The organism is Klebsiella sp. BIGb0149, assembly GCF_004362605.1.
Taxonomy (GTDB): domain Bacteria; phylum Pseudomonadota; class Gammaproteobacteria; order Enterobacterales; family Enterobacteriaceae; genus Klebsiella; species Klebsiella terrigena.
In genome coordinates this window covers 805,651-1,029,136 of record NZ_SNYG01000001.1, presented here as the reverse complement: position 1 = coordinate 1,029,136, position 223,486 = coordinate 805,651, and the positions used below count along the sequence as shown (strand labels likewise).

General features: G+C 57.4%; 226 protein-coding genes, 2 tRNA genes, 3 pseudogenes and 2 riboswitches (2 of these 233 running past the window's edge). Of the genes and pseudogenes, 107 read left to right on the top strand and 124 right to left on the bottom strand.

The window, feature by feature from the left end; genetic code table 11:
- The 3 genes from plsX to yceD all read right to left on the bottom strand — a co-directional run.
- Positions 1-821, bottom strand: partial view of a phosphate acyltransferase PlsX gene (gene plsX / locus EDF75_RS04940; RefSeq protein ID WP_206110955.1) — the 5' portion only. The gene continues 277 nt to the left of window position 1, outside the view; only the first 821 of its 1,098 coding nucleotides appear in the window; its start codon is at positions 819-821; its stop codon lies beyond the left edge, outside the window.
- Positions 822-971: 150 nt separating this feature from the next.
- Positions 972-1,145 carry a 50S ribosomal protein L32 gene (rpmF, locus tag EDF75_RS04935; protein ID WP_071844907.1) on the bottom strand — a complete coding sequence of 58 codons (174 nt, stop codon included), beginning with the start codon at positions 1,143-1,145 and terminating at the stop codon, positions 972-974.
- A gap of 16 nt (positions 1,146-1,161) precedes the next feature.
- Positions 1,162-1,683: a 23S rRNA accumulation protein YceD gene (gene yceD, locus EDF75_RS04930; RefSeq protein WP_041144962.1), complete on the bottom strand. Its 522-nt coding sequence runs from the start codon at positions 1,681-1,683 to the stop codon at positions 1,162-1,164.
- A gap of 141 nt (positions 1,684-1,824) precedes the next feature.
- Between yceD and EDF75_RS04925 the strand changes: the two genes are divergently transcribed.
- Positions 1,825-2,409 carry a Maf family protein gene (locus tag EDF75_RS04925; RefSeq protein ID WP_133597473.1) on the top strand — a complete coding sequence of 195 codons (585 nt, stop codon included), beginning with the start codon at positions 1,825-1,827 and terminating at the stop codon, positions 2,407-2,409.
- A gap of 85 nt (positions 2,410-2,494) precedes the next feature.
- Here the strand turns inward: EDF75_RS04925 and rluC are convergent, their stop codons facing one another.
- Positions 2,495-3,448 (bottom strand): 23S rRNA pseudouridine(955/2504/2580) synthase RluC, encoded by a 954-nt coding sequence (gene rluC / locus EDF75_RS04920; protein ID WP_166646121.1) that lies wholly within the window; start codon positions 3,446-3,448, stop codon positions 2,495-2,497.
- 822 nt (positions 3,449-4,270) lie between these two features.
- Between rluC and rne the strand changes: the two genes are divergently transcribed.
- Positions 4,271-7,648 carry a ribonuclease E gene (rne, locus tag EDF75_RS04910; protein WP_133597471.1) on the top strand — a complete coding sequence of 1,126 codons (3,378 nt, stop codon included), beginning with the start codon at positions 4,271-4,273 and terminating at the stop codon, positions 7,646-7,648.
- A 39-nt stretch (positions 7,649-7,687) separates the two neighbouring features.
- Here rne and EDF75_RS04905 read toward each other — a convergent pair whose 3' ends face one another.
- Positions 7,688-8,716 (bottom strand): LysR family transcriptional regulator, encoded by a 1,029-nt coding sequence (locus tag EDF75_RS04905; protein WP_166646120.1) that lies wholly within the window; start codon positions 8,714-8,716, stop codon positions 7,688-7,690.
- 16 nt (positions 8,717-8,732) lie between these two features.
- Between EDF75_RS04905 and EDF75_RS04900 the strand changes: the two genes are divergently transcribed.
- The gene (locus tag EDF75_RS04900; RefSeq protein WP_133597469.1) at positions 8,733-9,947 is read left to right on the top strand and encodes an MFS transporter; all 1,215 of its coding nucleotides are present in this window, start codon (positions 8,733-8,735) and stop codon (positions 9,945-9,947) included.
- A 52-nt stretch (positions 9,948-9,999) separates the two neighbouring features.
- On the opposite strand, the gene murJ is transcribed toward EDF75_RS04900, so the two are convergent.
- The 4 genes from murJ to rimJ all read right to left on the bottom strand — a co-directional run bounded on the left by murJ (position 10,000) and on the right by rimJ (position 13,814).
- Positions 10,000-11,535: a murein biosynthesis integral membrane protein MurJ gene (gene murJ, locus EDF75_RS04895; protein WP_133597467.1), complete on the bottom strand. Its 1,536-nt coding sequence runs from the start codon at positions 11,533-11,535 to the stop codon at positions 10,000-10,002.
- A 111-nt stretch (positions 11,536-11,646) separates the two neighbouring features.
- Positions 11,647-12,570, bottom strand: a complete 924-nt coding sequence (locus EDF75_RS04890) for a Gfo/Idh/MocA family protein (protein WP_133597465.1) — start codon at positions 12,568-12,570, stop codon at positions 11,647-11,649.
- A gap of 2 nt (positions 12,571-12,572) precedes the next feature.
- A complete protein-coding gene (locus tag EDF75_RS04885) occupies positions 12,573-13,220 on the bottom strand; it encodes a YceH family protein (protein WP_133597462.1) in 648 nt (215 codons plus the stop codon).
- Positions 13,221-13,229: 9 nt separating this feature from the next.
- Positions 13,230-13,814, bottom strand: a complete 585-nt coding sequence (rimJ, locus tag EDF75_RS04880; RefSeq protein ID WP_045854832.1) for a ribosomal protein S5-alanine N-acetyltransferase — start codon at positions 13,812-13,814, stop codon at positions 13,230-13,232.
- Between the two features lie 229 nt (positions 13,815-14,043).
- On the opposite strand from rimJ, the gene mdtH reads away from it, so the two are divergent.
- The 7 genes from mdtH to EDF75_RS04845 all read left to right on the top strand — a co-directional run bounded on the left by mdtH (position 14,044) and on the right by EDF75_RS04845 (position 19,496).
- On the top strand, positions 14,044-15,252 hold the full coding sequence (gene mdtH, locus EDF75_RS04875; protein WP_133597460.1) for a multidrug efflux MFS transporter MdtH: 1,209 nt from the start codon (positions 14,044-14,046) through the stop codon (positions 15,250-15,252).
- A gap of 113 nt (positions 15,253-15,365) precedes the next feature.
- The gene (locus EDF75_RS04870) at positions 15,366-15,926 is read left to right on the top strand and encodes a lipoprotein (protein ID WP_045854830.1); all 561 of its coding nucleotides are present in this window, start codon (positions 15,366-15,368) and stop codon (positions 15,924-15,926) included.
- A gap of 122 nt (positions 15,927-16,048) precedes the next feature.
- Entirely contained in the window at positions 16,049-17,095 is a 1,047-nt protein-coding gene (gene pyrC, locus EDF75_RS04865) for a dihydroorotase (protein ID WP_133597459.1), read from the top strand.
- Positions 17,096-17,166: 71 nt separating this feature from the next.
- The gene (gene dinI / locus EDF75_RS04860; protein WP_041144950.1) at positions 17,167-17,418 is read left to right on the top strand and encodes a DNA damage-inducible protein I; all 252 of its coding nucleotides are present in this window, start codon (positions 17,167-17,169) and stop codon (positions 17,416-17,418) included.
- Between the two features lie 389 nt (positions 17,419-17,807).
- Positions 17,808-18,062 (top strand): biofilm formation regulator BssS, encoded by a 255-nt coding sequence (gene bssS, locus EDF75_RS04855; protein ID WP_041144949.1) that lies wholly within the window; start codon positions 17,808-17,810, stop codon positions 18,060-18,062.
- Between the two features lie 125 nt (positions 18,063-18,187).
- Positions 18,188-19,306 carry an N-methyl-L-tryptophan oxidase gene (gene solA / locus EDF75_RS04850; protein ID WP_133597457.1) on the top strand — a complete coding sequence of 373 codons (1,119 nt, stop codon included), beginning with the start codon at positions 18,188-18,190 and terminating at the stop codon, positions 19,304-19,306.
- A gap of 76 nt (positions 19,307-19,382) precedes the next feature.
- Positions 19,383-19,496, top strand: a complete 114-nt coding sequence (locus EDF75_RS04845) for a DUF2770 family protein (RefSeq protein WP_071844905.1) — start codon at positions 19,383-19,385, stop codon at positions 19,494-19,496.
- Here the strand turns inward: EDF75_RS04845 and trhO are convergent.
- Complete coding sequence (gene trhO, locus EDF75_RS04840; RefSeq protein WP_133597455.1) at positions 19,482-20,546, bottom strand: oxygen-dependent tRNA uridine(34) hydroxylase TrhO; 1,065 nt, start codon at positions 20,544-20,546, stop codon at positions 19,482-19,484. The genes EDF75_RS04845 and trhO overlap by 15 nt on opposite strands.
- A gap of 209 nt (positions 20,547-20,755) precedes the next feature.
- Here trhO and EDF75_RS04835 point away from each other — a divergent pair, with 209 nt between their 5' ends.
- From EDF75_RS04835 to EDF75_RS04820, 3 genes are all read left to right on the top strand, one after another.
- Complete coding sequence (locus EDF75_RS04835; protein WP_076945195.1) at positions 20,756-21,679, top strand: Kdo(2)-lipid IV(A) acyltransferase; 924 nt, start codon at positions 20,756-20,758, stop codon at positions 21,677-21,679.
- Positions 21,680-21,827: 148 nt separating this feature from the next.
- Positions 21,828-23,078, top strand: coding sequence for a multidrug efflux MFS transporter MdtG (mdtG, locus tag EDF75_RS04825; protein WP_133597453.1), 1,251 nt, complete (start codon positions 21,828-21,830; stop codon positions 23,076-23,078).
- 91 nt (positions 23,079-23,169) lie between these two features.
- A complete protein-coding gene (locus tag EDF75_RS04820) occupies positions 23,170-23,556 on the top strand; it encodes a MysB family protein (RefSeq protein ID WP_133597451.1) in 387 nt (128 codons plus the stop codon).
- On the opposite strand, the gene EDF75_RS04815 is transcribed toward EDF75_RS04820, so the two are convergent.
- The 3 genes from EDF75_RS04815 to mdoG all read right to left on the bottom strand — a co-directional run bounded on the left by EDF75_RS04815 (position 23,557) and on the right by mdoG (position 27,925).
- Positions 23,557-23,784: a YceK/YidQ family lipoprotein gene (locus EDF75_RS04815; RefSeq protein ID WP_041144943.1), complete on the bottom strand. Its 228-nt coding sequence runs from the start codon at positions 23,782-23,784 to the stop codon at positions 23,557-23,559. It abuts the gene before it with no gap.
- A 66-nt stretch (positions 23,785-23,850) separates the two neighbouring features.
- A complete protein-coding gene (mdoH, locus tag EDF75_RS04810; RefSeq protein WP_133597449.1) occupies positions 23,851-26,379 on the bottom strand; it encodes a glucans biosynthesis glucosyltransferase MdoH in 2,529 nt (842 codons plus the stop codon).
- Positions 26,372-27,925 carry a glucans biosynthesis protein MdoG gene (mdoG, locus tag EDF75_RS04805; protein WP_076945190.1) on the bottom strand — a complete coding sequence of 518 codons (1,554 nt, stop codon included), beginning with the start codon at positions 27,923-27,925 and terminating at the stop codon, positions 26,372-26,374. The genes mdoH and mdoG overlap by 8 nt, the downstream gene beginning before the upstream one ends.
- Positions 27,926-28,177: 252 nt before the next feature.
- On the opposite strand from mdoG, the gene mdoC reads away from it, so the two are divergent.
- A complete protein-coding gene (mdoC, locus tag EDF75_RS04800) occupies positions 28,178-29,341 on the top strand; it encodes a glucans biosynthesis protein MdoC (protein WP_133597447.1) in 1,164 nt (387 codons plus the stop codon).
- A gap of 50 nt (positions 29,342-29,391) precedes the next feature.
- On the opposite strand, the gene EDF75_RS04795 is transcribed toward mdoC, so the two are convergent.
- The 6 genes from EDF75_RS04795 to ghrA all read right to left on the bottom strand — a co-directional run bounded on the left by EDF75_RS04795 (position 29,392) and on the right by ghrA (position 33,898).
- Positions 29,392-29,982 (bottom strand): TetR/AcrR family transcriptional regulator, encoded by a 591-nt coding sequence (locus tag EDF75_RS04795; RefSeq protein ID WP_133597445.1) that lies wholly within the window; start codon positions 29,980-29,982, stop codon positions 29,392-29,394.
- 65 nt (positions 29,983-30,047) lie between these two features.
- Positions 30,048-30,572 (bottom strand): O-acetyl-ADP-ribose deacetylase, encoded by a 525-nt coding sequence (ymdB, locus tag EDF75_RS04790; RefSeq protein WP_133597443.1) that lies wholly within the window; start codon positions 30,570-30,572, stop codon positions 30,048-30,050.
- A 393-nt stretch (positions 30,573-30,965) separates the two neighbouring features.
- Positions 30,966-31,457 (bottom strand): DUF1097 domain-containing protein, encoded by a 492-nt coding sequence (locus tag EDF75_RS04785; protein WP_133597441.1) that lies wholly within the window; start codon positions 31,455-31,457, stop codon positions 30,966-30,968.
- Positions 31,458-31,559: 102 nt separating this feature from the next.
- The gene (locus tag EDF75_RS04780; RefSeq protein WP_041144937.1) at positions 31,560-32,114 is read right to left on the bottom strand and encodes a TorD/DmsD family molecular chaperone; all 555 of its coding nucleotides are present in this window, start codon (positions 32,112-32,114) and stop codon (positions 31,560-31,562) included.
- Positions 32,115-32,136: 22 nt separating this feature from the next.
- A complete protein-coding gene (locus EDF75_RS04775) occupies positions 32,137-32,874 on the bottom strand; it encodes a phosphatase (protein WP_045854817.1) in 738 nt (245 codons plus the stop codon).
- A gap of 85 nt (positions 32,875-32,959) precedes the next feature.
- Entirely contained in the window at positions 32,960-33,898 is a 939-nt protein-coding gene (ghrA, locus tag EDF75_RS04770) for a glyoxylate/hydroxypyruvate reductase GhrA (protein WP_133597439.1), read from the bottom strand.
- Between the two features lie 268 nt (positions 33,899-34,166).
- Here ghrA and EDF75_RS04765 point away from each other — a divergent pair.
- Positions 34,167-34,254, top strand: a tRNA-Ser gene (locus tag EDF75_RS04765).
- A gap of 154 nt (positions 34,255-34,408) precedes the next feature.
- Here the strand turns inward: EDF75_RS04765 and EDF75_RS04760 are convergent.
- Together EDF75_RS04760 and dcuC are read right to left on the bottom strand one after the other, a co-directional pair.
- The gene (locus EDF75_RS04760) at positions 34,409-36,103 is read right to left on the bottom strand and encodes an NAD-dependent malic enzyme (protein ID WP_133597437.1); all 1,695 of its coding nucleotides are present in this window, start codon (positions 36,101-36,103) and stop codon (positions 34,409-34,411) included.
- Positions 36,104-36,140: 37 nt separating this feature from the next.
- Positions 36,141-37,514 carry a C4-dicarboxylate transporter DcuC gene (gene dcuC / locus EDF75_RS04755; RefSeq protein WP_133597435.1) on the bottom strand — a complete coding sequence of 458 codons (1,374 nt, stop codon included), beginning with the start codon at positions 37,512-37,514 and terminating at the stop codon, positions 36,141-36,143.
- Between the two features lie 248 nt (positions 37,515-37,762).
- On the opposite strand from dcuC, the gene EDF75_RS04750 reads away from it, so the two are divergent.
- Positions 37,763-38,647, top strand: a complete 885-nt coding sequence (locus EDF75_RS04750; protein WP_133597433.1) for a MurR/RpiR family transcriptional regulator — start codon at positions 37,763-37,765, stop codon at positions 38,645-38,647.
- 28 nt (positions 38,648-38,675) lie between these two features.
- Here EDF75_RS04750 and EDF75_RS04745 read toward each other — a convergent pair whose 3' ends face one another.
- On the bottom strand, positions 38,676-40,043 hold the full coding sequence (locus tag EDF75_RS04745) for a class-II fumarase/aspartase family protein (protein ID WP_133597431.1): 1,368 nt from the start codon (positions 40,041-40,043) through the stop codon (positions 38,676-38,678).
- 410 nt (positions 40,044-40,453) lie between these two features.
- Between EDF75_RS04745 and EDF75_RS04740 the strand changes: the two genes are divergently transcribed.
- A complete protein-coding gene (locus EDF75_RS04740; RefSeq protein ID WP_133597429.1) occupies positions 40,454-41,500 on the top strand; it encodes a porin in 1,047 nt (348 codons plus the stop codon).
- Positions 41,501-41,511: 11 nt separating this feature from the next.
- Positions 41,512-42,288 carry a DUF4886 domain-containing protein gene (locus EDF75_RS04735; RefSeq protein ID WP_133597427.1) on the top strand — a complete coding sequence of 259 codons (777 nt, stop codon included), beginning with the start codon at positions 41,512-41,514 and terminating at the stop codon, positions 42,286-42,288.
- Between the two features lie 34 nt (positions 42,289-42,322).
- Here the strand turns inward: EDF75_RS04735 and EDF75_RS04730 are convergent, their stop codons facing one another.
- Positions 42,323-43,228, bottom strand: a complete 906-nt coding sequence (locus tag EDF75_RS04730) for a LysR family transcriptional regulator (RefSeq protein ID WP_133597425.1) — start codon at positions 43,226-43,228, stop codon at positions 42,323-42,325.
- Positions 43,229-43,341: 113 nt separating this feature from the next.
- Between EDF75_RS04730 and EDF75_RS04725 the strand changes: the two genes are divergently transcribed.
- From EDF75_RS04725 to EDF75_RS04715, 3 genes are all read left to right on the top strand, one after another.
- Positions 43,342-44,202: a pirin family protein gene (locus EDF75_RS04725; protein WP_133597423.1), complete on the top strand. Its 861-nt coding sequence runs from the start codon at positions 43,342-43,344 to the stop codon at positions 44,200-44,202.
- Positions 44,203-44,221: 19 nt separating this feature from the next.
- The gene (locus tag EDF75_RS04720) at positions 44,222-44,899 is read left to right on the top strand and encodes an isochorismatase family protein (RefSeq protein ID WP_123551205.1); all 678 of its coding nucleotides are present in this window, start codon (positions 44,222-44,224) and stop codon (positions 44,897-44,899) included.
- Positions 44,900-45,044: 145 nt separating this feature from the next.
- Positions 45,045-45,132, top strand: a tRNA-Ser gene (locus tag EDF75_RS04715).
- Positions 45,133-45,321: 189 nt separating this feature from the next.
- On the opposite strand, the gene EDF75_RS04710 is transcribed toward EDF75_RS04715, so the two are convergent.
- From EDF75_RS04710 to EDF75_RS04685, 6 genes are all read right to left on the bottom strand, one after another.
- Entirely contained in the window at positions 45,322-47,469 is a 2,148-nt protein-coding gene (locus tag EDF75_RS04710; protein WP_133597421.1) for a TonB-dependent receptor family protein, read from the bottom strand.
- 389 nt (positions 47,470-47,858) lie between these two features.
- The gene (locus EDF75_RS04705) at positions 47,859-49,523 is read right to left on the bottom strand and encodes an HAL/PAL/TAL family ammonia-lyase (RefSeq protein ID WP_133597419.1); all 1,665 of its coding nucleotides are present in this window, start codon (positions 49,521-49,523) and stop codon (positions 47,859-47,861) included.
- 88 nt (positions 49,524-49,611) lie between these two features.
- On the bottom strand, positions 49,612-50,946 hold the full coding sequence (locus EDF75_RS04700) for an MFS transporter (RefSeq protein WP_133597417.1): 1,335 nt from the start codon (positions 50,944-50,946) through the stop codon (positions 49,612-49,614).
- A 19-nt stretch (positions 50,947-50,965) separates the two neighbouring features.
- Positions 50,966-52,618, bottom strand: a complete 1,653-nt coding sequence (locus EDF75_RS04695; RefSeq protein ID WP_133597416.1) for a urocanate hydratase — start codon at positions 52,616-52,618, stop codon at positions 50,966-50,968.
- Positions 52,615-53,715: a DUF917 domain-containing protein gene (locus EDF75_RS04690; RefSeq protein ID WP_133597414.1), complete on the bottom strand. Its 1,101-nt coding sequence runs from the start codon at positions 53,713-53,715 to the stop codon at positions 52,615-52,617. The genes EDF75_RS04695 and EDF75_RS04690 overlap by 4 nt, the downstream gene beginning before the upstream one ends.
- Before the next feature lie 224 nt (positions 53,716-53,939).
- Positions 53,940-54,836: a LysR family transcriptional regulator gene (locus tag EDF75_RS04685; RefSeq protein WP_133597412.1), complete on the bottom strand. Its 897-nt coding sequence runs from the start codon at positions 54,834-54,836 to the stop codon at positions 53,940-53,942.
- A gap of 174 nt (positions 54,837-55,010) precedes the next feature.
- Here EDF75_RS04685 and EDF75_RS04680 point away from each other — a divergent pair, with 174 nt between their 5' ends.
- The 3 genes from EDF75_RS04680 to EDF75_RS04670 all read left to right on the top strand — a co-directional run bounded on the left by EDF75_RS04680 (position 55,011) and on the right by EDF75_RS04670 (position 59,120).
- On the top strand, positions 55,011-56,378 hold the full coding sequence (locus EDF75_RS04680) for a dihydroorotase (RefSeq protein ID WP_133597410.1): 1,368 nt from the start codon (positions 55,011-55,013) through the stop codon (positions 56,376-56,378).
- Between the two features lie 13 nt (positions 56,379-56,391).
- A complete protein-coding gene (locus tag EDF75_RS04675) occupies positions 56,392-57,675 on the top strand; it encodes a Zn-dependent hydrolase (protein ID WP_133597408.1) in 1,284 nt (427 codons plus the stop codon).
- Between the two features lie 203 nt (positions 57,676-57,878).
- Positions 57,879-59,120 (top strand): MFS transporter, encoded by a 1,242-nt coding sequence (locus EDF75_RS04670; protein ID WP_133597406.1) that lies wholly within the window; start codon positions 57,879-57,881, stop codon positions 59,118-59,120.
- A 74-nt stretch (positions 59,121-59,194) separates the two neighbouring features.
- Here EDF75_RS04670 and phoH read toward each other — a convergent pair whose 3' ends face one another.
- From phoH to efeU, 4 genes are all read right to left on the bottom strand, one after another.
- Complete coding sequence (gene phoH / locus EDF75_RS04665; protein ID WP_041144929.1) at positions 59,195-59,983, bottom strand: phosphate starvation-inducible protein PhoH; 789 nt, start codon at positions 59,981-59,983, stop codon at positions 59,195-59,197.
- Positions 59,984-60,492: 509 nt separating this feature from the next.
- On the bottom strand, positions 60,493-61,776 hold the full coding sequence (gene efeB / locus EDF75_RS04660) for an iron uptake transporter deferrochelatase/peroxidase subunit (protein ID WP_133597402.1): 1,284 nt from the start codon (positions 61,774-61,776) through the stop codon (positions 60,493-60,495).
- 4 nt (positions 61,777-61,780) lie between these two features.
- Complete coding sequence (gene efeO / locus EDF75_RS04655) at positions 61,781-62,908, bottom strand: iron uptake system protein EfeO (protein ID WP_132511024.1); 1,128 nt, start codon at positions 62,906-62,908, stop codon at positions 61,781-61,783.
- 50 nt (positions 62,909-62,958) lie between these two features.
- Positions 62,959-63,798: an iron uptake transporter permease EfeU gene (gene efeU / locus EDF75_RS04650; RefSeq protein WP_123707395.1), complete on the bottom strand. Its 840-nt coding sequence runs from the start codon at positions 63,796-63,798 to the stop codon at positions 62,959-62,961.
- 273 nt (positions 63,799-64,071) lie between these two features.
- On the opposite strand from efeU, the gene EDF75_RS04645 reads away from it, so the two are divergent.
- Positions 64,072-65,256 carry a NupC/NupG family nucleoside CNT transporter gene (locus tag EDF75_RS04645; RefSeq protein WP_133597400.1) on the top strand — a complete coding sequence of 395 codons (1,185 nt, stop codon included), beginning with the start codon at positions 64,072-64,074 and terminating at the stop codon, positions 65,254-65,256.
- 93 nt (positions 65,257-65,349) lie between these two features.
- On the opposite strand, the gene EDF75_RS04640 is transcribed toward EDF75_RS04645, so the two are convergent.
- Complete coding sequence (locus EDF75_RS04640; RefSeq protein ID WP_133597398.1) at positions 65,350-65,784, bottom strand: DUF3574 domain-containing protein; 435 nt, start codon at positions 65,782-65,784, stop codon at positions 65,350-65,352.
- Positions 65,785-65,931: 147 nt separating this feature from the next.
- Positions 65,932-67,440: a sodium/proline symporter PutP gene (gene putP, locus EDF75_RS04635; RefSeq protein ID WP_133597396.1), complete on the bottom strand. Its 1,509-nt coding sequence runs from the start codon at positions 67,438-67,440 to the stop codon at positions 65,932-65,934.
- A gap of 481 nt (positions 67,441-67,921) precedes the next feature.
- Here putP and putA point away from each other — a divergent pair, with 481 nt between their 5' ends.
- Together putA and EDF75_RS04625 are read left to right on the top strand one after the other, a co-directional pair.
- Complete coding sequence (putA, locus tag EDF75_RS04630) at positions 67,922-71,884, top strand: trifunctional transcriptional regulator/proline dehydrogenase/L-glutamate gamma-semialdehyde dehydrogenase (protein WP_133597394.1); 3,963 nt, start codon at positions 67,922-67,924, stop codon at positions 71,882-71,884.
- 136 nt (positions 71,885-72,020) lie between these two features.
- Positions 72,021-72,416 (top strand): lysozyme inhibitor LprI family protein, encoded by a 396-nt coding sequence (locus EDF75_RS04625; protein WP_133597392.1) that lies wholly within the window; start codon positions 72,021-72,023, stop codon positions 72,414-72,416.
- Here EDF75_RS04625 and rutR read toward each other — a convergent pair.
- A complete protein-coding gene (gene rutR, locus EDF75_RS04620; protein ID WP_041144920.1) occupies positions 72,413-73,051 on the bottom strand; it encodes an HTH-type transcriptional regulator RutR in 639 nt (212 codons plus the stop codon). The two genes, EDF75_RS04625 and rutR, sit on opposite strands and share 4 nt — an antisense overlap.
- Before the next feature lie 285 nt (positions 73,052-73,336).
- On the opposite strand from rutR, the gene rutA reads away from it, so the two are divergent.
- From rutA to rutG, 7 genes are read left to right on the top strand one after another with little or no spacing between them, the layout of a single operon-like run.
- Complete coding sequence (rutA, locus tag EDF75_RS04615) at positions 73,337-74,428, top strand: pyrimidine utilization protein A (protein ID WP_133598003.1); 1,092 nt, start codon at positions 73,337-73,339, stop codon at positions 74,426-74,428.
- Positions 74,428-75,138, top strand: a complete 711-nt coding sequence (gene rutB / locus EDF75_RS04610) for a pyrimidine utilization protein B (protein WP_095096233.1) — start codon at positions 74,428-74,430, stop codon at positions 75,136-75,138. Before rutA ends, rutB begins: the two co-directional genes overlap by 1 nt.
- Positions 75,131-75,526 carry a pyrimidine utilization protein C gene (gene rutC / locus EDF75_RS04605; protein ID WP_133597390.1) on the top strand — a complete coding sequence of 132 codons (396 nt, stop codon included), beginning with the start codon at positions 75,131-75,133 and terminating at the stop codon, positions 75,524-75,526. Before rutB ends, rutC begins: the two co-directional genes overlap by 8 nt.
- Complete coding sequence (gene rutD, locus EDF75_RS04600; protein WP_133597388.1) at positions 75,523-76,323, top strand: pyrimidine utilization protein D; 801 nt, start codon at positions 75,523-75,525, stop codon at positions 76,321-76,323. The genes rutC and rutD overlap by 4 nt, the downstream gene beginning before the upstream one ends.
- Positions 76,320-76,910: a malonic semialdehyde reductase gene (locus EDF75_RS04595; RefSeq protein ID WP_133597386.1), complete on the top strand. Its 591-nt coding sequence runs from the start codon at positions 76,320-76,322 to the stop codon at positions 76,908-76,910. Before rutD ends, EDF75_RS04595 begins: the two co-directional genes overlap by 4 nt.
- Positions 76,911-76,919: 9 nt before the next feature.
- Positions 76,920-77,414, top strand: a complete 495-nt coding sequence (rutF, locus tag EDF75_RS04590) for an NADH-dependent FMN reductase RutF (RefSeq protein ID WP_123707388.1) — start codon at positions 76,920-76,922, stop codon at positions 77,412-77,414.
- Positions 77,415-77,435: 21 nt separating this feature from the next.
- The gene (gene rutG, locus EDF75_RS04585; RefSeq protein ID WP_045854790.1) at positions 77,436-78,755 is read left to right on the top strand and encodes a pyrimidine utilization transport protein G; all 1,320 of its coding nucleotides are present in this window, start codon (positions 77,436-77,438) and stop codon (positions 78,753-78,755) included.
- A gap of 35 nt (positions 78,756-78,790) precedes the next feature.
- Here the strand turns inward: rutG and EDF75_RS04580 are convergent, their stop codons facing one another.
- Positions 78,791-79,732, bottom strand: coding sequence for a DMT family transporter (locus EDF75_RS04580; protein ID WP_133597384.1), 942 nt, complete (start codon positions 79,730-79,732; stop codon positions 78,791-78,793).
- A 172-nt stretch (positions 79,733-79,904) separates the two neighbouring features.
- Complete coding sequence (locus EDF75_RS04575) at positions 79,905-80,078, bottom strand: con-10 family general stress protein (protein ID WP_041144912.1); 174 nt, start codon at positions 80,076-80,078, stop codon at positions 79,905-79,907.
- A gap of 382 nt (positions 80,079-80,460) precedes the next feature.
- Between EDF75_RS04575 and wrbA the strand changes: the two genes are divergently transcribed.
- A complete protein-coding gene (gene wrbA / locus EDF75_RS04570; protein ID WP_041144911.1) occupies positions 80,461-81,057 on the top strand; it encodes an NAD(P)H:quinone oxidoreductase in 597 nt (198 codons plus the stop codon).
- Between the two features lie 20 nt (positions 81,058-81,077).
- Positions 81,078-81,305: a YccJ family protein gene (locus tag EDF75_RS04565; RefSeq protein WP_133597382.1), complete on the top strand. Its 228-nt coding sequence runs from the start codon at positions 81,078-81,080 to the stop codon at positions 81,303-81,305.
- A gap of 49 nt (positions 81,306-81,354) precedes the next feature.
- Here the strand turns inward: EDF75_RS04565 and agp are convergent, their stop codons facing one another.
- Complete coding sequence (gene agp, locus EDF75_RS04560) at positions 81,355-82,602, bottom strand: bifunctional glucose-1-phosphatase/inositol phosphatase (protein WP_133597380.1); 1,248 nt, start codon at positions 82,600-82,602, stop codon at positions 81,355-81,357.
- Between the two features lie 99 nt (positions 82,603-82,701).
- A complete protein-coding gene (locus tag EDF75_RS04555; protein ID WP_133597378.1) occupies positions 82,702-83,061 on the bottom strand; it encodes a winged helix-turn-helix transcriptional regulator in 360 nt (119 codons plus the stop codon).
- 101 nt (positions 83,062-83,162) lie between these two features.
- On the opposite strand from EDF75_RS04555, the gene EDF75_RS04550 reads away from it, so the two are divergent.
- Positions 83,163-83,912 carry an SDR family oxidoreductase gene (locus EDF75_RS04550; RefSeq protein ID WP_133597376.1) on the top strand — a complete coding sequence of 250 codons (750 nt, stop codon included), beginning with the start codon at positions 83,163-83,165 and terminating at the stop codon, positions 83,910-83,912.
- 21 nt (positions 83,913-83,933) lie between these two features.
- On the opposite strand, the gene EDF75_RS04545 is transcribed toward EDF75_RS04550, so the two are convergent.
- Entirely contained in the window at positions 83,934-84,158 is a 225-nt protein-coding gene (locus EDF75_RS04545; protein WP_045854783.1) for a hypothetical protein, read from the bottom strand.
- A gap of 231 nt (positions 84,159-84,389) precedes the next feature.
- Here EDF75_RS04545 and EDF75_RS27035 point away from each other — a divergent pair, with 231 nt between their 5' ends.
- Positions 84,390-84,512, top strand: a complete 123-nt coding sequence (locus EDF75_RS27035; protein WP_095096195.1) for a small membrane protein — start codon at positions 84,390-84,392, stop codon at positions 84,510-84,512.
- A gap of 73 nt (positions 84,513-84,585) precedes the next feature.
- Here EDF75_RS27035 and EDF75_RS04540 read toward each other — a convergent pair whose 3' ends face one another.
- Positions 84,586-85,977: an APC family permease gene (locus EDF75_RS04540; RefSeq protein ID WP_133597374.1), complete on the bottom strand. Its 1,392-nt coding sequence runs from the start codon at positions 85,975-85,977 to the stop codon at positions 84,586-84,588.
- 354 nt (positions 85,978-86,331) lie between these two features.
- Entirely contained in the window at positions 86,332-87,753 is a 1,422-nt protein-coding gene (locus EDF75_RS04530) for a glutamine synthetase family protein (RefSeq protein WP_133598001.1), read from the bottom strand.
- A gap of 225 nt (positions 87,754-87,978) precedes the next feature.
- Here EDF75_RS04530 and puuD point away from each other — a divergent pair, with 225 nt between their 5' ends.
- The 5 genes from puuD to puuE (EDF75_RS04505) all read left to right on the top strand — a co-directional run bounded on the left by puuD (position 87,979) and on the right by puuE (EDF75_RS04505) (position 93,702).
- Positions 87,979-88,731, top strand: a complete 753-nt coding sequence (puuD, locus tag EDF75_RS04525; protein ID WP_200851418.1) for a gamma-glutamyl-gamma-aminobutyrate hydrolase — start codon at positions 87,979-87,981, stop codon at positions 88,729-88,731.
- 25 nt (positions 88,732-88,756) lie between these two features.
- Positions 88,757-89,314 (top strand): HTH-type transcriptional regulator PuuR, encoded by a 558-nt coding sequence (gene puuR / locus EDF75_RS04520; RefSeq protein ID WP_041144904.1) that lies wholly within the window; start codon positions 88,757-88,759, stop codon positions 89,312-89,314.
- A 304-nt stretch (positions 89,315-89,618) separates the two neighbouring features.
- Positions 89,619-91,106, top strand: coding sequence for an aldehyde dehydrogenase PuuC (gene puuC, locus EDF75_RS04515; RefSeq protein WP_133597370.1), 1,488 nt, complete (start codon positions 89,619-89,621; stop codon positions 91,104-91,106).
- Between the two features lie 2 nt (positions 91,107-91,108).
- Positions 91,109-92,389 (top strand): NAD(P)/FAD-dependent oxidoreductase, encoded by a 1,281-nt coding sequence (locus tag EDF75_RS04510; protein WP_133597368.1) that lies wholly within the window; start codon positions 91,109-91,111, stop codon positions 92,387-92,389.
- A gap of 47 nt (positions 92,390-92,436) precedes the next feature.
- The gene (gene puuE / locus EDF75_RS04505; protein ID WP_133597366.1) at positions 92,437-93,702 is read left to right on the top strand and encodes a 4-aminobutyrate transaminase; all 1,266 of its coding nucleotides are present in this window, start codon (positions 92,437-92,439) and stop codon (positions 93,700-93,702) included.
- Between the two features lie 29 nt (positions 93,703-93,731).
- Here puuE (EDF75_RS04505) and EDF75_RS04500 read toward each other — a convergent pair whose 3' ends face one another.
- The gene (locus tag EDF75_RS04500; RefSeq protein ID WP_166646118.1) at positions 93,732-94,697 is read right to left on the bottom strand and encodes a LysR substrate-binding domain-containing protein; all 966 of its coding nucleotides are present in this window, start codon (positions 94,695-94,697) and stop codon (positions 93,732-93,734) included.
- Positions 94,698-94,779: 82 nt separating this feature from the next.
- Here EDF75_RS04500 and EDF75_RS04495 point away from each other — a divergent pair, with 82 nt between their 5' ends.
- The gene (locus EDF75_RS04495; RefSeq protein ID WP_133597364.1) at positions 94,780-95,865 is read left to right on the top strand and encodes a tartrate dehydrogenase; all 1,086 of its coding nucleotides are present in this window, start codon (positions 94,780-94,782) and stop codon (positions 95,863-95,865) included.
- A 115-nt stretch (positions 95,866-95,980) separates the two neighbouring features.
- Here the strand turns inward: EDF75_RS04495 and ptsP are convergent, their stop codons facing one another.
- Positions 95,981-98,482 carry a phosphoenolpyruvate--protein phosphotransferase gene (gene ptsP, locus EDF75_RS04490; RefSeq protein ID WP_133597362.1) on the bottom strand — a complete coding sequence of 834 codons (2,502 nt, stop codon included), beginning with the start codon at positions 98,480-98,482 and terminating at the stop codon, positions 95,981-95,983.
- Between the two features lie 309 nt (positions 98,483-98,791).
- Between ptsP and EDF75_RS04485 the strand changes: the two genes are divergently transcribed.
- The 5 genes from EDF75_RS04485 to EDF75_RS04465 are packed head-to-tail and all read left to right on the top strand — an operon-like array spanning position 98,792 to position 103,753.
- Complete coding sequence (locus EDF75_RS04485; protein WP_133597360.1) at positions 98,792-99,868, top strand: PTS fructose transporter subunit EIIC; 1,077 nt, start codon at positions 98,792-98,794, stop codon at positions 99,866-99,868.
- A 20-nt stretch (positions 99,869-99,888) separates the two neighbouring features.
- Positions 99,889-100,209, top strand: coding sequence for a PTS fructose-like transporter subunit IIB (locus tag EDF75_RS04480; protein ID WP_095096162.1), 321 nt, complete (start codon positions 99,889-99,891; stop codon positions 100,207-100,209).
- Positions 100,210-100,257: 48 nt separating this feature from the next.
- On the top strand, positions 100,258-102,555 hold the full coding sequence (locus tag EDF75_RS04475) for a formate C-acetyltransferase (protein WP_133597358.1): 2,298 nt from the start codon (positions 100,258-100,260) through the stop codon (positions 102,553-102,555).
- Complete coding sequence (locus EDF75_RS04470) at positions 102,521-103,396, top strand: [formate-C-acetyltransferase]-activating enzyme (RefSeq protein ID WP_133597356.1); 876 nt, start codon at positions 102,521-102,523, stop codon at positions 103,394-103,396. The genes EDF75_RS04475 and EDF75_RS04470 overlap by 35 nt, the downstream gene beginning before the upstream one ends.
- A 15-nt stretch (positions 103,397-103,411) precedes the next feature.
- Positions 103,412-103,753, top strand: a complete 342-nt coding sequence (locus EDF75_RS04465) for a PTS fructose-like transporter subunit IIB (RefSeq protein ID WP_095096154.1) — start codon at positions 103,412-103,414, stop codon at positions 103,751-103,753.
- 51 nt (positions 103,754-103,804) lie between these two features.
- Here the strand turns inward: EDF75_RS04465 and EDF75_RS04460 are convergent, their stop codons facing one another.
- Complete coding sequence (locus tag EDF75_RS04460; protein ID WP_133597354.1) at positions 103,805-104,572, bottom strand: phytanoyl-CoA dioxygenase family protein; 768 nt, start codon at positions 104,570-104,572, stop codon at positions 103,805-103,807.
- Between the two features lie 114 nt (positions 104,573-104,686).
- On the opposite strand from EDF75_RS04460, the gene EDF75_RS27030 reads away from it, so the two are divergent.
- Entirely contained in the window at positions 104,687-104,827 is a 141-nt protein-coding gene (locus tag EDF75_RS27030) for a hypothetical protein (RefSeq protein WP_166646117.1), read from the top strand.
- Positions 104,824-105,657 (top strand): helix-turn-helix transcriptional regulator, encoded by an 834-nt coding sequence (locus tag EDF75_RS04455; protein WP_133597352.1) that lies wholly within the window; start codon positions 104,824-104,826, stop codon positions 105,655-105,657. The genes EDF75_RS27030 and EDF75_RS04455 overlap by 4 nt, the downstream gene beginning before the upstream one ends.
- 13 nt (positions 105,658-105,670) lie before the next feature.
- Here the strand turns inward: EDF75_RS04455 and EDF75_RS04450 are convergent, their stop codons facing one another.
- From EDF75_RS04450 to hpxU, 8 genes are all read right to left on the bottom strand, one after another.
- On the bottom strand, positions 105,671-106,570 hold the full coding sequence (locus tag EDF75_RS04450) for a GGDEF domain-containing protein (protein ID WP_133597351.1): 900 nt from the start codon (positions 106,568-106,570) through the stop codon (positions 105,671-105,673).
- A gap of 298 nt (positions 106,571-106,868) precedes the next feature.
- The gene (gene hpxK / locus EDF75_RS04445; RefSeq protein WP_133597997.1) at positions 106,869-108,131 is read right to left on the bottom strand and encodes an allantoate amidohydrolase; all 1,263 of its coding nucleotides are present in this window, start codon (positions 108,129-108,131) and stop codon (positions 106,869-106,871) included.
- Positions 108,128-109,369, bottom strand: a complete 1,242-nt coding sequence (locus EDF75_RS04440; protein WP_133597349.1) for a pyridoxal-phosphate-dependent aminotransferase family protein — start codon at positions 109,367-109,369, stop codon at positions 108,128-108,130. The genes hpxK and EDF75_RS04440 overlap by 4 nt, the downstream gene beginning before the upstream one ends.
- 10 nt (positions 109,370-109,379) lie before the next feature.
- On the bottom strand, positions 109,380-110,120 hold the full coding sequence (locus EDF75_RS04435; protein WP_133597347.1) for an amino acid ABC transporter ATP-binding protein: 741 nt from the start codon (positions 110,118-110,120) through the stop codon (positions 109,380-109,382).
- Positions 110,101-110,757, bottom strand: a complete 657-nt coding sequence (locus EDF75_RS04430) for an amino acid ABC transporter permease (protein ID WP_166646134.1) — start codon at positions 110,755-110,757, stop codon at positions 110,101-110,103. The genes EDF75_RS04435 and EDF75_RS04430 overlap by 20 nt, the downstream gene beginning before the upstream one ends.
- The gene (locus EDF75_RS04425) at positions 110,757-111,422 is read right to left on the bottom strand and encodes an amino acid ABC transporter permease (RefSeq protein ID WP_133597345.1); all 666 of its coding nucleotides are present in this window, start codon (positions 111,420-111,422) and stop codon (positions 110,757-110,759) included. The genes EDF75_RS04430 and EDF75_RS04425 overlap by 1 nt, the downstream gene beginning before the upstream one ends.
- Before the next feature lie 9 nt (positions 111,423-111,431).
- Positions 111,432-112,217 carry a transporter substrate-binding domain-containing protein gene (locus EDF75_RS04420; protein WP_133597343.1) on the bottom strand — a complete coding sequence of 262 codons (786 nt, stop codon included), beginning with the start codon at positions 112,215-112,217 and terminating at the stop codon, positions 111,432-111,434.
- A 214-nt stretch (positions 112,218-112,431) separates the two neighbouring features.
- Complete coding sequence (gene hpxU, locus EDF75_RS04415) at positions 112,432-113,271, bottom strand: MurR/RpiR family transcriptional regulator HpxU (protein ID WP_133597342.1); 840 nt, start codon at positions 113,269-113,271, stop codon at positions 112,432-112,434.
- A gap of 251 nt (positions 113,272-113,522) precedes the next feature.
- Between hpxU and hpxW the strand changes: the two genes are divergently transcribed.
- From hpxW to hpxZ, 4 genes are read left to right on the top strand one after another with little or no spacing between them, the layout of a single operon-like run.
- Positions 113,523-115,106: an oxamate amidohydrolase gene (hpxW, locus tag EDF75_RS04410; RefSeq protein ID WP_133597340.1), complete on the top strand. Its 1,584-nt coding sequence runs from the start codon at positions 113,523-113,525 to the stop codon at positions 115,104-115,106.
- A gap of 9 nt (positions 115,107-115,115) precedes the next feature.
- Positions 115,116-115,304: an oxalurate catabolism protein HpxX gene (gene hpxX, locus EDF75_RS04405; RefSeq protein WP_045854760.1), complete on the top strand. Its 189-nt coding sequence runs from the start codon at positions 115,116-115,118 to the stop codon at positions 115,302-115,304.
- Entirely contained in the window at positions 115,301-116,698 is a 1,398-nt protein-coding gene (locus tag EDF75_RS04400; RefSeq protein ID WP_133597338.1) for an AtzE family amidohydrolase, read from the top strand. The genes hpxX and EDF75_RS04400 overlap by 4 nt, the downstream gene beginning before the upstream one ends.
- Complete coding sequence (gene hpxZ, locus EDF75_RS04395; RefSeq protein ID WP_123707362.1) at positions 116,695-117,081, top strand: oxalurate catabolism protein HpxZ; 387 nt, start codon at positions 116,695-116,697, stop codon at positions 117,079-117,081. The genes EDF75_RS04400 and hpxZ overlap by 4 nt, the downstream gene beginning before the upstream one ends.
- A 51-nt stretch (positions 117,082-117,132) precedes the next feature.
- Here the strand turns inward: hpxZ and puuE (EDF75_RS04390) are convergent, their stop codons facing one another.
- Genes puuE (EDF75_RS04390) through EDF75_RS04380 form a run of 3 tightly spaced genes read right to left on the bottom strand, consistent with a single transcriptional unit; the run spans position 117,133 to position 119,555 of the window.
- The gene (gene puuE / locus EDF75_RS04390; protein WP_133597336.1) at positions 117,133-118,077 is read right to left on the bottom strand and encodes an allantoinase PuuE; all 945 of its coding nucleotides are present in this window, start codon (positions 118,075-118,077) and stop codon (positions 117,133-117,135) included.
- A gap of 24 nt (positions 118,078-118,101) precedes the next feature.
- Positions 118,102-118,839 (bottom strand): allantoin racemase, encoded by a 738-nt coding sequence (gene hpxA / locus EDF75_RS04385; protein WP_133597334.1) that lies wholly within the window; start codon positions 118,837-118,839, stop codon positions 118,102-118,104.
- On the bottom strand, positions 118,839-119,555 hold the full coding sequence (locus EDF75_RS04380; RefSeq protein ID WP_133597332.1) for a GntR family transcriptional regulator: 717 nt from the start codon (positions 119,553-119,555) through the stop codon (positions 118,839-118,841). The genes hpxA and EDF75_RS04380 overlap by 1 nt, the downstream gene beginning before the upstream one ends.
- A gap of 143 nt (positions 119,556-119,698) precedes the next feature.
- On the opposite strand from EDF75_RS04380, the gene EDF75_RS04375 reads away from it, so the two are divergent.
- Positions 119,699-121,195: an NCS1 family nucleobase:cation symporter-1 gene (locus EDF75_RS04375; protein ID WP_133597330.1), complete on the top strand. Its 1,497-nt coding sequence runs from the start codon at positions 119,699-119,701 to the stop codon at positions 121,193-121,195.
- A gap of 98 nt (positions 121,196-121,293) precedes the next feature.
- Here EDF75_RS04375 and EDF75_RS04370 read toward each other — a convergent pair whose 3' ends face one another.
- Positions 121,294-122,283: a membrane dipeptidase gene (locus EDF75_RS04370; RefSeq protein ID WP_133597328.1), complete on the bottom strand. Its 990-nt coding sequence runs from the start codon at positions 122,281-122,283 to the stop codon at positions 121,294-121,296.
- 245 nt (positions 122,284-122,528) lie between these two features.
- Here EDF75_RS04370 and guaD point away from each other — a divergent pair, with 245 nt between their 5' ends.
- Complete coding sequence (gene guaD / locus EDF75_RS04365) at positions 122,529-123,854, top strand: guanine deaminase (RefSeq protein WP_133597326.1); 1,326 nt, start codon at positions 122,529-122,531, stop codon at positions 123,852-123,854.
- Between the two features lie 27 nt (positions 123,855-123,881).
- Here the strand turns inward: guaD and uraH are convergent, their stop codons facing one another.
- Positions 123,882-124,208, bottom strand: a complete 327-nt coding sequence (gene uraH, locus EDF75_RS04360) for a hydroxyisourate hydrolase (protein WP_133597324.1) — start codon at positions 124,206-124,208, stop codon at positions 123,882-123,884.
- On the bottom strand, positions 124,205-124,723 hold the full coding sequence (gene uraD, locus EDF75_RS04355) for a 2-oxo-4-hydroxy-4-carboxy-5-ureidoimidazoline decarboxylase (protein ID WP_133597322.1): 519 nt from the start codon (positions 124,721-124,723) through the stop codon (positions 124,205-124,207). The genes uraH and uraD overlap by 4 nt, the downstream gene beginning before the upstream one ends.
- Positions 124,724-125,053: 330 nt before the next feature.
- On the opposite strand from uraD, the gene hpxO reads away from it, so the two are divergent.
- The gene (gene hpxO, locus EDF75_RS04350) at positions 125,054-126,208 is read left to right on the top strand and encodes an FAD-dependent urate hydroxylase HpxO (RefSeq protein WP_133597992.1); all 1,155 of its coding nucleotides are present in this window, start codon (positions 125,054-125,056) and stop codon (positions 126,206-126,208) included.
- A gap of 6 nt (positions 126,209-126,214) precedes the next feature.
- Here hpxO and hpxR read toward each other — a convergent pair whose 3' ends face one another.
- Complete coding sequence (gene hpxR, locus EDF75_RS04345; protein WP_133597320.1) at positions 126,215-127,147, bottom strand: LysR family hpxDE operon transcriptional regulator HpxR; 933 nt, start codon at positions 127,145-127,147, stop codon at positions 126,215-126,217.
- 127 nt (positions 127,148-127,274) lie between these two features.
- On the opposite strand from hpxR, the gene hpxD reads away from it, so the two are divergent.
- Complete coding sequence (hpxD, locus tag EDF75_RS04340) at positions 127,275-128,312, top strand: molybdenum cofactor-independent xanthine hydroxylase subunit HpxD (protein WP_133597990.1); 1,038 nt, start codon at positions 127,275-127,277, stop codon at positions 128,310-128,312.
- Between the two features lie 12 nt (positions 128,313-128,324).
- Complete coding sequence (locus tag EDF75_RS04335; RefSeq protein ID WP_133597318.1) at positions 128,325-129,296, top strand: PDR/VanB family oxidoreductase; 972 nt, start codon at positions 128,325-128,327, stop codon at positions 129,294-129,296.
- 380 nt (positions 129,297-129,676) lie between these two features.
- On the opposite strand, the gene EDF75_RS04330 is transcribed toward EDF75_RS04335, so the two are convergent.
- The 4 genes from EDF75_RS04330 to EDF75_RS04315 are packed head-to-tail and all read right to left on the bottom strand — an operon-like array spanning position 129,677 to position 132,042.
- Entirely contained in the window at positions 129,677-129,997 is a 321-nt protein-coding gene (locus EDF75_RS04330; RefSeq protein ID WP_133597316.1) for a hypothetical protein, read from the bottom strand.
- Positions 129,994-130,233, bottom strand: coding sequence for a hypothetical protein (locus tag EDF75_RS04325; protein ID WP_133597314.1), 240 nt, complete (start codon positions 130,231-130,233; stop codon positions 129,994-129,996). The genes EDF75_RS04330 and EDF75_RS04325 overlap by 4 nt, the downstream gene beginning before the upstream one ends.
- A 17-nt stretch (positions 130,234-130,250) precedes the next feature.
- Positions 130,251-130,976 (bottom strand): DarT1-associated NADAR antitoxin family protein, encoded by a 726-nt coding sequence (locus tag EDF75_RS04320; RefSeq protein WP_133597312.1) that lies wholly within the window; start codon positions 130,974-130,976, stop codon positions 130,251-130,253.
- A 4-nt stretch (positions 130,977-130,980) separates the two neighbouring features.
- Positions 130,981-132,042 (bottom strand): DarT ssDNA thymidine ADP-ribosyltransferase family protein, encoded by a 1,062-nt coding sequence (locus tag EDF75_RS04315; protein ID WP_133597310.1) that lies wholly within the window; start codon positions 132,040-132,042, stop codon positions 130,981-130,983.
- Positions 132,043-132,426: 384 nt separating this feature from the next.
- Between EDF75_RS04315 and EDF75_RS04310 the strand changes: the two genes are divergently transcribed.
- Positions 132,427-132,762: a gamma-glutamylcyclotransferase family protein gene (locus tag EDF75_RS04310; protein WP_133597308.1), complete on the top strand. Its 336-nt coding sequence runs from the start codon at positions 132,427-132,429 to the stop codon at positions 132,760-132,762.
- Between the two features lie 43 nt (positions 132,763-132,805).
- Here EDF75_RS04310 and EDF75_RS04305 read toward each other — a convergent pair whose 3' ends face one another.
- Together EDF75_RS04305 and EDF75_RS04300 are read right to left on the bottom strand one after the other, a co-directional pair.
- Positions 132,806-133,834, bottom strand: a complete 1,029-nt coding sequence (locus EDF75_RS04305) for an LLM class flavin-dependent oxidoreductase (RefSeq protein WP_133597306.1) — start codon at positions 133,832-133,834, stop codon at positions 132,806-132,808.
- Between the two features lie 337 nt (positions 133,835-134,171).
- Positions 134,172-134,933 carry a DeoR/GlpR family DNA-binding transcription regulator gene (locus tag EDF75_RS04300; RefSeq protein ID WP_133597304.1) on the bottom strand — a complete coding sequence of 254 codons (762 nt, stop codon included), beginning with the start codon at positions 134,931-134,933 and terminating at the stop codon, positions 134,172-134,174.
- Between the two features lie 202 nt (positions 134,934-135,135).
- Between EDF75_RS04300 and EDF75_RS04295 the strand changes: the two genes are divergently transcribed.
- The 3 genes from EDF75_RS04295 to EDF75_RS04285 are packed head-to-tail and all read left to right on the top strand — an operon-like array spanning position 135,136 to position 138,507.
- Positions 135,136-136,149, top strand: coding sequence for an SIS domain-containing protein (locus EDF75_RS04295; protein ID WP_133597302.1), 1,014 nt, complete (start codon positions 135,136-135,138; stop codon positions 136,147-136,149).
- Entirely contained in the window at positions 136,146-137,066 is a 921-nt protein-coding gene (locus EDF75_RS04290) for an ROK family protein (protein WP_133597300.1), read from the top strand. Before EDF75_RS04295 ends, EDF75_RS04290 begins: the two co-directional genes overlap by 4 nt.
- Positions 137,067-137,094: 28 nt before the next feature.
- Positions 137,095-138,507 (top strand): sugar porter family MFS transporter, encoded by a 1,413-nt coding sequence (locus EDF75_RS04285; RefSeq protein ID WP_133597298.1) that lies wholly within the window; start codon positions 137,095-137,097, stop codon positions 138,505-138,507.
- A 98-nt stretch (positions 138,508-138,605) separates the two neighbouring features.
- Here the strand turns inward: EDF75_RS04285 and EDF75_RS04280 are convergent, their stop codons facing one another.
- Positions 138,606-139,547 carry a LysR family transcriptional regulator gene (locus EDF75_RS04280; protein WP_133597296.1) on the bottom strand — a complete coding sequence of 314 codons (942 nt, stop codon included), beginning with the start codon at positions 139,545-139,547 and terminating at the stop codon, positions 138,606-138,608.
- Between the two features lie 87 nt (positions 139,548-139,634).
- On the opposite strand from EDF75_RS04280, the gene EDF75_RS04275 reads away from it, so the two are divergent.
- The gene (locus tag EDF75_RS04275) at positions 139,635-140,645 is read left to right on the top strand and encodes a zinc-dependent alcohol dehydrogenase family protein (RefSeq protein ID WP_133597294.1); all 1,011 of its coding nucleotides are present in this window, start codon (positions 139,635-139,637) and stop codon (positions 140,643-140,645) included.
- 82 nt (positions 140,646-140,727) lie between these two features.
- On the opposite strand, the gene EDF75_RS04270 is transcribed toward EDF75_RS04275, so the two are convergent.
- From EDF75_RS04270 to EDF75_RS04260, 3 genes are all read right to left on the bottom strand, one after another.
- A complete protein-coding gene (locus tag EDF75_RS04270) occupies positions 140,728-141,045 on the bottom strand; it encodes an EthD family reductase (protein ID WP_133597293.1) in 318 nt (105 codons plus the stop codon).
- Positions 141,046-141,117: 72 nt separating this feature from the next.
- The gene (locus EDF75_RS04265; protein WP_133597291.1) at positions 141,118-142,569 is read right to left on the bottom strand and encodes an MFS transporter; all 1,452 of its coding nucleotides are present in this window, start codon (positions 142,567-142,569) and stop codon (positions 141,118-141,120) included.
- A gap of 47 nt (positions 142,570-142,616) precedes the next feature.
- Complete coding sequence (locus EDF75_RS04260) at positions 142,617-143,216, bottom strand: TetR/AcrR family transcriptional regulator (protein ID WP_133597289.1); 600 nt, start codon at positions 143,214-143,216, stop codon at positions 142,617-142,619.
- 110 nt (positions 143,217-143,326) lie between these two features.
- On the opposite strand from EDF75_RS04260, the gene EDF75_RS04255 reads away from it, so the two are divergent.
- On the top strand, positions 143,327-143,722 hold the full coding sequence (locus tag EDF75_RS04255) for a RidA family protein (RefSeq protein WP_133597286.1): 396 nt from the start codon (positions 143,327-143,329) through the stop codon (positions 143,720-143,722).
- 100 nt (positions 143,723-143,822) lie between these two features.
- Here EDF75_RS04255 and EDF75_RS04250 read toward each other — a convergent pair whose 3' ends face one another.
- A complete protein-coding gene (locus EDF75_RS04250; protein ID WP_133597284.1) occupies positions 143,823-144,566 on the bottom strand; it encodes an SDR family NAD(P)-dependent oxidoreductase in 744 nt (247 codons plus the stop codon).
- 85 nt (positions 144,567-144,651) lie between these two features.
- Between EDF75_RS04250 and EDF75_RS04245 the strand changes: the two genes are divergently transcribed.
- The 7 genes from EDF75_RS04245 to EDF75_RS04215 all read left to right on the top strand — a co-directional run bounded on the left by EDF75_RS04245 (position 144,652) and on the right by EDF75_RS04215 (position 152,013).
- Positions 144,652-145,206 (top strand): TetR/AcrR family transcriptional regulator, encoded by a 555-nt coding sequence (locus EDF75_RS04245; RefSeq protein WP_133597282.1) that lies wholly within the window; start codon positions 144,652-144,654, stop codon positions 145,204-145,206.
- 233 nt (positions 145,207-145,439) lie between these two features.
- Positions 145,440-146,204 (top strand): alpha/beta hydrolase, encoded by a 765-nt coding sequence (locus EDF75_RS04240; protein ID WP_133597280.1) that lies wholly within the window; start codon positions 145,440-145,442, stop codon positions 146,202-146,204.
- Positions 146,205-146,244: 40 nt separating this feature from the next.
- A complete protein-coding gene (locus tag EDF75_RS04235) occupies positions 146,245-146,919 on the top strand; it encodes a heavy metal response regulator transcription factor (RefSeq protein WP_133597988.1) in 675 nt (224 codons plus the stop codon).
- The gene (locus EDF75_RS04230; protein WP_133597278.1) at positions 146,916-148,316 is read left to right on the top strand and encodes a heavy metal sensor histidine kinase; all 1,401 of its coding nucleotides are present in this window, start codon (positions 146,916-146,918) and stop codon (positions 148,314-148,316) included. The genes EDF75_RS04235 and EDF75_RS04230 overlap by 4 nt, the downstream gene beginning before the upstream one ends.
- 344 nt (positions 148,317-148,660) lie before the next feature.
- Positions 148,661-149,980 carry an MFS transporter gene (locus tag EDF75_RS04225; RefSeq protein WP_133597276.1) on the top strand — a complete coding sequence of 440 codons (1,320 nt, stop codon included), beginning with the start codon at positions 148,661-148,663 and terminating at the stop codon, positions 149,978-149,980.
- Between the two features lies 1 nt (position 149,981).
- Entirely contained in the window at positions 149,982-151,175 is a 1,194-nt protein-coding gene (locus tag EDF75_RS04220; RefSeq protein ID WP_159237145.1) for an enolase C-terminal domain-like protein, read from the top strand.
- A gap of 136 nt (positions 151,176-151,311) precedes the next feature.
- On the top strand, positions 151,312-152,013 hold the full coding sequence (locus EDF75_RS04215) for a GntR family transcriptional regulator (RefSeq protein WP_159237146.1): 702 nt from the start codon (positions 151,312-151,314) through the stop codon (positions 152,011-152,013).
- Here the strand turns inward: EDF75_RS04215 and EDF75_RS04210 are convergent.
- The gene (locus EDF75_RS04210; RefSeq protein WP_133597270.1) at positions 152,005-152,961 is read right to left on the bottom strand and encodes a LysR family transcriptional regulator; all 957 of its coding nucleotides are present in this window, start codon (positions 152,959-152,961) and stop codon (positions 152,005-152,007) included. The two genes, EDF75_RS04215 and EDF75_RS04210, sit on opposite strands and share 9 nt — an antisense overlap.
- Before the next feature lie 127 nt (positions 152,962-153,088).
- Here EDF75_RS04210 and EDF75_RS04205 point away from each other — a divergent pair, with 127 nt between their 5' ends.
- Complete coding sequence (locus tag EDF75_RS04205; protein WP_133597268.1) at positions 153,089-153,664, top strand: nuclear transport factor 2 family protein; 576 nt, start codon at positions 153,089-153,091, stop codon at positions 153,662-153,664.
- Complete coding sequence (locus tag EDF75_RS04200) at positions 153,657-154,061, top strand: nuclear transport factor 2 family protein (protein WP_133597267.1); 405 nt, start codon at positions 153,657-153,659, stop codon at positions 154,059-154,061. Before EDF75_RS04205 ends, EDF75_RS04200 begins: the two co-directional genes overlap by 8 nt.
- 64 nt (positions 154,062-154,125) lie before the next feature.
- On the opposite strand, the gene EDF75_RS04195 is transcribed toward EDF75_RS04200, so the two are convergent.
- The gene (locus EDF75_RS04195; RefSeq protein ID WP_045854738.1) at positions 154,126-154,827 is read right to left on the bottom strand and encodes an aspartate/glutamate racemase family protein; all 702 of its coding nucleotides are present in this window, start codon (positions 154,825-154,827) and stop codon (positions 154,126-154,128) included.
- Between the two features lie 152 nt (positions 154,828-154,979).
- A complete protein-coding gene (locus EDF75_RS04190; RefSeq protein ID WP_133597265.1) occupies positions 154,980-155,567 on the bottom strand; it encodes a TetR/AcrR family transcriptional regulator in 588 nt (195 codons plus the stop codon).
- Positions 155,568-155,922: 355 nt separating this feature from the next.
- Here EDF75_RS04190 and EDF75_RS04185 point away from each other — a divergent pair, with 355 nt between their 5' ends.
- Positions 155,923-156,678, top strand: a complete 756-nt coding sequence (locus EDF75_RS04185; RefSeq protein WP_133597263.1) for an SDR family oxidoreductase — start codon at positions 155,923-155,925, stop codon at positions 156,676-156,678.
- 46 nt (positions 156,679-156,724) lie between these two features.
- On the opposite strand, the gene EDF75_RS04180 is transcribed toward EDF75_RS04185, so the two are convergent.
- The 3 genes from EDF75_RS04180 to EDF75_RS04170 form a co-directional block, all read right to left on the bottom strand.
- Entirely contained in the window at positions 156,725-157,264 is a 540-nt protein-coding gene (locus EDF75_RS04180; protein WP_133597261.1) for a cytochrome b, read from the bottom strand.
- Positions 157,261-158,316, bottom strand: coding sequence for a catalase family peroxidase (locus EDF75_RS04175; protein WP_133597259.1), 1,056 nt, complete (start codon positions 158,314-158,316; stop codon positions 157,261-157,263). The genes EDF75_RS04180 and EDF75_RS04175 overlap by 4 nt, the downstream gene beginning before the upstream one ends.
- 339 nt (positions 158,317-158,655) lie before the next feature.
- Positions 158,656-160,305, bottom strand: coding sequence for a putative bifunctional diguanylate cyclase/phosphodiesterase (locus EDF75_RS04170; protein ID WP_133597257.1), 1,650 nt, complete (start codon positions 160,303-160,305; stop codon positions 158,656-158,658).
- Between the two features lie 538 nt (positions 160,306-160,843).
- Positions 160,844-160,918, top strand: a riboswitch (Fluoride riboswitch).
- A 42-nt stretch (positions 160,919-160,960) separates the two neighbouring features.
- On the opposite strand from EDF75_RS04170, the gene EDF75_RS04165 reads away from it, so the two are divergent.
- From EDF75_RS04165 to crcB, 6 genes are all read left to right on the top strand, one after another.
- A complete protein-coding gene (locus tag EDF75_RS04165; protein WP_133597255.1) occupies positions 160,961-161,233 on the top strand; it encodes a hypothetical protein in 273 nt (90 codons plus the stop codon).
- 3 nt (positions 161,234-161,236) lie between these two features.
- A complete protein-coding gene (locus EDF75_RS04160; protein ID WP_045854731.1) occupies positions 161,237-161,665 on the top strand; it encodes an adenine nucleotide alpha hydrolase family protein in 429 nt (142 codons plus the stop codon).
- 14 nt (positions 161,666-161,679) lie between these two features.
- Positions 161,680-162,966, top strand: a complete 1,287-nt coding sequence (gene eno, locus EDF75_RS04155; protein WP_133597253.1) for a phosphopyruvate hydratase — start codon at positions 161,680-161,682, stop codon at positions 162,964-162,966.
- Between the two features lie 53 nt (positions 162,967-163,019).
- Entirely contained in the window at positions 163,020-163,202 is a 183-nt protein-coding gene (locus EDF75_RS04150) for a hypothetical protein (protein WP_045854729.1), read from the top strand.
- 70 nt (positions 163,203-163,272) lie between these two features.
- Entirely contained in the window at positions 163,273-163,959 is a 687-nt protein-coding gene (locus EDF75_RS04145) for a 2,3-bisphosphoglycerate-dependent phosphoglycerate mutase (RefSeq protein WP_133597251.1), read from the top strand.
- 32 nt (positions 163,960-163,991) lie between these two features.
- Entirely contained in the window at positions 163,992-164,366 is a 375-nt protein-coding gene (gene crcB, locus EDF75_RS04140; protein ID WP_133597249.1) for a fluoride efflux transporter CrcB, read from the top strand.
- Between the two features lie 52 nt (positions 164,367-164,418).
- Here crcB and EDF75_RS04135 read toward each other — a convergent pair whose 3' ends face one another.
- The 6 genes from EDF75_RS04135 to EDF75_RS04110 form a co-directional block, all read right to left on the bottom strand.
- The gene (locus EDF75_RS04135) at positions 164,419-165,939 is read right to left on the bottom strand and encodes a MutS-related protein (protein WP_133597247.1); all 1,521 of its coding nucleotides are present in this window, start codon (positions 165,937-165,939) and stop codon (positions 164,419-164,421) included.
- Entirely contained in the window at positions 165,936-167,474 is a 1,539-nt protein-coding gene (locus tag EDF75_RS04130; RefSeq protein ID WP_133597245.1) for a MutS-related protein, read from the bottom strand. Before EDF75_RS04130 ends, EDF75_RS04135 begins: the two co-directional genes overlap by 4 nt.
- A 249-nt stretch (positions 167,475-167,723) precedes the next feature.
- A complete protein-coding gene (locus EDF75_RS04125; protein WP_243733509.1) occupies positions 167,724-168,140 on the bottom strand; it encodes a universal stress protein in 417 nt (138 codons plus the stop codon).
- Between the two features lie 41 nt (positions 168,141-168,181).
- The gene (locus EDF75_RS04120) at positions 168,182-169,393 is read right to left on the bottom strand and encodes a cation:proton antiporter (RefSeq protein ID WP_133597241.1); all 1,212 of its coding nucleotides are present in this window, start codon (positions 169,391-169,393) and stop codon (positions 168,182-168,184) included.
- A 110-nt stretch (positions 169,394-169,503) separates the two neighbouring features.
- Positions 169,504-169,566: riboswitch (Fluoride riboswitch) on the bottom strand.
- A 309-nt stretch (positions 169,567-169,875) separates the two neighbouring features.
- On the bottom strand, positions 169,876-170,841 hold the full coding sequence (locus EDF75_RS04115; protein WP_133597239.1) for an alpha/beta hydrolase: 966 nt from the start codon (positions 170,839-170,841) through the stop codon (positions 169,876-169,878).
- 234 nt (positions 170,842-171,075) lie between these two features.
- Positions 171,076-171,954 carry an NAD(P)-dependent oxidoreductase gene (locus tag EDF75_RS04110; protein WP_133597237.1) on the bottom strand — a complete coding sequence of 293 codons (879 nt, stop codon included), beginning with the start codon at positions 171,952-171,954 and terminating at the stop codon, positions 171,076-171,078.
- Positions 171,955-172,274: 320 nt separating this feature from the next.
- On the opposite strand from EDF75_RS04110, the gene EDF75_RS04105 reads away from it, so the two are divergent.
- The 3 genes from EDF75_RS04105 (at position 172,275) to EDF75_RS04095 (ending at position 175,168) form a co-directional block, all read left to right on the top strand.
- On the top strand, positions 172,275-172,718 hold the full coding sequence (locus EDF75_RS04105; protein WP_133597235.1) for a DUF2231 domain-containing protein: 444 nt from the start codon (positions 172,275-172,277) through the stop codon (positions 172,716-172,718).
- Positions 172,711-174,015: a PQQ-dependent sugar dehydrogenase gene (locus EDF75_RS04100; protein ID WP_133597234.1), complete on the top strand. Its 1,305-nt coding sequence runs from the start codon at positions 172,711-172,713 to the stop codon at positions 174,013-174,015. Before EDF75_RS04105 ends, EDF75_RS04100 begins: the two co-directional genes overlap by 8 nt.
- Positions 174,016-174,211: 196 nt before the next feature.
- Positions 174,212-175,168 carry a LysR family transcriptional regulator gene (locus tag EDF75_RS04095; RefSeq protein WP_133597232.1) on the top strand — a complete coding sequence of 319 codons (957 nt, stop codon included), beginning with the start codon at positions 174,212-174,214 and terminating at the stop codon, positions 175,166-175,168.
- 64 nt (positions 175,169-175,232) lie between these two features.
- On the opposite strand, the gene EDF75_RS04090 is transcribed toward EDF75_RS04095, so the two are convergent.
- On the bottom strand, positions 175,233-175,697 hold the full coding sequence (locus tag EDF75_RS04090; protein ID WP_133597230.1) for a NanQ anomerase/TabA/YiaL family protein: 465 nt from the start codon (positions 175,695-175,697) through the stop codon (positions 175,233-175,235).
- A 47-nt stretch (positions 175,698-175,744) separates the two neighbouring features.
- Positions 175,745-176,767 carry a LacI family DNA-binding transcriptional regulator gene (locus EDF75_RS04085; RefSeq protein ID WP_133597228.1) on the bottom strand — a complete coding sequence of 341 codons (1,023 nt, stop codon included), beginning with the start codon at positions 176,765-176,767 and terminating at the stop codon, positions 175,745-175,747.
- Between the two features lie 230 nt (positions 176,768-176,997).
- Between EDF75_RS04085 and EDF75_RS04080 the strand changes: the two genes are divergently transcribed.
- From EDF75_RS04080 to EDF75_RS04060, 5 genes are all read left to right on the top strand, one after another.
- Positions 176,998-178,011 (top strand): dihydroxyacetone kinase subunit DhaK, encoded by a 1,014-nt coding sequence (locus EDF75_RS04080; RefSeq protein ID WP_133597226.1) that lies wholly within the window; start codon positions 176,998-177,000, stop codon positions 178,009-178,011.
- A gap of 9 nt (positions 178,012-178,020) precedes the next feature.
- Entirely contained in the window at positions 178,021-178,659 is a 639-nt protein-coding gene (locus EDF75_RS04075) for a dihydroxyacetone kinase family protein (RefSeq protein ID WP_133597225.1), read from the top strand.
- A 98-nt stretch (positions 178,660-178,757) separates the two neighbouring features.
- A complete protein-coding gene (locus EDF75_RS04070) occupies positions 178,758-179,657 on the top strand; it encodes a dihydrodipicolinate synthase family protein (protein ID WP_133597223.1) in 900 nt (299 codons plus the stop codon).
- A 68-nt stretch (positions 179,658-179,725) separates the two neighbouring features.
- Positions 179,726-181,033: an MFS transporter gene (locus EDF75_RS04065; RefSeq protein WP_133597221.1), complete on the top strand. Its 1,308-nt coding sequence runs from the start codon at positions 179,726-179,728 to the stop codon at positions 181,031-181,033.
- A 748-nt stretch (positions 181,034-181,781) separates the two neighbouring features.
- Positions 181,782-182,441, top strand: coding sequence for a nucleoside/nucleotide kinase family protein (locus EDF75_RS04060; RefSeq protein WP_166646115.1), 660 nt, complete (start codon positions 181,782-181,784; stop codon positions 182,439-182,441).
- 266 nt (positions 182,442-182,707) lie between these two features.
- On the opposite strand, the pseudogene EDF75_RS04055 reads toward EDF75_RS04060, so the two are convergent.
- Positions 182,708-182,815: pseudogene (locus tag EDF75_RS04055) on the bottom strand (LysR family transcriptional regulator); the annotation flags it as partial.
- Between the two features lie 193 nt (positions 182,816-183,008).
- A complete protein-coding gene (locus tag EDF75_RS04050) occupies positions 183,009-183,917 on the bottom strand; it encodes a LysR family transcriptional regulator (protein WP_166646114.1) in 909 nt (302 codons plus the stop codon).
- 87 nt (positions 183,918-184,004) lie between these two features.
- Here EDF75_RS04050 and EDF75_RS04045 point away from each other — a divergent pair, with 87 nt between their 5' ends.
- From EDF75_RS04045 to EDF75_RS03985, 13 genes are all read left to right on the top strand, one after another.
- Positions 184,005-184,997: an aldo/keto reductase gene (locus EDF75_RS04045; protein ID WP_133597216.1), complete on the top strand. Its 993-nt coding sequence runs from the start codon at positions 184,005-184,007 to the stop codon at positions 184,995-184,997.
- A gap of 83 nt (positions 184,998-185,080) precedes the next feature.
- Entirely contained in the window at positions 185,081-186,307 is a 1,227-nt protein-coding gene (locus tag EDF75_RS04040) for an MFS transporter (RefSeq protein WP_133597214.1), read from the top strand.
- Positions 186,308-186,317: 10 nt separating this feature from the next.
- Positions 186,318-186,485, top strand: a complete 168-nt coding sequence (locus tag EDF75_RS04035) for a heme-binding protein (RefSeq protein WP_243733499.1) — start codon at positions 186,318-186,320, stop codon at positions 186,483-186,485.
- 307 nt (positions 186,486-186,792) lie between these two features.
- The gene (locus tag EDF75_RS04030; RefSeq protein WP_133597210.1) at positions 186,793-187,608 is read left to right on the top strand and encodes an N-acyl homoserine lactonase family protein; all 816 of its coding nucleotides are present in this window, start codon (positions 186,793-186,795) and stop codon (positions 187,606-187,608) included.
- Between the two features lie 13 nt (positions 187,609-187,621).
- Positions 187,622-187,948 (top strand): NIPSNAP family protein, encoded by a 327-nt coding sequence (locus EDF75_RS04025; protein ID WP_133597208.1) that lies wholly within the window; start codon positions 187,622-187,624, stop codon positions 187,946-187,948.
- Between the two features lie 32 nt (positions 187,949-187,980).
- The gene (locus EDF75_RS04020) at positions 187,981-188,871 is read left to right on the top strand and encodes an NAD(P)-dependent oxidoreductase (protein ID WP_200851432.1); all 891 of its coding nucleotides are present in this window, start codon (positions 187,981-187,983) and stop codon (positions 188,869-188,871) included.
- A gap of 2 nt (positions 188,872-188,873) precedes the next feature.
- Positions 188,874-190,304 carry an aldehyde dehydrogenase family protein gene (locus EDF75_RS04015; protein WP_133597206.1) on the top strand — a complete coding sequence of 477 codons (1,431 nt, stop codon included), beginning with the start codon at positions 188,874-188,876 and terminating at the stop codon, positions 190,302-190,304.
- A gap of 77 nt (positions 190,305-190,381) precedes the next feature.
- Positions 190,382-190,780, top strand: a complete 399-nt coding sequence (locus EDF75_RS04010; protein ID WP_045854701.1) for a carboxymuconolactone decarboxylase family protein — start codon at positions 190,382-190,384, stop codon at positions 190,778-190,780.
- A gap of 94 nt (positions 190,781-190,874) precedes the next feature.
- Positions 190,875-192,227, top strand: a complete 1,353-nt coding sequence (locus EDF75_RS04005; RefSeq protein ID WP_133597204.1) for an MFS transporter — start codon at positions 190,875-190,877, stop codon at positions 192,225-192,227.
- Positions 192,228-192,249: 22 nt separating this feature from the next.
- A complete protein-coding gene (locus EDF75_RS04000; RefSeq protein ID WP_241721830.1) occupies positions 192,250-193,149 on the top strand; it encodes an NAD(P)-dependent oxidoreductase in 900 nt (299 codons plus the stop codon).
- Positions 193,150-193,162: 13 nt separating this feature from the next.
- Entirely contained in the window at positions 193,163-193,552 is a 390-nt protein-coding gene (locus EDF75_RS03995) for a cupin domain-containing protein (RefSeq protein WP_133597200.1), read from the top strand.
- A gap of 11 nt (positions 193,553-193,563) precedes the next feature.
- The gene (locus EDF75_RS03990) at positions 193,564-194,310 is read left to right on the top strand and encodes a carboxymuconolactone decarboxylase family protein (RefSeq protein ID WP_133597198.1); all 747 of its coding nucleotides are present in this window, start codon (positions 193,564-193,566) and stop codon (positions 194,308-194,310) included.
- An 87-nt stretch (positions 194,311-194,397) separates the two neighbouring features.
- The gene (locus EDF75_RS03985) at positions 194,398-195,072 is read left to right on the top strand and encodes a GntR family transcriptional regulator (RefSeq protein ID WP_133597196.1); all 675 of its coding nucleotides are present in this window, start codon (positions 194,398-194,400) and stop codon (positions 195,070-195,072) included.
- A gap of 62 nt (positions 195,073-195,134) precedes the next feature.
- On the opposite strand, the gene EDF75_RS03980 is transcribed toward EDF75_RS03985, so the two are convergent.
- Together EDF75_RS03980 and EDF75_RS03975 are read right to left on the bottom strand one after the other, a co-directional pair.
- Positions 195,135-196,094 (bottom strand): quinone oxidoreductase family protein, encoded by a 960-nt coding sequence (locus EDF75_RS03980; protein WP_133597194.1) that lies wholly within the window; start codon positions 196,092-196,094, stop codon positions 195,135-195,137.
- A 71-nt stretch (positions 196,095-196,165) separates the two neighbouring features.
- The gene (locus EDF75_RS03975; RefSeq protein WP_133597192.1) at positions 196,166-196,555 is read right to left on the bottom strand and encodes a RidA family protein; all 390 of its coding nucleotides are present in this window, start codon (positions 196,553-196,555) and stop codon (positions 196,166-196,168) included.
- 141 nt (positions 196,556-196,696) lie between these two features.
- Between EDF75_RS03975 and EDF75_RS03970 the strand changes: the two genes are divergently transcribed.
- Complete coding sequence (locus EDF75_RS03970; RefSeq protein WP_133597190.1) at positions 196,697-197,617, top strand: LysR family transcriptional regulator; 921 nt, start codon at positions 196,697-196,699, stop codon at positions 197,615-197,617.
- Between the two features lie 416 nt (positions 197,618-198,033).
- On the opposite strand, the gene EDF75_RS03965 is transcribed toward EDF75_RS03970, so the two are convergent.
- The 3 genes and pseudogenes from EDF75_RS03965 to EDF75_RS27235 all read right to left on the bottom strand — a co-directional run.
- Complete coding sequence (locus EDF75_RS03965) at positions 198,034-198,342, bottom strand: LexA family transcriptional regulator (protein ID WP_133597188.1); 309 nt, start codon at positions 198,340-198,342, stop codon at positions 198,034-198,036.
- A gap of 1 nt (position 198,343) precedes the next feature.
- A complete protein-coding gene (locus EDF75_RS03960; RefSeq protein ID WP_133597186.1) occupies positions 198,344-198,583 on the bottom strand; it encodes a DNA polymerase V in 240 nt (79 codons plus the stop codon).
- 110 nt (positions 198,584-198,693) lie between these two features.
- Positions 198,694-198,789: pseudogene (locus tag EDF75_RS27235) on the bottom strand (helix-turn-helix domain-containing protein); the annotation flags it as partial.
- 137 nt (positions 198,790-198,926) lie between these two features.
- Here EDF75_RS27235 and EDF75_RS03950 point away from each other — a divergent pair.
- Complete coding sequence (locus tag EDF75_RS03950) at positions 198,927-199,988, top strand: hypothetical protein (RefSeq protein WP_133597184.1); 1,062 nt, start codon at positions 198,927-198,929, stop codon at positions 199,986-199,988.
- Between the two features lie 50 nt (positions 199,989-200,038).
- Here EDF75_RS03950 and EDF75_RS03945 read toward each other — a convergent pair whose 3' ends face one another.
- The 20 genes and pseudogenes from EDF75_RS03945 to EDF75_RS03855 all read right to left on the bottom strand — a co-directional run bounded on the left by EDF75_RS03945 (position 200,039) and on the right by EDF75_RS03855 (position 215,770).
- The gene (locus EDF75_RS03945) at positions 200,039-200,773 is read right to left on the bottom strand and encodes a hypothetical protein (protein ID WP_133597182.1); all 735 of its coding nucleotides are present in this window, start codon (positions 200,771-200,773) and stop codon (positions 200,039-200,041) included.
- On the bottom strand, positions 200,773-202,845 hold the full coding sequence (locus EDF75_RS03940; protein ID WP_133597180.1) for a hypothetical protein: 2,073 nt from the start codon (positions 202,843-202,845) through the stop codon (positions 200,773-200,775). Before EDF75_RS03940 ends, EDF75_RS03945 begins: the two co-directional genes overlap by 1 nt.
- Positions 202,846-203,004: 159 nt before the next feature.
- Positions 203,005-203,643: a hypothetical protein gene (locus tag EDF75_RS03935; RefSeq protein ID WP_133597178.1), complete on the bottom strand. Its 639-nt coding sequence runs from the start codon at positions 203,641-203,643 to the stop codon at positions 203,005-203,007.
- 81 nt (positions 203,644-203,724) lie between these two features.
- Entirely contained in the window at positions 203,725-204,387 is a 663-nt protein-coding gene (locus EDF75_RS03930) for a YmfQ family protein (protein ID WP_133597176.1), read from the bottom strand.
- Complete coding sequence (locus EDF75_RS03925) at positions 204,384-205,532, bottom strand: baseplate J/gp47 family protein (protein WP_133597174.1); 1,149 nt, start codon at positions 205,530-205,532, stop codon at positions 204,384-204,386. The genes EDF75_RS03930 and EDF75_RS03925 overlap by 4 nt, the downstream gene beginning before the upstream one ends.
- Complete coding sequence (locus EDF75_RS03920; RefSeq protein WP_133597173.1) at positions 205,522-205,971, bottom strand: phage GP46 family protein; 450 nt, start codon at positions 205,969-205,971, stop codon at positions 205,522-205,524. Before EDF75_RS03920 ends, EDF75_RS03925 begins: the two co-directional genes overlap by 11 nt.
- Positions 205,968-206,546 carry a phage baseplate assembly protein domain-containing protein gene (locus tag EDF75_RS03915; protein WP_133597171.1) on the bottom strand — a complete coding sequence of 193 codons (579 nt, stop codon included), beginning with the start codon at positions 206,544-206,546 and terminating at the stop codon, positions 205,968-205,970. The genes EDF75_RS03920 and EDF75_RS03915 overlap by 4 nt, the downstream gene beginning before the upstream one ends.
- On the bottom strand, positions 206,546-207,622 hold the full coding sequence (locus tag EDF75_RS03910; protein ID WP_133597169.1) for a phage baseplate assembly protein: 1,077 nt from the start codon (positions 207,620-207,622) through the stop codon (positions 206,546-206,548). Before EDF75_RS03910 ends, EDF75_RS03915 begins: the two co-directional genes overlap by 1 nt.
- Positions 207,619-209,019, bottom strand: a complete 1,401-nt coding sequence (locus EDF75_RS03905; protein ID WP_133597167.1) for a DNA circularization protein — start codon at positions 209,017-209,019, stop codon at positions 207,619-207,621. Before EDF75_RS03905 ends, EDF75_RS03910 begins: the two co-directional genes overlap by 4 nt.
- Positions 209,020-209,559: 540 nt before the next feature.
- Positions 209,560-211,350, bottom strand: a complete 1,791-nt coding sequence (locus EDF75_RS03900; protein ID WP_166646113.1) for a lytic transglycosylase domain-containing protein — start codon at positions 211,348-211,350, stop codon at positions 209,560-209,562.
- Positions 211,343-211,492: a hypothetical protein gene (locus EDF75_RS27025; protein ID WP_166646106.1), complete on the bottom strand. Its 150-nt coding sequence runs from the start codon at positions 211,490-211,492 to the stop codon at positions 211,343-211,345. The genes EDF75_RS03900 and EDF75_RS27025 overlap by 8 nt, the downstream gene beginning before the upstream one ends.
- Before the next feature lie 2 nt (positions 211,493-211,494).
- The gene (locus EDF75_RS03895; protein ID WP_133597165.1) at positions 211,495-211,773 is read right to left on the bottom strand and encodes a phage tail assembly protein; all 279 of its coding nucleotides are present in this window, start codon (positions 211,771-211,773) and stop codon (positions 211,495-211,497) included.
- 1 nt (position 211,774) lies between these two features.
- Positions 211,775-212,143 (bottom strand): phage tail tube protein, encoded by a 369-nt coding sequence (locus tag EDF75_RS03890; protein ID WP_133597163.1) that lies wholly within the window; start codon positions 212,141-212,143, stop codon positions 211,775-211,777.
- A 3-nt stretch (positions 212,144-212,146) separates the two neighbouring features.
- Positions 212,147-213,664, bottom strand: coding sequence for a phage tail sheath subtilisin-like domain-containing protein (locus EDF75_RS03885; protein ID WP_133597162.1), 1,518 nt, complete (start codon positions 213,662-213,664; stop codon positions 212,147-212,149).
- Complete coding sequence (locus EDF75_RS03880; protein WP_133597160.1) at positions 213,661-213,822, bottom strand: DUF2635 domain-containing protein; 162 nt, start codon at positions 213,820-213,822, stop codon at positions 213,661-213,663. The genes EDF75_RS03885 and EDF75_RS03880 overlap by 4 nt, the downstream gene beginning before the upstream one ends.
- Before the next feature lie 3 nt (positions 213,823-213,825).
- Complete coding sequence (locus EDF75_RS03875) at positions 213,826-214,371, bottom strand: hypothetical protein (RefSeq protein WP_048263922.1); 546 nt, start codon at positions 214,369-214,371, stop codon at positions 213,826-213,828.
- Positions 214,368-214,730, bottom strand: coding sequence for a head-tail joining protein (locus EDF75_RS03870; RefSeq protein ID WP_116955721.1), 363 nt, complete (start codon positions 214,728-214,730; stop codon positions 214,368-214,370). The genes EDF75_RS03875 and EDF75_RS03870 overlap by 4 nt, the downstream gene beginning before the upstream one ends.
- A gap of 5 nt (positions 214,731-214,735) precedes the next feature.
- Positions 214,736-215,116: a hypothetical protein gene (locus tag EDF75_RS03865; RefSeq protein ID WP_133597158.1), complete on the bottom strand. Its 381-nt coding sequence runs from the start codon at positions 215,114-215,116 to the stop codon at positions 214,736-214,738.
- Positions 215,104-215,550 (bottom strand): annotated as a pseudogene (locus EDF75_RS03860) (hypothetical protein); the annotation flags it as partial. The pseudogene EDF75_RS03860 and the gene EDF75_RS03865, both read right to left, overlap by 13 nt.
- Positions 215,551-215,596: 46 nt before the next feature.
- Positions 215,597-215,770 (bottom strand): GnsA/GnsB family addiction module toxin, encoded by a 174-nt coding sequence (locus EDF75_RS03855; protein WP_133597156.1) that lies wholly within the window; start codon positions 215,768-215,770, stop codon positions 215,597-215,599.
- A 326-nt stretch (positions 215,771-216,096) separates the two neighbouring features.
- Between EDF75_RS03855 and EDF75_RS27230 the strand changes: the two genes are divergently transcribed.
- Both EDF75_RS27230 and EDF75_RS03845 read left to right on the top strand, forming a co-directional pair.
- Positions 216,097-216,258: a YnfU family zinc-binding protein gene (locus EDF75_RS27230; RefSeq protein WP_221180792.1), complete on the top strand. Its 162-nt coding sequence runs from the start codon at positions 216,097-216,099 to the stop codon at positions 216,256-216,258.
- A gap of 515 nt (positions 216,259-216,773) precedes the next feature.
- Complete coding sequence (locus EDF75_RS03845; protein ID WP_131049566.1) at positions 216,774-217,022, top strand: CsbD family protein; 249 nt, start codon at positions 216,774-216,776, stop codon at positions 217,020-217,022.
- A gap of 435 nt (positions 217,023-217,457) precedes the next feature.
- On the opposite strand, the gene EDF75_RS27540 is transcribed toward EDF75_RS03845, so the two are convergent.
- The 11 genes from EDF75_RS27540 to EDF75_RS03790 form a co-directional block, all read right to left on the bottom strand.
- Positions 217,458-217,622: a YnfU family zinc-binding protein gene (locus EDF75_RS27540; RefSeq protein ID WP_221180791.1), complete on the bottom strand. Its 165-nt coding sequence runs from the start codon at positions 217,620-217,622 to the stop codon at positions 217,458-217,460.
- Positions 217,623-217,761: 139 nt separating this feature from the next.
- The gene (gene lysC, locus EDF75_RS27220) at positions 217,762-218,016 is read right to left on the bottom strand and encodes an Rz1-like lysis system protein LysC (protein ID WP_133597985.1); all 255 of its coding nucleotides are present in this window, start codon (positions 218,014-218,016) and stop codon (positions 217,762-217,764) included.
- Positions 217,904-218,233: a DUF2570 domain-containing protein gene (locus EDF75_RS03835; RefSeq protein WP_437440705.1), complete on the bottom strand. Its 330-nt coding sequence runs from the start codon at positions 218,231-218,233 to the stop codon at positions 217,904-217,906. The genes lysC and EDF75_RS03835 overlap by 113 nt, the downstream gene beginning before the upstream one ends.
- Before the next feature lie 50 nt (positions 218,234-218,283).
- Positions 218,284-218,823, bottom strand: coding sequence for a lysozyme (locus EDF75_RS03830; protein ID WP_133597152.1), 540 nt, complete (start codon positions 218,821-218,823; stop codon positions 218,284-218,286).
- 1 nt (position 218,824) lies between these two features.
- Positions 218,825-219,073, bottom strand: a complete 249-nt coding sequence (locus tag EDF75_RS03825; protein ID WP_123707244.1) for a phage holin — start codon at positions 219,071-219,073, stop codon at positions 218,825-218,827.
- 518 nt (positions 219,074-219,591) lie between these two features.
- Complete coding sequence (locus EDF75_RS03820) at positions 219,592-220,209, bottom strand: hypothetical protein (RefSeq protein ID WP_133597150.1); 618 nt, start codon at positions 220,207-220,209, stop codon at positions 219,592-219,594.
- A 13-nt stretch (positions 220,210-220,222) separates the two neighbouring features.
- Positions 220,223-221,260: a DUF968 domain-containing protein gene (locus EDF75_RS03815; RefSeq protein WP_133597148.1), complete on the bottom strand. Its 1,038-nt coding sequence runs from the start codon at positions 221,258-221,260 to the stop codon at positions 220,223-220,225.
- A complete protein-coding gene (locus EDF75_RS03810) occupies positions 221,260-221,463 on the bottom strand; it encodes a hypothetical protein (RefSeq protein ID WP_133597146.1) in 204 nt (67 codons plus the stop codon). Before EDF75_RS03810 ends, EDF75_RS03815 begins: the two co-directional genes overlap by 1 nt.
- Positions 221,460-221,852 (bottom strand): LexA family protein, encoded by a 393-nt coding sequence (locus EDF75_RS03805; RefSeq protein WP_133597144.1) that lies wholly within the window; start codon positions 221,850-221,852, stop codon positions 221,460-221,462. The genes EDF75_RS03810 and EDF75_RS03805 overlap by 4 nt, the downstream gene beginning before the upstream one ends.
- 342 nt (positions 221,853-222,194) lie before the next feature.
- Entirely contained in the window at positions 222,195-222,428 is a 234-nt protein-coding gene (locus tag EDF75_RS03795) for a DinI-like family protein (RefSeq protein ID WP_133597140.1), read from the bottom strand.
- 403 nt (positions 222,429-222,831) lie between these two features.
- On the bottom strand, positions 222,832-223,486 hold the 3' portion of the coding sequence (locus EDF75_RS03790) for a hypothetical protein (RefSeq protein WP_133597138.1). 374 nt of this gene lie beyond the right edge of the window; the window shows 655 of its 1,029 coding nt (coding positions 375-1,029); its start codon lies off the right edge, out of view; it ends in the stop codon at positions 222,832-222,834.

Here is a 223,486-nt window from a genome sequence, read left to right as displayed (position 1 = left end):
TGTAACCAACGTTTCAATAACAGCAGCCACCACGACCGTTTTTTGCCCTCTCCCTGCGATTTCAGCAGCGAAAGAAACATTCTGACAACACCTTCCATAGTTTTTAATGTGACGTTGCCCGTGAATCCATCACAAACCAGTACATCGGTTTTGCCCGTCAATAGTTCATTGGCTTCAAGATAGCCTATATAGTTGAGAGACGGCAGCGTTTTCAAAACCGCCGCGGCGTCGCGAATGCTGCTGAGGCCCTTCATTTCTTCTTCGCCAATATTCAGCAGCGCGACGCGGGGATTTTCAATACCGACAACCTCTTCCGCCAGTACCGCCCCCATCACCGCAAACTGGACCAGCATGGTGCTGTCGCAGTCGACGTTGGCACCAAGATCCAGCACCACCGTTTTCCCCTTCTGCTGGTGCGGCAGTACCGTCACCAGCGCCGGGCGCTCAATCCCCTCAATGGGCTTGAGCAATAGTTTTGCCAGCCCCATCAGCGCGCCGGTATTGCCCGCGCTGACGCAGGCCTCTGCCCGCCCCTCTTTCACCAGCTCGAGCGCCATGCGCATTGAGCTTCCGCGGCTGCTGCGAATCGCCTGCGCGGGTCGCGCATCACTGGCAATAACTGACTGCGCAGGAATAACCTGCAGACGTGAACGTTGTTCGAAATCAGCTTTGGCAAGTAATGGCGTGATGGCGTCGGGGTCGCCGACTAAAAGAAGTGTGAGTTGCGAATTAGAGATCAGTGCCTGCAGTGCTGCAGGCACCGTCACGGAGGGACCAAAATCGCCCCCCATGACATCTAACGCCAGGGTTAGACGTGTCAAGGTATCGTCGCTGCCCGGTTCGGTTATTCCCCAGTTACCTGGGGAAATCCTCACTAAGCTTCACCACGCTTATACTCGTTGTCCTTCACGCTGCAGCACCGTTAACTGCACGGACTTCATGCAACACGAAGTTCATAGAGTATCGCGTGATTACTTAGTGATAACCTTGCGACCGCGGTAGAAACCGTCGGCAGTCATGTGGTGACGCAGGTGTTTCTCACCAGAAGTTTTGTCTACAGACAGGCTGGTGACTGCGGTCAGAGCGTCATGGGAACGACGCATGCCACGTTTGGAACGGGTTGGTTTATTCTGTTGTACGGCCATGGACCTTACTCCTCAATTACTTATTCTTTAAGCTGGCTAATACGGCAAATGGGTTTGGCTTCTGTGCCTCTGCAGGCAGTTCACCAAAAACCATGTCCGCGTCGGACACTTCACAGTGTTCAGAATCATGCACCGGAACTACAGGCAAGGAGAGAATAATTTCATCCTCAACCAGCGCTTGCAGATCGATTTCACCGAATTCGTTAACCTCAATCGGCTCATACGCTTCCGGCAGTGCTTCGGCCTGTTCGTCATTTCTGACCGGGCTGAAACAATACGTTGTGTGGACATGACGGGGGAACGGTTTCCCGCAACGCTGACATTCGAGGGTTACTGACACCGTCGCATCGCCGGTTATAACGGCAAGACGCTGGTTATCAATAGCGAACGACATGCTGCATTCCACATCGGTGTCCACGCTGACTACAGAATCGGCCACACGTGCTACCTGATCGCGAGCATAAATGCCCTGGTAATCAAGGCGTTTTTGAGCCGTGCGAACCGGGTCAAGAGTCAGGGGTAATTTTACTTTTTGCATAGGGCGCGCATATTAACTTTGTAATGTCATAGAGTCAAAGAAAAAGGCAGCCTCAGGTTGCCTTTTGCCATTTATTCGCACACATTGCGGCCCATAGTTTAAAATGATGCTCTTCGAAGCGCTATATGTGGATGAAAAAATATGTCTGAGCTTATCCTGGCGTCGACCTCGCCCTGGCGGCGCATGCTGCTGGAGAAACTCTCCGTGCCGTTTGAGTGCGCGGCGCCTGAGGTCGATGAAACCTCTCACCCCGGCGAGTCCGCTCGCCAGCTGGTCGTACGTCTGGCGCAGGCTAAGGCGCAGGCTCTCGCCGCCCGCTACCCGCAGCATCTCATTATAGGCTCCGATCAGGTTTGCGTCCTGGATGGCGAAATCACCGGTAAGCCGCATAGCGAAGAGAACGCCCACCTGCAGTTAAGAAAAGCCAGCGGCACCATCGTGACCTTTTACACCGGGCTGGCGCTCTACAACTCGGCGAACGGCCATCTGCAAACCGAATGCGAGCCCTTTGACGTTCATTTTCGCCATTTAAGCGAGCGGGAGATAGAGACCTACGTGCGTAAAGAGAACCCGCTGCAGTGCGCCGGGAGCTTTAAAAGCGAAGGGCTGGGGATCACGCTTTTCGAGCGCTTAGAAGGCCGGGACCCCAATACGCTGGTGGGCCTGCCGCTGATTGCGCTTTGTCAGATGCTGCGCAGAGAAGGCTATAACCCGCTGCTCGCCTGAAGCGCGGATCCACGTTCTGAGCATCACCGCCGCGGGCTTATCGGCCCGCGCGATGAAAGCGGCGGAGAGTGCATCCGCCGTTCCGCTACTTCTTGTCGCGTAGCACCTGCAGGCAGCGCTTCAGCTGGCCGTCCAGCGGCGCTTCAACGCGCATCACCTCACCCGTGCCCGGGTGGGTAAACTTCAGCGCCGCGGCGTGCAGGAACAGGCGATTGAGGCCGGTTCCCGTTAGCTGCTTATCGAATTCCCGATCGCCGTAGCGATCGTCAAACGCGATCGGGTGCCCGGCATACTGCGTGTGCACGCGAATCTGATGGGTTCGGCCGGTCACCGGGCTGCAGCGCACCAGCGTGGCGTCGGTAAAGCGCTCTTCTACCTTAAAGCGGGTTTCCGACGGCTTGCCTTCCTGATTCACGCGCACGATACGCTCGCCGCTTTGCAGAATGTTTTTCAGCAGCGGCGCCTGTACCACTTTGGTATGCGACTGCCACTGCCCGCGCACCAGCGCCAGATAATCCTTTTGCATCCCCTTCTCGCGCAGCTGCTCATGCAGCGAACGCAGCGCGGAACGCTTCTTCGCCACCAGCAGCACGCCGGAGGTATCGCGGTCAAGACGGTGCACCAGTTCGAGGAAGCGCGCCTCAGGACGCAGCGCGCGCAGGCCCTCAATCACGCCAAAGCTCAGGCCGCTGCCGCCGTGAACCGCGGTACCGGAAGGCTTGTTGAGCACCAGGATATGATCGTCTTCATACAGAATCACGTCCGCCAGAGCCGCGACTTTTTGCAGATGCGGGGAGACCGCGTCTTCCTCACGCTCGGCTACGCGGACCGGCGGAATACGGATCTCATCGCCTGCTTCCAGCTTGTACTCAGGCTTGACGCGTTTTTTGTTTACCCGCACCTCGCCTTTACGCAGAATGCGATAAATCATGCTCTTTGGTACGCCTTTAAGCTGCGTACGCAAAAAGTTATCGATGCGTTGCCCGGCTTCATCAGCGGTAATGGCAACCATTTTTACGGTTGGGGTCTCAGTTTTCATGGTGCGCGATTCTAAATAGCCCGACGCATTAGCGCCACTCATTTTTATATGCTTATATTTATCATTATCCGGTTTTCATCGTATGGGTCATCGTCGTTTTGTTTGTTATTAGAACAATCTGTATACGCAGGTGATAAAACTGTGAGTAACCGGGTGATAAAAGGTAAAAGTCAACTTGCTATAACAAGCTTAGCAATGGAATAATGATGCCGTTTTCCGTGTTGAATCTTGTTAGAACAAGAGATTAGCGGAATGACCAATTTTGTCTGACCGATCATCAACGCAGCAATGGCGTAAGACGTATTGATCTTTCAGACAGTTAGCGGGCTGCGGGTTGCAGTCCTTACCGGTACAGGCTCTATGGATTTCACGTCGCAGGAAGGCGTCGACTCCGGGTATCCCCGGGAGCTCATGATAATCGCATGATTGTGATGAGCAGGTTAAGCCAACACGCCTGCAACGTGAAAGACGATAGAATATACGCAAAATTATTCGAGATGCGTCATGGCAGCAAGAGAGTGAATCCCCGGAAGCCTGCATCGCCAGGTAACAGGGATGAACGAGCGCAGCCAGTGCAAAAGCAGCTCGATGCATGAAGCGTATAAATGGAATCTTCTCTGGTGATACATCCCAGGCAATTCCCCTGACAATTGCGCTGTGTTTCCGTTTGAAATGCAGGCGACCGACACTCTGCGCCTCTTAAGCGCGCGACAACCGTGAGGTTGGCGACGTGAAACAGACACGAGGCCATCGGTTTCCCCCGGCAAGGCGTTACTCTGCCCGCAGCTTAGTCGTCAATGTAAGAATAATGAGTAAGTTACGATGAAAAGAATGTTAATCAACGCAACTCAGCAGGAAGAGTTGCGCGTCGCCCTTGTTGATGGGCAGCGCCTGTACGACCTGGATATCGAAAGCCCCGGGCACGAACAGAAAAAAGCGAACATCTACAAAGGCAAAATCACCCGTATTGAACCTAGCCTGGAGGCCGCATTTGTTGATTACGGCGCCGAGCGTCATGGTTTCCTCCCTCTTAAAGAAATTGCCCGCGAATACTTCCCAGCCAGCTACAACGCTCACGGCCGTCCTAACATTAAGGATGTGCTGCGTGAAGGTCAGGAAGTTATCGTTCAGATTGATAAAGAAGAACGTGGCAACAAAGGCGCCGCGCTCACTACCTTTATCAGCCTGGCAGGCAGCTATCTGGTACTGATGCCGAATAACCCGCGCGCCGGCGGTATTTCCCGCCGCATCGAGGGTGACGATCGCACCGAGCTGAAAGAAGCGCTGGCCAGCCTCGAGCTGCCGGACGGTATGGGGCTAATTGTACGCACCGCGGGCGTCGGCAAATCTGCCGAAGCGCTGCAGTGGGACCTTAGCTTCCGCCTGAAGCACTGGGAAGCTATCCAGAAAGCCGCAGAAAGCCGCCCGGCGCCGTTCCTGATCCACCAGGAAAGCAACGTCATCGTGCGCGCGTTTCGCGACTACCTGCGTCAGGATATCGGTGAAATTCTTATCGATAACCCGAAAGTGCTTGAGCTGGCTCGCCAGCACATCGCCGCGCTGGGTCGTCCGGACTTCAGCAGCAAAATTAAGCTCTACACCGGTGAAATCCCGCTGTTCAGCCACTACCAAATCGAATCGCAGATCGAATCCGCTTTCCAGCGCGAAGTTCGTCTGCCGTCCGGCGGCTCTATCGTTATCGATAGCACCGAGGCGTTGACCGCGATCGATATCAACTCCGCACGCGCAACCCGCGGCGGCGACATCGAAGAAACCGCCTTCAACACCAACCTTGAAGCATCCGATGAGATTGCCCGCCAGCTGCGTCTGCGCGACCTCGGCGGTCTGATCGTTATCGACTTTATCGATATGACTCCGGTACGCCACCAGCGCGCGGTAGAAAACCGCCTGCGCGAAGCCGTACGTCAGGATCGCGCGCGCATCCAGATCAGCCATATTTCTCGCTTCGGCCTGCTCGAAATGTCGCGTCAGCGCCTGAGCCCGTCGCTCGGCGAATCCAGCCATCACGTCTGCCCGCGCTGTAGCGGCACCGGCACCGTGCGCGATAACGAATCCCTGTCGCTCTCCATTCTGCGTCTGATTGAAGAAGAAGCGCTGAAAGAGAATACCCAGGAAGTTCACGCGATCGTTCCTGTGCCAATTGCGTCCTATCTGCTAAACGAAAAACGTGCGGCGGTAAGCGCTATCGAAACCCGTCAGGGCGACGTGCGCGTTATCATCGTGCCGAACGATCAGATGGAAACCCCGCACTATTCCGTGCTGCGCGTGCGCAAAGGCGAAGAGACCTCTACCCTGAGCTATCTGCTGCCGAAGCTGCATGAAGAAGAGATGGCGCTGCCGGCTGATGAAGAACCGGCGGAACGTAAACGTCCGGAACAGCCGGCTCTGGCAACCTTCGTGATGCCGGATGCGCCGCCTGCACCGGCATATGAAGAGCCTGAAGCCGTCGCCGCAGCCGCCAGCGCACCGACAGCGGCCGTGGCCTCAGCGCCGGCCCAGCCGGGCCTGATTTCTCGCTTCTTTGGCGCCTTGAAAAATATCTTCTCTGGTACGGAAGAAGCCAAACCGGCTGAAGTCCAGGAAGAGAAAAAGGTCGAAGAGAAGCCGGAGCGCCAGCAGGAGCGTCGTAAACCGCGCACCAATAATCGCCGCGATCGTAACGATCGTCGTGACAACCGTGAAGGTCGTGATAGTCGCGATAACCGCGAAAATCGTGACAACCGCGACAACCGTGCAGAGCGCGATAACCGTGCAGAGCGTACCGATCGCGATAACCGCAGCGAAAATGGCGAAGGCCGTGAGTCTCGTGAATCTCGCGAGGAGAACCGCCGTAACCGTCGTGAGAAGCAGCAGCAGAACGTCGAGCAGCGCGAACCTCGCCAGGCCACCGGCGACGAAGCGGAAAAAGCGAAATCCCGTGACGAGCAGCCGCCGCGCCGTGAACGCAACCGTCGTCGTAATAATGACGATAAGCGTCAGGCACCGCTGGAAGCCGTTAAGGTACAGGATGAGCCGGTTGTTCTGCAGGAAGCTGAGCTGGAAGAGCGCGTTCAGAACATGCCGCGTCGTAAACCTCGCCAGCTGGCCCAGAAGGTTCGCATTGAATCTGCGGTAGCGGAAGTCGCCGTAGAAGCAGCTGAAGCCGTAGCTGAGAAAGCGCAGCCAGACGTTGTTGTGGCTCCGCGTACTGAACTGGCGAAAGTTGACCTGCCTGCGGTTGTTGAGACTCACGTCGAGCACGAAGAGAGCAACGAATCCCGTGATGCTAACGGTATGCCGCGTCGCTCCCGTCGTTCGCCGCGCCACCTGCGCGTGAGCGGCCAGCGTCGTCGTCGCTACCGCGACGAGCGTTATCCGACTCAATCACCGATGCCGCTGACCGTAGCCTGCGCGTCGCCGGAAATGGCTTCAGGTAAAATCTGGATCCGTTACCCGGTAGCCCGCCCGAACGACCAGCAGCAGGAAGAGCCGCAGGTTCAGGCTGTTGCCGAAACCGTCGCGCCAGCTGTTGTTGTCGAGCCAGCTGTTGTTACCGAGCCAGCTGTTGTTGCCGAGCAGATCGTTAGCGAACCGGCCGTTGCGGAAGTCATCGCGCCGGTCGCGACTGACGTCGCTGCCAGCGAAGCCGAAGCGCCGGAAGCGGCTGCGCAGATTATCGCCAGCGAACCGCAGGCGGCGCCTGAGGAAGTCGTTGCCGAGACCGTAGCCGAAGACGCAGTAGAAGCTGAAGTTGCTGAAGTTAAAGCAGAAGCTGAAGCCGTGGTTGAGCCTGCCATCGCCGCTGAGTCTGCAGCCGTAGACGAAGAAGCCGTGGTTGAGCAGACGGCTGCCGAGCCTGAAACCGCCGTCGTTGACGCCGAGCCTGCAGTCCAGGCAGAGGCGCCGGCTGAAGTGGAAGAGGCTGTGGCACCGCAGGTCGTTGACCCGGCACCGGCAGCAGCGCCGGCCCCTGTTGCCGCGGTAGCGCCCGCTCCCGTTGCCGCAGCGGCTATCGTTTCTGACCGCCACGCTACCGCACCGATGACCCGCGCCCCGGCTCCAGCCTACGAACCGGAAGCACCGCGTCGCAGCGACTGGGTTCGCCCGTCGTTCGCGTTCGACGGCAAAGGTTCTGCCGGCGGCCATAGCGCAACTCATCAGGCTACGGCGGAACCAACCCGCCCACAGTCCGTCGAGTAAGCGTTAAGTCTAAAAAAACCGGCCTCTGGCCGGTTTTTTTTATTCCCCTTCCGGGCGCTGCATGCCGGCAACCTGCGGCATAACCTCGCGCATCAGGTCGAGAAACTTGCGCAACCGGGTCGGATAGTACCGCGCCCACGGATAGACCAGATGGACCGGCAGCGAAGAAGCTCGCCACTGCGGGAACGGCTCGACCAGCCGTCCGGCAGCGATATCCTCCACCACCGCCCAGCTTGAAACGATAGCCACTCCCAATCCCGCCAGCGCGGTATTGCGCGCCACGTACACGCTGTCGGTGCTCAGGCACGGCACGATGCCGAAGACCTGCTGCTGACTTTGCTCCTGATGGAATAGCTTCACCTCATGCTGATAAAAGGTGCTGATCGCCACCCACGGCAGCTGCGACAGCTGCTGGGGCGTTTCTAATGCCGGATAGCGCGCCAGCAGAGAGGGAGAGGCAACCACGCTGCGCGGTACCTCAGCCAGCAGCACCGACACCGTCTCCGGATCGACTTCGGCCCCGACGCGAATCGCGCAATCGATATTATCGCTAAGAAAATCAACGTTTTTGTCATTCAGCATCCACTCTACGGAGAGCTGAGGGTAGCGCTGCAGAAAGCTGACCAGCGGCTCCAGCAGCTGCTGCTGGCCAAAAGCGTGCGGCGCGCGTACCCGCAGCACGCCAACGGGCCGGTCATCGGCAATGCTCAGGTCATCCTCCAGCGCCAGCCACGCGTCAACCACCCGACGCGCATGCTGATAGCAGCGCTCGCCGTCGTCGGTCAGCTTCATCGCATGGGTGGTTCGCAGAATAAGCTTGCTGCCCAGCAGCCCCTCCAGCGACTGCAGGCGCCGGCTCACCGTCGCCTGGGTCGTGGTCATCTGCAGCGCAGCGGCAGAAAGCGAGCCGGCTTCGACGATTCGAATAAAGGTGCGCATCAGTTCAATTCGGTCTATACGTTCCTGCCGTTTCATACCCACTATGCCTATACGTTTTGCGTATAACCGTTTTACCACCACGCTATCTACCGCGCCAGCCGGATTCAGGGAAAAATAGCGCCATCGCATCTACGAGGGCTTTATCATGGCACCGACAACACTCTCCTCCCGCGAAGCCGGCTGGATTATCTTCATACTCGCACTTGGCGCAGGTTTTAGCGTCGCCTCTATTTACTACGCGCAGCCGCTGCTGCCGCTGATGGGTGCCAATCTGCATCTTAGCGTCGAAGGCATGGGGCTGGTTCCTACCCTGACTCAGGCGGGCTACGCGCTCGGCATTCTGTTTCTTCTGCCGCTGGGCGATCGTCATGACCGTCGTACGCTCATTTTGCTGAAAAGCGCGGCGCTGGCCGTACTCCTGCTGCTGTGTAGCCTGACGGGGCAGCTCACTTCCCTGCTGATTGTCAGCCTGCTTATCGGTATGGCAGCGACGATGGCCCAGGACATCGTTCCGGCGGCCGCGATCCTCGCCCCGGCGGGGAAACAGGGAAAAATGGTCGGCACCGTCATGACCGGCCTGCTGCTGGGGATCCTGCTCTCAAGAACGGTGAGCGGCGTGGTCGGCGCGCTATTTGGCTGGCGGGTGATGTACCAGGCTGCGGCGGTAAGCATCGCGCTGATTGGCCTGCTGATGTGGCGGGTGGTGCCGCGGTTTGAAATTCACTCCGCGCTGAGCTATCCGCAGCTGATGAAGTCGATGGCGCACCTCTGGCAGCGCTACCCCGCCCTGCGCCGCGCCGCGCTGGCGCAGGGCTTTCTCTCCGTCGCCTTCAGCGCCTTCTGGTCAACGCTGGCGGTCATGCTGCTCGAACGCTATCAGATGGGCAGCGCCGTAGCCGGCGGATTCGGCATCGCCGGGGCCGCAGGCGCGCTCGCCGCACCGCTGGCCGGAGGCCTGGCGGATAAGTATGGCGCCGGGAAGGTCACCCAGCTGGGCGCCGCGCTGGTTACCCTCTCTTTTGCCCTGATGTTCCTGATGCCGGTACTGCCGCCTCACGGCCAGCTGGTGCTGATCGCTATCGCGGCTATCGGCTTCGACCTTGGCCTGCAGTCAAGCCTCGTTGCGCACCAGAACCTCGTCTACGGCCTGGAGCCGCAGGCCCGCGGCAGGCTGAACGCCCTGCTGTTCACCGGGGTCTTTATCGGTATGTCGCTCGGCTCCGTGCTCGGCAGCAGGCTGTACGTGATAGCCGGCTGGAGCGGCGTGGTGATTCTGGCCGTCGTCGCGGGCGCAATCGCCCTTGCCATTCGCCTGCTGGAAAACGCGCGGATCGCGGCGCTGCAGCGCGCAGGAGAATAAAAAAACCCGCTCCGCGCTGCGGAACGGGCCTGTTTCTACCCGGCGTTTAGCTTCAGGCCGTGCGTCGGGCAAACTCTTTCACCCTAAAGCCCAGCAGCAGCAGGCTGGCAAAATAGGCCACCACACCAACCCCCACCACCGCCATCAGGCGCAGCAGACGGAACGGCATGGTCCCCTGGGACCACTCCGGCATGATATACATCATCCCGAGCAGCGCCGCAGACATCACCAGCACCGCAATCACCAGACGCAGCAGGAAGGCAAACCAGCCCGGCTGCGGGGTGAATATTTTTTGCTTACGCAGCTGCCAGTAGAGCAACGCGGCATTGAGGCAGGCGGCAAGCCCGATTGAGAGCGACAGGCCGGCATGCTTCAGCGGGCCGATAAAGATCAGGTTCATCACCTGGGTCATAATCAGGGTGACGATGGCGATTTTAACCGGCGTTTTAATATCCTGGCGCGAGTAGAACCCCGGCGCCAGGACCTTGACGACAATTAGCCCCATCAGGCCGACGGAATAGGCCACCAGCGCGCGCTGGGTCATCGCCGCATCAAAGGCGCTAAACTTGCCGTACTGGAACAGAGCTACCGTCAGCGGCTTCGCGAGGATCCCCAGCGCCACCGCGCTCGGCAGGGCCAGCAGGAAGCACAGGCGCAGCCCCCAGTCCATCAAACGGCAGTACTCGTCATGATTGCCGCTGGCAAAGCTTTTCGACAGCGACGGCAGCAGGATAGTCCCCAGCGCCACGCCCAGCACGCCGGAGGGAAACTCCATCAGGCGATCGGCGTAGTACATCCAGGAGACCGACCCGGAAACGAGGAAAGAGGCGAATATGGTGTTGATAATCAGTGAGATCTGGCTGACGGATACGCCGAGGATCGCCGGCCCCATCTGTTTGACGACCCGCACCGCACCGGCGTCTTTCAGGCTGATACGCGGCAGCACCAGCATGCCGATTTTTTTCAGATGCGGCAGCTGATACGCCAGCTGCAGCACGCCGCCGACGGTGACCGCCCAGGCCATTGCCAGCATCGGCGGGTGGAAATACGGCGCCGCAAATAGCGCAAAGCCAATCATGCTGACGTTAAGGAAAGTCGGCGCAAAGGCGGGGACCGAAAAACGGTTCCAGGTATTAAGGATTGCGCCAGCTAACGAGGCCAGAGAGATAAGCAAAATATAGGGAAAGGTGATGCGCAGCAGCTGGGTCGTCAGCGCAAACTTATCCGGGGAGTCGGCAAACCCTGGCGCGGTCACGGTGATGACCCACGGCGCGGCCAGCATGCCGAGCACGGTCACGACCGCCAGAACCAGCGTCAGCAGGCCTGAAACGTAGGAGACAAATACGCGGGTAGCGTCTTCGCCCTGCTTGCTTTTATATTCAGCCAGTATCGGTACAAACGCCTGAGAAAACGCGCCTTCGGCAAAAATGCGCCGCAGCAGATTCGGTAATTTGAACGCCACAAAAAAGGCGTCCGTCGCCATGCCGGCACCAAAAATACGCGCGACGATGGCGTCTCGCGCAAAGCCCAGCACGCGCGAAAACATGGTCATCGAACTGACTGCCGCCAGTGATTTTAAAAGGTTCATTGAGGTGTTTTCCACAACCCTGAAGTAAAACGCCCGCAATGGCGGGCGCTGGAAAGTGGCGATAGTCTACCGGGTTCGTCATGAATTACTACTGCCAGATGTTACAACGAATTATTCGCTCATCGCCTCGCGCCACAGCTTTTCAACGATGCGCTGGGCCAGCAGCGCCTGTTCGCCAGCGGTTTCGGGAACCGTCTGATTTTGCACGCATTCGATAAAATGACGCGCGCAGCCGACAAAGCCGCGCTGCTCGAGGGTGGTTTGCCAGCCGGGAACCGGACGCTGAACCACGCCCTGACCGCGCTCTTCCTGCCACTCGCGCATATCGCGAACCTCATACAGGCCGCCGTCGGTAACCGCCTGCACCCACTCCCGCTGGCTGCCGGCGCGCCGGTGCATGCTGGTGGTGACCTCCAGCTGCGGCGAGCTGAAGCGGTGCTCAGCATAGAGCATTTCGCCCTGGGCGGTGGTTTGCAGCAGACCGCCGCTGAGACGCGCCTTCCCGCCGGCCAGCCACAGCGCGGTATCGACCACGTGCAGGTAGTCATCAAGCAGCGTAAAGCGCAGGTCGTGACCGACGCTGTCGCTGCGATGCTTATCCATACGCAGCGAGGCGGCATCGTCCAGATGCGCTTTCAGCTCGCGATAAAGCGGCGCAAAGCGACGGTTAAATCCGACCATCAGCGTCAGCCCGCGGCGGGCGGCCAGCTCGACCAGGGATTCGGCGTCGCTGAGCTTATCCGCCAGCGGCTTATCCACGCAAACGTGCACCCCGGCGCCAAGCAGCCGGCTGACGACCTCAAAATGCGAGGCCGTTGAGGTATGGACAAATACCGCATCGCACTGCGCCGCCAGCTGCTCCAGAGAGTCAGCGTAGGGTATGCGCCAGGTTTTGCAGACGCGCAGCGCCTTCTCTTTCCCCGGAGACCACGCCGCCTGCAGCGTCCAGCCGTCCGCGGCGCCTAACACCGGCAGCCAGGCCTTCTGCGCAATGCCGCCCAGCCCCACCACTCCAACGCGTAGTTTTGCCGTCACGATTAATCCCCCAGATGAGCCAGCAGCGAGGCCAGCCGCTCTTTAAGTTCCGCCACTTCGGCCTCCAGCACCTCAACCCGGGTCTGGAGATCGTCTCCCGACGGCGATACCGCTTCTACCGCCGTAATCAGCGAGTCCATATCATCGCAGAACAGATGCATGTAGCGGCATTCGCGCTTCCCCGGCTCGCGAGGCAGACGCGCGACGAACGGGCCATCTTCGCGGCCAGCCATCGTCTCGAGCACGCCTTCGATTTCCGCCATATCGCTGAATTCGTACATTCTCTGCGCCCGGCCGCGCAGCTCACCCGGGGTCTGCGCGCCGCGCAGCAGCAGCGTCGTGACCACCGCAACCTCCGCCGGGGTCAGCTTCAGATCGCCGAACTCGGAGTTGCAAAAGCGCTGTTCGTATTTGGTCACCCGATTGCCAAACCCGCTCACCGTGCGCAGGAAATGGCGCTTAACTAACGTATCCAGCAGATCCTGGATATCGCTTTCGCTGAGCGACATTACCGGCTCGCGGTTGGTTTTCTGGTTGCAGGCGGTCACCACCGCGTTGACCGATAGAGGATACTGCTCCGGCGTCGTGACCTGTTTCTCCAGCAGGCAGCCAATAACGCGCGCTTCGTGCGCGGTTAACTGATATTTCATGCTCTCTCCTTAGCGACCCGGGATCCAGTCCGGTGTCGTCAACGCCGTCAATACGTGGTCACGCCACTGGCCATCGATTAACAGATAATCTTTGGCGTAACCCTCTTTTTCAAAGCCAAGACGCGCCAGCAAATCGCCGCTGCGCTGGTTGTGCGGCATATAGTTGGCCATAATGCGATGGATATGCTGCGTGCGCTGCATATAGCGAATCGCCGAAGTCAGCGCTTCAAACATCAGCCCCTGCCCCTGCCACTTCTCGCCGATGGAGTAGCCGAGGTAGCAGGCATGAAACGAGCCGCGCACCACGTTCGAAAAATTCGCCACGCCGACTATCTCTTTTTCTTCCGGATCGAGGAGCGCAAAGTAGAACGCCGATCCCTGCTTATGAAACTCCGAAATCATCGACAAGCGCGCCTGCCAGCCGGAGGGGTAGCAGTGGCTGTCATCGCGCACCGGCTCCCAGGGTTTTAAGAACCCTTTATTCTCCGCGTAGTAGTCGGCCAGACGCCAGGCGTCACGATCGTGGACCAGCCGCGTCACCAGCCTGTCCGTCGTCAAACGCACCTTTGGTACGTTACTGCGGTAGCCAAACATTCCCCTCTCCTGTTCCCCTGACTTATTACCCTGCTCCCTTCACTATACCTGTCCTGAACGACGGTGTGAAAACAGCAACATACCATTTTCTGCACCATCTCCCCTTTTCGATGAATAGCCTCTATCAAACTTGCTTTTTGATAAAAAAATATTGTCGCAGGTACGCTGGGAAACGCCCGCGCTTCCCCGCACACTAGAAGGGCTAATCTTTATTTTCCCAGGAGGGGAAATGTCCCGCGTATCGCAGGCAAGGAGCCTGGGTAAATACTTCCTGTTGGTCGACAATATGCTGGTCGTTCTCGGCTTTTTTGTCGTATTCCCGCTGATTTCCATTCGCTTTGTTGACCAGATGGGCTGGGCCGCGCTGATGGTTGGTGTCGCCCTCGGCCTGCGCCAGCTGGTTCAGCAGGGTCTGGGGATTTTTGGCGGGGCGGTTGCCGACCGCTTTGGCGCCAAGCCGATGATCGTCACCGGTATGCTGATGCGCGCGGGCGGCTTTGCCGCGATGGCGGTAGCCCACGAGCCGTGGGTACTCTGGCTATCCTGCATTCTCTCTGGCCTCGGCGGAACGCTGTTTGACCCGCCGCGCGCGGCGCTGGTGGTTAAGCTGGTGCGTCCGCATCAGCGCGGCCGCTTCTTTTCACTTCTGATGATGCAGGACAGCGCCGGCGCGGTCATCGGCGCCCTGCTCGGCAGCTGGCTGTTACAGTACGATTTCCGCCTCGTCTGCAGCGTAGGCGCGGCGCTGTTCGTCGCCTGCGCCGGCTTTAACGCCTGGTATCTCCCGGCGTGGAAGCTGTCGACGGTAAAAACGCCGGTGCGCGAGGGGCTGGGGCGCGTGCTGCGCGACAGGCGCTTCGTGACCTATGTTCTGACGCTAACCGGCTATTACATGCTGGCGGTGCAGGTCATGCTGATGCTGCCGATTATGGTCAACGACATCGCCGGCTCCCCTGCCGCCGTCAAATGGATGTATGCCATTGAAGCGGCTATCTCCCTGACGCTGCTCTATCCGATTGCCCGCTGGAGTGAAAAACGCTATCGGCTGGAGCATCGGCTGATGGCCGGCCTGCTGGTCATGACGCTGGCCATGCTGCCGATCGGCTTAACCAGCAACCTGCAGCAGCTGTTTACGCTGATTTGCATTTTCTATATGGGTTCGATCATCGCCGAGCCGGCGCGTGAAACGCTGGGCGCATCGCTGGCCGACGCCCGCGCGCGCGGCAGCTATATGGGCTTTAGTCGACTGGGGCTGGCCTTTGGAGGGGCCTTTGGCTACGCTGGCGGCGGGTGGCTATTTGACGCCGGTAAAGCGGTCAATCAGCCGGAGCTGCCGTGGCTGATGCTGGGTATTATCGGCTTCATCACCTTTATCGCCCTGTGGTGGCAATTCAGCGCCAGGCGTTCGGCCTCCGGCATGCTGGAGCCGCGAACCTGATTCGATGCGTCATGCCGGGCTGATTTTCAGCATTTTCCGCTAGCGCCTGCGGTGCTGGCAGGCCATGCTGCTTTGTGTCAGGATGAGTCCATGGCATTACGTTAAGGAACCCAATGAAAAAGATGTTTATCGTGGCCGCGCTTATCGTTAGCGGCCTCCTGAGCGGCTGTAATCAGCTTACGCAGTATTCGGTAAGCGAACAGGAAATTAATCAGGCGCTGCAGAAACGTAATCACTTCGCCAAGGATATCGGCCTGCCGGGCGTGGCGGATGCGCATATTGAACTGCACGATTTAACCAGCGCGATTGGTCGCGAGGAGCCGAATAAGGTGACTCTGAGCGGCGTTGCCAGCCTGGATCTCAATTCGCTGTTCGGTAATCAAAAAGCCACGATTGACCTTAAGCTGAAAGCGCTGCCGGTCTTCAACAAGGAAAAAGGAGCGATCTTCCTGCAGGAAATGGAAGTCGTCGATGCGAAAGTTGCGCCGGAGAAGCTGCAGTCGGTCGTGCAGACGCTTATCCCCTACCTGAATCAATCCCTGCGCAGCTATTTTAACCAGCAGCCCGCCTACGTTCTGCGCGAAGACGCCAGCACCGGTGAAGCGCTGGCGAAAAAGTACGCGAAAGGCATAGAGGTCAAGCCGGGTGAGATAATCATCCCCTTCACCAATTAACATCACGGGCGCCAGGCGCCCGTTTTTTTACGGAAGTTGATGCAAAGGAAAACGTTTACGCTTATCCTTTGTGCCCGGTGAAAAACAGCCCTGATGACTGAACCTATTAGCCGGAGCCTTCCATGACAGCACAACCCCAGGTACTGAAAATCCGTCGCCCTGACGACTGGCACATCCATCTGCGCGATGACGATATGCTGGAAACCGTCGTGCCTTATACCAGCGAGTTTTACGGTCGGGCGATCGTGATGCCGAATCTGGCGCCGCCTGTCACCACCGTTGAAGCCGCCGTCGCCTATCGCCAGCGGATCCTTAACGCCGTGCCCGCCGGGCATGACTTTACCCCTTTGATGACCTGCTACCTCACCGATACGCTCGATCCCGCCGAGCTGGAACGCGGATTTGAGGCCGGCGTTTTCACCGCGGCTAAACTCTACCCGGCCAATGCCACCACTAACTCCAGCCACGGCGTGACCAGCATCGATACCATTATGCCGGTGCTTGAGCGCATGGAGAAACTCGGCATGCCGCTGCTGGTCCATGGCGAAGTCACGCACGCGGAAATCGATATTTTCGATCGCGAGGCGCGCTTTATCGAGACGGTCATGGAGCCGCTGCGCCAGCGCCTGCCAGGCCTTAAGGTGGTGTTCGAACATATCACCACCAAAGACGCCGCAGAGTACGTTCGCGATGGCAACGAGCTGCTGGCCGCCACCATTACGCCGCAGCATCTGATGTTTAACCGTAACCACATGCTGGTCGGCGGTATTCGTCCGCACCTTTACTGCCTGCCGATCCTCAAACGCAATATTCACCAGCAGGCGCTGCGCGAGCTGGTCGCCAGCGGCTTTACCCGCGCGTTTCTCGGCACCGACTCCGCGCCGCACGCCCGTCATCGTAAGGAAGCCAGCTGCGGCTGCGCCGGCTGCTTTAATGCGCCGACCGCGCTGGGTAGCTACGCAACGGTGTTTGAAGAGATGGATGCGCTGCAGCACTTCGAGGCGTTTTGCTCGCTTAACGGCCCGCGCTTCTACGGCCTGCCGGTCAACGAGACCTTTGTTGAGCTGGTGCGCGAAGAGAGCGTTGTGGCAGAGAGCATCGCGCTGCCTGGCGACACGCTGGTCCCCTTCCTGGCCGGTGAAACCGTGCGCTGGACGATGAAAAAATAAAATGCTGCCCTCTGTTGTAAATATGCAAATGATACTGTATAAATAAACAGTATATTACACAGGGGGCTATCATGCGCATCGAAGTGTCTATCGCCAAAACTACCGCCTTACCGAGCGGCGCTTTAGAAGCGCTGAATAATGAACTCTCCCGACGTATCGATCAGCAGTTCCCGGCCAAACCAAGCCAGGTAACCGTACGCTTCGCCACCGCTAACAATCTTTCCGTTATTGGTGGCCTTAAAGAAGATAAAGACCGGATAAGCGAAATCCTGCAAGAAACCTGGGAAAGCGCTGATGACTGGTTTATCCACGACGTACCCTGAGTCATTCGGGTTGCATGCAGGCGGCGGCGCAAAAAACTCAGGTCGTTCATCGAGGTTTTTGCCTGTTCCATGCTCATGCGCTCGAAGTCTGACCGGTACAGCAAATTAATTTGCTCCCTCATTGTGCTTCTTTTGCCGGGTCGCCCCGGCTTTTTTATTCCCTCTTCCTGAATACTCAGACTTTTCTTTAATTTCCTGATTATTTCCTTACAAAATAACGTACAGCGGGACAAAATTTGCGCAAAAAAGCGGCAAAAAGAGAAAAGCTCGCCCCGCGCGCGTTAATTTCTCGAGTTTATTCTTAACTCCTGATATAATTAACTTGCTTCAAAAAATATGCATTAAACCTCGAGAATTGTTGTCTTTTAACATATGAATAAGGGGTTATGATGGAAAAGAATAATGAAGTCATCCAGACCCATCCCCTCGTCGGATGGGACATCAGCACCGTAGACAGCTACGACGCGCTGATGTTGCGCCTGCACTACCAGAACCCCACTCATGAAAGCAGTAATGAAGCTGAAATTGGCCAGACTTTATGGCTGACGACGGACGTCGCACGTCAATTTATTTCTATTCTTGAAGCCGGCATTGCGAAGATTGAAGCAGGTGAATACCAGGTCAATGAGTACCGCAGACATTAGTGATTCTGCTGTCATCCATATACTCTAACTAAACGGGCACCGATTGGTGCCTGATTTATTTTCGGGCTTGAATAAGTGCGGGTTGTTAATTACCCTGCTAATAAAGCAAAAACCCGGAACATACCATGCAATACGACCTCATCATTATCGGCAGCGGCTCAACCGGCGCCGCCGCAGGCTATTACGCTCGTCGCGCAGGACTCAACGTTCTGATGGTCGACGCCCACCAGCCTCCGCATCAGGAAGGCAGTCATCACGGCAATACGCGTCTTATCCGCCACGCCTATGGTGAAGGTGAAAAATATGTCCCTCTGGTGCTGCGGGCGCAGCAGCTGTGGGATGAACTGGCGACCCTCAGCGGTGAAGCCGTTTTTGAGCGTACCGGGGTTATCAATCTTGGCCCGGCGGAGTCTGCGTTTCTCACCAACGTCATGAACAGCGCTCGTGAATTTGAGCTCAACGTTGAAGAGATGGACGCCCAGGCTATTATGGCCCGCTGGCCGGAGATTCGCGTGCCTGAGGGCTATCGCGGGGTTTTTGAGCCGGCATCAGGCGTCCTGCGCAGCGAGCTGGCGATTGAAACCTGGATTCACCTGGCCCGTGAAGCGGGCTGCGCGCAGCTGTTCAACTGTCCGGTCACCGCTATCGAACATCACCAGGACGGCGTCACTATCGACACCGCCGACGGTCAGTACAGCGCTAAAAAACTGCTGATCAGCGCCGGTACCTGGGTGACGCGCCTGCTGCCGGAGCTGCCGGTTCAGCCGGTGCGCAAAATCTTTGCCTGGTTCCAGGCCGATGGCCGCTACAGCCGCAAAAATAACTTCCCGGCGTTTACCGGCGAGCTGCCCAACGGCGACCAGTTCTACGGCTTCCCGGCGGAAGATAATGAACTCAAGATAGGCAAACACAACGGCGGGCAGCTTATTTCCAGTGCACAAGAGCGCACGCCGTTTGGCAGCGTGGCGACGGACGGTTCGGAATCGTTCAGTTTCCTGCGCAACGTCCTGCCCGGCATCGGCGGCTGCCTGCACGGCGCATCCTGCACCTATGACAATACGCCGGATGAGGATTTCATTATCGATACTCTCCCCGGTCATCCGCAAACCCTGCTCATCAGTGGATTGAGCGGTCATGGCTTTAAGTTTGCGCCGGTTTTGGGCGAAATCGCCGTCCAGTTTGCCCGCGGAGAATCGTCAGCCTTTGATCTGACCCCCTTCTCGCTGGCCCGCTTTCAGCAATAATAGCCCACCCGCGGTGCCGCCACCGCACCGATAAAAAAACGGCCTCATCGGAGGCCGTTTATCACTGAGAGATCCTATGCGTCGCCTGTATGACTTACTGATCAACAACGTCCGCGAGCACTTTATGATCTATCTCGCTCTGTGGCTGCTGCTGGCCATCATCGACCTCGTCTGGCTATGGTTTTTCTGACGTCTCAGGATCCGGGATCCCCAGCTTGGTATTCAGACGCCCGCGGGATTTATTGAAGATCTTATTCCCGTTCTCACGCCCGGCCCGCAGCTGACGCTGCTCCTCTTCCGGCAACTTATGCTCTTCCATACAGGATTCACTGCAGCATCCGGCAAACTTCTCCGCGCAGCACTGACACTGAATAAACAGCAGATGGCAGCCGTCGTTCAGGCAGTTAGTGTGGCTATCGCAGGGCTCACCGCACTGATGGCAGTGCGCGATGATGTCGTCAGAAATACGCTCGCCCATGCGCTCATCAAAAACAAAGTTTTTACCGATAAAACGCACCGGCAAACCCTGCTCGCGCGCGCGGCGCGCGTACTCAATGATGCCGCCTTCAATGTGCCAGACCTTGCTGAAGCCGTTGTGTTTCATCCACGCGCTGGCTTTTTCGCAGCGGATGCCGCCGGTACAGTACATAACGATTTTTTTATCTTTATGCTCCTGCATCATCTCAACCGCCTTCGGCAACTGATCGCGGAAGGTGTCGGCGGGAATTTCCAGCGCCTGCTCGAAATGCCCCACTTCGTACTCGTAATGGTTACGCATATCGATAAAGACCGCGTCGGGATCGTCCAGCATCGCGTTCACTTCCGCAGCCTTCAGGTAGTCACCGACGTCAGAGGCATCAAAGGTCTCATCATCGATACCGTCGGCAACAATTCGGTCACGCACCTTCAGGCGCAGCACCCAGAACGATTTCCCGTCGTCGTCGAGGGCGACGTTCATGCGCAGCCCTTCCAGCGCCGGGTTGAAGGCGTACAGATATTCGCGCAGGGCCTCTACGCGGCTTTGCGGGACGCTGATTTGCGCATTGATCCCTTCGTGGGCCAGATAAATACGGCCAAACACGTTCAGCTTAGTCAGCGCAATCCACAGGGCGTCGCGCGTCGCTTTTGGGTCAACGATGGTGAAGTACTTATAGAAAGAGATCGTCGTGCGCGGCTCGCTCTCGGCCAACATCTGCGCTTTTAACGTCTCATTTGAAATGCGGTTATGTAACACTGGCATGGTGTACCTGCTCGACATAGAAATGAGTAAAACAAACGGCCGGCATCATATAGTAAAAGGCATTAATTTACATCCATACATTTCACGCTACATTTTTTATAGCAACCTTAGCTATGATTTAACAATAAATGCCAACCTGGCCGCTGGTTTTGGCTGAACCATAAAAAAATGCGATAATAGAACGCGTTGCTTAATTAAACAGGTATGAGATGACCCATTTACCTAAATTTTCCGTGGCGTTGCTGCATCCGCGCTATTGGCTACTTTGGCCAGGAATCGGCCTGCTGTGGCTCGTTGTCCAGCTCCCCTATCCGCTGATTTATCGCTTGGGTACCGCCCTGGGTCGACTCGCGATGCGCCTGATGACCCGGCGCGCAAAAATTGCCTACCGTAACCTGGAGCTCTGCTTTCCCGAGAAGAGCGAGCAGGAACGTCATCAGCTGATAAAACAAAATTTTGAATCCGTTGGCATGGGCCTGATGGAAACCGGCATGGCCTGGTTCTGGCCTGCGCACCGCATTGCGCGCTGGACCGATTCTATCGGCGTCGAACATATCAGGGCCGTACAGGCGCAAAAACGCGGCATTCTGCTGATCGGTATCCACTTCCTCACACTCGAAATGGGCGCCCGCATGTTCGGGATGAATGAGCCGGGTATTGGCGTCTATCGCCCGAATGATAATCCGGTTATCGACTGGCTGCAGACGTGGGGACGACTGCGCTCCAACAAGGATATGATCGACCGTAAGGACCTGAAGGGCATGGTGCGGGCGCTGAAAAAAGGCGATGTTATCTGGTACGCGCCGGATCACGACTACGGCCCGGCCTCCAGCGTATTTGTACCGTTTTTTGCCGTCGAACAGGCCGCCACTACGTCCGGCACCTGGATGCTGGCAAAAATGTCGAAAGCCTGCATCGTTCCCTTCGTGCCGCGGCGTAAGCCCGACGGTAAAGGCTATGAGCTGATTATTTTGCCTCCGGAGTGCGATCCGCCGCTGGACGACCCGCAGACGACCGCCCTGTGGATGAACCACATCGTCGAGAAGTGCATTCTAATGGCGCCGGAGCAGTATATGTGGATGCATCGCCGCTTCAAGTCGCGCCCGCCCGGCGTTCCTTCGCGCTACGAATAGCCGTCGTTATTACGCCCAAAGCCCCCGTTAGGGGGCTACGACCTTAGCATTAAAAGCGCTCCTCCGTTGCAGCAATCCTTTCTCAGGCGCATAATTAGCAGGCTCATATTTTCAACTTTTGACCTGCGGCGCAGGCCAGTGGGATCCTATGTCGTCTGCCGATCTACCTGTTAACTGGAAACGTAATCTTACCGTCACCTGGTTCGGCTGTTTTTTAACCGGCGCGGCGTTCAGCCTCGTGATGCCGTTCCTTCCGCTTTACGTTGAACAGCTCGGCGTAACGGGCCACGGTGCCCTCAATATGTGGTCGGGTCTAGTCTTCAGCATTACCTTTCTTTTTTCCGCCGTCGCCTCACCGTTCTGGGGCGGCCTGGCCGACCGAAAAGGTCGCAAAATCATGCTGCTCCGTTCCGCGCTCGGAATGGCTATCGTCATGGTGCTGATGGGGCTGGCGCAAAATATCTGGCAATTTCTGCTGCTACGCGCGCTGCTGGGACTGCTAGGCGGGTTCATCCCGAACGCCAACGCCCTTATCGCCACCCAAATTCCACGCCAGAAGAGCGGATGGGCGCTGGGTACGCTCTCCACCGGGGCGGTCAGCGGCGCCCTGCTTGGCCCGCTGGCCGGCGGTTTTCTCGCTGACCTGTGGGGCCTGCGCCCCGTCTTCTTTCTCACCGCCAGCGTCCTGTTTATCTGTTTCCTCCTGACGCTGTTCTTTATTCGCGAGCAGTTTGTGCCAGTGGCGAAAAAAGAGATGCTTAGCGCCAAAGACGTCTTCTCCTCCCTGAAAAGCCCAAAACTGGTGCTCAGCCTGTTCGTCACCACCCTGATTATCCAGGTCGCGACCGGGTCGATTGCGCCGATCCTGACGCTGTACGTGCGGGATCTGAGCGGAGATATCGGCAATATTGCGTTTATCAGCGGAATGATCGCCTCCGTGCCCGGCGTTGCTGCCCTGATCAGCGCCCCGCGTCTCGGCCGGCTGGGGGATCGGATCGGGCCGGAAAAAATCCTCATCGTGGCGCTGATCCTCTCCGTTTTGCTGCTTATTCCGATGTCATTCGTCCAGACCCCGCTGCAGCTGGGCATTTTGCGTTTCCTGCTCGGCGCCGCCGACGGCGCGCTGCTGCCGGCGGTGCAAACGCTGCTGGTGTACAACTCCACCAGCCAGATCGCCGGCCGCATCTTCAGCTATAACCAGTCGTTTCGCGATATTGGCAACGTCACCGGCCCGCTCATCGGCGCCTCCGTCTCCGCCAACTATGGCTTCCGGGCGGTCTTTTTGGTTACCGCCTGCGTGGTGCTGTTCAACGCTATCTACTCGACCATCACCTTACGTCAGCCGCGAAGCAGCGAACCCTCTGGCGGCCGGGGCTCCGGCGATCGTTCGGTAAATTAAGTCCACAAAGCGTCCTTGCCCTTGACGCATCGCCCGCCGCCTTCTATAGATTGGATCGTGTCCATTTCTCATTCTTCTTAGGGGGTTAGCCATGCCAAAGGATTCCGTTTTCTATGCCACGCTCGAAGAAGCTATCGATGCGGCCCGCGAAGAGTACCTGGCCAATAATCCGGATAGCGACGAGGAGAGCACCAGCGTCGAGCAGCTGAATATCCAGAAGTACGTCTTGCAGGATGGCGATATCGCCTGGCAGGCCGAGTTCTTTGCCGACGATGAGGGGGAAGGCGAGTGCCTGCCGATGCTCAGCGGCGAAGCGGCGCAGAGCGTTTTTGACGGCGACTACGACGAGATAGAGCTCCGTCAGGAGTGGCTGGAAGAGAATACGCTCCATGAATGGGACGAGGGTGAGTTTCAGCTTGAACCCTCTCTGGATACGGAAGAGGGTCAGACGGCGGCCGATGAGTGGGACGAACGCTAGCTAATTGTAGGGGCCGTGGCTCGCATCAAGCGGCAGCAGCAGCGTGTCGAACACCAGCGAAAAAGGCAGGTCGAGGATGGTGATATAGCGCCACGGCGAGTCGCGAACGTCCCACTGGACGCCGGGATAATACTGATTGCCGTGCCCCTGCCCCGGCACCGTGCGGCTAATAATGCTGCCGCAGCCGCTGAGTACCACGGTCATGACGATGACCAGCAAAATTCTCATCTGTAACCTCAATTCCTGGAGAAAAAAATACCGGCAAAATTGCCGGTATTTTTCTTAACGTGCGGCTTACTTCGTTTTTAACGCCAGCGGATTCAGCGCTAGCTTGCCATAGGCATCCACCCACGAAGAGTATTTCTCCGGCGCGGCCCATACCCGATAGTGCAGGCGCGACAGGGTCACCGGGTCGCTTAACAGCACCAGACGACGGTCGCGGTTAAGTTTATCCGGCGTCTCGTTCAGCGCCTGCTCAACGTGACGTTCACGGGCGATATCGAGGATCCGACCGTGGCGGTGACGAGCGGTAGCCATTGCCGTTGCCAGCGCGTTAAACGACGGGTTAAACACGGCGTGCATAAAGCCATCATCCAGCGAACGCTGACGATTCAGGGTCAGGTAGGCGTCGGTATCCTTCAGCACCTGCGGCGGGGAGTACTCTTCCGGGATCAGGAACAGCTTCCAGCGTTTGGTACGCAGACCAATGGTCGCCCGGCTGGAGATCACCGACACAAACGGCGACAGAATCAGCGAGAAGACGATCGGTGCCAGCCAGAACAGGAAGCGCAGATCCAGCCACGCCATGCCGACGGCCCAAACCAGACCCAGCAGCAGCTGTGAACCGTGGCGCATAAACGCTTCGCCCCACGGGGTGGAGTCGTCATCACGCTGCGGCGAGTTCCAGACCACTTCCCAGCCGAGGAACGCGCTGACCACAAATACGGTGTGGAACAGCATACGTACCGGCGCCAGCAGCACGGAGAACAGCACCTCCAGCAGCAGAGAGAGGGTCACGCGGATAAACCCGCCGTACTCTTTCGACCCTTTGCACCACACCAGAATGATGCTCAGCAGCTTCGGCAGGAACAGCAGCACCATGGTTGAGGCAAACAGGGCTATCGCCAGCTCCGGACGCCACTGCGGCCAGACCGGGAACAGCTGACGCGGCTGCAGGAAGTACTGCGGCTCGGTGAGCGCGTGCACTACCTGCAGAGCGGTCGACAGGGCGAGGAACATAAACCACAGCGGCGCGGAGAGATAGGACATGACGCCGGTCAGGAACACCGCCCGGTGCACCGGGTGCATACCTTTAACCAGGAACAGGCGGAAGTTCATCAGGTTACCGTGGCACCAGCGACGGTCACGCTTCAGCTCATCCAGCAGGTTCGGCGGCAGCTCCTCATAGGAGCCCGGCAGGTCATAGGCAATCCACACGCCCCAGCCTGCGCGACGCATCAGCGCGGCTTCCACGAAGTCGTGCGACAGAATCGATCCGGCGAAAGAGCCTTCACCCGGCAGCGGCGCCAGCGCGCAGTGCTCAATGAACGGTTTTACGCGGATAATGGCGTTATGACCCCAGTAGTGCGACTCGCCAAGCTGCCAGAAGTGCAGACCGGCGGTAAACAGCGGGCCGTATACGCGGGTCGCGAACTGCTGGCAGCGGGCGTAGAGGGTGTCCATCCCGGAGGCGCGCGGCGAGGACTGGATGATCCCGGCGTTCGGGTTCGCTTCCATCAGGCGCACCAGGCCGGTCAGGCACTCGCCGGACATCACCGAGTCGGCGTCCAGCACCACCATGTAGCTGTACTGGCTGCCCCAGCGGCGGCAGAAGTCATCGATGTTACCGCTTTTACGCTTCACGCGACGACGACGACGGCGATAGAAAATCTGCCCCTCACCCTGGACTTCAGCAATCAGCTCCATCCACGCCTTTTGCTCCGCTACGCAAATATCCGGATTGTAGCTGTCGCTCAGGATGTAAACGTCGAAGTGCTGCTGCTGGCCCGTCGCTTTCACCGATTCCCAGGTGGCGCGCAGACCGGCGAAAACGCGATCGACGTCTTCGTTGCAGATAGGCATGATCAGCGCCGTCCGATGCTCTGGATTCAGCGGCTCATCGCCGACGGTGGAGGCGGAAATACTGTACTTATCGCGCCCCATCAGCAGCTGCAGGAAGCCCATCAGCGCCGTCCAGAATCCCGCTGATACCCAGCAGAAGAGGACCGCAAAGAGGATCAGAATACCGGTTTGCAGCATATACGGCAGCAGCTGCATAAATGAAACCCACAGATTCTGCCCTACCATGTCGGCGGGGTTGATTAACGCCCAGCCCTGATATGGCAGAATGGTTTTCATGTACCAGGTCGCGACGACCGTCTGCGCCAGCGTCAGCAGCAGCAGAATGTAGCGACGAATGGTACCGGCGGTGCGCCATTTCTGCTCGCTTTCCTGCTCTTCTTTGGTCAGACGAGAAAGATAGCGCGGGGTGACATCGCGTCCACGCAGCCGATCCCAGAAGCGGCCGACCGGGTTGGTCCGCCACGGATCCGGGAACATAGAGGAGCGCTTCGCCTTCGGCATGGCGTGCAGCTGGGTGCGACCTTCATCATCTTTGATGAGCTGATCGCCCGCCAGCGCATCCGGCCAGCTATGCTCCAGCCGCGCTTTCACCGACCCCAGAGGGGAATCGTCTTCGCGGGGAAAATCGTGACGATCGGCGTCCAGCGCTTCATGTACCGCCTTCAGGCTGGTATCAGGAAGTGCAGACTTCTCTGCACCCGACAGCGGTAAGGCGTCAATGTACTTGGTTATGTTATTCATTAGCAGGCAGCTGATAGCTCCAGGTTTCACTCAGCGTCTGGTCGGCATTGACCAGCGCAGCGCGCATTTCCGTAGTTTTCTTCGGATCTTTCACTTTCACGCGCAGAATCATACGCCAGCCCTTGGTGATCGGGTTATAACGCACCGCGTTCTCAACGATCTCCGCGTTATCGCCAATGCTCGCCTGCGCCGTTACCGGCGTATCTGACGGCAGTTTTTTCATCTCAGCGCCGGTGAAATCCACGATGAAGGCGATAGTGCCATCCGGCTGACGAATCAGGTTCGACTGCTTCACATCGCCGGTGGAACGACGGGTCTGCATCACGTAGGCGTTATCCGGCGCGTGCAGCTTGTCTTCATCGCGGCTGAAGGTAATAGAGTATTTGAAGTTCATCTCTTTACCCGGCTCCGGCAGCTGATCCGGCGTCCAGTAGGTCACGATGTTATCGTTAGTTTCATCGTTGGTTGGAATCTCAACCAGTTCGATTTTACCTTTACCCCAGTCGCCTTTCGGCGTGATCCATGCGCTCGGGCGCAGATCGTAGCGGTCGTCGAGATCTTCAAAGCGAGAGAACTGACGTCCGCGCTGCAGCAGGCCAAAGCCTTGCGGATTTTCCATCGCGTAGCTGCTGACGGCCAGATGCTTCGGATTGTTCAGCGGACGCCAGATCCACTCCCCGTTGCCGGCGAGAATAGAGAGACCGTTAGAGTCGTGCAGCGCCGGACGGTAGTTTGTCGCCGGAGAGGGCTGATTCGGCCCAAACAGGAACATGCTGGTCAGCGGTGCAACGCCCAGCTTACCGACCTTGTCACGCAGGTAAACCTTGGACTGCACGTCAACCACGGTATCGCGACCCGGCATAATGACAAAACGATACGCTCCGGTTGCGCGCGGGGAATCGAGCAGAGCATAAATCGTCAGACGCTTGTCGGTCGCTTTTGGACGCTCGATCCAGAACTCGCGAAAACGCGGGAACTCTTCGCCTGAAGGCAGTGCGGTATCGATAGCAAGGCCGCGAGCGGAGAGCCCGTAAACCTGGCCCTGGCCCAGTACGCGGAAATAGCTGGCTCCGAGCATGCTGACAATTTCGTCATTCTTATCTTTGCTGTTGATCGGGTACAGCACTTTAAACCCGGCAAAGCCAAGGTCTTTGACCGTGTCTTTGTCATGCTGGACGCTGCCAAAATTGAAGTAGTCCGGGTTATATTTGATCTTGTGCACGCTACTTGCAGTCACTTCGTTGATCGTGACCGGCGTGTCGAAGTACATGCCCTGATGATAAAATTCAAGTTTGAACGGGGTCTTCTGGTTGTTCCAGTATGCTTTATCGTGATTAAACTGGATTTGCTGGTAGTCCGCGTATTTCATGTCACGGAAAACGGAGGGCAGGTTGCTCTTCGGCGCTTCATAGCCCTTCCCGGCTAACGATTTTGCCTCTTTTGCAACGTCATCAATGCTAAACGCCCATGCAGATGAAGTACACAGGGACAACATTACGGCTGCGCTTAACCAGCGCATTTTCATCATCTGTGGTTTATGTTTCATATAAGTAAGCACTTCCCCCTTTGTGTGCTTAAATCGATCCGATCTATTTTAATGGAAATTCAGGCAATCCGACAACATAATCCCTGCATTGTTCAGCTTAGCAGTACAGGTAATGGACAGTTCTCTGTCACTTTTGCACTTTGCGTGCTTATCCTGGAGACAGGTATCCAGAGTTGATGTAGGGTTGCTGAGAATTTAAACGTTATCACCTTGAGTGATAAGACGAATTGTCTGAGAAAGTAGTGAAACTGTATGAATAATGCGCCAGTAGAACGTGAATATTTCTTCGATAGCATCCGCGCATGGTTAATGCTTCTGGGGATACCCTTTCACATATCGCTTATCTATTCCAGCCACAGCTGGCATGTTAATAGCGCCGAACCTTCGTGGTGGCTGACGCTGTTCAACGATTTTATTCATGCATTTCGCATGCAGGTTTTCTTTGTCATCTCCGGCTACTTCTCCTACATGCTTTTTCTTCGCTATCCGCTAAAAAAATGGTGGAAAGTGCGGGTCGAGCGCGTGGGCATCCCCCTGTTAACCGCCATTCCGCTGCTGACCCTGCCGCAGTTTATTATGCTGCAGTACGTCAACGGTAAAGCCGACAGCTGGCACGCGCTCTCAGGGTACGACAAATTCAACACCCTCGCCTGGGAGCTGATCTCGCATCTGTGGTTTTTACTGGTGCTGGTCGTTCTGACCACCCTCGGGGTGGTGCTGTTCAAATGGCTCACCGGGCGCCGCACGGAAGGCGGCCCGAGTTTTGGTGACACCGTCACATTGTCTCAGCTGTCGATGATTTTCCTCGCGCTCGGCGTGCTCTACGCGCTGATCCGCCGCACGCTGTTCATTCTCTACCCGCCAATTCTCAGCAACGGCCTGTTTAACTTTATCGTCATGCAGACCCTGTTCTACCTGCCGTTCTTTATTCTCGGCGCGCAAACCTTTATCAACCCGCGCCTGAAAGCGCTGTTCACCCGGCCGTCGCCGTGGTGCTACGTCGGGGCCCTGCTGGGCTTTATCGCCTACCGCCTGAACCAACAGTACGGCTCCGGTGACGCGTGGATGTTTGAAACCGAGTACGTCATTACCATGGTGCTCGGACTGTGGATGGTTAACGTGGTGTTTTCCCTTGGGCACCGCCTGCTGAACTTCCAGTCGGCGCGGGTGACCTATTTTGTGAATGCCTCGCTGTTTATCTATCTGGTGCACCACCCGCTCACCCTGCTGTACGGCGCGTGGATTGCTCCGGCCATCCAATCGAACACCTTAGGGTTTATTGCCGGGCTGATTTTTGTGGTCGGCATTGCGGTGATCCTCTACGAAATTCATCTGCGGATCCCGCTGCTGCGCTTCCTCTTTTCGGGGAAATTCCAGACTAAAACGCCGAAGCCGCAGGTTTCGGCCAACGGATAGCCCCACCGGGGCTGCGCCAGGCGCGCGGCCCCGGTGCAGGCCAGCGAAGATTATTTTTTGTCAAACAGAAGCTGGAACAGGTCGCGATAGAGCGCGGCCATCGCCGGCTTATTGGCCTCCGCTGCGGTGGTCAGCTCACGGCGATACGCCGCGCCCTCGGTTAATACCGCAATCAGTTCACTGGCGGCATCGATCTGCTCCGCCGACATCTCGGGATGAGAGTGACGGGTAAGGCGCCCGCCCTCCTCTTTCAGGCGCCGGTCGGCCTGCTGTAAAATTTCGCGCAGGCGCGGGTTTCTCGAGGCTTCGGCGTTAATCTCCATCAGCAGATAATTGTCGGTTATCATAGCGGCCGACGGCGGTATGACGCCAGCCAGCAGCGATGCCATCCGCTCGAGGTCGTGATTGCCGCGAATCATCTCCTCCACCCTGGCGTGAACAATTTCGCTGACTATCGCCTCGATAATCTCCTCTTTGCTGGCAAAAATACGGTACAGCTGCCCTACGCTAAGCCCGGCCTCGCGGGCAATATCGGCAACGGACGCGCCGTGGAGCCCTTTTGCGGCAAAACATGCTTGTGCCGCAGAAACAATCTCCGCCCGACGAACGAGCTGCTTTTGCGCTACCTTTCCCTCAGCCACCAACAGATCTCCTTCATTGATAATTGCCAACGCCTGCCTGGCCAGCAGCGTCGCCTGCGCTGCGCCTATTGTGCCTGCAGCAGGCGGTGATAAATCTCAGCCGTTTCGGCATCAAAACAGACAAAGCAGACGCGTTCCAGCGGATTGTAGCGGGTGAGAAAGGCGTTCACCGTCCGCACGGCTATCTCCGCCGCAGCCTGCTTAGGGTAACCGTACACGCCGGTGCTGATTGCCGGGAAAGCAATAGAGCGGTAGCTATTCGCCGCCGCCAGCTGCAGGCTGTTTTTATAGGCATCGGCCAGCAGTTCAGCCTCCTGGCGATCGCCGCCGTGCCAGATCGGCCCAACGGCGTGAATAACCGCGCTGGCCGGGAGCTGGCCGGCGGTGGTGATCACCGCATGACCGGGAGCGCACTCGCCCTGCTGCTGACGCACTATTTTGCACGCGGCCAGCAGCTCCGGCCCGGCGGCCCGATGAATAGCGCCATCGACCCCGCCGCCGCCGAGCAGTGAAGGGTTAGCAGCGTTGACGATAACATCGACTGCCAGCGTTGTGATGTCTCCGAGAATAACCTCAGGTTTAACAGCCATTTCGCCTCCTGTCGGCAAACGTCTTAAGTAAAGCTTAGCGGTAATATCGCATGACGGCCCCGAGGACGAAAGCCCGAGGCCCGGCAATGCGCGATGTTCGGTTGCCAGAATAGCAAGGGTATGTTGCGGATTAATATACTTTAATTGCCCTGGCCTGCTGTTTTCCTCGCGCAGGCTCCCTTTTGCGGGCGCCGACCGGCAATCCGTTTAATTTTTCGCCTGGGCCCGGGCGTAACAATATGATTAACCATCGAATAAAATGGCTTCGAGAGTACAGCCCGGGGGAGCGTTACGCCCGCCGTGGCGCCAGGGAGCGCTGCGCAAGCAGGAAAAGGTGATTGACAGCAAAGCAAAACAGGACCTGAGGTCCTGTTTTAGGTGGGATAGCGCCGCTCAGGCTTCGTCGGGGGTTTCGCGGGCCAACGATTTACTCTTTTCCGCCCGCGCTGCCAGCCAGAGTCCGCTGTTTTTCATCGCATAGCCAAAAACCAGCCCCAGCGCCAGAGAAGGCACAATCAGACGCCAGTCGCCGCCGCCGGCAAAGGTTGCGCAGGCGCCGATAAAGGTTCCGGGCACGAAGGAGAGCAGCACCTGACGCGCCTGAATGCACATCAGAAACGCCACGATGCCGGTTATTATATAGCCGAGGATTTCCAGATGCGGCGCCAGCGCGCTGCCGTAGACGATCGCCTGGGCCCATATCACGCCGCTCATCACCGTACATGTAGAGATCAGCAGCCCTTTCAGGCCGCCCTGCGGGCAGGCAAAATAGGCCGTGCAGCCGAGAAAGCCAGCCCAGCTCAGCAGGCCGAGCGCGACCGCCACCCATCCCCAGATCCCGGAGAGAATGCCCGTCGTTATTGCAATTGCGAGAAGTATGTTCATGGCGCGTATCATAGCAGATACGCACCCTTCAAATGCGATCCTGAGCACACTATCTGAAATAGCATTCTCTTTGTTGCATTTGAAACGTGATATGAATCACATTTATTCTTCGTTCTCTTCCTGCAGCTCATCCCACATGGCGGAGAGCGCCTCGCGCGTCAGCGGCGCCATTGTCCGCCAGAAAGGCGTCACCGCATGGGCCTCGACCTTGCCGAGGAAGATCCCGCACCACGGCAGAATATAGTCGGCAAACAGCGTTTCCAGGGTCTCGCTTTCATCTTCCGTCGCATGATCCTCAAGCCACGAAGCGGCCAGCAGCAGGGAACCAATATGATCGGCTCGCCCCTCCCCGGTTGGGATCCCGTGCTCGCTCAAAAAGCCGCGAACTTCGGCCTCCGTAGCGCCCTCAACCCAGGCGCTACGGTACGGCGGGACGCCGCACTCTTCGCCGACAAACAGCGCGTTGTAATCGGCGGCCAGCGGCTGCACGTCGCAGCTTTTTTGCAGGCGCTCCAGCTGCTCATCCTGCTCCAGCGGCCAGCTTGCCGCCAGCTTGCCTTCACGAATAAGGGTAAACAGCGGCACCAGCAGCGGGTCCTGTGGCTGACGATAGTACAGGGAGCCCAGCACGCGGCAGAGGATTGAAAACTCGTTCATTCATTTATTCCAGTTAGAAAAATTAAAGATCGGCAAACTCAGCGATCGCCGGCATCCCGCGAGATTCAAGGAAATTCAGCAGCCGGCGCGGAGAAACGTTAAGGATCCTCTCCTCGGGGAAATTCACCTCATCGAGGATCTTGCGACACTCCCTGAATTCGCCCAGCGTAAAGGCAGTATGCGAATCAGAGCCGAGGGCCACCCAGCCTCCGGCATCGCGCACCGCGGCGGCGATGGCCCGGCAGTTATCTTCGCTGCCTACGCGTGAGGAGATAAATGAGGAGTTGTTGATCTCCAACGCCACCTGGTATTTTGCCGCCGCTTCGGCGATGGCCGGGATATCGACCGGGAATTTAGGGTTGCCCGGGTGGCTGATAATGTGCACCGCGCCGCTCGCCATCGCGGCGATCATCGCCTCGGTATGGGTTGCTTTGTCCTGCGGTGGAAAGACCGGCTCATGGAAGCCCGCAATGAACAGGTCCAGGGAGGTGAGCATCGGACCGGAGCAGTCAATTTCACCGTGAATATTTTTAATGTTGGCTTCAATACCGCGCAGAATGCCAACGCCGTCCACCAGCCGCGGCCAGATGCGCATATTGACGAAGTGCCAGTAGTGCGGCGCATCGGCCATATCCGGGCCATGATCGGTGATCGCAAAGAGTTTGATCCCCTTGCGCTTTGCTTCGGCAATGTAATCGTGCAGGGTGCTGTAGGCGTGGGTACTGGCGACGGTATGCATGTGCAGGTCAACAGGATACATCACAATCTCCTTCTCTGTTTGTGGCAAGAATAGCAGGAATCAGGACGTATGATTAGCAAAACCCCCGCCGCAGCGGGGTTCTCTTTTAATAACCGCGCTGGCGATCGACCTGCCCGCTGACCGTTTCCCCTCGTTCGAGCTGGCTAATCGTACCGGCTATATAGGCAATCGCTTCCTGCGGCCGCGTCACCGCGGCGATATGCGGCGTCATTGCCACTCGCGGATGCGCCCACAGCGGGCTTGCCGCCGGGAGCGGCTCGCGGCTGAAGACATCGAGCATGGCGCCTTTAAGTTTACCGCTTTCCAGCGCCGCCAGCAGGTCGTCTTCAACGACATGGACGCCGCGCGCCAGGTTGAGAACATAGCTGCCGTCCGGAAGCTGCGCCAGCAGCTGCTGATTAATAATGCCGACGGTCTCCGCCGTGTTGGGCAGCAGGTTAATCAGGACCCGGGTTTCGCGCAGGAATTCATTCAGCTCATCGGCCCCGGCAAAGCTTTGCACCTGCGGCCACGCCTTGCGGCTGCGGCTCCAGCTGCGCAGCGGGAAGCCCCATGCCTGCAGCCCTTGCGCAACCTTCGCGCCGAGCACGCCGGCCCCCATGATGCCGATGGTAAAATCTTCGCGCCGGTATTCATCGAGCGGCTGCCAGCGCGCCTGCTGCTTCAGCGCCTGATAATCGTCAAACCGGCGGAACCAGTGCAGCACCTGGCTGACCGCATACTCCTGCATCTGCAGCCCCATGCCGGTATCTTCCAGGCGGAACAGCGGAATCGATAGCGGCAGCATCTGCGGATGTTCGCGCAGTTTGCTGAGGATCGAATCCACCCCCGCGCCGAGCGCAAAGACGGCCTTTAGGTCGCGGCCCTGGAGCATTTCCACCGGCGGGTGCCAGACCAGCGCATAGTCGGCGGGCCGATCGTCGCCAGGCTTCCACTCGCGTACGCGCGAACCGGGGAGCTGTTTTTCCAGCTCGGCAATCCAGTACGGGATATCAAACGTCGGGTGGTAAAAGATAATCTCCATTGTGACTCCTGATAGCTAATGTCTTCAGCAGGTTTGCGTTAGCGCCGTATTTTACTTGTTGTTTTCTATTGGTTTGCCAGCATAGCAAATTTCGACTGGCCGGCGGGTAAAAAGAGAGTGGTGACAAAAAAAACGATTGTCGTGCGTTTCGCCAGCAGGTTGCGCGAAGTTTGGCTAAACGCGCGCTTTTTTAAAAAAGTTGATTGACGGGAGATAGGTATTTCCCTAAATTAGCGCCCGTTCCCAGCGACAACGGGAACGACAATATGGTGAGGTGTCCGAGTGGCTGAAGGAGCACGCCTGGAAAGTGTGTATACGGCAACGTATCGAGGGTTCGAACCCCTCCCTCACCGCCATATTTGAAGAAGAGCTCGTACGCAAGTACGGGCTTTTTTTTCGTCTATTTCACCCGCCGGGAGGGATAAGAAGTCTCGACCAGGGTTCGACAGCTGGCATCGCCAGCTGGACAGACCGCGAGCCAGCCCTCCCCTTCGCAAAGAATCAGGTGATTCAGAACGGCGTGCGCCGGTACTGTCGATAAACCGGACGCCAGAAGCTGTCCGCAATGCGTGCCCGCAGCGTCTCCTCTGAGAGCACGGGGGCAACGCCGTCTTGCTGCGCCGCCTGCGCTACGCGAATCGCAATATGTTTAGTCATCGACTGAATATCCGAGATATCGGGCAGCAGCGGCCCGGTACCGTGAAGCGCCAGCGGAGAGTGCTCCGCCAGCGTTCGGCTTGCCGCCATCAGCATCCCTTCCGTCACCCTCCGGGCCTCGCCGATCGCCACCCCAAGCCCGATGCCGGGAAAGATATAGACGTTATTGCATTGCGCAACGGGGTAGCTTTTCCCCTGCCGCTGCACGGGCTTAAAAGGGCTGCCGGTCGCAACGATCGCCCGCCCGTCGGTCCAGGCCAGAATATCTTCCGGCCGCGCCTCGACCCGGGAGTCCGGGTTCGAGAGCGGCATAATAATCGGCTGCCGGCAGTGACGATACATCTCGGTTATCACAGCTTCGTTGAACAGACCGGGCTGGCCGCTTACGCCAATCAAAACCGTCGGCTGCGCGCGGCGAATCACCTCCAGCAGGCCGTAATTACCGTCCTTGCCCTCCCACTCCCCCAGACGGCTGCGCGGCTGGCCGAGGCGTGCCTGGAAGGCGAGGAGACCCGCCTGATCTTCCGTGAGCAGGCCAGCGCGGTCAACCATATAGATCCGCGCCCGGGCCTGCGCATCGCTTAAACCTTCGGCAACCATCTGCGTCACAATCTGTTCGGCAATCCCGCATCCTGCCGACCCGGCGCCAAGAAACACCACCGTCTGTTCGCGCAGCGGCCGTCCGGTTGCCCGGCTCGCCGCCAGCAGCGCTCCCAGCGTTACCGCGGCGGTTCCCTGGATATCATCATTGAAACAGCACAGCTCATCGCGGTAGCGCTCCAGCAGGGGCATCGCCGCCTGTTGGGCAAAATCTTCAAACTGCAACAAGACATCCGGCCAGCGATGCTTAACGGCGCGGATAAACAGATCGATAAACTCAAAATACTCCTCGCCGGTAATGCGCGAATGCCGCCATCCCATATAAAGCGGATCGCTTAGCAGCCGGGGGTTATTGGTTCCAACATCAAGAAAAACGGGCAGCGTATATTCAGGCGCAATCCCCCCGCAGACCGTATATAACGACAGCTTGCCGATCGGGATCCCCATTCCGCCCATTCCCTGATCGCCCAGCCCTAAAATACGTTCGCCGTCGGTAACAACAATCACCCGGATATTCTGCCGGGAAGCATTATGCAGAATATCATCGATGCGAAAGCGATCTTCCCAGCTGATAAAAAGCCCGCGCGCGCGGCGATACATGGCCGAAAAATGCTCGCAGGCAAGCCCCACTACCGGGGTATAGATAATGGGCATCATTTCCGCTAAATGGCGCTCCAGCAGATGATAAAAGAGGGTCTCGTTAATATCCTGAATATTGCGCAAATAGATATGTCGGGCAATAGCAGAATCGATGCTCTGAAACTGCTGCCAGGCGCGTCGGGCCTGCTCTTCAATCGTTTCAACCGCGGCGGGGATCAGACCATGAAGATTAAAATTATCGCGCTCTGGCAGCGTAAAACCGCTGCCTTTATTCAGCAAAGGGGACTCCAGCAGCAGCGAACCGGCATACGGAATATAAAGTGGCTTGTCTTTGATATCATTCAACATAACGGGGTCCCGGTGAGTGAAGCGATCCATATCGTTTTCAGAACATGACATAGTTGGCCGCCAGCATGGCGATAATACCGCCCACTGCAGGAATTAACGTCCGGCGGACGATAGCAAATGGCGAACACTCCCCGGCCTTACTGACGGCGATGATAATCCCGGCGACCGGGGAGATAGAGCGTCCCATGCCGGCCATCATCTGCATCGGCAGGATCATTTTTACCGCGCTTTCACCAAAGGTCTTTGCAATAGAAGGAGCCATACCGGAGAAGGAGAAAAAGGCCGCGACGCCGGAGCCGGTGAGCACGGCGGTCACGCCGACCAGGGCGGTCATGACCAGCGTCATGCTGGCAAAACCAAAACCGGCGTTGCGTACGGCATCGAGTAAATAGTCGATAGCGCCAATTTTTTGCATTCCCTGGGCATAAATATCGGCACACACCAGCAGCGAAACAATGCTGGTAAACATGCTCCCCATCCCTTTAAAAAAGCTCTGCACGCCTTTACAGCTGGCGCGAAAATCCCGCGTCACCGCCAGCTCGCAGACGAAGGCCAGCAGCGTCCCGACGATCATCGCGGTAACCACGTCGACCTTAACCGAGGTGATGACTAACGGGCTGAATACCAGCACCAGTATGACGGGAAAGACCGGAAGAATGGCGTAAAACGTCGGCGCCCGCGGCCCGGCTTCGCCGACGCTCTCCTGCTCCACCAAGGCTTCACCTGGGTAATGTCCCTCTTTTTTATCGTAATATTTCGCGGTGAAGAAAATCAGCACCGCGACCGCCAGCATCACGGCCAGCGCCACCGGCATCTGGTAGTGGGCAAAATAGACCGCCGCCTCCATACCGGCATGCTTAGCCGCGAGGTTAGCGGTGCCAACCGCCGGGCCTAAATCCATAAACGCGCACAGGCCGATCATCGAGGCCGCCGCCGCTTTGCTCACTCCCAGACGCACCAGCACCGGGAAAAAGGTCACCAGCAGCAGCATCGCCAGCCCGGCGGCGCTGGAGATCGCCACGTGCAGTAGCTGAGCGCAAATATATCCCAGCGCCAGAATCACGTACGGGGCTTTAATAACCTGTAAAGGACGAATGCAAACGTTCACCATCGCATTCGACGCCTTAATATGATCCATGTAGCTGGCAAAGCCCCCGGCCGCCATGATGATAAGCCCTATCCCCGCAACCTGGGTGGCCAGGGACTCTTTGGCGAAAGCGAAAATATCGAGCCATATTGAGCCCGTCGATTTTGCGTGGCCGTAAAGAATGCTCTGTTGCGGATAAAACAGCGCCGTGACGGTCAGCAGCGTCAGGCCGGCCAGCAGCAGAACCGTCTGGGGCTGAACGTTTTTAATGATTAACCATGCAGCAATAATGGTAATCACAATGGCGATTATAAATGCGATCATGGATGATATCCTTGTATGAAGCCGGGTAAGATACGGAGCGCTTCGCTTCTGGTCGAGGGTTGTTTTTAGATGGCAACAGAGTAAATTTCGCGGGCGGCGTAAAAAATGAGAAAATGATTTTCCCACAGCAAATTGTGCGCACGATCCCATAACCTGAAGCGTCCCTGCTGATGGCATTAGCGTAATACTTACTTATCTCTCTAACTATGAGATATTTCACAGAGAAATAAGTCTTCGGGGTCAATGAAATGCCGATTAAATCACCCTTAACGCTGGATGAATATAAAGCCAACACCGCACATTTATCCGCTTTAACCGAGTCAGAACAGCGCCTGGATAACTATATCCGCGACCATTTTAATGAAATTCCCTACCACGGCATTGTCGATATCGCAAACAACGCGGCGGTCAGTAAAGCGACCATTGGGCGGTTTTTAAATAAACTCGGTTTCACCGGTTACGCGGCGTTCCGGCGCGTCGTTGAGGAGTCGCTGTCGCCGCAAAAGATGATTTCCCCCTATGAGCTGGCCGCGCGCTCGCCGGCCAGAGACCACGTGGCAACGGAACAGGTGGTCACGGAGTTCAATAATAACGTGGCGGGCCTTTTTGCCAGCTTCAAAGAGAGTATCGAGATCAACAGTCTGAATCAATTTATCGATATTATCCTCAACGACGAGCGTAAATTATATGTCGTCGGCCCCTCATCATCCCATGCGATGGCAACGCACTTCGTCACGCTCATCAAGTATTTTCGCGATCGCGTCACGCTATTATCGCTGGATGCCGGAGAATTACCAAAATCGTTGCTAAACCTGACCGATAACGACGTTTTGATCGTTTTCTCATACTATCGATTTAATAATATGGCGCTACGCATCGCCGAATGGTTTCGCAGCAAAAAGGCGCTGGTGGTGCTAATCACCAATTCTGAATCCAACCCCTACGGGAAATTTTGCAATCTGCAATTCGTGTTACCGAGCGATACCCATTCGGTATTTAAAAGTCGGATCATTGGTTTTTTCTTTATTGAGCTGACGCTGCATCTGGCCTATGAAAAAGGCGGCGGAGAAGGCAATTTTGAACAGCTGGAAGATCTTTTCGGCTTTTTTGAAACCTTCTCATCCGGTACCTGACGGCCACCGGATGAGCAGACATTGCCGATCAGGCCGGGGAAGATAGCTGACGATCGAAAGCATCGATCGCTTCATCAATTAACGCATCGTTGCTGCCAAGCCAGCTGGTCGGTTCGCAGGCCTCGCGGATCTCCTCCGCGGACAGGAGATCGACGATCGCCGGACATCCGGTGAGGGTCTCGTACAGGTTCTGCGATCCGTCCGCCTGGTTTAGCAGGTTTTTCAGCATGTTGTACCCCTCACTGCGGCCAACCTTTTCTGCCAGCTTCATGGAGACGGATTCAGACATAATAAAGTGATGCGAGGCGCTGAAGTTCGCGCGCATCTTAGCGGTATCCACCACCAGATGACGAATCAGGCGTTCGCCGCGCTCGAGGCTGGTCGCAAGACATAGCGCCGCTTCCGGCACCAGCGTCCAGTTCAGCACCCGGGCGGAGGCGGAACGGACGTCATGCTGATCGAGCAGGTTTGGCGCGCCTGAGGAGTACATCCAGCCCATGCGGGCCAGCGTCTGTATCATATTGCTGGAGCGCGGGTTGGTTTTATGCGGCATCGCGCTGGAGCCGCCGCCGCCTTCCCCCTCTCGCAGCTCGGCAATCGGCGTGCGCCCCAGCGTCTCGACGTCATTGGCGATCCGGCACAGCGTGCCGTGCACGAGGGCGAAAAACTGCACCACTTCAACGACGTTATCCTGGCTGGCGTTCATGGCGCCTGATGGGCAGCTTAATCCCAGCTCGCTCATCAGACGGTTGCGAATAGTCAGCCCCTGCGCGCCAACCGACGCCAGGTTACCCACCGCCCCGCCAAATAAGCCGGTTGTCGCCGTCGCGAACAGGTTATCCAGACGTCGCACATGCCGGGTCAGCTCCCCCAGATAGCCGCTCACCTGTAGCCCCCACGTGGTAGCCGATGCGTCTATCGAATTGGTGCGCGCCACCATGACGCTGTGCTTATGCTCTACGGCCATCTCTTTTAGCGCGTTTCCCAGCCCAATCGCCAGGCGCCGCAGCAGCGTCAGCGTCTGATGGAGACGCATCGCCAGTCCGGTATCCAGAAGATCCTGGGTGGTGCAGCCCCAGTGCAGATATTTTTTCACCAGCGGCGTCCCCGCATCGGCAATCTGATCGATCAGCGGCTTGATTGGCATACCCACGCTGCGGGTTTCCTCGGCAAGTCGGCCCCAGTCAAGGGAAAGCGTCCGGCAGGTTTCGCTAATATCGTCCGCCGCCTGCTGCGGAATCATCCCCAGCTCTGCCTGAACGCACGCCACGGTCGATTCGAACGTTAGCCAACAGCGAATCAGGTTTTCATCCGACCAGATAACCTTCATCTCCGATTGGGTAAACAGAGAGGAATAGAGTTCTGAATCAAATACCGAACTTTGACTACCTCGCATCATTAACTCCTGTATGGATTGCGCCCTTATCAACAGCATGGCGCCATTTTGCTACAACCGAATGGTTTTCTCTATCCGGGCTGATTGTGCGTTAAATAATTAAGCGGAAAAATGGGAAAATTTATTTCCCACAACCGAGCCAGGATCCCGGATCTAAAATGTGAGCGACTTAACAAACCCACCCTGATTTACGCCGCCGAGGTGCTTAAATTAATTAATCTCCGGGCCGTCAAGGGATTAATCCGCGGTGAAAAGAGCAAAGTTTATGGCAATTTGTGTTTAAGCTCACAATTGATTATGAGAAAAAATGTTTCCCCTATTTCCCGCCCTCGTTCAGGTTTAAAAAAAAACGTACCTCCAACAATAGAACATAACCCGTTACTACGCCTTTTCTCTGGCCCGAGGATCCTATGCATATAACAACGAAAGCCATCATTATTGGCGCATTAATCAGCGTCAGCTATTCCGCTTCGGCAATGAACGTTTATAAAGATAAAAAGAGCACGCTGGATATATATGGCCGGTTAGAATGGCAGCTCGCCCACGGCGACGCCTCATTTGCCGAAGACGATTCGCGCAGCCAGCTCGGGGGTCGCCTGGGGCTTTATTTAACGCATAAATTAGATTTACTTGATGAAACCAAAATAGTCGGCCGGGTTGAATGGCAGGTGCGAACTGAAAAAAACGATAATAAAACCGGCGATAAAGATCTGGACGCGCGCTATGCCTACCTCGGTCTTTCCCACAAGCGCTACGGGGAATTAATCGGCGGGCGCACCAAAAACCCGCTCTATCAGGTCATGAAAATGACCGACCGCTATAAAAACTTTACCCCCAACGTCTATAGCTACGGGATCACGACAATAGATAGCTCGTACCAGTTTAACCGTCAGGACGGCACCGTGCAGTGGAACGGCGAGTTTGACGGGCATCAGATCCAGCTGGCATACGTGATGGGTAACGGTAATAGCGATAATGACGCCCTCGATGACGGCATAATGGCCAGCTATCGAAAAACCTGGTCGCTGGCCGATCTGCAGATAACGCCGGCCATCGCCGCCAGCGAATATAAACGTAAGGAGGGGATCAAAACGACGGACGGGAGGAAAAAACATACGCAATATATCGGCGGACTGCAGCTGGACTATGGCAATATTTCGCTCGCTACCACGGTAGGCCGCGTGGCTATCGCCCGTGATAATAATAGCGATAACGATTATACCAGCTTCGACTCTTTAGCCTCATGGAAATATCAAAAAGTTAGATTCTTAGGAGGATATAGTACGCTAAATGAAAATGGCAAAAAATATGCCGAACGCCGGGGCTGGCGTGCCGAAACACAATTAAGCCTGGCGAAAGATACCTGGCTGTCCCTGAGCTACGTGAAGGAATTAGCCAATAAAAATAAGCCAGCCCATGACGATGCATTCATCGCCGGGCTGCGCTACGACTTTTAAGGATAAGCAAGATGAAAAAAGCACGTTATCTGCTGGCCGGCTATCTGTGCCTGTCAAGCCTCGCATTGGCCGATACCGTTATTGCGCCCTCTCCACAGGCGATAATGGACGGCGAAAATAAAACCGTCGCAATATATGGAAACTCTTACACCCACTACAATAACAACGTGAACACTCGCCTGCGGGACCTCGCCCGCTCGCTGCTGCCCGAAAGTGGCAAAGGCTATACGTATCGCGGTATTACCATCTCGACCGGACATCTGGGCTGGCATATTCCCAACCTGCAGTTCCAGAACGGTCTGCAAAAGTGGGACGTGGTCGTCTTCCAGGGAAACTCGACGGAAACCATCAGCAAAAAGGCCGCCACCCGGGAGTATTTCACGCAGTCGGCGATAGCCATGGCGGACATTGCGCATAAAGCGAATGAAAAGGTCGTCTGGTTTATGACCTGGGCCAGCAAAAATAAACCGGAGCAGACGGATAAACTGGAAAAGGCCTATCTTGACATCGCCCGCCAGACGCACGGCTACGTGGCCCCCGTCGGCCTCGCCTTTGCGCGCGCCGTTGAGCAGCATCCGGAGATAAATTTATACCACAGCGATGGCAACCACCCGTCGCTGGCCGGCACCTACCTGACGGCCTGCGTACTGTTTGCTACCCTCTATAATCAATCTCCGGTAGGCGGCGCCCTCCCTGTCGACAGCGATATGACCGAACGGACGGCCCGCGCCCTGCAGCAAACCGCATGGGATACGGTCGTCGCCTTCAGAGAGCAAAAGTCATCATAAACCTCTGGCCAGGGCCGGCGCATCCGGCCCTGCGCTAATCCTCCTCCATCCGCTGATACTCTTCGCTGAGGAAATCCACCAGCGCGCGCACCGACGGCAATAGCCCGCGGCGTGAGGCAAAGACCGCATGAATCACCTCCCGGCGCGGCTGCCACTCGTCAAGCACCACCACCAGCTCACCCGCCGCCAGCCGATCGCGCGCCATTAATAGCGGCAGCTGAACAACGCCAATGCCGGCGACCGCCGCTTCGCACAGCGCCAGCATGTCGGTAGTCACCATTCGCGGCGTAAAATAGACCTCCGCACGGGCGCCCTGCGGACCGGTCAGCTGCCATTTATGCTGATGCTTGCCGGCGGCCAGGCTCAGTCCCGGCCACTCGCTCAGTTCAGACGGCGCCTGCGGCTGCCCCATGCGCGCCACCAGCGCCGGGCTGGCAAACAGCCGGTGCCCGCGATCGGCCAGCACCCGCATCACCAGATCGCTATCATCAAAGGGCCGCGGCCGCACGCGAATAGCCACGTCAACCCCCTCACCGACCACATCAACCCGCCGGTTGGTTGCCTCCAGATGCACGTTCACCCCCGGATAGCGCTGCATAAAACGCGCCAGCATCGGGCCAATATGCACATGCAGGAGGGTAACCGGACAGGTGAGCTTAACGCTGCCGCGCGGCTCAGAACGAAGGGTATCCACCGCCTGCTGCGCCGCCTCGGCCTCGATCAGCATCGCTTTGCAGTGCTGATAAAACGTCTGCCCAACTTCGGTTACCGCGAACTGCCTTGTGGTGCGATGAATCAAGCGCACGCCGAGCCGCTCTTCCAGCTGGGCAATGCGGCGGCTGAGCTTCGATTTAGGCTGATCGAGCGCCCGACCCGCAGCGGCGAATCCGCCATGATCCACCACCTGGACAAACCAGGCTAAGTCGTTGAGATCCTGCATCCTTCCCCCATTGTTCCATTTTTAGAACAGTATAGGTCATTTTTGCTATCTACCGGGCTATTAGCCGCGCATCTAAGCTTATCGACATCGAAACAACCGCACAGGAGAGAACAATGAAACAGATTACAGGCGTCTATACCGCGCCATCCCAGCACTGGGTCGGTAACGGTTTCCCGGTACGCTCGCTGTTTTCTTATCAAACCCACGGCGAGCAGCTGAGCCCCTTCCTGCTGCTGGATTACGCAGGGCCGCATAGCTTTCCGGCGGGAAGCGGCAAACGCGGCGTTGGCGAGCATCCGCATCGCGGGTTTGAAACCGTTACCGTCGTGTATTCAGGTGAAGTTGAGCACCGCGACTCAACCGGCAGAGGCGGCGTGATTGGCCCCGGCGATGTGCAGTGGATGACGGCGGGCGCCGGGATCCTGCACGAAGAGTTCCACTCGGCGGAATTTACCCGTACCGGCGGCGAGCTGAAGATGATCCAGCTGTGGGTCAACCTGCCGGCCAAAGACAAAATGGCCGCGCCCGGCTACCAGAGCATCACCGCTGACCTCATTCCCCGCGTCGCGCTGCCGGATAACGCAGGCCACGTTCGGGTCATCGCCGGTGATTATGCCGACGTTTCCGGACCGGCGCATACCTTCTCGCCGCTGAACGTCTGGGATATGCAGCTGACGCAGGGCCACGACGTCTCGTTACGCCAGCCTGCCGGCTGGAGCACCGCGCTGGTTGTGCTTGAAGGTGAAGTCCGCGTTAACGACGCTGAAAACGCGCGCGAAGGCCAGCTGGTGGTGCTGAGCCAGCAGGGTGAAACGCTGCACCTCAGCGCTACCGCTGATACCAGGGTCCTGCTGCTGGCCGGCGAACCGCTGAGTGAGCCTATCGTCGGCTATGGCCCATTTGTCATGAACAGCAAAACGCAAATCGCCGAAGCGGTGCGTGATTTTAATAGCGGCCGTTTTGGCCAAATCTGACGCGACAGAGGTACAAAAAATGTCTACTCCAGCTAATTTTAACGGAGCTCGCCCGGTGATTGATGTAAACGACAGCGCCATGCTGCTGATTGACCATCAGAGCGGTCTGTTCCAGACCGTTGGCGATATGCCAATGCCGGAACTGCGCGCCCGGGCCGCCGCGTTGGCGAAGATGGCCTCCCTTGCGGGGATCCCGGTTATCACCACCGCCTCGGTACCGCAGGGGCCTAATGGTCCGCTGATCCCTGAGATCCATGAGAATGCGCCACATGCTCGCTATATTGCGCGCAAGGGTGAAATTAACGCCTGGGATAACCCGGATTTCGTGGCGGCAGTGAAGGCCACCGGGCGCAAAACGCTGATTATCGCGGGCACCATTACCAGCGTGTGCATGGCATTTCCGTCTATTGCAGCCGTCGCCGATGGCTATAAGGTCTTCGCGGTTATCGACGCTTCAGGCACCTACAGCAAGATGGCGCAGGAGATAACGCTGGCTCGTGTCGTTCAGGCCGGCGTCATCCCGATGGATACCGCCGCGGTGGCGTCCGAGCTGCAGCGGACCTGGAACCGTCCCGACGCCGCCGAGTGGGCCGAGGTTTATACTAAAGTATTCCCGGCCTATCAGCTGCTGATTGAGAGCTACGCCAAAGCGCAGGACGTGGTGAAGAACGGCGAACAGCTTGATTCACAGCGTTAAAGCCACCGCCCCGGCGTTTTTTACCGGGGCGGTGTTCATTGCTTGAGCGAACGGTAAGGAAAGAATAAATACTGCTTGACCGTTTTAGCGCAACTCCCTATAGTACCGCCCCGTTGCCCACCCAAGGTGTGCAGCAAAACAATATGGTGAGGTGTCCGAGTGGCTGAAGGAGCACGCCTGGAAAGTGTGTATACGGCAACGTATCGAGGGTTCGAACCCCTCTCTCACCGCCATATTTGAAGAAGAGCTCGTACGCAAGTACGGGCTTTTTTTTCGCCTGTTGCCCATCCTGAATAACGTTGACACATTTTGCTCATGCGCTGAGGAAGATGTGATGAACCAACATGTTAAGCGCGCGCAACGCGATGACCCTCTATTAGCCGCTTCGCGGTGTATCAAATACACCGCGAAGATGAGCTCTTTTAGAATGCCAGTGACGCCTGAACAAAGAACGTTCTCGGCTCGCCAATATATTTCCCGTAGTTATTATCCGTTGAACGCGTGTAGTAGCGCTGATCGAAAAGGTTTTTAATACCGGCGCCCAGTTTCAAATTTGACCATGATGGCCCCATGTCATATTCGCCGCGCATATTCCACACCATATAGCCCGCAATATTGCCGTACTGGCCATCATCGCTCTCCTGGGTGATATAACCGTTGCCGGCATCAGACGACCCCGGAGAATGCTGGCGCGATTGCGAATAGCCATCAACGTTCCACACCCAGCTGCCCGTTGCATAGCGGGATCCCACCGTCAGCACCTGGCGGGAATAGAACGGCAGATCTTTACCCGAAAACTCTCCGCTGACGGATACAGCGCGCGTATAGGTATAGGTGGAATAGAGGCTGAGCCCATCCAGACTATGCGCCAGTTCGCTGAGATCGTAGTTCAGAGCCAGCTCGACGCCCTGATGTTTGGTCGCGCCCAGAGTGGTCCAGCCGATGGTGTTGTTGATGTACTGCAGCTGATTATCAAAATCAATGTAGAAAGCCGTCAGCTCCGCTTTGAGTACGGAATCGTCATAGCGGGTACCGACCTCATAGGTATGCGCTTTTTCAGGCTGTAGGCCAGGAGCCGGCTGGCCGTGATTCCCCCCGCGCGTTAGCTGGAAATACTGCAAACTGCCGAAAGAGGTATTGGCGTTAGCAAACAGCTTCCAGCTGTCGGACAGGTGGTACATCACGTTGATCGACGGCAAAGGTTCGCTATACGATTTTTCTCGCGAAATATCGGCGAAAGAATCATTTACATGCGTACGGATACTTTCATAGCGTAGCCCAGGGGTGATGGTCCAGTTACCGACGTTGACGGCATCATCAATATAAAACGCGTTAGCTTCCGTACCGCCGGAGGTATGCTGATAGTAGTTCTCTTTTGAATTCGGTGCAGAGGTGGTGGTCGTCGGATCGTACCAGTTGGATCGATATCCTTTTTCATCCGACGTCTCGTTCAGATAGCGATAGCCCAGGGTTATCTCATGAGCCATATCCCAGAAGCGGAACAGGTGTGAATACGTCGGCTCGATAGCCCAGGTCGTATAGTGACGCGGCGCTGCCGCCAGTCGGCTCTGCCCTTCCAGAGCCCCGGTGCCGTCGGTCTGAATATCGCTGGTACGGAAACTTTTAGTGAAATAGGTCAGCACTTCAAACTGGCTATCCTCTTCCTGATGGCGATATTTAAAAGACATATCCTGACGGCGCCCGGCAAACTGATCGAAGGGTCGTACGGACTGGAAGGGATTTTGCTGATACTGCTCTTTCGTCAGGCCGCCGGGCATACCTGCGGAGGCGTTATAGTAATGGAAGTTACCCGTCAGTTCGTCCTTCGGGGTAAAACGATAACGCGTTTTCAGCATAAAATCGTCAATATCGGTGTTGTCATTGTTTTCTCTGTATCCCTGCCCGTGCAAGCCGGAGTACAGCAGCTCAGCACCCAGACCATTCTCCGCCGTTCCGCCGACGGAAGCGCTGGTCAGCGTTTTTAGCCCCCCGTGCGATGCGCCTTCCGTTTGCGCGCTCACCGCGCCGCCGAACTCTTCCGGGATATCCTTCGAGACGAAATTGATCACACCGCCGACGTTCTGCGGTCCGTAACGGACGGCGCTACCGCCCCGGATCACATCAATTGACTGAATGTTTCCCATTGAAAGAGGCGCCATTGACAGCTGCGGCTGGCCGTAAGGGGCAACGGAAAGCGGGACGCCATCCATCATGATGGTAGAACGAGGTGACAGGCGCGATGTCAGACCGCGTACGCCCACGTTCAAGGAGACATCGCTCCCGCCGGTGCCGTTATTCTCCTGAACCTGAACGCCGGGAATACCGCGCAGGGCTTCTGAAACCGTCTCCCCGCCCTTTTCCTTAACCTGTTGCTCCGTCACGATAGTCCTAGCGCCGGGGTGATCGAGCACAACCGTGCTGTAATCCGGCGAATCAAGCCAGTTACCCACCACCGTCAGGGTATCCGTGCGATCGGTTGATGAAGCGTTATCATTTTTATCAGCAGCCCAGGCCGGGAACGCTAAAACAATAGCGGTAGCAAGCAGCGAGAGCCGGAATTGACCAGACATGAGAAGATCCCCTGTAAAATAAATATATTAATTATTAATGAGTTAAATTATGAATGATTTTCATTATGAGAAGCGCAATGATAATAATTAGCAATACATAGCAATGTAAACTATTTTTTGAACCGACGATTGTTTTACACGCCAGCCAGCTGGCCGGGTTGTGTCGCTGCTATTTAGATTGGGAAAATGAGAGAGAAACTTTGGTGGCAGCTGGCGTTAACCGGCCGTATTTACTCTTTGCAGCAAATCTGCAGGCATCCCCCGTCACGGGGATGGATATTGCCGGAATCTGGCTACAGGCCAAATAGTCGTCGCGTTTTACTCTTAAGCCGGCGCCTCCGGAGAGGCTGCCGGCTCCTGACCATACTGACCGGTCCGCAAGGCGAGCGCTACTTCGCCGCCACATCCCGCACATCGAATGTTTTCAGGACCTGGGCCGCAGCGGCAAAGTCCGGGCTAAGCGGGCGATCGCTATCCATAAATTTTACCTGGCGCCTGAGCGCATCGTACAGGGCGCCGGTCGGCGGCGACATCCTGAAGCCGTTGTTCTTCTGCTTACGCAGATCGATAGCCTGCGCGTCATGGACCAGCAAAATCCCCAAAAGCTGATAGCTGTTATCGATTTGCTGCTGCAGGCGCTGCGCGACTTCCGGCGCATTCGTCGCGATATCCTCAATATCGCCAGCGACCGGCATAAAGTCCATCGACACCGGCATGGCCAGCTCTTTGTTACGCATCGCCAGCGACATCACCGGTTTTTCCATCGCCCCAAAGGCGTGAACGGTATTGTCCGTGCCGAGGAAGCGCGTCAGCCCGGTAAACGACGGGTTGTTGAGCTTCACGACCTGCTGCGCGTTGGCCAACGAGCTGTGGGCCAGCGCCAGGCTCAGCTGTTCAAAGGAGAGCACCCACGGCAGAGGTTCAAAGTTGGCGGTTGGCAAAACGGCGCCTTTTACGCCATTTTGATCCACATAGCCCAGACGATCCTGCGGGCGGTCCGACGGGGCGGAAACGCCGATCGCGACGCCGGGGTTATCGTCAGAACTGTTGAGCTGCACCAGCAGCTGGTCCCAGGCCTGCTGGTAGCTACGCTGCAGCTCGGCCAGTAAATAGACGCCGGAGCGGAAGCTCAGCGGATCCTGCAGCGGGCGGCTGTCGTCATGCTCCCACAGGCTGGAGCCGGCAAGCAGCGTTCGCAGGTGACTGCCCATCGCCACCACCTCCGGGTAGGGGCGCAGCGCCAGCGTATTCTCGAGGAAAGGCGAAACGTTGCCGTTTAACGCCTCAAGGCTGGTGGCATAAACCAGAGAATTAAGCGGCAGCAGATGAACCAGCGAATTCAGCGCCAGCGCGCCGCTGGATGCCGAATAAGCGTTGGAGCTCAGGATGGATAGCGCGTCTTTGGCATAAGGCACCACCGCCGACGTTTTGCTGCGCTCCAGCGCAACCTTAGCCGGAACCTTTTTCCCCTGGTAGTAGACATCGCCTTCGCCGATCATCGCCAGCCCGATATGGCTGATAATGGTGATATCCCCCTCGCCAATAGAGCCTTCGCTCGGGATAACCGGCGTGATGCCTTTATTGAGGAAGTCGACGTACGCGTCAATCACCTCCGGCTGCACGCCCCCGCCGCCGGTCAACAGCGTGTTGAGGCGGGTTACCATCGTCGCCCGGGCGATGCGCTGGCTCATCGGCTCACCGATGCCGCCCGAATGGGCATGCAGCAGGCCGACGTTAAATTTCTTCGACGCGGCGATCACCTCATCGGTCAGCTTACCGTGGACGTCGACCATCGGCCGGTCCTTATTAAGACCGACGCCGACCGTTAAACCGTAGATTTTTTGCCCATTCTGCGCCGCCTCAATCAGCACCTGGTGGGCCTTTTCCACCCGCGCCGTGGCCGCAGGAGAGATCGCCACGGCTTCGCCGTCCGCCACGCTGGCAATAATTGCTGGCGTAATCGAGTGTCCATCCAGAGTGACCGCGGATAAACCTACCTTGCTGTAGCTCAGAGTGAGCAGTGCAATCATCAAAAGCGACAATTTTGCTGACATAGATCCAACCCTCTTATTATTTATGCTGTCATGTTAATCAGGCAATCTTATTGAAATTAAATAACTTTGTTTTATAGCCACTTGTCGATCAGCGTTTTTTCGCCTTTTGCCGCTCGATGCTGAGCAACGCAACCATCGCCAGCACGCTGGCGATCATCACGTACCACGCCGGCGCAAAGCGCGTTCCGGTATTTTCGGTCAGCCAGGTCAACACCGCCGGCGCAAAGCCGCCAAACAGGGTTACCGCGAGGTTATAAGAAACGGACATGCCGCTGGCGCGAACGTCGGTGGGGAACAGCTCGGACAGCGCCAGGGGGGCCACGCCGACGAACAGCGATACCAGGATGCAGAACAGGCTTTGCACCACAATCAGCGTCAGCGTGGTGTGCGAAGCGTCGAGCAGCAGCAGCAGCGGATAGCTGCAGATAAGCAGCAGGCCGGCGCCGATCATCAGCAGCTTATGGGTGCCGATACGATCGGAATAAGTGCCAGCGGCGACGCAGCACACCACCATAAAGCAGTTGCCAATCAGCGCCGCGAGGAACGCCTGGTGGCTCTCAAAATGCAGCTGGCGCTGAACGTAGATCGGCATGTAGATAATCAGCGCGTAGACGCTAACGGCCCACAGTATCGATAGCCCGGTGCCGAGCAACACCGCGTTGCCGTGCGCTTTAAAAAGCTGCAGCAGGGGCATTTCCGGCCCGATCTTCTCCACCTTGCGGCGGGCCTGCTCCTCAATAAAGAGCGGCGTTTCCTCCAGCGTTTTACGCATCCACAAACCGATAGGCGCGATGGAGAGGCCAATAATGAACGGAATGCGCCAGCCCCAGTCACCGATCTGTTCATGGCTGAGGGTCAGGGTCACCACCGTGGCCACCAGCGCGCCAAAGATATTGGAGATCCCCATGCTGGCCTGCAGCCAGGAGGCGTACTGGCCCTTTTTCTCGGCCGGCGCATGTTCGACCAAAAAGGCCGCCGCGCCGCCCACTTCTCCCCCGGCGGAGAAGCCCTGCAGCACCCGACCGCACAGAATCAGCAGCGGCGCGCCAATGCCGATCGCGCTGTAGGGCGGAGCAAAGGCGATGATCGCCGTGCCCACGGCCATCGTCATAATGGTCAGCGTCAGGGCGGCCTTGCGCCCTACCCGATCGCCATAGACGCCGATGACCAACGCCCCCAGAGGCCGAATCACAAAACCGAGACCAAAGGCTAAAAACGCCTCAAACAGCTGCGCCCCGGCATCCTGCTGATGGAAAAAGTTCTGCGCGATATAGACCGCGAAAAAGGCATAGATTGAAAAGTCATACCATTCCAGCGCATTACCTATTGATGCCGCAGCAATCGCTTTATACCCCTTGCTGCGCGGCTCCGGTACCGACCGGATAGCCTCGGCGCTCAGGGGGGAAGTCGTGGTTTTTGTCATAATGACCTCATACGCAGGGCTAGCCGGCCGCAGATAAATTAATATAAGAGATTGATTTTTCTTTTACTTCATCCAGAGACTCCTGATAACCCGCATCGGCATAGCGCATCACGCCGGTGCTGGTATCATTGGTCATGGAGAGCTGCAGGCGCTGCGCCGCGGCGTCTGAACCGTCGGCAACCACCGTCACGCCGGAGCTGGTCATATAGCCGCTATATCCGCCGCCGCCGGAGTGAATCGCCACCAGATCGGCCATCGATGCGCAGTTCACCAGGGCGTTGAGCAGCGGCCAGTCGGCGATGGCGTCCGAGCCATCTTTCATCTTCTCGGTCATGATGTTGGGATGCGCCATCGCCCCGGCATCGAGATGGTCGCGGGTGAAGGCAATCGGCCCGCTCAGGCGACCATCGGCCACCATGCGGTTCACCTCCAGCGCCAGTTCCGTTCGTTCGCCGTGGCCAAGCCAGGCAATACGCGCAGGCAGACCTTCGAACGGCACCTTCTCGCGGGCCAGGCGGATCCAGTTGCTGACGATTTGGTTGTCGGCAAAGCGCGTCAGCAGATAATCGTCGATCACCCTGATGTCATCGCTATTATTGGACAGCGCAATCCAGCGGAAGGGGCCGATAGCGCGGCAGAACAGCGGGCGCAGGAAGGCCTCGGTAAAAATCGGGATCTCAAAGGCGCGCTCAACCCCTCCCTGATAGGCATGGGTACGAATAAGGTTGCCGTTATCAAACACCACGGCGCCGCGATCCATAAATCCGAGCATGGCGGTGACGTGCCGGACGATCGAGCGGCGGCCGGCATCCATCAGAACGTCGATATCCTTTTCGCGCTGGGCGACAACCTGCTCCGGGGAGTAGCCGGAAGGCACGTAGCCGTAAACTAAATCATGGGCCGCGGTCTGGTCGGTCACGATATCGGGAATAATCCCTTTGGCTAAAATAGCCGGAAAAACGTCGGCGGCATTGCCCAGTAAGCCAACGGAGACGGGCTCCCGGTCGTTCTGCGCATTGCGAATAAGGGTGAGCGCATGCTCAAGGTCCCGCGCCTGATGCTGCAGAAAGCCGTTTTTCAGCCGCTTGTCGATGCTCTTTTGGTTGACCTCTACCGTGAGGATCGCGGCCCTGGCCATGGTGCCGGCCAGCGGCTGCGCCCCGCCCATCCCCCCTAAACCAGCGGTCAGAATAAAGCGCCCGCGCAGATCGCTATCAAAGTCGCGTTCGGCAATACGGGAAAAAATCTCGTAGGTCCCCTGAATGACGCCCTGCGAGCCGATATACTGCCAGTCGCCGGCGGTTAGGCCGCCCCAGCAGATCAGATTGTCCTTCTCCCAGCGATAGAAGTTGTCCGCTTTGGCCCACTGGCCGACCATATTGCAGTTCGCCATAATCACCAGCGGAGCGTTGGCGTGGGTTTGCAGCAGGCCAATCGGCTTGCCGGACTGCACCAGCAGGGTTTGGTCTTCGCGCATAGTTTTCAGCGCCTGCACGATGGCGTCGTGCGACGGCCAGTCGCGCGCGGCGCGGCCTAGCGCGGCGTAGACCACCAGCTCGTCAGGGTTTTCCCCCACCGCCAGCACGTTTTCCAGAAGGCGAAGCAGGGCTTCCTGGCGCCAGCCGAGGCAGCGAAGCTGGGTACCCGAGGTCACGCTATAGCTCTTTTTCATTTTGCGACTCCCTGCTGAATATGGCTGAACAGCTCGATCCCCAGGGTCTTCTCAACGGCAGGATAAACCGCCGGATCGGTAACGGAGGAAGAGAGCGGAATTTGGCTATGGTGCTGGTGAAAAATAACGATTTCGAGGCCCGGCTTCAGCTGCCCGGCGCTGACCGGGTTGCCCTGCATATCCAGCGTGGTGATGACGTCCGGATAGGTCGCCATGCGCTGGCCGTGGCGATCCTCCACCGCCATATGTTCATTCATCACGTGGATGCGGCGCAGGTTTTCGCCCTGGCCGACGTCGATAACGCCGACGTCAAAGGCCTCACTGGTATATTGCAGCGTGGTTTGCGTCACCTTCCCGCTGCCGATGATCTGCCCGCCGGTGTGGTTGCATATCGCATCGATGACCGCGCTGCCGCCCTTTTGGCCGGCGGCAATGATAGTTTCGCCAAGGGAAATGGCGCGGCTGATACCGCCATGCGCGGCGTGCTGGCGCACGTAAGCGCCGCGAATCGGGTTACGACAGCTGGCGATGAAGCCCCCGGACATGTCCGAAGCCTTGCGCAGTATGGGGGAGACTTTGGCGGTGGCGCCTTTAACGACCAGTTCAATATAGGCATGATTCTTTCGATTGCCGCCCACCGCCGCCTGAATCATCGGCTCGCTGCTGGAAGCAAGGCCCAGCGAGCCCATATCGCCGGTGGGATGGGCGCGCAGATCTCCCACCGCATCGACCACTTTGGTGCCGAGAATGGCGGACGGCAGCCAGCCGTTAAGCGTACTGGACATCCCGTTTTGCCCGATAATCAGGCCATAAATGGGCTCACCCAGCTCTTTTTGCACCAGCTGGACGGCCTTAACATAATCTATCCCGAGCATTTCCCAGTCGGTCAGCCCGCCGGGGGCGCCAATCGCCGCGGCGGTGGCAATCCAGGCGCTATCGTCGACCTCATCCATGGTGACCAGCTCGGGGCGGCCAACGGTGACCGCCATTCTGCCTAACTCCAGCCCGTGTTCGACCCAACCGCCGCCGCCGCAGGCAAACACTGAACCACCCTTAACGGCAGCTTCGACGTCAGCCAGTGTTAAAATTCGACCCATTGCTATTCCTCCAGAAGTACAGAACTCGTAAGCAGGCGCTAAAGTGCATAATTAATGAATAATCATCGCAGCCTTGGTTCGATACTAGAGGGCGGAATGTCAAAATGTCATATTACTTTTTGGCCACAGCGTATAACACAATGTTAACGATCGAGAAAAAGCCAACCCGCGCTAATTTACGCCAGGAGAAGTTAGGCATTTTCGGCGCCGATGGCGGCGACGAGCTATCTCGACCAGTGAACCTGAATCGACTCCAGAGTACTGATAAATTCCTGAGCCAGCCGCGAAAGCGGTTCGTACATGCCGTAAATGATGCTGATCGGCGTTTTAGCCGTTGGTGAGAGAGGACGAAAGACGACGTTGGTCCATACCGGGCCGCTGGCGGTAATTTCATCGATCAGCGCGATGCCCACCCCCGCCTGAACCAGGGCGCAGGCCACGTGAATCTGCTGCGATTCAACGATTGGCCGGACAACAATGCCTTCATCATTAAAGAGCTGCCTGACTATCTGCCCGATAGGGATATCGGATCCGTAGCCAATAAACGGCTGGCCCACAAGATCTTCGACATTGATCGTATTTTTGGCGGTCAGCGGATGGGTAGCAGGGAGCGCAACGACCAGATGATTTTCATATAACACCCGGGACTGCACGTTTGGATGGCCCTCATGGAGGAAGGCAATTCCTAGCTCAACCTGCTGAGTCAGCACCGCCTGCAGCAGCACGTCGGGGATCATAGTGTGCAGAATCACCCGGGTATCGGGCAGCGTACGGTGAAATTTAGCAATGGCGTTGGGTATTAACCCCTGCCCGAGGCTGGGGCTACAGGCAATCCTCAGATGGCCCATGCGGTTTTGAATCAAATCCTCAGCAACTTCATTAACGCGCTGCACGCCGAGATAGACCGAGTTGACTTCAATAAAGAGGTGCCGCGCCTCTGGCGTTGGATAAAGCCGCCCTTTTATCCGCTCAAATAGCGATAGCCCCAGCCGCTGTTCGGTATAGCCGATGAGCCGGGAAACGGCCGGCTGCGAAACGTGCAGCAGCTTTGCCGCGCCGCTGATGGAACCCGTCAGCATAATGGCGCGAAAAACTTCAATTTGTTTGAGATTTAAGCGCATCGCACCCTCTCCAAGGTTAACATAATGTTATGCAAGAGTGATAAATAAGCATAAGACATAATACGTACAGCCACCCTACACTAGACGCAGACTTTGGAAAAGAGGCCGATTACCCATCGGCCACATATGCATTTTTATGCAAAATTTTCGGTAAAAGTTATAAGGGCGTGCGTTATGAGTGTGCAGAAGAGATGGGACATAGTCGTAAAGGGCGATCTGGTTGATGCCGACGGCATCACGCTCGATGGATGGCTGGCTATCGAGCAGGGAAAAATCGCTGCCACCGGCAGCGGCCCGCTGCCGCAGGCTGAAAAAGTTATCGATGCCAGCGGCAGGTGGGTTATTCCCGGGGTGATTGACGGCCAGGTCCATTCAGGAAGCCAGGCCAATCAGGAGGGCCTCGGCTGGGCCTCACGCGCCGCCGCCGCCGGCGGCGTGACGGTAATGGTTGATATGCCCTATGACGACCCCGAGCCGGTCGCCAGCCGCGGCCAGCTGGACAATAAAATTGCGGAGGTCGAACGCGACTGCCACGTCGACGTGGCCCTGTTCGGCACGCTAAACCAAAAGCACGGCTTCGAGGCGGCGGCGGGACTCATCGAGGGAGGGGTCTGCGCGTTTAAATTCTCGACGTTCGAAGCCACTCCCGGCCGCTTCCCGCGGGTCGAGGAGGACGATCTGCTGCACGCGTTCCAGCTGATCGCCCCGAGCGGCTTAGCCTGCGCGGTGCACAATCAGATGCAGGAGATGACGCGCAAAAACATCCAGCGCATGGTTGCTGAAAACGATACCGGCTGGGACGCGTTCATGCGCGCGCATACACCGCTGATCGAAGATCTGGCCACCACGCAGCTGTATGAAATTGGCGCGGTTACCGGCGCCCGCGCCCATGCGGTCCACGTGTCAACCTCGCGCGGGTTTGAGATCTATAAAATGTACAAAAACGCCGGCTATCCGGTCTCAATCGAAACCTGCGTTCAGTATCTGATGCTGAACCATGAAGAGCACTCGTTCCGGCTAGGGGCCAAAACCAAACACTACCCGCCAATCCGGCCCAAATCTGAGTCCGAACGGCTGTGGGTGCATATTGCGCAGGGGGACTGCACGTTCGTCTCTTCCGACCACGTTAGCTGGGGGCTGGAGCGCAAAGGGGATGAGAACATTTTCAAAAACGCCTCCGGCGGCCCGGGCCTCGAGACCTTGCTGCCGGCGCTGTGGACCGGCTGCGAACAGCATGGCATCTCGCCCACGACGGTCGTGCAGCTGCTGTGCCGCAATCCGGCGCAGCACTTTCTTCTCGATGACCGCAAAGGGTCGTTTGCCGCGGGTAAAGACGCCGACTTCGTGATCCTGAACCGCGAAACCTATCGCTTCGATCCCTCCACCAGCCTGTCGGCGGTAACCTGGAGCTCATTCGCCGACATGGAGTTTACGGTGCGCGTAGAGCAGACGTGGTGCCGCGGCATGCCGGTATTTAACCACGGAAAAATCGTCAACCAGCCGGGCGACGGTCGATTCCTGCGCCCGCGCAGCGCCGCATAACGGAGACAACGCCATGACAAACATAAACGCTGAAATACTAAAGGATCGTCCTCTCATCAACGCTTCCCGCCTGTGGGAAAACGCCAACACCTTAGCGACCATGACGCTGCCGGGTACGCCCTGGACGCGCCGCGCCTTCACGCCGCTATTCAGCGAGGGCCGCCGTTGGCTGCAGCAAAAAATGGAGCAGGCCGGGCTCAGCGTCACCCTCGACGCGGGCGGCAACCTGATCGGACGGCGGGCCGGACGACGCATGGATTTGGCGCCGATAACGATCGGTTCCCACAGCGATACGGTGGTTGGCGGCGGACGCTATGACGGCATTATCGGCGTCCTGGCCGGCATCGAAATCGCCTTAAGCCTGCAGGAGCGCGATATCACGCTTGAGCATCCGCTGGAGGTGATCGACTTTCTCTCTGAAGAGCCGAGCGACTACGGCATCTCCTGCGTGGGCAGCCGCGCCTTTTGCGGCTCCCTCGATAGCGGCATGCTGGCGGCTAAAAACCATGCCGGGGAGACGCTGGCGGAGGCGATGCTGCGGGTTGGCGCTAAGCCGCAGCTATTAACCGCGCCGCTGCGCGGTCCGGGCGGCACGGCGGCCTATATTGAGCTGCACATTGAGCAAGGCCCGGTACTGGAAAACGCGGGCTTACCCATTGGCATCGTGACGCATATCGTGGGGATCCGTCGGGTGCGGATTATGGTTCACGGCCAGCCGGACCACTCCGGCACCACGCCGATGGACGTCCGTCGCGATGCCCTGGTGGGTGCCGCGCAGGTGATAACCCGCGTCCATCAGCAGGCCAGCGCGCAAAGCGGCAACCCGCATTACGTGGTGGCGACGATTGGCCGCATCGCGATGACGCCGAACGTGCCCAACGCGGTGCCGGGCTGGGTTGAGCTGATGCTTGAGGTCCGCAGCGACAGCCAGCAGGTTCTCGACATTTTCCCGGAAGACATTATGCGGCTGTGCGAATCAGAGCTGGCGGCTCTGGGGCTGTCCGCAACGCTTGAGCACGTGAGCCGCGCCAGCCCAACGCCCTGCTCGGACGTCGTGATGCGGGCGATCGCTGAAGCCGCGGAGCACCTGCAGCTGGGATCCCAGCGTTTGCCAAGCGGAGCCGGACACGATGCGGTGTACGTCTCCCCTACCGGCCCGGTGGGGATGGTGTTTATTCCGTGCCTGGGCGGGCGCAGCCACTGCCCTGAAGAGTCGATTACCGAACGGCAGCTGGCGGATGGCGCGGCGGTGATGGCGCAAACTCTGCTCAACCTGGACCACCAGCTGGCGGGCTAATGACCCCCACGTCCTCTCAGAGGAGCGGCGCCGGTCGCTCCTCCCGCTATTCATCACTATTTCCTCTCGTTTCTCGGGACGGCGGAGCATCTGGCAATGTTCCTGCTTTGCTCGCGCCTCCTGACCCTGGGCCCCTCTTTGCAGTAGATTACGATCGCTGACAAATCTATACTTGGCGCACAATTTAATCCTAAGGCCTGGACATGACCTTCTCTTCCCCACAAAACAAACGCGGCGTGACGCCGGCTAAAGCCATGGTCGCGGCGATCAGCGGCTACGCAATGGATGGTTTCGACCTGCTGATCCTCGGCTTCATGCTGCCGGCAATCAGCGCTTCTCTGGCGCTCAGCACCTCTCAGGCGGGTTCTCTCGTCACCTGGACGCTCATTGGCGCGGTGCTGGGCGGGATTCTGTTTGGTCATCTCAGCGATCGTCTGGGGCGCATTCGCGTCCTGACCTTCACGATCCTGATGTTCTCCGTTTTTACCGGTCTTTGTGCGGTCGCCCAGGGCTATTGGGATCTGCTGGCCTATCGCACCCTGGCGGGGATGGGGCTCGGCGGCGAATTCGGTATCGGCATGGCGCTGATTGCCGAAGTCTGGCCCGCCCATAAGCGTAACCGGGCCTCGGCATGGGTCGGCATCGGCTGGCAGCTTGGCGTCCTGCTTGCCGCCTTTATCACCCCGCTCCTGCTGGACATCATCGGCTGGCGCGGGATGTTTCTGGTCGGCCTGCTGCCGGCGCTGGTCTCGTTTGCCATCCGCCGCGGCATGGGCGAACCCGAGGCGTTTACCAAAGATAGCCGCGTCGCTGAGGAAATGTCGTTCACGGCGCGGATCGGGATGCTGTTTGCCGACAGAGCCACCTCGAAGGCCAGTATCGGCATTCTGATCCTGTGTTCGGTGCAGAATTTTGGCTACTACGGCCTGATGATCTGGATGCCCAGCTATCTCTCCTCCAGCTTTGGCTTTTCGCTGACCAAATCCGGGCTGTGGACGGCGGTCACCGTGGTGGGGATGACCTTCGGTATCTGGCTGTTTGGCGTGCTGGCGGATCGCTTCCCGCGCTGGAAAATCTTCCTTATTTACCAGGTCGGCGCCGTGGTGATGGTCATTATCTACGCCCAGCTGCGCGACCCCGTCGTCATGCTGTTTACCGGGGCGCTGATGGGAATGTTCGTCAACGGGATGATCGGCGGCTACGGGGCGCTTATCTCCGATACCTACCCGCTGAAAGTGCGCGCCACCGCGCAGAACGTGCTGTTTAATCTGGGGCGCGGCGTCGGCGGATTTGGGCCGCTGGTGATTGGCCTGTTCGTCAGCCACTGGTCGTTTACCGCGGCGATCACCCTACTGGCCCTGCTCTATCTGCTGGATATTTTCGCCACCCTGTACCTGCTGCCGAAAAAGCAGGGCAGCGAAGATGCGCTGGGGGCGATTGGCTAAACCGCAAACCGCGTCAGCGGGCCGCAGAAAAAACAAAGCCCGGGTTTCCCCGGGCTTTGCGCTGAATATAACCGCTAGTAGTAGGCTTTCAGCGCTCGCTGGCAGAGCATCGAGCGGACGCAGTCGTCGGTCGTAAAGCGGACAATGCCGACCATCTCGTCTTCTTCAAAACGCGCCAGCGCATCGACCAGGCCAGACCTTACGCCAGAGGGTAAATCACACTGGGTAATGTCGCCGTTGACGATGACCGTCACGTTCTCCCCGAGGCGGGTCAAAAACATTTTCATTTGCGCAGCGGTCACGTTCTGAGCCTCGTCCAGAATCACAACCGCATTTTCAAATGTACGTCCGCGCATGTAGGCGAACGGCGCGATTTCCACCTTGCCGATTTCCGGCCGCAGGCAGTATTGCATAAAGGAAGCGCCCAACCTTCTCACCAGCACGTCATAAACGGGGCGGAAATAGGGGGCGAATTTCTCGGCGATATCTCCCGGTAAGAAGCCGAGATCTTCATCGGCCTGCAGAACGGGACGGGTAACAATAATTCTGTCCACATCCTTATGGATCAGGGCTTCAGCTGCTTTCGCCGCGCTGATCCAGGTCTTCCCGCACCCGGCTTCACCGGTGGCAAAGATCAGCTGTTTATTGTCAATGGCATTCAAATAATGCACCTGAGCGTCATTGCGCGCTTCAATCGGCGATAAATCGCGGCTGTCCCGCGCCATGCCAATGGCTTCTACGCCACTCATTTGCACAAGCGATGTGACCGATTCTTCTTCGCGCTGCTTATGGCTGCGCGAATCCTGTCTCAGCACACGTTTGGCCTCACGACGAGCTTTGGTCACTGCTTTTTGTCTTCCCATGGATAGCACCTTGCGTTGTTGGTTTACATCACACGCGTCAATATCGACGCGATTATGCGCACGAACGATTGAGGTTTGGCTTCCTTTTAAGCCATTGCTTGCCTGTCGAATTGACAACGGGTCACGGCTACGCGCACCGCTCACCCGGTCTGGGTTCGGATTGTCTGTAGTGACTGGAGAAATATTAGGGGTGTGGGAATCGCGGCCGGAAGTGTGGCCCCCGTGCTGATGAGTACGGTAAGAAGTTTTACATTTTCCGTTACAGCAATCGGGCATTCGCGATCTCCATAGTGAAACGACATCACTGCCGGGAACTACCGCGTCTGTAATAAGTACATCAAAAATAATTCTTAATGCAACTTATTTTTCACATACAGACAACAAATAATTTTCATTGCAGCTCTGGAGAGTTTCCGACAATTAGATTACAGAAAAATAACACAAGGCAGGAAATACAAAAAAAGAATGGAAAAACAGCAGAAAACGCCCTGCCCTTGCGGGCAGGAACGTCAGGCTTCAAGCAGGGACTGCGCCAGGTAGTGCTGGCTATCCTTGACGCCCGGCAGCGCAAAGAAGTAGCCGCCGCCGATCGGCTTGACGTACTCCTCCAGCGCTTCGCCGTTGAGACGCTTTTGCACCGTCAGGAAACCTTTTTCCAGATCGTGCTGATAGCAGACAAACAGCAGCCCCATATCCAGCTGCCCGGAGTTGGTCACCCCCAGCGAATAGCTGTAGCCGCGGCGCATCATCAGGTTCGACTGCGTCTGCGGCGTGCGCGGGTTAGCCAGCCGAATGTGGCTATCCAGCGCGATAATATCGCCATCGGGATCTTTCGCGTAATCCGGCACGTCGTGCTCGTGCTGCATCCCCAGCGGCGCGCCGCTGTGCTTGTCGCGGCCGAAAATCGTCTGCTGCTCCTTCAGCGGCGTACGATCCCAGAACTCAACGTGGAACTGGATAATGCGCGCCGCCTGATAGCTGCCGCCCGTCGCCCACGCCGGTTCTCCCTGTCCGGCGGTAACCCACACTACCTCATCCATCAGCGCGTCGTCGGTGCTCACCGGGTTCGCCGTGCCGTCCTTAAAGCCCAGCAGGTTAACCGGCGTCTCTTTGCCTTTGCTCCGCGCGGCGCTATCGGAGATAAAGCCCTCGCGCTTCCAGCGGACGCTCAGCAGATCCGGGGTATGCTTAATCACATCGCGCAGCGCGTGGATCACCGTATCCTGGGTGTTGGCGCAAATTTGCAGCAGCAGATCGCCGTGACAGAGCGCGGCATCCAGCGAATCGTTGGGAAAGCGCGTCATCTTCTGCAGCTTCTTCGGCGCGTGTTCCGCGAGCCCATAGCGCTCGTCAAACAGCGAATGGCCGACCGAAACGGTCATCGTCAGGTTATCCGGGGCGATCCACGGCCCGAGAATGCCCGAGTCCATCGGCGGCAGGCGCGGATTCGGCGTGTCCGGCGCCGGCCCGCCCTTGGTCAGGAAGGCAATACGCTGGGTCAGCAGGCGGAAGAGACGCTCGAGGTCGGCCTTATCGGCGGCCAGCACGTCGAAGGCCACCAGCATCATCGCGGTTTGCTGCGGGGTGAGGATCCCCGCCTGGTGCAGCCCATAAAAGGGCTGCTCCTCCATACGCGCGTTGGGCGACAGCGTGCCCGGCGAGCTGGTGCTTTTGGCCGCATGCGCAACCGGACAGCCGCCGGCGATGGCCAGCGCGCCGCCTAGCGCGCCGATCCCTTTTAATAACCGCCGACGTGACGGTTCATTTACCTCGAATTGCTTCTGCTCTGCCATTGCTTTAGTCCAGACCCAGGATCCCGCGCAGCTGAGCCAGATCTTCCGCCAGGGTGGTGATCGGGCCTTTCAGCGCGTTACGATCCGCATCGGTCAGCTTGTCATAGGTCTCATAGCCGTCTTTGGTGCGGTATTTCGCGAGGATCGCGTCAACTTTCTTGAAGTTAGCGTCAACTTTCGCCAGCAGCGCGGCGTTCTCTTTTTGCAGCTGCGGACGCAGCAGGTCGACAATTTTCTGCGCGCCGTCAACGTTGGCCTGGAAGTCCCACAGGTCGGTGTGGCTGTAGCGATCTTCTTCGCCGCTGATTTTGCTGGCGGCCACTTCTTCAATCAGGCCCGCGGCGCCGCCCACCACTTTAGACGGCGGGAACGCCAGCTCGCTGATGCGTTTTTGCAGCTCCAGCACGTCGGTATTCAGACGGTCGGCGTAGCTCTCCATGCCCTTGGTGCTGTTGTCGCCAAACAGGGCTTTTTCCAGACGGTGGAAGCCGGTGAATTTCGGATCTTCCGCTTTCTTCTCATAGTCGTCTTCACGGGCATCAATGCTGCCGTCAAGATCGGAGAACAGCTCGGCGATCGGTTCGATACGCTCGTAGTGCTGACGCGTCGGGGCATACAGCGCTTTCGCTTTTTCGATATCGCCCGCTTTCACCGCGTCGGTGAAGGCCTTCGTGCCGGTAACCAGCTGGGCAGTTTCCGCCGTGACGTAGGCTTTATAGGCGGTAATCGCTTCGCCGAGGCTCAGCAGCGCGTCGGCTTTCGCCGCGTCTTTGGTGGCCGCACCGGTGACGATCAGCTTCCCTTTCGGGTTGGTCAGCAGGCCGCAGGTCATATCGTATTCGCCCGGCTGCAGGTTAGCCGTCAGCTTTTGCGTAAAGCCCGGCGCAATGTTTTCGCGCTCTTCCACGACCATCACGCCTTTAAGGATCTCCCACTCCAGCGCCTTCTGACTGTGGTTCTGAATGATGAACTGCGTTTTACCCGCTTTCACGGTCACGTTCATCGGTTCACACTGCTTGTCATTAACGGTCACTTTTACCTGCGGAATATCCGCAGCCTGGGCGCAAAAGGCGGAGCTGAACAACGCTGCGACGGCAAGCTGCAGCGCATTACGGCGAAAATGAGTCATCATGATCATCCCTTTCGGTAAGTATGTGGTAACGATATATATCCTGCGGCGCCCTACTTAAGCGGAGCGGTACGCGAGGCTGCTGGATTGCTACGCGGCGGCAGCGCAAACAGCACCAGCGCCGGAATCAAATAGATAAAGTACACCGCCACTTCGCTGACGGTCGGCGCTTCCTGATAGCCGAAGATGCCTTCAAGCAGCGTACCGAACAGGCTGTGCGTCGACAGCACGCCGCTCAGATCGAACGCCACGTCCTGGAAGTGGTTCCACAGCCCGGCCTCGTGAAAGGCGCGAATGGCGCCGGCGGCAAGGCCCGCGGCGACCAGCAGGATGAACAGGCTGGTCCACTTGAAGAACGCGCCGAGATTAAGGCGGATGCCGCCCCAGTACAGCAGGAAACCGAGGACGACGGCGGTGGCGAGGCCAAGCATCGCGCCCAGCGGCGGCCAGATACCGACATCCTGCTGGAACGCCGCCAGCAGGAAAAATACCGACTCCAGGCCTTCGCGCGCCACGGCAAAAAAGACCATCATCACCAGCGCCCAGCCGTGGTTGTTACCGCGCTGCAGGGCGTTATCCACCGCCTGCTCCAGCTGCTGCTTCACGTTGCGCGACACCTTGCGCATCCAGAACACCATCCAGGTCAGGATAAAGACCGCGACCAGCGCCACGATGCCCTCAAACAGCTCCTGTTCACGCTGCGGGAATTCGCCGGTTGTTTCGTTGATAAAGATCCCCAGGCCGAGGCACAGCGCCGCCGCGAGGATAACCCCAATCCACATTACGCCAATCCAGTTTCCGCGCTGAGTGCGTTTCAGATAGCTGGCGATCAGGCTAACAATCAGCGCTGCTTCCAGGCCTTCACGTAACATGATGAGAAATGGAACAAACATGCCGACATCCTTAAATGTGAGCCGCGGTCAACGGATGCAAAGATAGGTAAATATTTCTGATAGTGATTATCATTACAATAATCAGAAACACAAGTGAAATGTGTAGAGAATGATGACGAGTTGTAAATTAATCGCTGGAAAATAATTACTTAGGCAATTATTCGCCTGCGCCGGCGGCAGCGGGCAGGATCGGCGGTTTTTTCGCAGCAGATATTTACCGGACGTAGCGGCTGTGGCTAAATAGCGGCCTTATTTACCTGCGAAAAGAATAATATGACTCAGTTTTTACACTTCCTGCTGGCGCTGGTGGTTATCCTCGGCCTTGCCTGGCTTGCCAGCTATGACCGACAAAAAATCCGCTTTCGCTATATTATCCAGTTAATTGTTATTGAAATTGCCCTGGCTTTCTTTTTTCTCCACGCCGAAAGCGGCCTGTGGATAGTTAAAAATATCTCCGGCTTTTTCACCTCATTACTCGGCTTTGCCGCTGAGGGCACCAACTTTGTATTTGGCGGCATGAGTGAAAAAGGCCTGGCCTTTATTTTCCTCGGCGTACTGTGCCCGATTGTCTTTATCTCGGCGCTGATTGGTATTCTCCAGCACTGGCGCATTCTGCCCATTTTTATTCGCGTCATCGGCACCCTGCTGTCAAAAGTCAACGGCATGGGCAAGCTCGAGTCCTTTAACGCCGTTAGCTCGCTGATCCTCGGACAGTCGGAAAACTTCATTGCCTATAAGGGCGTGCTCGGCGATCTCTCCTCCCGCCGGCTGTTCACCATGGCCGCCACCGCGATGTCGACGGTGTCGCTATCGATTGTCGGCGCCTATATGAGCATGCTGGACGCGAAATACGTCGTCGCGGCGCTGATCCTCAATATGTTCAGCACCTTTATTGTGCTGTCCATTATTAACCCGACGCGACCGGGCAGCGAACAGGAGATTAAGCTGGAGAAGCTGCATGAGTCGCAGAGCTTCTTTGAAATGCTCGGCGAATATATTCTGGCTGGCTTCAAGGTGGCGATGATTATTCTGGCGATGCTGATGGGCTTTATTGCCTTAATCAGCGCCGTTAACGCCCTCTTCGCCACCGTATTTGGCCTCAGCTTCCAGCAGATTCTGGGCTACGTCTTTTACCCGCTGGCGTGGCTGATTGGTATTCCGCTCAGCGATGCGCTGAACGCCGGGAGCATTATGGCAACCAAGCTGGTGGCCAACGAATTTGTCGCCATGATCGAGCTGCAGAAAATTGCCGCCGGCATGACGCCGCGCGGGCTGGGCATTCTGTCGGTCTTCCTGGTCTCTTTTGCTAACTTTGCCTCGATTGGCATTATCGCCGGCGCCATTAAGGGGCTTAACGAGCCGCAGGGCAACATTGTTTCCCGCTTCGGCCTGCGCCTGGTCTACGGCGCGACGCTGGTTAGCCTGCTCTCCGCCAGCTTCGCCGGTCTGGTGCTGTAAGCGCGAGCTTGCGCCGCGAATATCGCCGCAATTAAGGCGGGGCATCGCCCCGCCTTTTATTTAGCAACACCTTAATTGTGCAGCGCAGGTTATTTAGAAATGAACGCAAACCTGGCGATCGACGCGCATCACTGACTCCTGGGCGAAGCGAGACTTATAGATCGTGCGCAGCGCCTCAATCCCCTCTTCGCTCTTCGCATCTTTCCCGTGGATCAGCATCAGCGCCTTGCTCTGCTCGCGCGCCACGGTCCCGTCATTCCCCAGCCACTGGCCGCGGGCGTCAAACACCGTCAGGCCGTCGCGAAAGCGCGGGGTGACGTCGCGGTCAACAAACTGCTGCCACTCCGCGGGGGTGATATCTTTACCCGCCGGACGGCTGAGGCCAAAGTACAGCGTGGTCTGCTCCATGGAATTGTCCGCCGGGCAGGCGCCGGCAGCCGGCGCTGAAACGGTCGTTTTGGCCGGCGCCACGCAGCCGCCAAGTAGCCCTGCCAGCACCAACGCCATCGCACCCTGTCTGAAACTCATATTGCTATCCTCATTGTTATTTGTGCTCAGATATCAGCGTATTTTCAGAGAATTAGCAAGAGGGTTCCCGTCGGTCTCGGTCCGGCTGCGGCGAGCCGCGGGCACAAAAAAGCCCGCCGGAGGCGGGCTTTAGCAGAAAGCCTGTGCTTACTCAGCGGTCGCGCGGACCGGCGGCGCGGAGTGATAGTGGGCATCGGCCTCGGCAAAACGCTGCTGCATGGATGCCGAAGGCGCTTTGCTCAGCAGGCTGAAGACCACGATCCCGAGGCTGCCAAAGATGAAGCCAGGGATGATTTCGTACAGGCCCAGCCAGCCAAACTGTTTCCAGACGATAACGGTCAGCGCGCCGATGACCATGCCGGCCAGCGCGCCGTTGCGGGTCATGCGTGACCACATAACGGAGAACAGCACCACCGGACCGAAGGCCGCGCCGAAGCCCGCCCACGCGTAGCTCACCAGGCCCAGCACGCGGTTGTCCGGATTGGCCGCCAGCGCGATGGCAATCAGCGCCACCACCAGCACCATCATCCGACCGACCCACACCAGCTCTTTCTGCCCGGCGTTTTTGCGCAGGAAGGCCTTATACAAATCCTCGGTGATCGCGCTGGAACAGACCAGCAGCTGGCAGCTCAGGGTTGACATCACCGCCGCCAGAATCGCCGACAGCAGGATCCCGGCAATCCACGGGTTAAACAGGATTTGCGCCAGTTCAATAAACACGCGCTCGGAGTTCTGATTTACCGCCCCGGCCAGCGCCGGGTTGTTGTTAAACCACGCGATGCCGAAGAAGCCAACCGCCACGGCGCCCGCCAGGCAGAAGATCATCCAGGTCATGCTGATGCGGCGAGCGTGGACGATGCTGTGATGGGAGTCCGCCGCCATAAAGCGTGCCAGAATATGCGGTTGACCAAAGTAGCCGAGGCCCCAGCCCATCAGCGAGATAATGGCGACGAAATTAAGCCCTTTCAGCATATCAACGTTCTCAATGCTCTTTTGCTTAATCACCTCCAGCGAATCGCCGAAGCCGCCGACGGAAATAATCACCATCACCGGCGTCAGGATCAGCGCGAAAATCATCAGGCTGGCCTGCACGGTATCGGTCCAGCTTACCGCGAGGAATCCGCCGACGAAGGTATAAATAATCGTCGCGGCAGCACCGGCCCACAGCGCCGTTTCGTAGCTCATGCCAAAGGTGCTTTCAAACAGACGCGCGCCGGCAACGATGCCGGAGGCACAATAAATAGTGAAGAACAGCAAAATAACCAGCGCGGAGATAATACGCAGCACCCGGCTTTTATCTTCAAAGCGGCCGGTGAAATAGTCCGGCAGGGTCAGCGCATTATTATTCACCTCGGTATGAACGCGCAGGCGGCCGGCGACCAGCTTCCAGTTAACCCACGCCCCCAGCGTCAGGCCGATGGCAATCCAGCTCTCGGAAATACCGGAAAGAAATATGGCTCCCGGCAGCCCCATCAGCAGCCAGCCGCTCATATCCGAGGCTCCGGCGGACAGCGCGGTCACGAAGGGACCGAGGCTACGGCCACCGAGAATATAATCATCGAAGTTCTTCGTCGATCGCCAGGCAATAAACCCGATCAGTACCATGCCAAATATATAAACCGTAAAAGTCACCAACATCGGGGTGCTAATAGCCATGCAAATCTCCAGATTTTTTGTCGACAGCGTCCAGATTTGTCGTTTTATTCCACTACCGGAACGGGGTAATGGCACAATGGTTGTATTGGGCGACCGTATCCTGAGGGAAGCGGCGGTTTTTCACAAACGATTTAACACAGCATTTACACTAATTCCGCCGATGACCAAACCTCATTTTGTTATAGGTTGCACTTCCTCACGTTTTTATTGGTTGCACCTGGTAAAACTGTTAACTGACGCAGATAAATACGCCTTTAAATAAAGGTTAAATTACCGCTAATCCCATCATTAAATTTAACAACAAAACCATTTTTCAGCCTGACCCACAAGTTGTGATTAACAAGGTTGCACAAAGTTGCAACATAGTAGATATTCCTACGCAACCTCATAACCGCACAGAAGCTCAGCTCGCCGAATCATGCCGCCACAATACGGGTCCGGTCATGGATGAAGCGAGTGACCAATAACAGGAGTTCATGACATGGGCACCACCACCATGGGCGTTAAACTTGACGAAGCCACGCGCGAACGCATCAAGTCCGCCGCCAGCCGTATCGACCGCACGCCGCACTGGCTGATTAAGCAGGCGATTTTCAACTATCTGGAAAAGCTGGAGAATGACGAATCGCTGCCCGAGCTTCCGGCGCTGCTCTCCGGAGCGGCCAACGAAAGCGACGACGCGGGTCCGCTGAGCGAAGAGCCGTACCAGCCGTTCCTTGAATTCGCCGAGCAGATCCTGCCGCAGTCGGTGGCGCGGGCGGACATTACCGCCGCTTATCGCCGCGCCGAAACCGACGCCGTGCCGATGCTCCTCGAGCAGGCCCGCCTGCCGCAGGCGCTGGGCGAACAGGCGCATAAGCTGGCCTGGACGCTGGCGGAAAAGCTGCGCAATCAAAAAACCGCCAGCGGGCGCGCCGGAATGGTGCAGAGCCTGCTGCAGGAGTTCTCCCTCTCCTCCCAGGAGGGCGTGGCGCTGATGTGCCTCGCGGAGGCGCTGCTGCGTATTCCGGATAAAGCCACCCGCGACGCCCTGATCCGCGACAAGATCAGCAACGGTAACTGGCAGTCGCATATCGGCCGCAGCCCGTCGCTGTTCGTTAACGCCGCCACCTGGGGGCTGCTGTTTACCGGTAAGCTGGTCTCCACCCACAATGAAACCAGCCTGTCGCGCTCGCTGAACCGCATCATTGGCAAAAGCGGCGAACCGCTGATCCGCAAAGGCGTCGATATGGCGATGCGCCTGATGGGCGAGCAGTTCGTCACCGGCGAAACCATCGCCGAAGCGCTGGCCAACGCCCGCAAGCTGGAAGAGAAAGGCTTCCGCTACTCCTACGATATGCTCGGGGAAGCGGCGCTGACCGCCGCCGACGCCCAGGCCTATATGGTCTCCTATCAGCAGGCAATTCACGCGATTGGCAAAGCCTCCAACGGCCGCGGCATCTATGAAGGGCCGGGGATCTCCATCAAGCTCTCCGCCCTGCATCCGCGCTACAGCCGCGCGCAGTACGATCGGGTCATGGAAGAGCTCTATCCGCGCCTGAAGTCGCTGACCCTGCTGGCGCGCCAGTACGATATCGGCATTAACATCGACGCCGAAGAGGCCGATCGCCTGGAGATCTCTCTCGACCTGCTGGAGAAGCTGTGCTTTGAGCCGGAGCTGGCGGGCTGGAACGGGATCGGCTTCGTTATTCAGGCCTATCAGAAGCGCTGTCCGTTCGTGATTGACTCGCTGATCGATCTCGCCACCCGCAGCCGCCGTCGTCTGATGATCCGCCTGGTGAAGGGCGCCTACTGGGATAGCGAAATCAAGCGCGCGCAGATGGACGGCCTGGAAGGCTATCCGGTTTATACCCGCAAGGTTTACACCGACGTCTCCTATCTCGCCTGCGCGAAAAAGCTGCTGACGGTGCCGAGCCTGATTTACCCTCAGTTCGCCACCCATAACGCCCATACCCTGGCGGCTATTTACCAGCTGGCGGGGCAAAACTATTATCCGGGTCAGTACGAGTTCCAGTGCCTGCACGGCATGGGCGAGCCGCTGTACGAACAGGTAGTGGGTAAAGTGGCCGACGGTAAGCTCAACCGCCCGTGCCGAATTTATGCCCCGGTCGGCACCCACGAAACCCTGCTGGCCTACCTGGTACGCCGCCTGCTGGAGAACGGCGCCAACACCTCCTTCGTCAACCGCATCGCCGATACCAGCCTGCCGCTTGACGAACTGGTCGCCGACCCGGTCAGCGCGGTCGAGAAGCTGGCCCAACAGGAGGGCCAGGCCGGCCTGCCGCATCCGAAAATTCCGCTGCCGCGCGATCTCTATGGTCAGGGCCGCAGCAACTCCGCGGGGCTGGATCTGGCGAACGAGCACCGCCTCGCCTCCCTCTCCTCCTCTTTACTCAACAGCGCCCTGCACAAGTGGCAGGCCCTGCCGATGCTGGAGCATCCGGCTGCCGAAGGCGAGCTGCAGGCGATCGTTAACCCTGCCGAGCCGAAGGATATCGTCGGCCACGTGCGCGAAGCCAGCGACGAAGAGGTACAGCAGGCGCTGACCAGCGCGGTCAGCTGCGCGCCGATCTGGTTCGCCACCCCGCCGCAGGAGCGTGCGGCCATCCTCGAGCGCGCGGCGATCCTGATGGAAGGCCAAACGCAGACGCTGATCGGGATTCTGGTGCGCGAAGCGGGTAAAACCTTCAGCAACGCCATCGCCGAGGTTCGCGAAGCGGTCGACTTCCTGCACTACTACGCCGGCCAGGTTCGCGACGATTTTGATAATGAAACCCACCGCCCGCTGGGTCCGGTGGTGTGCATCAGCCCGTGGAACTTCCCGCTGGCGATCTTCACCGGCCAGATTGCCGCCGCGCTGGCCGCGGGCAACAGTGTGCTGGCGAAACCCGCCGAGCAGACGCCGCTGATCGCCGCTCAGGGCGTGGCGATTCTGCTGGAGGCCGGCGTCCCGCCGGGCGTTATCCAGCTGCTGCCGGGCCGCGGGGAAACCGTCGGCGCGGCGCTCACCGGCGACCAGCGCGTGCGCGGGGTGATGTTTACCGGCTCCACCGAGGTTGCGACGCTACTGCAGCGCAACATCGCCAGCCGCCTTGACGCCCAGGGGCGTCCGACGCCGCTGATCGCCGAAACCGGCGGCATGAACGCGATGATCGTCGACTCGTCGGCGCTGACCGAACAGGTGGTGGTTGACGTGCTGGCTTCCGCCTTCGACAGCGCCGGCCAGCGCTGCTCCGCGCTGCGGGTGCTGTGCCTGCAGGAGGAGATCGCCGACCATACGCTGACCATGCTGCGTGGCGCAATGGGCGAATGCCGGATGGGCAACCCGGGCCGCCTGACCACCGATATCGGGCCGGTGATTGATGCCGAAGCGAAAGAGAATATCGAGCGCCACATTCAGACGCTGCGCGCCAAGGGGCGCAACGTCTTCCAGGCGGTGCGCGAGAACGGCGACGACGCCCGCGAATGGCAGAGCGGAACCTTCGTTCCGCCGACGCTTATCGAACTCGACAGCTTTGACGAACTGAAAAAAGAGGTCTTTGGCCCGGTCCTGCACGTGGTGCGCTACAACCGCAACGCGCTGGATCGGCTGGTTGAGCAGATCAACGCTTCCGGCTATGGCCTGACGCTCGGGGTTCATACCCGCATCGACGAAACCATCGCCCAGGTCACCGGCAGCGCAAAAGTCGGCAACCTGTACGTCAACCGCAATATGGTGGGCGCGGTGGTTGGCGTCCAGCCGTTCGGCGGCGAAGGCCTGTCGGGCACCGGCCCGAAAGCGGGCGGCCCGCTGTATCTGTACCGCCTGCTCTCAAGCCGTCCGCACAACGCCGTCGGCGCAACCCTTGCCCGCCAGGACGCTGAACGTCCGCTGGACGCCCAGCTGAAAACCCTGCTGGAAAAACCGCTGGTCGCGCTACAGCAGTGGGCCGCAGGCCGGCCAGAGCTGCAGGCGCTGTGCCAGCAGTATAGCGAACAGGCGCAGGCCGGCACCCAGCGCCTGCTGCCGGGGCCGACCGGCGAGCGCAACACCCTGACCTTTATCCCTCGCGACCGCGTGCTGTGCGTGGCGGATAATGAACAGGATGCGCTGACCCAGCTGGCGGCGGTTGCCGCCGTCGGCTGCGAGATCCTGTGGCCGGATAACGCCCTGCATCGCGAACTGGCGAAGAAGCTGCCGCGCGAAGTCAGCGAGCGCATCGGCTTCGCCAAAGAGGCCGAGCTCACCGCCCAGGTCTTCGACGCGGTGATTTACCACGGCGACTCCGATCAGCTGCGCGCGCTGTGCGAACAGGTGGCGGCGCGGGACGGGGCGATCGTTTCGGTACAGGGATTCGCCCGCGGCGAAACCAACCTGCTGCTGGAGCGCCTCTATATCGAGCGCTCGCTCAGCGTCAATACCGCGGCGGCGGGCGGAAACGCCAGCCTGATGACCATCGGCTAAGGCCGATTCCCGCAGGCGGCGTCGGGCAAAACCCTGGCCCGCCGCCGGGGGATCGCAGACCGGATGACAGCAGGCCAAAGCTGTGGTTAATTAAGGCTCCCGGACGGGGGCCTTTTTTATGTATGGGAGTGGAACAATGAAACGCACTTTACTCGCGCTTGCCGCCCTGTTAGCAAGCGGTCAGGCGCTGGCGGACGAATGCGCCAACGCCAACAATCAGATGGAGATGAATCAGTGCACGGCGGCGCAGTATCAGGCGGCCGACGGCAAGCTCAACCAGACCTACCAGCAGGCGCTGAAGCGCGCCTCAGGCAGCCAGCAGGCGCTGCTGAAGAAATCTCAGCTGGCGTGGATCGCGCTGCGCGACGCCGACTGCGCGTTTTTGACCTCCGGGTCCGAAGGCGGCACCATCCAGCCGACGCTCGTCAACCAGTGCATGGCGGACAAAACCGTGGAGCGCGAATCGTATCTCTCCTCACTGCTGCAGTGTGAAGAGGGCGATCTGAGCTGCCCGCTGCCGCCGGCCAACTAGCGCACCCGGATCCCTTCAACGATCATCCGCTGAACGTTCTCCACGGTCTGCTGAAAGAACGCTTCATCGCGCAGCGTTGCGCCGGTCACCGCCTCAATCTGGGTGGCAAAATCGGCGTAATGCTGCGTGGTGGCCCAGATCATAAAGATCAGATGCTGGGGGTCGACCGGCGCCAGCTTGCCGCTTTCAACCCAGCCGGAAACGATCGCCGACTTTTCATCCACCAGCGCTTTCAAATCGCCGGTTAGCTCCCCCATCAGCAGCGGCGCGCCCTGCAGCATCTCGAGGCAGAACAGCTTTGACGCCTGCGGATGGTCGCGGGAGACCTCCAGCTTCAGGCGAATGTACTCGCGGATCGCCACCAGCGGGCTGATATCTTCGCGAAAGGCCTTCAGCGGCGCCAGCCAGATGGTGAGGATCTGCTGCAAAACGGCAACGTACAGCGCCTCTTTCGACGGGTAGTAGTAAAGCAAATTGGTTTTCGATACCCCGGACAGCTCCGCAACCTGCTCAAGCCGCGTGCCGTGAATGCCAAATTGCGAAAACGCGTCCAGCGCGGCGGCGAGGATAGCCTCTTTCTTTGCGCTCACCGCCAGCGAACGCTTGCCGCTTTTTTTCTCGGCGCCCTGTGCCATTTGTTATCTCCTTGTTTCACCGCCATCAGCATAGCAAAAGCCCATCGCCGACACGACCTCCTGCACCCCAATTGCGCATGACCGCCGTTTTTTCGTGCACCGATTTTGACCATTTAGTCTACTTTTTCAGGGCTCACATCCGGCAACCATTAAGCAACACATTAATAACATTGGTATTTGTAAAACTGGCATCGTCTTTGCTTTATCAGATTAGCGAGGTGGCTCAGGAAGATGCAGGATGCAGCGCCGCACGCCTTCTTGTTTAACGACCGCAAAGAGGTGCATATGAAAATTGGTGTCTTCGTTCCGATCGGCAATAACGGCTGGCTCATTTCCACCCATGCCCCGCAGTACATGCCGACGTTTGAGCTGAATAAAGCGATTGTGCAGAAAGCCGAGCACTACAACTTTGACTTCGCGCTGTCGATGATCAAGCTGCGCGGCTTTGGCGGTAAAACCGAATTCTGGGATCACAATCTCGAATCCTTCACCCTGATGGCGGGCCTCGCGGCGGTGACGTCGCGGATCCAGATCTACGCCACCGCCGCCACCCTGACCCTGCCTCCGGCCATCGTCGCCCGGATGGCCTCCACCATCGACTCGATTTCCGGCGGCCGCTTCGGCGTTAACCTGGTTACCGGCTGGCAAAAGCCGGAGTACGAGCAGATGGGGATCTGGCCGGGTGACGACTATTTCGCCAGCCGCTACGACTATCTCAGCGAATATGTCCAGGTGCTGCGCGATCTGTGGGGAACCGGGCAGAGCGACTTTAAGGGCGACCACTTCACGATGAACGACTGCCGCGTCAGCCCGCAGCCGTCGCAGCCGATGAAGGTTATCTGCGCCGGACAAAGCGATGCCGGCATGGCCTTCTCCGCCCAGTACGCCGACTACAACTTCTGCTTCGGCAAAGGGGTCAACACCCCGGCCGCCTTCGCTCCGACCGCCGCGCGCATGATGCAGGCGGCGGAAAAAACCGGTCGCGACGTCGGCTCGTACGTGCTGTTTATGGTTATCGCCGACGAAACGGATGAAGCCGCGCGCGCGAAATGGGAGCACTATAAGGCCGGTGCCGACGAAGAGGCGCTGGCGTGGCTCACCGAGCAGAGCCAGAAGGATACCCGCTCCGGTAGCGATACCAACGTCCGCCAGATGGCCGACCCCACCTCAGCGGTCAATATCAACATGGGCACTCTCGTCGGCTCTTATGCCAGCGTCGCCCGCATGCTCGATGAAGTCGCCGCGGTCCCAGGTACCGACGGCGTGCTGCTGACCTTTGATGATTTCCTCTCCGGCATTGACGCCTTCGGCGAGCGCATTCAGCCGCTGATGCGCTGCCGCGACCATATTGCCACCGCTACTCGCGAGGTTGCCTGATGATTACCCTTCCCGCTCGCCCGGAATCCTTAACCTTCGCGGCGCAAAACAGCGCGCTGATCGTGGTGGATATGCAAAACGCCTATGCAAGCCAGGGCGGCTATCTCGATCTGGCCGGGTTTGACGTCTCCGCCACCCGGCCGGTTATCGACAATATCAACACCGCCGTCGCCGCCGCCCGCGCCGCCGGAATGCTGATTATCTGGTTCCAGAACGGCTGGGACGACCAGTACATGGAGGCTGGCGGCCCCGGCTCGCCCAATTACCATAAATCCAACGCCCTGAAGACCATGCGCCGCCGTCCCGAGCTGCAGGGCAAGCTGCTGGCTAAAGGCGGCTGGGACTACCAGCTGGTTGATGAGCTTAAGCCGCAGCCGGGCGACGTGGTGCTGCCAAAACCGCGCTACAGCGGCTTCTACAACACCCAGCTGGACAGCATTTTGCGCAGCCGCGGCGTTCGCCACCTGGTGTTCACCGGCATCGCCACCAACGTCTGCGTGGAGTCCACCCTGCGCGACGGCTTCTTCCTCGAATATTTCGGCATCGTGCTGGAGGACGCCACCCATCAGGCCGGACCGGCCTTCGCTCAGCAGGCGGCGCTGTTCAATATTGAGACCTTCTTTGGCTGGGTCAGCGACGTCGCCAGCTTCTGCGACGCCCTGCAGCCCGCCAGCCCAATCCCGTTCCCGGAGGAGAAACGTTATGCCTAAACAGGTCATTATTCCACCCGGCACCACCACGCCGATCGCCCCTTTCGTACCCGGCACGCTGGCCGATGGCGTAGTGTACGTCTCCGGTACGCTGCCGTTCGATAAGCAAAACAACGTGGTCCACATCGGCGACCCAAAGGCGCAAACCCGTCACGTTCTGGAGACCATCCGCAGCGTTATCGAAACGGCGGGGGGCAGTATGGAGGATGTGACCTTCAACAGCATTTTTATCACCGACTGGAAAAACTACGCCGCGATTAACGAAGTTTACGCCGAGTTTTTCCCCGGCGATAAGCCGGCTCGGTTCTGCATTCAGTGCGGTTTGGTGAAGCCCGAGGCGCTGGTGGAGATCGCCACGGTGGCGCATATCGGGAAGCCGGCGCTATGAAGCTCAATATCGCCCCTGCGCCTTACGAGGGCGCCCCGGTTGTGGTGCTGAGCGCCGGGCTGGGCGGCGCCGGCAGCTACTGGACCGCCCAGCGCGCGCCGCTGGCAGAGCGATACCAGTTGGTGACCTATGACCAGAACGGCACCGGCGAAAACGCCGGCCCGCTGCCCGCCGCCTACAGCATGCCGACTATGGCCCAGGAGCTGTGGCAGGCGCTGGAGAAGGCCGGAATTACGCGCTTCGCGCTGGTGGGCCATGCGCTGGGAGGATTGATCGGCCTGCAGCTGGCGCTCGACAAACCCCGGGCGGTCAGCGCCCTGGTGCTGGTTAACGCCTGGCTAACGCTGTCGACCCACACCCGCCGCTGCTTCCAGGTGCGCGAGCGCCTGCTGCATACCGGCGGCGCCCAGGCGTGGGTGGAAGCGCAGCCGCTGTTCCTCTATCCGGCGGAATGGATGGCCGCGCGCGCGCCGCGCATGGAGGCGGAGGACGCCCTCGCGCTCAGCCATTTTCAGGGTAAGGACAATCTGCTGAAGCGGCTACAGGCGCTGAAGCAGGCTGACTTCTCCCGGCAGGCCGCGGCGGTGACCTGTCCGACCCTGATGATCAGCGCCCGTGACGATCTGCTGGTGCCCGCCTCCTGCTCGCGCTCGCTGCAGGCCGCAATCCCCGGCAGTCAGCTGGTGGAGATGGCCTGGGGAGGCCATGCTTGTAACGTCACCGATACCGAGACCTTCAACCCCATTTTATGCGACGGGCTTGCCGCGATGCTGCCCGCCGGCCAGGAGAGTTTATGAGTGAGAGTATTAGCCAAAGCGCGTGCGACACGCTGTTCAGCCACGCCAGGACCCACAGCGGCTGGCTGGATAAGCCGGTAGCCGACGGCCTGCTGGAGGAAATTTACGCGCTGATGAAAATGGGCCCAACCTCGGCCAACTGCTCTCCGGCGCGGATCGTTTTTGTCCGCACCCCGGAGGGCAAAGAGAAGCTGCGCCCGACGCTCTCCAGCGGCAACGTGGAAAAAACCCTCCGCGCGCCGGTCACCGCCATCGTGGCGTGGGACAGCGCCTTTTACGATCGCCTGCCGGAGCTGTTTCCCCACGGCGACGCCCGCAGCTGGTTTACCTCCAGCCCCCAGCTCGCCGAGGAGACCGCGTTCCGCAACAGCTCCCTGCAGGCGGCCTATCTGATTTTCGCCTGCCGCGCGCTCGGTCTGGATACCGGGCCGATGTCGGGATTCGATCGGGAAAAGGTCGACGCGGCGTTCTTTGCCGACAGCGGATGGAAAAGCAACCTGTTGATTAACATCGGCTATGGCGATGAGACAAAGCTCTACGATCGCCTGCCGCGTCTCACCTTTGACGACGCCTGCCGGCTGGCATAAGGAGCCTCCATGCCTATTGCGGATAAACAAAGCTTTCGCGACGCCATGGCCCAGGTCGGCGCCGCGGTGAACATCATTACCACCGACGGCCCGGCGGGCCGGGCCGGCTTTACCGCCAGCGCGGTGTGCAGCGTGACCGACGAGCCGCCGACGCTGCTGGTCTGCCTGAACCGCTCCGCCTCGGTGTGGCCGACCTTTAGCCAGCATCAGGCGCTGTGCGTCAATACCCTGGCGGCGGGACAGGAGCCGTTATCCAATCTGTTTGGCGGTAAAACGCCGATGGCGGAGCGCTTCGCCGCCGCCGAATGGCAGCCCGGCGTCACCGGCTGCCCGCGCCTGAACGATGCCCTGGCGAGCTTCGACTGCCGCATCAGCCAGGTCGTCAGCGTCGGCAGCCACGACATTCTGTTCTGCGAGGTCGCCGCCATCGTTAAGCATCCGCAGCCGCGCGGGCTGATGTGGTTCGACCGCGGCTATCACACGCTTATGCGCCCAGCCTGTTAACCTTGAACCCGGGATATCATCATGGCACTTTTCGATTTTCCTCGCTGGCAGTTGACCTCCCCCTCCGCCGCTTCCGGCGTGGTGGCCCCCGATGAACGTCTTTCCGTCGGGCAAACGGTGGTTATGGGCGTACAGCACGCGGTCGCGATGTTCGGCGCCACCGTGCTGATGCCGATACTGATGGGGCTCGACCCCAACCTGTCGATCCTGATGTCGGGCATTGGCACCCTGCTGTTCTTTCTGGTGACCGGCGGCCGGGTGCCGAGCTATCTGGGCTCCAGCGCGGCCTTTGTCGGCGTGGTCATTGCCGTCACCGGCTTTAACGGCCAGGGGCTGAACCCGCATCTGGACGTCGCCCTCGGCGGGATTATCGTCTGCGGTCTGCTCTATACCCTGATTGGCCTGGTGGTGATGAAAGCCGGCACCCGCTGGATTGAACGCCTGATGCCGCCGGTGGTCACCGGCGCGGTGGTGATGGCGATTGGCCTGAACCTCGCGCCGATTGCGGTGCGCAGCGTTTCAGCGACGCCGTTTGACGGCTGGATGGCGGTGCTGACCGTGCTGTGCATCGGCCTCGTGGCGGTCTTCACCAGCGGCATGCTGCAGCGGCTGCTGATCCTCGTCGGCCTGATCGCCGCCTGCGTGCTCTACGCGCTGCTGGCAAACGGCCTCGGGCTGGGCAAGCCGCTCGACTTTTCCCTGCTGGAACAGGCCGCGTGGTTTGGCCTTCCCCACTTCACCTCCCCGACCTTTAACGGTCAGGCGATGATGCTGATTGCGCCCGTGGCGGTGATTCTGGTCGCTGAAAACCTCGGCCACCTGAAGGCCGTAGCCGGAATGACCGGGCGCAATATGGACCCCTATATGGGCCGGGCGTTCGTCGGCGACGGGCTGGCGACGATGCTTTCCGGCGCCGTCGGCGGCAGCGGCGTCACCACCTATGCGGAGAATATCGGGGTGATGGCGGTCACCAAAGTCTACTCGACGCTGGTGTTCGTTGCCGCCGCGCTGATTGCCGTCCTGCTCGGGTTTTCACCCAAGTTTGGCGCGCTGATCCACACCATTCCCGGGCCGGTCATCGGCGGGGCCTCGATTGTGGTATTTGGGCTGATTGCGGTAGCCGGGGCGCGGATCTGGGTGCAGAACCGCGTCGATCTGAGCCAGAACGGGAACCTGATTATGGTGGCGGTAACCCTGGTGCTCGGCGCCGGTGATTTTGCCCTCTCGCTGGGCGGCTTCACTCTCGGCGGGATCGGCACCGCTACCTTTGGCGCCATTCTCCTGCACGCTCTGCTTAGCCGCCGCGCGCGGGTAGCAGAAGCGCCTAACGCCACGGTATAAACGGTGCTTTCCCGGTCGCGCCAGGCCGACCGGGACTAGGGATCCGGGCGCTCCGCAAGCTCGGACAGCGCCCCGGCCTCCGTCGGGGCCTCCTGCGTAGCGGAGGCCTTTTTCCGCTTCAGCTTCAGCTCGCTCACCAGAACACCGGCCAGAATAAAGGCGCAGCCCACCAGCGCCAGCAGCGGTAAGCGCTCGCCGGCAATGCGGCCAAAAATCCCCGCCCACACCGGCTCACCGGTATAAATAAGCGTCGCCCTGGTCGGCGAGACGCTGCGCTGCGCCCAGTTCATGGTGACCTGAATAATGGCGCTGAAAATACCCAGCCCCAGCGCGACGCCCAGCAGCCCCGGCGACATTGGGGGGATCGCTTCCCCCGCCGGCACCATCGCCGCAAACGCCACCAGCGACGCGGTGGCCAGCTGCACCACCGTCACCCGCCGGACGTCCACCTTCCCGGCCCAGGCGCTAATTAAGATAATCTCCGCGGCGATCGCCAGCGCGCTGGCAAGGGTGATCGCTTCGCCGACGCCGAGCGCCAGCAGATTATTTTCCGGCCCGGCCAGCAGGATCAGGCCCGTAAAGGCCAGCACCACGCCCAGGCAGGACATCACTCCCGGCATTTTCCCAAGGCACAGCCACTGCAGCAGCGGCACCAGCGGAACGTACATGGCGGTAATAAAGGCCGACTTGCTGCTGGAGATCGACTGCAGGCCCCAGGTTTGCAGGCTGTACCCCAGCGCTATCGAGACGCCAATCGCCACCCCGGCCTTCAGCTCAAGCCACGTCAGCCCGCGCAGGACGCGCAGCGATAGCAGGGCCACCGCCAGCGCCGCGGTCGCGAAACGCACGCCGACAAAAAAGAACGGCCCGCTGAGCGTCACGGCGTACTGTACGGCGAGGAAGGTACCGCCCCAGAACATGGTGATCACGATGAGGATCGCTTCCTGGGGTTTAATGGAGAATTTGAACGAAGACATAGCGCGGCCGGTAGCAAATGATAGCCGGATAGTGTGCAATTAGCCCGCCGGGAGCGCAACCGTTGGCAATAAAAAAACCGCCGGCAGCTGCCGGCGGCGAGAGCGATGCGCAGGGTGCCAGGGAGATTAACCCCGCATCATAAAACGCCCGACCTGCGTCATTGGCGATAAATCAGCTATGACGATTGCCGTGGCTGTTTTTGCCCCCTTTTTTGCCCGCATCCGAGGCGCGCTGGGGATCGTTTTTAAAGTTCCCCCCGCTGTGCTGACCACCTTTACGACCTGCTTCTGATGCTCTTTCACGATCCTCGGCGAAGTTGCCGGAACCGCCACGATGGTTTGCCATCACTGACCTCCGCTTGGTTAGACATCATGCTGCATTACGCGCGATACGCAGCCGCAGCGTCTGCGGCCTATGGCATCACCATTAGCGTACCGCGTGCCTTTAAGCGTAGCGAACGAAACTCATTCATCCGGTAAATAGTAACATCCTGCAACAGCTTTCGGCTCTGTCGGGATATTCCCGCACCGGCAGTGCGCTAAGCTGCTCTTATGGCAGACGAAAGCAGCACAGCGGAAAATGTATCTTTTTGCGACAAAGGCAATCTTTGCAATTTTGTTATAAATCAAATAAATGATTGTTAGATTTGCACTCTCCGCCAGACGCCTTATCTTTAAAGGTAGCCAGTCGTTTGGCTGGCCTATAACGCAACCGAGGAGTGATGCAAATGGCTAAAATTCTGGTGCTTTATTATTCAATGTATGGACACATCGAAACCATGGCTCATGCCGTCGCCGAAGGGGCGAACAGAGTAGACGGCGTGGAAGTGGTGGTGAAGCGCGTGCCGGAAACTATGCATGCTGAGGCATTCGCCAAAGCAGGCGGGAAAACGCAAAATGCGCCCGTCGCCACGCCGCAGGAGCTGGCAGAGTATGACGCCATCATCTTTGGTACCCCAACCCGTTTCGGCAACATGTCCGGACAGATGCGCACCTTCCTCGATCAGACGGGCGGTCTGTGGGCATCCGGCGCGCTGTACGGCAAGCTGGCCAGCGTATTCAGCTCCACCGGCACCGGCGGTGGGCAGGAGCAGACCATTACCTCGACCTGGACCACCCTCGCCCATCACGGGATGGTGATCGTGCCGATTGGCTACGGCGCTCAGGAACTGTTTGACGTCTCGGTGGTTCGCGGCGGTACGCCGTACGGCGCCACCACCATCGCTGGCGGCGACGGTTCTCGCCAGCCGAGCGAGGAAGAGCTGGCGATCGCCCGCTACCAGGGCGAACACGTCGCCGGCCTGGCGGTTAAATTACACGGTTAACCCTTAGCAGGAGGATTTGCATGCCAACTCAAGAAGCAAAAGCTCACCGCGTCGGTGAATGGGCAAGTTTACGCAATACCTCGGTGGAGATCGCCGAAGCGATTTTCGAATTAGCTAAATACGATGAAAAGTTAGCGGAAAAAATCTGGGAAGAAGGCAGCGATGAAGTGCTGTCGCTGGCCTTTGCAAAAACCGATCGAGATTCGCTGTTCTGGGGCGAGCAAACCATCGAACGTAAAAACGTATAACCACGACGTAGCAGAATAAAAAAACCCGGAATTTTCCGGGTTTTTTTCTTTATTTTGCGGCCTGGTTCATCACCGTTTTAAAGGTCTCCATCGGGCAGAATCCGTCGGCGTCCACCGGACAGCCGTTCAGCGCCAGGGTCACCCGCTGCGGCGGCGACTGCAGCGTCAGGGCGTCGGCATTGCGCAGCTGCGCGGTGCTTTGATAGACGTACTCAATCTTCATCAGCTCGCGGTTGCTGCCGCTGTCGTGCCAGCGCTGGAAGACAATTTTGCCGCCGATCGGCGTGCGCTCGTTCTGATCGTGCAGCTGATAGGGTTTAAAATCCAGCGCCGTCAGCAGCGAGGCGATATTGGAATCATGCCCCACCAGCAGCGTCACCTTCGCCGCCTGCGCCGCGTCGCCCACCAGCGCCTTGTCGATATACTTCACCAGCGGCTTCGCAACGTTACGCGCCACTTCCGTTGAGGTAAACAGGCTATCCTGATAGCCGTTTTTCAGCTTCGACAGCACCTGCCACTGCTTATCGGTTTTGATTTCGCCCCACGCCACCTGGTCCTGCGGGAAGCCTTCGTAATACTGCAGGGTGAACGCGTCCACCAGCGAATTACCGACCTTCAGCGGTCCGGATACGCCCGGCTCCTGCTGATATTTGGCGCTGAAGGCGTCCTTTCCGTCGCTCAGCGAGCACTGCTGCTTCTCTTTGCAGGAGGGCGAATTGCGATAGTCGGTCATCTCTTCGAGCAGCTTATAGCTCTCGGTGAGCTGCATTTTTTGCCGCTCTTTCTCCATGGCCTGCACCGCTTTCTCGCTAAACGCCGCGGAGTCATCGGTGATAACCGGGTTAAAGGTCGGGTCCATGGTACCCATTTGCGGCTGGTGGTGGACGGTTACGCCACAGCCGGGAAAGGCGCCGGTGATAAAGAACTGGGCGGTAGCGACGGTGCGCTGCAGGCTATTAGCATAGGCATACACCGCGTTGTCCGGCGGGCACTCGCCGCTGGTCACCAGCTTCTGCTGCGCCAGCCACTCCCGCATATAGTGCCCCATATAGACTTCCAGCACCCCGCCCTTGGTGGTCAGCTGTCCGCCCGGAACGTCCCACTCCGGCCAGGATTTCGGCGTTGACTGCTCCAGCACGCTGCCGTTATTCGCCAGCGGCGCGCGCAGGTTATGGCGGCTCATGATCAGCACCTGCTGGAGCTGATAGCCCTGCGGGGCCGCCTGCTCCTGCGCCTGGACGCCCGCGGACAGCAAAACGCCAGCGGCAATCGCGCCGGCGAGTAGACTTTTTCTCATCCCTTAACCCTCAGTCAGTGATTAGTATCGTCCTGATTGTGACAAATTTATGACATTTTGCCAGACAACAGCGCGCAAACTGAGGCCGCGGGCATTCTTTTAGCGCTTCAGCCGATGGCCGTTGTGGTTCATCCACTCCGCCAGCGGCTGCAGCGCTTCGCGCATCGACAGCCCGAGCTCGGTTATCTGGTACTCAACCCGCGGCGGGATCTCCGGATAGACGCGGCGCGACACCAGCCCGCGCTGCTCAAACAGCCGCAGCTGGCGGGTCAGCTCTTTTTGCGTAATCGGGGCGATGGCGCGCAGCAGTTCGCCAAAGCGCACCGGAGTATTCAGCACGATCAGCCGATAGAGCACCGGGATCGCCCATTTCCCGGCGATCAGGTTAACGAAGCTGGTCATCGGGCAGACCGGGGGGACAAAATTATTTTCCGCAGCCTGCGCCGCTGTTTTCGCCATAGCACACCTCTTCCCTCATTAGTATCCAATTGGTACCTGGTACCTTTTGGATACTAATGCTTTTATAGTGGGATTTCCAGTAAGCGAACGGGAGCACCACGATGGGACGTTTAGCAGGAAAATTAGCCTTAATTACCGGAGGAACCAGCGGTATTGGCCTCGCGACGGCGCAGGAGTTTATCGCCGAGGGCGCCCAGGTTGCGGTCACCGGCCGCAGCCCTGAGGCGCTTCAACAGGCGCAGGAACTATTGGGGGATCGAGGATGGGCTATTGCCGCCGATGCGGGCGACGTCGCAGACCAGCGTCGGCTCGCGCAAACTCTTGCCGGCCGCTGGGAGCGCCTCGATGCGGTGTTCATTAACGCCGGCGACGTCAGCCACGCGAATATTGGCGACTGGCGTGAAGAGAGCTGGGATCGGTTGATGAATACCAATCTCAAAGGGCCGTTCTTTCTGCTACAGGCTCTGCTGCCGCTGCTGGCGAACCCGGCGTCGGTGATCCTCTGCGGCTCGGTGAGCGCCCATATCGGCCTGCCGACCAGCAGCGCCTACGCCGCCAGCAAAGCCGGGCTGCTGTCGCTGGCCCGCACCCTGTCGGCGGAACTGCTGCCGCGCGGCGTTCGCGTTAACGGCCTGAGCCCGGGCCCGGTGCGCACGCCGGCGTTAGATAAGCTCGGCCTCAGCGCGCAGGCGCTGAGCGCCCTGCAGGAGGAGATCAAAAACCTGGTCCCGCTCGGGCGAATGGGCACCCCGCAGGAGCTGGCGAAGGCCGCGCTCTATCTCGCCTCGGACGAGTCCAGCTACGTGGTGGGAACCGAACTGCTGGTGGATGGCGGCACGGGAAATCTCTAATCTGCCCGGCGGCGGTAGAGGCTACTCCGGCAGCGGCACCGCCGCCAGGGTGCAGATAGCCTCATGCTCTCCGCCGCGGCGATCGACCATCACCACTTTGTCTCCGGCCTTCTTGCCTTCGCAGGGCTTGAGCACCTGATCGACGATCCGTTCCCGGGTTTGCTGACGTTCGGTCTCTGCCTGTGAAGCAAACGAGACCAGGATAAGTGCCACCCCTGACAGGCTGACGACATGTTTATTACGCATTCAATATTATTCTCAGACAATTCGTACTCGCGTGCAGAGTAGCAGCCTGAAGGCCGCGCGTCTGTAAAATCGCTTAACGGAGTGTTACCCCGCCCGACAAAACAACAGGTTTACTCTGCGGCAGTTGTTAGGTTTTACCTATGGAAGAGTCATATTTCAGACATATCCCGATGCTATCTTAGCCGCGTATTTATAGAGTGCATCGTTTTCAACCAGGACCCAGGATTGTGTATGTCCGGTATTATTCTCCTTCTCGCCGCGGTCATTTTGCTGGGGGTTGCGCTTTACAGTCTGGTGTCATACGTCAAAGAGCGTCGCGCCAGCCAGCTGCCTTTTCACAAGAAGAAAAAATAACCCCCGTTCCGCGATAGCGACAAAAGAAAAGCAGGCATAGCCTGCTTTTCTTTATTCAGCGTCCACCTTTGCGCTACGACTCCCAGGCCTGCTCCACCTTCGCGCCGTCAAACTGCGGCGGCGGCTTGCGAAAGCGCCGGGTCAGCCAGGTCAGGTACAGCAGACCGACCGCGGCCCACACCAGGCCCAGCGTCAGGGACGTCGCCTCCAGGTTCACCCACAGCACGCCTACCGTCACCGCGCCAATCAGCGGCAGTAGCAGATAGTGGAAGCGGTCCTTCCAGGTTTTGTTATAGCCCTTGCGCCGCCAGAAGTGGTTGAACACCGACAGGTTGACAAAGGTAAAGGCCACCAGCGCGCCGAAGTTGATCAGCGCCGTGGCGGTGACCAGGTCAAAGAACAGCGCCGACAGGGCGACAATGCCGACCATAATCACGTTCAGCGCCGGCGTCCGCCATTTCGGGTGGATATAGCCGAAAACCCGCTCCGGGAAGACGTTGTCGCGCCCCATCACGTACAGCAGACGCGAGACGCTGGCATGCGAAGCCAGCCCCGACGCCAGGGTATTGACGAAGGTGGTGCAGAGGAAAATTGACTGGAACAGCTTGCCGCCAACGTACAGCGCAATCTCCGGCAGCGCCGCGTCGGGGTCCTTAAAGCGGCTGATATCGGGGAAAAAGAGCTGCATAAAGAACGAGGCGGCGATGAAGATAATGCCGCCGTACATGGCGGTGAGGAAAATGGCCTTCGGGATCACCCGCGCGGCGTCCGGAGTCTCCTCCGACAGCGTGGTCACCGCATCAAAGCCGAGAAACGAGAAGCAGACGATCGTCGCCCCGGTGATGATCGGGATCAGATGCGCGTTCTGGCTGATAAACGGCTGCAGCGACCAGACGGTCCCCACGCCTTCACCTTTATGCAGCCCCTGCACCACCAGCACGATAAAGACCACCATGATCGAAATCTGCACCAGCACAAACAGGGTGTTGAAGTTGGCGACCAGGCTCACGCTCTTCAGGTTCGCGGCGGTGAGGATCGCCACAAACGACACCACCCACACCCACGGCGGGACTTCAGGGAACAGGGCGGAAAGATAAATCTTAGCCAGCAGGACGTTGATCATCGGCAGGAACAGGTAGTCCAGCAGCGACGACCAGCCAACCATAAAGCCGACGTGCGGGCTGATTGATTTCTGAGCGTAGGTATACGCCGACCCCGCTTCCGGGAACTGACGAACCAGCTTACCGTAGCTGATGGCGGTAAACAGCACCCCCGCCAGCGCCAGTAAATAGGAGGCGGGGACGTGGCCGTTGCTGATGCCGGAGACAATGCCGAAGGTATCAAACACCGTCATCGGCGTCAGGTAGGCGAGGCCCATCACCACCACCTGCCAGAGCTTGAGCGACTTGCGCAGCCGGGGCTTTCCCGCCTCGGATGAGATGTTAAGAGAAGTATTAGCAGCCATGACCGTTTCCCCCCATGCACGCGTAGGTTTGTGGGTACACTGACCGGGTTACAAACCTGCTTAGCAAGGGGGTTAAGCGTAAATAGCTGGGTAAAACGTACCGGCGAACGGCGGCGGGTTCACATTCATAGCGGCCCTCATGGCCCCCTTCTCCCTGCGGATATTTGAACATCTGCATCATCTCCTACCTCGTCACACACTGTGTCGTTAACTGAAGCCCCGCTGTCGCCTGCGCTCCTTAACGCGACATCCGGGAAACGGCTGGATCCCCAGCAAAAATATTCGGCCAGGCTCCGCTCAGGCCGTATGATGCTACCGATAGTTCTCACCCGTTGGCCCCTTGCGGGGCGGCGGTCAGGCGTTTTTCAACATCCACTCAATCTCTGTTTCGGTGATCAGGCGCTCAAACTGCAGCAGCTCATCATGCTTACAGGCATGGTAAACGTGGCAGAAGCGCTCGCCGAGTAGTTCTCTCAGAGAGTCGTTTTGCATAAACTCCCACAGCGCGTCGCTTTGGCGAATCGGGAACGGCAGCCCCTCCTGCTCGAGCCCGTTGCCCTCCACCTCTTCCTGCAACGGCAGCGTATTGTTGTCCAGTCCGTGTAAAATCCCGGCGAAGATGGCCGCCATCACCAGATACGGGTTGGCATCCGCTCCCGCCACCCGATACTCGACGCGGTGGTTATGGCGATCGCCGCAGGGAATGCGCAGCGCCACGGTCCGGTTGTTGTGCCCCCACGACGCCTGGGTCGGGACGTACATTCCCGGCTGGAAGCGACGGTACGAGTTCACGTTCGGCGCCAGCAGCGCCATCGACGCCGGCATCAGGTCAATCATGCCGGCCAGCGCGCGCTTGAGCAGCGCGGAGTCTTCGCCCTGCGCGTCCGCCAGCACGTTTTCCCCCTTATTGTTCTGCATGCTGATATGGATGTGCATCCCGCTACCGGCGTGCTCTTCATAAGGCTTGGCCATAAAAGTGGCGTGCATCTTATGCTTCTCCGCCATTAAACGCACGAGGCGTTTTAACGCCAGCGCATCATCGCAGGCGTCGAGCACGTTATCGGTATGGTAAAGGTTGATTTCGAACTGTCCGGGCGAGGCTTCCGCTACCGCGCCGTCGGCCGGGATCAGCTGCAGCTGGGCCAGCTCGTCGATATCATTCAGCACGTCGGCGAAGTGGTTGAGGTTATCCACGGAGTAAACCTGGCTTTGGGTGTTGCGCACGTCTGTGCCCGGCGCGCAGGGCGGCTGGAGATAGCCTTCGGCATCGCGCTTGCGATCGAGTAAATAGAACTCCAGCTCTACCGCTACCACGGGGAACAGCCCGCGCTGGCGCAGCTGCTGCCAGAGACGGTTAAGTACGTTCCGCGGCTCAACGTCAAAGGGAGCGCCATCTTCATCAATCATGGTCAGCAGCACCTGGCCGACGTACTGCGGATCGGCGGCGGAAGGCGTTAAGGTGCCCGGCACCGGGACGCAGGTGCAGTCCGGCTCGCCCATATCCTGGCCGAGGCCCGCCTCTTCCACCACGTTGCCCAAAATATCCATCGCAAAAACCGACGCCGGGAAGTAGCAGCCCTTCTCCAGCTTGCTGAGGCTGGAGACCGGGATGCGCTTGCCGCGGAAGCAGCCGTTCAGGTCGGTTAACAGCACGTCGACGTACTGGGTATCAGGGTAGCTTTCAAGGTAGCGCTTTACTTCAGCAGTAAATGCGCTGCCCCGTCTCTCTTCTGACTGCTGAACAAAATTCTCAACTTCTACGATATTGGTTTCCATCATTCACCGCCGTTGTGTTGGTTTCGGACTTCGGCCTGCTTGCCGTTAAATATAATGTCCACCCTTCGAATGTGTATGCAAACAAAATGTTTGTCAAATGTTAAATTAAGTTTGCAAACGGCTATTCTCGCTGCTAGATTGAGAAAATATTGAACGATATGGCCTTTTAATACCCTAAATGGTCATAATTTAGTCCACTTTGTGAGGGCGATCATGGAAAATATAATGTACAAGCCAGTTATTGGCGTCGTGATGTGCAGGAACAGGCTTAAGGGTCACCAGACCCAGACCCTGCAGGAGAAGTACCTGAATGCGATTATTAACGCCGGCGGGCTGCCGATTGCCCTGCCGCACGCCCTGGCCGAACCGGAAATGCTTGCCGCGCTGTTACCCAGGCTGGACGGCATCTACCTGCCAGGCAGCCCCAGCAACGTCCAGCCGCACCTTTATGGTGAAAACGGCGATGAGCCTGACGCCGATCCCGGGCGTGATCTTCTGAGCATGGCATTAATTGCCGCCGCACTCGAAAGGCGCATCCCCATTTTCGCCATCTGCCGTGGGTTGCAGGAACTGGTTGTCGCCACCGGCGGGACTCTGTATCGTCGTCTTTTCGAGCAGCCGGAACTGCTTGAACATCGCGAAGACCCCGAGCTTCCGGTAGAGGAGCAGTACGCTCCCTCTCACGAGGTTCAGGTGCAGGAAGGAGGATTACTTTCTCAGTTAATACCGGGCTGCAACACGTTTTGGGTAAACTCGCTACACGGGCAGGGAGCAAAAACATTAGGCCCACGTCTGCGCGTGGAGGCCCGCTCTTCGGACGGGCTGGCGGAAGCGGTCAGCGTTAACGACCACCCTTTCGCGCTGGGCGTACAGTGGCATCCTGAATGGAACAGTAGCGAATACGCCCTGTCGCGTATGTTGTTTGAAGGTTTTATCACCGCCTGTCAGAACCACGTTGCTGAAAAGCAGCGGCTCTGACCACTACAGTTAAGGAAATGCAAATATGAGCGATGACGGACTGGCGCCAGGGAAACGTCTGTCAGCGATCCGGCAACAGCTGGGTCTCTCACAGCGTCGTGCCGCCGAACTGTCTGGGTTAACACATAGTGCCATCAGTACCATAGAGCAGGATAAAGTCAGTCCTGCCATCAGCACGCTGCAAAAGCTGCTGAAAGTCTATGGGCTGTCGCTCTCGGAATTCTTTTCTGAACCAGAAAAACCTGATGAACCGCAGGTGGTTATTAATCAGGATGACCTTATCGAAATGGGTAGTCAGGGCGTTTCGATGAAGCTGGTTCACAACGGAAATCCGAACCGTACGCTGGCGATGATTTTTGAAACTTACCAGCCTGGAACCACCACCGGGGAGAGGATCAAACATCAGGGTGAGGAGATAGGCACCGTACTGGAAGGTGAGGTTGTGCTGATTGTTAACGGTCAGTCGTATCACCTGGTTGCCGGGCAAAGCTATGCCATTAATACCGGCATACCGCACAGCTTCAGCAACACTTCGGCCGGTATTTGCCGAATTATCAGTGCCCATACCCCCACCACGTTTTAATTTTAGCCTGAGCTGGTTTCAGGTTTTCTTCAGGCCCGCGCCGGCGGATGAAATATTTCCGCCGGCGCGAAGAGTACGCAAATAATCTATTTGCGCAGCGCGGTAATATCACTCTCCGCCGGCCTCAATAAAATGCGCCAATAAATAGCGCTGAACGGTATCTGACTCCGGGGAGCATCCGTATCCCAACGCATCGGCTTGCGCACCGGCCGAAGCCGCCCCGTGCTGTCTGAAAATACCGAATATTATTATCCGATTACTTTATGAATACTCTTACCCGCTTATATTATGATGGAGTCTATATATGGATTTTCAGCATCTAAACTACTGGCAGGAAAAAGCAAACAGCCTGCAACCGGAAACCCGTTTATTTATTAATGGTGAATATTGCGCCGCCGCCGATAATAGCACCTTTGAAACCATCGACCCCGCCGCTCAGCAAACGCTGGCCCACGTGGCGCGCGGTAAAAAAGCCGACGTCGAGCTTGCCGTTCAGGCCGCGCGCAGCGTCTTCGATCGCGGCGACTGGTCCCAGGCCTCGCCTGCCCGACGTAAAGCGGTGCTGCATAAATTTGCCGACCTGATGGAAGCCCATCGCGAAGAGCTGGCCCTGCTGGAAACCCTCGACACCGGCAAACCGATTCGCCACAGCCTGCGCGACGATATTCCCGGCGCGGCCCGCGCGATCCGCTGGTACGCCGAGGCTATCGATAAAGTCTATGGCGAAGTTGCCCCGACCGGCGTGAACGAGCTGGCGATGATCGTCCGCGAGCCGATTGGCGTCGTCGCCGCGGTGGTGCCGTGGAACTTCCCCCTGCTGCTGGCCTGCTGGAAGCTGGGCCCGGCGCTGGCGGCCGGCAATAGCGTGATCCTTAAGCCGTCAGAAAAATCGCCGCTCAGCGCGCTGCGCCTTGCCGGGCTGGCAAAAGAGGCCGGGCTGCCGGACGGCGTGCTCAACGTCATCAGCGGCTTCGGCCACGAAGCGGGCCAGGCCCTCTCCCTGCACCCGGACGTTGAGGTCATCACCTTTACCGGCTCGACCCGCACCGGCAAGCAGCTGCTAAAAGATGCCGGCGACAGCAATATGAAGCGCGTGTGGCTGGAGGCCGGCGGCAAAAGCGCCAACATCGTCTTCGCCGACTGCCCCGATCTGCAAAAAGCGGTGAACGCCACCGCCGGAGGCATCTTCTACAACCAGGGCCAGGTGTGCATCGCCGGCACCCGCCTGCTGGTGGAAGAGAGCATCGCCGACGAGTTTCTCGCGCGTCTGCAGGAGCAGGCGAGCCTCTGGCAGCCGGGCAACCCGCTCGATCCGAATACCACCATGGGGATGCTTATCGACAACACCCACGCCGATAGCGTTCACAGCTTTATTCGCGCCGGAGAGAGCAAAAGCACCCTGCTGCTCGACGGGCGCAAAAACCCGTGGCCGGCGGCCATTGGGCCAACCATTTTTGTCGACGTCGATCCCGCCTCGACCATCAGCCGGGAAGAGATCTTCGGCCCGGTCCTGGTGGTGACCCGCTTCAAAACGGAAGAAGAAGCGCTGCAGCTGGCCAACGACAGCCGCTACGGCCTCGGCGCCGCGGTGTGGACCCGCGATCTCTCCCGCGCCCACCGCCTGAGCCGCCGCCTGAAGGCCGGCTCGGTCTTCGTCAACAACTATAACGATGGTGATATGACCGTACCTTTCGGCGGCTACAAGCAGAGCGGAAACGGACGCGATAAGTCCCTGCATGCGCTGGAAAAATTCACCGAACTGAAAACCATCTGGATTGCTCTGGAGTCTTAATCATGACCGAACATACCACCAGCTATTACGCCGCCAGCGCCAACGCCTACGAGCCGTTCCCGACGCTGGATGAATCCATCAGCTGCGACGTCTGCGTCGTCGGCGGCGGCTATACCGGCCTCTCCTCGGCCCTGCATCTTGCGGAACTGGGCTATGACGTGGTGCTGCTGGAAGGTGCGCGCATCGGCTTCGGCGCCAGCGGGCGCAACGGCGGCCAGCTGGTTAACTCCTACAGCCGCGATATCGACGTGATTGAACGCACCTACGGTCCGGATGCGGCAAAAATGCTGGGCAGCATGATGTTTGAGGGCGGGGAAATTATCCGCGAGCGCATCAAGCGCTATCAGATTGCCTGCGACTACCGTCCCGGCGGCCTGTTTGTGGCGATGAACCCTAAGCAGATGGAGACGCTGGAGGAGCAAAAAGAGAACTGGGAGCGCTACGGCAATAGCCAGCTGGAGCTGCTGGACGCCAGCGCTATCCGTCGCGAAGTCAACAGCGATCGCTACACCGGCGCGCTGCTCGACCGCAGCGGCGGTCATATTCATCCCCTGAATCTGGCTATCGGCGAAGCGGATGCCATTCGCCTCAACGGCGGCCGGGTGTACGAACAGTCGCCGGTCACGCAGATCCAGCACACCAGCCCGGCGGTGGTCAGCACCGCCCGCGGCCAGGTCACCGCGCGCTACGTTATCGTCGCCGGTAACGCCTATCTCGGCGATAAGCTCGAGCCGGAGCTGGCGAAGCGCAGCATGCCCTGCGGCACCCAGGTGGTCACCACCGAGCCGCTCTCCGAGGAGCTCGCGCGCTCGCTGATCCCGCAGAACTACTGCGTGGAGGACTGCAACTACCTGCTGGATTACTACCGCTTAACCGGCGATAACCGCCTGCTCTACGGCGGCGGCGTGGTCTACGGCGCCCGCGACCCGGACGACGTTGAGCGTCTGATTATGCCCAAGCTGCTGAAAACCTTCCCCCAGCTGAAGGGCGTGAAGATCGACTACCGCTGGACCGGCAACTTCCTGCTGACCCTGTCGCGGATGCCGCAGTTCGGCCGTCTCGATAAGAACATTTACTACATGCAGGGCTACAGCGGCCACGGCGTCACCTGTACGCATCTCGCCGGCAGGCTGATTTCCGAGCTTCTGCGCGGCGATGCCGAGCGCTTCGACGCCTTCGCCAAACTGCCGCACTACCCATTCCCGGGCGGGCGCAGCCTGCGCATTCCGTTCACCGCGATGGGCGCCGCCTACTACAGCCTGCGCGATCGCCTCGGGGTGTAAGCCTCCGCGCCGGTCAACGTCATTAATTTTGCTAAAAGGTGTTAAACATGAGCAACAGCGAATTTCATCAGCGTCGTCTTGCAGCGACCCCGCGCGGCGTGGGCGTGATGTGCAACTTCTTTGCCCAATCGGCGCAAAACGCCACCCTGACCGACGTTGAAGGTCGGGATTACATCGACTTTGCCGCCGGCATCGCCGTGCTGAATACCGGGCATCGTCATCCGGAGCTGGTCGCCGCCGTGCAGCAGCAGCTGCAGCAGTTTACCCATACCGCCTACCAGATTGTGCCCTACGAGAGCTACGTCGCGCTGGCCGAGAAGCTTAACGAGCTGGCGCCGGTGCGCGGCCCGGCCAAAACCGCCTTCTTTTCTACCGGCGCCGAAGCGGTAGAAAACGCGATTAAAATTGCCCGCGCCCATACCGGACGCCCCGGCGTTATCGCCTTTGGCGGCGGCTTCCACGGCCGCACCTACATGACGATGGCGCTGACCGGTAAAGTTGCGCCCTATAAGCTGGGCTTCGGGCCGTTCCCCGGCTCCGTCTACCACGTCCCCTATCCGTCGGCCCTGCACGGCATCACCACCCAGGACGCGCTGACCGCCATCGAGCGCCTGTTTAAGGCCGATATTGAAGCCAAACAGGTGGCGGCGATTATTTTTGAACCGGTACAGGGTGAAGGCGGTTTTAACGTCGCGCCGAAAGAGCTGGTCGCCGCCGTTCGCCGCCTCTGCGACGAGCACGGCATCGTGATGATCGCCGATGAGGTGCAGAGCGGCTTTGCCCGTACCGGTAAGCTGTTCGCGATGGATCACTATGTCGACAAGCCGGATCTGATGACCATGGCGAAGAGCCTGGCGGGCGGCATGCCGCTCTCTGGGGTGGTCGGCAACGCGCAGATTATGGACGCCCCGGCGCCGGGCGGATTAGGCGGCACCTATGCCGGTAACCCGCTGGCGGTGGCCGCCGCCCACGCGGTGCTTAACATCATTGATAAAGAGGGGCTGTGCGCCCGCGCCACCGCCCTCGGCGAGCGCCTGACGGCAAGCCTGGAAGAGGCAAAGGCCTGGTGTCCGGGGCTGGCTGAAGTGCGCGGCGTGGGTTCGATGGTTGCCGCCGAGTTCGTCGACCCGACAAGCGGCGAGCCTTCGCCGGCGCTGGCGCAGGAGATCCAGCGTCGGGCGCTGGAGCAGGGCCTGCTGCTGCTGACCTGCGGCCAGTACGGCAACGTGATACGCTTCCTCTATCCGCTGACCATCCCGGACGCGCAGTTCGCCAGCGCGCTGGCCATTTTGCACAACGTGACCCGCCCGTAACGCCCTCGGCCGGCGGCCACCGCCGTCGGCTATTTCACCTCGCCGCTGACCATGCGCTGCTGCGGATCTTGCTGGGGATAGTGCTGCTGAAAATAGTGGCGCAAAAACTCCACGGTAGCGCGAATTTTAGCTGAGGTCGCCAGCCGCGACACGTATACCGCCCAGACGTTGGCGGGCTGGTAATAGTCCGGCAGCACGTGAACCAAATGGCCGCTGGCGATATTTTCATTCACGTCCCACCAGGAGCGTAAAGCGATCCCCTGACCGTCAAGGCACCACTGATGCACAATTTCGCCGTGGTTCGACGACAGCGGGCCGGTGACCTTAATCGCCCTTTCCCCCTCTTTACCCTGCAGCTGCCACACGCCGAAGGGCCGATCGCGCTCTTTAATCACCAGGCACGGCAAGGCCGCCAGATCGCTGAGCTGTTTAGGCTGCGGATAACGCGCCAGAAAGCCCGGAGAGGCGCAGAGAATGCGCTGATTGCTCGCCAGCTTGCGGGCAATCAGGTTCGGAGCAATATCGTCCCCTACCCGAATATCTAAATCCACGCCTTCGTTGACCAGATCCACCAGCCGGTCTTCGACATCAAAGCGCAGCTCCAGCTGAGGGTACTGCGAGGCCAGCGCCGACAGCGCGGGAGCCACCACCCGTCGGCCAAAGCCAAAGCTGCTGATAATGCGCAGCGTACCCTGCGGGACCTGACGGACGTCGGAGAGCTCGTCGAGCATCTGATCGACATCCTGCAAAATGCGCTGCGCCCATTCGTAGATGCGCTCGCCCTCTTCGGTGATGGCGACACGCCGCGTGGTGCGGTGCAAGAGCGCCACGTGCAGGGTCTGCTCAAGCAGGGAAATTCGCTTGCTGACGAAGGCCGGGGAGACGCCCAGCTCTTCGGCGGCGGCGGCAAAACCGGCGCGGCGGGCGACCAGCATAAACACGCGTAAATCATTTAGCAGCGGCAGATTGTTCATGATCTGTGTTTTATGTTTCACCAGTTGGCATGATTAATTATGAACCAGTCAATTATAGGATAGAGGGGAAGTCAATTTCGCAGGCCAACAAATGAGAACCCGTATGAAGAAAACCTGGCGCATTGCCGCCATTCCCGGCGACGGTATTGGTAAGGAAGTTCTGCCCGAAGGTATTCGCGTGTTGCAGGCCGCGGCCGAGCGCTGGGACCTGGCGCTCAGCTTTGAGCAGATTGACTGGGCGAGCTGCGACTACTATGCCCGCCACGGCAAAATGATGCCGGACGACTGGCATGCTCAGCTCAAAGAATTCGACGCCATCTATTTCGGCGCCGTCGGCTGGCCCGATACCGTGCCGGATCACGTCTCCCTGTGGGGATCGCTGCTGAAGTTTCGCCGCGAGTTCGATCAGTACGTCAACCTGCGCCCGGTGCGCCTGTTCGCCGGCGTCCCCTGCCCGCTGGCGGGGAAAAAGGCCGGTGACATCGACTTCTACGTGGTGCGTGAGAATACCGAAGGCGAGTATTCGTCCCTCGGCGGGCGCGTGAACCCGGGCACCGAGCACGAGGTGGTGATCCAGGAGTCGGTGTTCACCCGCCGCGGCGTCGATCGCATTCTGCGCTACGCCTTTGAGCTGGCGCAGAGCCGGCCGCGCAGAACCCTGACCTCGGCGACCAAGTCCAACGGTCTGGCCATCAGCATGCCTTACTGGGACGAGCGGGTTGAGGCGATGGCGCAGGGCTACCCGGAGATCCGCTGGGACAAGCAGCATATCGATATTCTCTGCGCCCGCTTCGTGCTGCAGCCCGAGCGCTTTGACGTGGTGGTCGCTTCCAATCTGTTTGGCGATATTCTCTCCGATCTCGGCCCGGCCTGTACCGGCACCATCGGTATCGCCCCTTCGGCAAACCTCAACCCCGAGCGCACCTTCCCGTCGCTATTTGAGCCGGTCCACGGCTCGGCGCCGGATATTTATGGCAAAAATATCGCCAACCCGATAGCGACTATCTGGGCCGGGGCGATGATGCTTGATTTCCTCGGGGCGGGCGACGCGCGCTACGAAGCGGCGCACGGCGGTATTCTGGCAGCGATTGAGCAGGTTATCGCCAGCGGGCCAAAAACGCCGGATATGCAGGGCGCGGCCTCAACTCAGCAGGTTAGCGAAGCGATTTGTCAGGCCATTCTGCGTTAAGTGCAGCAGATAAAATAGATGCCGCGTCGCTGACGCGGCCTGTCCCTCGAAGACGCCGGGCTCTGGTATCTGCTTTTTTCCGTTCCCTAGCCGGGACCGCAGAGTCCGTAGCGCTTTACAGTTCGAGTTCGCGGTGTAGCAGTTCAGCAATAGCTTCGCTGCTCTGCGCCGTGACCAGCGAGTTTCTGAACGCTTCATGCATAATGCGCCGCGCCAGACGGGAGAAAATTCGCATATGCTGGTCGCCGGCGGCGTGCTTATTCAGCGTCAGCATAATGACAAACTGCACCTCGTCCTCTCCCCACGCCACCGGCTCAGCCAGGCGGGCAACGCTGATGGTGGATTGTTCGATATGTTCCGACTTGCTGTGTGGAATGGCGAAACTGAAGCCCAACCCGGTGGAGAACACCGCCTCCCGCGCCCAGAGATCGGCCTCCAGCTTGCGCGGATACCGGCAGCGGCCCGCCAGCAGAAGGTTGTCAGTCATGCCTTTAATCACCTCCTCTTTGCTGCGCCAGTCTCTGTTCAGGATGATGCATTGGCTGGCGATCAGCGGGGCGTCCTGCTGGGTCATACGGAACTGGGCCAGCAGATGCTCCACTTCCAGCGAGGTTCGGCACTGCATCGCCTGGTTCAGCAGCTGGCGACACGCCCGGCTGTCGAGCTGCGCCAGGCGCGATTTAGCTGCCGGAATTGACGGCGAGCTCATGCTCAGCTCATCCATTCCGAGGCCGACCAGCAGCGGCAAAACGGAGCCCTTCGCGCCCAGCTCGCCGCAAAGACCGATCCACTTTCCCTGGCGATGCACGGCCTGAACCGCGTAGTCCAGCGCGCGTAAAAAAGCGGGGTTGAGGCTGTTATAGTGGCGCGTCACCTTCGCGTTATCGCGGTCTACCGCCAGCAAATATTGCGTCAGGTCATTACTCCCGATACTAAAGAAATCGACCTCTTCGCAGCACTGATCGATGATAAACATCACCGACGGCACCTCCAGCATGATGCCGAGCGGGATCTTCTCATCAAACGGGATATGCTCGTCGCGCAGCGATTGCCTGGCTTCCGCCAGCCGATCTTTCACCCATAGAATCTCCTCCATCGACGAAATCATCGGGATCATGATTTTCAGCGAACCGTGCGCGGAGGCGCGCAGAATGGCCCTGAGCTGGGTATGAAACAGCGCCTGATACTCTTCATAAATCCGCACCGCGCGGTAGCCGAGGAACGGATTGTTTTCAGCCGGAATATTCAGATAGGGCACCGGCTTATCTCCGCCGATATCCATCGTGCGGATGATGATGCTGCGCCCACAGGCCGGCTCCAGCGCCTGGCAGAAAATATTATAGAGCTCGGACTCGGACGGCGCGCCGGGCCGGTCCATATACAGCATTTCGGTGCGGAACAAACCCACCGATTGCGCCCCGTTATTGAATGCCACAGCGGCTTCAACGGAGTGCGCGATATTTGCCGCCACCTCCAGACGCAGGCCGTCTTTGGTCTGCCCTTCCTTATCCAGCCACGCCTGCTGCTGGCTATGCACCTGCGCCTGAACCCAGGCCTCCTGCTGATAATAGCGCGCGACCGCCTCATCAGGATTGACCACCAGCAGCCCGGCGTTGCCGTCGATATGCACCGCCTGGCCGACCCAGGGGAGCAGCGCGTCCATATCGACGCCAACCAGCGTGGGAATATTAAACGAACGCGCCAGAATCACGGTATGCGAGGTGGTCCCGCCGCTGCGCAGCAGCAGGCCTTTGAGCAGGGTCTTGTCCAGTTCAAGAAACTGGCCGGGCGTTAGCTCTTCTGCCAGACAAACAGACGGCGCGTTGAGCTGACCCGGCGCCGAAAAACGGGCCTCGCCGTAGATATGCTGCAGCAGCTGAAAGCAGATATCGCGGACGTCGAGCACCCTTTCCTGCAGGTAGCTATTCGCGGATTCGCTAAACCGGGAGCAGAAGTGCTCGCCGCTGGCAACAACCGCCTGCGCGCAGCTCAATCCGCCAAGCAGCCCGTCGAGCAGATGCTGGCGCAAGGAGGCATCGGTCGCCAGAGAACGATGCGCTTCAAGGATGGCGCCGGCGGTACCGTCGTTGTCCAGCAGGCGGAATTCGATATTCCTGACCAGGAGCAGCAATCCCTTATCCAGCATCGCCTGCTCCTCTTCGATACTGCCGGCAGCGGGCAGCGGCCCGAGGTCGCTAAGCTCAAGGGATTTCAGATGACTGAGCCTGCCTCCCGCGCTCCCTCCACAGACGGGCTGGCCGCGAAAGAGCGTCGGGTTCAGGCGGGAAAGCGATTCAGGGACCGGCTGCACGTCCATGCTGTTTACCATTGCCAGCGGCGCATCGCAGTGCGGAAACTCCTCCACAATAAACGTCGACAGCGCGGCAAACGCCTGCTGCTCGTCATCGCCGCAGATGATTAACTGGCACTCGTCCCCCTTAATCGTATCGGTACCGATGATGGCCAGCGCGCTTTTCGCATTCCCGCGCCTTCCGCTGCGCGTATTCAGCCAGTCAACGGTGGACGAAAAGGTATTACAGCGCGTTTCGACCAGACTGGCCGGGCGGGCGTGAACGCCATTCGACAAATCGCATATGAATTTAATGACCAGAGCCATCGCCTTTCTCCTGAGCAATACGTTAGTTACCCAAAAGGTAAAGAAAGAACCCTGACGGCACTACGCGAAATAACTCTTAATTACTGGACTATTGTACACAGCATTCTTTTTCATGCCTGCGGTCACAAATGCGGCGTATAAATTGGTTTTATACCCGCCAGCGCTAAGATTTGAGGTGGATCGCAATTTTATTCTCACCTTACAAATATCCAGTAAATGCACTTTTTCTCTTCTATTTTCTGTACCGCCATTTTCCTACTGTTGAGACATCAATACCGTCACGAGCGAGAGCACGCTCAGGAGCAAGCAATGAACGAACTGGTGCAAATACTAAAAAATACACGCCAGCATCTCATGACCGGCGTTTCACATATGATCCCCTTCGTGGTCTCCGGCGGCATCCTGCTCGCCATCTCCGTCATGCTGTACGGCAAGGGCGCGGTCCCGGATGTCGCGACCGATCCGAATCTGAAAAAACTGTTTGATATTGGCGTCGCCGGTTTGACGCTGATGGTGCCCTTTCTGGCGGCGTATATCGGCTACTCCATTGCGGACCGCGCGGCTCTGGCGCCCTGCGCCATCGGGGCGTGGGTAGGCAACAGCTTTGGCGCCGGCTTCTTTGGCGCGCTGATCGCCGGGATGATCGGCGGTCTGGCGGTCTATTACCTCAAGAAGATCCCGGTCCACAAGGTGCTGCGCTCGGTGATGCCCATTTTTGTCATCCCGATCGTCGGCACCTTTATTACCGCCGGGATCATGATGTGGGGTTTAGGCGAGCCCGTCGGTGCGCTGACCGCCAGCCTCACCGGATGGCTCCAGGGAATGCGCGAGGGCAGTATTGTCCTGCTCGCCATCATTATGGGCCTGATGCTGGCCTTCGACATGGGCGGCCCGGTGAATAAAGTGGCTTACGCCTTTATGCTGATTTGCGTCTCCCAGGGCATTTACAGCGTCGTGGCGATTGCCGCCGTCGGTATCGCCGTTCCGCCGCTTGGCATGGGGCTGGCAACGCTTGTCGGCCGCAAATATTTCAGCGCCGAAGAGCGTGAGACCGGCAAAGCCGCGCTGGTGATGGGCTGCGTAGGCGTCTCCGAAGGCGCCATCCCCTTTGCCGCCGCCGACCCGCTGCGGGTGATCCCCTCAATTATGATTGGCGCCGCCAGCGGCTGCGTCACCACCGCCCTGCTCGGCGTGCAGTGCTATGCCGGCTGGGGCGGGCTAATCGTGCTGCCGGTCGTGCAGGGTAAAGGCGGATTTATCGCTGGCCTGCTGGTCGGCGCATGCGTCGCCGCCGCCTGCGTCATTACTCTTAAAGCGCTGACAAAAAAGAAAACGCCGGCCGCTAAAGCCGATGACGAGCTGGATCTTGATTTCGAAATTAACTGAGAAGCAGAGAGGATAATTCTATGACCCACATTATTGCCGTCACCGCCTGCCCGTCGGGAGTAGCGCATACCTATATGGCCGCCGAGTCACTGGAGAGCGCCGCCAAAGCGAAAGGCTGGCAGATAAAAGTCGAGACCCAGGGCTCTATCGGGATCGAAAACGAACTGACGGCGGAGGATGTCGCCCGCGCCGATATGGTCATCCTGACCAAGGATATCGGCATCAAGTTTGAAGAGCGCTTTTCCGGTAAAACCATCGTCCGCGTCAATATCAGCGATGCGGTGAAACGCGCGGAGGCCATCATGCAAAAAATCGACGGCCATCTTGCACAGAAAGCCTGAACAGAGCGGAGCGCCCTGGCGCTCCGCCGGACTAACATGGAGTTTGTCATGACGAATCGTACTCAACGCTTAAAAGACAGTTTGTTCGCCCAGCCGCGGGAGATCTCGCTTGAGCGGGCGCTGCTGTATACCGCAAGCCACAAACAGACGGCGGGTGAGCCGGTGCTATTACGCCGGGCGAAAGCCACCGCGTGGATCCTTGACCATGTGCAGATCTCGATTCGTGAGGATGAACTCATTGTGGGCAACCGCACGGTCAAGCCGCGAGCCGGGATCGCCTCCCCGGAAATGGACCCTTACTGGTTACTGAACGAACTGGACAGCTTCGCCTCTCGCCCCCAGGATCGTTTTGTCATCAGCGAAGAAGATAAACGCATTTACCGCGAAGCGCTGTTTCCTTACTGGGAAAAGCGCTCGATGAAAGACTTTATTAACGCCCGGATGACCGATGAGGTCAAAGCGGCCGTCAGCACCCAGATTTTCAGCGTCAACCAGACCGATAAGGGCCAGGGCCATATCATTATCGACTACCCCCGGCTGCTCAATAATGGCCTCGCGGCACTGGTTGCAGAACTACGGGCGGCGGCCGAAAGCGCGCCACGCAACCACTTCTATCAGGCCGCGCTGATTCTGCTGGAGGCCTCGCAGCGGCACATTCTGCGCTATGCGCTGCTGGCCGAGGAGATGGCCGCCGCCTGCAGCGACGCTAAGCGGCGTCAGGAGCTCGCCGCAATCGCCGCGATCTCCCGGCATAACTCGGTTCATCGCCCGGAGGATTTCTACCAGGCCTGTCAGCTGTTCTGGCATATGAATATTATTTTGCAGCATGAATCTAACGCCAGCTCCCTCTCGCTGGGGCGCTTCGACCAGTACATGCTGCCGTTCTATCAGACATCGTTAAATCGGGGCCAGGACCCGGCTTTCCTGCAGGAACTGCTGGAGTCATTGTGGGTCAAGTGCAACGATATCGTCCTGCTGCGCTCGTCAAGCAGCGCTCGCTATTTTGCCGGCTTCCCGACCGGCTATACCGCGTTGCTCGGCGGGCTGAGCGAGACCGGACGCAGCGCGGTGAACGTACTCTCGTTTCTGGCTCTTGATGCGTATCAGAAAGTCCGGCTACCGCAGCCTAATCTTGGCGTCCGCGTCAATGAGCTGATCGACCGTCCGTTCCTGCGCAAGACCGCAGAAACGATCCGCCTGGGTACCGGTATCCCGCAGGTTTTTAATGATGAAGTCGTAATTCCGGCGTTTTTGAATCGCGGGGTATCGCTTGAGGATGCTCGCGACTACGCCGTCGTCGGCTGCGTTGAGCTGTCGATCCCCGGGCGAACATACGGGCTGCACGATATTGCGATGTTTAACCTGCTCAAGGTGATGGAGATCGTAATCCTGGAGAATGAAGGCAATCCCGATGTGAGCTGGAACGGGCTGCTCAACCAAATCCGCGAAAAAATTCGCTACTACATCAAGCTGATGATTAACGGCAGCAATATTTGCGATATCGGCCATCGCGACCAGGCGCCGGTTCCCCTGCTGTCCTCTTTTATTCTGGACTGTATTGAACGCGGTAAAGATATCACCGAGGGCGGAGCGCGCTATAACTTCTCCGGCGTGCAGGGCATTGGTATCGCCAACCTCAGCGACTCTTTGCATGCGCTTAAGGGAATGGTGTTCGAGCAGCAGCGGATGAGTTTTGATGAGCTCATTCAGGTTCTTAAGGCCAACTTCAAAACTCCGGAAGGGGAAAAGATCCGCGCGCGGCTGATTAACCGTTTTGAAAAATATGGCAATGATATCGATAAAGTCGACAATATCAGCGCCGATTTACTGCGTTTTTACTGTAAAGAAGTCGAGCAGTATCTCAACCCGCGCGGCGGACATTTCACGCCGGGTTCCTACACCGTCTCAGCGCACGTGCCCCTGGGGTCAGTGGTCGGCGCAACGCCCGACGGTCGTCTGGCCGGCGATCAGCTAGCCGACGGCGGGCTTTCGCCAATGGTCGGCCAGGACTCTCAAGGGCCGACGGCGGTACTAAAATCCGTCAGCAAGCTGGATAACTATCTTTTATCCAACGGTACGCTGCTTAACGTGAAGTTTACGCCGGCTACCCTTGCCGGTGACGGCGGCCTCAATAAGCTGGCTGACTTTTTGCAGGCATTCAGCAAGCTCAAGCTTCAGCATATCCAGTTCAACGTGGTCAATGCCGATACCCTGCGCGAAGCGCAGCAGCGTCCCCAGGATTTCGCAGGCCTGGTGGTGCGCGTAGCGGGTTACAGCGCCTTCTTTGTCGAGCTATCAAAGGAGATTCAGGATGACATTATCCACCGCACCGCGCATCAGCTGTGAGGTTCTGGAGACGCGCGCCGATCGGGCGCGCATTTTTAACATCCAGCGCTACTCGCTGAACGATGGCCTGGGGATCAGGACGGTGGTCTTTTTTAAAGGCTGCCCGCACGTCTGTCCGTGGTGTGCCAACCCGGAATCTATCTCCACTAAAATAGAGACCGTACGCCGGGAGAGCAAATGCCTGCGCTGTACGCGCTGCCAGCAGGATGTCGAAGAGTGCCCCTCCGGCGCATGGGAGCAAATCGGCCGCGACGTGACGCTGAATAATTTAGTTAAGGAAGTCCTCAAGGATGACGTTTTCTTTCGCGCCTCCGGCGGCGGCGTCACCTTGTCAGGCGGCGAAGTATTAATGCAGGCCGGGTTTGCAACCCGCTTCCTGCAAACCTTACGCCAGCTGGGAATACGCACGGCGATTGAAACGGCCGGCGACGCGGCGTTCAGCCGCTTTTACCCGCTCGCCAGGCAGTGCGATGAGGTGCTGTTCGATCTGAAAATCATGGATACCGGTCGCGCGCAGGCTCAGCTGCGGATCGATGTACCGCGGGTGCTAGATAATTTCAGCAGGCTGGTGGAGAAGCGCATTCGGGTTATTCCCAGGGTACCGCTCATTCCCGGGTATACGCTTAGCGAAGAGAATTTCCGGCAAATCCTGGCGTTTCTGGCGCCATTTAAGCTTCCTGAAATACATCTTCTACCGTTCCATCAATATGGCGAGCCTAAATACGCGCTGCTCGGCAGGAAGTGGTCGATGGCGACAATTAAGGCCCCGGACGCGTCACAGATTGAGCCATTCAGGATTATGGCTGAGAAAGCGGGTTTTCGCGTCACCATCGGCGGTTAGCGCCTGGAGGAGAATATGGAACTGAATATCGTAGCGGTGACCGCCTGCGTCAGCGGCGTGGCGCACACCTATATGGCGGCGGAACGTCTGGTCAAAGTCGCGCACCATGAAAAATGGCATATGAAAATTGAAACCCAGGGCGCATTAGGCGTTGAGAATAAGATTACCCCTGACGAAATTACCCACGCCGACGTGGTGCTGCTGGTGACAGATATTGAAATCGACGATGCGCAAAGGTTTATCGGCGTACGGACCATTAAAACCAGCATCAAAACTTTTTTACTTCAGCCGCAGCAGGTTATCGAGGCGGTGAAGTGCATCATGAAAAAACCGGTCGTCTATCTGGATATTCCCTGACCTTTCCTTCAGCAAAGGGCGGCTCCCCTGAACCGCCCTGACTTCGCTGGACTACTTCACATCAAGCAACCATTTTTGCGCCGGCGTCAGACGACTTGCCGTTTCAGGCCTGAGCCAGCGCTGCTGGTCCTGCTGCGGCGTATCTTGCCTGTCGATATAGAGACCGTGCAGCACGCGCCTTCTGCTGCCGATGTGATTGCAGGTGCCGCCGTGCCAGGTATGGGCGTTATAAATCATCACGCTTCCCGCTGGCGCGGCAAACACCACCTCGTCAGGATGCGGCAGCTCGGGGTCCTCCAGCACGTCCTCCGGCAGCTCCGGTCGCAGATGAGTGCCGGGAATAATGCGCGGCGCGCCATTTTCGGCGCTTAAATCGTCAATAGCCCAAATCGTATTTACCAGATGTACTTTCGGAAAATCCGGTCGCGGCTTTTTCCAGTCGGCATGCAGCGGCTGGCTGCCGCCGTTGAGCAACGCTTCCCGCGCGTTGAGGCTGGAAATCTTAAAATCGCCCTGAAAAATATACCGACAGGCGGAGAGGATCAGCGGATGAGCCCAGACTTTCTCCCAAATCACGCCCTTGTTAATCAGGTTGGCAATACGGGTCGCCGTCGCTTCCTGATGGTGTTCGATGGCGAGATTATCCCCCTCTTTCTCAACAATCTCGTCGATAAGGTCCCGCATCGCCTCCAGCCATTGCGGGTCGGCGACGCTATGCACCACGGTGTAGCCGAGGGTATTCAGCTCCTCTTTCATCTTTTCTGTAAGCGCAATATTGGCGCCAAGCGCATCCAGATATACGGCAGACTGATGTTCCATATTTATTTCCTTTAACCTTTCGATAACACGAAATAAACTTTAAACGGCGGCCGGCTGAAATACATGAGGCTAATCCTACGAAAAACTGGATATCCGTACGCGGGGGAGCAAACTGTGATTGCCATCAAAATCTCCGCATCCGCTGCCGTCCGCGGCGAAGCCGGCGCGCTGCAAGGTGATCCAACCGCGTCATTTATTTATAAAATATTTTATAATCAAAAGGATAATAGCTATCTTTCGGGGTTTAGAGGATGATTGCAGATCTGCCGGAAATTCTACATCGCCTGGTCAATCAGCAGGATACGCTGCAGATCAGATTCCCTGAGCCGGACGTATCGGTCCCTGAGCTGGCCTATAAAGTGCCCTTCCCTCGGCTGGAAATTGTGCTGGACGGCGAGCTAAGAGAGCGCGGTTTGCCGCTGTCTGATAGCCAGCTAACGCTATCGCAGGCGCTGTACGTGCAGGCAGGTAAATGGACGTTACCGGAGTGGACCGGCCCGGCGTCGACGCTGAGCATCCTGTTCGGCAGACAAAAGCTGGGATTCTGCATCCAGCGCTGGGATGGCAAGCAGCTGCACACGGAGAAGCAAAACGTCGCCCGACTGGGGCCTCGCGTCGGATCGTATTTGCTGTTAGCGCTGAATGAGATCTGCCTTCAGCCGGACCCGGTCACCGCCAGGCTGGTGGTGTCGGCGCTATTAAGCCATTGTCTTGAGCAGCTCGTCGGGCTTGAGATGCGGGTCAGCCGGAGCCGCGATCTGTTTTTGGCCGTCCAGGATTTTCTGGAGGACAATCTCAGCCAGCCCTTAACCCGGGAGTCGGTGGCGAAACGTTTCCATATTACCCCCAACTACCTCTCGCATATATTCCAGAAATCGGGCTCCGTCGGGTTTAACGAATATCTGACCAGCGTTCGGCTGGAAAAAGCCAAAAAGCTGCTGCGCGGCTATGATTTAAAGGTCAAAGAGATCGCCCATAACTGCGGTTTCGTCGACAGCAACTATTTTTGCCGGGTCTTTAAACGCTACACCGAGCGCTCCCCTTCAGAGTATCGTCGCCACTGCCGCAGCGCGCAGCAGGCGTAATTCCCGCCGCGCGTCAGGCCCACTCCACCCGGCCGCGGCCGTTATTTTTCGCCTTGTACAGCGCTTCATCCACTTTCTTGATAAACGTTTCCTGAGGCTCATCGCGGCCGCGCATGCCGACGCCGATACTCACCGACAGCGGGTAGTCGCTATTAATCAAAATGGTGCGGACATTCTCCAGAATCGACTGCGCCAGGCTGCGCACCTCTTCAGGCGACATCCCGTCAACGATAATGGCGAACTCTTCGCCGCCAATCCTCGCCGGCTGTATTTTATCGCTGGTTAATTTTGCCAGCTGCTTGCCGAGCGCAAACAGCACCTCATCGCCCATCAGGTGGCCGTAGGTGTCATTTATTTTCTTGAAGAAGTCGATATCGAGAATCATCAGCGCCAGCTGGTGGCCCTGCTTTTCGCGAATGGTATCGATAAAAAAGCGCCGGTTGGGCAGCTGGGTTAACTCATCCTTCAGCGATTGCGAGCGCGCGTCGACGTAGAGGATGTTAATGCGATCGATAATTTTGTAGATCCCGATAGTGGTCAGCAGCATGCCGGACAGGCGCAGCAGATCTTCGCAGTAGTAGCCCATCCATCGCGGCTGGACGAAAATCTCATCCATTAAATCGAAGGTGCCGCCGGCGATCCACAGCAGCAGCCCGTAGCGCACCCAGTTCACCGCCACGTGGCTCATTCTGACTTTTGCCGAATTCCACAGCATAAATACCAGAAACAGCAGGGCCAGCAGATCGATATAGAGTCCGGAATTGGTAAATATCACGTTCCAGGGGCCTAAGGGTTTTGAGATGAAAATACAGAGCGCCGATACGGCGATAATCACCAATAGCGCGGGCAGCAGGTTGGCCCGGGAAGCGACCAGCGGGGCCTTGGGAGGCAAATGTTTTTGTAAATCAGGCATTGGCATGTCTCTCAAACAACGTTGTCTCTCTCAAAACGCAGCATACCAGCCCGATGAGATTCGGCACATCAAAAAACCCGCACTGCGGCAGCGTAAATCAGGGGCACTAAGGGGGGAACCAACGGTGGAGGAAGAGAGTGGACTGACCCCGCGGAATTTTTCCAACTGACTACCAATCCATGGCGACGAGGTCAGTGCCGCGGATGGTATAGCGATCGCCTGCGGCATTTTTAGCATTTAGTGCTAATTTCTTTACACATCCCCCCGGCTTTCCCGTACCAACGCGGGGGGAAGAGCGTCAGGTCATATCGCTCAGGGCGAGGGTTGCCTGGCTAAACGCGGCGATCGCCAGCGCAACGTCCGCCGCCGTCACCGACTCTGCCGGATGATGGCTGACGCCGCCCTTGCAGCGGACAAACAGCATGCCTACCGGCCAGCGTTCGGCCATCGCGATGGCGTCGTGTCCGGCGCCGCTCGGCAGCGACAGGGAGCGATCCTGCACCCGGCACACGGCCGAACTTAGCACCTGCTGCAGTCGCTCATCGCAGGCGGTGGCCGCAATCCGGTAGAACTCCTCGCAGCCGAACTGCAGGCCGCGGCGGGCGGCAACCTTGCGCGCATCGTCGAGCAGCGCATTCAGCAGCGCCTCCAGCGGTTCTTCGTGCGGGCCGCGAATATCAAGGCTCAGCGTGACCTCGCCGGGGATCACGTTAACCGCCCCCGGCGCGCAGTGCAGGGTGCCCACCGTCGCCACGAGGTTGCCCCCCTGCTGGCGGGTACGGCTCTCAATCAGCGTCATCCATTCGGCGGCGGCGGCCAGCGCGTCCCGGCGGTGGCTCATCGGTACCGTCCCCGCATGGCCCGCCTCGCCGAGAAAACGGCAGTTCAGGCGGCGCGCGCCGTTGATGGCCTCAACCACGCCCAGCGCCAGCCCCTCCTGTTCGAGGCACGGCCCCTGCTCGATATGCAGCTCCAGATAGGCGGCAATCTCCTCCACCCGGCGGGCAGAATGCGCGACCCGCGTCGGATCGAGCCCGACCTGCGTCATCGCCTGCGCCACGCTGATGCCTCTGGCGTCAGTCTGCGCCAGCCAGTCCTCGGGCCAGGTGCCGGTCAACCCCCGGCTGCCGAGCAGGGTAATGCCGAAACGGGTCCCCTCCTCGTCGCAGAAGCCGACAATTTCAATCGCCCGCGCCGGCCGTCGCCCCTGCTGATAGAGGCTTTGTACGACCTCAATCGCCGTCAGCACCCCCAGCATGCCGTCGTAGCGCCCGGCGTTGCGGACGGTATCGAGATGCGAACCCAGCAAAATAGCCGCCGCTCCCTCCAGCTCACCTTCGTAGCGCCCGCAGATATTGCCGACGCTATCCTGCCAGACGCGCATCCCGGCTTCGCTCATCCAGCGGGCGACCTGCTGGTTAGCCTGCAGATGCTGCGGTGAAAGATAGACCCGGGTCAGCGCATCCGCGCTTTCGCTGATCGCGGCCAGCTCGTCGGCCCGCGCCATCACCCGCGCCGCGGCCTGCGCCCACTCCGCCTGCTGGCGTACCGCCTGGCTCATTGCGGCGTCTCGCTGCGGTAGTGATCCCATGCCGCCTGCATGCCGGCGCCCTGGGTGGTGGCAAACTTGAGGTGGTTCAGCACCGACTCGAGGGCGCTGAGGGTGGTCATCACGCAATCTTTGCGCGCGTTGTAGCCCATCGTGCCGATACGCCATACCTTGCCGTGCAGCGGGCCAAACGAGGTGCCAATCTCTATCGCGAAATCGTCGAGCATGATTTTACGCAGCTGGTCGCCGTTGATCCCCTGCGGGATAACTACCCCGAGGACGTTGTTCATCTTGTGCCTGAGGTCGCCGAAGGTCTCCAGCCCCATCGCCTGGATCCCCTTCAGCAGCGCATCGCCGTGCAGCTTATGCCGGGCAATGCCGTTATCCAGCCCCTCCTCAAGGATCAGGCGGGCGCATTCGCGGGCGGCGAACAGCGCCGAGGTGGCCTCGGTATGGTGGTTCAGGCGCTCCGGCCCCCAGTAGTCCATGATCATGCCCAGATCGAAGTAGTTGGAGTAGATAGCCTCATCAACGCCGTCGAGATGGGCCTCGGTGCGGATCCCCTCTTCAACGCACTTGCGGCGACGAATAGCCTCCTCCATCCGCGCGCTCAGGGTGACGGGCGAGGTCCCGGACGGGCCGCCAAGGCACTTCTGCATCCCCGCCGATACCGCATCCAGCCCCCAGGCATCGCTTTCGAGGGCGTTGCCGCCCAGCGACGCGGTGGCATCGGTATAGAACAGCACGTCGTAGCGGCGGCAGATTTCGCCCAGCTCGGCCAGCGGCTGCAGCATGGTGGTGGAGGTATCGCCCTGTACCGTTAGCAGCAGGCGCGGGCGTACGCGCCTGATCGCCTCTTCGATTTGGTCAGGGGTGAAGACTTCGCCCCACGGCACCTCAATGGTATGGACCTCGGCGCGGCAGCGGCGGGCGATTTCACACAGCAGGTGGCCGAAGCGGCCAAATACCGGTACCAGTACCCTGTCGCCGGGGCGGATGGCGGAGACCAGAATCGCCTCGATGCCGGCGCGCGAGGTGCCGTCTACCAGCATCGTCCAGCGGTTATCGGTGCGAAACACGCCGCGATACAGGGCCATCACTTCGTTCATATAGTGGGTCATCGCCGGGTCATACTGGCCGATAAGCTGGCTCGACATGGCGCGCAGCACGCGCGGGTCGGCGTTGATCGGTCCCGGCCCCATCAGCAGGCGCGGCGGCGGGTTGATTTGCGAAAACTGAGTGATATCCATCGTTAATTCCTTATTGATTTAAGCCGCGCACGGAGGAGATAAACTGCTTCAGCTCGAGGGTCTGCGGGTTGGCGAACAGCGTCTTGCTGTCGCCCTGCTCCCAGACGCGTCCCTGATGCATAAACACCACGCGGTCGCCCACTTCACGGGCAAAATTCATTTCATGGGTCACGAGGATCAGCGTCATCCCTTCGGCGGCCAGCTGCTCAAGAACCTTGAGCACTTCGCCCACCAGCTCGGGGTCCAGCGCCGAGGTTATCTCGTCGCAGAGCAGAACCTTCGGCGACATCGCCAGCGCCCGGGCGATCGCCACCCGCTGCTGCTGGCCGCCGGAAAGATTGGCCGGATAGTAGTCCAGGCGGTCGCCGAGCCCCACTTTTTCCAGCATCTGCCGCGCCAGCTCGCGACATTCGGCGGCGCTCTTTTTCAGCACCCGCCGCGGGGCCAGCATCACGTTTTCCAGCGCCGTCATGTGCGGGAACAGGTTAAAGTTCTGGAACACCATCCCAATGGAGCGGCTGATTTCGCGGGCCTGCGAATCGCGGTCGGTAATGGTCATCCCGCCGAGCTTAATGCTGCCGTCCTGATACCCTTCCAGGCCGTTGATGCAGCGCAGCAGCGTGCTTTTCCCCGACCCGCTGCGGCCGATAATCGAGATAACTTCGCCCATATCGATATCCAGATCGACGCCTTTGAGCACGTGGTTGTCGCCGTAGTACTTCTGCATCTGATTAATGGTGATGAGAGGCATTGAATTTGTTCTCCAGATAGCGGCTGTAGCGGGACAGCGGGTAGCACAGAATGAAGTAGCCCAGCGCCACCAGCGCAAAGACCTTAAACGGCTGGTAGGTGACGTTGGTCAGCATCGTCCCGGCCTTGGTCAGCTCGACGAAGCCGATAATCGACGCCAGGGCGGTACCTTTGATCACCTGCACCGCGAAGCCCACCGTCGGGGCAATGGCGATGCGCAGCGCCTGGGGTGCAACGACCCGGCACAGCGTCTGGGTGAAGCTCAGCCCCAGGCAGCGCGAGGCCTCCCACTGCCCTTTCGGCAGCGCGCGGATGCTGCCGAACCAGATATCGAGTAAAAAGGCGCTGGTATAGAAGGTCAGCGCCATCGACGCGGCGGTCCACGGCGAGACGTCGATGCCGAACAGCGCCACGCCGAAGAAGGCCAAAAACAGCTGCATTAATAGCGGCGTTCCCTGGAACAGCTCAACGTAGCCGCGGATCAGCCGCCTGACCTGGCGCCCGCCGGTGAGGCGCAGCAGCAGCAGCGGCAGCGTCACCAGCGCGCCACCGAGAAACGCCACCAGCGACAGCAGCACCGTCCAGCGCCCGGCCAGCAGCAGATTGCGGATAATGTCCCAGTCGGTAAAGGTGGCCATCATGCCCGTACTCCCAGCCATTTTCGCCCCGCTGCCATCAGCAGCTGGCGCATTGTTATCGACAGCACCAGGTAGATCCCCGTGGTGACCAGATAGACCTCAAAGCTGAGGAAGGTTCGCGACTGGATCAGGTTCGCCGCGAAGGTCAGCTCCTCATAGGAAACCTGCGAAACCACCGACGATCCCAGCATCACGATGATGCACTGGCTCACCAGCGCCGGATAAATCCGCTGCAGCGCCGGCGGCAGAACCACCTGAATAAAGGTCTGCGTGCGGCTCAGCCCCAGCACGCGCCCGGCCTCCCACTGCCCTCTGGGAGTCACCTGAATCCCGGCGCGCACGATCTCGGTACTGTAGGCCCCGAGGTTGATCACCATCGCCAGCAGCGCGGCCTCGCCGGCGGTCATCTTTAAGCCCAGGTTGGGCAGGCCAAAGACGATAAAAAACAGCTGCACTACGAACGGCGTATTGCGAATCAGCTCCACGTAGCCGCCCCAGATGCGGCTGAACCACGTCGCCCGCCCGCTGCGGATGGCGGCGCCGAAAATGCCTATCGCCAGGCCGCCCGCCGTCGCCAGCACCGTCAGCTGCACGGTAACCCACAGTCCCGCCAGCAGCTCTGGCCAGTGCGGCCAGAGCTCAGAAAAATGAAGTTGCTCCGTCATTCGCAGACCCTATGCGCCAAAGCCTGCGGGCAGCGGCGCTTTCAGCCACTGCTGCGACAGCGCGTTGAGCGTGCCGTCCTTAACTCCCTGCTCAATCAGCGCGTCCACCTTCTCCTTCAGCGCCGGCTCGTTCTTTTTCAGGCCGATAAAGCACGGCGAATCTTTCAGCATAAAGCTCGGTACCGGCGCCTTCTGCGCATTTTGCCGGGAGATAGCCGCCACCACGAGGTTGCCGGTCGCCAGGTACTGCACCTGCCCCGAGAGGTAGGCTGACAGCGTGGTGTTATTATCCTCGTAGCGCTTGATCTGCGCCTCTTTCGGCGCCAGCTCGCTCAGCACCATGTCCTCCACCGCGCCGCGGGTGACGCCGACGGTTTTCCCGCTCAGCGCCGCCGCATCCTTCAGCTCGGCCCCCTTCGGCCCGAAGACGCCGAGGAAGAACGGCGCGTAGGCGCGGCTGAAATCAATCACCTTCTCGCGCTCCGCATTCTTGCCGAGGCTGGAGATAACCAGATCCACTTTATCGGTTTGCAGGTAAGGCACCCGGTTGGCGCTGGTTACCGGCACCAGCTGCAGCCTGAGCTTCATCTGCTTCGCCAGGTAGCGCGCCATATCGATGTCATAGCCCTGGGGCTGGAGATCGGTGCCCACCGAGCCAAACGGCGGGAAATCCTGCGGCACCGCGATACGGATAACCCCGCGCTTTTCGATATCCTGCAGCTGGTCGGCTCTGGCCGCGCTCATTTGCGTAAACAGACAGGCGGCCCCGGCCAGTGCGATCAACAGTTTTTTCATGATGTTTACCCGTTACGTTAGTATGAAACAAAAGATTCTTTAAATAAACTTTTGCAACTAATGTGCCAGATATGCGCCGCGCCGCTGCCGAGGCGGAAGATGCCATAAAAGAGTGATGAAACAAGGAAGAGAGAGAGAATGCGCGGCAATCTCGCCTTCTCTCACCGCCGGAAATCCGCACTAAAATAATGCAAAGCACCAGACTGACGCCCCATTATCGCTGCTCGAGCTCGTCCAGCTGCTGATAAAGGGTGGCGATTTCGTGAATGCGCGGGCGGCCCTTATCGAGGATCTCATGCAGAAAAGCGTTGGCCAGCAGGTTGATCAGGCTGTTGACCGAGGCGTAGCTATCGTAGGCCGAGACGCTATCGAGCGGCGCGCAGAGCTGCCAGCACGCCAGCGGAAACAGGCCGTGCGCCTGCGGCTCGCACATCAGCAGCACCGGCACACCGCGGGCCTGGAGCTGCTGCAGCAGCGGCCGAATAAGCCGCGGGCGGCGGCGAAAGGCCATCACCACCACCACGTCCCTGGCCGACAGATCCACCAGCTCCTCGCTCAGGCTTTGCCCCGGCTGGGGCAGCACCTGCACCTGACCGCGCGCCTGCAGCAGCTGCTGGCGCAGGTGCAGCGCCGCCGGATAGGCGTTGCGCATGCCGACGATGACCACCCGTTCGGCGCTCACCATCGCGTTAATCGCTTCGGCAAACTGGCGCGCGTCGAGGTCGTTGACCCACTGGGTCAGGTTGGCCATCTCCTGCTTATAATGGCGCGCCAGCAGCGTGTTGCCCTGCACCGCGTCGCGGTTATCGGTCAGCGGCATCCCGCTCTGGCGCAGGGTGCGCAGCTCGTCGCGCATATCCTTATACTTCTCGTAGCCCAGCCGCTTGAACAGGCGGCTCACCGTCGCTTTCGACACCCCGCTCAGCTGCGCCAGCTCGGCGCTGTTGTAGCTGATCAGGTCATCAAAGTGATCGAAAATAAAATCCGCCACCCGCTGCTCCTGGGGCGACAGGGAGGCGTACTGCCCTTTGAGTCGTTCATCAAGCTGTTGCATAAGGCCCCTGTAACTTTTGTTTCATCGCACTATACCCGTCATACTCCACCTTGCCTATGCGCTGGCGATGCGTCTCGCGCTGTTGTCGCTATTTATGCCCGATCTGCGGCGCGCATGACGTTGAATACCCTTCCTTTCACGATGCGTGCCACTCCGGCAAAAAGCGCCGGCGGCAGGGAATGAAACTTTGGGTTCAGAAGTGGAACGGCTTTTGCACTCTGAGAGAATACATCGCGTCACGAGGACAACGAATGCACAGTCATGTATCCACCCGCGGGATGGCGGTCGCCCCCCATCACCTGGCCAGCCAAAGCGCGCTTGCCGTGCTGCGCGAAGGCGGAAGCGCAATCGAAGCAATGGTCGCCGCGGCGGCCACCATCGCCGTGGTTTATCCCCATATGAACGGGCTCGGCGGCGACGGCTTCTGGCTCATCGTCCCGCCGGAAGGGGAACCGATCGCAATCGACGCCAGCGGCGCGGCGGGCTCGGGGGCGACGCTGGAGGCCTATTCCGACCTGCAGCAGATCCCGCACCGCGGCCCGCGCGCCGCGCTGACCGTCGCCGGCACCGTCAGCGGCTGGGACGAAGCGCTCCGGGTGTCGCGCTCCCTGAGCGGCAAGGCGCTGCCGCTGGCGCGTCTGCTGGAAGACGCTATCGGCTACGCCAGCGGCGGGATTCCGGTCACCGAATCCCAGGCCAGCGCCACCGCCGGCAAGCTTGATGAACTCCGCTCGCTGCCGGGATTTGCCGAAACCTTTCTGGTTGACGGCCAGCCGCCGATTGCCGGCAGCCGCTTTCACCAGCCCGCGCTGGCCAACACTCTCAGGCGGCTGGTCAACGAGGGGCTGGACAGCTTCTATCGCGGCCCGCTGGCTGAAACCCTGGCCGAGGGCATGGCGCAGTACGGGCTGCCCGTCACCCTCGACGATCTCCGCCAGCACCGTGCCCGCCGCCCTGCGCCGCTCAAACTGACCCATCGGCACGGCGAGCTGTGGAACCTCGCGCCGCCGACCCAGGGGCTGGTGTCGCTGGCGATTCTCGGCATTACCGACCGCCTGGCGATGGCCGAGGCCGACGAGGCGATGACCGTCCACCGCATCGTCGAGGCCACCAAGCTGGCCTTTAGCCTGCGCGACGCCCATATCACCGACCCGCGCCACCTTGATGTCGATATTCAAAGCCTGCTGGAACCGGCGGCGCTGCAGGCGCTGGCCGAGCGGGTCAGCGACCGGCAGGCCGCCCCGTGGGGCGCCGGCAAAGGTCCCGGCGATACCGTATGGATGGGGGTTATGGACGACAGCGGGCTGGCGGTCTCCTTTATTCAGAGTATCTACCACGAGTTCGGCAGCGGCGTGGTGCTGCCGGAGAGCGGAATTGTCTGGCAGAACCGCGGCGCCTCGTTCAGCCTCGATCCGCAGCATCTTCTGGCGCTGGCCCCCGGCAAGCAGCCGTTCCATACCCTTAATCCGGCGGCGGCCCGCCTCAGCGACGGCCGGGTAATGGTGTACGGCTCGATGGGCGGCGACGGCCAGCCGCAAACTCAGGCCGCCCTTTTTACCCGCTATATCCTGCAGGGGGTGCCGCTGCAGGAGAGCATCTCCCGGCCGCGCTGGCTGCTGGGCCGCACCTGGGGACAAACCTCCGACTCGCTGAAGCTGGAGGGTCGCTTTACGCCGCAGAGCGTCGCCCGCCTGCGGGCGCTGGGGCATGAGGTCGAAGTGCTGGACGATTTCAGCGAGGCCATGGGCCACGCCGGCGCCATCGTCCGTCATCCGAATGGCCTCTTCGAAGGGGCATCCGATCCGCGCAGCAACGGCTCAGCCGCCGGTTATTAGGAGTTCAGCATGCAAAAAGTGACGCCCGACTGGAGCACGTACCTGGCACAAATGGAGCAGATCCTCGGCCTGGAGCTGGATGAAGCCCGCCGCGCCGAGCTTCAGCTGCAGTTCAGCCGCATCGCCGCCATGGCCGAACCGCTGATGGCCTTCCCCCTCGACGAACGCCTGGAAATCGCCGGAGTGTATAAAGCATGACGCTTAACCAAATGACGATTAGCGAGATCCAGCGCGCCCTGCAGGCCGGGGAACTCAGCGCCCGGGAGATCGCCCGCCGGACCCTCGACGACATTGCGCGGATCAACCCGCACATCAACGCCTGGACCACGGTGACGGAGGCGCGAATGCTCGCCGAAGCGGACAGCATTGATACCCTGCGCCGGGGCAAGCAGCCGCTGCCGCCGCTGGCCGGAGTCCCCTACGCGGTAAAGAATCTGTTCGACGTCTCCGGACAGACCACCCTCGCCGGCGCCCGGCTGTTTAGCGAACGCGCCCCCGCCGCGGCCGACGGCTGGGCGGTGCGCCAGCTCCACGCCGCCGGCGGGCTGCTGTCAGGGATGCTGAATATGGACGCCTACGCCTACGGCTTTACCACCGAAAATAGCCACTACGGCGCGACGCGTAACCCGCACGACCTGGCGCGCATCGCCGGCGGCTCGTCCGGCGGTTCGGCGGCGGCGGTAGCGGCCGGGCTGGTGCAGTTCGCGCTGGGCAGCGATACCAACGGCTCCATCCGCGTGCCGGCCTCCTTATGCGGTATTTTTGGCCTCAAGCCGACCTTTGGCCGCCTGTCGCGATCCGGCAGCCATCCGTTTGTCGCCAGCCTCGACCACATCGGCCCCCTCGCCCGCAGCGTCGGCGACCTCGCCGCGGTCTACGATGCGCTGCAGGGGCGCGATCCCGGCGACGGTTTCCAGGCCGATAAGGCCAGCGAGCGCACCAGCAACCTGCTGCCGCGCGGTCTGGAAGGCCTGCGCTGCGCGGTGCTCGGCGGCTATTTTAGCCGCTGGTGCGATGACGACGCCCGCGCCGCCGTCGCCCGGGTAGCGCAGGCCCTCGACGCCCGTGAAGAGCTGCTGTTCCCCGAGGCCGAGCTCTCCCGCTCGGCGGCGTTTATCATCAGCGCCTCCGAGGGCGGCAACCACTACCTGCCCGCGCTGCGCCGCGAGCCGGAGCGCTTCGAACCCCACTCCCGGGAGCGGCTGCTGGCCGGGGCGATGGTCCCGGCCAGCTGGTATATTCAGGCCCAGCGCTTTCGCCGCCACGCCCGGCAGGCGTTTCAGGCGCTGTTTGCTCACGCCGATATTCTGATCGCGCCGGCAACGCCGCGCAGCGCCACGCTCATCGGCGAGCAGACCATGGAGATCAACGGCCAGCAGCTGCCGGTCCGCGCCAGCATGGGGATGCTCACCCAGCCCATCTCCTTCGTCGGGCTGCCGGTCACCACGGTGCCGCTGCGCAGCGCCTCCGGGCGGCCGATTGGCCTGCAGCTGATCGCCGCCCCGTTTAATGAACAGGCCTGCCTGCGGGCAGCGCGCGTACTGGAAGAGATGGGGCTTACCGATGCCAGCCCTGCGGAGGTAATAGCATGATCGATCAGGATAATATCAACCGGCCTCGCGTTCTGGCCGAGGTGACGGCCGCCTTTTATCGCTATGAAGAGGCGCTGGTCAGCAACAACGTCGCGGTGCTCGACGAGCTGTTCTGGGAGGATAAGCGCACGGTGCGCCTCGGCGCCGGGGAAAATCTCTACGGCGCCGACGAGATCCGTGCCTTTCGCGCCGCCCGCCCGGCGGCCGGACTCCAGCGCGAGCTGCGCCACACTGTCATCACCAGCTTCGGCGAGGATTACGCGGTCTGCAGCACCGAGTTCACCCGCGAGGGCAGCGATCGCGTGGGCCGCCAGCAGCAGACCTGGGTGCGCTTTCCCTTCGGCTGGCGCATTGTCGCCGCTCAGGTAAGCCTGATGAGCTAACGAAAACGGCCGGTACAACCGGACCGGAGCAGGCTCCGGTCCGGCCATCGGCTAGCGGCGAAACGGATACGCCTCCCGCCAGCGGTCGGCAATCTGCTGGCGGGTGCAGACCCACACCTGCTCATGCTGCTGGACGTAATCAAGGAAGCGCTGCAGGGCCCGGAAGCGCCCCGGGCGGCCCAGCAGGCGGCAGTGCATGCCGACAGACATCATCTTCGGCGCCTCGCGCCCCTCTTCATACAGCACGTCAAAGCTATCTTTGAGGTAGGTATAAAACTGCTCCGCGGTATTGAACCCCTGCGCGGTGGCAAAACGCATGTCGTTGGTATCGAGGGTATAGGGCACGATCAGGTGCGGCCTGCGTGAACCGTCGCCGCACGGCACCTCGACCCAAAACGGCAGATCGTCGCCGTAGTAGTCGCTGTCGTAATCAAAGCCGCCGTGCTCGACCACCAGCCGGCGAGTGTTGGGGCTGTCGCGCCCGGTGTACCAGCCGGTGGGCGGCCTGCCGAAGAGATCGGTTAACACCTGCACCGCCTGCTGCAGATGCGCGCGCTCGGTCTCGATATCCATATGCTGATAGTGGATCCAGCGCCAGCCGTGGCTGACCACGTCGTAGTTGGCGGCCTTAATCGCCGCCACGATCTCGGGATGCCGCGCCAGCGCCATCGCCACGCCGAATACGGTCAGCGGCAGCCCGCGCTGGCTGAACTCGCGGTGAATGCGCCAGAATCCGGCGCGGCTGCCGTACTCGTACAGCGAGTCCATCGACATATGTCGGTCAGGGTAGCTGGCGGCGCCGATAATGTCGGAGAGAAACTGCTCGGAGCCCGCGTCGCCGTGCAGGACGTGGTTTTCTGCCCCCTCTTCATAGTTTAAAACAAACTGTACGGCGATACGCGCATTCTGCGGCCACGGCGCGCGCGGCGTCTGGCCGGCATAGCCGCGCAGATCGCGAGGGTAATCCTGATTACAAAGCGCTGACTGCTGATCCATCTCCCACCTCTTTACTCATCACCATCAGTTAAATGACTGAAACCTGCCGCCTAAATCTTTCGCTTCCGGGAAGGCCAGGTCGCCCTGCTTGCTGGTCGACAGGCCGAGCGCCACCAGCGACTCGACCATTTTTACCGCCGCGCTGACGCCGTCGATGACCGGCACCCGCAGCTCGCGAGTGAGCTCCTGCGCCAGCGTCGCCATCCCGCCGCAGCCCAGCACAATCGCCCCGCAGCCGTCCTCCTTCAGCGCCTGAACGCAGCGCTGACGTACCTGCTCCTGCGCTCGGCCGCTGCCGTCTTCCAGCGCCAGCACCGGCAGATCGATGGCGTGCAGCCCGGCGCAGTGGTGGTAGAAGCCATACTGGTGCAGCAGGTGGCGGGCGATAATCAGCGTACGCGGCAGCGTGGTGACGATGGAAAAGCGGGTGGCGATCAGGGTGGCCATATGCATCGCCGCCTCGGCGATGCCGACCACCGGCCCCTGCGCCAGCTCGCGCGCCGCCAGCAGCCCCGGATCGCCAAAGCAGGCGATCACGTGACCCGAGACCCCCTGCTGGCGCCCGGCCTTAATTTGTTCGAGCACCCCGACCGCGGCGATGGCTTCATCGAAGTGCCCTTCGATGGAGGGCACGCCCTCCGTCGGGCAGACCGCCAGAATCTCGGTCCCCGGCGCGGCCGCCGCCCGCGCGGCGGCGCCGATGGTCTCGGTCATGGCGCGGCTGGTGTTGGGATTGATCACTTGTATACAAACAGAGGACATTACGACTCCTTGTAGCCGGCAAACAGCCGGGCGAAATCGGGCAGGGAAACGCCCGCGGTGTCAAAGCGCAGGCTGGCAACGATATGGGCAAAGTGGTGGGTCAGCGCCTCGCTCAGCGGCTGCAGCTCCCCGGCGCGCAGCAGCCCGACCAGCTGCCCGTGATCGTCGCAGCGGCAGCCCTGTCGCCACGGCGATCCCCATGCCGCAACGGCTAATGACGAGCGCTGGCTCAGGCGGGTGACCATCTCGGTAAGCACCTGATTGGCGGAGATCGCCTGCAGCTGAATATGGAATTCGGCGGAGTAGCGGATCGCCGCCGGGCCGTTGCAGGCCTCATGCGCCTGCTGCTCCTGGCGAATAATCGCCTCCAGCGCCGCCAGATGCGGCGGCCGGCAGCGGGCCAGCACGTCGGGCAGGTTGGCGACCTCCAGCAGCTCGCGGGTGCGGAAGATCTCCCGCGCCTCTTCTTCCGTGGGGCTGGCAACCTGTGCACCACGCTTGGGCGTCAGGGTGACCATTTGCACAGCGGCGAGTCGCTGCAGCACCTTGCGGATCCCCGTGCGGCTGACGCCAAAGACCTCCGCCAGCGCCTCTTCCGGCAGCTTGCTGCCCGGCGGCAGCTGGTGTTCAACGATGGCGGTCATCAGCGCCTGATAGATGGCTTCATCCTTGTCCTGCAGGCCTGGCGCGGCATGCAGACTATTTTCGTGACTCATTAACCGGCTCCGTATTCACTTTTCGATATCAGACTGTATACATAAAAATTAAATATTGCATACAAGATTAACTATTTTGGCCTAATTCCTGCAACAGCCTCAGCAATCCATATTCAGGGGTTTCATCAAGAGGAGCAGGTTTCATGCCACATTCACAAAATACGCATCAGGTTAAGGCCGCGGGCTCCAGCGCCGGCTACAGTCCACGGCTGTGCAACGAGGATCTGGCGCCGACGCGCGACCAGAACTGGAGCTGGTACAACATCTTTTCCTTCTGGATGTCGGACGTGCATAGCATGGGGGGCTATGTCGTGGCGGCGAGTTTCTTTACCCTGGGCTTAGCCAGCTGGCAGGTGCTGCTGTGCCTGCTGGTCGGCATCTGTATCGTTCAGCTGTGCGCCAACCTGGTGGCCCGGCCGAGCCAGATGGCGGGCGTGCCCTATGCGGTAATCTGTCGCCAGGCGTTCGGCGTCTTCGGCGCCAATATTCCGGCGGTGATCCGCGGGCTTATCGCCTTTGCCTGGTACGGGATCCAGACCTATCTGGCCGCCAACGCGCTGATGCTGGTGATGCTAAAGTTCTGGCCGTCGCTGGCGACGCTCACCGCGAGCAGCTTCCTCGGGCTGTCTCATCTCGGCTGGCTGTGCTTCGCCACCATGTGGCTGCTGCAGGCGATGGTGTTCTGGCACGGGATGAGCGCCATCAAGCGCTTTATTGATATCGCCGGTCCGGCGGTCTACGTGGTGATGCTGGCGCTGGCGGGCTGGATTGTATACAAGACCGGCTTTGACGGGATCTCCTTTACCCTCGCCAGCAAGTCGCTGAGCGCCGGGGAGCAAACCTGGCAGATGATCACCGCGACCGCGCTGGTGGTCTCCTACTTCTCCGGGCCGCTGCTTAACTTTGGCGACTTCTCGCGCTATGGCAAAAGCATGGGCGAAATCCGCCGCGGCAACCGCTGGGGACTGCCGTTTAACTTCCTGCTGTTCTCTATCGTTACCGTGGTGATTGTCTCCGGGACGCAGTCGCTGTTCGGCCGCATGATAACCGACCCGATTGAAACCGTAAGCCGCGTAGGCAACGACCTGGCGGTGGCCATCGGCCTGCTGACGATGATCACCGCGACCATCGGGATCAACATTGTCGCCAACTTCGTCTCCCCGGCCTTCGACTTCTCCAACTGCTCGCCGCAGAAAATCAGCTTCCGTACCGGGGGAATGATCGCCGCGGTGGGTTCAATCCTGCTCACCCCGTGGAACCTGTTTAACTCCCCGGAGCTTATCCACTACACCCTCGACGTGCTGGGGGCGTTTATCGGCCCGCTGTTCGGCATTCTGCTGGTCGACTTCTACCTGATTAAGCGCGGGAAAATCTCGGTGGACGATCTGTTTGACGACACGCCGAAAGGACAATACTGGTATCGCAACGGCTTTAACCCGAAGGCCATTGCCGCGCTGGTGCCCTCCGTGGCTATCGGTCTGGTTATCAGCTTTATCCCCGCCCTGCATGAGGTCGCCAACTTCAGCTGGTTTATCGGCGTCTTCCTGAGCGGCGCCGCCTACCGCTGGATTGCCCGCGACGATCGCGCCGCCGTCGTCGCCACGCGCTATGACGCCCGCGCCGTGGCGCAGAAAGAGTAGTTTCCCCACCCAGGCCGCGCCCCCCGGCGCGGCATACTCATCAACCGCGGCCGCGCGTTCATACTGCAATGCGGCAGCCGGGACCCGGCTAATGCCGTTTACTCTGCGGGCCAGGTGGCGCGAGCGACGCGCAAAAAATTGCCGCCGTAGATAGCCTGAATATCCTCATCGCGATAGCCAAGCCGCACCAGCTCCGCGGCCACCTGGGCCAGCGCTTCCGGCTGCAGCTGGCGATGGCCGTTCATCTGCCCGTAATGCTCTTTTGGCCACCACGCGTTCTCATCCAGGCCAGCGGGCAGATCTTTATGTTCGGGGTACAGCTCGGTGTCGAGGCCAAAACCAATAAACTGCGGACCCACCCGCTCGGCGAGATAATCGATTTGGCGAACGAAGGCGCTAACGGACGCAGTGGGATCGCCTAAAAAGATCCCCAGCCCCGTCAGCCCAATAACGCCCCCCTGGGCGGCGCAGGCCCGAATTTGCTCGTCGTCGATAGTACGCGGGTGGTCATACAGCGCTTTCACGTTAGTGTGCGAAAAAATCACCGGCCGCTGCGAGAGCGCCATGACCTCGAGGCTGGCGCGTTTGCTGGCATGGGAACAATCCATAACGATGCCGTTACGGTTGATCGCCCGTACGACCTCCCGGCCCAAAGGGGTCAGGCCGCCCCCGGCGCCGTGGCATCCGCCGGCGCAATCGTTGTCTCTGTTATAGGCCAGCAGCATTTGCCGAACCCCCAGCCGCGCATAGACCTCCACCATTTCAGGCGCCTGCAGAAGCATATTTGAGCCTTCCAGATCGAACGAAACGGCCAGCTTATTCTCCCGCCGCGCGCGAAAAATATCCTCGACCGTACCGGCCAGAATAAATGTGTCATCGTGCGCCGCCAGCCACTGCCGAAAGCCGGCAATCACCTTCACGATGAGCGAAAACGGGGTCATGTCCATACCCACGTTGAGCGATACGTGATGAAAACCGCCGTCCCGGTAGCGCTGCAGCCGGGACATATCCTGCCCGGGCAGCAGCGGAAGGCAGGCGTGGGCCTCCCACTGGATAAAAGATTCAGCGTCTGAATTTTTCAATATCATAGTAACGGTTTCCTGATTGGGAAGACGGCCGGGCGCCGCGCATCGTGTCCCGTCTGGCGCGCGAAGCCTCTCCCGAACCAACGAGGAGGCCGGCCGGCGCGGCTGATGGGCGATCCTGCCAGCCAGTTTACTGACCTCGCAGCAGGTTGCCCAGCGCATTATTCCCGCCCTCCCGGCCAGCCGAAAAGGCTGGCATTAATATTGCTTTGAATATGGCTCAATGCGCGATTCAACAAGGAGCCAACATGGCGGAAACCATCAAGTCGTACGATGCTGCAATTCGCGGGGCGTTTTTTGATATCGCCCGGGTCGCCGACGGCGCCGACGATATCGCCCGCCACGCGCGCTATCTTGCCGACGGCCTGCTGTTTATTGAGAACGGCACGATCCAGACGCTGCTGCCGTGGCAGGAGGGAGAGCAGTTTCTCCATCCGCACAAGGGATACACCGACCTGCGCGGCAGGCTGCTGCTGCCGGGCTTTATCGACGCCCACGTCCACTATCCGCAAACGGAGATGATTGGCGCCTACGGCGAACAGCTGCTGGAATGGTTAACCACCTACACCTTCCCGGTCGAAAGCCAGTTCGCGGACGAGGCCTATAGCGCGGAGATCGCCCGCTTTTTTGTCAACCAGTTGCTCAGCCACGGCACCACCACCGCGCTGGTCTTCTGCACCCTGCATCCCGAGTCCGTCGATGCGCTGTTTAGCGAAGCGCTGCGTCTGAATATGCGGCTCCTCGCCGGGAAGGTGATGATGGACCGCCACGCGCCGGATTATCTGACGGAGACGGCGCAGCAGAGCTACCGGCAAACCCGCGAGCTGATCCAGCGCTGGCACCACCGCGGGCGCCTGGGCTACGCCATTACCCCGCGCTTTGCCCCTACCTCCACGCCGGAGCTGCTGTCGGCCATTCAGCAGCTGAGGGAGGAGTTTCCGGATACCTGGCTGCACACCCATCTGAGCGAAAATCTCAGCGAGGTGGCGTGGGTGAAAAGCCTGTGGCCGGAGCATGAGCACTATCTCGACGTCTATCACCACTACCGGCTGACCGGCGAGCGCAGCGTATTTGCGCACGGCATTCACCTCGCCGACGCCGAGTGGCGCTGCCTGCACGAAACCGGCTCCGCGCTGGCCTTCTGCCCAACCTCGAACCTGTTCCTCGGCAGCGGCCTGTTTCGCCTGCCCGCCAGCTGGCAGCAGCGGGTGCGGATCGGCATCGGCACCGACGTCGGGGCGGGAACCACCTTCAGCATGCTGCGCACGCTGGGGGAAGCCTATAAAGTTGCCCAGCTTCAGAGCTATCGCTTGCCCGCCTGCGAGGCCTTTTACCACGCCACGCTCGGCGGCGCGCACGCGCTGCGCCTTGACGATAAAATTGGCAACTTCGAACCGGGAAAAGAGGCCGACTTCGTGGTTATCAACCCGGCCGCCACCCCTTTACAGCGGCTGCGCATCGGACGCTGCAAAGATATCTACGAGCAGCTGTTTGTGCTGATGACCCTCGGCGACGAGCGCAATATCAGCGAGACCTGGGTCAACGGCGAGCGCGTCTGGCACCAGCAGGGCTGACGCCCCGGGCCGGGCCAGAACGCAAAATTAGCTCCCCCGATAGGTCGACCAGCCGCCGGGGGCAATCAAAAACGGCAGGTGGAAGTGCTCATCGACGTCTTCGGCGATCGCAAAATCGATCTGCGCCTTGAGGTAGAGCGTTTCCCGCCCGTCGCGCGAAAACCAGTCGCCGATCTCCGCCACCAGCCGATAGCGCCCGGCGGTCAGCATGCCGGGTGCCAGCAGGGCAATGCGGCCCTGCTCATCGGTCAGGCCGCTGGCGATCGTTTGCCCGCCCAGCAGCAGGTTCACCGCCACGCCCTGTGCGGGCCTGCCGCTGGAGATATCGAGAATATGGGTACTCAACGTATTCATTCGCCTATGACTCCCGTCAGTCTTAATAAGGTAATTTCGCGCAGCTGCGCCAGCGCCACCCGCGTCTCTTCCGCCTCGTCGTGGTTCAGCCGCTGCGTCAGCGCCTGCAGGATCTCTTCCCCGCTGCGGCCTTTGGCGCGGATCAGGAAGACCCGCCCGAAGCGGGCTTCGTAGCGGGCGTTGCCCTCCCTCAACGCCTGAGCGAGGAGCGTATCTTCATCATTGATGGCCCCCTGCTCGTGCCGCGACAGCGCGGCGTGACCCCGCTCTCCGGCCGGTTTTTCACCAATGCGCGGATGGGCGCTCAGCGCCCGATCCAGCTCGGCCTCCCCCCAGCGCTGCGCGGCCTCATTGGCGGCGGCCAGCAGCGCGGCAAGGTCAGGATAGGGACGGCCCTGCACCAGTACCGTCGCCCAGGCGGGGAGCGCCACGCAGGGCTGCAGCAGGCCGCGGGCCGCCTCGTCGTCCAGGCGGTTAAAGTCCTCAATCGCGATCGTCGCGGCCACTTCGGACATGTTGTCGCTCCTTATACCAAACGGCCCATGCGGCCCGTCGTTAATCACGTTAGCGCAGTATTGCGCAAATCAGCTTACATAAAGCGGCTTGCACAAAGCAGGCCACATTCCCTCATTGCGGGTCTGGCCGCCGCGGCCTGATGAAACGGTTGATTCTCATACGCCAACCTTACAATTTTTGATGCAAAAAAAGGCAATTATTGCCCGATAACGCACCACTTTAGCGCATCCTTCCCGCCAACGCCTCCGCCAGACGCCCCTGTCGCGCCCGCCGGCAAGCTGGTACGCAAATTGCTCCGCTCTTCACAACGCATGCCACAGGAGAAGATGATGAAAGCATTAGTGATGGGTGCCGGTATCGGCGGCCTGAGCGCGGCGGTCGCGCTGAAAGCGGCCGGAATTAGCTGCGAGGTGTTTGAGGCGGTGCAGGAGATTAAGCCGGTTGGCGCCGCCATCTCAATCTGGCCCAACGGGGTGAAGTGCATGAACCTGCTGGGCATGGGCGACATCACCGAGACCTACGGCGGGCCGCTGCGCTATATGGCCTATCAGGATCACCGGCATGGCAAAACCCTGACCCGCTTTAGCCTTGCGCCTCTGGTCGAGCGCACCGGCGGCCGCCCTTGCCCGGTTTCACGCAGCGAACTGCAGGGCGAGATGCTCAATTTCTGGGGCCGCGACGCGGTACGGTTCGGTAAACGGGCCACCCGCGTCGCGGAGGACGACGACGGCGTGACGGTATGGTTCAGCGACGGAACCACCGCCCGCGGCGATATGCTGATTGCCGCCGACGGCAGCCACTCGGCCCTGCGCCCGTACGTGCTCGGCTTTACCCCCGAACGGCGCTACGCGGGCTACGTTAACTGGAACGGTCTGGTGGAGATTGACGAGGCCATCGCCCCCGCCGACCAGTGGACCACCTTTGTCGGTGAGGGCAAGCGCGTCTCGCTGATGCCGGTCGCCAGGGGGCGCTTCTATTTTTTCTTTGACGTCCCCCTGCCGGCCGGACTGGCGGAAGATCGTAGCACCCTGAAGGCGGATCTTAGCCGCTACTTCAGCGGCTGGGCAGCGCCGGTGCAGGAGCTGATCGCCCGCCTCGATCCGGCCACCACCAACCGAATTGAAATTCACGATATTGAGCCCTTCGACCGCCTGGTGCGCGGGAAGGTGGCGCTGCTGGGAGACGCCGGACACAGCACCACCCCGGATATCGGCCAGGGCGGCTGCGCGGCGCTGGAGGACGCGGTGGTGCTGGGCGAAGCGTTGCGCGACGGCAAGGATATTGTCGCCGCGCTGCGCCAGTACGAAGCCCGGCGCTGCGAGCGGGTTCGCGACCTGATCCTGAAAGCGCGCAGGCGCTGCGATATCACCCACGGCAAGGAGATGGCGCTAACCGAGGCCTGGTACCGGGAGCTTGAAGAGGAGAGCGGGGAGCGGATCATCAACGGCCTGTGCGAGACGATCCAGGGCGGCCCGCTCGGCTAGCCGCCTTCAGGGCTGCGGCTCCCGGCTTTCGCCGACGGCCCGCATCGCCTCCATCACCTCCGTCAGCTTCTGAATCGCCATCTGCGCCGGACGAGAGAGCTGGCGCGATGGCGCGGTGCACAGCGCCAGGGTCAGCGGCCGCAGCAGCTTGTTGCGCAAAGGGATAAACGCCAGCTGCCCGCTTTTTACCTCATCCAGCACGTCGAGCAGGCTCAGCACCGTTACGCCGCTGCCTTTAAGGACCAGCGATTTAATCAGCCGAATATCATTGCAGCTGATGCCGTTTGCCGGGGAAAAATCGTAGTGCCGATAGAGCATCGCCACCCGATCGTGCACGATAAGCGGCGCGCCGGGAACGATGTGCCGCTGCTGGCTGAGATCGCCTAACGACAGCGTCGCCGCCTGCGCGAGGGGGCTGTCCGGGCGCATCACCACCCCCATCTCCAGCTCGACGAACGCCAGCACGCTGAGCCCCGCCTGGCCCTCCGGATCGAGGATCAGGCCAAAATCGACGTCGGCCTGACGAACCTTTTCGCTCACCGCGTGGCTATCCGCCACCCGCAGATTGAGCTCCAGCCACTGCCACCCGGTAATGATATCGGCCAGCGCCGCGGCAAAGCTGCCCTCCGCCAGCGCCTGCACCATGCCGATGCTGACGCTGCCGCGCTTTAGCCCCTGCAGCTCGTCAAACTGCTGGCGGGTAAGCTGAAACTCCTTTTGCCAGCGCAGCAGGTTGTCATAGAGCAGCTCTCCGGCGGTGGTCATGCGCAGCCCTTCCGGCAGCCGTTCAAACAGCGGCGTGCCGAACTCCTCTTCGGCCTGCAGGATCTGGCGGTTTATCGCCGAGGCCGAGATATGCAGCTTTTCAGCCGCCCGGCGCAGGCTGCCGCTGCGGGCCACCGCGGCGAAATAGATAGCGAAACGCGAAAACGGACTCATATTCCCCCTGTTCTCTTTTTTGCAACGGGTTAGTGAATTAATGGCGATGGATGTCAACACCCTAATATGACAACAATAAACTCACAACAATTAAACAAATGCTTTTCCGTGAGCAGGAAGGAACATGATGAACAGAACCAATCCCACCCCGCCGGCCCGCTGCACCTTCGAGCCGGACGACTGGCTCCGGCTGGCGAAATGCTGGCACCCGGTCGCCCGCGCCGAGGACGTCGGCGGCGCCCCGCTGAAGGCGACCCTGCTGGACGAACCGCTGGTTATCTACCGGATTAAAGGCTCGGTGGTGGTCGCCCGCGACGTCTGCCCCCATCGCGGCGTACCGCTGACCCTCGGCTCTCACGACGACGAAGGGATTATTTGCCCCTATCACGGTCTGCGCTTCGGCGAAGAGGGGCGCTGCAACCGGATCCCCTCCAGCCCCGACCAGCCGGTTCCGGCGAGGCTCCACCTGACCCACTACGCGGTGAAGGAGCGCTTTGGGCTGATCTGGGTGTGCATGGCCTTCGACCCGGAGAACCCGATGCCGCTGCCCACCATGCCGCACTGGCACGATGAGGGGTTTCAGCAGATCAACTGCCCGGCGTTTGAGGTCAACGGCTTTGCCGGCCGCCAGGTGGAGGGGTTTCTCGACGTTGCCCATTTCGCGTGGATCCATACCGATACCTTCGCCGATCCGGATAATCAGGAGGTGCCGGCCTACAGCCCGCAGGAAACGTCTTTTGGTTTTATTGCCGACTACTGGAGCTCGGTCGGCAACTATCCGGCCAGCGCCGGATTCCGCGCGCCGGAGGGGTTTCAGTGGCTGCGCCGTTTCGAGATGCACCTGCCCTTCACCGCGACGCTGACCATCCACTTCCCCGGCGAGGCCCGGCTGGTGATTATGAACGCCGCTTCGCCGGTATCGTCGCGCGTCACCCGCATGTTCGCCCCGATTGCGCGCAACTTCGATCTGCACGTTCCGGTCGCGGACGTGCACGCGTTCAATCTCCGCGTCTTCGAGGAGGACCGGCTGATGGTCGAAACCCAGCGTCCGGAGAGGCTGCCGCTGGACTTAACCCTTGAGGCGCATATTCCCGCCGACCGCAGCTCGATTGCCTATCGTCGCGGGCTGCAGAAGATGGGCTTTGGCGACTTTTTCCTCGTATAGGCGGAGGCGAAAATGAGTGAACTGCTGCAGGTGGTCGTTGACGGAATGTGGCGCGAGGGCGATTCCAGCCTCGCCGTCAGGCTGGTCTCCGGCCGCGGGGAGCCGCTGCCCGCGTGGCGGCCGGGGGCGCATATCGATCTCCATCTGCCGGATGGGATGACGCGTCAGTACTCGCTGACCGGCCCGACGAGCGGCGCAGAGGGCTATCTGATCTGCGTCGCGCGGGATCGTAAATCGCGGGGCGGATCGCGCTATATCCACGAGGCGCTGCGCCCGGGCCAGACGCTGCGCGTCTCTCCCCCACGCAACCTGTTTACGCTGCAGCCCGCGGAGCGCGTTGTGCTGCTGGCCGCCGGTATCGGCATTACGCCGCTGTACGCGATGCTGCTGCAGCTCGAAGCGGACGGCGTGCCCTGTGAGCTGCATTATTACGTCAGGCGCCGCGAGAACGCGGCCTTTATCCGCCCGCTGGCGCAGCGCTTCAGCCAGGGAAGCGGCGCCCTGTACTGCTCTGAGGAGGGGCAAAGCCCGCGCCAGCACCTCGCCACGACGCTCGCCGGGGCGCGGCCTGGAGAACTTCTGTACCTCTGCGGGCCCCGGGGTTTTATGGCCTGCGCGCGCGAGGTCGCGGAGCAAAAGGGCTGGCCGGAGGCGCAGATCCACAGCGAAGCGTTTCAGGCGACCCCGGCGGTCGCCGACGTCAGCGGCGAGGCCGATACCTTTACCGTCACCCTCGCCTCGTCGGGCGCGCGGTGGCCGGTTCCGGCACACCAGACTATAGCCCAGGTGCTCCAGCAGCAGGGGGTTGCGGTCCCGCTCTCCTGCGAGATGGGGATGTGCGGCGCCTGCCTCACGCCGGTGATCGAGGGCGTGGTCGATCACCGGGATACGGTGCAGTCCCCGGCGGAGAAAGCCGCCGCCGCGCAGCGCATCGCGCTCTGCTGCTCCCGCAGCCACTCGCCAAACCTGCTGATCGATCTCTAGCGGATGCCGCTCTCCGCTGGCGCCAGGCTGCCATAAAGCAGGCTGGCGCCCTGCTCGCTGACAAATCTTAAAAGCCATCAAAAGCCGGCCAATCATTCCCTAATCGAATAATTTTAATAAAAATTATTCATTTCCTTTCTGAATCAAATATCGCCATATTTGTATGACAAATTTGCTATCGCCAAACGCCTGCTGCTGCCCGAGGGGAAGAGACGATCTCTCCCGGCGCACAATAAGCGTGACGAACCTGACCAGCTGTCTGGATATTGCCTGTCGCAGCTTCCAGACCGGTGCTCAGGGATCATTCTGAACATCCACTATAAAATTGAGTACTATCCGAGTATTTGCCAGCCAGCTTTTGGCTGGCTTTTTTTTGGCCGTCACCGGCCTGATTTTTCGTTTTTCAGCAGGTCGCTTAAGCGGGCATGGTTTTGCGCAAAGAGTGCGTTAAACGTCTCGCGGCTCTGCGGGTCTAAATCCGCCACCAGCGCCTCGCGCTGCGCCTGCCTGCGGATACTCTCCTGCACCGACTTTAGCGCCGCCTCCATGGCAATAAGCTCCCCTGCCAGCTCGCTTTCAAGCTTTGAGCGATAGAGAAACTCCCGCGCCAGCACGCCCATTTTGCTATTGGCTTGATTAATCGCGGTGCTGCTTTTTTGCAGCGATTCGGCGACGGCGGCCAGTATTTTATTCTCACTCATTGCTCAGTTCCCCCGGCCGAGATCAGCCTCAGCGTCTCTGCCAGCTGGCGATGAAACATTTCACGCTGGGTGACGCTCAGCGCATCCAGCTCTTTTTTAACCGCGTTCACGCGGTCGAAGTACGCCTGCTGCACTTCTGCCCGGATCTCCCGTCGCCGCTCGGCGGGAATATCGGTAAAGGCGTCCGTTGCTGCCGAGTCGGGGGGGAAAAGCGTGCCAGGGAGTCGCCTGACCATAAGAGCCTCCTGATAGTTTAAAACAGGCGCATATTGCGCAGATCGCCGTCGCTGGTGTTGTAAATCGTGAATTGCTCGATCAGCGCAATAAACTCGTCGCGCGGCGGGATCCCGTTCGCCAGCAGCTTACGCTGGCTCAGGGCGCACCACAGCGCCACCGAGTAGGCCTGACAATTCACCGATTTTTCCGGGTTGAATTCAATATCCGTAAACGCCGAGTACTCCAGCACCCTCTCTTTAATCGGCGAATGGTTAAGGGCATTGAGGTACAGCCAGTCGTAGAAAGCGGTTTTCGGTTCTAATGCCCAGATGATGGCCGCGCGCTGTTCGTTCGGCTGGAAGGAAAAGTGCGCCAGTCGTCCGGATGTTTTTAGCTGCTCCGCACGCTTTGCCTCTTTCGGCGACATGCGCATCAGTTCGCGGAAAGGCCCACGCACCACCCCGTTGTCAGTAAATACTTTCGAAGACTGAAACAGCGATTCCACGCTAATAAACTGTCCGACGCTGCTCTGCACGCCCATATTAAAGGCGCTCAGCTCCCGGCCCAGGGTCTGCGTGGACTTACTCGATACCTCAAGAATTTCCGCATCCGGGGCATGTAGCCGATAGTTCTCGTGCAGGGAGGCAATTGATTTCTGTTTTTGCGTCACCGCCAGCCCGGCAGACCAGCTGAAATCAACGTTAGCGATATCAACCAGGGTATCCCCCTGGCTTCTCGGAATAAACACGGGGCGTACGGCCATAAATTCACCTGAAAGAAAAACGAGAAGGATCGACCGTGATTATCACCGGACTCTCGCGTAGCCATAAAGGAATATTATCGGCACTGTAGAAAATAACCTCACTGATAAACCCGGGGGAAATATTGCCAAGATAGAGAATTTCCGCCTGGATATCATGCGGGCGATCCCCGGACTCCTCGTCATTATCCCCGACAAACATGGTTTGAAACGCCGTATGCTTTTTACGCTCGCCGAGGCTGACGGCCCTCACCGCATTCGACGCCGCGTTGCTTTTGCAGAATACGGCCCGGTTAAGCAGCTGTGAAAAATCAAATGAGGGCTGGGTCGGTCCGCTGATTAGCTCTTTTTTGATCTTCAAAATCACCCAATCGCCGTGGCTTAACCCCTGAGAATATTTGTAGAGCATTTTATTATTAATATGCCCCACCGACAGAGAGATTGAGTCTCGTACCCCATCCAGCCGCAGTTCGTCATTATAATGAAAAGGGTAGCCCGCACTTTCAATTTGCTGGCGCGTCATAATACCTAAGGAAAATATCCCTTTTAAATTATCCAGGTGCGTAAAGTGATACAGTGCAGAGATATTTCGGCGTTTTATCTGTGAAAAATCTATCGCCCGCGCCCAGTTAAATTGCTGAATGGCATAGAACGGTTTGCCCGGAACCTGCTGCATAAATGCGTAGTGTAAATCAGATGTATAGGCCGGCGCCAAATGGGTCAACCCGGTAATCGCGTAGCGCGTTAGCATATAGTCCTTAAAGCCGACGACATGCATAATAATAGCCAGCGCCTCGGTCATCGTAATCGACACTGCGCCATTATCAGGCTCGCGACTTAGCGCCGGTTTTTCTTTATTAACGACGTCGAGATTATTAAATAGCGAATTGCGCCGCTGTGCCGCCTCGCGGAACGGCTCTGCCTCTCGCTGGCGCGGCTCAGGCCTTACGATCGTCGGCGGCCGCACGACCGGCGGTTGGCTACCTGATTTAGTAGGGGGAACGTCCTTCTTTTTTATTAAATTACCAATAACAGCCAGCACAATTAGAATGCCAATCACCGTCCACATATGAACTCCAGCAGCCGCATTATGATTTTGTTGTGTGTAAAAATGAACAGCGCCGTCTCCCCGATAATGGGTGCGGGCAAGGATTATCTTATTAGTATTTTTACGCCGGTCGTCGGAGGCACGGAGCGTGCAATAAACAGGCGCGCTCTACGGTAATCCATTCATTGGGTGAACTCAAGAGTCATCAATATGGCTAATTTTTATCACCAGATACGCTGTAATAAACAGCAGCCCGTCATGCCATTGAGCAATCAGGCAGAATAAGCCCCTGTCAGCGCCGGCGGTCGATCGGGCCGCTGCGCTTTTAAAAACGTCGCGATTCCGCCAGTATGGGTTCTCTCCCCCGCCTGCCGGGGAATTTATCACCTTGCTTAATGAGGAATAATGGAACGCTTATTTGTCTACGGCACGCTGCGTCCAGGCCACGCTAATGCCTATATTCTGGAAAATATCGGCGGAGAGTGGCTGCCGGGAACGGTGACCGGCACCTTTTACGCGCGCGGCTGGGGCGCTGCCGCTGATTTTCCGGGGATCGTCCTGAGTGAAAGCGGGCCGCAGGTCCACGGCTATCTGTTTGCGTCCGCAAAGCTGGCGGAGTTCTGGCCCGCGCTGGACGAGTTTGAAGAGGGCTACGACCGGGTGGAAGCTGAGGTGACGACGGCCGACGGTCGGCGCCTGTCCGCGTGGATCTATCAGCTCCAGCCGCCGGCTCAGCCGTAGGGGTTAACGCCCCGCATGGCTCACGGGGCGTTGGCGTGACCGCCTATTTGTCGCGCCAGCCCAGCGCCGGCGCAACCTGTTTGAGGATGGACTCAATAACGTGCACGTTGTAATCCACGCCCAGCTGATTCGGCACGGTCAGCAATAAGGTGTCGGCTTCGGCAATCGCTTCGTCTCTCTTCAGCAGCTCGATAAGCCGGTCCGGCTCGGCGGCATAGCTACGCCCGAAAATCGCCCGCGTTTTCTCATCAAGCTGGCCAATTGTATCCCCGTCATCCCGGCCTGTACCGAAATACATCCGGTCGCGATCGTTCATCAGGGCAAAAATACTGCGACTGACCGAGACGCGCGGCGTACGGGAATGCCCCGCCTGCGCCCAGGCCTCGCGGTATGCCCGGATCTGTTTTGCCTGCTGAATATGGAAAGGCTCGCCGGTTTCGTCATCTTTCAGCGTCGAGCTTTGCAGGTTCATCCCCAGCTTCGCCGCCCACACCGCCGTGGCGTTGGAACCCGCGCCCCACCAGATACGCTCGCGCAGCCCTTCGGCATACGGCTCGGGGCGCAGCAGGCCCGGCGGGTTGGGGAACATCGGCTGCGGATTCGGTTGGGCAAACCCCTCCCCTCGCAGCACGTCGAGCAGCACTTCGGTATGACGACGCGCCATGTCTGACTCGTTTTCTCCGTCGGCGGGCACGTAGCCAAAATGACGCCAGCCGTCAATCACCTGCTCCGGAGAGCCGCGGCTGATGCCAAGCTGCAGGCGACCGCCGGAGATCAGATCCGCCGCCCCCGCGTCCTCGGCCATATAGAGCGGATTTTCATAGCGCATATCGATAACGCCGGTGCCGATTTCAATCCTGCGGGTTTTCGCGCCTATCGCGGCCAGCAGAGGAAACGGCGAGCTGAGCTGGCGGGCAAAATGATGCACCCGGAAATAGGCGCCGTCCGCGCCCAGCTCTTCGGCGGCAACCGCCAGATCGATGGACTGCAGCAGCGCGTCAGCCGCCGAGCGGGTGGCGGACTGCGCCGACGGCGTCCAGTGGCCAAATGACAAAAATCCAATCTTTTTCATGACGTATTGATCCTGGTTTGCAGGGAAATTATCCGCAGGCCGGCATTAACCGCGATGCCGTAAATCAGCGCCTGCCGAGGTTTACGTCTACTTTACGCATTCGCTGATGGGAATAAATATCGTTTGTTTAACATAATGCATCAAATAAATTGACCGAGTGGCGGCGGGCCTGTCCCCCGACTCCCGACGGCCGAATCGAGCCGTAGAAAATCTTGCGACGTTCCAACCCGGATATAAGCGCAGGTGCGTGATTAATCGTTTTTTAGCTAAGAGGCATTGAAAAGCAGCTGCTGATAAAGCGGCGCTATTTTCCCTATGAGAGAAGCGGCACCGCGTATCAGATATCGGCGTAGCGCAGCTTATCCTGGTAAGCTAACGCTGCTTTATCCGTTTTCTTTTTGTCCGTAACGATCATATCGACGTCTGAGATATGGCATACGTGTGAAACCGCGCGGTATCCCAGCTTAGACGTATCGGCCAACACCACGCGGGTTTTCGCTGAATGGAGGATCGCCTTTTTCGTCGGTAATTCGATGGCGTTAATATTGGTTATGCCGGCTTCAGGGTGTACGCCCTCTGCGCCAAGAAATGCCCAGTCCGCATAGACTTCGCTAAATTTTCTGGTCGCGTCTGGCCCGACAAGGGTATAGGAATTGCCAACGACGACGCCGCCGGTAACGTTCAGATTGATTGACGAATATTGGCTCAGCAGCATCGCAATATTCAGGTCATTGGTGATGACGGTCAGATCTTTTTTAGATACCAGCTGCAGGGCCAGCTCATACACCGTTGAACCGTTGTCTAAGATAACCGAGTCGCCATCCGCGATTAAAGATGCTGCGTACCTGCCGATGGCAACCTTCTGTTCATGATTCCGACTTTTGCGGATGCTGTAGGGCGTATCCTGCCCCTCTGTGGAAAGTACGGGAAGCAGCCCGCCGTGCGTTCTGATGATTTGATGCGTTTTCTCTAAATAAATCAGATCTCTTCTGATTGTCGAACTATCCACCTCAAACATGTCGGCCAGCTGATTGGCATTCAGGTAACCCGTTGAATTGAGCATGGAGATAATTTTTTCCCGCCTTTCTTGTGCCAGCATTTTCCACACCTCCCACATTTCAGTGCAGTCGATATTACCATGTTTTTGCTAATTAAAAAGAACAAACATCTATCTTTCAAACGGTTAATTACCACCTTCGGGAATGTGCCACCTCCGTCACATAAACGATATCGTGCATTGACATGCACGATATCGTGCATGTAGCGTGTATTCGTGTTCACTAACTCCCTATGAGGAAACTATGTCTAATCCCTATGAAAATGATATTGCCATGCAGCCGGATGCCATTGTCGCGCAGCTGAACAACCCGCTACCGGCCAACCTTCACTCGGTGCGGCTGAGCAGCTTTGACCGGATCGTTCTGACCGGTATGGGGTCTTCTGATTATGCCCTGATCCCCGTGGAGAGAGCCCTCATTGCCAGAGGCTACCCGGTATGGCGAGTAGATGCGGGGCGTTTGCTGGATATGCCGTCACTTGTGACCGAAAACTCCCTCGTGTGGGCCACCTCGCAGTCCGGCATGAGCGGTGAAATCGTTGCTCTGATTGAAAAAGGAATTCGTCCGCACACGCTTATCGGTTTAACCAACGACCCGAACAGTACGCTCGGAAAAAGCGCCGACGTCCTCGTCACGCTTGAAAGCGGTGATGAAGCCACGGTGAGTTCCAAAAGCTATCTGAATACGCTTATTGCCTGTCACCGAATCCTTGCCGTTTTGCTGGATGAGGATGAGGCGGCGGTGCGTCATGCGGTAACGGAGGTGCTCGACGCGATCCGTAATACGATCGGCGACGGCCGGTCGGTACAAGACGTGACGGAGAGGCTATTTAACGCCAGGCGCCCCCGCGTTGCCTACATTGGCACGGGATCGTTTGCCTCCAGCGCGCTGACGGCGGCATTAATCACGAAAGAAGCCTCAAAGGTCAGCGCAGAAGGATTCATCGGCGGAGAGTTTCGGCATGGCCCGCTGGAAACCTCAGGTGAAGGCATGCTGGCGGTTCTGACCGGGAAACCCGGCGACGAAACGCTTGAAAAGCTCGCCTCGGAGCTGCTGGCGAACGGAACCGACGTCGTCACCATCGGCTCGGCGCCTTTCGCGAACTCTGAGCTACTTTTCGTTCCGCCAAAGAGCGAACTATGCCAGCTGCTATGCGGTTTTATTTACATTGAGCATCTGACGGTTGAGCTTGCGAAGAAAAACGGTTTTGTTCCGGGTCAGTTTCTCTATGGAAAAAAAATTACGGTGGCGGTATGAGCAGCCCAACCCTATTCGCCAAAGCAGGGATCGATCTTGGCGGGACCGGGACCCGCATCATTATTCTTGGCGCCGAGGGGATCCTTAATACCAAAACGATCCCGACGGCGGAATTTAATCGCGTTGATAAGCAGCATCGTTCCGCAGCGCTGGCCGCCCATGTCGCTTCTCTGATCCCCGATGGCGTCGAGCTTGTTAGCCTCGGCATCGGGGCCAGCGGGCCGGTCGATACCACCACCGGGGTGATTAATAATAAGGATACGCTGGAGTGCTTTTCCTTTTTCCCACTTGTGGACGAGCTGCGGGAGCGGCTCAAGGTCAGAGTGGGTATTGACAACGATGCCGTCGCCGCCGTGCTAGGAGAGTATCATTTTGGCGCAGGGAAAAAGAGCAAACGGCTGCTGATGGTGACGCTGGGAACGGGAATTGGGGTGGCGCTGCTGGATAACGGGAAGCCTTTTCGAACCAGCGACGGCCAGCATCCCGAGGCTGGCCACATACCCGTATCGGGCAATCCAGCGGTCTGCTACTGCGGCCTGCGCGGCTGCTGGGAGATGCTCGCCTCCAGAACCTGGCTTCAGCAGAATCTGGAAGCGCTTCTGCCCGATGCGCCCTTTGAAAAACATGACGTCAGCTTTTATCAGGCCATTGCGGAGAACAGAGCGGACGTTGCAAACGTATTTCATCGTTATGGAAACTATTTAGGGCGAGGGCTGGTCACGTTATTAACGCTCTATGGCCCTGATTTAACCATACTGAGCGGCAGCGCCGCCCATTATTACCCGCTATTCAAATCCGGACTGGAGGAATCACTCACGCGTGCACAGGCGTACGCGATTAACGACAGAATAGTGCCGTCGCAATTGGGCGATATTGCTGGAGCCCTTGGCGCTACGGTTATTCCGTCAGCGGCTTAACAATCACAAATAAATACAGGTTAACATCATGGCGCATTCAGATTATAGCGAAGGTCGCGGCACGCCTGAAAGAATGAAGATAAGTATTTATATTATTCTTTCCGTGCTGATCTCTTCCGTAGGTGGCATCATATTTGGCTATGACACCGGCATTATTGGAGGAGCAATTGTCTATATTGGCAAAGAGTTTCAAATTAATGATTTAATGCAGGGCGTCATTGTCAGTATGTCGCTGCTGGGCGCCATGATCGGCGCACTGGTGGCAGGCCCGCTGGCGGACAAATACGGACGCAAAGTGAACCTGTTTATCTCAGGTATCTGCTTTGCTACCGGCGCCGTCATTTCTGGTTTTAGCTCTCAGATAGAGGTTCTGACGTTTGCGCGCATCCTGCAGGGTATTGGCGTCGGAGCCTCTTCGGTTCTTGTGCCGGTTTATATTGCGGAATTGTCGCCGGCAAAAATCCGCGGCGTTTTGGTCACCTCATTCCAGCTGATGATTACCGTAGGCATTGTTATGGCTTATGGCGTCAATGCGGTGGCTGAAAGCAGCGGTGAATGGAGAATTCCGCTCGGGATTGCCGGAATCTTTGGGGTGCTGTTAGCGGCGGGCACGCTCTTTGTTACCGAGTCGCCGCGCTGGCTTATCGCCGTAAACCGCCATGATATTGCCAGGCGATCGTTGATGAAGCTGAGGGGGCGCCGCGACGTTGAGGCGGAGATTAAAGAAACCGAACGCCTGAATACGCTCGAGCAGGACAGTATGCGCTGGCGGGATTTATTTCGCGGCCACGTCAAGCCCATGATAACGATAGGCGTTCTGGTGGCTTTCTTCTCTAATGCTTGTGGTATTAACCTGGTCATTTATTTCGCTCCGCAGATATTACAGTCCAGCGGTTTCACCTCTTCGGCCTCCTGGATCGGAACCATCGGGCTGGGCATAACCAACGTTATATTTACCATTGTCGGCATGCTTATTGTCGATAAAGTTGGGCGCAGGCCATTGCTTATATTAGGTGCGATTGGGCTGACCATTAGCCTCATCATTTTGGCCCTGCTTTTCTCCGTTCCCGCGTTTCCTGGCAGCAGCTGGCTGGCGTTCGCTTCGCTAGTATTTTATATCGTGATGTATGCCGTCAGCCCGGGAATGCTAGGCTTTCTGATGATTTCTGAAATTTCGCCGCTCAGAGCAAGGGCCAAAGTCACCAGTCTGTCTATCTTTGTTATTTTTGCCACCAATCTGGTGATCGCGCTTCTCTCCCTTCCCATGCTCAATGGCATAGGCGCATCGACCACGTTCTGGATATTTTCCGTAATTTGCGTTGCCTTTACCATATTCAGCTTTTTTGTTCCGGAGACTAAAGGGAAAAGCCTTGAGGAGGTCGAGCTATATTTTAAGGAACGACAGAATAAGACTACGGGAGTTGAAACCGCTGGCTGCTGAATTTAATATCTAACTTAAATCGTTAATTAAAAAGCCCTGAAGAAGCCGTCAGGGCTTTATTATCGCTCGCTAAAATATCCCCTGCCGCGACGAGATGGTCAGGGGGCAACCTTCGGTAACACGGCCCAAGGCGGCGGCTTCAACCTCTCCGCGATCCAATCAGAAAAAGCGCGAGTTTTCGAGGGCGTACCAGCGGCTGCGGGGGTGACCACATACACCGCACCTCGGTCAAGCACGGTCCATTCAGGCAGGATCTCCACAAGCCGCCCCGCTGCCAGCTCACGGGAGGCATACCAGTCGGAAGTATATAAAACCCCCATGCCGCTGACGGCCGCCTCGACCAATAGCTCGGCATCGTCCGAAGCAAGGGGGCCGGTCACCGCGACGCCAGAGGCTCCTCCGTTTGGTTTGCTGAAGCTCCATTTGTAAGGATCGTGCCGGCCGGTGAAGCATAAGCACGGCACGTTCGTCAGGTCCTGCGGTATCCGGATAGTCGGATGTCGGGCAATAAACGCCGGTGATGCGCAGATTAATCGGCGCCGCTCGGCTACTTTGCGCGCAACCAGGCGCGAGTCGGGGAGCTCTCCCAGCCGAATAGCGAGATCAAAACGCTCGCCGATAAGATCGACGAATCGGTTACTGGTATCCACTTCCACGGTTACCCGGGGATGCGCGCGCAGAAACTCCAGGATGAGCGGCGTCAGCCACAGGCGGCCAAAGTTTCCCGGCAGGGTGACGCGTAAATGTCCGCGGGCTTCGCCATCGGCAAAGGCAGCCGCCTCTCCCCCGGCGGCCTGCAGCTCATACAGCAGCGGACGAATACGCTCCAGGTAGCTGCGGCCAGCTTCCGTGAGGACAACCTTACGCGTGCTTCGCTCCGCCAGTCTGATCCCCATTCTCGCCTCCATCGCACTCAGGCGGCGAGAAATAGCCGTCGAATCGCGTCCGAGTTGCCGACCGGCTGCGGCGAAAGAACCCGTATCAGCCAGCGCCACAAATGCCGCCAGTTCGTTCAAATTAGAAAAGAATGATTGCTGCATATATCGCATGTATGAAGTGTAATTTCTACCAATTCTAAATATAAATGCAGCAATGTACAGTGGGTTTTTCCCCACGGAGTAACCCCGATGAAATACATTGAAATCACCGCCCCTGCACGAGATGCATTCCAGTATGGAGAGCGTCCCGACCCCGCCCCCCCGACCAAAGGGCGCATCCTGGTACGGATGAAGGCTGGCAGTATTAATTTCGCCGATCTGGCCGTGGCCTCCGGCCAATATCCCGGTGCGCCTTATCCCATTATTCCGCTTGCCGATGGCGCGGGTGAAGTCGTGGCGATCGGGGAGGATGTCTGGCAGGTCAAGGTGGGGGATCGCGTCGCCGTCCACGTTAAGGCGCGCTGGATTGCCGGCCGCTCCAGCGCCGAGCTGGCCAACCCCATGCGCGGAGCGACCCTCCCCGGTTCGCTGGTTGAAATCGCCGAACTCGACGCGGCCGGCGTTGTCAAGATCCCTGATTACTTAAGCTGGGAAGCGGCGGGTACGCTGCCCGTCGCCGCGATGACCGCATGGCGAGCGCTGGAAGCGGCGCACATTGGACCCGCTTCGACCGTCGTCCTGCTGGGTACGGGCGGAGTGTCTATATTCGCTCTGCAGCTGGCCAAGGCGCGAGGAGCCAGGGTCATCATCACCTCCTCCTCCGAGGAAAAACTGGAACGTGCCCGTGAATTAGGTGCCGATGAGGTGTTCAACTACCGCAAGGATGCCGCCTGGGACCTGTTTATCCAGCAGCGCACCGGCGGCGTGGGCGCTGACTTAGTTATCGATCCCGTCGGAGGGGAAGCCTTTAACCGCTCGGTATCCGCCGTACGGCACGGCGGTACGGTAGCGGCTATCGGTTTTCTCGGCGGCGGATCGACTCCGCTGGACCTGCTGTCAGTGATCTTCAAGGAGGTCCGCGTGCAGGGTACCAACGGCGGGTCGGTGGCCGATCTGGCCGCTGCGGTGGCGGCGATCGCGGCGCACCGCATCGAGCCGGTCATCGACCGCAAATTTACGCTCAACGAGCTCGCGCAGGCCTATGAGCTGATGTCGCAAGGCGGGCATTTCGGTAAAATTGCGATCGAATTTGATTGGTGAGGACTGTCGCCCCGGCATCTAATTCCCGGGAGCGCCACTGGTAGATGAATGCCACCTACCCGCAGGTGGCTATTTTACATAATCAAAGAGGACGCGCCCGCATACGCACGGGGTGGATATCGGTAAACAGCGGCACGTCCGCCATCACTTCGGCGACTTCCGGCGAGGAAAATACCGCGGTCACCGCCGCCTCGTCGCGGAAAATGCATTCGCAAATGGCCAGGGTTCCCGGCTGCTCCCGCAGCGGGAAGAAGGCGGCCACGCTGACCAGGCCATATTTTTCCCAAAGCTTCATCACCAGCGGAAGATGGCCGTCAACATAGTATTGCCGATCGAAACGATCCTCCGCGCGGCCCTGGTAGCTGACATAGATAACAACCTGCGTATTCTCTGTATTCATAATGCTCTTCTGTTAAAGGGATTTGAAATAGCCGCGCAGCAGCAGGATTCACCTAAGCGCGGCCGGGATGACTCATGCGTTCGATTTGCTAAGCTTCAGCGCAGCCGCCGACTTCCGGGCGAGGCTGATACTCAACCCTGCCCCGGCCGCCAGGCAGCAGGCGATGCACAGGACGGCGACGATAAATGCGTGGGTGATGGAACCAGGATCGCCGCGTGAACCCAGTACGGCATAGAAAATGCCGCCAATAATCGCCACGCTAAGGGCGGTGCTCAGCTGCAGCGTCGAGCTGACCACGCCGGCAATCATCCCGGCGTAGGCCGGCGCAACGCGGCCGGTAATAATGTGCATCAGCGTCGGGAGCGCCAGCCCCTGGCCGAAGCCGATGATGAACAGCGCGGCTGACAGAGGAAGCGCGGCCGGCGGGATACCGTCCGCCGTCGTCATCATCAGCCCGGCAAATCCGAGCAGACCCAGCGTTTCCAGCCCCATGCCGATGGGATTGACGTAAGGACCGACCATCCGTCGGCCAAACGGCGTTGACAGCGGCCCCAGCAAAAAACCGGCGCCGAACGGCAGAAAGATCAGCCCTGCCCGCAGTACGCTTTGCTGCAGAGCGCTCTGCAAATAGATTGAGAACAGCAGGAAAAAGACGCCAATCGAGTAGAACAGCAGCGCCAGCAGCAGGGAGAGCCCCATGCCCGGCTCGCGAAAAATCATCGGGTCGATGAGCGGATCGCCGCCCCGGCGCGCAAGCCGGTTTTCATAGCGCCAGAACAGACAGGCAGCGACCGGAGTGAGCGCCAGCGCCAGCCAGGACCACCACGGCCAGCCCGCCTCCCGGCCTTCGATCAGCGGCACGATAAGCAGACCCAGGGCGATGACGGAGAGCGCCGTCCCGCCCATGTCTAACCGGCGGGCCTGCCGCGCGCGGGTCTCTTTGATCAGCGGAATGCCGAACAGCAGGACCAGCAGCGCGATCGGCAGGTTGACGAGGAAAATGGCCCGCCAGCCGCTATCAAAGAGATTTAAAGAGATCAGAATGCCGCCCAGCGCCTGGCCGATAACCGACGCCAGGCCGAACACCGCCCCGTAAAGGCCCAGCGCGCGCGATTTTTCCGCTTCCGGGAAAATCGCCTGAATTGACGCCAGCGCCTGCGGAGCCATAATTGCGGCGGTGATCCCCTGCAACACGCGGCCGGCGATCAGCGCCCCGGGCGACCAGGCAAAACCGCACAGCGCCGACGCCGCGGCAAAGCCAATCAAGCCGGTGAAAAACATCCGTCCGCGGCCAAACAGATCGCCCAGCCGCCCGCCGGTGATCAGCGTCACGGCATAAAATCCTGCGTAGGACGATATCACGAACTGCTCGGCCGACGCCGAGGTCCCCAGCTCCCCCTGAATTGAAGGCAGCGCCACGTTCACGATGAAGAAATCCAGCGGCGGTAAAAAGGCCCCCACCAGCAGGACGATAAACATCGCCCAACGGTGAGGCTCGGCTGAGTCAGGATTTAAGTGGGACATATACGACCTCCAAATGGAACCATTTGGTTCCAAATTGAATAAAAAATTTAACCCGCGATAACGCGCATCGTGCAATCAACCACGGCGCGCATCTCCTCTTCGCGCGCGCCGGTTTTGCCCAGCACCCGCATTCCTTCAATCTGACAAACCAGGAAACGGGCCGCCGCCTGCTCATCGCACTCGGGCAGCTCGCCGCCGATCTGACCGCGCACGATCGCCGCGGCGTAGAGCTGCTGCAGCCGCCGGAACATGCGTCCGGTTCGCTCGGCCACCTGCTCGTCGCGCGCGGCCATTTCGGTGGTCAATGACACCACCAGGCAGCCGCGTCGCCCCTTCTCGCCCGATGAAAGCGCGGCATAACGCAGCAGCGAAGCGCGGATCGCCTCGGCGACCGATCCGGATTGGGACAGAATATCCGCCGTCGCCTTCAGCCCGTCGGCGGTGTAGAGATCCAGCGCCGCCAGCAGCAGCCCCTTTTTATCGCCGAACGCCTTGTAAAGGCTGCCGCGCGACAGGCCGGTCCCGGCGATCAGATCCGGCAGCGACGCCGCCTCATAGCCGAGATCCCAAAACACGTTCATCGCGTCGCGGGCGGCCTCTTCAAGCTCGAACTCCCGCGGACGCCCGATAGCAGACAGATTTTTCATTGATAAACCCAGATAAGAGGCTTAGATTATAAACCGATTGGTTCCTATACTAGCAGCGGCTGAAGGACAAATGCAAGCCGCCCGCTGCGCAACGAAGGATTAAAGACGTCATGACCGATAGAACATTCATTATCCCCGCCGCCATGCGGACGCTTTCGGAACGCACCGGCTACGTGCCCGCCGTGCTGGTCGGCAACACGCTGTACTGCGCCGGGCAGGTAGGCCGCACGGCCGAGCTTAAGGTGATTCACGACCCGGAACAGCAGTTTATTGCCTGCTGGCACAACCTGGAATTAGTGCTCAACGAAGCGGGCTGCAGCTTTGATGACGTAGTGGAGATGACCACTTATCACGTCGCTATGGCAGAGCATATGGATACCTTTCGCCGCGTGAAGGACGCTCTTTTCCCGCGCGGCAGAAGCGCATGGACCTGCGTAGAGGTGACGAATCTGGCGCATCCCGGTCTGCTGGTCGAAATAAAATGTATTGCCGTGCGGGGTGCGTAAACGCCGCCCTACGGCAATAAAAATTTAAATAAAATCGCCATAAAAAAAGCGCGGATCGTTCCCCGCGCTTCTGTTTTATCGAAGGCCCTGCCCCAGGCGGCTAAACGGCGAGGCTGCCGCCATCGACAAAGAGTTCGCTGCCGGCAATAAAGCTGCTCTCAGCGGATGCCAGGAACAGCACCGCTTTCGCCACTTCGTCCGGCCGCCCCAATCTGCCGAGCGGAACAAGCTGATTCAGCATATCTTCAAATCCAGGACGCGCATCAAGATAGCCACGCATCAGAGGTGTTTCCGTGCCGCCCGGCGCGACGACGTTCACACGAATGCCCCGCTCCTTCAGATCGTTGGTCCAGGTTCGTGCGAACGAGCGCACAGCCGCCTTGCTCGCGTTGTACAGCGACTGGCCCGCAAAGCCTTTGCTGCCGGCAACCGATCCGTTGAGAACGATCGCGCCTCCCGCGCCCATCAACGGCAGCGCCTTCTGCACGGTGAAAAGCAGGCCTTTAACATTCACCGCAAACATTCGGTCGAAATGGGCTTCATCGATCGTCTCCAGCGGCTGCGTTTCGGCAATCCCCGCATTGGCAAAGACAACGTCCACTCTGCCGTGGTCATGCTGGATCCGCGCGTAGAGCCGATCGAGATCGGCGGGAATAGCGACATCCCCCTGCACACCCACTGCGCCGTTACCAATCTCCCGCACGGCGGCAGCGAGATGCTCCTGCCGACGCCCGGTGATATAGACGTGGGCGCCTTCAGCGGCGAACTCTTTCGCCGTCTCCAGGCCAATCCCGTCGCTGCCGCCGGTGATGACCACAACCTTGTTCTCAAACCGCTTCGTCATTTTACCGCCCTCTCAAACAATAAGTGGAGTATTGCTCCACTTAAAATACGGAGGTATCCTCCACTTGTCAAAGGGAGAAAAAGAATTGAACGATGAATCCATACTGCGCGCTGACGCGCTGCGCAACCGCGAGCGTATTCTTGCCGCCGCCGAAGAGATTTTTCTGACCAAGGGCGCCGCCGTGTCGCTGGAGGACGTGGCGAAACGGGCGGGCGTCGGCATCGGTACGCTCTATCGGCGCTTTCCGACTCGTGAAGCCCTGCTGGCAGCCGCCTGCAGCGAGCGCTTTCTGTCGCTGGCCGAGGCCAGCCGCGTCCGGGATGCCGGGGTCGATGCGGGCAGCGCGGTACGCCTCTACCTTGAAGAGCTGGTGACCAACACCACTCTCTATCGCAGCCTTGCCGCCTCGCTCGGAACGGTTCTGCAAAGCGGAACGCCCGGCTGCCACGCGATAACTGAAGAGGGTCAGCGTCTGCTGCGCCGCGGGCAGGAGGCAGGGATCCTGCGTCGCGACGTGACCTTTGACGATCTGGTGTATGTCGTCACGGCAATCTCTCTGGCCGCGGAGCAGGATGGCTCGCCGCCGTCGCGCATCGAACATTTGGTCAACCTGTTTCTCGTCGGTATCAGCGAGCGCTGAAGTCGCCACGCGCGGTAATGGCGTGAACCCCGGGCGGCTCTCCGGGTCACGAACAGGGTCCTAAACGCCGCCGTGCGCCTTTAGCCACGCCTTCCTCCGCGCCTCTCCCCGTGCGCCAAAGGCCCGCGCCCAGCCCGTCATTTTTTTGTCATAACTGACTCACCTTCCTGTCAGAACCCTCTCGCTACACTCACTCCCACACCGAACAAATCCCCGTTGAGGAGAGAATGAGCATGAAAATCCAACATAAAGCAGTAATGAGCCTTGTCGCCGCGGCCATGATGATGGCCGGCGCCAGCCACGCGGCCGAGGCCGCGCCGGTGAAAAATATCGTGCTGGTACACGGCGCCTTTGTTGATGGTTCCGGGTGGAAGCCGGTCTATGACATCCTGAGCCGCGACGGCTACAGGGTCACGCTGGTGCAGGAGCCGCTGACCTCGTTTGCCGACGATGTCGCCGCCACCCGGCGTATTCTGGATCGTCAGGAGGGTCCGGTCATTCTGGTCGGCCACAGCTACGGCGGGGCGATTATTACCCAGGCCGGTAACGACCCGAAGGTGGCCGGGCTGGTTTATATCGCCGCCCACGCGCTGGATGCCGGAGAGAACCGGGCGGAGGTCAGCAAAAAATATCCCAACTCCGCGCACCCGTTTATCAAAACGGCTGACGGCTACGTGATGCTCGATCCGCGCTACTTCCCGGGGGATTTTGCCGCCGACCTGCCGCGCGAGCAGGCTCAATTTGGCGCCCAGTCGCAAATCCCCACCTCCCCGACCTCGCTTGCTGCCGTGGTGACGCAGGCCGCGTGGCGAACCAAGCCGAGCTGGTATATGGTGGCGAAATCGGACAAAATTATTAACCCCGATCTGGAGCGCATGTACGCTAAACGCGCGAAAAGCCATACCGTGGAAGTTGACGGCAGCCATTCCGTTTTTCAGTCTCATCCCAAAGAGGTCGCCGCGCTGATTGAGCAGGCGGCCAACGGCGTGCAGAAGTGAGTCGCTGCCGCTGCGCGGGGAAACGCGTTCAGGAGCCATGGTGAAAATACTGGTGATAGAAGACGAACCCAAAGCGCGTGAGTACATGCGCAGCGGCCTGACCGAGTCCGGCTACGTGGTCGACGTTGCCGTAAACGGCCGGGAGGGGCTGTTTATGGCTCGGGAGCACCACTACGATCTCATCCTGCTGGACGTGATGATGCCGCAGATGAACGGCTGGGAAGTGATGGCACAGCTGGATGAGCAGCTTGATACCCCGGTGATTTTCCTCACCGCCAAAGGCACCGTCGAGGACAAAATCAAAGGGCTGGAGCTCGGCGCCGATGACTATCTGGTCAAGCCTTTTTCGTTTGCCGAGCTGCTGGCGCGCATCCGCACCGCCCTGCGCCGCGGCGGACAGGCGAAGCGCGAAGAGCAGCTGACGGTCGGCGATTTGCGTCTCAACATCACCACCCGACGGGTGGAGCGCGCCGGCGTGCGGCTGGACCTGACCAATAAAGAGTTCAACCTGCTGCAGCTCTTTATGCTCAACTCCGGGCAGGTATTGACCCGCACCCTGATCGCCTCGCGGGTCTGGGACATGAATTTTGATAGCGACACCAACGTGGTTGACGTGGCGGTGCGCCGTCTGCGGCAAAAGGTCGATGCGCCCTTTGACCTTCCGCTGATCCATACCGTCCACGGCGTGGGCTACTGCTGCGAGGAGCAGAAATGAAGGGCCTGTCGATCAGCACCCGATTATCGCTGATGGTGGGCGCCGCGGTTCTGCTGGTGCTGCTCGGCGTCGGTACCGCGCTCTACCGCTCCCTCTGCCAGCAGCTCAGCATCCGCGACGACATCGCCTTAACCAACCGCCTGGATCAAATCCGCACGCTGGTGCTTAACGAGGACGTCCAGCGGATGATCCGCGAAAAGCCGCATTTGTTTACCAACATGCTGGGCAACACCGAATCGCTGCTGGTGCTGCGCTTTCCGGGCCAGCCGCCGCTGATTGAGGTCAATCCGGGCAGGCGCCCGCTGCCGGACATCGTGCCGGTGGCCGCCAGCCGGCCCATCGTCCCCCAGGACGTGCACCACCAGCAGACGCCGGGCGGCGTGCCCTTTATCTCGGCTTCCGCAATGGCGGTTACCGGCCACGCGCCCTCCCGCCAGCTGGAAATTATTACCGGCAGGCTGATGACCGAGCGTACGCAAACCCAGGCCAGCTATCTGCGCCAGATCGCGCTGATCACGCTGTGCGCGGCCCTGGCGGCCGTCGCGCTCAGCGCCCTGTTTGCCCGGCGCAGCCTGCGCCCTTTGCAGCGCCTGGCCCAGGAAACCTCGACGATTGACGTACGTCACCTGGGAAGGCGCATCGCGCTGCCCAACCCGCCGGCCGAACTGCAGCCGCTTATCGGCGGGTTTAATCAGATGCTCGACAGGCTGGAAAACAGCTTTCAGCAGCTCAGCCAGGTCAGCGCGGATATGGCCCACGATCTGCGCACGCCTATCGGCAATCTGCTGGGGCAGACCGAAATAGCCCTGACGCAAAAGCGCAGCGAAGCCTATTACACCGCGCTGCTGGGCTCCAACTTTGAAGAGCTGGTGCGCCTTTCCACCATGATTGACAAGATGCTGTTCCTCGCCCGGGCGGAAAACGCCAGCCAGGCGATTAACAAAGCGACGCTGTCGCTGAATGACGTTCTGCTTCCGCTGGCGGAATATTTTGAAGGCCCGGCGGAAGAGCGGCGGATAGCGCTGCGCTTTTCCGCCAGCGGGGAGATCATCGCCGATGCCGACCTGCTCCGGCGGGCGGTCGCCAATCTGCTCGATAACGCGATTCGCTACGCCGACGGCGATAGCGAAGTCCAGGTTGAGGCGCAATACCAGCCCGATGGCGTGCTGCTTAGCGTCACCAACCGCGGCGAGGCGATTTCGCCGGAGCAGCAGGAGCGGCTGTTCGATCGCTTCTGGCGCGCCGACAGCGCCCGCCACGCCTCGAAAAACAGCAGCGGGCTGGGACTGTCTATCGTGCGCGGAATTATGCAGCTGCACCAGGGGCGCTGCGGCGTAAGCTCAGGGCAGCGGCGGACGCGCTTCTGGCTGCTCTTTCCCCACGCTCCGGCGAAGTAGCGCCGGGCGCCAGCCGATCTGCGGGCGCCCCCGCTCATCGCCAGCACCATTCTCCGCGCCTTCGCCGCAGCTTCTCCATTCCTTCTTCGTTCCTTTCTCTACGCCTGTTCTTCCCGCTTCTCTGGCTCATCGGGCTGCGCTGCCGCTTCTGGCACCAAACCCCACCCCACATTTTGACCGCTCCCGCTCAGGGTTAGCGATCGCGCCGGGTCAAGAATCGCTAGCTGAAACGTTTCATATCTCATTTCGCTAATGACGATGTTGAACTCCGGGCTGGAGATGAATACAACTGAACTTGTATACAAGAACCTTAGGTACTTATAACCTCATCATCAGGACACACCATGCAAACCACAGATTCTGAAATTGAAAAAAGGGTTATACGCAAACTTTCCTGGCGGCTGATCCCGCTGCTGATTGCTTGCTACGTCATCGCCGTTATCGATCGCGCCAATATCGGGGTGGCCGCATTAACCATGAATGCGGATATCGGCCTCAGCGCCGCAAGCTTTGGCCTGGCCGCAGGGCTGTTTTTTGTTCCCTACGCGCTGCTTGAGCTTCCCTCAAACCTGCTGATGGAGCGGATTGGCGCCCGCTGGTGGATAGCCAGAATTATGGTGACCTGGGGGATTATTTCCGGCGCGCATATCTTCGTCTGGAACGAAAATAGCCTCTACGTCATGCGCGCCCTGCTCGGCGCTGCCGAAGCCGGCTTTTTCCCCGGGATCGTGTTTTACCTCACCATGTGGTTCCCCGCCGCCTGGCGCGGACGCATTATTGCCTCCTTCATGACGGGCATACCGATTGCGCTGATTATCGGCACGCCGATTTCCAGCCTGCTGCTGGAGCTGCACGGATGGATGGGGCTTAGCGGCTGGCAGATCATGTTCCTGATCGAAGCCATTCCGGCCGTCGTTCTGGGGCTGATTGTCCCCTTCGCGCTGCCCGACAAGCCCAAAGATGCCAAATTCCTCGAAGCAGAGGAGCAGCGCTGGCTGATGGCCACCCTCGCCGCGGAACAAAAAAAGCTGCCGCCGCGCGGACACGGCGGCCTGCTCAAAGCGCTATTCAGCCCGCTGGTGCTGCTATTCAGCCTCACCTACTACGGGCTGGCTAACCTCAACGGCGCGGTCAGCACCTTCCTGCCGTTAATCATCAGCGAAACGGGTTTAAGCCACGTGCAAACCGGCTTTATCACCATCATTCCCTACATCTTCGGCCTGATTGGCATGCTGGTACTAGGGCGCATCGCCGACCGTCCCGGCTCGCGGCTGATGGCTAACTATGCCGCGCTGCTTATCTCATGCCTCGGGCTGCTCTGCGTGGCGTGGTTCGATAACTCGCTGCTCAAAATGGCGTTCCTCTGCGGCTCGGCGTTCGGCTTTTTCGGCGCGATGCCCGTGTTCTGGGGCCTGCCGGCGCAGTTCTTCCCCGCCTCCGTGGTAGCGGGCAGCATCGCGCTGATTAACGCCCTCGGCAGCATTGCCAGCGTCGTTAACCCGTGGGTCATCGGCGTGATCCGCGATCGCAGCGGCAGCTATAACGGCGGATTCTACTGGCTGGCGGCAATGGCCCTGCTCTCCATTATCACCCTGAGCATCATTTTCCGTCGCCAGCAATCATCGGCATATCAAAACAGCAATGAACAACGTGAGGGTCAGTAAGATGAAGATTATCGACGTCCGATTACTTCAGGTTAAGGGCGTATTGCCCGGGGAAGTGGATTTTTGGGAGGAGCGCCTCGCTCGTCCGACCGACGTGTACGCCCAGTATCGCGTCGTCGACAACCATGACGGCGGCGTGCAGCTGAAAGAGGGATTCTCCATCTCCACCGTGTTTGTGGAAATTATCTCCGACGAAGGCGTTGAGGGGCTGGCGGGCCCCGTTCCCCACGCCGTCGCCTCGATTATCCACGGCCAGCTGCGCCCTTTACTGCTGGGCCAAGACCCGCGCGACAGCGAGCGCCTGTGGGACCAGATGCATCGGGCGCTGATTCACGGCCGTCAGGGCGACGCCATGCTGGCGATCAGCGCGATCGACTGCGCGCTGTGGGACCTTCGCGGCAAGTGGATGCAGCAGCCGGTTTATCGTCTGCTGGGCGGCTCGATTCGCGAGGAGATCCCGGCCTACGCCTCGATGCTGGGCTTTGCCGTCCAGGATATGGGACTAGTGCGCGAGCGCGCGCTGCAGTATAAAGCGCTGGGCTATCGCGGACAAAAATGGTTCTTCCGCCACGGCACGATGAGCGGCAGAGAGGGATTAAAGAAGAACGTTGAGCTGGTGAAAACCCTGCGCGAGGCGGTGGGCGAGGATTACGATCTGATGTTTGACTGCTGGCAGTCGATGGACGTGACCTACGTCATCGAACTGGCGAAGGCCATTGAGCCCTACCGCCCGCGCTGGCTGGAAGAGTGCGTGATGCCAGACAGAATCGACAGCATGCGTCGCCTGAAGGAGCGGCTGACCATCCCGCTGGCCGGGGCCGAGCATGAATATACCCGCTGGGGCTTCAAACGCTTCTTTGAGGCCGACGTGCTGGACGTTATTCAGCCGGATATCTACTGGTGCGGCGGCCTGTCTGAAACCTTAAAAATCGCCGCAGCCGCCACGATGTACGACCTGCAGGTCATTCCGCACGGCCACTCCACCATCGCGACGGCTCACTTTACCACCACCCAGTCGCCGATCCACACGCCGTATCAGGAGTACCTGGTGAAGTGGAACGATATTCACCAGTATTTCCTCAGCGAACCGCTGGTCCCGGAAAATGGCCTGATTCGGGTGCCTGAAGTGCCGGGCATGGGGATGGCGCTCAACCCTGAGCACATCCGGCACCAGGAGTACCTCTTCACCTCCTGATCCTCTCCCCCTCACGCGGCGAATGGGTCGCCGTTTGAGGGGGCTGTATCTTGTATACTACACCTTGCATCTTAAATCGGATCGTGCAACTATTGCGGCAATAAAGGCTATTTGTATTAAGGAAGTACGCCACGCTATGTCCTCCGATAAACTACTTATTGACTGGTCCTCAAAGAAGATAATCCGCCCTCAGTCACTGAGTAGTATTCTGGCCGATCACATTCGCGACCTCATCGTCAATTGCCAAATAGAGCCCGGCTCGTTAATTTCAGAAAACGATATTGCGGCCCAGCTCAACGTGAGCCGTACGCCGGTCAGAGCCGCGCTGCAAAAGCTGGAAATGGAACGCCTGGTACAAATATTCCCCCAGCGTGGCACCTTCGTGTTTGAGTTCAACGAGCAGGAGATGCGGGAAACCTGCGAAATGCGGCAAATTCTGGAGGCCGGCGCGCTAACGCTGGCGCTTCGCCACGACCGCAACGCGCTAATTACTCTGCTGAAAGAGCACGTTGTGCGGGGACGCGAGGCGCTACTAAACGCGCCGGAGAGCTACCGCCAGGCAGATGCAGCGTTCCATATGGCGATTATTGAATCCAGCCAGAACCGGGAGCTGATCGGCTTTTATAAAACCAGCATCAACCGCATCCGCGCCTTCCTGAACCATCTGACCAGAACGCCGGAAGAGTTTCAAAACTCCCAGGTCGATCATGAAACCATCGTCGGGCTGTTGGAGCAGGAGCTGGACCAGCAGGCGCAAGAGAAGCTGCACTGGCACCTTGGCGGAATAGTGCGCAGATTTCATGAAAAATTCGGCAAGGAGCCGCCCGCCTCAGAGTAATTTTCCTTGAAGTTCTCCACCCGGATAAAAGCCGCCTGAGGCCTGAGACACCTGCGGCTCATCGCGTAACCAGTCGATACAGGCCCTCATCGCCGGCGACATCGCCCTCCCCGCCGTCCAGCACAGGTAATATCCTGCGAATGCCGTTTCCCAGGCGCTAAGAATGCGCTGCAGGGCGCCGGAAAGCAGGTGCGGCCTCACCCTCTCCGCGGTAACCTGAGCCACCCCGACGCCGGCGATGGCCGCCTGACACTGCCGCTCGCGATCGTCCACCACCAGATTCCCGTTCACCGCAATATTTTTTAGCCGGCCGTTATACGAAAACTGCCAGGGCTCCGGCACCGCCGCGCCCGGCCAGCGCCAGCCGATGCAGTTGTGATGGATTAAATCTTCTGGTCTCTCGATACCGCCATGAGCTTGCAGCCAGGACGGCGCCGCCACAACTATCTGATGCAGCGGCCCGCCGACGGGGACCGCAACCAGCCCGGGCGCCAGCACCTCCCCGAGGCGCAGCGAAAGATCGTACCCGCCGGCGATAAGATCGACGGGAGAATCGTGGACGGCAATATCCATGTGCACGTCGGGAAAAGCGGCAAGAAAAGCGGGGATCCTGGCGTCGAGGAACATTTCTGCCGCCGAGCGAAAAGCATGAAGGCGAATATGCCCCTTGATGACCCGACTACGGGACTGCGCCTGCATCAGCGCGCCGGCAAGGTTCTCCAGCAGCGGGGCGACCTGCAGATACAGCCCCCTGCCGTCCTCGGTGAGGCTGACGGAACGCGTTGTTCGGTTGAAAAGCCGCAGCCCCAGCTGCTCTTCCAGGCCGTTAATTTGCTGGCTGACGGCGGATGCGGAGACGCCCAGGGCGTCCGCAACGGCCCTGAAGTTCAGTTTCTCGGCGACCATCACAAAGGTATTAAGCGCAGGGAACTGCGCGCGGCTTATCATCCGTCGCTCCTTTATTAAATATGGCTAATCACTGCATTAAGTTTGTAGCCGATTATACAGTCGCACAAAACAATTATTATTGTCATACCGCTTCAATCAGGTTTGCAAAAACAGGAAGAGACGCCGTATGGCTAATGACAATCAACTGACGACCGAACAAAGGCTGCGAATAATCGAAGCCAAATTAGCGATCTATGAACTTATTGCTTCTCATCCGCCCAGCGCCGACAGCGGGCTCGCTGAATATACGGCGTCCGTCTATACCGAGGACGGCGTTTTCAACCGCGGCGCGGGGCTGGACGGCGCGCAGGGCGTGGAGGCGATTGCGGCCTTTATTCTCAGGCCGGAGCACGAAGAGGCTATCAAAGGCGGGCTGGCGCATTTTGCCGGATTACCGCTTATCGACCTGCGCGGCGATACGGCGGTGGTCACCTCCTACCTGCAGCTTTTGCAGCTGGATAAAGAAGGCGCGCCGCGGGAAATGGCCAACCACGGCACCTCCACCGGATACCGCATCCATCGGGTTGTCGTTAACCGCTGGGAGCTTGAGTGCCGCGACGGACGCTGGAAAATACGCAGCAGGACGCTACTCCCCGTTGACGGGAGCGATGCCCCGCGTCAGCTGCTGGCGCAAGGCCTCTCCGACGTTCTAAAAGCGACATACCAGAATTCATTAACCGCTACGGAGCAGGATCATGAGTGAAGAGAACCGCCAGCTTTTATCGTCGCTGTTCCTTTCGATCGCGGATCGGGGATGGGGAGAGAACTTTATCGCCGCATTAGATGACGATCTGGAATTCAATGCGATGGGCACCTCGCCGATCGCGGGATGCTACCGGGGCAAAGAAAGCTACCGCCAGCGGCTGCTTAAACGGCTGGATGAGCGGCTGGCGTCATGGCCCGTGCCGATCGTCGATAGCCTGATCGTTGACGGCGACCTTGCCTGCCTGCAGTTCCACGCCACCGGCGGTAAGGGTAAAAACGGCGCAGATTTTAATATGCAATATTGCTGGGTGCTGCGCCTTGAGCGCCAGAAAATCGTAAAAATATGGGGCTATTATGATTCAGACAAAATGAACGCACTTTTTGCGGATGAATAACCCGCCGCCGCGCCCAGGCGCCGCGATTGCCGCCGCTGAAATAACGGCGGCGGCACGCTGAGGATCAGGCGACCGGCTCTTCCAGGGCCATCGCCAGCGCAGCATCGCAGTGGATAAGCGTGGTATCGAACACCGGCACCGTTACATTGCCCTGATTAAGCAGCATCCCTACTTCCGTACAGCCGAGAATCAACGAGTCGGCGCCGGCCTCAACCAGCCGCTGCGCAATACCGACGTAAGCCGCCTCGCTTTCACTGGTGACAATATCGCAGCACAGCTCGTCATAGATGATCCGGTGCGTTGTGGCCCGGTCGGCGCTCTGCGGGATAATCGGCGTCAGGCCGGCCGCGACCAGACGGTCGGTATAAAAGGATTGTTCCATAGTGAAGGCCGTCGCCATCAGTCCCGGCGCGCGCAATCCCTGCTGGCGGATAGCCGCGGCGGTGGCGTCGGCGATGTGCAGCAGCGGGATTGAAACGCCCGTCATCAGCTGGCCGGCCAGCTTGTGCATGGTATTCGTCGCCAGCACAATAAAGTCGGCGCCGCCGCGCTCAAGCGCTTTAGCTTCCCGGTTCAGCACCTCGCCGGCCTGCTCCCACTCACCCGCCATTTGCAGCTTCTCGATCGTGGCAAAATCGAGGGAGCGTATCAGCAGCTCCGGGGAGTGCAGGCCGCCCAAACGTGCCCGGGTCAGGTTACAAAGCTGCCGATAGTAAGTTTGCGTTGAAGCTGCGGACATGCCGCCAAGAATGCCGATAGTTTTCATGCTATTAATCCTTATTTTCGTAAACCAGCGGCGAATTTTCCGCCGCCTGCCCGCGCATGGAGGTGGTTATCAAACTTTTTGCGCTTATATTTCGCCGCGCCGCAGCGTCCGCTCCCGCTCGCCGGCGCCATGAGGGCTCTTCCCACAAACGATCAGGCGCGAACCACGATGTTATCGATCAGCGGCTGCACTATTCTGCGGAAAATATCCGCATCGTTAAAGGCGCGCGCCGACAGCATGGCGCCGTGCACCGTGGCCATCAGCAGGCTCGCCTCATCCGCAGGGCTGACGGGTAGCCGCAGGCGCTTTTCGCTTTCCCCTCTGCGCAGCAACGTGGCCAGCCATTCGGTAAGATCGGCGAAATGGCCGCTCACTTCGCGGGCCACTTCCGCCGGCAGCGTCGGCAGCTCAACGGCAAGCATGGCGCAGATGCAAAACGGCGAGGAGCCCTCGCGAATGCAGGTCGTCCAGTAGTCGACGTAGGCCTGAAGTTCCGCCAGCGGATCATTCATCTGCTGGCTCATCGCCTGCATTCCGGCCCAGGCCTCTTCCCGATACTCGGTGACCACCACCTTCACCAGCTCCGCCTTGCTCGGGAAGTGGTGATGAATGCTCGCCTTACGAATATTCACCTTTGCAGAGATATCGGCAAAGCTGAAGCTCTGGTAGCCACCGGAGGTAAGTAGCTGTCGGGTATAGGAAATAATCTCGTTTGCTTTCGGTGAACGCTCAGTCGTCATAGTCGGATCCGCATGTGCATATCATACTGAATAAGGTGCATATTATCAGAGCGTTGGCAGGAAACCTACCAACAGGTAGACCTGCTAACGCCCAAACTGGCGCCGGGATCGAGCCGAGGGTCGCTGGCCAGATAATTCACTTGCCGACCTCAGAGGGCGTCAATATACTCATTGGGCATTGCCACAATGCCGTAGGCGTTACCGTCATCCAACGCGCCCGGATACCCCAGGGTCTCAGCAGAGAATAGGGGATCTATGCGGCGACGTTCCCATCTCAGGCGGCTATCAGCGACGACAACAGATCCGATAGCCCCTCGCCGCCTTTCCATCTGCTCTATCCGGAGAGGACAATGTTATGAATATTAGCGGTAACACCATTCTGATTACTGGCGCCACCCGCGGTATCGGCCGCGCGCTGGCCGAAGCGTTTTACGCGCGCGGCAACCGGGTCATCATCACCGGGCGCAGCCAGGCCCTGCTCGATGAAATCACCCGCGCGCATCCCGGAATGACGGGCTTCAGGCTCGATACGGACGATGAGACGATGCCTGCCGCCGTAGCCTCAGAGGTCAAAACGCGCTTTCCGCAGCTCAACGTGCTGATCGCCAACGCCGGTATTTCGCGCAGCGAAAATTTCCTCACCGACGGCGGGAATACGTCCGTCGCAGAGGAGATAGTCAGGACCAACATACTCGGTACCCTCCGCTTCGCGGCGGCCTTCCTGCCGCTGATTCAGGGCCAGGCTGACGCCACTTTTATGGCAACCAGCTCCGCGCTGGCATTCGTGCCTAAGGCAGACTTCCCGACCTACTGCGCCGGCAAGGCGTTCCTGCACTCGTGGCTGATCTCGTTACGTCACCAGATGCGGCATATCCCGGTTGAGGTGCTTGAGCTGTCGCCGCCGTACGTGCGGACCGGGCTGACGGGCAGCGCGCAGGCCGTGGACCCGAGGGCGATGCCGCTGGCGGAATACATCTCCCGCGTAATGGCATTAATTGAAAACCAACAGCACCCGCGCGGGGAGATCCTGCTTGACGGCGATAAAGGCCGCCGCTGGGCGGAAAAAGAGGGCACGTTTGATACGCTTTTCCGCGCCATGAACCCGGATTAAGCCCTCATCCGTGCCGATATGATTCGGCACGGATTTTTTGCCAGGGCTATCGCCTGCCGCCGCCGGACATACTTTCAAAGACGCCGTCGCGGCGCACTAAAGCATGAAATAGCGCGGCGGCCAGATGCAGCATCACGGTGATAAATAGCAGCAGCGCAACCGCCGAGTGCAGCGGGCGCAGGAGCGCATACCAGTCATTATTCACCGGCGCGATAGGCGGTAAAATAAAGGCCCCGCCGACGGAGACGGGATACCCCGCGGCCGACTGCATCGCCCAGCCGACCAGCGGCTGGAGGAGCATCATCGCGTACAGTACCCAGTGCGAGAGATGCGCCAGCCGCCGCTGCCAGCCGGGTACGGTGCCCGGCAGAGGCGGCACGGCGGTGTAAAAACGCAGCCACAGCCGCACCACCACCAGCAGCAGGATCATCAGGCCCAGCGGCTTGTGAATGGACACCAGCAGCGCGTGCAGGGAGGAAACCGTGGAAACCATCGCCACGCCAATAAACAGCATCGCCACGATCGCCGCGGCCATCAGCCAGTGCAGCCAGCGCAGCGCCGGATGAAAATGGGTTACCTGTTTCATAAGTGGGCTCCTGACCGTTGGGACTGTTCGCGGGTACGCGCGTTATACGATTTGGCGTAGGCCGACGACCGCGCGTTGAGTAGAGGATCGTCCGAGGCGGCGATCCCGGACGGCAGGATCAGCGGATCGTAGTTGATATCGTTGCAGGGGCCCCCCTCCTGCGCGGTGGCGCTCACCAGCTCGAGCGTACCGGCATTGATGGTTTGACGATCGTCAGGCCAGAGCTTAGCCGCATCGTTACTTGCATCCCCCGGTTGTGCGACGGTTATCAGCAGATCCCAGCGCAGCGGCCCCTGAGCCAGGCGCTGCGTGATATCGTGCTGCAGGAAATCCTTATCGCTTTTATCCGCCTCGCTAAGGGGCTGATAGCCGGTACGCGGCACCATGCTCCAGCGAACCAGGTGCTCGGCCCCGGCCTTATCAATAAAGCGAAACGCATTCAGGCTGTTATAGCGATCGCTCGCCCAGCTGGACGAGGGGACGTACTGCTTTGCCCAGGCCAGATAGCGCTGCAGCTGAGGGTGCGAGCCGACAAACGCCTTCAGTCTCTCAGGATCAGGCTTGCCGGTTGCCGGGTCGGGCAAGGTGACGGTTTGCAGTTCGTAGAACTCCTCCACGGTGGAGACCGGGAACAGCGGCATGGCGTTCATCCCCGTACGCCACTGCTCCCCGTTACCCTGCCTGAACTCCAGCGCCATGCTGCGCACGGGAACGGCATAATCCGGCGCGTTGGGGTTGCCGCCGGCGATGGCAAAGCGGCCCGTTACCGGGGTTTCTCCGGCGGCGAACAGCGCCGCACGCGACAGCGCGCTGGCGTTGCCGTTAGAGATAAAACGGCCCACAACGCATACGCCCTTGGCATGATTGCGTCGAAAGCCCGGGTGCTCGCCGCCCGATTTTTGCAGAACCGTCACCAGCCTGTCTGCGCTGAGGCGGTTCGGCGCCAGCCAGCCGCCTGCCCACAGAAAGAGCAGTATCACGCCTAAAGGGATAAGGCCCACCAGCAGCAGGCGCGCTATTTTCTGGCCAGCGGAAAGTGAAGAGGTTGTCATATTTTCGCTCACACTATTAACATTGAACCCACAAACAAAAACGCGAGAAGCGATTCCCGCAGGAAAACTCTAATGGCCGCCAGCCGCTTTAAAGGCCGAGGCTTGCGTTAATCAACCGACGCACATCGGCCATAATCGGCGGGTGATTTTGCGAACGGCGAAAACAAACCTACTAGTTGGTAGATTCAATGTCAATGCTCTCGCGCTTGCCCCATCGGGGTGCGGAAGTTTGTCATTCAGCGGTTTTATTGGCTGAGTAAGCCGCAGCAGAAGCCGGCTTTCTGCCGGCAGGCAGGCCTCTCAGCCCGCTTACGGCGTAGCGATGAAGGGCCTGAGAGGCTACTTTTTTAATTGTCCAATGATCGTCGGCTTGCCAAAAAGAAAGCCCTGGACTTCGTTGCAGCCTTCATCTTTCAGGATTTTCAGCTGTTCCAGGGTCTCAACGCCCTCGGCGATCAGCGGGGTATTAATCGATTTACTGAGCGAGATAACCGCCCTCACGAAGGAGCGAACCTCGGTGTCGTTCTCAATGTTTTGCAGAAAACTGCGGTCCATTTTGATGAGGTCAAAATGGAATTCACGCAGCATGCTAATGGAGGAGTAGCCGGTTCCAAAATCATCGAGGGCGATACTGATCCCCATGTTTTTTATTTGATTGAGAACGTTAAACACCAGCTTTTTATCGACAATAAACGCCGTCTCCGTGACCTCGAATTCAAGGAGGCTAACCGGGAAACAGGTTCTCATTAAAATTCCGCGGACGTTGTCTATAAAATGGCGATGACGCAGCTGCACCGGAGAGATATTTACCGAAACCTTCTTGTGAATTTTATTCACCAGCGCTTCACGACATACCTGCTCTAATACCCAATAGCCCAGCGGTATAATCGTCGCGCTCTCTTCTGCCAGGGGAATAAATTCGTCAGGGTATATCAGCCCGAGTTCGGGGTGCTGCCAGCGGAGTAAAGCCTCATATCCCGTCACCTGCTTTCCGGAGATCGAGCGCTTTTCTTGATAATGCAGATAAAACTGGTCCTCCTTGATCCCCTGCCTGATATCCGAAATCATTTGATTGCGCTTACGCGTTCGCTCGTCCATCTCAGGCTCGTAGCGGCACACCTTATTGTCGATATCAGATTTGGCACGATACATAGCCAAATCTGAGTTGCTGATTAAGGTATTAAGATCGGAACCGTCGCGAGGAAAAACAGAAAAGCCGATGCTCGCAATGACTGAAACCGACGTAGTGGCAAAATCATGTATTCCGCTAAAGCACCCCTGCAGCTTCTCGATAAAGAGATCGAGTTCGTCGGCGGACTCAAACGGCTTTACCGCCACAAACTCATCGCCACCAAACCGGGCCACCAGCTCATCGTTCTTGACCATTTTAGCGACATTTGCCGAAACTCTTTGCAGCAGGAGATCGCCAATAAGATGGCCCTCAACGTCATTTATTTCCTTGAACTTATCAAGGTCTATAGTAAAAATAGCCAGCTGAGTATAGTTATTACCGGCGATCAATCCTTCGACAAACGCAAAAAACGCCACCCGATTAGGTAGCCCGGTCAGAGAATCATACCGCGCCATCCACGAGAGCTTATCAATCACTTCCTTATGTTCGGTAATATCCCGGGTTATTTTGGCGAAACCCAGTAAGGTCCCGTCGTCATTGCGGATAGCGTCTATTACTACGTGCGCCCAAAATGACGAACCGTCCTTTCTGTAGCGCCACCCTTCCCCCTCGAATTTGCCGGTTTTCAGGGCGAGCGCCAGGTTTCTCGCCGGCTCTCCTGATTGCTGCTCGCCTTCGCTGTAAAATATGCTGAAGTTACTGCCAATAATCTCTTCGCTGGTGTAGCCCTTAGCCTGGCGCGCGCCCTCATTCCAGCTGGCAATCGTCCCATCCAACTCCAGCATATAGATAGCATAATCTTTCACATTTTCAACGAAATGACGATATGAAATATCAGTTAACATTCTGTTATCCATATAAACCAACCCAACGGCGTAGCAGTGTATTGACAGAATCACGGAACAGAAATGTGAAAATGTGTTAATCACAATGTAACCCATCGCTACCGCTCTTGCCACAAGCATCTCTGGCCCGTAGCTTCGCGGCATCAGGCGCCAGCGCGCACGTCGCCTCTTCCTGTACCTCGGGACACGATGCGCCCGCACGCGCCAGCCGCCAGGCCTGAAAAAGACTGCCTTTATTATTTATTGCCGCAACCGCCGTCAACAATATTAACAAGCAGCATCAGCGGTGATGAGAAAAATACCCTCAGAGGCCTTATTCATTACCCCAAAATTAATCGAAAAAAATAGTGGATCCGCTATTTCAGGAACGTGTAAGAATAGATACTCCACTTATCCAGCCCTCTGCGAACGTCATTTTTATTAAATGTTACAGGATGCGAAAAAACTCAACTCCTTTAAAATTCGCGCGCGCTTCACCGCTCCTGCGGAAGAAAAAAACCACCGTTCGCATCAATAAATATTGATTTCGCGAAAATCGTCATATAAGCTCAATTTACAAGGTGATGGTGTTCCACCTTTCCCAACCGCCGGTTCTGTCGAACCGGATGATGACGCCTGATATACAACTGTTGCTGTTTCCTTTTAGGCATGTATGTCAGGTGTTGCTATGCAAAACGTCATTGATTTTTCTGCACTTCCCGTTACTTTCTCATCTGAAAGCGAATCTCCTGTTGGCGTTTTTGGCTACGGCCATCCTGACGGCAATGCTATCTGCCGCGCGCCGACGATGGCCCCCAGGCTCAGCCATACCCTCAGACCCTCTTACCCTGGGGAAATTCCCCTGAATACCCTATGCGTACGGCATCAATCCGACGCGCCGCGGCAGGAAAAAGACGTTCTTCCCTCGATGCTCCTTCGTTTCGCTTCGACTAAGAGGTGAGCTATGCACATCTACCGGCATGCACTGTTACTTGTTCAGAATGAAACCGACGGACTGCTGCTGCTCCAGCATGCTGAACGCCTGGCAAAAGAGATGGCAACCCGCATCACCGTAGGCCATCTCAGCGCTGATTATCGGGAAATGGATTACACCAGTGATTCACTCATCAAGGACCGCCAGTCGCGCGAGATTATCGACGCGAAGGCGATGCTGAGCCGCCTGGTGGAGTCCTGCAGTATTGATATTAAAGTCAGATCCATCGTCAGTATTCATCGTTTCAGAGACGTTGAGGCCGTAGTGCAGCATGAGGATATCGACCTGGTCATGCTCGGGCATAAAAACCGACTGTTCGGGGTGTACTCCTCGTTCTCTTTTGAATTTATCAACCATCTCTCCGTTGATGTACTGATTAAACATATCCCTGTTCCGTAAAATAAGGTCATTGTATGAGCTATGAAATCGAACGCGTAATTGCCAGAGAAATTCTGGACTCCCGGGGTAATCCGACCGTAGAAGTGGAAGTGACCGCTGCCGGCGGGCGCACGGCGCGAGCGTCGGTGCCTTCCGGCGCCAGCACCGGATCCCGTGAGGCGATTGAGCGTCGCGACGGCGACGGGCAGCGTTTTGGCGGCAAGGGGGTGCTGGATGCCGTTCACAGCATCAATACGGAAATTCACGATGCTCTGCAGGGCTACGACGTCCGCCGGCAGAAGGATATCGATAGCCGCCTGATTGCCCTGGACGGGACGGAAAATAAGGGCCGGATAGGCGCCAACGCCATCCTCGGCGTCTCCCTGGCCGTGGCTCGTCTCGCCGCCCAGCTCTCCGGCATCCCGCTGTACCGGTATCTGGGCGGCGTCGGCGCTAATCTGCTTCCGGTCCCGTGCATGAATATCATTAACGGCGGGGTCCACGCCCGCTGGCAGGGCGCCGACTTTCAGGAGTTTATGATTGCGCCCTGGGGGGCCTCCTCCGTGCGCGAGGCTATTCGCTGGGGCAGCGAGGTGTATCAGAATCTGCGTCAGGTTTTACTTGAAAAAGGCCTCTCCACCGGCGTGGGTGACGAGGGGGGATTTGCGCCGGTGGTCTCCTCCAACCGGCAGCCGCTGGAGCTGATTGTTGAAGCCATTAAAAGAGCCGGCTACCGGCCTGGCGAAGATATCGCGATCTGCGTGGATCCGGCATCCAGCGAGTTTTACAAAGAGGGAAAATACGCCCTGCGCACGGAAAATGCCCGCCTCAGCGCCGAGGAGATGACCCGCTACTATGAGCAGCTGGTGGGCGAGTTCCCGATCGTCCTGATTGAAGATGGCCTCGCGGAGGACGACTGGGCCGGCTGGAAAATCCTTAGCGATGCGCTCAGCGATAAAATCGAGCTGGTGGGTGACGACATTTTTGTGACCAACGTGAAATATATCCGGCGCGGCATTGATGAAAATCTGGCCAACGCGGCGCTGATTAAGCTCAATCAGATAGGCACCCTGAGCGAAACGATTGAGGCCGTGCAGCTGTGTCAGGACCACGGCTGGGGGACCTTTATATCGCACCGCAGCGGGGAAACCGTGGACAGCTTTATTGCGGATATGACCGTAGGGCTTCGCGCCGGGCACCTGAAAACCGGCGCCCCCAGCCGCGGGGAGCGGATTGAGAAATACAATCAGCTGATGCGAATTGAAGATGAGCTGGGCGATGCGGCCGTCTTTGCGGGTAAGTCCGCCTTTAAAAAACGCTAACCCCGTGCCCCCTCCCGTACCGCAGGTGCGGGAGGCTATAAAGGAAGCCCGCCGTGAAGCCAAAAATCCTTTTACTGTCGACGGCCGTCGGGATCCTGAGTACCTGGCTGGTATTCCTGATTGCTGACCTCTTTTTTGCTGCCCGGGCGGATGATTACCCGGCGGCAGCCATTGCTTTGTTTATCGGGAGCTGCGGCCATTTTCTGACCCGCCACCTCCTGAGCAAAGCGGCATAAATGCGCAGGTCGTCGCTTCAGCATGCCGGGTAATTCTGGACATTTACCATCAACTAACGGGTTCCTGGTCATGGGAAAAATCATCTTATTACGCCACGGGGAAAGCATCTGGAATCAGCAGAACCGTTTTACCGGCTGGACAGACGTCCCGCTGACCCTGAAGGGAATAGAAGAAGCGCGGCACGCGGCCAGGCTGATAAAACGGTCGGGTATAGAGATAGATTCAGCGTGCACCTCCGTTCTGAACCGGGCCATACACTCGCTGTGGCTGATTATGGATACGCTGAATCAGCTGTGGCTGCCGGTGAACAAATCCTGGCGGCTGAATGAACGCCACTACGGCGCTCTTCAGAGCATGAATAAGGATGAAGCGGCCCAGCGGATGGGGGAGAAGCTGGTTTACCACTGGCGCAGAAGCTATCGGGGCATCCCCCCGCCGCTGACCGAGGATCCGGGGCACCTTCACCGCGATGCGCGCTATCGCCACGTGGCCCTGGCAGACCTTCCTGCCGGAGAAAGCCTGGAGATGGCGCAGCGGAGAATTCAGCCCTACTGGCAGCATGTCGTCGCCCCGCGCGTGGTCAGCGGGGAAACGGTGCTGCTCGTTGGGCACGCCAATATGCTGCGGGCGCTGACGATGCTCCTCGAGCAGACCGACGAAAATGAGGTGATGAACCTGCATATTCCCTGCGGGGTCCCGGTTCTTTACGAAATTAACGAAAACGAAACTATCCGCGGCGGCGCTCCTCTGGAGTAAGCGCCGACGGTCCCGTACATCTGTGAGGTTTTATGTATAAATCATTATTCGCCGTGGTTATCGGCGGATCGCTGGGCTGCGTGATCCGCTGGGTGCTCTCCATGCGTCTTAATGGCTCCTTTCCTAATCTACCGCCGGGCACCCTGCTGGTTAATTTGATCGGCGGATTTATTATCGGACTCGCCCTGGCCTTTTTTGTCAGACAGCCGCATCTGGATCCGGCGTGGAAGTTTTTTATTACCACCGGCCTGTGCGGCGGCATGACGACGTTTTCCACCTTCTCTGCCGAGGTTGTGGTGCTGCTTCAGAACGGTAATTATTCGTGGGCCGTCATTTCGGTGCTGACGCACGTCTTTGGTTCGCTGCTGATGACCGCCGCCGGCTTTTTGGTCATGACGGTAATATAGAGGAGATCTCTCCGTTCCGCGGTCCCTGGAACGGAGAGCCCGCTCGGTGCCGCTATTTAGCCCGGGAAACGGGTAAATCAGGGGTAAAAACCGCCTGAAAGAGATCTTCCCCGTAGCTGGTATCCAGCGGTGCGCCTTGCGCGATCCGGAACGTCCTGACGCCATCGTCGCCTCTTTCGGCGCAGAGGTAGAGGGTATCCTGGTGATACTCCTGATAAAACGCGCAGGCAAATTCTGCGCTGTGGGTAACAAAAAATAGCTTAACCCGGCTTTCCGCCAGCGCGGTAACGATCCCCCTGATAATATCCGCGCCTTCCCTGCTATTGGTTGCGGAAAAAGATTCATTAAATAAGACCAGATCGTCCTTCTGCAGAAGATTCATGATATCCCGCATCCGCCTGAGCTCTTCATCGAGCTTCCCGCTGACCATGTGGCTGTCCTCTTCACATTTGTAATGGGTGAAAATCTGCCTGCAGATATCGGTACTGAAACACTCTGCGCAGACGAACATTCCGCTCTGCATCATCACCTGCGCCAGGCCAATACTGCGCAAAAAAGTGGACTTCCCGCCCTGATTGGCGCCGGTAATGATAAACGTATTTTTATTATCAGTTTTCAACGTATTACTGACGATATTCTTGCCGGCCGCCAGCGCCAGGCAGACGTCGTACAGTGATTCAAAAACCAGATGGCGCTCTCGCCGGTATATCGGCACGGGGAAACAGCGGGGCATATTGAGCTTATTGAGCGCCTGCGCAAGGTTAATGCAGGACACATAGAACCCGAGCTCGACGCGCAGCGATTTGAAAAAATTGAGCAGATGCGCGGTCGACTGCGCCATCGCGCTGGCAACCAGCACAAGCCCCCGATCCTGTAAATCACTGAGCGCCCGGAAACCATTTTCATCGCGCGGGGCTATCTGAACCGTATAGCGTTCCGGCTTTTTGGCGAAAAAACGTCGCAACCATCCCTGAGTCGGGGGATTGGGTTGCCTGAGAATGTACTCCTCTCCCCTGTTTCCCACTCCGAGCCTCGCGCTCATTAATATCCCTTTTTTGAAGGTCATCTGTTTAAGATGCTCTTCGATAACGCCGAGATAGGCCTCATTCAGCTCCTGAATAAGCATGGAAAATAGTCGGGCCATTCCTGGAGATTCAAAATGAGAAAGATTTTTTTCCGCAATACTGCGGATCTTTCTTAAGTTTGCCAGCAGGAAGCGGGTAAAGGTAATCGACTGATGCAGCACCGCCGAGGGGTAATGGCCGAAGACGCCGTAGTGGAGATGTTCCTTCTCCATTGCCAGACACTCCACCACGACCTGATAAAACTCGCCGATCGCCTGCGGGTTATACAGACAGTCCCTGAGGATAGCCTGCCGGTATTCAATATCCTGAACCTCCGAAAGGAGCTGCGAGCAGGCCTTTTTGACTACCGAGTATAAAAACGCATCCCCGCCAGAAAGCGCCTGAAATAGCACATTGAGCTCCAGATCCTTCATCATGACGTTGAAGCTATCCGCAAAGAGATCGTCCACAATAAAGTCCGCATCTTTGTACATCAGCCAGGCTTTCATCCGTTTAACCTCGCTTTAATTTTCTCATCGGTGAGCCCGTATTTCTGAACCAGCGTTGTCGACCAGGCCACGCCGTCCGCGGGCTTCCTGATAATTTTATAGGTTCTGGACGCCTGGCTATCGTTTTCAACGGTACTCATCATGCTGACAATGGCCCGATCCAACCCGCTGAGCTCATCAATAAACGTCACGCAGAGACAAAACGCATCCAGCTTGAGTATTTTTTCTATAATGCGGGTACCCAGATATATCGCATCGTGGGATGTCGTTGAGGTGAATATTTCATTCATGATAATGAGGCTTTGCGAGGTGGCCGCATCGAGTATCGCTTTTATTCTTACCAGGTCATCATGCAGTTTCCCCCGCAGATTATGAATATTTTCACTTTTTTCAAAATGCGTGAAAATATTATCCGTGAGAAACAGATTCGCTTCCTTTGCCGGAACATACAGCCCCAGCAGTGCAAGGTAGTGGAGCTGGCCCACCATTCTGGCGAAAGTGGTCTTGCCGCCCTGGTTAGGACCGGTGATCGCTAAAATACGTTCTCCCCCCTGCAGGTGAAAATCGTTGCAGACCACCGTGTGTTCTTTCTCCAAAAGGGTATCAGCAAGCGCTAAATCAAACGCGGCGGCAACGGCGATCTCTTTTTTGTGGCGATTGATCTGCGGGATACAAAACGCCAGCCCTCGCTGCTGGAATTTACGGATGTAGGCGATGCTGGCGAGATAAAACTGGATTTCGCGTTCAAAAACCACCAGCGTACGGCACTGATACTCTTGATGAGATTCGATAAACCCATCAAGCCCGGAAAATATAGCCGGAAAAAGCCTGGCAACACGATCGAGGATCCTGGCTTCAACATCATTCATATAGCCGTCATGGCTTTTAAGATCCACCTCAGCCTGTACATCGCGCTGTTTAAACTTAGCAAAAACGTTGAGAACGGTATCACTGTAGTTTATTTCATTGGCATAACGGCAAACGCTAATTGTGTCACCTTTTATCTTCAGGCTATAGCGAATGGTATCTATTTGATGTTGTATTTTTAGGGCTGTGGCAGATAGCCGCGTAAAAGCGTCGCTTTCAACGTAGCGAATAAGATAGCTTTTGAAATTCGTCATCCCGCAGGAGCTCAGGGGCAGTGCGCATAGCCGATCGCGCAGCGCCGTCACCGCCTGGCAGTAAAGAAGGATACATTCCAGCTGCCAGCGCCTGTGCTGATAGTGGTAGTAGCGGTTTTCCTTTTTCCCGGCAATCCCCCTGATTTTTTGCATGCTGGATGAATATTCCATAAGCGCGCTATAGAGATTTTCATTAGCCACATCCTGAATAACCCCCTGGCGATAGTAGATATCCTCCTGGTACTCGAGAGGAGAGTAAAAGCAGGGTTTTATATCGTACTCTTCCCGCCCATGGATTATCGCACCAACAACTTTATCAAGATTAAGATCTGAGAAGCACGCGGGCTCATGGATGCTAAGGTGATGTTTTTGGCTTCCGTCAAGGCTGGCATATAATATGCTAATAAACTCCATAGTCCCTCCAGGCTATTATTCCGGATATATCCCCACGGCTCTGCCTCATTTCATTTCGCCGGCTAACTGCCGGATAATAAAACTGGCATGCTGCTATACTGTTCCTGTTGCCAAAGGGAGGCCAGCATGGGTTATTTAGTTATGGCGTTGATTCTCTTCATTCTCGGCATTATTTGCGTTTATGCTTTTGCGTTATGGTCACCGCGGCGAATATCGCGTAAAAAACGCCACAAAAAATAATATTGCCGATCATTTGCGGATCACCGTCACGGGACAGCGGGCGTGATCCACGACCTGCCGGGCGACGGAACCCAGCAGCCAGCGGGAAAATTGCGTGTTCCCCCGGTGCCCAACGACAATATGATCGATATCATGACCATCGGCATAGCGCAGAATTTGTTCTGCCGGATGTCCCATTGCAACATGAAACCGGGTCTCCTTTTTCAGCTCCGGATACTGTTTTTTCAGACTCCTCATCATCTGGTTGAAATAAGCGCGCGTGCGGCTAACGAAATCCTGCATTTCCACTTCACCGCCAAACTCAGGCAGCTGACACACGGCAATAACGTGCAGCACGCTATTAAAATGGCGGGCAAGTTCAAAGGCGAAATCCATCGCCTCTTTTGCTGGATCCGAACCATCGTAGGCAATCAGTATGTTATTCATCACGATATTATCCTCTTCACGTCAGGCTCGATGGATGGAGCTCAATGGGGTCGTTGGCCCTTTTTTTCCGCCACGTCATCTGCGGTCATCCGATGAGAATCATGTTCAGGAAGGAGATGACGTGGCAGGAAAAAGGCATTAGCGATCAGGGTCGGGATCACCGCGCTGCCGATCACGGCGGCGACCAGCGATGAATACTGCGCTTCGTCGATCAGATGATGCGACAGCCCAAAAAGGGCCGAGATGGTGCCAAACGTGAGCCCGGTTGACATCAGCAGCGTGGTGTACATTCCCTCCTGATGCGATGAACCATAGAACCGGCTGAGCGGATAAACCCCCGCCAGCTTGCTGGCCATTTTCACCGCCAGCAGCAGCAGAAACGCTCCCGGCGCCCCCGCCAAAGCGGGTAAAGAGACCAGCGAGCCCGCGCGAATAAAGTAGAACGGCGTCAGCAGCCCAAACGTCATGGTTCTGAGGCGGCGGATAAGGGCGTGATCCTTACCTACGGTCCCCGCCAGCACCATCCCAATCAGATACGCCGGCAGCACGGCTTCGCTATCGGCCCAGGTCGCCAGCCCTCCCAGCGCGAACAGGCAGAGCATCAGAAATTTAGCTTCGAGCTCAGAGGGGCGTTCGCCGAAGCGTTTAAAAAATCGCGGCGTTAGCCAGGGGAGCAGAAATGCGGCCGCCGCCATAGCGCCGGTGAAGGCCAGGGTCTTCAGCGTAAAAGGTGCAAAAATCAGCCCCAGGGCAATCACCGTGGCCAGATCGGTAACGAAGCAGGCGGCGAGCACCATTTTTCCATATCCGGTGGTATTAATACCGAGTTCCAGCATGACGGCGTATACCACCGCCACCGACGTCGTCGACATGGCAATACCCGCGAGCCAGCTTGCCGGAAGGCTCCACGCCAGCCCCCAGTAGGCCAGGGCTGAGCAGAGAAAAAAGGGAAGGAAAAAACTCATCAGGCCGACAATAAGCGCCTGTTTCCACTGCTTTCTGAATACCGCGGGATCGAGCTCGGCGCCGGCAAGAAAGGTTAACAGTATTGCTCCTGCCCCGGATAAAAACTGCACCCAGCTGGCGTCTCCCGCCAGAATCGTCGCCCCCAGCAGCGCGCCAATCACCAGCTGGGCAATCGTTCCAACCACAATTTCGGAAAGCGCGGTGGCGATGCGCAGATAAATGGATGCCAGAGTGGCGACCAGCGCCAGGCCCAGCCACAGCGCGGCCTGGAACCAAATTTGAGTCATAGGAGCCCCCGTAAAAAACGGGCTGGCTGAGCGGGATTAAGAACTAAAGTAGCGTGATGCATAACGACTCCTACACAAATAGGGACCCACACTCATAGAGTCAGGATCGAGATTGCGTAGGCATCATCAGCCAAAAGGGCGGTTAAAGGAGGAATGCCATCTCCTGTACAAAAAGTAGCAATGAACGAGGATATTTGCCAGCGGGGGAAGCTGTTTTTTTAAAGGCAGGAGTGCGCGTTAAATTCACTTCCAGCGACTCTGAAGGGCGCTGTTGCCTTAATGACCGCCGTCAAACGTCTTGCCCCGTGAAGCCCTACGAGCCAGTGGCGGAGGCTCGCTTCCCGCTATTTCCGACACCAACATCGCCAACCGGACCGAACCTACCCGATGCAGGTGGGGCTGCATTTCTGATAACAGCCGACCGCGCATCATAAGCTGATAAATAGGGGCCGTGGACAGCGCAGCCCGCCCACAGCCTCCCTTCAACGGCTGGCGGACTTATCACATTGTGATATTCCGAGCGTCCTCCCGGTACTCATGTGCAATAACGCGCTCCGAAAAGAGGCGTTCAACATCGGTCCGTGCGTCACCCCGGGATAATCCCAGTATTCCACCGCGAGCCCACTTTTCCGCATGGCGGACACGCCGTTGTGGATTTTACTCATAGTATCAGTAGGTTGAGTTTGCGCATTTTTCCCCGGAGATGCGGATCCCTCCATGAAAAACAAACTCTTATGACAATATTGCGCTTTATCGCTCGCCGTTAGCCGGGCTAATAACGAGAAATTGTCTCTTCCCAAAGAGGGGCTGGCGCTGTAGTACGAACGGAAGAAAGAGGATGATAGCCACGAATCCAGGACGAACAGACCGCCGTAAGAATGCCCCCAGACACCGCGCCGCTCAGGATCGATTTTAATTCCCCGTTCTGCATTCGGCGCGATACGCATCTCCAGAAGCCGGCGAAAATCTTCGCTGCCGCCGCCTTTACGCTGGTAGCGCCCGCTCTTCCCCACCGCCTCCCCGCTCTTCACTTCCAGCGCGGGCGTATAATCATAAGCCCGGGCATTCAGATCGAAGGGTAAGTTGGTCTGGTAACCAACGGCGACAATGACGGGAGGGGATTTTTCCGCAAGCTGCTTAAGCAACGGCTCCGACAGACGATCCATCACCGCATTGCCATCCAGCATATAAAGGATGGGGTAACCCGACGCCGGCGCTTTTTTATCCGGAATACCGGTCCAGACCCGGTAATGTCTCCTTCCGTCAGCCGAGTCGAAATTTTCGACCCTGAAATGGTAAAACGCAGAGCCGCGATCGGCGATATTCGGCCCCAGCGGCGCCATATCCGGTTTAGCATACCCTTTCGCGCCGTAGAGGAGAGCCACACAAACGAGCGCTGAAAACAGCATCCTGCGACGCCCCCCGTTTCGATACTCGCGAGCGTACATCCGTTATTATTCCTTTTTTAGCGGTGAAATTTAAACTTACTACATTACATACGGTTAGCAGAAATGGCTATCGAAACAGGCGGGTAGGCTACGGCGGCGCCGGGCCATCGATAAGCGCCGCGCCATCACGCATCATCATGACCGCCGGTATAAACGCTGGTGCAACCGCCGCGTCTCTGGGCCAGGCGAAGAGCGCGGCGGGTTTAACGCCGCATTCACCCAGGCCCTCTACGCTCAGCGCTTGTCTGCCGGCTGGCCCGCAAGCCAGGCATAAACCGCCGCCAGATCCTGACCGGCATAGCCATCTGCGGCGGCCTCTTCCCAGCAATCGGCGATTTTGCTCAGGATTGGCAGCTCCGTGTCTGCGGCCGCATCGAGCGCCAGATTGGCATCTTTTAGCGCGTGGCCGAGCTGCATTTGCGCAGGAAAACGGTTTTCCGCAATCATCTCCAGCTTGCCTTTGACATAGGGTGCCGCCAGAGGACCGCCATCCAGCGCTTGCCAGAACTCTGCCGGGGTAAAGCCTAATTTTGCCGCCAGCAATGCGCTCTCGGCCACGCCTTCCATCATCGTAATCAGCCAGGCGTTCAGCACGAGCTTCATTTTCTGACTGCTGCCGGCCTCACCAAACCATTGCGTGCGGCGCGCAATGGCGGCAAACACGCGCTCAGCCGCCGCGCTTCGCTGACGATCGCCGCTGGCGAGTACCAGAATTTGCGCATTCTCGGCCGGTTTTTTGGTCCCCGAAACCGGGGCATCGAGATAGGTTGACGAAGGAGACAGGGATTCCAGCAGGCCGATGGCTTCCCGGGTCTCCTCAACGCCAATGGTCCCCATCTGGCAAAAAACAACCCCTTCCCGGCACCCCGGGGCGATCTGCTGGATCACCTGCAGGGTAGCTTGCGCATCGGTCAGGACTGACAGAATCACCTCGGCAGATTCCACCGCCTGCTGCGGCGTCGCATGTTGGATGAGCCCGTCGGCCAGCAGATCGTCCCCGCGTTCTGGCGAACGGTTCCAGCCGTGGACGGTGAAACCATTTTTTAGCAGATTGCTGGCAAAAGCGTGCCCCATCGCACCCAGCCCAAGAACGGCGACAACCGGTAAATTCATTCCATACTCTCCCACATCACGATTAACATCCCGCGCAGTTTCCCCTGGTTTTGCCCGGAGCGCTCTGCGTAGTCGATTTAGCTGAATATCACCATAACTAACTATAACACCATCAGGTATGGTGATTTCTGCAAAACAGATTTCCGCATATTGATATATCGAACTTATTAACAATATGTATAATTATTTCCGTGTTTATAATGTTAATACAGACTCATTAGTCGGGTTATTTAGCATGCTGTCATTCGCCTCTTCTCATAACGTTATTGACAGCAGAAACCTCCGCACGCCTTTATTCTCCCTGACGAGGAACTGATAATATGAGTGAAAACTCTTATGGCCGGCGTAATACGCTGGCGACGATAATTTATAATCTTCTCAACCCCGTGCCGTATGGCTTTTTTATTGCCGGATGGATTTTTGATATTATTTATCTCTATAGTACCAACGTCATGTGGGGAAAAAGCGCCAGCTGGCTTATTGCCCTGGGGTTGATTTTCGCCATCGTTCCGCGACTGATTAACCTCGCGCAGGTCTGGTTCGTCGCCCCTTCCCCGCGACTCCCGGCGGCAAAAATTGATTTCTGGCTGAACGTCATCGCAATTCTTTCAGCCATTGTGAATTGTTTCGTCCACAGCCGCGATGCTTACGCGATTGCGCCACAAAATGTGGTCTATTCGACCCTCACCGTTATCTGCGTGCTGCTTGCCAACATTATCAGCTCCTCCTGCCATACAAAAAATAAAGGTTATCGCCATGAATAGAATATTACTGCCCCTACCAGTAATGTTAACGCTGACTTTGGTCCTTGCGGGATGTGATGAAAAAGCAAAACTGTCCCCGGATCAACAAACCGGGCCGGATCCGGTGATGCCAAAAGCACAGGATTACCTGATGCCGCCGATGCAGGTTCCGTCCGGCGTCGGCTGGAAAGCGGGCGCGCAGCCTGACGTTGCCGAGGGGCTGAGCATTGAGAAGATGGCTGACGGTTTCCTGCATCCGCGCATGGTCTACGTCCTGCCCAACGATGATGTGCTGGTGGTTGAAAGCAACGGCCCCGGCGAGGAGCCGCTGACCACGCCGAAACAGCTGATTGCCGGGATAGTAAAAAATCAGTCCGGCAAAGGCGGTAAAGGCGGTAACCGCATTACCCTGCTACGCAAAAGCGGCAGCGGCTGGGAGAAACATGTTTTCCTCGAACATCTGCACTCCCCGTTCGGCGTACAGCTGATTGGCAACAATCTGTACGTAGCCAATACCGACAGCATCATGCGTTATCCCTATCAGCAGGGCGAAACGCACATCAGCGATGCCGGAACCGAGCTCGCCGACCTGCCCAATACCATTAACCACCACTGGACCAAAGCGCTGCTGGCGAGCCCCGACGGTAAGAAGCTGTACGTCGGCGTCGGCTCCAACAGCAATATTACCGAGAACGGCCAGGACGTGGAGTACCGTCGCGCCAACGTCCTTGAGGTTGATACCGCCACGGGAGCCAGCCGGATCTTTGCCAGCGGCATCAGGAACCCGACGGGCCTCGGCTGGGAGCCGCAGAGCGGGAAGCTGTGGGCGATCGCCAACGAACGCGATGAGATAGGTGCCGATCTGGTTCCCGATTATCTGACCTCCGTTCAGGACGGCGGTTTTTACGGCTGGCCCTGGAGCTATTTCGGTCAGCACGTCGATCGCCGCGTCCAGCCGCCTCGCCCGGACAAGGTCGCCAGGGCCATCAAGCCGGACTACGCCCTGAGCTCCCACGTTGCGCCGCTGGGGATGCAGTTTTATACCGGGCAGATGCTGCCGCAAAAATACCGGGGCGGGGTCTTTATCAGCGAGCACGGCAGCTGGGATCGCTCACCGCTCAATGGCTATAAGGTCAGCTTCGTCGCCTTTAAAGATAGCAAACCGGTCGGTAAGCCGGAGAGCGTGGTCAGCGGTTTTGTCTCACGGGATGAGAAAGAGCTGTATGGCGCTCCGGTAGGGCTTGCCCAGGATAATCAGGGGGCGTTAATTATCGCCGATGATGTCGGAAATACCGTCTGGCGCGTCACGGCAAAATAACGTTATGCCATTAATCATCCGGCTTCCTGCCGTTGGGGAAGCCATTTTTATGCATCGACCATCAGTATCCATGAATATTGCAGGGAATACCTGAGGAAGCAAAGTGATAAGCTGTAAAGTCAGGACCGTTATTGCTGAGTGGTTACACCAATGGGTTGCTGAAAAGACATTCATCATAAATGAGACGTAAAATTCGATGAACCATTTATCCGCAATCAGGACCTTTGTCAGCGCCGCCGATCATAAAAGTTTTAGCGCCGCAGCCAAAGCGTTAAATATAGAAGTATCAACCGCCTCTCGTCATATTTCTGAACTGGAAGAGTATTTACAGGTGACGCTGTTTAACCGCTCCACCCGCGGATTAACGCTGACGGAAACCGGGGATTTTTTCTACTCTCATGCCCGACAGCTGCTCCTGCAATGGGAGGAAGCGCGCCATTTAACTTCCGCGCTGGATAAACACCCTTCCGGACTGCTGCGCATCAGCGTACCCAGCACCTTTGGCCGGCTACACGTCATGCCTTTTGTCGATGAGTTTCTCCGCCTGCACCCCAACATCTCTCTGGATATCAGTTTTAATGATGAGATCCAGGATCTGATTGAAGCGCGAATAGATCTGAGTATCCGCATTGGGGTGCTGCCGGACTCCTCCATTCACGCTCGCAAACTGGCCTCTCAGACGCGCGCCGCCTGGGCCAGCCCGCGGTGGATCGCGCAAAACAGCCCTCCGGTCGTTCCCGGCGCCGACGGCGACGGTCAGAAGGAGATGAATATTGTGATGTTTTCTCGCCTGCACGGCGCCGGGTGGTATACGCGCAGAGCCGGATCGGAAGATGAATGGCAGCGGATACCGATTAACTATCGGCTTAGCGTCAGCGATAGCGCCGCGATGCTTTATGCCTGCTGCAACCACGGCGGGATTGCGATTCTGCCCAACTGGCTATCCCGCGAGGAGGAGGAAAAAGGCCATATCCAGCGGGTCTTTCCGGACTGGGAGTTTAGTATGTTCCCCAGCGAAACCGCCATCTGGATGCTCTATCCGCAAAAGCGGATTTTACCGCACAAGGTCAGAACCTTTATTGATTTTATGGTTGAGAAAGTCGGAACGCCGCCGTACTGGGAAGATAATGCCCCGTCTCACAGCGAACGGTAGCCCGCCTTCAGGATTAACGCAACGGTCGTCAGCAACCCTTGCGTTAATCACGCCGCGTTCACTCTTACCGAGGATAAGGGAATTTCACCACCAGCTTTTTGACGCGACCGGCGCGACCGGCGGTATGGCACATCGGTTTATGAATTTCTCCTGGATAAAAAACAATAAACTCGCCCTTGTTCAGCACCACTGAACCATTTGTACTACCGTGTTCTAAAAAATAAAGATCGGTTGCGGCAGGCGCTACCCCGTACTCATCTGCATCTGGCGGAGTGGTCCTGAAGTAAATTGTTTCCGAGCCGTTAATCACCAGCTGAATATCGCCATAGAGTTTATGAAACTCGGCTTTATGACCAGTTTCAGGTTTGGTTTCATCTTCGCTGATAATATAGAACCACTCCTGTCCTTGTACAGAATACTTCCCGGGCGGCGTATTTATCAGCGTCGACAGATCAAGTTCGGGATGATTCAGTATTTCCGTTAAAGGAGTATAATCACGACTGACATTTTCTAAGCTTGATATAATCATAATACCCTCAATAATAAGTGGCGGTTAATACAAAATAACGTAATTGCTCATGATTTTGTGGAAGGCTGGCGCACGCTGTTCCTTTTGACCAGCTCTCCGCTGAGCAACACGCTGGTATGGTTGTTATTCCGCCCCTGGTCTATTTTACTGACCAGTAAATCAACGGCGGCGGCGCCCAGTTTTTTATTCCCCACCTTCACGGTAGTCAGTGCCGGTTCCATCACCCCGGAGACAGGGAGGTCGTCAAAACCGATAACTGAAACATCGTCGGGCACGCGGAATCCACATTCATGTAGCGCTCTGATACAGCCGTAGGCGACGATGTCATTAATACAAAAATAGCCTTGCGCAATTTTTCCTGCTGCCCTGATATGGCTGAGCATGGCCTCATATGCCGATCGGGCGTTCGGACTGACGCAAACCAGATTCTCCTCTGCGGATCTCAGCCCTATCGTCGGTACCAGTTCATGAAATGCCTGCTCACGTTGTCTGAAATTTGGCGTATGCGCATCGCTGTATACCAGCCCAACATCCTCTATTCCGGCACGTTTGAAATGGTGAAGAATATTGTAAATCGCCGCGCGATTATTCATGTTAATAAAATCAAAGGGTAAAAAATCATTCACATTATCGATAATCACAAAGGGGACTGATAATCGGCGCAGGGGCGTAAAGTCCCCCTGCTCGAACTCGGTGCCAAGGATGACCAGCCCATCGGCGAGGGCTCCGCTATTCTGCGACCTGACGATCTCTTCAACGCTTTTTTTATCATAGCCTACAACCTCAAGCGCATAGCCGTATTTTCCGGCCTGTTCAATTAGCCCATCAATATATCCGCTGATAAACAGGTTATGCGCCTCGTTGATCGTTTCACCGTGTAAAGCAATTTTCAGGAATCGCAATACGCCGCGAATTTCTCGTGCCGAAGATTGCTGATAATTTAATTCATGGGCAATTTTCAGGATTTTCTCCCGCGTCTCTACGGACAATCCTTTTTTACCGTTAATCGCTATCGATACCGCGCTCAAAGAAACGTTGGCCTTTTTAGCAATATCTTTAATTTTAACCATGGTGAGAATTCAACCCTATGTATTACAAGCTTTATTTGACGATCTTTTATTTTATAAACCCTAGCCTGTTAGTGAATTTAAACATGTGACAGGAATCACAATTCTTTTTTCTTAAAATCATTTTAGTAAAATTTTAGTTTACGCCGTAGCGGACCAATTTCATTATCAAAACAGATATCCGGCGGGTATCAAGCCATTAATTAAATATCAGCCCTGTAAGGATTTACCAAATGAAGAAGTTCGTTAATACCCCTGGTGAATATGTGGCGGAAATGCTCGAGGGAATTTACGCGGCGCACCCCCGATACCTTAAATATGCCGATAACGACCGCCACTGCCTGGTGACCGCCCAGGAGACTCGCCCGGGGAAAGTTGGCATTGTCACCGGCGGCGGTTCGGGTCATCTGCCGCTGTTTCTCGGGTACGTCGGGAATAATTTGCTCGATGGCTGCGCCGTCGGCGATGTTTTTCAATCTCCGTCCGCCGATCGGATTTTACAGGTGACAAAAGCGGTGGATAAAGGGGCCGGCGTGCTTTACCTCTATGGCAATTACAGCGGAGACATCCTCAACTTCGACATGGCTTGCGAGATGGCGGAGATGGAAGATATCAGAACGCTATCCGTACGCGGGGCCGATGACGTCGGCTCGGCCCCGGCTGAGCGGGCGGCAACCCGGCGCGGCGTAGCCGGCATTTTTTTCATGTATAAAATCGCCGGCGCCGCCGCCGCGGCCGGTTTATCCCTCGATGACGTCGCCAGAGTGGCTAAACAGGCCGGCGATTGCACCAGAACGATTGGCATTGGGCTCTCACCCTGCATCATTCCTGAAGTGGGTCACGCCGCCTTCTCGGTGGCCGAGAATGAAATGGCGATTGGCATGGGTATCCATGGCGAGCCCGGAATTTCAACAGCCACGCTCGGCACCGCCGACGAAATTATTGACCGCATCCTGCCCCTGCTTCTTAACGAACTGAATTTTAACCCCGGTGACCGCGCTGCCGTTCTGCTGAATGGCCTGGGGGGCACGCCTCTGGATGAGCTTTACATTCTTTTCCGCCGGGTCAAACAAACGCTGGACGAACGCGGCATCACCGTATTCCACGCGTATCAGGGGGAGTACGCCACGGCAATGGAAATGACCGGGTTTTCATTGTCCCTTTGTAAGCTCAACGATGAGCTGGCGGGCTACCTCGCCACCTCCGCCTGTACCCCCTTCTTCTCTCAGCCGGAACTGGCTGGCTAAAGGTACGATATGAAAACTGAACTGACATTTAACGATACGACAGGCCTTATTGCCGCGTGGTCTGCCGAAATGAGCCTGAAGCGGGATGAATTGATCAAATTAGACCAGGCCGTGGGCGACGGCGACCTTGGCATCACGATGCAAAAAGCCTTCCATGCCGCGCAGCAGATACGGCCCGAGCAGGAGAAAGGGATTGCTCATTACCTCGTTCAGTGCGGCTTTGCGATGGCCAGGGCGGCGCCATCGACAATGGGAACGCTGATGGCCACCGGCTTTATGCGCGGGGGAAAAGCGCTGGCGTCGGAGCTGATGACGCTCAGCGCCGCGGATCTGGCCGCCTTCTTCAGCGCCTTTACTCAGGGTATTGCGGAGCGGGGAAAAGCCCAGCCCGGGGAGAAAACCGTGCTGGATGTCTTATTGCCGGCCAGCGGCGCGTTAGCGCAGGAAACCGCCGCGGGAGCGCCGCTCGGCCGCGCGGCGAAAGCCGCTCATACCGCCGCGATGGCCGGGCTGGAAGCAACCCGAACCATGTTTCCACGTCACGGCAAAGCGGCGGCGTTTGCCGACAGCAGCGCGGGTAAAGAAGATCCCGGCGGCACCGCCGCGCTGATTCTTTTTAGCGTGCTTAGCCGCTACGTTAATAACTAACAAGACGACTCACCTTTATTCAGGCAGTAAAAATCCGGAACTCCCGGCGCCCGTCGCTCATTTCCGGAATATATCCTTCAACATCTGACGAGGTCTCTGTGAAAAAACTATATGGTATTACCACAGCAATGATTACGCCGTTTAATGACGACGACACCATTAATTATGACAGCATCGAAGCGCTAACCGATTTCCTTGTTGAGAAAGGCGTGCACTGTCTTTATCCGCTGGGCACCACCGGCGAAATGTTGCGCCTCAGCGAACAAGAGCGGAAGAAAGTTGCCGAAACCGTCATTAAAAGAAATAACCAACGAGCGACGGTTTATATTCACGTCGGTGCGATGACCACAGCAGAAACGCTGTCGCTTGCCCGGCATGCGGTAGAGGCCGGGGCTGACGGAATCGGCGTCGTGACCCCATCATTCTTCGGCGCAAACGACCGCGAGCTGGAAGCTTATTTTGTTGCCGTCGCCAATGCCGTTCCCCACGATTTCCCGGTGTATCTCTACAATATTCCGCAGTGCGCCGCGAACAACCTCTCTGCTGACGTCGCCCAGCGCGTTGCGGATAGATGTAAGAATGTCGTGGGGATTAAATACAGCTATCCGGACTACCTCACCGTCAACCAGTACCTTGCCATCAAGGACTATGATTTTTCCGTGATGGTCGGCGCCGACCGCCTGTTTCTTCCGGCACTGGCGATGGGCTGCGATGGCGTGGTTTCAGGGGTTTCCTGCGTTTACCCGGAGCCTTTTATCAAAATTTATGAGGCCTTTAATCGCGGAGATATTCCGGGCGCCCGCGCCGCCCAGCGCCAGGCGAATAAATATTGCGAACTGCTGAAAAACGGCGGCAATATGTCCTACTTTAAAGAAGGACTTAAATATCGCGGAATTAATGCCGGCGGGATGCGCGCGCCGCAATTAAATATTACGCCCGAAGAGGTGCAGAGCCTGATTGCCGGGCTGGCCGAACTGGAAACCTCAGCCCCAATTTAACTTCGACGAACAATATAAATTTTAAACAAATAACGTCGATGCCAAGATGAAGTTTAGAGGATTCTTTCATGAGAAGAACAGACTCTGTATCCGTACCTGATAATGCCCTCAGCCAGAATAAGGTTAACGTCATTCCCGGAGCAAAGCTCAGATGGTATCTGGTGGTGATTATTTTGCTGGCCGCGGTGGTCAACTATCTCGACCGCGCCAATCTCAGCGTCGCGAACTCGACCATTGCCGCTGAATTTGGCCTGTCGTCATTTCAGATGGGACTACTGCTATCGGCTTTTCTGTGGCCCTATGCGCTGGCCAATCTCCCTACCGGGTATCTTGTCGACCGCTTCGGCCCCAAAAAGATGTTTTCCTTTGCCGCCGGGGGCTGGTCGCTGGTGACGATATTCTGCGCGTTTGCCAACGGGTTTGGGATAATGTACGCCCTGCGCATGCTGCTGGGCGTAACGGAATCGCCGTTTTTTACCTCCGGCGTCAAGGTCACCAATAGCTGGTTCAGTAAGGAAGAGCGCGGCTTTCCAACCGCCCTGTTCAACACCGGATCGCAGATTGCCAACGCCATCGCGCCCCCCATACTGACGATCCTGATGCTGACGATGGGCTGGCGAGGCATGTTTATCGTCATTGGGGTTCTCGGGCTGGTGATCCTGCTCGCATGGCTGCGGTTTTATCGCGAACCCACCGCGGAAGAGGCCCCGCAAGACAAAATTGTCGACCACCATCAGCCATCTTCCGCACCTTCCCGCAGCTGGGGTTCCCTGTTCCGCGAGCGCTCGACGTGGGGGATGGTCGTAGGCTGTTTCGGGATTTACTTTACGGTCTGGGTCTACCTGACCTGGCTGCCACGTTACCTTGAGCACGATCGTCATATGAGCCTGATGAATACCGGCTGGCTGGCCGCCATCCCGTTCTTTGTCGGTATTTTTGGCGTGCTGCTGGGGGGCGTTATTTCAGACTTCCTGATTAGAAAAGGCATGAAAGCCATTACCGCGCGTAAGATCCCGATCGTCGGCGGAGCGCTGATTGCGGCATGTGCCGTGGCGCCGGTACCTTACATTGAAAGTACGCCGCTGTGTATGTTGTTACTGACTATTGGTTATTTCGCCGCACAGCTTCCTTCAGGCGCGATCTGGGCGCTGGTGACGGACGTTGCGCCCGCGGGCTCGGTAGGCTCTCTCGGCTCCATTCAGAATTTTGGCGGTTTCCTGGGCGCGGCGCTGGCCCCTATCGTTGCCGGTTTAATTCTCGATACGACCAATAACTTTACCAATGTCTTCCTTGCCGGTGCGGCTCTGTTATTACTCGGGGCTCTCAGCTATGCCTTTGTTCTGAAAGAACCTATCAGGAGCGAGGAACATTCGTAGCGATAACCACGCTCTTAGCCCGGTGCACCGGGTTCGGGATCAAGAAGCTGATGACTCCTGATTACGGCTGGATCGTATTCGGAGTTAAAGAATCTCTTTAGTTTGAGGTATCAGCCTGGCCTAATGCAGGACGGGACGGACCCAATCAGACCGGCATACGGAGAAGGTCAGAAATGAAACAACCCCAGGTAATTTAATTGCCTGGGGTTTATATTTGGCGGAGCATAGACTACCTGCCATGGAAAATTATCCTCTGATTTACTTGCAATTCCGACTGATACTTTTTTTCCAAAAAGTTGAATTGACCTACTGAATTTATATTGTGTCTTTTTAACGTTCTTCCTTTGCTGAAGTGCCGGGCTAAGATCCTATTGTAGGGTCCATTAAGTTAACCGGTCTATTAATGAAATGATGCACGCCTATCGCATAATCATGCCTGCGATAAAAAGGACACCAGGTATAAATTAATACAAATATTACCTGGATTACAGGCTACAGTAACTGGCAACGCGACCACTACTATAACGATGATGAGTAAATTAGCCTTCGCCAACGCTTGACGCTGTAGTATATTCCTGATAACACATGCATCGTCGACGCTGCTGGATATTTGGCTTAGACTTGTTCACCCAGGTAAGATATTGGTGCTATACTCTGGGTCGTTCTTGCTTTAAGGGAGCTACTTTTCCGCACAGCGATTTCGTGAATTCTATTTACAGTTAGTTTTGGACCAAGGAGAACCTGTTCAGTGAAAGACAATACGCAGAAAATATTTTCCCTCATTGAGAAAAATGTAGCCAATCTTAGCACCCCATTGATTATCGGTATCAGTGGAACATATACCTCTGGTAAAACTCATTTTGCGGACGGACTGGCGCAGTACCTGCAAAGTCAGGGAAAAAAGACACAGCTTATTCACTATGATGACTTTCATTATCCGTTTGCTGATATAAATTGGACCCAAAAAAGTGGTGATGAAATTAATGCTTTTTATAATAATGCTTTTGATTACGAAAAGCTTATTGAAGAAGTCATTAGCCCGCTGAAGCAGCACGGTGTAATTAAAAAAGAAATTGACTGTATAGATCTCGGCAGCGGCAAGCACACGAACAAGATACATGTTGATATTAATGAAGAAACCATCGTAATCCTGGAAGGAGTTCTTTTATTTCGTTCTCCTTTATTGCACTTTCTGGATTATAAAGTTTTCTTAGAGATATCTGTCGAAGAAATGTTAAGTAGAGGGAGCATTCGGGACGTGCCAAAATTTGGGCAAAGCATTCTCGATTTATACAAAAGCAGATATATTCCTGTTCATCATCGCCACCTGGATGAAGATAGCCCCAGAGAAGTCGCTGACATGGTTATCGACAATACCAGCTATATCAATCCTATAGTAATAAAATGATAAAAAAACAGTTATGCCGCGCTAACGACTCCAGGCTAGCAGGAGCAGCATCGCTTACTCTTTAGACAGCCGATGAATAAATTTCCCTATCCTCTGATAAGGAAGTGCATTCCCTGGCCACCTAACAGGTCATAAAAATTGCCTCCCCTCTTTTTGTTCTGATAATTATCACGAGAAAATCCGAGTCTAAATTAATTAACGGAATGATAAAAAAATACCGCAAAGAATTATATCAGCATAATGTACGACACAGTTTATCTCGTATGCGCCGAGGGACGCTGCAAGGTAATAAAATCCAGAGTCAACAGTTCATCCCACGAAAGGCGTTTCTTTAAAGCGAGGGGACAGTTTACCGGTACGATGGCGATAAAATCGCAACCAGCAGCAGGCGCACTATTTTCTACCTGACTGGGAGTGAAGGGGTTGTCATATTTTTGCTCACGCTATTGCGCCGAATCCGCAGACCGGGATGCGCGAAGGCGCTCCCGCAGCTCAAAAGCTTACGTGACACCGTTACTTATCGTCGAAGCAGCAAGAAAAGACGGTGCTGACGCCCTTTTCTCGCGATTACAACATCGCCTCGCGCATCATCTCGATCAGTTTTCTCAGGCCCGGGTGGAGCTGCCTGCGGCTGGGGTAATACATCACCATCGGCTCATCTTCGCATATCCAGCCGGGAAGCACCTGCACCAGCTGCCCGCTCTCCAGCAGCGGCCGCGTCCGTACGTCCAGACAGTAGGCCAGTCCGAAGCCGTTCAGGGCGGTATCGATAATCATCTCGGTTTCATTAAGGATCAGCGAGCCGGGAACATCCAGCGCCAGCGCCTCCCCGGAGTGTTTAAGCTGCCATTTATATACCGTCCCGTTGCCGAGGCGCATGCGGATACACTGATGCTGAAACAGGTCGTCGGGGTGCTCGAGAGGAAGATGGGCGTTACGGGTCAGATAGGTCGGGGAAGCCACCACAATCCACTTCAGCTTGTGGGTCAGCGGCATGGCAATCATGTCGCGCGGCACGCTTTCGCCGTAGCGGATCCCGGCGTCATATCCGCTGCCGATGATATCCACCAGCGTGTTATCGACGGCGATCTCCAGCTGCAGCCGCGGGTGCATGGCCATAAATTTCGCCAGCACCGGAGCAAACAGCAGCTGGGCCGCATCGCGGGGGATATTAATCCGCAGCCGCCCCACCGGCGATTCGCGATAATGATCCAGTTCATCCAGCGCCAGGCGGATATGGGAAAAGCCCGCTTCCAAATGGCCGAGCAGCGCCTCGCCGGCATCGGTCGGCACCACCGAACGGCTGGTGCGGTTGAGCAGACGCACGGCAAGCCGTTCTTCCAGCCCGCGCATGGTATGACTCAGCGCGGAAGTCGAAACACCAAGTTCCGCAGCCGCAAGGCGAAAGCTTTTACGCCGACAGATAGTTAAAAATACGTTCAGATCGGCGAGCTCGCCGCGAACCGGTGCTGGCATAAAAGAGCCCTCTGTCATCAAGGATTCGTTGAAATTAATTCAACTTAACATGAGTTAGTATAGAGCCAACTATCGACAGGAGGAAACATGGCAATCGAAACCATTCACATCGCCGGCATTTCGCAACCGGTCAGCCGTATCGGTCTTGGCACCTGGGCAATGGGCGGCAGTATGTGGGGCGGCAGTCATGACGAACAGTCGATTGCCACGCTGCACGAAGCGCTGGACCGCGGCATTAATCTTATCGATACCGCGCCGGCTTACGGCTTTGGCCACTCGGAGGAAGTGGTCGGCAAGGCGCTGGCGGGCCGCCGCGACCGGGCAATTATCGCCACCAAGGTCGCCCTGGACTGGGACGATGCGGGCCGCATTACCCGCAATTCCACCCCCCAGCGTATCCGTCAGGAGATTGAAGATTCACTTCGCCGCCTGCAAACCGACTATATTGACCTGTACCAGGTCCACTGGCCGGACGAGCTGGTGGCCGTCGAGGAGACGGCGCGCGTCCTCGAAACGCTGCAGCAGCAGGGAAAAGTTCGCGCGCTGGGGGTCAGCAACTACTCTCCGGCGCAGATGGATCGGTTTCGCAACGCGGCGCCGCTGGCGACCCTGCAGCCGCCGCTCAACCTATTTGAGCGCGGGCAGACGCAAAGCGAGCTGCTGCCTTATGCTGAACGGCATCAGCTGGTGGTCCTCGCCTATGGCGCTATCTGCCGCGGCCTGCTGTCGGGGCGGATGACCCCGGAAACGATATTTGGCGCCGACGATCTGCGCAGCATCGATCCGAAATTCCAGCCGCCGCGCTATGCGCACTATCTTGCGGCGGTTGCGGCGCTAAAAAACTTCGCTCAGCAGCGCTTCGGCAAGAGCGTAATGGCGCTGGCGCTGCGCTGGGTACTGGACGCCGGCCCAACCGTTGCGCTGTGGGGCGCCCGTCGTCCGCAGCAGCTGGCGGGGCTCGAAGAGGTTGCCGGCTGGCAGCTGACCGTGGAGGATAAGCAGGAGATTGACGCAATCCTCGCGCAGCATATCGCCGAACCGCTGGGGGCGGAATTTATGGCGCCGCCGCACCGCCGCTAATCGCGGCCAAAATCGCTGACGCGCCCCGTGCAGTTCGCTGCACGGGGCGCATTTGTTGTTCACCTGCACAAGTCAAAATAAAAATGATCTCATCGCTCAATGAACACCCTCGCGATAAGGATACTGATGAAGTTTCCCTCTCGCGCACCGCTCTGCTGAAGGCGCTGTTCGCGCTCGGCACCGGCGGTTTCGCTATCGGTACCGGCGAATTCGTCATTATGGGTCTGCTACCCGATGCGGCCAGCGGGCTGCGCGTCTCGATCCCTTCCGCCGGCCATCTGATCAGCATCTATGCGCTGGGCGTGGTGGTCGGCGCGCCGCTGCTGGCAGTTCTCGGCGCGCGCTGGGCGCGGCGGGACTTTCTGGTAGCCCTGATGGCGATGTTCGCCGCGGGTAATCTGCTCAGCGCCGTTGCGCCGGGCTACTACTCCATGCTGCTGGCGCGCTTCCTCTCCGGGTTCCCGCACGGCACCTTCTTCGGGGTGGCGGCGCTGCTGGCCGCCAGCCTGGTGGATCGCACTAAGCGCGCCCGGGCGGTCTCGATGGTGCTGCTGGGCCTGACTATCGCTAACCTGCTGGGGGTTCCGGCAGTGGCCGCCATCGGGCAGCTGTTCGGCTGGCGGTGCGCCTTCGCTATCGTCGGCGGCCTGGCGGTGCTGACGCTGATTCTGGTTCGCGCCTGGGTGCCCTGGCGCGCCGGCGATAAGGCGGCCAGCCCGCTGCGCGAGCTGACGGCGCTGACCAGCAAGCAGGTGCTGCTGACGCTGGCCATCGGCGCCATCGGCAGCGGCGGAATGTTCTCAATCTTCAGCTACGTGAAGCCGACGATGCTGGAGCTGGCCCACCAGCCGGTGGCGATGATCCCGGTGATTCTGGCGATGTTTGGTCTGGGGATGATTATCGGCAACATCGTCGGCGGCCGCCTGGCGGAGCGCGGTCTGGAAAAAACCATTCGTCTACTGCTGGTCTGGGCGATTGTGGTGATGAGCGCCTACGTGTATACCGCGCATTACGCGTGGCCCGGCGCGATCACCGTGATGCTGGTGGGCACCATGGTGTCGCTCTCCTCGGTCCTGCAAATTCGCCTGATGGATGTCGCCGGCGATGCGCAAACCATGGCGGCGGCGATGAACCACTCCGCGTTTAACATCGCCAATGCGCTGGGCGCCTGGCTGGGCGGGGTCACCATTTCCGCCGGTTTCGGCTGGCAGTCCACCGGCTGGATCGGGGCCATCCTCGCGCTCTGCGGCCTGCTGATCCACGCCTGGGCGGCGATCGATGCCCGAAAACGCGCCCCTTTACCCCATTGAGGATGATGTGATGATCCTAACCCTGGCGCTTGCTGAAGCCCTGATTGCCGGCGGCATCGCGCTACGCAATGCTCAGGGCGCGCTTATCGGCGCGATCGACGTTTCCGGCGCCAGCAAAGATCAAGACCGGCAGATTGCCGTTTTTGCCATAGCGGCAGCCACGGCGCCCCGCGCATAGCCACGGCGGGCGGCACATACGCCTTCGCGTCACCGCGCCGCCCTCCCGCCCATTCCCCCTTCGCCTTTTCTCCCCTCCCGCGGCTCAGAGCATCCCCACGGGAGTTAGCCTCGCTTTCATTAAAAATCCGCCAAATCAAGTGACAAAATCGAACCGACATCACATTAAGCCGCGCTTTAGCGGCCAGCGGTCGAAATTTGTGAAATCGATCATACTTGTATTATTGCATTATTGTCATACAAGATTATAACCTCTTTACTACAAAAAACGATCGTGCAGTTATCGACCTTTTAACAAGGAGTCAACTATGTCTTCCGGCGTTGAACAGTATCGAATCTACGCAATCCGCTATGCCCACCACCATCGGATGGCGCGGGACAACTTTATCGGCGGCGATCTCCATGACGGCCCGATGCCCATTGACTACTTTATCTGGGTGATCCAGAACGACGCCCGCACCATCGTGCTGGATACCGGCTTCGATGAGCAGATGGCGCAGCAGCGCGGGCGCACCATCATCCATCCGATCGCCGAAGGCCTGGCGCAAATTGGTGTCGATCCGGCAAGCGTCGCCGACGTCATTATCAGCCATATGCACTACGACCACGCCGGTAACCACGCGCTGTTCCCGGCCGCGACCTTCCATCTGCAGGATCGCGAAATGGCCTTCTGTACCGGGCGCTGCATGTGCCACCACGAAGTCCGTCACCCCTTCGATGTGGAAGACGTGAAAGCGATGGTTGATAAACTGTTCGCCGGCCGCGTCCGCTTTCATAACGGCGACGGCCAGCTGGCGCCGGGCATAACCCTGCATCGCACCGGCGGCCACTCTGACGGCCTGCAGATCGTGCGCGTCAATACCGCCCGCGGCTGGGTGGTACTCGCCTCGGACGCGGCGCACTTTTACGCCAATATCGAACAGGGCCGCCCCTATCCGGTGGTGTTCAACGTTGGCGATATGATGGAAGGCTACGACATCGTCAAACGCCTGGCCGACTCCGCCGACCATATCGTTCCCGGTCACGATCCCCTGGTTCTACGCCGCTACCCGGCATCTTCCGCCGAAACGGAGGGGTGGATCGTCCGCGTCGATCGGCAACCGCTGCCGCTTTCTTCATGCTGAAAAGGAGCATCCCATGATCGTTGAAATGCGCATTTACCACTGTATGCCGGGTCGCCTACCGGCGCTGCTGGAACGTTTTCGCCATACCACCCTCGGTTTCTTTGAGAAATACGGTATTAAACAAATTGGTTTCTGGACGACCGCCGTCGGCGAGAGCAACCACACCCTGACCTATCTGCTGAGCTGGGAAGATATGGCCGAACGCGAAAAATGCTGGAATGCGTTCCAGGCCGACGTGGCCTGGCAGGAGAAGCGCGCGGAGAGCGAGCGTCAGCAGGCCATTGTGTGTCGTATCGAAAATAGCTTTCTGCTACCCACTGATTTTTCGGCGCTGCGCTAGCGCCGCCGTTTCTGTCGTTAAGAGAGGTTGACGTGAAAAGTATCCACACCGTGGGATTTATTGGTTTAGGCATGATGGGAACGCCTATGGCCACCTGCCTGAGCGAGGCGGGCTACGCCCTGCTGCTGCATGATGCCGATCGGTCGCGCGCCGGCGCGCTGGCGGAATCGCTGCGCGCCGGGCTGCTGTCGGCGGACGGCGCCGCCGGCCTGGACGTGCTCATCACCATGTTGCCCAACTCCGACATCGTCGAGGAGGTGCTGTTCGGCCAGCAGTGGGCCGAACGCCTGCCCGCTGGCGCAGTGGTCATTGATATGAGCTCCTCCGTGCCGTCCCGCTCGCGGGATCTGGCGCAGCGTCTGCAGCAGCAGGGCTTACATTATCTCGATGCCCCGGTTTCCGGCGGCGTCAAGCGCGCAGAACAGGGCAAGCTGGCCATTCTGGTCGGCGGCGAAGAGGACGTGCTGTCCCGCTGCCGGGCGCTGCTGTCGGCGATGGGCAGTTCCGTCCTGCATATCGGTGCCGCCGGCAGCGGTCACGCGGCGAAGGCGCTGAATAACTATGTTTCCGCCGCCGGGCTGACCGCCACGGTGGAAGCGCTGCAGGTTGCCCGCCGTTTCGGCATCGACCCGCAGGTGATGACCGATGTGCTAAACGCCTCCAGCGGCCGCAGCAACACCTCAGAAAACAAGGTGAAACAATTTATGCTGAGCGGCAGCTACGCTTCAGGCTTTGCCCTGAAGTTAATGGATAAAGATCTGCAAATCGCCAAAGGGCTGGCCACCGCGGTCGATTATCCGCTGCGCCTCGGCGAGCAGTGTATCGATCTCTGGCACCAGTGCGCGGCGACCGTATCGGCCAGCGCCGACCATACGGAGATGTACCGCTTGCTGGACGATAACCCGCCATCCACAGGAAACTGATCATGTCCCATACCACACAGTTTTATATCGATGGCCGCTGGGTTGATCCGGTCGCGCCGCGCTGGTTCACGGCGATCGACCCGGCCACCGAGCAGCCCATTTGCCAGTTAGCCCTCGGGAATGAGCAGGACGTCGACCGGGCGGTCGCCGCCGCGCGTCGGGCCTTTCCCGGCTGGGCTGAAACCGCGGTTGCCGAACGTATCGCGCTATTAAAACGCATTCTGAGCGGGTATCAGCGCCGCTACGACGAGTTTGTCGACGCGATTCATCGTGAAATGGGCGCGCCGCTCGCATTCGCCCGCAATGGGCAGGCGGTACGCGGCGTAGCCCATCTGGAGACGCTGATTACGGTGCTGGAAAATTTCGCCTTTGAAGAACGGCGCGGCAGCACCCGCCTGCGTCTGGAACCGATCGGCGTTTGCGGGCTGATAACTCCCTGGAACTGGCCGGTGAATCAGGTGGTGGTGAAAGTGCTGCCGGCGCTGGCGGCGGGCTGCACCATGGTGCTGAAGCCCAGCGAATACTCCCCGCTCAGCGCCCTGCTGCTTGCCGAAGTGCTGCATGACGCCGGAGTTCCCGCCGGGGTGTTCAACCTGGTCAACGGCGATGGCCCTGGCGTCGGCGCCGCCCTGGCGGCGCACCCGGACGTAGAGATGGTGTCGTTTACCGGCTCGACTCGCGCCGGGATCGAAGTCGCCAGGCTGGCCGCTCCCGGCGTCAAGCGCGTGGCGCAGGAGCTGGGGGGCAAATCGGCCAATCTCCTGCTGGATGATGTCGACCTGCAAAACGCCGTGACCCGCGCGGTGGCCGCCTGTTTTACCAATAGCGGACAGTCCTGCTCGATCCCGACGCGTTTACTGGTCCCCCGCACTCAACTGGATGAGGTTAACGCCATCGCGCGCCGGGCCGCTATGCAGTATCGCGCGGGGCCCGGCGACGATGATAAACCCCGGCTCGGCCCGCTGGTCAACCGCACGCAGTTTGACCGCGTTCAGCAGCTCATTCAGCGCGGCATCGATGAACGAGCGGAACTGCTGATCGGCGGCACCGGCAGGCCGCCAGGCGTCGAGAAAGGCTACTACGTGCAGCCGACAATTTTCAGCCAGGTGACTCCCGACATGACCATTGCCCGCGAAGAGATCTTTGGCCCGGTGCTCTGCATTATGCCCTATGACGATGAAAACCAGGCCGTGGATATGGCCAATGGTTCCGACTACGGCCTGGCCGCCTACGTGCAGTCTGGCGATCCCGAACGCGCGCGGGCGATAGCCCGGCGGCTGCGCGCCGGCCAGGTGCATATCAACTATCCCCCCGTGGATTTTCACGCCCCCTTCGGCGGCTATCGCCGGTCCGGCAACGGACGCGAGTGGGGAGAAGCCGGCCTGCGCGAGTATCTGGAGGTGAAGGCGATGATCGGCTATCACCCGGCCTGATCGGCAAAAAAATTTTAGCTATTTCTAGTGTCATACAATCATACGAAAAATGAGGAACTGCTCCTCAAGGAGGCATGATGGAAGAGAGTGAACTGTTTCAACAAGGCTTTGCGAACCGCAAAGAGGTTTTAGGCGAGGCGCACGTGGATAAATCCTGGGCCAGCGCCGACGACTTTAATCGCCCCGTCCAGCGGCTGGTGACGGAGTTCTGCTGGGGCCGGGTGTGGGGTGACGAAACGCTGCCCTTTAAAACCCGCAGCATGCTCAACATCGCCATGCTGACCGCAATGAGCCAGCACCACGAGCTGGCGGTTCACGTGCGCGGCGCGCTCAACAACGGCGTCAGCAAGGCCGAGATCCAGGCCGTGCTGATGCAAACCGCCGTGTACTGCGGCGCGCCCGCCGCGCTCGCCGCGTTTCGCATCGCCAGCGCCGCCATTGGCGAATGGGAAAAGGAGAATATCGCCCGGCCATAGCTACGCATCCTGACCCTACACATTCACCGCCGCCGGCGGTGAGTTCCCAACGTCAAACGCGCCCTGAGAGGCGCGAACAAAGCAGGAGACAGACATGGTAAGCATCGGTGCCAACCAGGCCGTCACTGAAGTGGAACAACAACAATCACATGAAGAGAAGCGCAAAAGCGCCGTGCGCGGCGCATTCTTTTCCGAATATATCGACATGTTTGATATCTATCTGCCGGTGGTTGCGCTGTCGCCGGTGCTGTTTTATTTCCAGCCGCCCAATCTCTCCAGCGGCACGGCGACCATTCTGGCTTCGCTGGTGTTTATCACCACCCTGCTGGGCAGGCCGCTGGGGGCGCTGATTTTTGGCATCGTGGCCGACAAGCTCGGGCGACGCAAAGCCTCCATCTATTCGGTGTCCGGATTTGGGATCGTCACCTTCCTGATCGCCCTACTACCGGGCTACGAGACGCTCGGCCTCACCGCCTACGTTTTGCTGGTGCTGCTGCGTTTTATTGACGGCATCTTTCTCGGCGGCGGCTATACCGGGGCCATGCCGCTGGCCATCGAGTACGCCAAAAAAGAGCAGCGCGGCTTTGTCGGCGGGCTGATCATCGCCGGTTTCCCGGCCGCCTATGTGACCATCAACTTAATCACCATGCTGATGTTCTTCCTGTTCCCGCTCGACGGCATCCACTCGCCGTATGCGCAGTGGGGCTGGCGTATTCCGTTCGTTATCGGCGCGCTGCTGGCGGGCGCCCTCGCCCTTTATTATGTCCATAAGGTGGCGGAGTCGGAGGTCTGGCAAAGCGAAGAAGGCGCGGTGAAAGAGAAGCTGCCGCTGCGTGATTTGATTAGCGGCAAAAGCGCCCGCAACCTGCTGCAGGTGCTGATAATGATGACCGGCTTCTGGTTAACGCAGAATATCGTCACCATCTATCTGCCGACCGGCCTGCTGATCAATACCCTGCATCTGAGCGGCTTTGAGATGACCGCCACGCTGATGCTCACCTACCTGGTGCTGTTCTTCAGCTATATCGGCGCCGGCCTGCTGGGGCAAAAATATGGCCGCCGTCGCTTCTTTATCGTCGTCGGGCCGCTGATTGCCACCGTTGGCGCCGCCATCCTCTATTTCCTCAGCAGCGTGCCGCATCTGCCGCTGTGGGCGGTGATGACGCTGGTCTGCCTGCTGGCCGTGCTGGTCACCTCCCCCTGGGGAGTGATCGTGACCTATATCAACGAACGATTCGTGACCGATGTCCGGGCGACCGGCTTTGGCGTGGGCTTCAGCCTGTCGGTGATCCTGCCGTCGTTTTACGCCTTTTACATGAGCTGGCTGAGCGCCCTGATGCCGCTGGCCCTGACCGCCGTATTCCTGCTGGTGCTCGGCGGAGTGATTGGCACGGTGGGCGCCCTGATGGGACCCGAAACTAAAAATGTGGACTTCACCGCACACTAACCGCAAGCACAGGAGAAAAGTGATGCCCGGTAAAAAGTTAGGTTTTATTGGCTTAGGCAACATGGGAGGACGCATGACCCGTTGCCTGGTGGACGCCGGTATCGAGGTACTGGGGTTCGATCCTCAGCCCGGCGCAGCGCAAAAAGCCGGCGCCCGCGAAGCGCGGGACGTTGGTCAGGTGGCGGCGGAGTGCGATCTGATCCTGCTGTCGCTGCCGGATAGCAAAGTCGTCGAAAACGTGATGCTACAGCAGGAGGGGCTGCTTGCTCATTGCCGCCGCGGGCAGATTATCGTCGATTTGAGTACCGCCGCGGCGGCGTCAACCGTGCGCCTGCACGGCCTGCTGCGGGACAAAGGCGTCGCCTATATCGACGCGGGGATCTCCGGCGGCGCCGCGGCCGCGGAAAAAGGCCAGCTGACGCTGATGGTCGGCGGCGAGGAGGCTGCCATTCAGGCGATTGAGTGGGCGTTCGCCCCCATCGCCAGCAAAGTGGTGGTCATGGGGGCCAGCGGCGCGGGCCATACCACCAAGCTGCTGAATAACTTCCTCAATGCGGTCAGCCTGGCGGCAACCGCCGAGGTAATGGTCGCCGGTAAAAAGGCCGGTCTCGATTTACCGCGGCTGCTGGACGTGCTGAACAGCAGCAGCGGGGTGAACTTCGCTACCCTCAACCGCTTCCCGCGGATCGTGCAGGGCGACTACCTGGAAGGCGGATTAACCGGCAAGCTGATGACCAAGGATATCGTGCTGTATACCGACCTGCTGCACCAGCTCGGCGTCACGTCGTTAAACAGCGCCGGGCCGCTCGCCAGCTTCGGCCTGGCCACCGCGCTGGGCTACGGTGATGCCATCAGCAACCGCGTGGTTGATGCCATCGGCGATATTTCCGGCGGTATCCGCCTCTCTTCTTCCGATAACTGATACGGAGCACATTATGCGTATTTTTCATGGCCGCGAAGCGAACTTACCTTCTGAAAAACGAGGAGCCACCTTCACCGGCGAGGTCTGGGCCGATGTGGTGATGCCGGCAGCCGACGGGATCACCATTAACAACGTCTTTTTTACGCCGGGCGCGCGCACCTTCTGGCACACCCACGAACAGGGTCAGATCCTGCAAGTGACCGCGGGCAAAGGCTGGATTTGCGTGGCCGGAGAAAGCGCGCAGCCGATCCGCGCGGGCGATACCGTGTGGATCCCCGCCGGCGAACGCCACTGGCACGGCGCGGCGCGGGATAGCTATATGCTGCATACCGCGACCTCGATCGGCAAAACCGGATGGCAGGACGAAGTCACTCAGGACCAATACGAACAATCAACCCGTTGATAGAGGGCGCAATGAATAATAGCCAACCCGATTTACGCCAGCAGGTGCTGGATGCGCATCACTACTGGGAAGAGGGTCAGGATGCGCTGCTGCGTCTTGATGCCGGTTTCCTGCAGGCCTGGCACCGGCTGGCCTGCGTACCGTTAAGAAAAAATCATCTGGAAAACAAAGTGAAAGCCATGGTCGCGCTCAGCGCCAGCCTGGCCTCGACGCATATTTATCAGCCGGGGATCCGCCGCCATATCGACGTGGCGCTAGGATACGGCGCGACCCGCGAAGAGCTGGTGGAAATCCTCGAGCTCACCAGCACGCTGGGGATCCACGCGGCCAATATTGGCGTCCCTCTGCTGCTGGAGGTGCTGGAAGAGGAAGGGCTACGCCAGGGGCCGGCGCCGCTGACCGAGCGTCAGCAGGCGCTGAAGGCGAGCTTTGTTGCCAACCGCGGCTACTGGCACGCCTCATGGGACGGTTTGTTAGAGCTGGATCCAGATTTGTTTGAATACTATATCGAATTTTCATCCGTCCCCTGGCGAACGGGCGTACTATCACCCAAAGTTAAGGAGCTTATCTACTGTGCCTTTGACGCCTCGGCCACGCATCTGTATGAGCAGGGTCTGAAGCTGCATATGCGCAACGCAATCGGCTACGGCGCCACGAAGGAAGAGATTATGGAAGTGCTGGAGATCGTCAGCCTGATTGGCATGCACGGAGCGGAAGCGGCGGCGCCGCTGCTGGAACAGGCGCTGAACCAGCGCTGAATAGCTGAGTCACAGCAGGGTAACTTGCTGTGACTCAGAAAGATGTGGTACAAATTGTGGTGTCTTTTGTCATACAGGAATACAAAAATGAACACGGAGATGAACTTAGTCCGGCCGAATACCCTGCGCCGTCAGGTGGAAAATGCCCTTCGTGAAGCCATCATGTCCGGTCGCTTTCATCCCGGCCAGCGTCTGATCGAACGCGAGCTGTGCGAAAATCTCGGCGTGAGCCGTACCTCTATCCGTGAGGCGTTACGCCAGCTGGAAGCGGAAAAACTCATCTGCATCGTGCCGCATAAGGGTCCTACCGTCGCCAGTATCTCCCTGAAAGAGGCCGAGGAGCTGTATGCGCTGCGCAGCGTGCTGGAAGGGTTTGCCGCCAGAGAGTTTGCGCTGCAGGGCAGCGACGCCAGCATCGCGCAATTCGCTCAGGCCGCGGCTCAGCTGCGCGCAGCCGCCGAGACGGGCCAGCAGGAAGAGGTGCTACGCGCCAAAACCGCCCTGTATGACATCATTTTCGATAACTGTAATAACAGCCTGGTGAAAGAGATCCTCACCAGCCTGCATTCACGGGTGAACCTCCTGCGCGCCACCTCGCTGATGGAGCCGCATCGTATGCCGTCCAGCCTGGCGGAGATCGATCGGTTAGCCCAGGCGCTGCGCGATCGGGATGCCGAGCAGGCCCAGGCGATCGCCTCTCTACACGTCAATAATGCCTGCCAGGTGGCGCTGCAGATGCTGCGTCGTCAGAGCGAAGAGTAGCCGGCGCGGCGGCATCCGCCTGCAGATCCATAAATGAACGGCGCGTGGCGACTTCCGGCGCCTCATGGCTTCATAACGATGCGGCCCAGCGGTTTTGCGGTCTCGGCGAATTCGTGAGCCTCGGCAGCGTCGGCCAGGGGAAATATGCGGTCGATGACAACCCTGATGCGCCCTGCCGCTACGGCCTGCAGCATGTCATCCACGCTTGATCGAACTGCGGGCCTTGCAAAAAGAGGTCCCATGAATACCCCCATGAGCGTCTGGTTAGACTGCATTGGCGGCCACAGGTCGACACTCAGGCTGCCACCGCCCGCATTACCAACGAAGACCAGACGCCCTTCCGCAGCAAGTGCAGAAAGTGACGCAGGCAGCGTCGTCCCCACGGGATCGATGACGAGGTCAGCGCCGGCGCTGCGGGTGATCTGTCGGACGCTGTCCACCACGTTATTCGCGGCGCGATCCACAACATGGTCGGCACCCAGTTCAAGCAGCCGGCTCCTGCGCTGCGTTCCGCTTGCCACGGCGATGACCGTCGCGCCCGCCTGTGAGGCAAGCTGCACGGCGGCGAGACCCACGCCGCCGGCTGCCGCCTGAATAAGGACGGTTTCTCCGTGCCGGAGCATGCCCCGCGTGAAAAGGCAGTGATGCGCGGTGCCAAAAGAGATTGGTAGCACCGCCGCTTCTGCCGCCTCCACCCCATCGGGTATCAGCCACGTTCGTTCCGCGGGCACGGCCCAAAGCTCCGCATGCGACCCCTGCATGTTAAAAGCAGCAACCCGGTCCCCAACCTTGCGGCTACGGACGTTCGCTCCGACCGCAATCACCGCGCCCGCGGCCGCGTAGCCGACGATCCATGAAGGATGAGGCGGCGGCGTTGAACGGCGGTTGATCAGATCCCCCCCTTCAATCGAGATGGCCTCGACAGAAATCAGGACGTCATCAGGTCCTGCAACCGGATCGGGGATATCGACATATTTCAGGACGCCGGGAGCGCCTTCCGCATCATAAACCGCTGCTTTCACAAGTACTCCTCCGTCTCTCTGACCGCTCGACGGTCACAACCGCCGCTCGCTGCCGTACGGCTGCGTAACGCTTACGGCAGCTTGGCAATCACTTTAATCTCAAACTGGAATCCGTAAAGCCAGGTCACGCCGATCCCGGTCAACGTGGGATAAGGCGCTTCCCCCCAATATTCTGGCAGGACGCTCCAGATAGCGTCGAGGTTCGACTCAGGATCGACGACGAAGAGGGTGACGTCAACCACGTCATCGAACGTGCAGCCCGCCGCCGCGAGAACGGCATTAAGGTTATCGAATGCCAGCCCAATCTGCGCTTTTAGATCCGGCTCAGGGGAACCATCCTCGCGGCTACCAACCTGCCCCGAAACGAACAGGAAACCGTTAGATTTGATGGCCGGCGAATAGCGATTGCGCTCATAGAGCGCCTGCCGACCGAAGGGAAATACTGCTTCGCGTGCCGTCATGTTTGTACCTTTGCAATGGGGCGAAATCCGCCCGGTGAACATAAAGACACTTTACAGGAGCCAGATCGGGCGGATAAACAGGCGACTTTGTCCATCATTGTTTGTAATATCCAAACAATCGCTGAAAAGAGAGGATAAGGAATGGATCGTTTCGATGCGATGCGCGCCTTTGCTCGCGTAGTGGAGGCAGGTAGCTTCACGAAGGCTGCCCAAACGCTTCATATGAGCAAAACCACGGTGACGCAGCTCATTCAGCAGCTGGAAGCGCGCCTGCGCGTCAGGTTGCTTCATCGCACCACCCGCAGGCTCGGGGTCACTCCCGATGGCGCGGTTTACTACCAACGCGTCATCCGCCTGCTGGCGGACATGGAGGATGCTGAAAACAGCCTGTCCAGCGCGGCGATTACGCCCAGGGGACGGCTGCGGGTGGATGTGCCCAGTCCGCTGGCCCGCCTCGTCCTGGTGCCGGCGCTACCGGCTTTCCACGCGCGCTACCCTGATATCCAGTTCGACATGGGCGTGAGCGACCGGGTGGTGGATCTGATCGGCGATAACGTGGATTGCGTCCTGCGCGGGGGTGAAATCAACGACCAGTCCCTGATCGCACGCCACGTCGGTGATTTGCCAATCGGCGTGTACGTCGCGCCGAGCTACGTGGAACGCCTTGGCGCCCCTGCGCACCCGCGGGAGCTGGAAAACAGCGACCATCGCATAGTCGGATTTTTGTCCTCACGCACCGGTAAGATTGATCCTCTGGTACTGCGCAGTGAGAGTGAACGTATTGAAATCACGGGTAGCTATGTACTTGCCGTGGATGATGGCAATGCTTACCTCGAAGCGGGATTAGCTGGGTTAGGCGTGATTGCGCTGCCAATCTATATGGCGGCAGCGCATCAGGCTGTTGGCGCTTTAATTCCACTATTTGAACAATGGCATATCAGCCCCATGCCCCTGCACCTGGCGTTTCCGCCGAACCGCCACGTCAACGCCAAACTGCGAGTTTTTATTGATTGGATCGTTGAATTGATGCCGCAGCATGCCCCGTACTCCAGCGATAAGTAGCGACATCCCAGCCCGCTGATTCGCTCCGGCAACGGAATCAGGCGTTATGGAACCGACCAAGTCCGAAAGCGGCGATCGGTACGGTACGAATCCGTTGACTTACTCAAGCGCGCTGACTACGTCCGCAAATCTTTTTAGCGCAGGACCGGTCGCTTTTTTTAACGTGAGTGGCTTAATGAGACCAAAGTAAAAAGGGGCTACCTTTCGGTAACCCCTTCTTTTATTTGGCGGAAGCGTAGAGATTCGAACTCTAGAACCCTTTCGGGTCGCCGGTTTTCAAGACCGGAGAATAAAATATATATATCAATGAGATATTGTAATTAGCTGGTATATCTGGTGTTTTTACATGCCTCTATTTTCAATTAGTTAACCACTTTATCGAACATAGTATACCAACACTTTTTTGCATGATGGCATCACACAGGGTTGTAGTCCTGGCGCAGATCGTTAACGGAAAAAGTGACGACGCCGTAAACTTCTACGCCCTCGCCCTCGATCGCCTCCCCATCCCGGGTAATAAATGACCTCCCATGCAGCTGACCGAAATCAGTAATTCCGTCGTAGCGGATCAGAACGAAATCGCCCGGCTGTGGCCGCAGCGACAAATCCAAAATGACATACCCGGAGTCGGTTTTCACAATTTTAGAGTTGCCATCAACCCGGCACAATTTCGTTACGGTGAGAGTATCCTCGATATAGTCAGATGCTGGAGACGGAAATCCCATATCACAGCCCTCCGTTCGGGTTGTAGAGCTGGAATGTCCTGTCGTCGCCTTCCTGAGTTGAGACGTCGCGGAACGTGGTCACATAGCCCTCTATCCACTGATTCGCCTGCCGTGGCGACCAGTGCCAGTTATACCGCTCCAATTCCTGCAGGAATCGCCTGGTGGTGAGGATACGCCGACCGTTAGGCTGTATATCGATCGCGTTGCGGCAGGCGACCTCAATTTCGTACAAACGCGGCATGATCTGAACCTCTCGATGATACTGTTTTTATATACAGTAGTTTCATTACCTCATCAGATCAATACAGGTATCGTCTATCGATCAACTACACCGACACAACACAATGATTTTTAACTGGTGACCGGGAAGTATTTATAAATAGTTTTCACACCGACACCGATCACATCAGCCACCTGCTTCCGGGTAGCTCCAGCATCCGGCGCTCTCCTATACGCACCTCCCCACACACCTAAGACTTTTTAAACCGACAGAGAAGATTAGCTACAAACAAGCAACGCCTCTAGTTGAGAAGTTAATATTTTCTATTTATTATGTCATTACACAGCATAAAAAAGGATAAAGTATGAGCGAACCATCTAAAGTTATAGAGATTTTACCTGCATTACATGCATGTATCCTTGCAATTATGGGAGCAGTAGTTATCGCATGGTTTTTTTATGTATATCCAATAGCAGCCCAGAAAAACATAAAGGCTAAAGAGTTAGTATTAAAAACGATTCACTTTCAATGTCCAACCTGTATTTATACCTCAGACATTAAAATCCCCGTAGATACATCAGGGAAAATTGACAACCAACGGCTTTATGAATTAATCAATGATAAACAGATGCGTTCTGCTAGCCTTGGTGGAAATGCAGCATACCATTTAGAAGACTATGAACTCCATTTAAAGGAAACATTATTCTTATTAAATGAGATTATGACAACAAATCCTTTTTATGGAAATATCAATTACTCATACGCCCCTCCACACATTGACGACATCATCATACCAACTAGCGAAGATGCATATCAAATATCATCGATATTGAGCAAGTTAGTTTTCTCGTTAAATGTACAAATGCCTTACATCGAAAAAATACAACAAAAAATAAATGAAATTAAAAATAAAAAAATGGACCATGATCTGGAAGTTTTCAGAAAAGAAAAAAACCAGGAGCTTTACTTAAGAGTTGAGGAACTTACAAAAAAAGGCACTACAGAAAAACAAATCAATAATTATATTGAAAGTCAAAATCATATCATTGAACAAAGAGTGGAATCAAAAAAAAGACAATTTACATCAAGCTTTACAGACTATAGAGCAACGATACATGAGTATGTAAGCAAGCTTGGTGGTTTAATGTTTCATTATGAAGGACAAATACAAGATACAATAATAGATGTAGAAAAAACCGCATCTCGCTACAGTTTGAAAATGGTAATTCCAAAAACAATACAAATGATGCTTTTTATTCTTTTTTTTGGAGTTGCGATACCACTTTTCGTGCTTGGACCAATATCCAGCATAATCCCATGGGGTAATATTTTCATACAATTCATGACATATATTGTATGTATAATCACAATATTCCCTTACTTTTTAATGCTGAGTAAAATACTTGACTACACCAATGATTTATAAAGCACCCTGCCATTGGCGGGGTGCAGTTTAGAATTAATGCGTTTATCTTGTTAAATATAAATACCTTTATCATTACAGCGCACCTTAGCAGCCTGGTGCGCAGCTTCCAGCTCCGCAGCACTCAGAGTGCGGTTATAGAGTCCGAACTCAGGGAATTTGAACACGACGTTGCTCTGGTACGTTGTGTAACCGTAGTTCCCCAGCGCGAGCGGGCCACCTGCAGGAGTGAATGCGTTAGTGCCAACGATATCACGGGTATAATCAATGCCGCTGGCAGGTTGTACGACGCGCACATGTAATGTTTTGGTGGATACCTTCAGGCTCATTGAGATAAATGCGTAGCCCTCAGCCGTGATATCCGCGATTTTTGTTGAGGCGGCTATTGCGTTGGCCTTGAAGTTTAACCCGTTCTCGGTTTGCACGAAACCGATAGAAGTGAAGTTCCCCATAATCACGCCGACCAGTCCATCGGTGGCGTTAAACCGACTATTGGGTAGCAGGTTTACAACGCACATCATGGTTAAATCACCGATGTTGTCCTGCATGGGGCTGCGGACGGCTTTATTGAGCTGCGCGCTTACCTGCAACTGGTGATTGTTGAACGTGTTGCCTGCATCCATATTGGTCAACGTCTTACCGCCAACCTGAGAAACAAAGCGCTCATTATAAAAATCCCAGTAACCCCACGCTGTGTTGTCCAGGACACCGTAATATTCAATATCCGAAGACGGGATTTGGACGGTTGCGCGAGCGGATTCGACGGGAAGGCGAATAAATAAATTCATCAGATAGCTCCATTAATGGCGTTAATTTCGAGATGTGGGCAGAGGTAAAATAGCGGGCGGTCTTTACCATCAATAAATTGTGTTTCTGGCTCGGAGTCACGGAGGTTACCGCTCGCCCCCATCTGAATATTCAGGCCAGCCCCCAGGTAGTCGATACCGTATTTCACAACGACAGACGACAGAGACGCCGCACCGGTTTCAATAACCACTGTGTCGTCGTTTTCAATGCTGACAGCGTTAATCGTCACTTTCGAACCGCCGGAATAAACCGAGAATCCATAGTCCTGCGTTGCTTTCAGATTTTTCGTGTCGAGGACAAGCGGCGCCTTGGGCACATTGAATTTCACCCGAACCACACCACCGACATAAACGGCGGATATCGGGCGAATATAGCGGGGCCGGATACGGTCGTGCATCATTTGCTTGTATGCGCGACCGTAATAGCAAGCCGCCCATTTATACCCTACAGCCGTCATATGTAGCCCATCAGCCGCGTGCGGGAACATATAGAGCGGAGTAGCGAAAAAGAACATCGAGTTTTTTTCTGTAATCAGGTCGTAAAACGCTAACGCGGTGTTGGTGTTCGTCCGGATATTGGTCGAGTGCTGGTACACGATCATCGGTACCGGCGTTGTCTGCCCTGTGACCGCTTTAATATCGGCCTCAGCATCAATTCTTAACTGTCGAAGTGTTGCCTTGTATGCCGCCTTTGTCCCGTCAGGAATTCGCCCATCGGAGTTAGACTCCCCCTGCAGCCACATAATGACCTGCACGGCCACATCGCTGTTAAACGCATGAACGCCGGTCACGTGCGCCATAAATTGCGCGTTGTACCACGCGGTGCCCTTTTTCAGGTCTCCAATAGGTGCACCGGATTTACCGGCAGAACTGGCAAAAATGATATGCGACGCGGGGTCTACTCCGTTCTCGACATATGCGGCCAGGCTCGCATAGTTAGCCGCGCCTGAGCAGACCGTTTCACCGCGACTGGTACCGCCATCCGGCGACGGGTTAATCGAGTCCTCAACCAGCGGCTTTGATGCACTGAAATCCTGCGCATTCAGCCCGCCGCCACGCGTACCGCCGATATAGGTCAGGTTGCTGAATGGCTGCGTGGTGGACAGTAACGGGATGCCATCGCGTCCTGCCGCCAGAGACTGACCGTAAACCAGCATCTGGTTTATCAGGCGGGCCAGCGGGTTAAACGGCAGCGGTTCATCAATATAAACCGGGACGGTGCCAGTAAAATCCAGGCCAGCTGCGATAACCCGGTCGGCGCCAGCATCATAGCCCAGCAGAACTTTATTTTTACTGTCAGTCAGCACCGGATAAACCGTACTCGTCTCACCTGTAAATTTTTTGGCTGCGTAATCGTCATTCATCGTGCTGTTGCTGACGAGACCAACGCCATGAATCTCATCACTATCAGAGTCATAGCCCAGCATGATTTTATTCTGGGAGTCAGTCACGATGGGGGTTAGAGACGAGCCCTTGTAAACCCTTACTCCCGGAACAGCCTGAACTGTTTTACCAATATTTGACTCGGTTACCAGGCCATTACCCTGAATCTCATCTGTTACAGGGTCGTACCACATCACCATATTGTCACTGGCATCTGCTGCCAGTGGGCACAGGGATTCACCGGTATAATTCCCCATCCCCCCACGCACTGTGCTGACATCATCCCGAATGTCGCTAACCTGCTCCTGCACAGAGTCTACTGCCTGTTGTGAGGGCATCCTCCGCCCGGTGGCTTCTATCGTTCCGGCGTTATTGATGTACTCATCTGCCAGAGAAGCATCGCCAGTATTTCGCACCCATGTTATCGCGCCAACCGGAATTTCTCCGGCATCTGCCGCGGCCTGCGCTTCAGGTGCAGTAGTGAACGGCAGGCCAAGGAGCGAGATGTTTTTACGGGCGTCTTCGATTGCCAGCCGGTTTCGTTCCTGAATACCCGCCCAGGTGTCGAAATCCTTGCCGAGCCTGCCTTTTGTGCTCAGCTCCTCGCTGTTCATCCTGACGTCCAGCTGCTCGATGTTGTCCTCGAGATCGAGGTCATTGACGGAGCTCACAGGGTTTCCGGTATTGTGCATAGTTATTCGTCACCAGTTTTTATGAACGGGTCATCGCGCTAATGTCCAGGCGGAATTAACGTCGCGATGTCATGCGGAAAAATTTATTTATTCAACAGGGAGATATGTTTTTCGTTTAAACGAGGGTTTGTGCGAAAGTTAATTGGCTATTTTTTGCCAGAGTGTTGTCCTGTGCTGATCGTTTATCGTTTCTGTTTGCCCCATGCACCGCCACGAACCTGAAAGCGGGACGGTTGCATGATTCCCATCGCCTGTTGAAGGAAACAGCAAAGATCCATTCACTGTTCCACTGTACCCCACAGCTCCGTCGTACCATGCAAACGCGAAGGCCCCAATTTCATTGATAAAAGGTGGATTGTCTTTGGTCGCCATTGAACCCAGACCGAGATTAGAACGTGCCGTAGCCTTATTAGGTAAGTCGTCTAGATTTTGTTCTTTCTGCAACGCACCTGTAATACGTGCGTCGTCTCCAGCTGCCACCGTCCCTGCCGTAGTTCCTACGTTTTTGGTTGCTGAATTACCCAGATTCAAACTTTCACTAATACCGGAAGGATCATCCCGATTGAAAAATAATTTATTAAGAGCCTTGAGGACCTGAGTGGAATCATTTTTATCCAGTTCAATGTCGGCACTTTCTACAATATTGACCAATTCGGTTTGTACTGCATTAAACCATTCTGCGACCAGTCTCGTAGGTGAAACTCCACCAGCAACACGACCGTTAGTAAAAAGTCCGTCCAGTGCTGTAGCTGGCTCAACATCACTAATTTTTAGCATATTAGAATCTCTTAATATTTAAACTCACGGGCCTAATAAATTTACTGTACGCTTGTAACAATCAAATACCACCGATAAACATTAAGGCCATGTAATATTCATGCAGATATCAAACATCCTCCTGAACTTCGATGTAAGAATATCTGCCTGAATGCCATAAACATAAATAATGTTGATATGAGAAGGTGCTATTTTATTTAGTGCGCATTCCAGGTTTTTGTTCCCCCAGGATGCCAGAAGGTCACCGCAGTATGTCTGCCCGGCATACGCATTTCGGACGGTTGACCCAGGCACTGCAATTTTCCAGGTAAAAGGCCATTCCTCTCCGTTGATAAATTCCCCACATACAGACATCCCGCACATTGCTGGTCTGAACTGGAGTATAAAAATTTCATAACCCAGTGCGGCGGCAACGCTAATGTAGTACGCGCGATTCAGGCCACCCGTACTGATGAGCTTTGACGTAACAGCCCGCTGCCTATCCCGTATGCTGCCAATTTCGCTGATTGCGCAGTCATCAGGTAGCCCGAGAGTGTTCTCCCACTCAGGCAACATCATCAATGCAGTGGCAGGAAAACCACCGCTCAGCAGCGTCTGAGCATCAGTATCAGAGCGGGCAAACGAGGAACCAATCGCCCGTATCGTCGCGTACTGGGTACTGGTGACATCACGGGACCAGGCGAGACCGACAGGCAGAAGCGAAACTAAACCGCGGGTATAGTCATCAACTGAATACAGACTCATGTAAAGTCAACCTCACCCAATAATGGCAGTTCACCCGTTTCCAGGATGATATTCTGCGCCGGTGATTCCAGCACGTATCCCGTCGTGCCAGCAACCTGACTGAGTGCCCCGTTAATATCAGAAAGATAAATTTTCCCGGATCCATCTGGTGTGCCGTTATCAAAAAAGAGCAAATTAATAGCCTCTTTTATTGCCTGCACAGTGTCGCTGCTGGCATCAGGAATACCTGATATCGTGAATGGGACGATTTTTTTTATCGGGGAACAGACATAGATAATCGCGGTATCGGCCTGAAGAGGATAAATATAGTCCGCAACCCTACCCTGATCCCCGGTCGCTTTTATCGCTCCCCAGTCATCAAGCACTGACACGCCATCAGTGCCGACCGGGAAACCGTTATTCGTCGTGTCATTGCCATCACACATGATGTAAATAACGACGGTGCCAACCCCCATCCCTCGCCGTTTTACCCAGGCACGGGTTACGCCAGGGATTTCAAGCGCCCATTTTTTATAATCGGCGTCACTCCCGCCTTGGGGCGGGTTCTGGTACGCCTGCAGCCCTCGTTGCCGGAAATCATCTTCTTTTTCGATATCGGCCCCGCCTGTCGCCGGCTCAATCAGCGTCAGCGTATTGTCGATACCCGGTACGTTTGCATCCAGCGTCAGCAACGTGCCGGCGTCGGCATTTCCTGCGCTTCCTCCGCCGCTAACATCGTCAGAAATATCGGGCAAAATAGCCGTAACGGAAGCAGTACCGCTTTTCCCGGCTGATATAACCAGCTCTGCGTCAGTGACATATTGATAGCCGTCGGCCCGGTTCAGAACAGTGCCCGCGGGAAGAGTGGCCCCGGCGGTCCCGGTAGATTTTACTGCCGGTGATCGTGCCGCGGTGGCCGCTTTCCGGTAAGTCTGTTTAAGTGCCATCCAGCCTGCCAGCCATTCCCCGGTGGAGGTAAACGGATTCGTCTGCAGGGCAATATAATCCAGGTAGGCGTAGTGCAGGTGCGACATGCCGGCATCCATGTCCGCGACAACCTTCAGGTTTCCGAAGCGAAGCAACGCACCGATATTTTTTAATTCTGCCTGCATAAACTGCCGGTTTTCTTCGCGCAGCTCACTCAGCGTTTTTCGTTTAAACGGCATTGTTTATTTGCTCCCAGATCCAGAAAAATGCGCTCTCCTGCCAGTCTCCATTCGGCGGCAGATAACGAATTATCAAATTGAGCCTGTTCGGCATGACGATCTGCGTTGTGAAGCTGATATCACTGACCACACCATCATCTTTCAACCAGTCAAGGGCCTCTTTTGCGTACTCTTCTGCCCTTATTGCGACATTGGTCGTCAGTTTTTCACGTCGCAACAACCAAAGCCGGCTACCCAATTGCATATCGGCGTCTGAATCCCCCCACCAGCCACGGCGATCACTACCGTCATAAGTATCGTCCCGGCGGGCAAGACGATCGGTGAACAGGCTGATAATGATTGCAGTTTGCAGGTCGTTGCCGGTTTCCAGCGCGCCGAGATCGGCTCGCCAGTCAGCACGAAGCGCATCAACATTCCAGAATGATGAAATATCACTCATACCTGTTCCCCCGGATTCTCGCTGGTTACGGCGTCGTTACCTTGTTCAACCCCTTTCACTTCGTGGTTGTGCTCGTTATATGCGTCCCGTAGCTGTTTCAGCGTTTTGTTGTTCGTTTCGCAGTTATCGATAACGTCACCGGTGACGAGTAATTTAGGCGTAATGAGCTTCACCTGTTCTGTCGCTGTAGCAGTCAGATTTTTTGCGTTATTGACGGTGACGTCCTGGCCTTTTGCATCGATGCTGATACCGCCCTCCGTCAACTGGATGTACAGCCCCCACTGGTTGTACATTACCGTTTCACCGGGACTCAGATCTGAATGGCGGTACCCCTGATGGTTGGTCGCGATGACTACCGGATTCGAACGATCACCGCCCAGGAACGCCAGCACGACATCGGTACCAACGGGAAGCCCGGAGGAAAACCCAAATTCGGCCAGCCGGTGGGCGCTGGCGACCTCGAGCGGGGTCTGATACTGCACGGACTGGGTTCCACCGTCGTCCTGCATCGCAGTAACTCGGCCCACGCCCAGCATACTGGCAATACGGTTTGCAATATGTCGAAACTGGTTCATTAGCTGAATCCTGCTATCTGCTGGTAAAATGCATAGGGTTGTACTGCAAACGCTTCCTGCGGCATCAGCGTCAACCGAGCATGCGTACCATCGCTGTCCCGCATAAAAGTCACTTCGGCGATCAGCAATTCAGTATCCGGTAACCTGAGCGTGGGGAGATTCACCGGGATCAGCGTATTTGGCTCCCACAATTTCCCGGCCTTATCTCGCCAGCTGTCTACCGTGACGCTTAACTGCTTCGAGCGGCCGTACCGGCGGTTCATCTCCCAGTCGATCGCGCGCTGCGCCTGCTGCGACGCCATCAGCGTACTTTCAACGATAATGATACGTTTACGGTAACGCATACCCGCCGCTTCAGGGTCACGCGCGGTCGCCAGCGTCACAGCGTCATAGGCCGTATCAGGTGAAAACCCGGCGATCGGCGACACGCTCATCGAGACGCCGACATAATCAGAGAATCGTTCCGACATATCCGCGCGGTAATACGCCTGCTCGACGTTCTCCCCTTCCGCCACTCCACTGGCCGCCCGCCGGGTGCCTACACGGGTAAGCAGCAGGTTACCGTCGGGCAAATCGTAATAAAGCAACGCCGACCACCTGGATACTCGTTCGATGATCTCCTGTGGCGATTCCCCCCAGTTAATCGTGAACTGGGGTACCTCCACCAAATCATCGACATCGGATGAAACGGTAATGCCGTACCATGAGGCCAAGCGGGAGGCGATATTCAGCGCATTACTTCTGTTGATGACGTTGTTAGGCCACTCGGCGGAACAGTCCACCAGATCCTGACATTTGCTGCGACCGTTCGCCTGCACCTCATGTCTGGCACGCGTTATCGCGGGCTCCCAGCTGTCAACATAACCCGTTATCACCGGGTCCTCACCAAAGCTGACCTCGCACGGTGCCCCCTCCACCACCAGCTGTTTTTCGTGGGTTCCCGGATAATAGTCCAGAAGGCCCAGGCTAAAATCGGACGGGAAGCGCTCAACAGATCGCGTCACGCGGACTGAATCCCAGCCCTCTATTTTTTTGTCACCGACTGTCAGCGTTACTACATCCTGATCATCGCTCATTGTCGTAGCACCTTCATCGAAACAGGCATAAACGCCGGGTGCGGTACGTCTGATTCCTGAATCAGCTCATCAGCGCGCCCGACATCCTGATATAACCGGTTAGCCAGCGTCAGCGCGGGTAGTGGTTGCGCAGAATTGAACTGCATGAGCTCGCTTAAACTGGCTGAAAGCGCCGACATGGTGTCAAGAAATGACGACCTGACCAGCAGCAATGAACTGTAGAGCTCATCGTCGGCGCGGTCACCTGTCGCCAGCAGGGCAGCATCCAGTTGGTCTGAAACCCGGCGGGTTATCTGCTCTGCTTCGTTACGACTCGTCGGGTTTGATTCGGCGGCTGCTGCCGCCATTGCACCGCTGCACAGAACAATGATGAGAACATTTACGCTTTCCGCTATATCCGCGCCGGCTGACGACTGCTGATATTCTGAACTGGTGGCATTGGCCAGCTTTTCCAGCGCGGTTATCCGCTCATTAACACCACCGGTGCAGTTCAGGATCGAGTTAATTACGTCAGCAGTACGCTGCGTAAACTCGTCAACCGTGGCAGAACTATTCAGGCCGGTGACAGTGTCAAAAATCCCCTGACGGTCCATGATAGCGCTGGCAGAAATCTGCTCAGACAGTGATTCAAAATCATCGGAGTCATCGGCAGAGCTACTACCGGTTACACCTGATGAGCTGCCGCCCACATTCCCCTTGCTATAGCGCCCGTAGCGCTGATTCCCGAACGTTGATTTGAGAACGTTGCTGACGTTCGTCACTTCGTTGGTGGTGCTGTCAACCATGTTCGTCCAGAAAGCAATCGTGCTTTTGATAGTTTTGATCGCCTGCGTCACGCCACGGATTTCACCTTTAATCCGTGCGATGGTACTGAATACGGTGGTACTGACCAGCTTCAGGTAATTTGTGCGAACGGTTTTCCCTGCCGTACTGCTGCCGGTGACTGCAAAAACCTTTATCCCCGACTCGAGCGCCATCAACGTGAATTCAAAAACACGGCCGGCGTCTGCAGACCCGGAAAGTCGAAGCCCATTTTCCGGTATAGCCACGGTCATTTCGCCCAGCGTGGGATGGATTAGCGTGCCGGCGCCTTTCTCTTCGCATGCGCTAATTAGCGCATGCCGCTGGGTAATAACATCCCCGCCGCCATAAACCTGACTGTCCTGGATAAGAAACCCACGAATGACGATACGCCGAACGCCGCGACCCATGTCTTCCACCCATGCAGTGTCGCGGTACGGATACTCATGTACGGCCTGCCGGCGCCCGTGGCTTCCCTCTTCGGCGATCACAGCAAACGGAACGCCTCTGAAGGTTGAGGGGCGTAATTTACTCTGCCAGTCATCACTGGCGTCGCCGCCCATCAGCGACGAAATCGCATCCTGAATAATCGGCATTTAAGCTCCGGGTATAAAAAAACCCGCCAGTTGGCGGGTTGTAATGTGTGTTTTCATCTACTAAAGATAGGGGAATAATGAAAACCCATCAGCGGATTTGGCAACAATCAACGTTCTGCCATCCGCTGTTTTGATTACCGCAGACTTCTCGGATAGTTTCATTACACTGGTAACTTTTATACTATTACCATCAAGGTAGTCATGAGTTACATTAATTGAGTTATAACACAATGAGCCACTTACATAAAACCCCTGGTAATTTTGATTGCATTCGTTCAGATTGGATAATTCACTTTTAAATGAAACATACAACCCGATAAATGCTACAACAACGATACCAGAAAAAAATGAGCAATGGTTCTCTTTCTGCTTTTTACTTTGCTGAAAGAAAGCCCAAGGCAAATAAAAAATATTATTATTAGAACGAGAAAACCTTGATAAACACTCATAAATCACCAACCTTTTTATTAGTTTATACTACTACCCATCATCCTTACGGTCAGATAGTTTGCCTTGAGTTGGTGATTTTGTCATCAAACACTAGTAGTTCATGGGTAACGTTATTCGTCCCCCGCTCTGTGTATCAAATACCTTCCGGTCTCCTCTCTCGTTAATCGTGGTGATTTCGAGTTTAAGCTTGTTATCTTCCATAGCGCTTTTGAATGACTTGGTAATGTCGTTTACAGATACCTGACCGGCGTTCTGGGATGGCTGTATAATGCTCTCATTGCTACCCTTGTTTATATCTCCCCGACCGCCACTAGCGGTATCGTTGATAATTTGCTGGTAGCGAGCCAGAACAGCGTCCGGGTAAGCAGCATTGACACTGCCCCATCTCCTTCGATCATATCCCCCGTGGTAGTAACGCAAAGCAAGAGGTACATCACCACTTGAATTACGAAGGTTCTCGGAAAGGATATGGGCCCCACCAAAAATGTTTTGCCTGGGGTTCGTCCAGTCAGTAATCCCAAGATTTCTTAGATTCGCCGGAATAAGTTGCATCAACCCTCTTGCATCAGCGTTGCTTACAATGTTTGGATCACCACCAGATTCTTGCATCATAATGGCCTTCAATAATCTGGGATCAATCCCGTACTGCGCCCCTGCTTCGTTGAGAATGTCATCATACTGGTTGTTACTCCTGTTCTGCCGATAAGGTATTTTGTTATTACCAGGTACATTTTGCGGCATAATAACCGACATATCACCCTGAAGTTTTACTGCCGCGTCCGTTGCGCCATATTCTGCATCATAACGCCGACGCACGGCATCAGTCATAAACCCGGCATCAACAGCACCACGCTCCCGGCGACTCAGTTTATTATAAAGATCCTTATTCCCCTGAATTCGCCGTAGTTTATCCGCATCATCGCTGCTGACAAATCCCAGCGCATGAGAAAGTCCGGTAAGGTCACCATTGGTAAATAAATCAGTTATACCTTCGAGACCATCCTTAACAGAACCATCAGATATTGTGAATTTGAGGGCTTTTTTTTCTGCCTTATTAATCAACCCATCCCAGGCTGCCCCCAGTTCATTCATCGACATGTTTACGTCTGAAAGCTGTTTGTTAAGCGAAGGATCGACTGTTAGCCCCAGCTTATCCGCTTTAGCAAGCAGACTCGAATACCTGACGCCCTCACGCATCAGGGTCAGCATATCGGGCGTCAAACCCATAGCATCCGCGAACGATTTTTGCTGATCAGGGCGCAGGCGAGGGAAAATGTTTGCGATAGATTCAAGCGTTTTGAGGGTGTTAACAGAACCATCATTATTCTTATCGATCTGAGCTCCGATCTGCGCCAACGCCGCCAGCGCGCCGGCGTTCTTCCCGCTGGCGGCTTCATTGAGGGTTTTAAAAATACTGTCGATGGATGTTGCGGCACTATCGCTGTCGCTCCCCAGAATACGCATAGCGCCGGCCAACCGCGTAAAATCCTGGACACTCATAGCCGTGTTCTGCGCTTGAGTGTCCAGGTTGTATGCCTCTTTAGCTGCATCACGGAATCCATCAGCAACCTTTTTAATACCATATCCTGCAACACCGACAGCGCCGACGCTCGCCATCTTCCCTGCCAGTTCGCCCACGATTTTCAGCGGGGGGATAATGTCACCGATGAACTGAACGTTATCCCGGGCGCTGCGGGCCATTTTATCCAGCCGGCCACCAATATCATCCAGGCTATCAACCGTTTCATCACCGCCAAGCTTCAGGTTTTCACGGGTCTTTTCCAGATGAGGGACCAGGTTCTGAATAGCTTCATTGATTTCGTCAATGGTCGCGCTGACCCTGTCATCCGCAATCAGTTCAAAATCGAATGCGTTACTCATCCCCGCTTCCTCCCGACTTCAGTTTGTTGATCCGACTGGCCTGCGCCACCCACCAGAGCAGGCGTTTTTTACTCATCCCCCACGCCCTTTCATCGCTCCACCCGAAATAGAAGGTGACGTCCGCCGCCACCTCCTGCCACACGGTCAGGGCTTCCAGTTCAAAAAACCGAGCAGGTACTCCTTACATTGGCAGAAATCAATATAATCCATCGGAGCCAGGACGCTTTCGCGGGTATCCGTCACCAGTGCGATCAATAAACGCATTGCGGCAATGGAGGTGGATGATTCCTGTTTTTCGTAAAACTGCTCAACCTGACTGAGCGTAGGGGCTTTTAGCTCCAGCTGGTCATAACGGCTTTTCTGAACGATATCTTCGAGAGGTTTAATCAGGGCGATAATTTTGGTGCGTTCTAATTCTGCCATCTTAGTTCTCCGTGACGTCGCGTCCTTCCCAGCGAACATCGAACACTGCATCTTCGCTTTCCACTTCCTGAACGTTCACCGTCCAGAGCCCGCGACCAATAATGGTCTTTCCATTAGCCAGTTCAGCGATAACGTTGACGTTGGTCTGATCGTTAAATCCCTGCACATTAGTGCCACCGCTATCGCGCAGGCGGGCCGAAATATACGGCGCGACAGGCTTCTCTTTATACCCATGCACACCATCCATCCCGGTCAACGTGGTGCGGTTTACCGTAGAAGGCTGATATTTGAATGAGCCCTCCACCATCACGCTCACGCCATTTACAGTGACGTAGGCGGTACCTGCAAGGCGGTTTGAGGTATCAGCCATAATTTATGCTCCTGCTTCGGTTGATTGTGCCTGCGTGCGGAACTGGTTCAGCAGCGCGAATACCCGCAGCTGGTTCATCACCGTTCCCGGCCACAACACATCGACACGGTTAGGGTTACTCGCGTTTTGCTCGACGATGATGTTTTTTGCAAATGCTGCGGCATCCTGGGCGTAGCCGTTATAGACCAGTGTCTGATATTCCGCGATCTGGTCTGCCCGGATAATATTTGGCGTGACGATCGCCGCGCCAGGTGCAAAACGGGTCCCGTTAGCGGCCAGTTTCATACGGCCAAATTTGCTGGTTACCTGGGTGCGCAGGTAGCGCACAACAAACATCAGGTTGAACAGCGTTTCGACCTGCAGATAGCTGTCATCCTCGTCACCGTACGCATTTTTCTGATACGTCGTGATGATGTTCTCTACGCTGACCGTCCCGTCATCTGCCACGGTATACGTAGAAATGCCGCTGAAGAGTAGGTTGTTACGCTCAGTTGATTCGAAACGGTCCTCCAGCGCTGGCGCCATAACGCCGTAAACCGGCAGGCTTTGCAAAGGACGTCCCGGATCGTTACGCAAGCTCGGAGCAATCGCACCGACAAGAGCAGCAGACCAGATATAAAGCGGTGACGGTGAGCGGTATACACCCAGCAGCGTCTCATGCTGGTTATTTCGTAGCTCTCCTTTGGTGCCCAGCTCTGCATACGTTCCTGAAGTACATCCTAAACTGTGACCGTAAAGCTGCTTATCCCACGCCCATCGGCCAGAGGCGTCATTCAGAAACGCCTTCATTACATCCAGCGATGCAGTGTCGTCAAAGGGGTTGACGATAAAATCAAATGTCTTGTCCTGAAGGTTAGCCAGCGCATCCAGCAGGTCAGGTGCGCCGGCACCACCCGCCATCGCTGTAATCGTTAATGCCAGACCAGTTGGCGTGCTTTCGCCGCCCTGTGTACCGAGGTAGTTAAGGCGCAGGTCCAAAGAGTTACCCAGGCTGCCCGGATTTTTCGCCACCAGCTTGACCGTATCGGTAGCGCCACTCTCTACACTGGCCACCACCGGTAAGGCGGTATTTTTGTTGATAGCGGCAGCCAGCCCAGCGGCGATCTGAACAGCAGTATCAGCGGCCATCACCGACATCTGGACGCGGGTACCGGCGATATACAGGGAGATAATCCCCGAACTCGCTGGCGCGCTCGTAACTTTAATGCTCCCGACTGCTGCAGTCATCGCCTCAGTCGGAGCCAGTGGCATGATCCAGATTTCCGCAGAAGTGTCATTTTGCAGGTAGGCCGCCGCCATGCCGTGCAGCATTGACCCTTTTCCCGTCAGCTCGGCCACGCTGTTTGCAGAGGATACGCGGGCAGGCGTACCGGGCGCTGCCGTACCAGCAGAGTCCAGCATCTGGCCAATCAGCAGCGTCCGCTGTGTGGCCGTTGCCGTGTTTGCCATTGAATTATCGAACTCCACAAAAAACAGCGGCGCGCGCCAGTTTCCGGGAATTCTGGAGAATGGGATCGTCATTTAGCAGCCCCTTTTTTCGGCTCAGCCAGAACAACATCACCGTCACGCAGCCGACGGCGCCAGAAGGTATTATCCGGAACTTCCCCGCCCTCTTTGGGCAAAGGCTCTCCCCGGACGGGGCAGCGAACGCTAAGCCCATCTTTTGGTTTTACAAACATGGATTACTCCTGCAGGTTAATACTGACGCCCGGGCGCGGTGTGCCATCCGGCATTTCGATGGTGATATCGATCCCCTCCAGAGGTGGCGGGTCGATGGGATAAAAATCTTCCGGCCCCTGATAATGTTCGATGTCGATCTCAAACAGCAGCTGACCCAGATGCGCCTCACCATCACCGTCAACGTCAATCGTCGAACGGATTTCCGCGTACTTCTGGATTTTACGAGTGAGCTCGTAGCTGTTGATGACCGCCCTTTCTACCTGCTCGCGCAGGTCCTCCAGCGACTCCTCGGCTCGTAGCGCCCCATCATCATCGGTTTCCCCGTCATATTCCTGGACGCGGCCAGTGATGCGAACGGTGGTCACCGTGGTAAACGCCGGCGTATTCCGCCCCTGCGCCTTTTTATGGTCAAACGGAGTTTGTACCAGCAGCGCCGGATAAAGCGCCGCCGAGGTTGGCCAGTCCCGCGGGGAATAAACGCGGTCGCCGGCATCGGTGTGCCCGACCAACGCCGTCACCACCATTTTGCGAATAGCTGATGCATTCATCGTGCTTTCACCACATTGAGAACAAGGCGGGATCCGCCATGACTGTCAGGCTCGACATTGGACACCACGAATAACTGATTAATGACGTGGCCGCCGACGGTTTTAATAAACACCCGGTCCGATACTTCAGGCTGAGGTTTCCCCAGCTTGCGGAACTCGGCATCACGTACGCCGAGCATCGGACTGGAGGTATTGATCACTGAATCCCCATCGAGGTTTTCAGCAGCCTGGGCATACCCACGGTCAAAAATGCCGTTAATCGAAAAAGGAGCAGTACCGTCTTTGGGACGGTACTCGTGTTCATCGCCGAAGACGCTATGTAGCGGACTTAATAGGTGTAAATCCCAGTCGACGCCCATACCAGTTACTCCGTCGTGACGCTTACGGCTGGCGCAGCAGAAAGCACGCGCTGACGCAACACCTGAACATCAGCAATCACGCCAGCGGCAAGCAGGCGATCGGCATCCGTTCCGGTTACCGGGATGCGCGTATTTTCGCGGTAAACTTCACCGTCATGACGAATGCTGTTTCCCTTCAGAACCACAAATTCAGGCTCCGAAACAGCTTCGACTGAATCATCCCCTGCACCATCATCACCAGATGAACCATCAGCGTTTGTATCGCTATGCACCTGATTGTCCTGGGTACCTTCTCCCGCGTTCAGGTCCTCAGCGTTAAGGTCTTCAACGCCAGCGCCCCCCGCATTCAGGTCATCCACCAGCACCGATTTAGTTTCTTTCGCCATATCACACCACCGTTGCGCAAAGGGACGCGTTTAGCGTTAACGCCATTCACCTCACCGATGAACACATTCGGCTTCGCTTTCATCTGCGAGAGCTTATTGCGCGGCATGTTGCCGAACTTGTTCAGCTTGATGTTCTTCGGGTTGAGAAGTGCCTGGCTGTTCAGCTTATGCTCGCCGCCAAACTCGAAAGGCTCCAGATACTCAGCGGCGATATCACGTACATAAACTTTCGCGCGGAGGTTGTTCTTTCTGGCCCCCGATGAGCCCACAGCATTAACCGTGAACGGCGTTGGCGATTCCAGCTTTCGCCCCAGTGCGACTTTTTGCGCTGAGGCAATATCCCGTACGACAGCTGTCATGGCTTGAGCTGTGGCGAAAGGGATCTGCTTCTGCAACTGCTTAAGCTGTCGGGATAAATCATTAAGCGTTGCCATCGTGTTTTACCAATAAAAAAGGCCGCCGCAGCAACCTTTATTGCGTTTACATCAGCTTTATTTTTACTTCGTATCCATCAAGCCCATTCATTGTCTCAAGTGGAACAAACTCGATTTCTGAAACCTCTTTACCAGTTTTCTTCCTGATTTCAGCGATCTTTTTCTTAATGAGTGCCGAGATTTCGTCTTCGGCTTTACGTTCAAATTCTTCACTTTTCATTGAAACACTCCTTAAGTGACCCCAACCGATTATAAATAATAGATTATCTCCCCTGACAATGCTTAGGAATCATCATGCTAGCCAGGTATGTTACCTTCCGCACCTGCTTAGAAGGAGGTACTGGCGGACTTCAGTCATAGTTTATGTGAAATTTAAAAACGATACTGTGCACAGGTCCATGATCGAAATTCTTCAGCCTCAGTGGCAAAGTGACCGTATTGCTGGATGAAAAATTCGATGCTTCGGCGACAGGGCTGATTAATAAATGAGCAGCGCATCAATTGCAGGAGTATACTGAATACCCATACATCAAGCAGGAAATATTTATGACTATATTTGATGACCTTAAGATGTACATGGACAAACAGGTTAAAGTGACTTGCCCTCACTGCTCTCACATTATGGAGCAAAGCTCCAGCAAAATGCGTAAAAACGTCACCTGTATTTGCCCAAAATGTGGATACTTTTTCCTTCCGGAGGAAGGGTAAAAGACGTTATAAAATTTCCATTGTTGCTTCTCAGACCTTACCGCTTAGGACTCATTGCAGCAAATACAGAAACATACAGTATGACTTCTTGCGAGAAGATGGAATATCTGTTCACTCTGACATGTATTATTACCTCAGGCATGATTTTTAAAAAAGATTACAAGCCTGCACTTTATACGAGTCATTTCTGGTTCATCTATCTACTATTGGCTGACTCGTATGAAAAAAACGAATGATAATTTCCCTTGGTTGTTATGTTTGACTTGCACCTCACGGAGGTGCTTTTTTTTCGGCCGTAAAACACAAACGAATAACAACTAAAAACATTGAATTATTTACAGGCACTTAGGGAACCACACTTGCAAAAACTTTGCATAATAAGATACATAAAATCATATCAATCAACTGTTATTAGCGCATTTAAATATATAAACACACATCACACTAGATTATGCACAACTCTTTTATTTAACTACTACAATTAAATAACACGCTAGATACCGGAGAATAAAATCATGTTCAATAAAAATCATAGAAAAGACAGAGAATTACCAGGTGAGTTAGAGGAAAATTATTCTGAGGTTTTAGAACCACCTGAGAATCAGTTTACAGATGCCGCAAAAACATCTGCTTCACGAGCAAACCATGCAATGCGCAATAGCGCAAAAAATGTCAAAGACAGTATAGAATCCAATCCATTCAAATGTGTAGCCGTCGTCGCAGTTACTGCTTTAATAATCGGTTTTTTCCTAGGTCGGAAATAGTTTAAAACTAGTTAGTCTTAGACCTAACCAGCACGTGACTGCCCACCACGTTGCGTTGCTGGATATACATTTGCGATATTATTGTGTCAATGTTCACCGTACCCTTCGATAGTTCACCTTCACTGGTTTGTAGTGTGCTTGTACTTCCGCCTTCTAGTGACATTTTGACGATAGGACCTGCAACCGAGCAACCAACAATAACCCCTCTACCAGCATGTTTTCATATAACAGGCCAATGCTGCATTTATGGCCGGCAAGGGGTTTATTTGGCAGTGTAACTAACTAACGAAAGCACAGATCTGTCGCAATGTGGTCAGCACAATATCCAACATGTGCCTGGAGTAAAAATCTGATGTTTCAGAGCTAAAACCTATAGATGATCACGTCCATAAGACGTGGAACGCCCTGAGGCGGTTAGTTTCAGTAAGACGACTGTTACCTGTGAATGATAAACAGTGATTTGCATTTCGGGCAGAGTAACGTCTTTTCCTGGCGTACCTTTGTTGTTGGGTGATTGGAGCTATGTCCGCAAATAGGACAAGTTACTGTTGCCTTGGTCGCAGTATCGATACGTTTTAATGCGTAATCGAAAAATGACATTAGGATTAACCTTTCAATGAATGGGTCTTACCATACCACGAGAAGCTCATTTTTTAATCAACTATTTAAGTTATATTTACTCCCCTGGCTGCTCAATATTAAACAGCCCAGTGAGTTCAATGCACATTAAAAAGCTCCGCTATTGCGAGGCTCGTTGTTTCTCTGCGTCCCTGATATCAGCCTTATCCCGGTTGCACTGGCCCAGCGCCGAAAGCAGGCTGACGTTCAAATCCAGGCTTTGTCCCCACGTCAGATTGTCAGGGATTTCCGGTTGCGGGGTGTCAGCCGTCAGGCTGGACGGTAAGGGAACCACTGGCACCTTGACGTAAACCGTTCGCGTATTGTTGCAGCCGCTTAACTGCGCCAGCAGGCACAGAGCGATTAGTGCAATCATCATTCGCAACAGCAACCCGGATATCTGCCGAGGCTCCCGCTGCGTCCAGTGCGATCTGCTCTTTTGCATGCTGGTTAGCCTCTGCGATTGAGTTGAAGATGGTCATGGTGGTCAGGACGTTTGAGGTAATGGCCTGTGCGCTGGTCACCTGCCCTTCTGCATCATCAGCACGTTTTTTCTCTTTCCCCACCTGATGAAGGAGAAGAAAGATAACCAGCGCCGAAAGGAGAAGCTCGCCCAGCACCAAAATGACGACAGAAGATGTTTTCACTGGTCTAACCCCCAGCACGTCAGTACGCTTTCCTGGTCTCGTCTTTCGACTTGCCCGTAGCAACCGTTTTTCTGACCTTTTGTCAGCCGGCAATCACGGCCACCGTCTTTAATCCACCAGCGAATTGCCTCGCAGGCGCCTTTACGATCGCCGGCATTGATTCGCTGATAGAACGTTGAGGGGAAACATTTGCCGGGGCCGATGTTGTACGGGCAGAATGATGCGATGCCGACCTTTTGCGGAGCCGTAAGAGAGACCTTGATATTTTTATCTACCCACGCCAGCGCATTGTTCCGCGCAATGGCATTTACCTGCTTACACTGTGCCTCGGTCACTCTTTGCCCCTTAATAACGGTCTTGCCATTGATGACCGTTACACCGTGGCACAATGACCACACACCGCCAGGATCAACAACTGCCACCAGCGCATTACCTTCCTTCTCGCTGATGAACTGGTCAAACAGCACCGGAGCTGACGCACCAGCAGCAATGAGCGCCAGCATGGCCGCGCTGAGTTTTGTTTTCAGATTGGCCATGTCAGCTATCCTGCGGAGGTTGGCCACCGTATCCACGGTCAAGGGACTGCTGATACATCTTCGTCCAGCGGCGCTTGTAATACAGATTGGTCAGGTATGTCGCGACGCCGATTATCACACCGCTGGCCAGCGCAATAAAATTCCAGTCCAGTCCGTGAAACCAGTCATAGGTTTGTGCCAATCCGGTACATATCAGGCCGCCTGACGTGCAGTACGAGGCCGCCGAAAAGATTTTGTCAGGCATTTTCATAGTCTCCACCTCGCGTAGTTAGCGGGTGCTGTGTGTAAGGAAAAGGTCAGGCTTCACGGGCTGGATTTATCAACAAAGCACGTCGTAGATGATTCCCGTGAGCCTGAAATAGAAAAGCCCACGCGTTAACGTGGGCTCAAAAGTGGGTGTGGTGCTGAGTGCCTCTCAGTAAGCCTTTGGTCAGCAACCATGACTTGCGGTCCGAGTGAATCATAAGGATTCCATTTAAGCTGTTTCCGCCCCTCCGCATAGGGGGATTCACCACACCAAGAATTTAACATCTGGAAATTGTCGTTTCAATGCAATACGACGATGTGACAGGGGTACTGATGCAATGCATCTCGCGAATACCCCTGTCGTATCGCCGGAAAGCAAAAACCCCGCGCTGGCGGGGTTCTCGTTATGTTCAAATTGTCGCTTTTTGTCGCTGCCGAGTGGCGCACCTCTGCCAAGCATGAATGGATTATCTAATTTTCTGGCCCGTTTTCAATACCAAAGCACAAAAACAGCACGAATAGCTAAAAACAATCGTGTGTCTCTTCCGTAAGCAGTTTGCGCGATGAAAGAAAAACCTTCGCTCTGAATATCTCCAGACACCAGCGCACGCGCTTCCTCGCCTCACCATCTGTTAGCCACGGCGCAACTACCCTGAGCTCCCTGGTGATGTCAGAGATTTTCTTCCGTGTGGTGTAATAGTCCCGACCTACAACATAAACCGGATCGTTTGTTTCAAATGCCAGCAGCACCGATTGCTCAACAAAATCGACATCATCGTTATGCATAGCTGCGTCAATGACACTTACAGGCGCTTGCGGCCATAAAATAGCGTGCGCGCGTTTCAGTGCCTGCGGTCCATGATAACCCTCAGTCCTGGCCTGATTCAGTGCTGTAGTAAAACGTTCCAGCGCTTTGTCAGACCACCGGGCGCCCCGCAGTACATTCCAGCAGGCATGCTCTCTCGGCATCCGTGGGGAAACCCCGCCGCTCATTCCCTCTCCCCAGGTTGTAAGCAGAGATTTAATCCACGATGACTGAATGCCATTCAGTAACATACATATCCCCAGCCAACTTTTACGCGGAGCGGCAGCGAGAATTTCTAACCCTGCATGGTGCAGACGACGTTGACGTGGTGTCATTATGTTTTTCTCCTTACGCCAGAACGCCGAGCGCATAAGCCCGGTCCAGCAATTTAATAATCAGCACCGGCTGGGTACCGTATTCGCGTTCGAATGCCCGTGGATTTTCATGCAGCTGTCGGTGATGTTTTCGGCAAAGTGGGATCGTAAAAATATCGTGGGCTTTTGTACCGACGCCACCCTGCCCCCAGCCAATAAGATGGTGAGCATCATCGGCTGGCTGGCCGCAGCACATACAGGGCTGAGTTTTTACCCACGCTAGAAAATGAGGTGATTCCCAACGGATTCGCTTAGGTCGCGCAAAAAAAGTTGCTGGCGCTTCAGGGTCCACCAGCACACCCAAAACTGGCTTTGGCGGTGATGGGGTCACTGCAGGGGAGGCTGGCCGTAATGATGTCACTCGCTCCGCAAGAATGCTGGTGGCCGGTACGGACGGAACAATATCGCTTTCTTTATATACAGACAGGAACGGCTCATCAGGTAACCGTAACCCACGCTGCGCCATAGTCTCCGTAATGGCATCAGCTATACCAGACTGAACAGCCCACCAGCACAACTCTGCAATTGAAAGAGAGCGTTCTTTGTTATAACCCAGCCCGATCAATACAGTGTCTATTACCCAGTCTGCGACATTGCGAAGCGCCAGCGCCTCGAGCTCTGGAGTCGTCTGATCCCGCAGCTTATTGTCACAGTGCCAGCACACCAGCAGCGCACCAGGCGAGTGCCGCATCGTTACCATCTCGTTATGATGATATTCGGAATGAGGGTACTGGCACTTTTTCACCCGAAGCAGCAGCCAGCGTTCCAACGCCGGCAATCCACCAGCAGCACGAATCACACGCTCATCGGAAAAGAACACGTGCAGGGTGGAATCCTCTGCTAACGGTTGTCGGGCGTCCGGGATGCAACCAGATGGCATTGAATCCATTTCCGCCGGCGGTATTTCAACCAGCACACGTCCCTTGCCGAAGATCCTCATTAGTTCACTTCCTGGCTTCAGGAGTACGATGCCAAGATGCCGGGCAATATCTACGTTGAGCAACGCCCGCATTAGTCCCTCCACATTTTTTGCAGATAGGTTTTATCGGCGCGAGGCTCCTTTTTTGACTCCAGTAAAAACACGCTGACTTCCCACGTCACCAGATCCGGGGATAAACATTTCTCTACCTGGTAGTTTGCCTTCCTGTAGCGATCCACCAGCTCCAGTGCTTGCGACTCCGTCAAACCTGTGTGCTGAAACCAGCTTCTCTTCATAGCTGGGCCTCATACAGTCGGATGAATTCAATGGCGCGTTCGCGTGCTCCCGGTTCGTTATGCACCATTTCCTGCAGCAGCTGCACGGCGAGCGATGGTTCTTTATGACCGACGATAGAAATACCGCGGGACACATTAGGGGCGATGGTGATGACCCCTTTTCTGCGCAATGCGCGAAGGTGTTCAGCGGCCGCGTTCGGAGACGCAGCGCCAATCAGATCTGACAGCTCTCTGGCCGTCGGCGGGTAACCGTGTTTTTGCATGAACGCAACAAGGAGATCAAAAACCTCCTGCTGGCGCGGGGTCAGTTTCGGGAATGACGAAAGACCAGCGTTGTCGTTGTGACAGCCAGTCTTAGTTACTTCTGTTTTTGCGATGGTTTGCGCCATGGTTTCTCTCCGTGGCGCAGCAGGTATAGGTTGTTCAGGCCTATGACGGGAGTGTAACAGAACCTGGCGGAACCTGGTAACCAACTCCAGACTTCGCCTTTTCTATCATCTGCGCAAATAACGAGAGAGTTCCCACGATCTCATCTTGCTGTAGTGGCATAAACGAAACTGTATCACCGCGACGGTACATCAAAGCGCGCTCACATACCGGAAACGACCTGAGGCGGGCAACGATAACCCCATCATCGCACCTGATTACTACATAGCCGGTGTTCGGCATTTCTTGTTTTTCATCCACTACAAAATCCTCTCAAAAAACCCGGTCAATTGCCGCGCTGAAACTCAATAAAACCAGTCGTCGGCGCTTTCCCACGTCTCCTGTAGGATCTCTTCTATCGTTTCTTTATCGCCGTCAATACCACCCAAAACACTCAGGCTATCAGCCCCGGAGCGACGGATTGATAATTTGCAGTCCTCATACTTCTGGCTCAACCGCCGCAGCAGTTCTTCTTCAAGCGCAGACTCTGCACCGTCTGGCAGCACCTTCTTGCGGTCGATTGTAATTTCAACTCTCATAGTAACCTCTGCATAGATATACTGTATAAATAAACAGTACACCTATACAGCTAAATGCTCAATATCATAAGAGCACAAATTGTCAAAAATAAACAACAACTGCGAGAATATCTGATTGAATTAAAAAGAAACTCTCCATTTAAGACGGTTATTTTTTATCTGGTATGGTTGATCGCCTTGCTAAAAGTTTGGTTTCATGCTTTCCAAGATAACCCAGCAGACAGCCTCTACAGGGGCGGGCAGAACGCCAACGGAAGCTGATCACCACACTTACCAGAGCACACGCTTGCTGATTGTATTAATACCTTGTCGCATTCTTGCTTCATCCTGTAAGATCAGTAGGATTGTTTCTCACAATAATCTCTGCCAGCTGTTCAAAACAGCATCATTTTAACATAATATGTCAATTTAATTTTTTATTCACATCAATAATGAAAGCTATTGGATTTTCATTTTTCAATTTACGTATTTCATTGTTATTACTTTTTATTTCTATACCATATTGTAAAAGACTTACAGCTGCAGCGCTGATTGCTCCTATTGATAATCCATTACTTAAATCAAATCCCTGCGAACCTAGTATCCCGGCTATTAAACTTAAAGAAACACCATGTTCAGTTGTAAAATTTTTAATATGGGATATATGTGAAGATATCGTCTTGAGCCCCATAGCTTTACATGCAAGTTCATACTGCTCAATTTTTCTTTGCATATCATCATATATATAATCTAAACTTTTACCAGTGTAGCTATCGTGCATCATTAATTTTAATCTTCTAAGGCTTGAACATAACTGCGTATCTTTTCTTAATTCTATTATTTGCTCCCATGATGTGTTTGTAGTGTCAATCAAATTAACATTGACCAATGAAACTTGAACGTCGTTTGTTTGTTTATTATCTTTGTCGAGATCTACTCCTGAAGGAAGAGTTAGGCTAAATTTATCTATATTAAGACTTTTACAAAAACTGTTTATTATTTTTTCAGGAGTGCAGTTCAACTCTCTTATATTATTATTGGAAATTATTTCATTAGCTATGAGATGCTGTTGTACTTCA

What these genes read in the sequence shown, in the direction of transcription:
- EDF75_RS03880 (WP_133597160.1), bottom strand. Translation starts at nt 213,822, where the DNA reads ATGTTTGTAAAACCAAAAGATGGGCTTAGCGTTCGCTGCCCCGTCCGG.
- EDF75_RS03995 (WP_133597200.1), top strand. Translation starts at nt 193,163, where the DNA reads ATGCGTATTTTTCATGGCCGCGAAGCGAACTTACCTTCTGAAAAACGA.
- EDF75_RS04275 (WP_133597294.1), top strand. Translation starts at nt 139,635, where the DNA reads ATGAAATACATTGAAATCACCGCCCCTGCACGAGATGCATTCCAGTAT.
- EDF75_RS04495 (WP_133597364.1), top strand. Translation starts at nt 94,780, where the DNA reads ATGAAGAAAACCTGGCGCATTGCCGCCATTCCCGGCGACGGTATTGGT.
- EDF75_RS04545 (WP_045854783.1), bottom strand. Translation starts at nt 84,158, where the DNA reads ATGCGTAATAAACATGTCGTCAGCCTGTCAGGGGTGGCACTTATCCTG.
- EDF75_RS04485 (WP_133597360.1), top strand. Translation starts at nt 98,792, where the DNA reads ATGAACGAACTGGTGCAAATACTAAAAAATACACGCCAGCATCTCATG.
- EDF75_RS04555 (WP_133597378.1), bottom strand. Translation starts at nt 83,061, where the DNA reads ATGGCGAAAACAGCGGCGCAGGCTGCGGAAAATAATTTTGTCCCCCCG.
- rne (WP_133597471.1), top strand. Translation starts at nt 4,271, where the DNA reads ATGAAAAGAATGTTAATCAACGCAACTCAGCAGGAAGAGTTGCGCGTC.
- EDF75_RS04215 (WP_159237146.1), top strand. Translation starts at nt 151,312, where the DNA reads ATGTCCTCCGATAAACTACTTATTGACTGGTCCTCAAAGAAGATAATC.
- EDF75_RS04705 (WP_133597419.1), bottom strand. Translation starts at nt 49,523, where the DNA reads ATGTCAGCAAAATTGTCGCTTTTGATGATTGCACTGCTCACTCTGAGC.
- EDF75_RS04900 (WP_133597469.1), top strand. Translation starts at nt 8,733, where the DNA reads ATGGCACCGACAACACTCTCCTCCCGCGAAGCCGGCTGGATTATCTTC.
- puuE (WP_133597366.1), top strand. Translation starts at nt 92,437, where the DNA reads ATGAGCAACAGCGAATTTCATCAGCGTCGTCTTGCAGCGACCCCGCGC.
- mdoH (WP_133597449.1), bottom strand. Translation starts at nt 26,379, where the DNA reads ATGAATAACATAACCAAGTACATTGACGCCTTACCGCTGTCGGGTGCA.
- EDF75_RS03910 (WP_133597169.1), bottom strand. Translation starts at nt 207,622, where the DNA reads ATGAGCGATGATCAGGATGTAGTAACGCTGACAGTCGGTGACAAAAAA.
- EDF75_RS04815 (WP_041144943.1), bottom strand. Translation starts at nt 23,784, where the DNA reads ATGAGAATTTTGCTGGTCATCGTCATGACCGTGGTACTCAGCGGCTGC.
- EDF75_RS04225 (WP_133597276.1), top strand. Translation starts at nt 148,661, where the DNA reads ATGCAAACCACAGATTCTGAAATTGAAAAAAGGGTTATACGCAAACTT.
- EDF75_RS04740 (WP_133597429.1), top strand. Translation starts at nt 40,454, where the DNA reads ATGCATATAACAACGAAAGCCATCATTATTGGCGCATTAATCAGCGTC.
- EDF75_RS03915 (WP_133597171.1), bottom strand. Translation starts at nt 206,546, where the DNA reads ATGAACCAGTTTCGACATATTGCAAACCGTATTGCCAGTATGCTGGGC.
- EDF75_RS04565 (WP_133597382.1), top strand. Translation starts at nt 81,078, where the DNA reads ATGCCAACTCAAGAAGCAAAAGCTCACCGCGTCGGTGAATGGGCAAGT.
- hpxD (WP_133597990.1), top strand. Translation starts at nt 127,275, where the DNA reads ATGAACAGAACCAATCCCACCCCGCCGGCCCGCTGCACCTTCGAGCCG.
- EDF75_RS04475 (WP_133597358.1), top strand. Translation starts at nt 100,258, where the DNA reads ATGACGAATCGTACTCAACGCTTAAAAGACAGTTTGTTCGCCCAGCCG.
- EDF75_RS04325 (WP_133597314.1), bottom strand. Translation starts at nt 130,233, where the DNA reads ATGGTCAGGCGACTCCCTGGCACGCTTTTCCCCCCCGACTCGGCAGCA.
- EDF75_RS04145 (WP_133597251.1), top strand. Translation starts at nt 163,273, where the DNA reads ATGGGAAAAATCATCTTATTACGCCACGGGGAAAGCATCTGGAATCAG.
- putP (WP_133597396.1), bottom strand. Translation starts at nt 67,440, where the DNA reads ATGGCTATTAGCACCCCGATGTTGGTGACTTTTACGGTTTATATATTT.
- hpxX (WP_045854760.1), top strand. Translation starts at nt 115,116, where the DNA reads ATGCAAAAAGTGACGCCCGACTGGAGCACGTACCTGGCACAAATGGAG.
- ghrA (WP_133597439.1), bottom strand. Translation starts at nt 33,898, where the DNA reads ATGGAGATTATCTTTTACCACCCGACGTTTGATATCCCGTACTGGATT.
- EDF75_RS04645 (WP_133597400.1), top strand. Translation starts at nt 64,072, where the DNA reads ATGACTCAGTTTTTACACTTCCTGCTGGCGCTGGTGGTTATCCTCGGC.
- EDF75_RS04295 (WP_133597302.1), top strand. Translation starts at nt 135,136, where the DNA reads ATGTCTAATCCCTATGAAAATGATATTGCCATGCAGCCGGATGCCATT.
- EDF75_RS04100 (WP_133597234.1), top strand. Translation starts at nt 172,711, where the DNA reads ATGAATAGAATATTACTGCCCCTACCAGTAATGTTAACGCTGACTTTG.
- EDF75_RS04110 (WP_133597237.1), bottom strand. Translation starts at nt 171,954, where the DNA reads ATGAATTTACCGGTTGTCGCCGTTCTTGGGCTGGGTGCGATGGGGCAC.
- EDF75_RS04730 (WP_133597425.1), bottom strand. Translation starts at nt 43,228, where the DNA reads ATGCAGGATCTCAACGACTTAGCCTGGTTTGTCCAGGTGGTGGATCAT.
- EDF75_RS04290 (WP_133597300.1), top strand. Translation starts at nt 136,146, where the DNA reads ATGAGCAGCCCAACCCTATTCGCCAAAGCAGGGATCGATCTTGGCGGG.
- EDF75_RS04050 (WP_166646114.1), bottom strand. Translation starts at nt 183,917, where the DNA reads ATGCCAGCACCGGTTCGCGGCGAGCTCGCCGATCTGAACGTATTTTTA.
- EDF75_RS04785 (WP_133597441.1), bottom strand. Translation starts at nt 31,457, where the DNA reads ATGAACATACTTCTCGCAATTGCAATAACGACGGGCATTCTCTCCGGG.
- EDF75_RS04075 (WP_133597225.1), top strand. Translation starts at nt 178,021, where the DNA reads ATGAAAACTGAACTGACATTTAACGATACGACAGGCCTTATTGCCGCG.
- EDF75_RS27230 (WP_221180792.1), top strand. Translation starts at nt 216,097, where the DNA reads ATGACTATATTTGATGACCTTAAGATGTACATGGACAAACAGGTTAAA.
- EDF75_RS03905 (WP_133597167.1), bottom strand. Translation starts at nt 209,019, where the DNA reads ATGCCGATTATTCAGGATGCGATTTCGTCGCTGATGGGCGGCGACGCC.
- EDF75_RS04370 (WP_133597328.1), bottom strand. Translation starts at nt 122,283, where the DNA reads ATGATATTGAAAAATTCAGACGCTGAATCTTTTATCCAGTGGGAGGCC.
- yceD (WP_041144962.1), bottom strand. Translation starts at nt 1,683, where the DNA reads ATGCAAAAAGTAAAATTACCCCTGACTCTTGACCCGGTTCGCACGGCT.
- EDF75_RS03855 (WP_133597156.1), bottom strand. Translation starts at nt 215,770, where the DNA reads ATGAAAAGTGAAGAATTTGAACGTAAAGCCGAAGACGAAATCTCGGCA.
- EDF75_RS04695 (WP_133597416.1), bottom strand. Translation starts at nt 52,618, where the DNA reads ATGAAAAAGAGCTATAGCGTGACCTCGGGTACCCAGCTTCGCTGCCTC.
- EDF75_RS04710 (WP_133597421.1), bottom strand. Translation starts at nt 47,469, where the DNA reads ATGTCTGGTCAATTCCGGCTCTCGCTGCTTGCTACCGCTATTGTTTTA.
- EDF75_RS04165 (WP_133597255.1), top strand. Translation starts at nt 160,961, where the DNA reads ATGCAAAACGTCATTGATTTTTCTGCACTTCCCGTTACTTTCTCATCT.
- EDF75_RS03795 (WP_133597140.1), bottom strand. Translation starts at nt 222,428, where the DNA reads ATGAGAGTTGAAATTACAATCGACCGCAAGAAGGTGCTGCCAGACGGT.
- EDF75_RS04005 (WP_133597204.1), top strand. Translation starts at nt 190,875, where the DNA reads ATGGTAAGCATCGGTGCCAACCAGGCCGTCACTGAAGTGGAACAACAA.
- EDF75_RS04195 (WP_045854738.1), bottom strand. Translation starts at nt 154,827, where the DNA reads ATGAAAACTATCGGCATTCTTGGCGGCATGTCCGCAGCTTCAACGCAA.
- EDF75_RS04170 (WP_133597257.1), bottom strand. Translation starts at nt 160,305, where the DNA reads ATGGATAACAGAATGTTAACTGATATTTCATATCGTCATTTCGTTGAA.
- EDF75_RS04130 (WP_133597245.1), bottom strand. Translation starts at nt 167,474, where the DNA reads ATGGAGTTTATTAGCATATTATATGCCAGCCTTGACGGAAGCCAAAAA.
- EDF75_RS04270 (WP_133597293.1), bottom strand. Translation starts at nt 141,045, where the DNA reads ATGAATACAGAGAATACGCAGGTTGTTATCTATGTCAGCTACCAGGGC.
- puuD (WP_200851418.1), top strand. Translation starts at nt 87,979, where the DNA reads ATGTACAAGCCAGTTATTGGCGTCGTGATGTGCAGGAACAGGCTTAAG.
- EDF75_RS03890 (WP_133597163.1), bottom strand. Translation starts at nt 212,143, where the DNA reads ATGGCTGATACCTCAAACCGCCTTGCAGGTACCGCCTACGTCACTGTA.
- EDF75_RS04450 (WP_133597351.1), bottom strand. Translation starts at nt 106,570, where the DNA reads ATGCCTGATTTACAAAAACATTTGCCTCCCAAGGCCCCGCTGGTCGCT.
- EDF75_RS04595 (WP_133597386.1), top strand. Translation starts at nt 76,320, where the DNA reads ATGAGTGAGAGTATTAGCCAAAGCGCGTGCGACACGCTGTTCAGCCAC.
- EDF75_RS03970 (WP_133597190.1), top strand. Translation starts at nt 196,697, where the DNA reads ATGGATCGTTTCGATGCGATGCGCGCCTTTGCTCGCGTAGTGGAGGCA.
- EDF75_RS03815 (WP_133597148.1), bottom strand. Translation starts at nt 221,260, where the DNA reads ATGCGGGCGTTGCTCAACGTAGATATTGCCCGGCATCTTGGCATCGTA.
- EDF75_RS04240 (WP_133597280.1), top strand. Translation starts at nt 145,440, where the DNA reads ATGAAAATCCAACATAAAGCAGTAATGAGCCTTGTCGCCGCGGCCATG.
- EDF75_RS04375 (WP_133597330.1), top strand. Translation starts at nt 119,699, where the DNA reads ATGCCACATTCACAAAATACGCATCAGGTTAAGGCCGCGGGCTCCAGC.
- eno (WP_133597253.1), top strand. Translation starts at nt 161,680, where the DNA reads ATGAGCTATGAAATCGAACGCGTAATTGCCAGAGAAATTCTGGACTCC.
- EDF75_RS04465 (WP_095096154.1), top strand. Translation starts at nt 103,412, where the DNA reads ATGGAACTGAATATCGTAGCGGTGACCGCCTGCGTCAGCGGCGTGGCG.
- EDF75_RS03935 (WP_133597178.1), bottom strand. Translation starts at nt 203,643, where the DNA reads ATGCTAAAAATTAGTGATGTTGAGCCAGCTACAGCACTGGACGGACTT.
- EDF75_RS04135 (WP_133597247.1), bottom strand. Translation starts at nt 165,939, where the DNA reads ATGAAAGCCTGGCTGATGTACAAAGATGCGGACTTTATTGTGGACGAT.
- EDF75_RS04780 (WP_041144937.1), bottom strand. Translation starts at nt 32,114, where the DNA reads ATGAACGAGTTTTCAATCCTCTGCCGCGTGCTGGGCTCCCTGTACTAT.
- EDF75_RS04625 (WP_133597392.1), top strand. Translation starts at nt 72,021, where the DNA reads ATGAAACGCACTTTACTCGCGCTTGCCGCCCTGTTAGCAAGCGGTCAG.
- EDF75_RS04185 (WP_133597263.1), top strand. Translation starts at nt 155,923, where the DNA reads ATGAATATTAGCGGTAACACCATTCTGATTACTGGCGCCACCCGCGGT.
- rimJ (WP_045854832.1), bottom strand. Translation starts at nt 13,814, where the DNA reads ATGTTTGGCTACCGCAGTAACGTACCAAAGGTGCGTTTGACGACGGAC.
- EDF75_RS04640 (WP_133597398.1), bottom strand. Translation starts at nt 65,784, where the DNA reads ATGAGTTTCAGACAGGGTGCGATGGCGTTGGTGCTGGCAGGGCTACTT.
- EDF75_RS04540 (WP_133597374.1), bottom strand. Translation starts at nt 85,977, where the DNA reads ATGGCTGCTAATACTTCTCTTAACATCTCATCCGAGGCGGGAAAGCCC.
- EDF75_RS04335 (WP_133597318.1), top strand. Translation starts at nt 128,325, where the DNA reads ATGAGTGAACTGCTGCAGGTGGTCGTTGACGGAATGTGGCGCGAGGGC.
- EDF75_RS03985 (WP_133597196.1), top strand. Translation starts at nt 194,398, where the DNA reads ATGAACACGGAGATGAACTTAGTCCGGCCGAATACCCTGCGCCGTCAG.
- lysC (WP_133597985.1), bottom strand. Translation starts at nt 218,016, where the DNA reads ATGATTGCACTAATCGCTCTGTGCCTGCTGGCGCAGTTAAGCGGCTGC.
- EDF75_RS04430 (WP_166646134.1), bottom strand. Translation starts at nt 110,757, where the DNA reads ATGGCCACCTTTACCGACTGGGACATTATCCGCAATCTGCTGCTGGCC.
- EDF75_RS04425 (WP_133597345.1), bottom strand. Translation starts at nt 111,422, where the DNA reads ATGACGGAGCAACTTCATTTTTCTGAGCTCTGGCCGCACTGGCCAGAG.
- EDF75_RS27035 (WP_095096195.1), top strand. Translation starts at nt 84,390, where the DNA reads ATGTCCGGTATTATTCTCCTTCTCGCCGCGGTCATTTTGCTGGGGGTT.
- EDF75_RS04455 (WP_133597352.1), top strand. Translation starts at nt 104,824, where the DNA reads ATGATTGCAGATCTGCCGGAAATTCTACATCGCCTGGTCAATCAGCAG.
- EDF75_RS04000 (WP_241721830.1), top strand. Translation starts at nt 192,250, where the DNA reads ATGCCCGGTAAAAAGTTAGGTTTTATTGGCTTAGGCAACATGGGAGGA.
- EDF75_RS03965 (WP_133597188.1), bottom strand. Translation starts at nt 198,342, where the DNA reads ATGGGATTTCCGTCTCCAGCATCTGACTATATCGAGGATACTCTCACC.
- EDF75_RS04255 (WP_133597286.1), top strand. Translation starts at nt 143,327, where the DNA reads ATGACCGATAGAACATTCATTATCCCCGCCGCCATGCGGACGCTTTCG.
- agp (WP_133597380.1), bottom strand. Translation starts at nt 82,602, where the DNA reads ATGAGAAAAAGTCTACTCGCCGGCGCGATTGCCGCTGGCGTTTTGCTG.
- EDF75_RS04080 (WP_133597226.1), top strand. Translation starts at nt 176,998, where the DNA reads ATGAAGAAGTTCGTTAATACCCCTGGTGAATATGTGGCGGAAATGCTC.
- EDF75_RS04440 (WP_133597349.1), bottom strand. Translation starts at nt 109,369, where the DNA reads ATGGATATCACTCAGTTTTCGCAAATCAACCCGCCGCCGCGCCTGCTG.
- EDF75_RS04680 (WP_133597410.1), top strand. Translation starts at nt 55,011, where the DNA reads ATGAGTGTGCAGAAGAGATGGGACATAGTCGTAAAGGGCGATCTGGTT.
- hpxW (WP_133597340.1), top strand. Translation starts at nt 113,523, where the DNA reads ATGCACAGTCATGTATCCACCCGCGGGATGGCGGTCGCCCCCCATCAC.
- rutD (WP_133597388.1), top strand. Translation starts at nt 75,523, where the DNA reads ATGAAGCTCAATATCGCCCCTGCGCCTTACGAGGGCGCCCCGGTTGTG.
- EDF75_RS04470 (WP_133597356.1), top strand. Translation starts at nt 102,521, where the DNA reads ATGACATTATCCACCGCACCGCGCATCAGCTGTGAGGTTCTGGAGACG.
- mdtG (WP_133597453.1), top strand. Translation starts at nt 21,828, where the DNA reads ATGTCGTCTGCCGATCTACCTGTTAACTGGAAACGTAATCTTACCGTC.
- EDF75_RS03900 (WP_166646113.1), bottom strand. Translation starts at nt 211,350, where the DNA reads ATGAGTAACGCATTCGATTTTGAACTGATTGCGGATGACAGGGTCAGC.
- EDF75_RS04310 (WP_133597308.1), top strand. Translation starts at nt 132,427, where the DNA reads ATGGAACGCTTATTTGTCTACGGCACGCTGCGTCCAGGCCACGCTAAT.
- EDF75_RS04580 (WP_133597384.1), bottom strand. Translation starts at nt 79,732, where the DNA reads ATGTCTTCGTTCAAATTCTCCATTAAACCCCAGGAAGCGATCCTCATC.
- EDF75_RS04305 (WP_133597306.1), bottom strand. Translation starts at nt 133,834, where the DNA reads ATGAAAAAGATTGGATTTTTGTCATTTGGCCACTGGACGCCGTCGGCG.
- wrbA (WP_041144911.1), top strand. Translation starts at nt 80,461, where the DNA reads ATGGCTAAAATTCTGGTGCTTTATTATTCAATGTATGGACACATCGAA.
- ptsP (WP_133597362.1), bottom strand. Translation starts at nt 98,482, where the DNA reads ATGGCTCTGGTCATTAAATTCATATGCGATTTGTCGAATGGCGTTCAC.
- EDF75_RS04760 (WP_133597437.1), bottom strand. Translation starts at nt 36,103, where the DNA reads ATGTTGAATGATATCAAAGACAAGCCACTTTATATTCCGTATGCCGGT.
- mdtH (WP_133597460.1), top strand. Translation starts at nt 14,044, where the DNA reads ATGTCCCGCGTATCGCAGGCAAGGAGCCTGGGTAAATACTTCCTGTTG.
- EDF75_RS03875 (WP_048263922.1), bottom strand. Translation starts at nt 214,371, where the DNA reads ATGAATGCATCAGCTATTCGCAAAATGGTGGTGACGGCGTTGGTCGGG.
- EDF75_RS04265 (WP_133597291.1), bottom strand. Translation starts at nt 142,569, where the DNA reads ATGTCCCACTTAAATCCTGACTCAGCCGAGCCTCACCGTTGGGCGATG.
- EDF75_RS03885 (WP_133597162.1), bottom strand. Translation starts at nt 213,664, where the DNA reads ATGACGATCCCATTCTCCAGAATTCCCGGAAACTGGCGCGCGCCGCTG.
- EDF75_RS04120 (WP_133597241.1), bottom strand. Translation starts at nt 169,393, where the DNA reads ATGACTCAAATTTGGTTCCAGGCCGCGCTGTGGCTGGGCCTGGCGCTG.
- EDF75_RS03845 (WP_131049566.1), top strand. Translation starts at nt 216,774, where the DNA reads ATGTTCAATAAAAATCATAGAAAAGACAGAGAATTACCAGGTGAGTTA.
- EDF75_RS04085 (WP_133597228.1), bottom strand. Translation starts at nt 176,767, where the DNA reads ATGGTTAAAATTAAAGATATTGCTAAAAAGGCCAACGTTTCTTTGAGC.
- EDF75_RS04315 (WP_133597310.1), bottom strand. Translation starts at nt 132,042, where the DNA reads ATGTGGACGGTGATTGGCATTCTAATTGTGCTGGCTGTTATTGGTAAT.
- EDF75_RS04510 (WP_133597368.1), top strand. Translation starts at nt 91,109, where the DNA reads ATGACCGAACATACCACCAGCTATTACGCCGCCAGCGCCAACGCCTAC.
- hpxO (WP_133597992.1), top strand. Translation starts at nt 125,054, where the DNA reads ATGAAAGCATTAGTGATGGGTGCCGGTATCGGCGGCCTGAGCGCGGCG.
- EDF75_RS04845 (WP_071844905.1), top strand. Translation starts at nt 19,383, where the DNA reads ATGCGTCGCCTGTATGACTTACTGATCAACAACGTCCGCGAGCACTTT.
- EDF75_RS04530 (WP_133598001.1), bottom strand. Translation starts at nt 87,753, where the DNA reads ATGGAAACCAATATCGTAGAAGTTGAGAATTTTGTTCAGCAGTCAGAA.
- EDF75_RS04010 (WP_045854701.1), top strand. Translation starts at nt 190,382, where the DNA reads ATGGAAGAGAGTGAACTGTTTCAACAAGGCTTTGCGAACCGCAAAGAG.
- EDF75_RS03945 (WP_133597182.1), bottom strand. Translation starts at nt 200,773, where the DNA reads ATGAATTTATTTATTCGCCTTCCCGTCGAATCCGCTCGCGCAACCGTC.
- EDF75_RS04250 (WP_133597284.1), bottom strand. Translation starts at nt 144,566, where the DNA reads ATGACGAAGCGGTTTGAGAACAAGGTTGTGGTCATCACCGGCGGCAGC.
- EDF75_RS04820 (WP_133597451.1), top strand. Translation starts at nt 23,170, where the DNA reads ATGCCAAAGGATTCCGTTTTCTATGCCACGCTCGAAGAAGCTATCGAT.
- EDF75_RS04550 (WP_133597376.1), top strand. Translation starts at nt 83,163, where the DNA reads ATGGGACGTTTAGCAGGAAAATTAGCCTTAATTACCGGAGGAACCAGC.
- rluC (WP_166646121.1), bottom strand. Translation starts at nt 3,448, where the DNA reads ATGAAAACTGAGACCCCAACCGTAAAAATGGTTGCCATTACCGCTGAT.
- EDF75_RS04015 (WP_133597206.1), top strand. Translation starts at nt 188,874, where the DNA reads ATGTCCCATACCACACAGTTTTATATCGATGGCCGCTGGGTTGATCCG.
- EDF75_RS04190 (WP_133597265.1), bottom strand. Translation starts at nt 155,567, where the DNA reads ATGACGACTGAGCGTTCACCGAAAGCAAACGAGATTATTTCCTATACC.
- rpmF (WP_071844907.1), bottom strand. Translation starts at nt 1,145, where the DNA reads ATGGCCGTACAACAGAATAAACCAACCCGTTCCAAACGTGGCATGCGT.
- rutC (WP_133597390.1), top strand. Translation starts at nt 75,131, where the DNA reads ATGCCTAAACAGGTCATTATTCCACCCGGCACCACCACGCCGATCGCC.
- EDF75_RS04065 (WP_133597221.1), top strand. Translation starts at nt 179,726, where the DNA reads ATGAGAAGAACAGACTCTGTATCCGTACCTGATAATGCCCTCAGCCAG.
- hpxA (WP_133597334.1), bottom strand. Translation starts at nt 118,839, where the DNA reads ATGTCCTCTGTTTGTATACAAGTGATCAATCCCAACACCAGCCGCGCC.
- EDF75_RS04925 (WP_133597473.1), top strand. Translation starts at nt 1,825, where the DNA reads ATGTCTGAGCTTATCCTGGCGTCGACCTCGCCCTGGCGGCGCATGCTG.
- EDF75_RS27540 (WP_221180791.1), bottom strand. Translation starts at nt 217,622, where the DNA reads ATGTCATTTTTCGATTACGCATTAAAACGTATCGATACTGCGACCAAG.
- EDF75_RS04200 (WP_133597267.1), top strand. Translation starts at nt 153,657, where the DNA reads ATGAGTGAAGAGAACCGCCAGCTTTTATCGTCGCTGTTCCTTTCGATC.
- EDF75_RS04025 (WP_133597208.1), top strand. Translation starts at nt 187,622, where the DNA reads ATGATCGTTGAAATGCGCATTTACCACTGTATGCCGGGTCGCCTACCG.
- EDF75_RS04685 (WP_133597412.1), bottom strand. Translation starts at nt 54,836, where the DNA reads ATGCGCTTAAATCTCAAACAAATTGAAGTTTTTCGCGCCATTATGCTG.
- EDF75_RS04115 (WP_133597239.1), bottom strand. Translation starts at nt 170,841, where the DNA reads ATGTACGCTCGCGAGTATCGAAACGGGGGGCGTCGCAGGATGCTGTTT.
- EDF75_RS04725 (WP_133597423.1), top strand. Translation starts at nt 43,342, where the DNA reads ATGAAACAGATTACAGGCGTCTATACCGCGCCATCCCAGCACTGGGTC.
- hpxK (WP_133597997.1), bottom strand. Translation starts at nt 108,131, where the DNA reads ATGAGCCAGGCGGTACGCCAGCAGGCGGAGTGGGCGCAGGCCGCGGCG.
- mdoC (WP_133597447.1), top strand. Translation starts at nt 28,178, where the DNA reads ATGAATAATGCGCCAGTAGAACGTGAATATTTCTTCGATAGCATCCGC.
- mdoG (WP_076945190.1), bottom strand. Translation starts at nt 27,925, where the DNA reads ATGAAACATAAACCACAGATGATGAAAATGCGCTGGTTAAGCGCAGCC.
- EDF75_RS04205 (WP_133597268.1), top strand. Translation starts at nt 153,089, where the DNA reads ATGGCTAATGACAATCAACTGACGACCGAACAAAGGCTGCGAATAATC.
- puuR (WP_041144904.1), top strand. Translation starts at nt 88,757, where the DNA reads ATGAGCGATGACGGACTGGCGCCAGGGAAACGTCTGTCAGCGATCCGG.
- EDF75_RS04330 (WP_133597316.1), bottom strand. Translation starts at nt 129,997, where the DNA reads ATGAGTGAGAATAAAATACTGGCCGCCGTCGCCGAATCGCTGCAAAAA.
- EDF75_RS03830 (WP_133597152.1), bottom strand. Translation starts at nt 218,823, where the DNA reads ATGGCCAATCTGAAAACAAAACTCAGCGCGGCCATGCTGGCGCTCATT.
- rutA (WP_133598003.1), top strand. Translation starts at nt 73,337, where the DNA reads ATGAAAATTGGTGTCTTCGTTCCGATCGGCAATAACGGCTGGCTCATT.
- EDF75_RS04180 (WP_133597261.1), bottom strand. Translation starts at nt 157,264, where the DNA reads ATGAAACAGGTAACCCATTTTCATCCGGCGCTGCGCTGGCTGCACTGG.
- EDF75_RS04160 (WP_045854731.1), top strand. Translation starts at nt 161,237, where the DNA reads ATGCACATCTACCGGCATGCACTGTTACTTGTTCAGAATGAAACCGAC.
- EDF75_RS04285 (WP_133597298.1), top strand. Translation starts at nt 137,095, where the DNA reads ATGGCGCATTCAGATTATAGCGAAGGTCGCGGCACGCCTGAAAGAATG.
- EDF75_RS04035 (WP_243733499.1), top strand. Translation starts at nt 186,318, where the DNA reads ATGATCCTAACCCTGGCGCTTGCTGAAGCCCTGATTGCCGGCGGCATC.
- dinI (WP_041144950.1), top strand. Translation starts at nt 17,167, where the DNA reads ATGCGCATCGAAGTGTCTATCGCCAAAACTACCGCCTTACCGAGCGGC.
- EDF75_RS03990 (WP_133597198.1), top strand. Translation starts at nt 193,564, where the DNA reads ATGAATAATAGCCAACCCGATTTACGCCAGCAGGTGCTGGATGCGCAT.
- puuE (WP_133597336.1), bottom strand. Translation starts at nt 118,077, where the DNA reads ATGGATCAGCAGTCAGCGCTTTGTAATCAGGATTACCCTCGCGATCTG.
- hpxR (WP_133597320.1), bottom strand. Translation starts at nt 127,147, where the DNA reads ATGAGTCCGTTTTCGCGTTTCGCTATCTATTTCGCCGCGGTGGCCCGC.
- EDF75_RS04750 (WP_133597433.1), top strand. Translation starts at nt 37,763, where the DNA reads ATGCCGATTAAATCACCCTTAACGCTGGATGAATATAAAGCCAACACC.
- EDF75_RS04175 (WP_133597259.1), bottom strand. Translation starts at nt 158,316, where the DNA reads ATGACAACCTCTTCACTTTCCGCTGGCCAGAAAATAGCGCGCCTGCTG.
- EDF75_RS04720 (WP_123551205.1), top strand. Translation starts at nt 44,222, where the DNA reads ATGTCTACTCCAGCTAATTTTAACGGAGCTCGCCCGGTGATTGATGTA.
- puuC (WP_133597370.1), top strand. Translation starts at nt 89,619, where the DNA reads ATGGATTTTCAGCATCTAAACTACTGGCAGGAAAAAGCAAACAGCCTG.
- EDF75_RS04735 (WP_133597427.1), top strand. Translation starts at nt 41,512, where the DNA reads ATGAAAAAAGCACGTTATCTGCTGGCCGGCTATCTGTGCCTGTCAAGC.
- murJ (WP_133597467.1), bottom strand. Translation starts at nt 11,535, where the DNA reads ATGAACCTTTTAAAATCACTGGCGGCAGTCAGTTCGATGACCATGTTT.
- EDF75_RS04460 (WP_133597354.1), bottom strand. Translation starts at nt 104,572, where the DNA reads ATGGAACATCAGTCTGCCGTATATCTGGATGCGCTTGGCGCCAATATT.
- EDF75_RS03895 (WP_133597165.1), bottom strand. Translation starts at nt 211,773, where the DNA reads ATGGCAGAATTAGAACGCACCAAAATTATCGCCCTGATTAAACCTCTC.
- crcB (WP_133597249.1), top strand. Translation starts at nt 163,992, where the DNA reads ATGTATAAATCATTATTCGCCGTGGTTATCGGCGGATCGCTGGGCTGC.
- EDF75_RS03920 (WP_133597173.1), bottom strand. Translation starts at nt 205,971, where the DNA reads ATGAGTGATATTTCATCATTCTGGAATGTTGATGCGCTTCGTGCTGAC.
- ymdB (WP_133597443.1), bottom strand. Translation starts at nt 30,572, where the DNA reads ATGGCTGTTAAACCTGAGGTTATTCTCGGAGACATCACAACGCTGGCA.
- pyrC (WP_133597459.1), top strand. Translation starts at nt 16,049, where the DNA reads ATGACAGCACAACCCCAGGTACTGAAAATCCGTCGCCCTGACGACTGG.
- EDF75_RS04885 (WP_133597462.1), bottom strand. Translation starts at nt 13,220, where the DNA reads ATGAAATATCAGTTAACCGCGCACGAAGCGCGCGTTATTGGCTGCCTG.
- uraH (WP_133597324.1), bottom strand. Translation starts at nt 124,208, where the DNA reads ATGAATACGTTGAGTACCCATATTCTCGATATCTCCAGCGGCAGGCCC.
- EDF75_RS04690 (WP_133597414.1), bottom strand. Translation starts at nt 53,715, where the DNA reads ATGGGTCGAATTTTAACACTGGCTGACGTCGAAGCTGCCGTTAAGGGT.
- solA (WP_133597457.1), top strand. Translation starts at nt 18,188, where the DNA reads ATGCAATACGACCTCATCATTATCGGCAGCGGCTCAACCGGCGCCGCC.
- EDF75_RS04300 (WP_133597304.1), bottom strand. Translation starts at nt 134,933, where the DNA reads ATGCTGGCACAAGAAAGGCGGGAAAAAATTATCTCCATGCTCAATTCA.
- EDF75_RS04380 (WP_133597332.1), bottom strand. Translation starts at nt 119,555, where the DNA reads ATGAGTCACGAAAATAGTCTGCATGCCGCGCCAGGCCTGCAGGACAAG.
- EDF75_RS04220 (WP_159237145.1), top strand. Translation starts at nt 149,982, where the DNA reads ATGAAGATTATCGACGTCCGATTACTTCAGGTTAAGGGCGTATTGCCC.
- EDF75_RS04575 (WP_041144912.1), bottom strand. Translation starts at nt 80,078, where the DNA reads ATGGCAAACCATCGTGGCGGTTCCGGCAACTTCGCCGAGGATCGTGAA.
- EDF75_RS04105 (WP_133597235.1), top strand. Translation starts at nt 172,275, where the DNA reads ATGAGTGAAAACTCTTATGGCCGGCGTAATACGCTGGCGACGATAATT.
- EDF75_RS03825 (WP_123707244.1), bottom strand. Translation starts at nt 219,073, where the DNA reads ATGAAAATGCCTGACAAAATCTTTTCGGCGGCCTCGTACTGCACGTCA.
- EDF75_RS03950 (WP_133597184.1), top strand. Translation starts at nt 198,927, where the DNA reads ATGAGCGAACCATCTAAAGTTATAGAGATTTTACCTGCATTACATGCA.
- EDF75_RS04400 (WP_133597338.1), top strand. Translation starts at nt 115,301, where the DNA reads ATGACGCTTAACCAAATGACGATTAGCGAGATCCAGCGCGCCCTGCAG.
- EDF75_RS04480 (WP_095096162.1), top strand. Translation starts at nt 99,889, where the DNA reads ATGACCCACATTATTGCCGTCACCGCCTGCCCGTCGGGAGTAGCGCAT.
- hpxZ (WP_123707362.1), top strand. Translation starts at nt 116,695, where the DNA reads ATGATCGATCAGGATAATATCAACCGGCCTCGCGTTCTGGCCGAGGTG.
- EDF75_RS04700 (WP_133597417.1), bottom strand. Translation starts at nt 50,946, where the DNA reads ATGACAAAAACCACGACTTCCCCCCTGAGCGCCGAGGCTATCCGGTCG.
- EDF75_RS04870 (WP_045854830.1), top strand. Translation starts at nt 15,366, where the DNA reads ATGAAAAAGATGTTTATCGTGGCCGCGCTTATCGTTAGCGGCCTCCTG.
- EDF75_RS04280 (WP_133597296.1), bottom strand. Translation starts at nt 139,547, where the DNA reads ATGCAGCAATCATTCTTTTCTAATTTGAACGAACTGGCGGCATTTGTG.
- EDF75_RS03960 (WP_133597186.1), bottom strand. Translation starts at nt 198,583, where the DNA reads ATGCCGCGTTTGTACGAAATTGAGGTCGCCTGCCGCAACGCGATCGAT.
- EDF75_RS03870 (WP_116955721.1), bottom strand. Translation starts at nt 214,730, where the DNA reads ATGGGCGTCGACTGGGATTTACACCTATTAAGTCCGCTACATAGCGTC.
- EDF75_RS04745 (WP_133597431.1), bottom strand. Translation starts at nt 40,043, where the DNA reads ATGCGAGGTAGTCAAAGTTCGGTATTTGATTCAGAACTCTATTCCTCT.
- EDF75_RS04125 (WP_243733509.1), bottom strand. Translation starts at nt 168,140, where the DNA reads ATGAATAACATACTGATTGCCTACGATGGTTCGGATCCAGCAAAAGAG.
- EDF75_RS03975 (WP_133597192.1), bottom strand. Translation starts at nt 196,555, where the DNA reads ATGACGGCACGCGAAGCAGTATTTCCCTTCGGTCGGCAGGCGCTCTAT.
- EDF75_RS04835 (WP_076945195.1), top strand. Translation starts at nt 20,756, where the DNA reads ATGACCCATTTACCTAAATTTTCCGTGGCGTTGCTGCATCCGCGCTAT.
- EDF75_RS03820 (WP_133597150.1), bottom strand. Translation starts at nt 220,209, where the DNA reads ATGACACCACGTCAACGTCGTCTGCACCATGCAGGGTTAGAAATTCTC.
- EDF75_RS04230 (WP_133597278.1), top strand. Translation starts at nt 146,916, where the DNA reads ATGAAGGGCCTGTCGATCAGCACCCGATTATCGCTGATGGTGGGCGCC.
- guaD (WP_133597326.1), top strand. Translation starts at nt 122,529, where the DNA reads ATGGCGGAAACCATCAAGTCGTACGATGCTGCAATTCGCGGGGCGTTT.
- efeO (WP_132511024.1), bottom strand. Translation starts at nt 62,908, where the DNA reads ATGATGACTCATTTTCGCCGTAATGCGCTGCAGCTTGCCGTCGCAGCG.
- EDF75_RS03865 (WP_133597158.1), bottom strand. Translation starts at nt 215,116, where the DNA reads ATGGCGAAAGAAACTAAATCGGTGCTGGTGGATGACCTGAATGCGGGG.
- EDF75_RS04435 (WP_133597347.1), bottom strand. Translation starts at nt 110,120, where the DNA reads ATGCCTCTCATCACCATTAATCAGATGCAGAAGTACTACGGCGACAAC.
- EDF75_RS04905 (WP_166646120.1), bottom strand. Translation starts at nt 8,716, where the DNA reads ATGCGATGGCGCTATTTTTCCCTGAATCCGGCTGGCGCGGTAGATAGC.
- EDF75_RS03925 (WP_133597174.1), bottom strand. Translation starts at nt 205,532, where the DNA reads ATGCCGTTTAAACGAAAAACGCTGAGTGAGCTGCGCGAAGAAAACCGG.
- EDF75_RS04320 (WP_133597312.1), bottom strand. Translation starts at nt 130,976, where the DNA reads ATGGCCGTACGCCCCGTGTTTATTCCGAGAAGCCAGGGGGATACCCTG.
- rutG (WP_045854790.1), top strand. Translation starts at nt 77,436, where the DNA reads ATGGCACTTTTCGATTTTCCTCGCTGGCAGTTGACCTCCCCCTCCGCC.
- EDF75_RS03930 (WP_133597176.1), bottom strand. Translation starts at nt 204,387, where the DNA reads ATGAGTCTGTATTCAGTTGATGACTATACCCGCGGTTTAGTTTCGCTT.
- EDF75_RS04420 (WP_133597343.1), bottom strand. Translation starts at nt 112,217, where the DNA reads ATGAAAAAACTGTTGATCGCACTGGCCGGGGCCGCCTGTCTGTTTACG.
- EDF75_RS04030 (WP_133597210.1), top strand. Translation starts at nt 186,793, where the DNA reads ATGTCTTCCGGCGTTGAACAGTATCGAATCTACGCAATCCGCTATGCC.
- uraD (WP_133597322.1), bottom strand. Translation starts at nt 124,723, where the DNA reads ATGTCCGAAGTGGCCGCGACGATCGCGATTGAGGACTTTAACCGCCTG.
- rutR (WP_041144920.1), bottom strand. Translation starts at nt 73,051, where the DNA reads ATGGCACAGGGCGCCGAGAAAAAAAGCGGCAAGCGTTCGCTGGCGGTG.
- putA (WP_133597394.1), top strand. Translation starts at nt 67,922, where the DNA reads ATGGGCACCACCACCATGGGCGTTAAACTTGACGAAGCCACGCGCGAA.
- EDF75_RS04040 (WP_133597214.1), top strand. Translation starts at nt 185,081, where the DNA reads ATGATCTCATCGCTCAATGAACACCCTCGCGATAAGGATACTGATGAA.
- bssS (WP_041144949.1), top strand. Translation starts at nt 17,808, where the DNA reads ATGGAAAAGAATAATGAAGTCATCCAGACCCATCCCCTCGTCGGATGG.
- EDF75_RS03810 (WP_133597146.1), bottom strand. Translation starts at nt 221,463, where the DNA reads ATGAAGAGAAGCTGGTTTCAGCACACAGGTTTGACGGAGTCGCAAGCA.
- EDF75_RS04210 (WP_133597270.1), bottom strand. Translation starts at nt 152,961, where the DNA reads ATGATAAGCCGCGCGCAGTTCCCTGCGCTTAATACCTTTGTGATGGTC.
- dcuC (WP_133597435.1), bottom strand. Translation starts at nt 37,514, where the DNA reads ATGATCGCATTTATAATCGCCATTGTGATTACCATTATTGCTGCATGG.
- EDF75_RS04045 (WP_133597216.1), top strand. Translation starts at nt 184,005, where the DNA reads ATGGCAATCGAAACCATTCACATCGCCGGCATTTCGCAACCGGTCAGC.
- rutB (WP_095096233.1), top strand. Translation starts at nt 74,428, where the DNA reads ATGATTACCCTTCCCGCTCGCCCGGAATCCTTAACCTTCGCGGCGCAA.
- EDF75_RS04090 (WP_133597230.1), bottom strand. Translation starts at nt 175,697, where the DNA reads ATGATTATATCAAGCTTAGAAAATGTCAGTCGTGATTATACTCCTTTA.
- EDF75_RS03805 (WP_133597144.1), bottom strand. Translation starts at nt 221,852, where the DNA reads ATGGCGCAAACCATCGCAAAAACAGAAGTAACTAAGACTGGCTGTCAC.
- EDF75_RS04670 (WP_133597406.1), top strand. Translation starts at nt 57,879, where the DNA reads ATGACCTTCTCTTCCCCACAAAACAAACGCGGCGTGACGCCGGCTAAA.
- hpxU (WP_133597342.1), bottom strand. Translation starts at nt 113,271, where the DNA reads ATGCAACAGCTTGATGAACGACTCAAAGGGCAGTACGCCTCCCTGTCG.
- EDF75_RS04260 (WP_133597289.1), bottom strand. Translation starts at nt 143,216, where the DNA reads ATGAAAAATCTGTCTGCTATCGGGCGTCCGCGGGAGTTCGAGCTTGAA.
- efeU (WP_123707395.1), bottom strand. Translation starts at nt 63,798, where the DNA reads ATGTTTGTTCCATTTCTCATCATGTTACGTGAAGGCCTGGAAGCAGCG.
- trhO (WP_133597455.1), bottom strand. Translation starts at nt 20,546, where the DNA reads ATGCCAGTGTTACATAACCGCATTTCAAATGAGACGTTAAAAGCGCAG.
- efeB (WP_133597402.1), bottom strand. Translation starts at nt 61,776, where the DNA reads ATGGCAGAGCAGAAGCAATTCGAGGTAAATGAACCGTCACGTCGGCGG.
- EDF75_RS04095 (WP_133597232.1), top strand. Translation starts at nt 174,212, where the DNA reads ATGAACCATTTATCCGCAATCAGGACCTTTGTCAGCGCCGCCGATCAT.
- EDF75_RS04675 (WP_133597408.1), top strand. Translation starts at nt 56,392, where the DNA reads ATGACAAACATAAACGCTGAAATACTAAAGGATCGTCCTCTCATCAAC.
- rutF (WP_123707388.1), top strand. Translation starts at nt 76,920, where the DNA reads ATGCCTATTGCGGATAAACAAAGCTTTCGCGACGCCATGGCCCAGGTC.
- phoH (WP_041144929.1), bottom strand. Translation starts at nt 59,983, where the DNA reads ATGGGAAGACAAAAAGCAGTGACCAAAGCTCGTCGTGAGGCCAAACGT.
- EDF75_RS04775 (WP_045854817.1), bottom strand. Translation starts at nt 32,874, where the DNA reads ATGTATCCTGTTGACCTGCACATGCATACCGTCGCCAGTACCCACGCC.